This window comes from Kribbella sp. CA-247076 (assembly GCF_050942445.1).
GTDB lineage: Bacteria > Actinomycetota > Actinomycetes > Propionibacteriales > Kribbellaceae > Kribbella.
In genome coordinates, this window is sequence record NZ_CP192051.1 from 3431281 (window position 1) to 3651282 (window position 220002).

Sequence of the window (220002 nt, forward strand, 5' to 3'; positions counted from 1 at the left end):
GGAGGACGGCTCGGTCTGGGAGGGCGCCGACATGTGGGCGCTCCCGTCCGAGAGCACGGCGTACCTCACCGATCTCTACCGGGCGGCGTGCGCGCACAGCGACCGCAGCATCACCGAGCTCCCGCTGGACACACCGGCGGAGGTCCCGCACTGGGCCGAGGACAAGCGCAGGACGACGTTCGGGGCGCTGCTGGTCCGGGTCGTCGACGAGACCGCGCACCACGCGGGCCACGCCGACCTCGTCCGCGAGCTGATCGACGGCCAGGGCGGCGCGGACGCGGACATGCTGGACGAGGCCGGCTGGACCGAGTACTACACCAAGATCCAGCGGGCGGCCGAAACATTCCGTACGGAACACTAGGGACCGTGGATGACTTCGAGCGCCTGCGTGGACGGTTGTTCGGGATCGCCTACCGGATGATGGGCACGGCGGCCGACGCCGAGGAGATCGTCCAGGAGGCTTGGCTGCGCTGGCAGGACGTCGACCAGGACACGGTGAAGGACCCCGACGCCTACCTGGCGAAGATCGTCACCAACCTGTCGATCAAGCAGCTCACCTCGGCCCGGGTACGCCGGGAGACGTACGTGGGGGAGTGGTTGCCCGAGCCGGTGCTCACCGGTGGGCGCTTCGAGGAGCTCGGTCCGCTGGACGTGGTCGAGGAGCGCGACTCGGTGTCGATGGCGTTGCTGGTCGTGCTCGAACGGCTCGGCCCGGCCGAGCGGGCGGCGTACGTGCTGCGCGAAGCTTTCGCTTACAGCTACGGCGAGGTCGCCGAACTCATCGGCACCTCCGAGGCCAACGCCCGCCAACTCGTCTCCCGGGCGTCGAAGCGGGTGGCGGCCGAGCCGCGGCGCGAGCGCCGGGTCGACCGGGCGGAGTGGCGCCGGCTGGTCGAGCGGTTCATCGCGGCCGCCCAGCAGGGCGAGCTCGCCGAGTTGGAGGCGCTGCTCGCCGAGGACGTGGTGTCGCGGGCCGACGGCGGCGGCAAGGTGTTCGCGGCGCGGAACGCCCTCACCGGCCGGGAGCGGGTTGCCCGCTACCTGGTCGGTGCCCTGCAGAAGTACGGCGAGGGGCTCGAAGTGCGGTTCGGCGAGGCGAACGGGCAGCCGACGTTCCTTGCCGTCAGCCCCCGAGGCGTCGAGGCGGTCTGCTTCGTCGACTTCGGCGACGACGGCATCACCGACCTCCGGTTCGTGATGAACCCGGACAAACTGGCGTTCGCCGCCGCGCAACTGTCACGAATCGAAGGGCTGCCGGATCGTTCTTGGTGAAACCGAAAGGACACCAACCATGACAACCCTTCTCGTGACGGGCGGCACCGGGTCTCTCGGCCGGCCCACCGTCGACCACTTGCGCGCCGCCGGACACACCGTCCGGGTGCTCAGCCGCCGGACCGGACCAGGCCTGGTCACCGGAGACCTGACCACCGGTAGCGGCCTCCGCGCGGCCACCGACGGCGTCGACATGATCGTCCACCTGGCCACCGCGCAGGGGAAGAAGGACATCCAGCAGACCCGCAACCTGCTCGACGCCGCGCCAGCGACGACGCACGTGCTGTACATGTCGATCGCCGGCATCGACCGGATCCCGCTGGCCTACTACCGGCACAAGCTGGCCGCCGAGCGGCTGATCGAGTCCCGGTCGTCGTACACGATTCAGCGGGCGACGCAGTTCCACAACCTGCTGGACCGGGTCTTCAGCCTGAAGACGCCGGCCATCTTCGCGCCGGCCGCCGCGCTGCAGCCGATCGCCGTCTCCGACGTGGCCACCCGCCTGACCGAGCTGGTCGGGGACCCGGTCATCGGCCGGGCGGCGGACATCGGTGGGCCGGAGGTCCGGCCGGTGCCGGAGCTCGCCCGGGCCTGGAAGGCGGCGCGGGGATCGCGGCGGCCGGTCCTGCCGGTCAGCGTCCCGGGCAAGATGTTCCGGGCCTTCGTGGACGGCCACGCCAATGTCGCCGGTCGGCCGTACGGCACGGTCACCTTCGACGACTACCTCGGCGGCAAGGAGTGAACCTCTACGTCCGGTCGGTCCTGGTGCTGTTCACGGCGTTCGAGCTGGTGCTGGGCCTGTGGATGGCGTTCCTGCCGGCGTCGTTCTACGAGATGCCGACGGTGGACTGGACGCCGCCGTACAGCGAGCACCTGTTCCGCGACCTCGGCGGCATGAAGCTCGGGATGGCCATCGTGCTCGGCGCGGCCGCGATCAGCTTCGACCGGCTGCTGACCAAGGTGGCGCTGGCGGCCTACCTGGCCTTCGCCGTGACGCACTTCGCCTTCCACATCGGGCATCTCGAGAGCCACTCGCCCGGCTGGTCGGCCGTGCTGGTCGCCATCACCGCGCTCAGCGTGCTGCTGCCGCTGACCGCGTTGATCGGCGCGCGCAGAATGACTTGACGACTGTGACAGTGGCGCTGTCACAATAGCGGGCATGGGTCCACTGCAGGGCGTCAAGGTCGTCGAGCTGGCCGGGATCGGGCCGGGGCCGTTCGCGTGCATGCTGCTGGCCGAGCTCGGTGCCGAGGTGCTCCGGATCGACCGGCCCGGCGGTGGCCTGTCCTTCGGGCCGCCCGAGCTCGACCTGGTCAACCGCGGTCGCCGCAGCGTGGCCCTCGACCTGAAGAGTCCGGCCGCGGTCGACGTCGTACGCCGGGTGGTCGCGCAGGCCGACGTACTGGTCGAGGGGTTCCGGCCCGGGGTGGCCGAGCGGCTGGGGCTCGGGCCGGACGACCTGCACGCGGTCAACCCGAAGCTCGTGTACGGGCGGATGACCGGCTGGGGGCAGGACGGTCCGCTCGCGCAGACGGCCGGGCACGACATCGACTACCTCGCGCTGTCCGGTGCGCTGCACCTGATCGGCCGGGCCGGTGGTCCGCCCCAGGTGCCCGCCAACCTGCTGGGCGATTTCGCCGGTGGCTCGCTGTACCTCGTGGTCGGAGTGCTGGCCGCGCTGCACGAAGCCGGGCGGAGTGGTCGCGGTCAGATTGTCGACGCGGCGATTGTCGACGGTTCCGCGCACCTGACCACGATGTTGCTCGGCGCGCTCGCCGCCGGCTCGTGGACGCAGGAGCGCGGGACGAACCTGCTCGACACCGGCGCGCCGTTCTACGACGTGTACGAGACCTCCGACGGCAAGCACGTCGCGGTCGGTGCGATCGAGCAGCCGTTCTACGACGAGCTGATCGACCGGCTCGGTGTCACCGCGCCCGATCGGAGCGATCCGGCCAACTGGCCCGAACTCCGAAAGCTGCTCACGGAGACGTTCCTGCAGCGGACCCAGGCGGACTGGGCCGACGTGTTCGACGGCTCGGACGCCTGTGTGACCGCCGTCCTCCCGCTCGCCGCTGACCATCCCCACCTCGTTGCCCGGGGCACCTTCGTGGACCGGGACGGCGTCCGTCAGCCGGCTCCCGCCCCACGCTTCTCCCGGACACCGACCGGCCTCGACCGACCGCCTGCCCGGGCCGGCCAGCACACCCGCGAGGCCCTGGCCGACTGGGGCATCACCGACATCGACGACCTGCTGGACAGCGGCGCCGCCGTCCAGGACCGAGAGGAACCCGCCCGTGGACCGTGAGCTCTTCGACGCCGATCACGACGCCTTCCGGGAGACCGCGCGAGCCTTCTGCGACAAGGAGATCGTGCCGCACCACGATGCCTGGGAGGAGGCCGGCATCGTCCCGCGCGAGGTCTGGACCGCGGCCGGCCAGGCGGGCCTGCTCGGTTTCATGATGCCAGCGGAGTACGGCGGTGGCGGAGCCCGCGACTTCCGGTTCAACGCCGTGGTGATCGAGGAGCTGACCCGGGCCCGCGCGAGCGGGGTCGGATTCGCGATCCACACCGACATCAACTCGGCGTACCTGCTCGACTACGCGACCGACGAGCAGAAGGCGCGCTGGCTGCCCGGCTTCTGCTCCGGCGAGACGATCACCGCGATCGCGATGACCGAGCCCGGCGCGGGCAGCGACCTGCAGGGCATCCGGACCACGGCGCGGCGCGAGGGCGACCTCTACGTGCTGAACGGCCAGAAGACGTTCATCTCGAACGGCATCCTGGCCGACCTGGTCATCGTGGTCGCGAAGACCGAGCCGGAGGCCGGTGCGCAGGGCATCTCGCTGCTGGTGGTCGAGCGCGGGATGCCAGGGTTCGAGCGCGGGCGGAATCTGGACAAGATCGGGCTGAAGGCGCAGGACACCGCGGAGCTGTTCTTCGACAACGTCCGGGTGCCGGTGGCCAACCTGCTCGGCGAGGAGGGCAAAGGCTTCGTCTACCTGATGGAGAAGCTGCCGCAGGAACGCCTGGCGATCGCCGTGGTCGCCGCCGCGGCCTGCGAGAACCTGCTCTCCACGACCCTGGCGTACGTGAAGGAGCGCACGGCGTTCGGCCGCCCGATCGGCTCCTTCCAGAACAGCCGGTTCGTGCTCGCCGAGATCGCCACCGAGACCCAGATCGCCCGGGTCTTCGTCGACCGCTGCATCCGCGAGCTGAACGCCGGCCGGCTCACCGTCGCCGAGGCGGCGATGGCGAAGTGGTGGACCACCGAGCTGCAGAAGAAGGTGGTCGACCGCTGCCTGCAGTTGTACGGCGGCTACGGCTTCATGACCGAGTATCCGATCGCGAAGGCGTACCTCGACACCCGCGTCCAGACCATCTACGGCGGCACCACCGAAATCATGAAGGAAATCATCGGCCGGACGATGGGAATCTGAGCCGGTCGTGGTTGACTTCCCTCAGGTGCACAGGGAGGTCGCCATGGGGATCGTGTCGGAGGGTTTCGGTGGGCGTCGGCGGAGCCGGGCGGACCTGCCGCCGGGGCAGTACCTGACCCAGGACTTCCCGGTCCTGTCGGCCGGGCCGACGCCGCACATCCGGACCGAGCACTGGGAGTTCACGGTCACCACCGAGGCGGGGGAGAAGTACCGGTGGGACTGGGCCGGCCTGATGGCGATGCCGGCCGAGGAGATCACCAAGGACATCCACTGCGTGACCCGGTGGTCGAAGCTCGAGACGACCTGGAAGGGTGTCTCGCTCGACACCCTGCTGGCCGACGTCGAGACCGCCGCGGACTTCGCGATGGCGCACAGCTACGGCGGCTACACGACCAACCTGCCGATGGAGGACCTGCTCGACGGCCAGGCCTGGATCGCCTACGAGTACGACGGCGAGCCGGTGGACCCCGAGCACGGCGGCCCGGCCCGGCTGCTCGTGCCGCACCTGTACTTCTGGAAGAGCGCCAAGTGGGTCCGCGGCCTGGTGCTGTCCGACTCCGAGGACCTGGGCTTCTGGGAGACCGCCGGCTACCACGAGTACGGAGATCCATGGAAAGAACAGCGCTACGCCGGCGACTGAGCTGGCAGGTCGCCACGGTGACCGAGGTCCGGCGCGAGACCGAGTCCGCCCGGACGCTGGTTCTCGACGTACCGGACTGGGCCGGGCACCTGCCCGGTCAGCACCTCGACGTCCGGTTGACCGCGCCGGACGGCTACCAGGCCTCCCGGTCGTACTCGGTGTCCTCAGACTGGCGCGGTGACACGATCGACCTGACCGTCGAGCTCGTGGACGACGGCGAGGTCTCGCCGTACCTGGTCGACGTGGTGAAGGCGGGCGACCAGTTCGAGGTTCGTGGGCCGGTCGGCGGGTGGTTCGTGTGGAAGCCGGAGCAGGAAGGGCCGGTCCAGCTGATCGGCGGGGGATCGGGGATCGCTCCGCTGATGGCGATCCTGCGCGCGCACGGTGCGTCCGGCAGTGCCGCGCCTGTCCGCCTGCTCTACTCCGTCCGGCGTCCGGCCTCGGTGATCTTCGTGAGCGACCTGAAGGAGCTGGCCGCGTCCGACCACGTCGACGTACGCCTGGTGTACACGCGGGAGGCGCCGGAGGGCGAGCCGCGGGTCGGGCGGATCGACGCGGACGTGATCGAGCAGCACGCGTTCACGCCGGCGGACGCGCCGACGACGTACGTGTGCGGGCCGACGCCGTTCGTGGAGACCGTCGCCGACCTGCTCGTCGCTGCGGGGCACGACCCCGCGCGCGTGCGAACCGAACGTTTCGGACCGACCGGAGGCTAATGATGACCGAAGCGGAAGCCACCTATCTCGACGGCAACGCGGCCGCGGGCGCGCTGAGCGCGCTGTTCGCCGTGGACATCACGGCCGCGATCGCCCGGTGTGCCGGCTGCGGCCAGACCGGCGCCTTCGCCGACACCCGCCTGTACGTCGACGCGCCCGGCATGGTGGCCCGCTGCGCCGGCTGCGACCACGTCATGATGCGCGTAGTCACCACACCCAGAGACACGTACGTCGACATGCGCGGGCTGACCTACCTGAAGGTCCCGAACGAGTAGTCAGCGGCGCTTGCTCTGCGTGCGGCGGATGGTGTCGCGCTGGGTCTCGCCGACGGCGCGTTCGTAGGCGAGGACCAGGCCCTGGATGGTCACCGGCTTGAAGCGCTCGACGAGTTGCTGGATGTGCTCCGGCGGGCCGCCCGAGTCGCGGTAGTGCGGCCAGACCTTGGTGCGGAACACTTCGGTGAGCTCCTCCGCGATCGCGCGGCCGTGGTCGGTGAAGATCCGGCCGGCGTCGAGCACGGCCTCCACCGGCAGGTCCAGGTCGAGCAGTTCCACACCGAGGCTCAGGTGGGCGGTGGCCACTTGGAACACGTCCTCGTCCGGCGTCGGCTCGACCACGCCGAGCGCGACCAGCATCTCGATGTCGTCGTCGGTGAGGTCGCGGCCGGTACGGCGTACCAGGGCCGACCGGTCGAGGGTCTCCGGCAGGTCCCGCATCCACGGGGTCAGCAGGGTCCGGTGGAGGGCGATGTCCTGCGGGGTCGCGTCGGGCGGGATCCGGTCCAGGTACCCCTCGATCGCGGACAGGGTGAACCCGTGCGCCTGCAGTTCGCGCACCAGGTCGAGGCGGGCGATGTGCTCGGGACCGTAGTACCCGACCCGGCCGCGCCGGATCGGCGGCGGGATCAGCCCGCGCCCGGCGTAGAACCGCAACGTGCGCACCGTCATACCGACCCGCGTCGACAGTTCGTCGACTGTCAGGGTCGCTTCGTCCCCCGCGACTTCAGACATGGCGGAGATCATAACGAGCCGCCCTTGACCATCGTGACACCGTAACTGTCACAATCAAGACCATGACCAGTGAAGCGTTCCTGTACGACGCGATCCGCACGCCGAGAGGCAAGGGCAAACCGACCGGTGCGCTGCACGAGGTCAAGCCGATCCAGCTGATCACCGGCCTGCTGCACGAACTGCGCACCCGGCATCCGGACCTGGATCCGGCGACCATCGACGACGTCGTCCTCGGCGTCGTCACCCCGATCGGCGACCAGGGCATGGACATCGCCCGGACGGCGGTCCTGGCGGCCGGCTATCCCGAGACGACCGGCGGCGTCCAGCTCAACCGCTTCTGCGCCTCAGGCCTGGAGGCCGTCAATCAAGCGGCTCAACGAGTCCGTTCCGGGTGGGAGGACTTCATCCTGGCCGGCGGGGTCGAGTCGATGTCGCGAGTACCGATGGCCTCCGACGGCGGCGCCTGGGCGATGGACCCGGAGACCGCGATGGCGACGAACTTCGTCCCGCAGGGCATCAGCGCGGACCTGATCGCGACCCTCGACGGCTTCTCCCGCACCGACGTCGACGCGTACGCCGCCGAGTCGCACGCGCGCGCCGCCAAGGCCTGGGCCAACGGGTACTTCGCTCGCTCGGTCGTCCCGGTCGACGACCGCAACGGCCTGCGCATCCTCGACCACGACCAGCTGGTCCGTCCGGGCACGACGGTCGAGACCCTGGCCGGGCTGCCGCCGTCGTTCGCGGCGATCGGCGAGCACGGCGGCTTCGACGCGGTCGCGCTGGAAAAGTACCTGACGGTCGAGCGGATCGAGCACGTCCACCACGCCGGCAACTCCTCCGGCATCGTCGACGGCGCCGCGCTGGTTGCCATCGGCAATGAGAAGGCGGGGGAGGCGCTCGGCCAGGCACCGCGCGGCCGGGTGGTCGCGACCGGGGTCAGCGGCGCCGATCCGACCATCATGCTCACCGGTCCGGCGCCGGCCGCCCGCAAGGCGCTGGCCAAGGCCGGGCTCGGGGTGGACGACATCGACCTGTTCGAGATGAACGAGGCGTTCGCGGCCGCCGTCCTGCACTTCATGAAGGACCTCGGCGTACCGCACGAGAAGGTGAACGTGAACGGCGGCGCGATCGCGCTCGGCCACCCCCTCGGGGCCACCGGCGCCATGCTGATCGGAACCCTGCTGGACGAACTGGAGCGGCGCGAGCTCCGGTACGGACTGGCCACCCTGTGCGTCGGCGGCGGGATGGGCGTCGCGACGATCATCGAGAGGTTTGCGGCATGATCTCCTGGAACACCGTCGACGGCGTCGTCACGCTGACCATCGACGACCCGGACGCGTCGGCGAACACGATGAACGAGGCGTACGTCGCCGCGATGGGGTCGACGATCGAACGCCTGCAGGCGGAGAAGTCCGGCCTGAAGGGCGTCGTGATCACGAGCGCCAAGCCGACGTTCTTCGCGGGTGGCAACCTGCAGCTGCTGGCGAAGATCCAGCCGTCCGACGCGGCCGAGGTGTTCGCGACGATCGAGGAGGTCAAGCGGCAGCTCCGCGTCCTGGAGACCCTGGGCGTCCCGGTCGTCGCCGCGATCAACGGATCGGCGCTCGGCGGCGGACTGGAGATCGCGCTCGCCTGCCATCACCGAATCGTTGCCGACGACAACCGGATCGAGCTCGGTGTCCCCGAGGTCACCCTCGGCCTGCTGCCGGGCGGCGGTGGCGTCACCCGGACGGTCCGGATGCTCGGTCTGCAGGACGCCCTGATGAAGGTCCTGCTGCAAGGTCAGCGGATGAAGCCCGCCCAGGCGCTGGAGGTGGGCATCGTCGACGAGGTCGTCCCGGCCGGCGAGCTGATCGAGGCGGCGTACCGGTGGATCGCGGCGTACGACGGCGACGCGAAGCAGCCGTGGGACCGCGACGGCTACAAGATCCCCGGCGGTACGCCGTCCTCGTCGAAGCTGGCCGCGTTCCTGCCGGCCTTCCCGGCGAACCTGCGCAAGCAGCTCAAGGGCGCGCCGTACCCGGCGCCGCGGGCGATCATGAGTGCCGCGGTCGAGGGCAGCCAGGTCGACTTCGACACCGCGTCCCGGATCGAGTCGCGGTACTTCGTCTCGCTCGCGACCGGGCAGATCGCGAAGAACATGATCCAGGCGTTCTTCTTCGACCTGCAGGCGATCAACGCCGGCGCCTCGCGGCCGAGCGGCGTACCGACGTACCGGATGCGCAAAGTCGGGGTGCTCGGCGCGGGCATGATGGGCGCCGGGATCGCCTACGTGTGCGCGAAGGTGGGCATCAATGTCGTGCTGAAGGACGTCTCGCTCGAGGCGGCCGAGCGTGGGAAGGCGTACTCCGAGACGCTGCTGGCCAAGCAGGTACGGAAGGGCCGGAAGACGGCGGCCGAGGTCGAGGAGTTCCTCGGCCGGATCACGCCGACCGCGGACCCGAACGACCTGGCCGGCTGCGACCTGGTGATCGAGGCGGTGTTCGAGAGCGAGGAGCTCAAGCAGAAGGTCTTCGCCGAGATCGCCGGCGTGGTCGAGCCGGACGCGCTGCTCTGCTCGAACACGTCGACCCTGCCGATCACCTCACTCGCCGACGGCGTCGACCGGCCGGCCGACTTCATCGGCATGCACTTCTTCTCGCCGGTCGACCGGATGCCGCTGGTCGAGCTGATCGTGGGGGAGCAGACCGCGGACGGGACGATCGCGAAGGCCTACGACGTCGTCCGGCAACTCAAGAAGACTCCGATCGTGGTCAACGACAGCCGTGGCTTCTTCACCTCCCGGGTGTTCGGCACCCTGGTGATGGAGGGCGCGGCCATGGTTGCCGAGGGCGTGGACCCGGTGACGATCGAGCGGGCGGCCACCCAGATGGGGTTCCCGGCGCCGCCGTTGGCGATGCTCGACGAGGTCACGCTGACGCTGCCGCAGAAGATCCGCGACGCGGCGCTGGCCGCGGGGGACAACGCCGGCGCGTTCCACGACCACCCGGGGATGGCGGTCACGGATCGGCTGGTGAACGAGTTCGACCGCCGGGGCAAGGCGGCCGGCGCGGGGTTCTACGACTACCCGGCGGACGGGCCGAAGCGTCTGTGGCCGGGGCTGCGCGAGCACTTCTCGCAGGGTGCGGACATTCCGCTGGTCGACCTCCAGGAACGGATGACGTTCGCGATGTCGCTCGAGACGATCAAGTGCCTGGACGAGGGAGTCCTACGCTCCGTCGCCGACGCCAACATCGGCTCGATCTTCGGGATCGGGTTCCCGCCGCTGCACGGTGGCGCGCTGCAGTACGTCAACGCCTGCGGGCTGCCGGCCTTCGTCACCAAGGCCCGTGAGCTGGCGGCGTCGTACGGCGAGCGGTTCGAGCCGCCGGCGTTGCTGATCCGGAAGGCGGAAGCCGGCGAGATCTTCGACTGAATCACGGACCGGTCTCGACCCGAGCAACAATCCACATACTCGAACACGGAACGGCGCGTCCGGTCTTGCGCCGGACGCGCTTTTGAGCGAAGGTGCTAGGCACTTCTCCAACGATTCACCTGACCGCCGGAGGCTTTGGGGCTCGACGAGTACGGCATCCTCGTGCTCGAAACGTCATCTGCCGAAGGCTGTCGCGAGGTTCGGCCGAGTTGTAGCGTGTGCGAAATCGGAGATGCTTAACGTCGTTAAGTAACTCGGAACCATCGGCGTCGTACCCCTGCGGCGTCGTTCCCGGGAAGGTGGAAGTTATGCCTGCTCATGTTCCGAACGCCGGTCTGACCCGGCGGGATCTGCTCAAGCGGACCGGCGGCCTGGCCGCGCTGGCGGCGTTCACCGCCGCGTGCGGCGGCAACACCGGCCGGCCCTCCGGCGGCGGTGGCGACGGCGGCGGCGCCAAGGCCACCCTGTCGCAGTGGTACCACCAGTACGGCGAGGCCGGCACCAAGGAAGCGGCTCTGAAGTACGCCAAGGCGTACACCGACGCGAACGTCGCCGTGCAGTGGACCCCGGGTGACTACGGCAGCAAGCTGTCGTCCGGCCTGCTGTCCAACAAGGGACCGGACGTCTTCGAGAGCCAGCTGAACATCGGCATGGTCAAGGGCAACCAGGTGGTGGCCCTGGACGACATCATGGCCGACGTGAAAGACGACTTCCAGCCGGGCGACCTGGCCACGAACACCGTCGACGGCAAGATCTACGGCATCCGGATGATCGTCGACCCACAGGTGATCTACTACCGCAAGAGCCTGCTGGACAAGGCCGGCATCAAGCCGCCGGAGACGATCGACGACCTGATCGCCGCGGCCAAGGAACTCACCACGGACAAGGTCAAGGGCATGTTCGTCGGCAACGACGGCGGCCTCGCGATGGGCGGGCCGGCGCTCTGGTCGTCCGGCGGCCAGTACCTGACCGACGACAACAAGCCGGGCTTCACCAACGACCGCGCGGCCCAGGCGTTCGGCAAGCTGCACGAGCTGTACGCGAGCAAGAGCATCCTGCTCGGCGCGCCGACCGACTGGACCGACCCGGGAGCGATCAACCAGGGCCTGTGCGCGATGCAGTGGATCGGCATGTGGGCGGTGCCCGGGATGCAGAAGGTGCTCGGCGACGACCTCGGCGTGATCCCGTTCCCGAAGCTGGACGCGCAGGGCCAGCAGGCGGTGTACTCCGGCGGCTGGACGCAGTTCGTGTCCTCCAAGAGCGCGAACGTCGACGCGGCGAAGAAGTTCGTCAAGTGGCTGTGGATCGACCAGGCGGAGTTCCAGGAGGACTGGTCGCTGAACTACGGCTTCCACATCCCGCCGCGCAAGAGCCTCGCCGCCAAGGCGGGCAAGCTGCAGAGCGGCGTCGCGGCCGAGACGGTCAAGCTGACCGCGGACTTCGGCCACACCGACAACCCGGCCTGGACCCCGAAGATGGGCACGGCCTTCGGTGACATGCTCACCAACATCATCCGGAAGGGGGCCGACCCCGCCGCGGAGATCAGCAAGGCCGAGAAGACCGTCAACACCGAGCTCCAGCGGCTGTTCGGATGACCAGCACCGCTCCCACGAAGCCGGCTGCCCCCGCCGCGTCTGGTGAGCGGCGGGGTGCCCGGCGGAAGCAGGGGATCGCGGGCAACACCCGGTGGTTCTGGATCTTCGTCGGGCCGTTCGTCATCGGTCTGCTGGTCTTCTCGTACCTGCCGATCGTCTGGAGCCTGGTCCTCAGCTTCTTCGAGGCCTACAACACGGTCACGCCGTCGAAGTTCGTCGGGTTGCAGAACTACGTCGACATGCTGACCGACCAGGCCTTCCTGTCCAGCCTGGGCACGTTCACGATCTTCGCGGTGTTCATCGTGCCGCTGACGTTCGCGCTATCGCTCGCGCTCGCGCTGCTGGTCAACCAGGTGAAGATCGCCCGGGCGTTCTTCCGGTCGGTGTTCTTCCTGCCGACGGCCTGCTCGTACGTGGTCGCGTCGCTGATCTGGCGGCTGTCGATCTTCAACGGCGTCCGGTTCGGCCTGGCCAACACGGTGCTCGGCTGGTTCGGGATCGAGAACATCGCCTGGCTGTCCACGATCGACCCGCCGTGGTACTGGCTGCCGATCATCACCGTCCGGCTGTGGCTGCAGCTCGGGTTCTACATGATCCTGTTCATCGCCGGGCTCCAGCGGATCTCGCCGACGCTCTACGAGGCGGCGTACGTCGACGGGGCGAAACCCGGCTGGCAGGTGTTCCGCTACATCACGCTGCCACAGTTGCGCGCGACGTCGGTCGCCGTACTGATCCTGAACCTGATCGCGGCGTACCAGGCGTTCGACGAGTTCTACAACCTGATCGGCAACGCGAGCTTCGCGCGGCCGCCGCTGGTCTATCTGTACGGGATCTCGCTCGGTTCGATCCAGGACCTCGGGCACGGCTCGGCCGGCGCGCTCATCCTGGCGGTGATCATCATGATCGTCACGTTGCTGCAGAGCAGGATCTTCGGATTCGGGAAGGCGGGTGACTGATGGCCGTCTCCGAGCGTACGACGGGAACACCGCAACCGATCGGCTTCACCCGCAGCACGGCCGGCCGGATCGGCATGGTGCTGCGGTGGATCGCGCTGTTCGTCGCGGTGGTGCTGTTCCTGCTGCCGTTCTACCTGATCCTGCGCAACGCGCTGTCGACCGAGGCCGACATCACCGCGCCCGACTGGACGCTGTTCCCGAGCGACCTGCAGTGGGGGAACGTCAGCGAACTCTTCAACGACACCCAGGTGCCGATGGCGCGCTCGCTGTACAACTCGGCGGTGGTCGGGATCCTGGGTACGGCGGGACAGTTGCTGCTCGCATCGATGGCGGGCTACGGGCTGGCCCGGATCCCGTACCGTCACGCGGACAAGGTGTTCTACTCGATCGTCGCGACGCTGATGATCCCGGGAGCGGTGACCTTCATCCCGTCGTTCATCGTGGTCTCGTCGCTCGGATGGGTCAGCTCGTTGCGTGGTCTCATCATCCCCACCTTGTTCAGTGGGTTCGCGGCGTTCCTGTTCCGGCAGTACTTCCTCAACTTCCCGCGGGAGCTGGAGGAGGCGGCGCGGGTCGACGGTGCCGGGCACTTCGGGGTCTTCTGGCGGATCGTCGTACCGAACTCCCTGCCGTTCTTCGCGGCGCTGGCGGCGATCACGTTCATCGGCAACTGGAACTCGTTCCTGTGGCCGCTGGTGATCGGCCAGGACTCCAACTCGTGGACCGTCCAGGTGGCGATGTCGACGTTCGTCACCGCGCAGACCATCAACATCCACGAACTCTTCATGGCCGCGGCCGTCTCCATCCTCCCGCTGGTCCTGATCTTCCTCTTCCTCCAGCGCTACCTCATCCAAGGAGTAACCCAATCCGGCATCAAAGACTGACCACCCCACCTCCAACGGCAGCTGCCCCGTCGGCGCCGTTCAGGTAGTCGTGGTGGGGTGTGGATGACGCGGGACGACTGCGTGAGTGCTGGATCCAGGCTCGAGCGGCGGTGACAAAGCTCCGGCGGGGAGTCCACCAGGCTCCCCGCCGGCCCACCAACGGCGCGCACGGGAGGTCTGCGTCGGCGACTGTGGAAGCCGTTCGTGTGTCGGGGCCTTGAACAGTCTGTGGTGGGCTGGGACATGGAATTTCCTGTGCAAGGCCACTCCCAGGTGTTCACGGTCCCGGCGGGAGGCACGCTGGCAGGCAGGATCGGCGGTGGGTCAGGGTTGGGCGTTGACGAGGATGCTCCAGTCGGTGGGGTTGTGGGGGATGGAGATGTGTTCGTGGGTGATCTGCCAACGTCCGCCGATGTGGCGGAGGCAGACGGTTGAGTGGACCCAGACGGCCAGGTCGAGGCCGTTGCGGCGGGTGCCGCTGTCGAGGTGGAGCATGTGGACGAAGGCGACGTCGCCGTGGACGGCTACGGTCTGGTCCTTGGTCTCCAGGCCGATCGGGCCGTCGTACTCGTCGAACCAGCGGAGGAAGTTGCGGCGTACGGCGTCGTGCCCGATGAACTGCAGTGGATCGATGACGTCGAAGTACACGATGTCGTCGGAGTAGAGCGACATCAGCCGGTCGATGTCCTTGGCGCGGCACGCGTCGACCCGCTGGTCCAGGATCTCGCCGATCTCGGCCTCGAGCGCGGCCGAGGGCGTGGCTTTGCTTCTAGATGTCATGACAGTACGACGACGCAGCCCGCCCGCCTGTGAGGCCGCCTACACTGCTGGTGCTCCGAGACGGTCCGGCTGGCTGGAGGATGCGGTGACGTTTTCGATCGTGGCGTTCGATCGGGATTCCGGCTCGTGGGGGATCGCGGTCGCGTCGAAGTTCCTGGCGGTGGGGGCGGTCGTGCCGTGGGGGCGGGCCGGCGCCGGTGCGGTCGCCACGCAGGCGATGGCGAATCTCTCGTACGGGCCTGACGGCCTCGAACTGCTCGGTGACGGTGTGGGCGCTGACCAAGTGGTGGCGGAGCTGACCGGCGCGGATGAGGAACGCGAGCACCGGCAGGTCGGCGTGGTCGACGCGGATGGGCGCGGCGCCAGCTTCACGGGTTCGTTGTGCATGGACTGGGCAGGCGGTCAGGCCGGAGACGGCTTTGCGATCCAGGGCAACATCCTGGCCGGTCCACAGGTCGTGGCCGCGATGGCTGACGCGTGGCGCGAGCAGCCCGGTGAGCCGTTCGAGCGGCGGCTGGTGGCGGCGCTGTCGGCCGGCGACGAAGCAGGTGGTGACCGCCGCGGGCGGCAGAGCGCGGCGCTCCGCGTGTGGCGGGCGGGTGCGGCGTACGGCGGCGTACTCGACCTCGCGATCGATCTGCGGGTCGACGATCACCGGGCGCCGATCGAGGAGCTGAGCCGTCTGCTCGACCTGCACGAGTTGTACTTCGGTACGCCGGAGCCGGAGAGCCTGCTCCCGTTGGAAGGCGCGTTGGCCGCGGAGGTCGGCGCCAGTCTCGAAGCACTCGGTTACCAGGGCGGGGTGGCCGCTGCGCTCGACGCCTGGGCGAGTACGGAGAACTTCGAGGAGCGGCTCGTCCCCGGCAAGCTCGACCCGGTGGTCCTGGAACAGCTCCGCCGCCAGGCCGCCGACAAGGCGTCCTGAACCGGCAGCCGGTCGTCCTGAGCCTGCCCGAGACGGTCCGGGGAGCCGCCCGAGGGAGACTCCCCGAACAGGTCGTTTACTCCGCGAGCTGGTACGTCGGGGTCAGGATGGCCCGGGCGAGGGTGTGGAAGGCGAGGTTGAAGCCGACGACCGCCGGGGTGGCGTCCGCGTCGACGTCCAGGGCCTCCACGTCGATGGCGTGGACGACGAAGTAGTAGCGGTGACGCTGGTCGCCGGCGGGCGGGGCGGCGCCGGCGTAGTCCTTGGTGCCGAAGTCGTTGCGGACGTGGAAGGCGCCGTTGTCGAGGCGTGGGGTCGCGCCGGCGCCGGTGTCCAGCGAGGTGACGGTGGCGGGGAGGTTGACCAGGACCCAGTGCCAGAAGCCGGACACGATCGGGGCGTCCGGGTCGAAGCAGGTGACCACGAAGCCCTTGGTCTCCGCGGGGAACCCGGACCAGCTGAGCTGCGGCGAGGTGTTGCCGAGGGCGAAGGCGTGGTCGTCGGACAGCGCCTCACCGTCGGTGACGTCGGTGCTGGTGAGGGTGAAGGTGCCGGCCTTCGGGAGGAGTTCGTACGGGTCCGGTGCGACGGGCCGATCGAGGGACATCTGTGATCCTCCGGGATCTCGCGACGTGTGGTGATGCCGACATTACTGTCCACAGATCCAGCATCCGGCGTGGGGCGCGGGCCCGGGGATGCGAAGATCGGTCCAGACGACGAGTGGAGGACCTGCGGTGGAGGAGTTCCTGGCCCGGATCGGCCCGGCGGACGAGGCGGCCATGCGCGCCGCCGCCGAGCGGCAGCTCGGATTGACGAAACCGGCCGGTTCCCTCGGTGTGCTGGAGGACCTGTCGGTCCGCGTCGCCGGGATGACCGGCGCGTGCCCGCCGCCGGTTCCGGCGCCGGCCGTGGTCACCGTCTTCGCCGCCGACCACGGGGTGCACGCGCAGGGCGTGTCGCCGTGGCCGCAGGAGGTGACCGCCGCCATGCTGGCGAACTTCGCGGCCGGTGGCGCCGCGGTGAACGCGTTCGCCGCCAACAATCGCGTCGACGTCCGTGTGGTCGACGTCGGCGTCGCGAGCGACGTGGACGAGCTGGACGTCGTGCACGCCAAGGTCCGCGCGGGCACCCGCGACCTCTCGACCGAGCCTGCGCTCACCGCCGAGGAGACCAGGGCGGCGATCGCGGTCGGGTTCGATCTCGCCGACACGCTGGTGAAGGACGGCTACCGCTGCCTGCTGACCGGCGACATGGGCATCGCGAACACGACCGCCTCGGCCGCGCTGATCGCGACGTTCACCGGCGCGACCGCTGACGAGGTGACCGGCCGGGGGACGGGCATCGACGACGCCACGCTGGCCCACAAGATCAGCGTGATCACGGGTGCGCTCGCGCGGCACGACGTACCGGCGACGGAGCCGTTGAAGGCTCTGCAGGCGTACGGCGGCCTCGAGCACGCGGCCCTGGCCGGGTACATCCTGGGAGCCGCGGCCAACAAGGTGCCGGTCGTCCTCGACGGGGTGATCGCGGGCGCGGCCGCGCTGGTCGCGCAGGCGTTCGCGCCGGCCGCGATCGACTACTGCGTGGCCGGGCACCGTTCGGCCGAGCCGGGGCATGCGATCGCGCTGAAGACGCTCGGGCTGCAGCCACTGGTCGATCTGGACCTGCGGTTGGGGGAGGGGACGGGCGCCGTGCTCGCGTACCCGATCCTGACCTGCGCGGTCCGTGCGCTCGGCGAGATGGCGACTTTCGAGGCCGCCGGGATCAGCTCGTGACGAGTCAATATCTGTCCGGCCTGGTGCTCGAGGGCCGCCGGGTGGTCGTCGTCGGGGGCGGCGGCGTCGCCCAGCGGCGGTTGCCGCGGCTGCTCGAGTCCGGCGCGCGGATCGACCTGATCTCGCCGACGATCACCCCGACCATCGAGGGCTTGCTCAGCCACCCGACCCTCACCTGGGTCGAGCGGGGCTACCGGTACGGCGACCTCGACGGCGCCTGGTACGTCGTCGTGGCCACCGACGATCCCGTGGTGAACGACCAGGTGTCGCAGGAGGCCGAGGAGCGCCGGGTGTTCTGCGTCCGGTCCGACGATCGGTCCCGGGCGACGGCCTGGACACCGGCGTCGGGGCAGCACGACAACGTGACCATCGGCGTACTCGGTGGTGGGGACCACCGGCGGTCGGCGGCCGTCCGGGACGCGATCCTGGAGGAGTTGCGGACCGGCGCGCTGGCTGCGCGGGAGGTCGACAAGAGGCCAGGGGTGTATCTGGTCGGTGGAGGGCCGGGTGACCCGGATCTGATCACCGTGCGCGGGCGTCGGTTGCTCGCCGAGGCCGATGTGGTGGTGGCGGACCGGCTCGCGCCGCAGCCATTGCTGGACGAGTTGCACCCTGACGTGGAGCTGTTCGACGCGGCGAAGTTGCCGCGGGGGCGGGCCGCTCAGCAGGACGAGATCAACCGGATCCTGGTCGACCGCGGCCGTCAGGGGAAGGTCGTCGTCCGGCTGAAAGGCGGCGACCCGTACGTGTTCGGGCGGGGGTTCGAGGAGGCGTTGGCGTGCGCGGAGGCCGGCGTACCGTGGACGGTCGTGCCGGGGATCACCAGCTCGATCTCGGTGCCGGCGGTGTCCGGGATCCCGGTGACGCATCGCGGGGTGACGCATGAGTTCACGGTGGTGTCCGGGCACATTCCGCCGTCGCATCCGGATTCGTTGATCAACTGGGACGCGCTCGCGCAGCTGTCCGGGACGCTGGTGCTGCTGATGGCGGTCGAGAACCTGCCGGCCATCACCGAGCGGCTGATCGCCGGTGGTCGGCCCGCGTCCACGCCCGCCGCGGCCATTGCCGACGGCACCCTTCCGGGGCAGCGCATGGTGAGCTCGGACCTGGCCGGCATCGCTGCCGCGATGAAGCAGGCCGGCGTCGGTGCCCCGGCGATCGTTGTCATCGGCAACGTGGTGGAGGTGGCCGAGCAGGGCAAGGTCAGTGCTCGAGCAGCTGCTACCGCGGAGTCGAGGGCGGGCGCCGTGGAGCCGGGGGCGGGCGCGGCGGGGGCGGAGGCGCGGGCTGGGGGGCGGGGCGTGGGATGAGTCCGTTGGTGCGGGTGGAGGATCCGGCTGATGGGCGGTTGGCGGACTATGTGCGGTTGCGGGAGGTCAGTCTGCGGCGGTTGCTCGAGGAGGAGCACGGGCTGTTCATCGCCGAGGGCGACAAGGTGATCCGGCGGGCCGCGGATGCCGGGTACGAGCCGCGGTCGTTCCTGCTGGCGCCGCGCTGGCTGGAGTCGCTGGACGACGTGCTCGCGAAATGGCCCGACGCACCCGTGTACGTCGTCTCGGAGGAGCTGGCTGAGCAGGTCACCGGCTTCCACGTGCACCGCGGCGCGCTGGCGTCGTACAAGCGGCAGCCGAGCGTCCCGCTGACCGAGTTGCTCGAGCACGACGTACGGCGGATCGCGATCTTCGACGACATCGTCGACCACACCAACGTGGGCGCCGGCTTCCGCGCGGCCTCGGCGATGGGGGTCGACCTGGTCCTGGTGACGCCGACGTGTGCGGACCCGCTGTACCGGCGCTCGATCAAGGTGTCGATGGGGACCGTCTTCCAGGTGCCGTGGACGCGGCTGACGTCCTGGCCGGGCGAGCTCGACACGCTGCAGCAGCAAGGCTTCGTCGCGGCCGCGTTCGCGCTGACCGACGACTCGATCACGCTGGACGAGCTCACCGCCCGCCAGGACGAACGGCTCGCGCTGATCTTCGGCACCGAAGGGCACGGCCTGAAGCCGCACGTGCTCGACCGCGCCGACCTGACCGTCCGCATCCCGATGGCCGGCGGCGTCGACTCTCTCAACGTCGCGTCCTCGGCCGCGGTCGCCTTCTACGCAACGCGCCGGTAAACCGCTGGACGCGGGTGATGTAATGGGCGCATGCCGAAAGTAGTTCTCGTCACCGGGATGCAGGCCGCGGGGAAGTCGACGATCGCGCCGCTGCTGGCCAAGCGCCTGGGTCCGCCCGCAGCCACCCTCGACGGCGACGTCTTCTACCACGGCGTCGTCGCCGGTGGCGAAGACATGACACCCGATCCGTCGGCCGAGGCGGTGCGCCAGCTGCAGCTGCGGTACGACGCGTCCGCGCTGATCGCCCAGCACTACGCCGACGCCGGCTTCGATTTCGTCTGCAGTGACAACATCTTCGAGGACGACGTCGAGCGCTGGTTCGACCGCCTGCACGACGTCGAGCCGTATCTGGTGATGCTCACGCCGTCGGTCGAGTCGGTGGTCGAGCGCGAGCTGAAGCGCGGCGGCAACAACGCCTACCGCGACTGGCAAGGCTCGACCGACGGCTTGATCGACGCCGTCCGGGCCTTCCGGACGTACGTCGACAACACGCCACGTCGAGGCCTCTGGCTGGACACGACCGACCTGACCCCGGAGGAGTCGGTCGAGGCGATCCTGACCGACCTGGAGAAGGCTCGCTGGTAGTCAGATCCCGGCTCGCTCGGGATCGTCGTCGACGAAGCCGAGTCTGCGATTCATCGCGATCGCCGACGCGTTCGCCGGGTGGTGCATCGTCCGCAGGACCGGAAGTCCCGACCTGCGGGCGAAGTCGACCGCCAGCAGCTTGAGCGCCAGCGACAGGCCGCGGCCGCGGTAGTCGCGCAGCAGGCCGGTCATGTCGTTGAAAGCACAGCCGTCGCCGGGATGCAGCGAGACCATGCTCAGCCCCACCCAGTCAGGTCCGTCGAGGGCGAGCAGTACGCCGTCGGCCCGGAACGCGGGTACGTCGAGACGAGTGGCGACGTACTCGTCGTAGGTGAAGAACTCGCCGCGTTCCGGGATGTCGGCCGAGCAGGTCTTGTTCAGCTGGTAGAGCCGGTGCCGGTGCTCGGCCGTGTCGCCGAGAGCCGCGAGGCTGGTGAACGTGATGCCGTCGGTGCGGGCGCGCTCGGCGTACTCACGGTACGGCGCCGGGTCGAAGGTAGTCAGGTCGAGGCGGAGCCGAACCCACGCGGGCATCTCAGGTGGCCGGGGTTTCCTCGTGGTGGTCCTCGTGGTCGAGCATGGGGGAGACCGGCCAGTCGTCGGGATAGTCGGGAGCCAGCTCCTCGGCCTCGGCGAACAGGCGCTTGCGATACTTCCGCGACAGCCGGTCGCCGAACACCGTCCCCTGGGTGTGGTCGGTCTCGTGCTGCAGGCAACGCGCCAGCAGGCCGGTGCCCTCGAACGTGACCGGCTCGCCGTGCTGGTCGACCCCGGTGACCCGGGCGAAGTCGGGCCGGGCGCACTTGGTGAACGCACCCGGCAGCGACAGGCAGCCCTCGTCGCCCTCGTCGAGCCGGCGGTCCTTGCCCTCGGGGAGCTCGATCACCGGGTTGCAGACGACACCCTGGACCCGCTTGCCGTCTTTGTCCGGGCAGTCGAACACGAACACCTGCAGGTCCACGCCGACCTGGTTCGCCGCCAGGCCGACGCCTTCGGCGGCGTTCATGGTCGCGACCATGTCGGCGACCAGCGTCTGCAGGTCGTCGCCGAAGTCCGTCACGGGCTGGTTGAGCCGGTGCATGACGTCCTCGCCCCACCGGGTGATGGGCCGCACCGAACCGTTCGCAGGCAACGTAGACATGCCCGAAATCCTAACCGCCCCGCCGGACCGCCCAGCCGGGTGGCTGGCTCCACCGGGGCCGCCGGACCCGCCCACTACCTCGCGTTCACCTCGTCCCGCCAGGTGACCCACTCGCGCAGCAGGCCCAGGTCGTAGTCCGGCCCGGACGAGGAGATCGTGAACAGCCGGGTGCCGACGTCCAGCATCGACTTGCCCAGGTCCTCGGGCGACTTGTTGCCGACGCCCGCCGACCGCTCGATCTCACCGGGGTCGCGGCCGATCGTCCGGCAGTGCTCGTCCAGTACGGCGTGCTTGTGCGCGATCGTCTCCGCGTCGCCGAACCCGTGCCAGATGTTCGCGTGCTGCGCGACCAGGCGCAGCGTCTTCTTCTCGCCGCCGCCGCCGATCAGCACCGGGATGTCCCGGGTCGGCCGCGGGTTGAGCTTCGCCCAACGCCGCTCGATCCGCGGCAGCGCCTCGCCGAGCGCGTCAAGCCGGCCGCCCGCCGTACCGAACTCGTACCCGTACTCGTCGTAGTCCTTCTCGAACCAGCCGGACCCGATCCCGAAGATCAGCCGGCCGTCGCTGATGTGGTCGACCGTGCGCGCCATGTCGGCGAGCAGGTCCGGGTTGCGGTAGGAGTTGCAGGTGACCAGCGCGCCGAACTCGACCCGCTCGGTCGCCTCCGCCCAGGCGGCCAGCATGGTCCAGCACTCGAAGTGCAGGCCGTCCGGCTCACCCGACAGCGGGTAGAAGTGGTCCCAGTTGAACACCACGTCGACGCCGATCTCCTCGGCCGCGGCCACGGTCCGCCGGATGTCGGCGTACCGGGCGTGCTGAGGCTGGACCTGGAGGCCGATCCGCACCGGGAAGGCGGCGTACGGACGGTCGGTGGACTCGAAGTCTGTCATGGTGGAGATCCTATCCGGCGTTGCGGAGGGTCCTCCGGATCAGGCCGGTATGCGAACACCCTGGGGGTACGACGGAATGCCTGACAGCGCCGAGATCGACGAGTTCGCCCGGCTGTTCACCGGGTTCCTCGAGCGGATGCAGCAGCACCGGGCCGGTGGCGACCGGGAGAGTCTGCAGGACCGCTTGCGTGACCATCTCGGCGTGGACCCCGAGCAGGTCCCGGTGGTCGCGGCGAACTTCCCGTCGTACGACCTGCCGAACGTCCAGCTCGCGGTGGAGGCGTGGTTCGACTCCTACGAGCTGGTCGGGCTGGCCGGATCCAATCGCGGTCACCACTCGCTCGGTGAGCTGCTCGAGCTCGCGGCGTACGACCGGTTCGGCATCGGTGCGGTCGACTACCAGCGGCTGCCGATCGACGTCGACGAGGAGCTGGACTGCGTGGCGTTCGGGTTCTACTTCGGCGTCCGGGGCGAGGATCGGTACGTCGCCCTGCTGCGGGCGGCGAATCCGCAGTACGGACGGATGCGGGTCGACCTGGAGGTGCTGGCGACCGACCGGGCCGACGCCCTCCTGGACGCGTTACCGGCGCTGATCCGGGAGCACAACATCTTCCGCGGGAAGGTGGTGTCGTTCGAGGGGCACGAGTTCGGGCAGGGCGTGGGACCGTTCCGGCTGCATCCGCGGCCGGGCATCACGCGGGCGGACGTCGTGTTGCCGGACGGCGTGCTGGAGCGGGTCGAGCGTGAGGTGATCGGCGTCGCCGACCACCGGCAGACGCTGCTCGACGCCGGTCAGCATCTGCGGCGCGGCGTACTCCTCTACGGTCCGCCGGGCACCGGGAAGACGCACACGGTCCGGTACCTGCTGTCGCGGTTGCCCGCGTTCACCGTCGTACTGCTGGCGGGAACGAGCATCGGTTTCATCTCGCAGGCCTGTGCGCTCGCGCGGTTGCTGCAGCCGGCCCTGGTGGTGCTGGAGGACTGCGACCTCGTCGCCGAGGCGCGCGACTTCTCGCACGGCATGGAGAATCCGCTGCTGTTCCAGGTGCTCAACGAGATGGACGGGCTGGCGGAGGACGCCGACGTCGCGTTCCTGCTGACCACCAACCGGGCGGACCTCCTCGAGCCGGCGCTCATGCAGCGGCCGGGCCGCGTCGACCTCGCCGTCGAAGTACCTCTCCCGGACGCCGACGGCCGCGCCCGGCTCCTCGACCTCTACGGTCCGAACCTCGACCTGCGGCCGGCCGTGGTCGACGAGGTCGTCGCCCAGACGGAAGGTACGACGGCGTCGTTCATGAAGGAGCTGGTACGGCGTACCGTCCTGCTGGCCGCGGAGGCGGGCACCGCACCGGACGCCGGCCACCTGCGCACCGCCGTGGCCGAGCTGCTGTCCTCCCGCGACACGCTCACCCGCCGGCTTCTCGGCGCCACCAACGGAGACGTGCCCGACTACACACCCCCACCGCCCGCGCAGCCCGGCCTCTACCCGGGCTAGGCGTAGTACGCGGCCATCCGCTCGAGCATCGTCTCCACGCCGGCCTTGAGTGTGCTCTCGTGGTCGGCCGGCACGCCTCGGCTCTCGTACTCGAGGTGCGTGCGGCCGTCGACCTCTTCCAGCCGGACGGTGACAACCTCCGGATCGTCGACGTGCAGCACCACCGACCGGGGCAGGTCGATCTCGCCGAAGCGCACGCTGAAAGGAACTTCCGCGCCGTCGGGTCCGACGAAGACCGCCGAGATCAGACCGCCCGGACGGGCGTCGACCGTGACCCGGTCGGACGGCGTACGGAAGCCTTCCGCGACGAACCACGCCGCGAACGCCTCCGGCTCGGTGAACGCGCGGGCCACCTCCGACGGCGGCGCCTCGATGACCTGGGTGAGCGTGAACATGACCGGACCTCCTGCTGCGGAATCAAGCTGACTCCGGCACTGTGGCGCACACCGTTTACGGTTTCTTTCCGCTCGGTCACGCTAGGGTCTGCGCATGAGGTCGAGGATTGCTCCGGTCCGGTGGACCCCGCCGGCCGCACCGCCGCGCCGAGAGCCCACCAAGATCGAGGTCCGGACGGTGACGTTGCCCGGCGACGGGCCTGAGGACACGCTGATCGACGAGGACGGCAGCGTCCTCACCGGGCTGTACGACGGACGCATCCTGCGCGTCAGCGCGGACGGGACGACGATCACGACCCTGGCCGACACCGGCGGCCGGCCGCTCGGGCTGGAGTGGTTGCCCGACGGCAAGGTGCTCGTGTGCGATGCCAACCGCGGACTGCTGACGCTGGACCGGGACGGTCGGATCGCGACGTTGCTGTCCGAGGTGGACGGGCGGCCGATGCGGTTCTGCAACAACGCCGACGTCACGCCGGACGGGACGATCTACTTCACCGACTCGTCCACCCGCTTCGGCATCGACGAGTGGATGGCCGACCTGCTCGAGCACTCGGCCACCGGCAGCGTGTACCGGCTGACTCCGGACGGCGAGCTGACCAGGTTGACCACCGGCCGGGCTTTCCCGAACGGCGTCGCCCTCAGCGGCGACCGGCGTACCCTCTTCTGGGTCGAGACCGCGGCGTACGGGCTCTACAAGCTCGACCTGACCACGGACGGCGCCGAGCCCGAGCTGGTCGCCGGGATCCCGGGTCTGCCGGACAACATCGCGCGCGGCTCGGACGGCCTGATCTGGGTGGCGATCGGCTCACCGCGGAACACGTTGCTGGACTTCCTGCTCCCGAAGCAGCCGGTCCTGCGGACGGTCGTCTGGAACCTGCCCGACGCGCTCAAGCCGAAGGCGGCCGACGTGATCGAGCTGCAGGCGTACGACGACGACGGCACGCTCGTCCACGATCTCCGCGGCCACCATCCCGGATTCCACATGCCCACCGGCGTCCGCGAGCGCGACGGCCACGTCTGGCTGGGCAGCATCGGCACCAACTCGCTGGCGACGTTCCCCACGCCGGCTCGCTGATCCCGCCGGCCCGAGCCGTCCCGGGGTTCCCGGGGGCAGCCGAGCCGGCGGGAGCGAGCTACTGCTTCGAGGGTTTCGGCGGTGGTACTTCGTCCTGCAGTTGCGGCGACGCGGGCACCGCCGTGCCGTCCGTGTCGTGACCGTTGCCGGAGACAACCAGGGAGAAGTCGTCCCCGTGGTTGCTGACCCCCTCGATCACCGCAGCCTCGACCGCCTCCGAGCCGATCGCGTGCCGCAACATCAACGGGTCCGTGCGCAGGTCCTTGGCCAGCGCCACCGCGAGCCCGACCATCACCACCGCGAACGGCAGCGCCGCCACGATCGTGATGTTCCGCAGGCCGGTCAGCGCTTCGTCACCACCACCGCCGACCAGGAGCATGACCGCCGCGACCGCACCGGTGAGCACGCCCCAGAAGATCACCAGCGGCTTCTTCGGCTCGATCGCCCCGCGCTCCGACAGCGTGCCCATCACGATCGACGCCGCGTCCGCGCCGGACACGAAGAAGATCGCGACCAGAACGACGACCACGATCGTCGTCACCGCACTCAGTGGGATGTGGTCGAGCATGCCGAACAGCTGTCCCTCGGTGGTCGACTGGCCGGCAATGTCGGTGCCGTCGCGTTGCAGGTCGATCGCCGTACCGCCGAAGACGCAGAACCACACCAGGCTGACCAGCGACGGCACCAGCAGCACACCGGTGACGAACTGCCGGATCGTCCGGCCCCGGCTGATCCGGGCGATGAACATGCCGACGAACGGCGTCCAGGAGATCCACCAGGCCCAGTAGAAGACCGTCCAGCCGGACAGCCACTCGGCCATCGCGTCCCCGCCGCTGGCCTCGGTCCGCGCGGCCATGTCGGCCAGGTCGCGGAAGTAGTCGCCGATCGCGGTCGGCACCAGGTTGAGGATCAGGACGGTCGGCCCGGCGACGAACACGAAGAACGCCAGGGCGACGGCGAGCACCATGTTGATGTTCGACAGCCACTGGATGCCCTTCGCGACCCCGGACACCGCGGACGCGACGAAGGCCGCGGTCAGGACGGCGATGACGCCGACCAGCACCGCGTTCCCGGTCTTGTCCAGCCAGCCCAGGATCTGTACGCCGGAGCCGATCTGGAGCGCCCCAAGTCCGAGCGACGCGGCCGAGCCGAACAGCGTCGCGAAGATCGCCAGGCTGTCGATCACCTTGCCGATCGGGCCCTCGGTCCGGCGGCCGAGCAGCGGCGCGAACGCGGAGCTGATCAGCTGCGACCGCCCACGCCGGAAGGTGCCGTAGGCAATGGCAATGCCGACGACCGCGTAGATCGCCCACGGGTGCAGGGTCCAGTGGAACAGCGTGGTCGCCATCGCCGTCTCGAGCGCGGCCGGCGAGCCGGCCTCGACGGTGCCCGGCGGGGGACTGGTGAAGTGGGTCAGCGGTTCGCTGACGCCGTAGAACATCAGGCCGATGCCCATGCCGGCGCTGAACATCATCGCCACCCAGGACACCGTCTTGAACTCGGGCTCCTCGTCGTCGCGCCCGAGCGGGATCCGCCCGTACCGGCCGGCGGCCAGCCAGAGCACGTAGACGACGAAGGCGGAGGCCAGCAGGACGAACAGCCAGCCGGTGTTGGTCTCGACCCAGGTCAGGGCCGAGGTGGACGCCGTACCGAGGCCGGTGGCGTCGGCGAAGCCCCAGGCGACGAACGCCAGGGCTATGACCGCGGTGACGCCGAAGACGACGCGGTCCAGGCCCGAGCCGCGACTTCGGCTGCCGGGCGGTGGTGGTGCTGCGATCGCAGGGTGTTGTGCATGGTCGGGGTCCGTGTTCGCTGTCGGGCTGTCGAAATCGATGGCCACAGGTGAATCACGCCTCGCTTCGGCGCGCCTCCGTTTCGCTCGGGTAGGGGTACTGCCTTACGACCGTGTCGAAGATCGTGGCAAAACGCAACAATCGTGGTCTCGGCCACACCGGCGTGCCGCGGCGCAGGGCATAAGGTGCGGCTATGCGCTTCGGGATCACGATCCTGCCGGAGTACCGGTGGAAGGACGCCGCGCCGCGGTGGCGGCGGGCGGAGGAGCTCGGCTTCGACCACGCCTGGACCTACGACCACCTGACCTGGAGCGGTCTGCAGGACGCGCCCTGGTACGGGACGACGCCGACGCTGACCGCGGCCGCGCTCGCGACCTCGACCGTCCGGCTCGGCAGCTTCGTCATCTCGCCGAACTTCCGGCACCCGCTCGCGCTGACCCGGGACATCCTGGCGATCGACGACGTGTCCGGCGGCCGCTTCCTCTGCGGACTCGGGTCGGGCGGCGGGATCGACACCACGATCCAGGGCGGCGACGAGCTCACTCCGCGGCAGAAGGTCGACCGGTTCGCCGAGTTCGTCGCCCTGCTGGACACGCTGCTGACCACCGACGGTGTGGACTTCAAGGGTGAGTACTTCGAGACCCGCAACGGCCGGACGCTGCCGGGCTGCGTCCAGCAGCCGCGGGTGCCGTTCGTGATGGCGGCGAACGGTCCGCGGTCGCTCCGGCTGGCGGTCCGGTACGGCGCCGGCTGGGTGACGACCGGGAAGAAGTCACCGGACTTCGGGACCTGGTTCGCGACCGTGACCGACCTGAGTCGCCGGATGGACGACGTCCTCGGAGGCCGGCCGTTCGACCGCTATCTCGCCCTCGACTCGGCCCGCTACTCGCTGAGCAGCGTGGACGCCTTCGAGGACGTCGTCGGCCGGGCCGCCGATCTCGGTTTCACCGACGTCATCACCCACTGGCCCCGCGCCGACGGCGTGTACTCCGGCTCGGTGGACGTGCTCGAGACGGTGGCCGCCGAGGTCATTCCTCGGTGGCGGTAGCGCGGACCCAGGCCGGGATCACGTACCAGAACACGGTGAACCAGAGCAGGACGATCGCGACGATCACGATCGCGAGAGTCCGGGACAGGACGACGTCGAGCGCGAGCAGGACGCCGCCGGACATCGCGAGCACTAGGAAGACCAGCCCGGCCGAGGCCATGTGCCCGGCGATCGGCAGCATCCGGTCCCGCAGCTTCTGCCGGTAGATGAGCCGGTGGAACGAGACCGGAGCGAGGAACAGGGCGACCGCGAGGGCGGACGCGATCAGGGTGGCGGCGTACACGTCGTGGGTGAAGGCGTCCGCCTCCTGGAACCTGGCCTGGAAGGCGATGCTGAGCAGGAACGCGAACAGGATCTGGGTGCCGGTCTGGGCGAGCCGGAGCTCCTGCAGCAGTTCGTGCCAGTGCCGGTCGAGACGCTCTGCCTCGTCCTCGCTGTGACGGTTGTACCGAGCCTCACTATCGGTCATGCCCAGACGGTACCCCGATCCGGAGACGGCGAAAGGGCCGCACACCGGCGGGTGTGCGGCCCTTTCGTTCAGTTTCGAGAAGGGTGATCCCGAGATCAGATCGGGCGGATGTTCTCCGCCTGCAGGCCCTTCTGGCCCTGGGTGATCTCGAACTCGACGCGCTGGTTCTCGTCCAGCGAGCGGAAGCCCGAGGTCTGGATGGCCGAGTAGTGCGCGAACACGTCCGCGCCACCGTCATCCGGGGTGATGAAGCCGAAGCCCTTGTCAGCGTTGAACCACTTGACAGTACCGACAGCCATTTGTGTCTATCTCCTTGATGGCTTGTAACAAACCGCGACCCACACCTCATGAGCCACGTGTCGCCGAAAGGCCCCAGAAGACAGAACCGGCCATGCAGCACAGCGAAAGTCAGTGGGAGTCCAAAAGTGCAACGCGATAACTGTAGCCGATCTGGGGCCGCGTGGAAGGGGTGACCACGAACACGTGTCGCTAATAGTCGCCGCCTGCCACGCTCCGTGAACAGACCAATTCACCCTGCCGGACGGCCGCCGCGACCACGAAATCCGGCGCCGACCTGCTGGTTCGTCGGCACGAGCCCGGTTCCGGCGTGCCACCGTGGCAACCGACACCGGTACGCCGGGTGATGAACGCGCGAACCTGATCGAATTTTCCGGCGTGTCGCACCACTCTGGACAATCCGGGCACGGCAGGCCAGGGTGGGGCCCGAGGAGGCCCCGGTTGATCGTCACAGTGACCCGCAGCGGAGGTTTCGCCGGCCTGACGGCCCACGGCGAGCTCGACACCAGCTTCCAGCCCGACGCGGCCCGGCTGGAGGCCGCCGTCCGCGCGCTGGACCAGGGGCGCCTGGGTTCCGGACTGCCGCAGCCCGACCGGTTCGTGTACCGCGTCGAGGTGCGCGACGGAGGCGACGCCAGGCACCTGACCGTCGCCGAGCAGGACCTGGACCAGACCACCGCCTGGCTGCTCGAACGAGTGCTGGGCAGCTAGACGTACTTGCGGGCCATCGCGATCGCCTGCGGGACGTAGCTGCCGCCGAAGAGCACGACGTGCGTGAGGAGCGGGTGCAGCCGGTGCAGACCGACGCGGTCGCGCCAGCCGTCCGCGAGCGGGTGCACCTCGTCGTACGCGCGGAGGACGCGCTCGAGCTGGGGTAGCCCGAAGAGACCGAGCATGGCGAGGTCCGTCTCCCGGTGGCCGCCGTGCGCCGCCGGGTCGATCAGGTGTACGCCGTCCGCGGCCCAGACCACGTTCCCGGACCACAGGTCGCCGTGGATCCGGCACGGCGGCTCCGACGGGTCGTCGTACGTCCCGGCCTCGAGTCGGGCGCACACCTGCTCGAACACGTGCAGCTGGTGGCCGTCGATCGTGCCCTGGTTGTACGCCGCCCGCAGGTAGGGCCGGAGCCGCAGGTTCGCGTAGAACTCGCCCCAGGACTTGATCGGCTCCAGTGCGTGCGGCAGTCCGATCGTGCCGATGTACCCGTCGTCCTCCCAACCGTCCGGCGGTACGCCGAAGTACCGGGCGCCGGCCTCGTGCGTGCACGCGAGCCGCCGTCCGAACTCGTCCGCGGCCCCACCCGTCGGTGGAACGAGGTCGAGCTTGACCGTGCTCAGGTGGCTGGGGGAGACGTCGACCGGCTCGGCCACCGGGACCCCGCCCGGGACGGCGAGCCAGCGCAGCCCGGCGGCCTCGACCTCGAAGAACCCCGGTGGCGCGTCAGGCCGCCTCTTCACAAACCTGTTGTCCAGGGCGGTCATGTCCGCACTCTGCCACCCGCACCCGACGCCGAGCCAGCACCGGCTCGCCCAGCATTACCAGCGCCGCGGCCGCCGCCAGCAGCGCGCCGACCAGGGCCACGCTGCGCACTCCGGCGCCGTCGATCAGCGCACCACCGACGAAGGCGCCGGCGGCGATGCCGACGTTGAACGCCGAACTGGTCCCGGCGGACGCCATGTCCGTGCTGCCCGGCGCGACCTGGAGCGTCCGGCTCTGCGCCGCGACCGCCATCGCGCTGAAGGCCATGCCGAGCAACGCAATCAGCAGCACTGTGGGCACCTGCCACTCACCGACCGCGTACAGCCCGCCGAGCGCGCCTGCGAGAACCGCGAACGGTACGACGACGGAACCCCACGGATACCGGTCGAGAACCCGCCCGGCGATCAGTGTCCCGACCATGCCGCCCGCACCGCTGGCCAGCAGCATCGGGCCGAGGGCCTCGGACGAGAACCCGGTGATGTCGAGCAGGAACGGCGTGACGTAGGTGTTGAACGTGAGGAACCCGGTCACGCCAATGGCCGACGCCACGACCAGCACGGCGTACCGGCGTACGTCTGGCTCGCTGCCGCGGCCGGAGGCGCCGTTGCGGACCTCGACCGCCGGGAGCAGGCAGGCGATCCCCACGCAGGCCGCCAGCCCCAGAGCGGTCATCACCGCGAACGGAACCCGCCAGCCGGCCTGCTCACCCAGCCACGTGCCCAGGGGGATGCCGAGCACCGGGGCGAGCGCCGTACCGATCGCCAGCCGGGCGACCACCCGGCCGCGGACGTGCGGCGGGAACAGGCTGGTCGCGATCGGCGGCGCGATCGCCCAGAAGAGCGCTTGCGAGAGCCCGGTGAACAGCCGCGCCCCGAACAGCACCTCGTACGTCGGCGCGACGGTGGCGACCGCGGTCGCGGCGGCCATGACACCCAGCGTGCTGCCGAGCACGAGCCGGCGGGGCAGGTGGTGCGTGAGCCGGACCAGCGGGATCGACGCCAGCACGACGACCACGGCGTACCCGGTGACGAGGAGCCCGACCTCCGAGCGGGAGCGGCCGAGATCGTCGGCCATGACGGTCAGCAGGCCGATCGGCAGCACCTCGACCGTCACGTAGGAGAACGTGCTGACCGCGAGCATGAGCAGGGCTGCGTTCGCCCGTCGGGTCGAGCTGGGCATGTCGTCACCTGTGATTCCAGTATCAGGGGATATGGTGGTAGCATCTCACGTATGACAGACAGCCGCAACGGAATATTGCGGATTGTCGGCGGACATCCCGCCCTCGATCTGGTGAACACGGTAGCTCCCCGCGTGCCCGGCGAGACCGGTGGGCACGACTACCTGTCCGGCCCCGCCGAGCTGCTCGCCTGGAGTGGCCGGATCGGTCTGCTGGAGCCGGCCGAGGCGGAGGCCGTCGACGCGGTCTGGCAGGGTTCCTCCGACCTGGCCGAGAAGGCCCTGCGGGCGGCGGTCGAGATCCGCGAGGCGACGTACGTGGCGCTCGCGCCGCGGGCGGCCGGAGTGGGTCCGATGCCCGCAACTTTCGAAGCAGAGCTGGGATCCGCGCTCGAGCAACTGATGCTGCGGTGGTCGGCGGCGTCGGCGCGGTCGATGCTGGCGCCCACGACCGACGGGCCCGGCGTCGCCGAGTTGCGGGTCGGGACGTCGCCCGCGCTGATGATCCCCGATCGCCTGGTCGCCGCGGCCGTCGAGTTGCTGCGGACGGTCGAGCTCCGGCAGTTGCGGGCCTGCCCGGTCGACGACGGCGGCTGCGGCTTCCTGTTCCTCGACCGCAGTCGCAACGGATCGCGCCGGTGGTGCTCGATGGAGGACTGTGGCACCCGCGCGAAGATCCGCAAACTCAGCGCGCGCCGTCGATCTGCTTCCACCGTCTGACGACTTTGCCGGTACGACGGCTGCCTGCTCACTGTCCGAGGTCGCATGACGCCTCAACAAGGCGTGTCGAAAGATGCGAACTGTCGGTCCGACCTGTCATCGTAGGCGGCCGGGCCTTCCGACCACGACGGGCCTGGCCGGTCCTGCCCCGACAGGGGTGGGCAGTCGAAGACAGAAGCTGGAGGACAGATGACGCAGGTGGCAGAGCAGCCGGGCAGTACTGCCGGGCGGCTCGGCTCGGTGGTGCTGGACTGCCCGGACCCACTCGAGCTCGCCCAGTTCTACTCGGCGCTGCTGGGGCTGGACATCGACGAGAACGGTGACGACGACTGGCGGAGCCTGACCGGCCCCGGCTCGTCGCTCGGGTTCTCGACGCTGGCCTTCCGGCGCTCGGAGGAGTACGTGCCGGCCACGTGGCCCGGCACCGACGCGCAGGATCTCCATCTCGACCTCATCGTCGAGGACCTTTCCAGCGGGCACGCCAGCGTGACCGCGCTCGGGGCCGAGCCGCTCGACCCCCTGGACCCACCACCCGCCGAGAACGCCCGCGGCTGGCGCATCTACGCCGACCCCGCGGGACACCCGTTCCGTATCTGCCTCGAGTAGGGCATGCCCGTGCCCGCCCCGGCCCGTCCGGGGCAGGCACGGATCAACGCCGGCCGGTGCTTCCGCTGTACGGGAAGTGCCGGCTTTCGTCGTACCGGGGCCAGGGCTGGTAGCTGTTCACGCCGGGTTCGCCGCGCAGGTGGAACGCGCTCGGGTACGGCGTCTCCGGGTCGGTGATCCTGGTCGAGGTGGGGATGTAGCGGATCGTCAGCCCGCACCGGCGGTGCGGCGAGGTGTTCGCGTTGCTGCCGTGGACGATGTTCGGGTGGTGCACCTCGACGTCGCCGGGGGCCAGCACCATGTCGACAGCCTTCGACTCGTCGACCTCGACCGCGATCTCCTTGCCGAGCACGCTCTCCACCTCGGTGTTGTCACGCATCCCGGCGACCGCCGAGCGGTGGCTGCCCGGGATCACCCGGACGCATCCGTTCTCCGGGGTCGAGTGGTCGACCGCCAGCCACAGCGTCACCACCTTCATCGGTTCGAGCGGCCAGAACGCCGCGTCCTGGTGCCAGAGCACCGGCTGCCCGGAGTACGGCGGCTTGGAGATGTAGTGCGACGCGAACAGCGCGATGTCCGGACCGACGAACCGCTCGGCGATGTCGAGCAGCCGGTCGTCACTCACCAGCCGCAGCCAGAAGGGATCGTCGCGCAGGTACACGTGCCCGAGTTGCTCGGGCCGGACGTCGGGATGCCGCGCCTGCAGCCACTCGACATGGTCGTTCACTTCCTTGATCAGCTCGGGGTCGATGACGTCGCGGAAGATGACGTAGCCGTCGGTTTCGTACATGACTTCATGCTGCTGCCCACCCGGCGGCGCCGACTAGCAACGAGCTGACGAGAACTTGTAGCGTGTTGATGTGGACCAGGTGCTGCGGTTCGAGTCGCACGCGTTCGGCCGGCCGTACCACGCCGCCCGGGTGCGGATCCCGGCCCGGGCACGCGACACCGAGTTGCACACCCACGCCGACTTCCATGAGTTCATGGGCGTGGTGTCGGGCAGTGGCGAACACCTGCTGACGACCGGCGTCGAGCAGTTGCGGCCGGGCGACGTCGTCCTGGTCCGGCCGAGCGATCGGCACGCGGTGCGCGGTTCGGCCCCCGACGGGCTGGAGTTCGTGAACGTGGCGTTCCCGAGCTCGGCCTGGCAGAGCTTCCTCGACCTGACCCGGACCGATCCGGGCGCCGCCTGGGCGTCCGCACGCGGGCCGGTCACCTTCAATGCGACCGAGGCGATCGCCGTCTTCGAGCATGCGCTGGAACGCTTCCAGGACGAGCCCGGACCGTACGATTTGCTGCGCTTCTGGATCGACCTCATCCCGCTGGTGTCCACCGCCAAAGGCTCGGCCCGGCCGCGCACCCCCGACTGGCTGGCCAGAGCCTGTACGGCGATGCGCTCCGAGGACAACCTCCGTGGCGGCGTACCGCGGCTGCTGGAGCTCGCCGGGGTCAGCCCGGCCCACCTGTCGCGGTCGATGCGCGCGGCCTACGGCGTGACGCCGACCGACTTCGTCGCCGACCTCAGGCTCGAACACGCCTCCTCGTTGCTGGCAGCAACGAACGACCCGGTCGCGGCGATCGCCGCCCGCTGCGGCTTCAGCAGCCAGTCCTACTTCAGCCGCTGTTTCACCACAGCCCACCGGCTGTCGCCGCGCGATTTCCGCCGCCGCTCCCAACGCGCCTTCGTGCCCTGACCTGGCCGGTCGCTGGTCAAGCTGCCGCGAGGGCCTTGCGGATGCGTTTCTCCGAGACCGGGTACGGCGTGCCGAGGGTCTGGGCGAACAGGCTGATCCGGAGCTCCTCGATCATCCAGCGCACCTCGAGCAGCTCGGGGCTCGGGTCCTTGCCGACCGGTACGGCGTTCAGCCGCGCCCGGTACTCGCCGTCGAGGGTCTGGATGATCGCCATCCCGGCGCGATCCCGCATCGCGTTGGCGCCGATCTTCTCCAGCCGCTGCTCGGCGCCGCGCAGGTACCGGACCAGGTCCGGCAGGCGCCGGGCACCGGTCTCGGTGATGAACCCGGGATGAACCAGCCCTTCGAGCTGACCGCGGACGTCGGACAGCGCGGCGAGCAGCGCGGGACTGGACGCGCGCGAGATCTGTTTGTCCACCGCCCGTGCGTGCGACAACACCTGCTCGACCTGTTGGAGGATCGCGAGCACAGTGTCCGCGAGCTCCGACCGTACGGCGTCGCGCAGTACGGAGAACGCGGTCAGGTTCCACGCCGGGCCGTTCGCCGCAGCCATCAACTGGTCGACGGCGGCCGAGATCGCATCGTCGAGCAGCTCGCCTACGTTGCGGTGCGGGCCGGCCATCAGCGTCATCTTCTGCTGGTTGGTCAGCTGCCGCTGGACGACGTCGATCACCGACGGCATGGTGAGCAGCAGCAGTCGCCGGGTGCCCTTCCACATCGCCGCCGCCTGATCGCGCTCGGTCTCCTGCAGCCGGATCGCGACCGTCTTGCCCTCGTCGACCAGCGCCGGGTAGCCCGCGACCGTCAGGCCGTTGCGGTGCTCGGAGAAGCTCCGCGGAAGGTCACCGAACGTCCAGTCGGTCAGGCCGGACCGCTCCAGCCCGCTGACCGCCTTAGACGCGACCTGAGAGATCGCGGCCTTGGTCTTCGGCTTCAGCCGCTCCTTGAGCCGGGCCAAGTCCTTGCCCTCAGCCACGGTCTTGCCCTTGTCGTCGACCACCCGGAAGGTCATCCGCAGGTGCTCCGGCACGCGGCTCCAGTCCCAGTCGGACGGGTCGATGACCACGTCGCGCAGGTTCCGCAGCTCGCGGGCGAGCGCGTCGGTCAGCGGACCGGAGGCCGGATCGAGCCGCGGGAGCGCCTGACGGGCGTGGTCGGGGGCCGGGACGATGTTCTTCCTGATGGCCTTGGGCAACGACTTGATCAGGGTCGTGACCAGCTCCTCGCGGAATCCGGGCACGCTCCACTCGAAGCCGTCCGCGGTGACCTGGTTCAGCACGAGCAGCGGAAGGTGCACGGTCACGCCGTCGGCGTCCGTACCGGGCTCGAACGCGTAGGTGAGGTCGAAGGTCATCCCGTTCTGCGTCCAGGTCAGCGGGAACTCGTCCTCCTTGACCTCGGCGCCCTCGCGGACGACGAGTGACCGTTCGAAGTCGAGCAGGTCGGCGTCGCGCTGCCGCGCCTTCTTCCACCAGGTGTCGAAGTGCCGGCCGGTGACGACCTCACTGCCGATCCGCTCGTCGTAGAAGGCGAACAGCGTCTCGTCGTCGACCAGCAGGTCGCGGCGGCGGGTGCGCTCCTCGAGCTCCTCGACCTCCTCGATCAGCCGGCGGTTCTCGTGGAAGAACTTGTGGTGGGTGTCCCAGTCACCCTCGACCAGCGCGTGCCGGATGAACAGCTCGCGGGACACCTCCGGGTCCACCTTGCCGTAGTTGACCTTGCGCCGGGCCACGATCGGTACGCCGTACAGCGTCACCTTCTCGTACGCCATCACCGCGCCGGCCTTGCGTTCCCAGTGCGGCTCGGAGTACGTGCGCTTGATCAGGTGCTGGGCGAGGTCCTCGGCCCACTCGGGCTCGATCTTGGCGTTCACACGCGCCCACAGGCGGGACGTCTCGACCAGCTCGGCGGCCATCACGAACTGCGGCGGCTTCTTGAACAGGCCGGAGCCGGGGAAGATCGCGAACTTCGTGCCGCGGGCGCCGAGGTACTGGTGCTGGTTCGCCGGGTCCTTCATCCCGAGGTGGCTCAGCAGCCCGGACATCAGCGAGACGTGCACGCTTTGCGGATCGGCCGGCGCGCCGCTGTTCAGCGTGACGCCGATCTGGGCGGCGACCTGGCGGAGCTGGGCGAAGATGTCCTGCCACTCGCGGACCCGGAGGTAGTTCAGGTACTCGCTGCGGCACATCCGGCGGAACTGGTTGCCAGAGAGCTCTTTCTGCTGCTTCTTCAGGTAGTTCCAGAGATTCAGGAAGCCGAGGAAGTCGCTGTTCGGGTCCCGGAACCGGGCGTGCGCCTGCTGGGCCTGCGCCTCAGCATCCGTCGGCCGCTCGCGCGGGTCCTGGATCGACAGCGCGGCCGCGATCACCATCACCTCGCGGACACAGGCGTGCTTGTCCGCCTCGACGATCATCCGGGCGAGCCGCGGGTCGAGCGGGATCTGCGCGAGCTGCCGGCCGACCGGGGTCAGCCGTCCGCCCTTCGGCGTCTCGATCGCACCGAGCTCGGTGAGCAGTTGCAGGCCGTCGGTGATGCTGCGCCGGTCCGGCTCGTCGATGAACGGGAACGCGGCGATGTCGCCGAGACCGATCGCGGTCATCTGCAGGATGACGGAGGCCAGGTTGGTGCGCAGGATCTCCGGGTCGGTGAACTCGGGCCGGCTCTCGAAGTGCTCCTCGGAGTACAGCCGGATGCAGATCCCGTCGCTGGTCCGGCCGCAGCGGCCCTTGCGCTGATTGGCGCTCGCCTGGGAGACCGGCTCGATCGGCAGGTGCTGGACCTTGGTCCGATGGCTGTAGCGGGAGATCCGCGCCGTCCCGGGGTCGATCACGTACTTGATCCCGGGCACCGTCAGCGAGGTCTCGGCGACGTTGGTCGCGAGCACGATCCGACGGCCGCTATGGGGCTGGAACACGCGGTGCTGCTCGGCGTTCGACAACCGCGCGTACAGCGGCAGCACCTCGACCGCGCCGGGCCGGCCGCGGTCGGCGGCGAACTTGTCGTTCAGGGCGTCGGCGGTGTCGCGGATCTCGCGCTCGCCGCTGAGGAAGACCAGGACGTCGCCGGACGGCTCGTGGCCCAGCTCGTCGACCGCGTCGAGGATCGCCTGGGTCTGGTCGCGGTCGATCGTGCTCGGGTCGTCCGGGTCGTTGATCGGGCGGTAGCGCACCTCGACCGGGTACGTCCGGCCGGACACCTCGACGATCGGCGCCGGGTTGCCACGGCTGTCGCTGAAGTGCTCGGCGAACCGCTCGGGGTCGATGGTCGCCGAGGTGATGATCACCTTCAGGTCGGGGCGGCGGGGGAGGAGCTGCTTGAGATAGCCGAGGATGAAGTCGATGTTCAGGCTGCGCTCGTGCGCCTCGTCGATGATGAGCGTGTCGTAGCGGGTCAGGTCCCGGTCGCGCTGCAGCTCGTTCAGCAGGATGCCGTCGGTCATCAGCTTCACCAGCGACCGGTCGCTCACCTTGTCGGTGAACCGGACCGCGTACCCGATGGTCGCGCCGAGCTCGGTGCCGAGCTCCTCCGCGATCCGCTCGGCGACCGTCCGTGCCGCGAGCCGCCGGGGCTGGGTGTGGCCGATCATGCCGTGCACACCGCGTCCGAGCTCGAGACAGATCTTCGGGATCTGCGTGGTCTTGCCGGACCCGGTCTCACCGGCGATCACGACGACCTGGTGCTCCCGGATCGCGTCGGCGATGTCGTCCTTCAGCTGGCTGACCGGCAGCTCTTGCGGATACGAGATCTCCGGTACGGCGAGGCGGCGTACCTCCACCCGCCGCTCGGCCTGCTCGATCGCGCCGATCACGCCCTGCAGCGCCTGCTCGCGCTTGCGGGCGTCCTTGGTACTCCGGACGCGCTCCAGCCGCCGGCCGAGCTGCTCCCGGTCGTACGCCGTGAGTCCCTCCAACCGCGGCAGCACGTCAGCCAGACTCGCTGCCTGCTTGGGCTGAGAGCGCGCGGCGGAGTCCTGGGCGGGACCGGTGGCTGGGGTGGGACGCGACGACGCGGTCCGGGCATCAGGCATAACGCCCCCAGTTTAGGCGGCCACTCCCAGCCGCTCACCTGGGTTTAGCGGACCGCCAGGCCATCACAATCGCGCTCCGCCGCGCGCCCCACGCCGGGGACGACCCGGGCCGGCTCGTTGTGATGGCCTGGGCGTCCGGAGCTCACTTGACCGCGAGCACCGGGACCGGGGACTCGAGGAGGACGCGCTGGGCGGTGCTGCCGAGGATGAGTTTCCCGACCGGACTGCGGCGGCGCAGGCCCAGGACAATGAGGATGACGTCCTCGGCGGCGGCCGCCTTGAGGAGTTCGCCGGCGACGTCGCCGGTGGAGGCGGCCTGCTGGACGGTCACCTCGACCCCGCGCTCGCGCAGGGTGGCCTCAGCCGCGGCGAGCTCCTCGGCGTTGGCGTAGCGGGCGTCGATGTAGGCGTCGCCGCGGCTGGTGTTGAGCAGCAGTACGGACGCACCGCGCAACTCGGCCTCGGCAGCCGCGGCCGCCAGCGCAGCCTCGCCCTCGGGTGTTGGCACGTAGCCGACCAGGATCTTCACGGCCCCCACTCTTCCATCAGTCGTCACACCGGCTTGACCCTGACATCGATGTGAGGGAATACCGTCGGTCCCATGGTCGAACTGCAAGCCGTCCTGCCCGACGAGTCCGCCGCCATGCCGCCCGAGCGCCTGACCGAGCTCGCCGTCGCCGCGGAGGAGCTCGGCTACGGTACGGCGTGGTTGCCCGACCACCTGCTGCCGCCGGGCGAGTTCGGCCCGACGTACGGCGGGGTGTACGAACCGCTGGCCACGATCGGCTTCCTGGCCGCGCGGACCACCAGGATCCGGCTCGGCACGTCCGTCCTCGTGCTCCCGATGCGCAGCGCGTACGTCGTCGCGAAGCAGGCGGCGACCCTGCACCGGCTCTCCGGCGAGCGCGTGGTCCTCGGGATCGGCGCCGGCTGGGACGCGACCGAGTTCGCCGCCGTCGGCGCCACGTTCGAGGACCGCGGTCGTCGTACCGACGAAAGCCTCGAGATAATCCGCGGCCTCTTCGACGGCGAGGATCGCGGCGGCGTCTTCGAGCCGAAGCCGCGCGCCCCGCTTCCGATCATGGTCGGCGGCACCACGACCGCGGCCCTGCGCCGAGCCGCCCGCCACGGCGACGAATGGCAGGGTCTCAACCTGGACGGCCCGGCGTTCGCCGCAGCCGCCGCTCGAATCCGCGCCCAGGCGACCCGTCCGATCAGACTGGGCACCCGTCTCCACTGGCCGGACGGTGACCTGAAGCCGATCCTCGAGCTCGCTCACGACCTGATCGACGCAGGCGCCGACTCCTTGGCGTTCTCCTTCGGCGACGAGCGGACCGTCCTGCAGCGCATGACGGCCGTCGCCGAAGCGCTCAGTCCGGCGGGGGAGTGAGCTTGGTGCGGAGGACCTTGCCGGTGGCGTTGCGGGGGAGGTCGTCGAGGATGACGACCCGGCGAGGGGTCTTGTAGCGGGCGAGGTTCGCCTTCACGTGGTCGAGGAGTTCGTCCTCGGTGGCCGGCTCGCGGAGGACGACGTACGCGACCAGGCGCTGGCCGAACTCCTCGTCGGGGACGCCGGCGACGACGGCCTCGGCGACCGCGGGGTGGTTGGCGAGGCAGTCCTCGACCTCGGCCGGGTACACGTTCTCGCCGCCGGAGACGATCATGTCGTCCTCGCGACCGTCGACGAACAGCCGGCTGGACCGGTCCAGGTGGCCGAGGTCGCCGGTGCTCATCCGGCCGTCCACGACCGTCTTCGACGAACCGTCGGAGTACCCGCCGAACACCAGCCCGCCGCCGGCGAAGATCCGCCCGGGGTGGCCGACCGGCACCGGCTGGTCGTTGTCGTCGAGGATCCGAACCGTGCTGCCGAGACACGGCCGGCCGACGGTCCCGGGCGCGGCGATCAGGTCGGCGGACGTCGCGATCGTGGCGATCCCGATCTCGCTGGAGCCGTACGCGTCGCACAGGATCGGGCCGAACTGGGCGATGAACTGCTCGGCCAGCGGTGCGCCCAGCGCCGACGCGCCGGAGATCACCGCGCGCAGCGAGCGGAGGTCGTACTGGGCGAGCTCGTTCGGTCCCAGGTCGAGCATCCGGCGCAGCATCACGGGGACGGCGACGATCGAACCGGCCCGGGTCCGTTCGACCTGGGTCAGCACGGCGCGAGCGTCGTACCGGCGGAAGAGGACGAGCGGCGATCCCAGGAACAGCGCGAGCATGGAAGTCAGCAGGCCGAGGCCGTGGAACAACGGCGGGAGGATCGCCATCGGCTCGCCCGACCGCAGACCGAACCGGTTGAGCGCGCTCGCGGTCAGCCCGGCCAGGCCCAGCGCGGTCGGCACCCGCGGGGCGGCCTTCGGCGTGCCCGTCGTACCCGAGGTCAGGATCGTGATGTGCCCAGGCGTCTCGGGGCTGGGTGCGGCGGGAGCCTGCGACTCGGCGAGCCGGTCGAGGCCGTCACCGTCCCAGGCGAGAACAGTGGGTACGTCGGTCCGCGGGGTGAACTCCGCATCGTGGATCAGTAGGTCCGGGCGGTGGCGCTCGAGGACCGCCTGAAGTTGCGGGGGAGCGAACTCGGTGTTGACGAACAGCACGTCCGCGCCGACCCGGGATGCCGACAGCGTCGCCTCCAGGAAGCCGCGGTGGTTCCGGCAGAGCACCGCGACCTTGCTCCCGGCAACGATCCGGTGGTCGGCGTGCAGGCCGGCGGCGATCCGTTCGCACCGGCGGTCGAGCTCGGCGTACGTCGTACTCCCGGCCTCGTCGATCACCGCGAGCCGATCCGGGAACCTGATCGCGGCGATCGCCCCGAGCGCGGCCATCGACTGACCCCACTGGCGCAGCGCGCGCTCGATCCCGACCAGGTGCGACGGGCGGGCCGGACGCCAGACGCCCGACTTGATCAGCGCGACCGACACGCCGCCGACCTCCGCCGCGGTCTGTACGAGCCAGTCCGGCGGCCGCATCGGCCCGATCGGTCGCGGTGCTCTCACGATCCCTCGTCTCCCGACGGTCGTTTGCGCTTCGAACTGATCCGGAAGTACTGCTCCAGCAGCCGATCGGTCGGGATCCGGAACAGGTTGCCGAGGAGCTCGGCCGGCCGGACCATCGGCGGGGTGATGTTGTGCGTGCGCTCGGCGATCGCCGTACACACCTGATCCGCGGCCTGCTCCGGCGTCAGCCCCGGCAGCTCGTTCAGCAGCGGCGTCGGCTCACTCATCCGGGTGTGCACGAGACCCATGTAGACGGTCGACACGGTCACGCCGTCGCCGCGGATTTCCTGCGCGACGCACCGCAGCCATACGTCGAACGCGCTCTTCGACGCCAGGTACGCCGACCAGCGGGCCATCGGCGGGGTCCGTACGCCGGCCGTCGACACGTTCACGATGTGGCCTTCGCCCCGGCGCCGCATCGACGGGAGCAACTCGAGCACGAGCCGCGCCGGGCCGAGGTAGTTGATCGCGTTCGTCCGCTCGATGTCGTGGAACCGCTGGTACGAGTCCGCCACCGACCGCCGGATCGACCGGCCGGCGTTGCTCACCAGCACGTCCACGTGCCCGTGGTCCTGGAGGACGGTCCGCGCGAGCTCCTCGACCTTGGCGGGGTCGGCCAGGTTCATGGCGTACGCCTGCGCGTCACCACCGGCGGCGCGGATCTCGTCGGCGACCTCCTGGAGGCGCTCCGCCGTACGAGCCACCAGCAACACCCGAGCGCCCGCCCGCGCCAGCCGCCGAGCCGTAGCCTCCCCGATCCCGAACGACGCCCCGGTCACCAGGACCACCCGGCCACCGACCGCCGCGGACAGCCGGTCGTCCGTGATCCGGCGCCGCCCCTGCGCGGCCGCAACCAGCAGCCCCCAGGCCGCGCCGCGCTTCGCACTCACCATAGCCTGACATTACCCGCAGGTAGCCTGGTCGCGCAGCCGCACGACACGACGAAGGCGGCGCGACCTGCGCTCTCCGCAGGCACACGCCGCCTATCGCCTTCGTGGACGATACTGGGATCGAACCAGTGACCTCTTCCGTGTCAGGGAAGCGCGCTACCGCTGCGCCAATCGTCCAGAACTCACAGACTGCATGAGGTTCTCGAGGTGGAGACGGGATTCGAACCCGTGTACACGGCTTTGCAGGCCGTTGCCTCGCCTCTCGGCCACTCCACCACTGAGGCTGTTCGACATCTGAGGACGGTGGCCCGCCGAACCCTCTCCGAGCGGACGACCGGGTTCGAACCGGCGACCTCAACCTTGGCAAGGTTGCGCTCTACCAACTGAGCTACGTCCGCATCGCTCCGGCGGGTGTTTCCGCTCGGTGCGAGAGCAGAACAGTAGCGCACTTTTCGCGTCGGCAAAAACCGGATTCCGGGGTGTCGCCATCTGGACCTCGCCCGCGTGATCGACACCTCATCCGTACCACCAGCCCCACGCGTTCACGGTTCCAATGGGACCAGCTCGACGGTCTCATCGACACCCTCATCCGTTCCATCAGCCCCAGGCGTTCACGTCTCCAGTGGGACCAGCTCGACGGTCTCCAGGAAGTCGGCATTGCCGAGGAGCTCGATGGCGCTGATGCGGCCGTCGGTGACGGTGAAGCTGAAGACCACCTTGGGTTCGCCGCGGAGCGACCAGACCGCCCCGGCCAGTCCGTCGACGAGCGTGAGCCGGGCCGCCTGCGCGCGTCCGGAGAACTGCCCGGCGACCACCGCCGCGCCGCGGGCGAGCTCCGGCGCACCGCCCAGCGCCACGACCGCCTCGTCCGACCGCAGCATGACGTCCGGATCGAGGATCTCGAGCAACGCCTCGAAGTCCCCACCCCGGGACGCGGCCAGGAACGCGGTGACGATCTCCTTCTGCCGGTTCGCGTCGGCGTCGGGCGGCTCCGGCGTACCCTGCACCCGCCGCCGGGCCCGGGACGCGAGCTGCCGCGCGGCCGCCGGCGACTTGCCGATGATCGGCGCGATCTCCTCGAACGGTACGGCGAACATGTCGTGCAGCACGAACGCCAACCGCTCGGCCGGCGTCAACGTCTCGAGTACGACGAGCATCGCGAGACCCACCGAATCCGCCTGCACCGCTTCGAACTCCGGATCGGGTACGGCGACGTCCTCGAGCGCGGGGGAGTGGTCGCCGATCGCCTGCTCGGGCCGGCCGCGCCGCGTCCGCAGCATGTCGAGGCAGATTCGCCCGACGACCGTGGTCAGCCAGCCGCCGAGGTTGTCGATCGTGTCCGCGTCGGACCGGCTGAGCCGGATCCAGGCCTCTTGGACGGCATCCTCGGCCTCGGGCGCGGACCCGAGGATCCGGAACGCGACCATCCGCAGGTGTTCACGATTCTCCTCGAACCGCTCCGCCAGCCAGTCGTGCTCACCCATCGCCACCACGTTCCTCTCCGCAGTCCCATCCGTCATCCCTGTGACGCACAGACCAGGGCACATGTGACACCTGGCTCGGCTAGAAATCACCACAGAAGGCGAGCTCGGTCGCTGCGCACTTCATCCGAAATGAGGGTTGATGAGTCAGGAGTTCTACTCGCACGCGAGGCTGTACGACCTGATGTTCCCGGGCGGGGGCGCCGCGGTCGACTTCTACCGGGCCGACGCTGGTCGGCACGGCGGGCATGTATTGGAACTCGGGTGCGGCACCGGCCAGAAGCTGATCCCGATCGCGTCCGACGGGCATCCGTGCGTCGGGCTGGACTTCTCGCAAGACATGCTGGCTGAGGCTGAGCGCAAGGCGACCGAGCGAGGTGTCGTCGTGGAGTGGCTACAGGGCGACATGCGGGACTTCGACCTAGGCCGGACCTTCGACTACGTGTTCATCACAGCCAATTCCCTGCTGCATCTGCATGAAGCTGAGGATCTGGTGAGCTGCCTCCGGTCGGTTCGACGACACCTGGCACCTGGAGCACGCTTCGTCTTCGATGTCTTCAACCCGAGCGTGCGCCTCCTCGCCGCAGCCGATGGTGTACGCCGCACGCGGGAGTCGTCGTCGTTCATGGATCCCGAGCGTGGGAACGTCAGCGTCGATGTCGCCGAGGTCTACGACGCGCCCGCGCAAGTCACCCGCGGGACGTGGTACCTCTCCACAGACTCCGAGCCCGACTTCGTCGTCGTACCCCTCGAAATCAGGAGCATCTTCCCGCAGGAACTGCCGCTGCTCCTCAGACTCGGCGACCTCCGCCTCGTCGAGCGCCTCGGCAACTGGTCCGGTCAACCATTTGCCGTGGACAGTCCCCTACAACTCTGCATCTGCGAGGCCGCGTGAGCGTACCCGAAGCCTGCGAGCTGCCTGGGTGGGGGCTGGAATGAGTAGAGCGGGACCCGGCTGGTGCTGGGTTCCCGCTCTGACCTGCGTGTTCTCGTGTGGGCGATACTGGGTTCGAACCAGTGACCTCTTCGGTGTGAACGAAGCGCGCTACCACTGCGCCAATCGCCCGGGGGTGTTACAGGTGGGGCTTGCGGGGAAAACCATAGCGCATCATTCAGCGACGATCTAATCGGGCCGGGCTACTCTTGCTGCAAGACGGAGACCCCGTCGCGTTGGAGACGTGATTGTGACTTTCTCGCACGACACCGAGCAGGCGCTCGGCACGCTGGTCCGGCTGGTGAACACGCTGCCCGGGCCGAACAGCCAGGTCGACACGATGGAATCGCTCGAGGACCTGGAGAAGTTCGTCCAGGAGCGCGAGTTCAGTGCGGTCGGCACGTTGACGGAGAAGGACCTGGGCGACGTCCGCGATCTGCGGCCGCTGTTCGCGCCGGTCTTCACCACGGACTCCGACGCGTCCGCGGCGGCGATGATCAACGCGATCATCGCGCGCGGTACGACGACGCCGCGGCTGACGAACCACGACGGGCACCCGTGGCACATCCACTACTCGCGGGACGGTGCGTCGCTGGCGTGCCGGATCACCGTGGAGTGCGGGATCGCGCTGGCGCAGGTGATCTCGGCCGGCGAACGCGAACGCCTCCGCCGGTGCGAGGCCCCGGACTGCGACGACGCCCTGATCGACCTGTCCCGCAACCGCTCGAAGCGGTACTGCGACGCCCGCACCTGCGGCAACCGCCTGCACGTAGCCGCCTACCGCGAACGTCGCAAAGCCTCCGGCGAGTAGCGCTCGCTCCCTGCGGATGCGCCGAGTGCGCCTGTCCGCGGACGGAACGCAGCCGCCCACGCACCCGAGCCGCCGGCGTGGGCCGCCAAGGTGGCGGTGTGGGGTGGGTGTCGGTGGTCTTGCGACCGGGGTTACGGGTTGGGGTCTTCTGTTGAGCGGTCGGTGAAGACCTTGGCGACCTGGGTGGTGATCGGGCCGGGGGCGGGCAGGGTGTAGTCGTCGACGCGGTGGATGGCTTGGACGTCTCGGGTGGTCGAGGTGAGGAAGACTTCCTCGGCCTCGAAGAGGCGGTCCAGGGGTACGTCGCGTTCGGTCGCGCCGAACCACTCGAGGACGAGCGCACGGGTGACGCCGGCCAGGGCGCCTGACTCCAGCGTCGGGGTGACGAGCTCGCCGTCGTACACGCAGAAGATGTTCGAGCCGGTGCCTTCGCACAGGTTGCCGACGGTGTTGGCGAAGATCGCCTCGCTCCCGCCGCGCTCCTTCGCGTAGGCGAGGGCTCGGACGTTCTCGGCGTACGACGTCGTCTTGAGGCCGCTGACCGCGCCGCGCTCGTTGCGGACCCAGGGGACCGTCACGATCGCGGACGTCCGGCCGGGGCGCTGGATCGGGTCGGAGGCGACCACGATCGTCGGGCCCGACGTACCGCGATCGGACGACAGCGGCGAGACACCTCCCGTGTACGTGATCCGCAGCCGGCCGAACGGGATGTCGGGATCCGCCTTCACGACGGCCGCGACGCCCTCCTCGATGTGCGCGACGTCCGGCTCCGGCAGGCCGAGGCCGACCGCGGACCGGACCAGCCGCTGGAGGTGCCTGGTGACCGCGAACGGGCGCCCGTCGACGATCTTGATCGTCTCGAACACCCCGTCGCCCGTCGTCAGCCCGTGATCCAGGGGCGAGACGACCGCCTGGTCGTCCTGCAGGGTGCCGTTCAGCCAGATACGCATGGGTGCTCCTTCCGCGGAACACCTTAGTCCGAAGGCGATTCCGGCCGATCGACTTGTCCACAGGTGACCGGGCGATGACCGTACGTCGACCATCGGGTGACCCCCGTTTTTGAACTCCGGCGGAGATGGGCTAATGTTCTTCTCGCGCCGGGGGAAACGAAACCGGTCGCGCTGCGGACGTAGCTCAGTTGGTAGAGCGCAACCTTGCCAAGGTTGAGGTCGCCGGTTCGAACCCGGTCGTCCGCTCGGAGAGGGTTCGGCGGGCCAGCTTTCTCAGTGGTGGAGTGGCCGAGAGGCGAGGCAACGGCCTGCAAAGCCGTGTACACGGGTTCGAATCCCGTCTCCACCTCGAAACCCCGACCGGTGGGTTTCAGGAGCGTTGGACGATTGGCGCAGCGGTAGCGCGCTTCCCTGACACGGAAGAGGTCACTGGTTCGATCCCAGTATCGTCCACGAAGGCGATGGGCGGCGTGTGCCTGCGGAGAGCGCAGGGCGCGTCGCCTTCGTCGTTTTGTGCGGCTGCGCTTCGCTTGCCGCGAGCGGGGGCTCCGCCACCCGCACCCCCTGGGCCTTCGCTTCGCTCGGCCGCTGGGGTTGGGTTGGGCGGGTTGCTCACCGGCGGGCCTTAGGTTAGGCGGTTTGCTCATCGGCCGGTGCTGGGTTGGGCGGTGCGCTCACCTGCTGGGGCTGGGTTCGGGGCTTGCTCACCGGCGGGCGTTGGGTTGGGCGGTGCGCTCACCTGCTGGGGCTGGGTTGGGGGTTTGCTGACCGGCGGGTGTTGGTTGGGCGGTTCGGTCACCGGCGGGCGTTGGCCGGGCGGTCTGCTCACTTGTTGAGTCGGGGTTGGCGGGGAGCTTGCCGGCTGGGGTTGGGCTGGGCGGCTCGGTCACGACGGGTGTTGGGTTGGGCGGTGCGCTCACCCGGTCGGGCGGGGATTCGCAGTTCACGGGCGGGTGCTGGTGGGCGGTGTGCTCACCAGCTGGGCTGGGTTGGGCGGTGCGCTCGGTGGTGGGGCTGGGGGCGCGGTGCGTTCTGGTGGGTGGTTGTGCGGGTGACTGGGTGACGAGCACCTGCGTGTTCGTCTGCTGGTTTGGTGGGGTGGGGGTGGGGTGTGGCGTTGTACGATCGGGGTCGAAGTTTGATGTTGGTCGAAGTGGAGGGGCTGTGCGGGCTTTGGTGGTTGGGGCGTTGGGTGGGCCGGGCGAGGTGCGGGTGCAGGAGGTTGCGCCGCCGGTGTTGGGGGGCGGGGACGTGTTGGTGCGGGTGGGGGCCGCGGGGGTGAACTTCGCGGACGTGATGCAGACGCGGGGGACGTACGATCGCGGCCCGGAGCCGCCGTACGTCGCGGGGTTCGAGGCCGCCGGGGAAGTGGTTGCCGTGGGCGACGAGGTGACCGCGGTGGAGGTGGGGGCGCGGGTGATCGGGACCGGGTACGGCGCGTTCGCGGAGTACATGGTGATGGCGGCCGACTCGGTGGCGCCGGTGCCGGCGGGTTGGGGAGACGAGCAGGCGCTCGGGCTGGTGCTCAACTGGGCCACGGCGCTCGCGGTACTCAGGCCACTGGGGCAACTCCAGCCCGGCCAAACGGTCCTGGTGCACGCGGCCGCGGGCGGCGTGGGGCAGGCGGCGATCCGGCTGGCGAAGCACTACGGGGCGACGGTGATCGGTACGGCGTCCGCGGAGAAGCACGACGTCGTACGGCGACTCGGCGCGGATCACGTGGTCGACTACCGGTCCGAGGACGTCAAAAACGCGATCAGGCGGCTCACCCGCGGCAAGGGCGTCGACCTGGTGGTCGAGTCCGTCGGCGGGGAGACGTTCCGGCAGAGCGTCGAGGTGGCGAAGCGGGTCACGGGCAAGGTGGTCGTGATCGGCGCGGCCGGCGGCGAGGCGTCGATCACCAACTGGGAGTTGAATTTCCGGCACCAGGTCCACGTGATCGGTATGCACATCGGCGTACTCGCGCAGGAGGCGCCGGAGATCTTCGCCGACCTGATGGCGGAGCTGGACCGGCTGATCGAGCTCGGCGTGTACCCGCCCGGTGAGCCGACGGTCTACGACCTCGCCGAGGGCCCGAAGGTGCTGGCCGCGCTCGAGGCCCGCGAGACCACCGGCAAGCTGGCCCTCAAGCCATGACGACAAACCCAGGCCGAGCCCGCGGTCAGTAGTAGCGCCGAAGCTTCGGCCACAGGGTGGACCACGGCTCGGCGGGCGAGTCGCACCGGACCAGCGCGGCGCCGTCTTCCTCATTGTCGACGATGTTGTCGATCGTCCCGACCGGGACGCAGTTGCGGAAGTGACCCTCGAGGGCCGGCGACCGTTCGATCTCGACGAGGAGCACCGGCCCGGTCTGGCTGTCCGCCGGCCGTTCCCAGTCCGCGAAGCTCATGTGACCCGAATACGCCGGAGGCAGTCCGAGCTCCGGTCCGTAGCGCCGGAGGGCACCCGCCTCGCCGTAGTTGCCGGTGAAGATCGTGGCCGACGAACGCTGCTCCGCAGGGATGCGCTCCCACTGATCGGCGACGGCGGACGCCAGCGAAGGCCAGCCGATCTGCTCGCCCTGCTCCTGGTTGACCGGGAGAACGAAGTCGACCGCGGACGCCGGCAGCACCGGCAGGGTGAACACCGCGGACGAGACGGCGGCCAGCGTCAGAGCACCGGCGCCCAGCACGCGATGCCGATTGAGCCACTCGGCCGTAGGTGCGGCACCGGCCGCGACCAGGACGAGCAGCAGCGGCAGGGCGTAGTACGGCTTCCCGCCGACAGCGAGTACGACGACGCACAGCAACGGGTACGCCAACGCCACGGACCGCGCCCACGGCATCCGCCACAACCGCCGGAACCCGACCACCCACACCGGGATCAGGAACGGCGACAGCTGCAGCAACTGCAGTGGGACGAACATGATCCGGTTCTCGGTGCCGTCGTCGGAGCTGATGCCGCCGGCGACGGTGAGCTGCGGCCAGTCGTGCTGGAACTGCCAGAGCACGTTCGGCAGTGCGACGAGCCCCGCCACCGCGACACCGGCGGCCAGCCACCAGGACCGCAGCACGGTCCGAGGTCCGACAATCAGCAGCGCCACGAGCAGTGCACCGACCGGCAGGACGACCAGGTACTTGTTCTGCAGGGCGATTCCCGCGGTCAGGCCGAGCGCGAGCCACCACCGCCCGTCACCCGTCCGGAGCAGCTTCACCGCGAACAGGAAGATCAGCATCCACGCGAGCAGGTCGTACGTCGCCGTGGACACCAGGTGCCCGACGCCCAGCAGGAACCCGGACACGGCCGCGCACAGCGCCGCCACCACCTGACCGCCACGCCCGCTACCGAACTCCCGGGCGATCAACGCCACCACGACCACCGTGATCGCGGTGGCGACTGTCGACACCACGCGCAGACCCATCGGGGTCTCGCCGAACAGCGTGGTCGAGACCCGCGCCAGCAAGGGGGTGAGCGGCGGCTGGTCGACGTACCCCCAGTCCAGCTTCTGGCCGGCGACCAGGAAGTAGAGCTCGTCCCGGTGGTACCCGTACCGCCCGGACAGCGCGGTCAGTAAGACGGCGAGGGTCCCGGCCACCGCGAACACGGGAGCGGTGGCGAACGGGCGCGTGGCGATCATGGACGGCATGCTGGCAGCCGCACAGGGCCAGAACCAACGATTTCAGTTGAGGAAGAAAGGCGCCTCCTCCCTGGCCAGCAGCACCACGCGGCCCGCCAGCGCATCGTCCTCGACGAAGCGGACGACCGCGTCGGCGAGCACCGGCAATGGAACCAGCTCCGGTCCGCGCTCGTCCGCGGGCAACTCGGAGCGCTCGCGCAGCCCACGCTCGGTCGCGACCCAGTCGGGCACCACGCAGTTCACCCGGACTCCGTGGCTCTCGGCCAGCGGCGCGAGCGTGACGGTCAGCCGGATCAGCGCGGCCTTGGCAGCGCTGTACTCCGGCGAGACGTGCGGGCCGAAGCCCACGCCGGCGGTCGAGCTGATGTTCACGACCGCGCCACCACCGGCAGCTTGCATGGCCGGCAAGGCCAGTTGCGTCGCCAGCATCGGGGCCCGCAGGTTGAGGTCGAGCGAGGACGACCACCGCTCCACCGACGCGGACGGAAAGCAGGGCTGCAGCGACGGACCGCCGCCGGCGTTGTTGACCAGGATGTGTGGTTGACATGCCATCAGCTCGGTGACGGCCGCGTCGTCCCGCATGTCCACCTGTACGAAACGCGCGTCCCCGCCGATCAGCGCACACGTCTCCGCGCCGCCGTCCGCGTCGATGTCGGCGACCACCACCGAGGCGCCCTCGGCCGCCAGCCGTTGCGCGATCGCTCGCCCGATCCCGACCGCGGCCCCGGTGACGACCGCCCGTTTCCCGTCGATCCGCATGTGTGCGCTCACCTCCGCGACCCACGCTGCCACCTTCCACCGACAAAGCCCGGCGATGCGCCAGAATGTTGGTATGTCAACCGGCCAAGAGGGCCTGCTCTACGAGCAGCTCAGTACGCACGTGCTCGAGCAGATCCGCCGGGGTGCGCTCCGGCCCGGCGACCGGGTGCCCTCCGAGATGGAGCTCGCGACCCAGTTCGAGGTCAGCCGGATCACGTCCAAACGCGCGCTCGAGGTCCTCCGGGAAGCCGGTCTGGTCGAGCGGATCCGCGGCAAGGGCACGTTCGTCGTCCGCGACCTGCCCGACCTGACCGGGGTCACGATGCCGCTGAAGGGGCGGGTGCCGCGGCCCAAGAACGAGGCGCGGTCGGTGGCGTTCGTCGTACCGGACATGTCCGAGGCGTACGGGCTGGACCTGCTGAACGCGATCGAGGAGCGGTGCGCGGAGCACGGCGCCCATCTGGTGGTACGGCGGACGCACGGCCGGCAGTCCGACGAGGAGAAGGCCGTCGACTCGCTGGTGGCGACCGGTGAGGTCGACGGGCTGATCGTCTTCCCGGTGCACGGTGACTTCTACAACGCCAGCCTGCTGCGGCAGGTGCTGGACGGGTATCCGGTCGTCCTGGTCGACCGCCACCTCTCCGGGATCCCGGTCGCGGCTGTGCACACCGACAACGTGGCCGCCTCGCGGGCGCTGACGTCCCGGCTGCTCGACCGCGGGCACCGGCACATCGCGATCGTCTCGCCGCCGCCGGTCAACACGTCGTCGATCGAGGAGCGGCTGGAGGGTTTCCGGTCCGCGTTCGACGGGCGGGGAACGGCGTACGAGCTGACCGAGTTGCGCAGCACGTTGCCGGGCTCGACGACGACGGAGAGCATCCGCGCGGACATGGACGTGATCCGGGCCTTCCGCGACCGGACGCCGGCGGTGACGGCGTACGTCGCCTGCGAGTACAACCTGGCCCGGATGGTCGACCGGGCGCTCGGCGGCGGGCACGTGGTCGCGTGCTTCGACTCCCCGGGCGACTCGATCGGCGGCCCGCCGTACCTGCACGTCCGGCAGAACCAGCGGGAGATGGGCCGGCGCGCGGTGGACCTGCTGCTCGCGCGGTTGCGGGGCGAGTCGGTGCCGAACCTGTCGATGGTGCCGTTCGAGATCGTCGATGCCGAAGGCAACTGAAGACCTGACTTTCGGCAGTACGGCGACCCGGGCCGGACTGTGTAGCGTCTGGGGGATGAGCTGGCGACGCGCGGGAGACCTCGGCCTCTGGGCCGTCCTGTGCTTCCTTGTGCTAGCGGAGAGCGGCGCCCGCAGCGACCCGTACTGGCTGCAGGCCGCCTGCTTCGCCGTGTTGTTCGTCGGCGTGTTCTTCCGCCGGGTCCGGCCGCTGCTGGCGTTCACGGTCGTCGCGTGGGCGGAGATCGTCATCCTCGCGTTCGCGCTCGGCACCACGAACGGCGTCCAGATCGCATTGGTGCCGGCGATCACGCTGCTGGCGTATCTGGCCGGCCGGCGGGCGACGCAGGTGAAGCACTTCGTCCTGGTCTGCAGCTGGTCACTGGTCGGGATGCTGGTGCTCAGCCTGATCGTGCGCCGCGAGCTCCAGGCGACCGAGGCGGTGCTGACCTGGCTGGTGATGCTCCTGCTCGCCCTCCTGTTGGTCGTCCTGCCGTGGCTGATCGGCCGCTACCGGGCGCAGCAGGCGTTGCTTGTCTCCGCCGGGTGGGACCGGGCCGAGCGGATCGAGCGCGAGCACCGGATGGCGATCGACCAGGAGCGCCTGCGGGAGCGGTCCCGGATCGCCCAGGACATGCACGACTCGGTCGGCCACGAGCTGAGCCTGATCGCGCTGCGGGCGGCGGCGCTGGAGCTGGATCCGTCGCTGCCGGAGGAGCACCGCCGGGCCGCGTCCGAGCTGCGGGAGATGGCCGGTACGGCGACCGACCGGCTGGGCGACATCATCGGCGTACTGCGGGATGCCGAGGCGCCGCTGGTCCCGCGGGACGAGAGCGTGGCGTCGCTGGTCGACCGTGCGGCCGCATCGGGCCTGTCGGTCCGGCTGGTCCAGGAGGGCGATGCCGAGTTGTCGCCGATGGTGGACCGGGCGGTGCACCGCGTCGTCCAGGAGTCGCTGACGAACGCGAGCAAGCACGCGCCCGGTGCGTCCGTGACCGTGACGGTGACGTCGCGTCAGGACGACGTACGCGTGCGGATTGTCGACACGGGGGCAGTGCGGCCCGTGCCGTCGTCGGTGCCGTCCTCCGGGCGGGGGTTGGACGGGCTGCGTGAGCGGGTGCGGTTGGCGGGCGGCACGCTGACGGCCTGTCCGTACCGCGGCGGGTTCGAGGTGGTGGCGACGATGCCGCGAGCAGGCGGTCGGCCGGAGCCGGAGGAAGCCCCGGTGTCGAGCGCGGCGGCCGAGCGTGCGACGGTACGGCGTACTGTCCGGCGCGGCCTGATCACGGCCGTGGCCGCACCGGTGGTGCTCGGCGCGGTGGTCGGCGTGATTGCCATGGGCTACTACCTGATCGCCGGCTACAGCTCGATCCTGCGGCCCGGCGTGTACGAAGGCCTGACCATCGGGCAGCCCGAGCACGAGGTGGAGAAGGTGCTGCCCGCGATGCAGATGATCGACGCTCCGGAGGAGAGGTACACGCCACCGGCCGGCTGGAGTTGCCGCTACTACCGCCCGGACGGCCCGTTCTCGATCAACTACGCCTACCGGCTCTGCTTCGCCGGCGGAGCCCTGGTCGCCAAGGCCGTGGTCCAGACCGGCTCCGTTCCTCCGACAACCGAGACAGGATGAGCGCGTGATCAGGGTTCTGCTGGCCGATGATGAGGCGATGGTGCGCGCCGGGGTGAAGGCGATCCTGAGCACCGACGGCGAGATCGAGGTCGTCGCCGAGGCAGCCGACGGGCTCGAGGCGGTGGAGGCGGTCCGGCGGCACCGGCCGGACGTGGCCGTGCTCGACATCCGGATGCCGCGGATGGACGGGCTCGCCGCCGGCGCCGAGATCAAGCGGTCGACACCGGAGACGGCGGTGGTGATCCTGACGACGTTCTCGGAGGACGCGTACATCGCCCGCGCTCTCGGCGACGGCGCGAGCGGCTTCCTGCTCAAGTCGGGCGATCCGCGCGAGCTGATCGCGGGTCTGAAGGCTGTCGCGGAAGGCGCTGCCTTCCTGTCACCCCGGGTGGCCCAGCGGGTGATCGCGGAGCTGAGTTCCGGTTCTGGCGGCGGTGCGATGGCCCGGGCCGCGGCCGCCAAGGAGCAGGTCGCCGTCCTCAGCCCGCGCGAGCTCGAAGTGCTGGGGCTGCTTGGTGCGGGCCTGTCCAACGCCGAGATCGCGCAGCGGCTGTTCCTGGTCGAGGGCACGGTCAAGGCGTACGTCAGCGCCGTCCTGCTGCGGCTCGGCGTGAAGAACCGGGTCCAGGCCGCGATCGTCGCCTACGAAGCGGGTCTGGTCGCCGGTCGATGACCGGCGCTGAGGTGCTGGTACGACGCTCCGGGTGGTGACACCGTGTGGACACCCGCTCATGGGATAGTGGACCTTCGCCGGGGCCTCACCTCCCGGACTCGACACCAGCAGCCTCTGGGGCCAGGCGGCCCCCTCTCACAGAATCGGGGATCCAGGTCGTGACCGACTCGCACAACTCCGGACAGCACAAGGACCGGGAAGCGGCGGCGGCCGAGGTCCGGAGAATGTGGCAACCGACCCCCTCCTGGACCCAGCCGGACCCGAACCCGGTGCCCGGCCGCGACGCCGAGTCGACGGACGAGCACGAGGAGAAGCCGGACGCGCTGTCCGGGGAGTTCCCCGGCGACGCCTGGTCCCGGCCGGCCCAGCAGTCCGCCCCCTGGGCCCAGCCGCAGAACCCGCCGCCGCCTTCCCCGTCCTGGACGCAGCCGGCGGCCGACACCGGCACCACCTGGACCCAGCCTGAATCGGACGAGTACGACGACGCCGACCACACCGCCGGTGGTGGCGAGCGGGACGAGGACCAGAGCACGAGCGCCACAGGCACAGGCGGTGCAGGCGCGGGCGGTCTCGGCTCGGGCAGTGCGAACGCGAGCGGTGCGGGCGGGGGCGGTGCGGGCGCGGGCGGTCTCGGATCGGGCAGTGCAAGCACGGCCGGCTCGGGCGCAGGAAGCGCGGCCTCGGGCCATGCAGGCTCGGACTACGCGGGCTCCGGCCGTGCGGGCTCGGACTATGCGGGCTCGAGCCAGGCCGGCTCAGGCGGTGCCGGCGCGGGCAGTGCAGGATCGGCCGGTGCCGGCGGTGCCGCTGCAGGCAGTGCGGGTTCGGGTGGTGCGGGTGGCTACGGCAGTGCGGGCGCCGGGGATGCCGGTGCGGCCGGTGGTTCGGCCGAGGGTGGCGCTCCGGTGTTCGGTGGCTCGTCGTTCCACGGCTCCGGTCACGGCAGCCCGTCCGGCGGCGCGCCCGCTCAGGGAGGCCTGTCCCCGGCCGCGCAGCACTTCTTCCCGCAGGGCATTCCCGGCCAGCACCCGCCGCAGCAGCGCGAGGTGTCGTACCGGACCGACGAGCTGATCCAGGCGCTGCCGCTCCCGCGGGAGGCTCCGGCCGAGCGCGGCGTACGCAGTGTGCTGCGGTTGCGCCCTGGCAGTGCCGAGCGGATGGAGCGGATCGCGCGGGCGACCGCGGCGACCGCGTTCCGGCGGCCGGTCACCGTCGTGGTCGCGAACCCCAAGGGCGGCTCCGGCAAGACGCCGACCACGCTGCTGCTCGCCGGTGCGCTGGGTCAGGCCCGCGGCGGCGGGGTGGTCGCCTGGGACAACAACGAGCTGCGCGGCAACATGCACCTGCGCACGCACGACACCAACAGCCGCTCGACCGTGACGGACATGCTGCAGGCGATGCCGATGCTGACCCAGCCGGACGCCCGGCTCGGCGACGTCGCGGCGTACCTGCGGCACCAGGTGGCCGGGCAGTACGACGTGCTGACGTCCGCGACCACGACGTACGCGCAGATCGAGGCGAAGGACTTCGACCAGATCCACCGGCTGCTGAGCCGGTTCTACAAGGTGCTGGTGATCGACACCGGCAACAACGAGGGCTCCAGCAACTGGCGCGAGGCGATGAAGGCGGCCGACGCCCTCGTCATCCCGATCAAGTGGAAGAGCCTGTCCTGCGCGGCCGCCGTGCAGATGCTCGAGGAGCTGGACAACCAGGGCCCCGAGGCGCAGCGGCTGATCCGGCGCGCGGTGATCGCGGTCTCGAACGGTCCCGGCGACGTGAACAAGGAGGTCGAGAAGCAGCTCCGGCCGTACTTCGAGTCGCGCGCGGCCGCCGTGGTCGACATCCCGACCGACCAGCACATCGCCGCCGAGGGCCCGCTCGACCACTCCGCCCTCCAGCCGACCACCCGCCGCGCCGCCCTCGAACTCGCAGCCAAGGTCTCCGAACAAATCACCATCGCCCTCAACGTCCCCCGCTGAGTCCCGAACGAAGAAGTCGCCCGGTCCCTCGAGGGACCGGGCGACTTCGCGCTGTCAGGCGTCGCGGTGGGTGAGGGTTCGGGTGCCGGCGTAGAGGGCGGCGGCTACCCAGGCGAGGAGGACCAGGACGCTGAGGGTGGGGGAGATGGGGTCGGTGGTGCCGCTCAGGAAGTTCTGGCCGGCGCCGCCGGGGAGGAGGGCGGCGGTCCAGACGAGGGGGCGGAGGCCGCTCTGGCCGAGCATGAGCGGGAGCACCATCAGCAGGAGGAAGGCTGCGGTGAGCGTGCCTGCCGTACTGCGGATGATCCACGCGATCCCGAGTGAGAACAGGCCGGCGAGCGTCAGGTAGAAGGCGACCGACAGCAGGTCCGTCACGAGCAGGCCCGCGTCCCAGTCGGCCCACCTGCCCGCCATCACGCCACCCGAGACAGCGGCCACCGCCGCGAGCACGAGCCCGTAGACGAACAGCACCGGCGCCAGCACGACCGCCTTCGCGAGTACGACGTTCCGCCGTACCGGGGTCCACTGCAGCGTCGACCGGATGCTGCCGGTGGCGTACTCCGAGGTCACGGGAAGCAACGCGAACGCCGCCACGACCACCTGGAGGAAGAGGGCGGCCTGGATCCCGAACTCGCCGATCGGAGTCGGCCCGACGATCTGTCCGGGCTCCGGGTGGTCGTTGTCGTACGCCGTACCCAGGCCGAACTGAAGGCCCAGCAGGACCGTCAGCGCGAAGGGGACGCGAGGTTCGTCCAGGTCGACCGGACGGTCCACAGCTTGGTGGATTCGGAGCGCACTCCGTCGGCGAGCCGGGAGCTCGACCTGAGAGTGACGGTTGCCGTGGTCATCTTTCACCTGCTTCTACGAGCTCAGGCTCGACCTGAGCCTGAGACTGACGCTTGCGGAGTCGGTGCCGGACGAGCTCGACGATCAGCGTGACCACCAGGGCCAGGCCGATGCCGAGGGCGACGCCCTTGAGCGGGTTGTCCTCGAAGGCCTTGCCGCCGAGGTAGCCGACCAGAGCGCAGTACACGCCCCAGCTGATCGCCGCGAGCCCGGCGAAGAACGAGAACTTGCGAAGCGGGTAGCGCACCGAGCCCATGGTCAGCGTGACGGCGGTGCGGCCGCCCGGGATGTACCGGGCCACGACCAGGACCAGTCCGCCGCGCTCGGCGAGCGCTCGCTGGGCCCAGAGACTCATGGCGTACCGCTTGGTGCCTGGCTGGAGGCGGTCGAGCAGTCGACCGCCGGCTCCCCGGCCCAGTGCGTAGGACACGTGGTCGCCGACGAAGGCTCCGGCCGCGGCGACCACGATGACGCCCCACAGCGCCGGTTCACCGGTGGCCGCGAAGACTCCGGCGGTGACGACGAGCGTCTCGCTCGGAACCGCCGGGAAGAACCCGTCCAGCGCCGCGAACCCCCACAGCGCCAGGTAGATCCACCACGACGACATCAGCTCCTCGGTGAAGTGCAGGATCGCGTCGGTCATGACACCACGCCGTACTCGACGCTGTCGGCGGTGAGCTCCATGTACGCCTCTTCCAGCGACGCGTGCTCGGTGTGGAGCTGGTGCAGCCGCACACCGAGCTCGTGCGCCAGGTCACCCACCCGCTCCGCCGGTACGCCGGTCAGCATCAGCCGGTCGTCCGTCGACTCCACCCGCTCGGCCTCCGCGGTCAGCCGCTCCCGCAGTACGGCGAGCTGCGCGCTGTCCGGCACCCGGACGACGACCGTCGTCCGGGAGGCTCCCGCGATCACCTCGGCGACGGGCGCGTCGGCGATCAGCCGCCCACGGCCGATCACCACGAGCTGGTCGGCGGTCAGCTGCATCTCGCTCATCAGATGGCTCGACACGAACACGGTCCGCCCCTCGGCGGCTAGCGAGCGCATCAGGCGGCGTACCCAGCGGACGCCGTCCGGGTCGAGGCCGTTCACGGGCTCGTCGAACATCAGCACCTCGGGGTCGCCGAGCAGCGCGCCCGCGATGCCGAGCCGCTGGCCCATCCCGAGCGAGAACTCGCCGGCCCGCTTCCGGGTGACCGAGTCCAGGCCGACGATCGACAGCACCTCGTCGACGCGGCTGACCGGGATGCCGTTGCTCTGGGCCATCGCGACCAGGTGGTTGCGGGCGCTCCGGCGCGGGTGCAGCGCCTTGGCGTCGAGCAGCGCGCCGACCTTGGCGAGTGGCTTCGGCCAGGCGGCGTACGGGCGTCCGTCGACCAGCGCGGTGCCCTCCGTCGGGGTGTCGAGTCCCAGAATCATCCTCATAGTGGTCGACTTGCCCGCACCGTTCGGGCCCAGGAAGCCGGTGACCCGGCCGGGCGCGACGGTGAGGTCGAGCGAGTCCACCGCCACGGTGTCGCCGTACCTCTTGCTGAGTCCTTCGAGCGTGATCACGCCGGAGCCCCTCCTGGTTCGCAGTGTCGACTCGAACCTAGGAACTCCGGCCCCTGCTCCACATCCGGCGGTCGGCTGGTCCTACCCCCTACTTTCGTCAGGTGTTCCCGGACCTGTGGATACGCCGTCGGGCGAGCGCGGTGGAGTGGATACCATCTGTGCGTGACCGGCCGGCAGTTCCGCGGGCCGCCTGAAGCACCACCGTCTCTGAGGAGTGAACGTGTCGGAAGTCAAGGTCCATCTGATCGGCGTCGAGGGCGAGGCTGAGCGGAGTGTGACCGAGACGACCACGATCGGGGAGCTGTTCGCCGGGATCTTCGGCCAGGACCGCTCCGCCATCGCGGCCCGGGTCAACGGCGAGCTGCGCGACCTGTCCCGGGTGGTCGCGGACGGTGACGAGATCGAGCCGGTGAGGGCCGGCTCGGAGGACGGCCGCGCGATCATCCGGCACTCGACCGCCCACGTCCTCGCGCAGGCGGTGCAGGAGCTGTTCCCGGAGGCGAAGCTGGGCATCGGCCCGCCGGTGGAGAACGGGTTCTACTACGACTTCGACGTACCGACGCCGTTCACGCCGGACGACCTGGGCAAGCTCGAGAAGAAGATGCAGCAGATCATCAAGGAGCGGCAGCGGTTCAGCCGCCGGGTGGTCGCCGACGACGACGCCCGTTCCGAGCTCGCGGCCGAGCCGTACAAGCTCGAGCTGATCGGCATCAAGGGGTCCGCGGCGGACGCGGCCGAGGGCGCGTCGGTGGAGGTCGGCGGCGGTGAGCTGACGATCTACGACAACCTCCGGCGCGACGACTCCGTCGCCTGGAAGGACCTGTGCCGCGGTCCGCACGTGCCCGCGACCGGGTACCTCGGCAACTTCAAGCTGATGCGGACGGCCGCGGCGTACTGGCGGGGCAGCGAGAAGAACCCGCAGCTCCAGCGGATCTACGGCACCGCGTGGGAGTCCCGCGACGAGCTCAAGGCGTACCTGACCCGCCTGGAGGAGGCGGCCAAGCGCGACCACCGCAAGCTCGGCACCGAGCTCGACCTGTTCAGCTTCCCGGACGAGATCGGCTCCGGCCTCGCGGTGTTCCACCCGAAGGGCGGCGTGCTGCGCAAGGTGATGGAGGACTACTCCCGCCAGCGGCACGTCGAGGACGGCTACGAGTTCGTCTACTCGCCGCACATCACCAAGGGGCAGCTGTTCCAGACCTCCGGCCACCTCGACTGGTACGCCGACGGCATGTATCCGCCCATGCACCTGGACGAGGAGCGCGGCGCGGACGGGCAGCTGCGCAAGCAGGGGCAGGACTACTACCTCAAGCCGATGAACTGCCCGATGCACAACCTGATCTACGCCGCCCGCGGCCGGTCGTACCGGGAGCTCCCGCTGCGGCTGTTCGAGTTCGGCACGGTCTACCGGATGGAGAAGTCCGGCGTCGTGCACGGGATGACCCGGGCCCGCGGCTTCACCCAGGACGACGCGCACATCTACTGCACCCGCGAGCAGATGCGCGACGAGCTGCGCAACCTGCTGACGTTCGTGCTCGGGTTGCTCGCCGACTACGGCCTGGACGACTTCTATCTCGAGCTGTCCACGAAGAACCCGGACAAGTTCGTCGGCTCCGACGAGGTCTGGGACGAGGCCACCGAGACCCTACGGGAAGTTGCCGAGGGCTCCGGTCTCGAGCTGGTCCCGGATCCGGGCGGCGCCGCGTTCTACGGTCCGAAGATCTCCGTCCAGGCCAAGGACGCGATCGGCCGGACCTGGCAGATGTCGACGATCCAGCTGGACTTCAACCTGCCGGAGCGGTTCGAGCTGGAGTACACCGCGCCCGACGGGTCCCGGCAGCGGCCGGTGATGATCCACCGCGCGCTGTTCGGCTCGATCGAGCGGTTCGTCGCCGTGCTCACCGAGCACTACGCCGGCGTCTTCCCGCCCTGGCTGGCCCCGGTCCAGGTGGTCGGCATCCCGGTCACCGACGGACACGTCGACTACCTGTACGACGTCGCCGCGCAACTGAAGGCCCAGGGTGTCCGGATCGAGGTGGACGCCTCCGACGACCGGATGCAGAAGAAGATCCGGAACGCGCAGAAGGCCAAGGTGCCGTTCATGCTGATCGCCGGTGACGACGACATGGCGGCCGGCTCGGTGTCGTTCCGCTACCGGGACGGTTCGCAGAAGAACGGCGTACCGATCGCCGACGCGATCGCCGAGATCGTCGAGGCAGTCGCGAAGCGCGTCCAGGTATGACGGACACCCCCGACCAGCCGGCCGACGCGGGCGCGCCGGACTCGCCGTACGTGCCGGACGAAGTGGTGGCGCAGGACGGGGTCGGGGTGCCGGATCCGTTCATGCGGCTGTGGACGCCGCACCGGATGGCGTACATCGAGGGTGAGAACAAGCCGACCAGCGACGCGGCCGGGTCCGGGTGCCCGTTCTGCCGGCTGCCCGGACTGCCGGACAGCGACGCGCTGATCGTGCACCGCGGCGGCTCGGCGTACGCAGTGCTGAACCTGTACCCGTACAACCCCGGCCACCTGATGGTCGTGCCCTACCGGCACGTCGCGGACTACACCGAGCTGACCGCGGCCGAGGTCGCTGACGTCGCCACGCTCACCCGGCAGGCGATGCACGCGATCCGGACGGTCTCGGGCGCGCACGGTTTCAACATCGGTATGAACCAGGGCGAGATCGCGGGCGCCGGGATCGCGGCCCACCTGCACCAGCACGTCGTACCCCGCTGGTCCGGCGACACGAACTTCATGCCCGCGATCGCGCACACGAAGGTCCTCCCGCAACTCCTCCCGGACACCCGGGCCCTGCTGGCCAAGTCCTGGCCGAGCGAGCCGTGAACGACGGATCGGAAACCTGCCGGCGTCAGCGGAGGAACAGGGGGAGGAGTGGATCGACGATGCCGAGGAGGGTTTCGAGGGAGACCTCCCGGGGTGGGTTGGTCAGGCCGGTGACGCGGACGACCCGGCGACCCTGGCGGAACACCAGCTCGCCCTCGTCGGGCAGGTAGTAGCCGGGCCGGCCGAGCGGGGCGAGGCGTGGCGGCGGCACTCGGTCCGCCTCCGGGATCGTCACCTGGCCGAACGCCTCGACGATCGCCACGGTGGCGTCGTACGTCCCCCAGATGCAGGTCAGCGCACCGCCCACCCGGTAGTCCCTGCGCAGCTGGACGTGTGCCCCGACGAACCGCTCGGCCGCCGAGTTCGACACCTGGCACGCGGCGTCCGACTGCCGGGCGTTCCGGAGCGTCTTCGGTACGGCGTCCCGCGTGGCCACCGCGATCGCCACCGCCTTGGCCCGGTCGAGCCCGGTCGCCGTACTGCGGTCGATTCCGCCGGCCGGCGTGATCCGGACCGCTCGATCACCGACCGGGAAGACGATCCGGGACTCGGCGATCCGGGCTTCCGGGCCGAGCTCGGGCAACGGCTCGGGCGAGCCGGCACCGGCCAGGAGCCGGTCGAGCGAGTCGGACTGCCGGGCGAGTGCGCTGACGCCGATCGTCACCGGCCGGCGGTCGACCAGCAGCGTGCAGAGGTCCAGCGCGGGCAAGCCGCCGTCGTTCCACGCTGCCGGGTTGGCGGCGACGGTGACTCCGAGTGATGCCGTCAGCGTGCGGGTGATCGCCGTACAGACCTGCGGTCCGGGCGCGCCCGCCGTACCGTCGAGCCCTTCGGCCTGGGGAGGGGCGACCACGGTCGGGACGACGGCCGGCGCCGGGGAGGTGCTGGGGACCGGCCGGGTGCCGTCGGCGCGCCGGGCCACCGAGCAGGCCGACGCGACCAGCGCGAGGGCGAGCACACAGGCGACCGTGCGGAGCCGTCCGGATCGCCGTCGCATGCAGCACCTCCAACCTCACCGTGCTGGTTCCAGCATCGCGCGAAACCGGCTCGCGCGCAGGTTCTTCACGGCCCGGAGGCCGCCGGTTGGGTGGTGTGTGACCGGACGGTGATCCGGCTCGACTACGATCGCGTCGCCATGCTTAACAGATTCCGGCAGTTCTGGACCAAGGTGATCACCCCGATCGCCAACCTCCTGCTCAAGCTCGGCGTGAGTGCCGACGTGGTGACGCTGGTGGGCACCATCGGGGTGTCCGCCGGTGCGCTGATCTTCTTCCCGCGCGGCCAGTTGTGGCTGGGTGTACTGGTCATCACCTGCTTCGTGTTCTCCGACCTGATCGACGGCTACATGGCGCGGACGTCGGGGACGTCGTCGAAGTGGGGCTCGTACCTGGACTCGACCCTCGACCGGCTCGGCGACGGCGCGATCTTCGGCGGCCTGGTGATGTACTACGCCAACGCGAACGCCGGCGACTCGACGCTGATGGCCGCGGTGACGCTGTGGGCGCTGGTGATGGGCGCGACCACGTCGTACGCCCGGGCCAAGGCGGAGAGCCTCGGGCTGAAGGCGAGCGGGGGACTGGCCGAGCGGGCCGACCGGCTGGTCTCGGTGCTGGTGGTCGCGTTCTTCTCCGACGTACTCGACCTGCCGATCCTGCTCCAGATCGTCCTCTGGGCGCTCGCGATCGCCAGCACGATCACGGTGATCCAGCGTTCGCTGTCGGTGCGCAAGCAGGTCCTCGCCGACCCGGCGAACGCCGGCCTGGACACGCCGCCGGCCACCCCGCCGGCCACGCCGCCATCGACACCGCCGACGACCCCTCCGGCCGAGCCTGACGCCACGAGCTGATGGACGGTCTTCGCCAGCGAGCGGTCGACCTGGCCTTCGCCCTGGCCTGGGGCCTGGTACGGCGCCTGCCGGAACGGACCGTCACCTGGCTCTTCCGCCAAGCCGCGGACCAGGTCGTCCGCCGCAACGGCCGGGGCGTACGGCGGTTGCGCGGCAACCTGGCCGTGGTCCGTCCGGACGCGACGCCGGCCGAGCTGGACGCCCTGACCCGCGCGGGCATGCGGTCGTACCTGCGCTACTGGCAGGAGGCGTTCCGGCTGCCCGAGTGGACCGACGACGAGATCGTCGGCCGGGTACGGACGGTCAACGAGAAGCTGCTGCGGGACGCGTACGCCGCCGGCCGTGGGGTGATCTGCGCGCTGCCGCACCTGGCCAACTACGACCATGCGGGCGCCTGGGCCGGCCGGACCGGGATGCCGGTGTCGACGGTGGCGGAGCGGCTGCGGCCGGAGTCGCTGTTCGACCGTTTCATTGCCTACCGCAAGAAGCTGGGGATGGAGGTCCTCCCGCTGACCGGCGGTAACGGCGATGTGGCCGCCGTACTGGCGGAACGGCTGCGGGCCGGCGGGTTCGTCTGCCTGGTCGCCGACCGCGACCTGTCGGAGCGTGGCGTCCCGGTCACCTTCTTCGGCCGGCCGTCCCGGATGCCGGCCGGCCCGGCCGCGCTGAGCTTGCGGACCGGGGCCCCGCTGATCCCGGCGACCCTGCACTACGACGGACCGGACCTGGTGATCACCTTCCACGACACGGTCGACACAGAGGGCGGTGCCGCCGCGATGACCCAGCGGTGTGCCGACGCGTTCGCCAAGGGCATCGCCGCCCACCCGGAGGACTGGCACATGTTGCAGAGGATTTTCCTCGACGAGTGACGGACGGGTGAGAATCGTCCCGTGAGGATCGGCGTGGTGTGCCCGTACTCGCTGGGCACGCCCGGCGGGGTGCAGAACCACGTCCGCGACCTCGCCGAGGCGCTGCTCGCGGTAGGCCACGAGGTCTCCGTCCTCGCGCCGGTCGACGACACCGACGCGGTCCCGCCGTACGTCGTCTCGTCCGGCCGGGCGGTCGGCGTCCCGTACAACGGCTCGGTCGCCCGCGTCACGTTCGGTCCACGGACCGCCGCCCGGGTGAAGAGCTGGCTGGCCGAGGGGCGCTTCGACGTGGTCCACGTGCACGAGCCGACGACACCGAGCGCGTCGATCATCGCGCTGTGGTCGGCCGGTGGGCCGTTCGTCGCCACCTTCCACACCTGGCAGGTCCGGTCCCGCGCGATGAGCGCAGCGGCCGGGCTGCTGCGGCCGGCCCTGGAGAAGATCGACGCCCGGATCGCAGTCTCGGAGAACGCCCGCTCGATGATGGTCCAGCACATCGGCGGCGAGGCCGTCGTCATCCCGAACGGGCTGTACGTCGACCGCTTTCAGGGCGACCCGCGCCCGGAGTGGCAGGGCGGCGACGGCACGATCAGCTTCCTCGGCCGGATGGACGAACCACGCAAGGGTCTCGGCGTCCTGCTGGCCGCGGTCCCTGCGCTGGTCGCGGAACGGCCTCACCTGAAGATCCTGGTCGCCGGGACCGGTCAGGCGGACGAGGCCCGGCGGTCGTTGCCGGCAGACTGCCGCGGCAACGTGCTGTTCCTCGGCGCGATCGACGACGCCGAGCGCGCCGACATGCTGGCCAGCTCCGACCTGTACATCGCCCCGCATCTGGGCGGCGAGAGCTTCGGCATCGTCCTGCTCGAGGCGATGGCCGCGGGCACCCCGGTGCTCGCGAGCGACCTGGCCGCCTTCCGTCAGGTCCTCGACGGCGGCCGGCTGGGCGAGCTCTTCGAGCCCGGCGACGCCCGCGAGTTGGCCGCCCGTACCCTCCTTCTCCTGAGCAGCCCGGACGAGCGCTACAAGCTCCGCCTCGCCGGGCTGACCGCGGTCCAGCGCTACGACTGGTCGGTGCTGCTGCCCGAGCTGTTGTCCGTCTACGAGCTGGTCGCCGGACGGTGAGTCAGCTCAGTTCGGCGACCGCGCGCACGGTGGTCAGGGTGGCGTAGCCGTCGGTCAGCAGCGCAAGGTCGGTTCCGTCGTCGGCACGGTCGCGGTTCTCCTCGACCGACGTACGGACGAAGTCCTGACCGGACTCGGCGACAGCCATCGACACCTGGCCGAACTGAGCGAGCACGGCGGTCTCGAGCCCCTTGACACCCTCGGCGGGCCGGTCGGGCACGTTGAGGTTGAGCACGTAGCCGTCCCGCAGCTCCTGCAGCCTCGGCAGCAGGTCGCGCACGTACTGCGCGGCGGTCGCCCAGTGGTGTGCCTCGTCGCTGGCCGCGTCGAGGACCTGCAGCGCGTTGCCGCCGCGCTCGGCGCTGAGCGGGGACAACACGTCCAGCGAGGCGGCCATCGCGGGCATCCCGTACGCCGCCGCCGTGAAGGCCGCGCCACAGGTGCCGGAGTGGAGGATCGCCCGGCCCGCGTTCGCGCCGCGGTTGATGCCGGACAGGACCAGATCGGGAGCCGGCCCGAAGGTGTCGAGGGTCGCGAGCACGACGATGTACGCCGGCGAGGCGGCCACGCCGTACGCCGGGATGCCGTCGAAGTCGTTGTGGGTGATCGCGACCCGGCCGTCGTCGGTGTAGGCGCTCAGGGCCGCGCTCACCCCGCTGGCCTCCTCGGACGGCGCGGCGACGACGACGTCGAAGCCCTCGTCGACGGCCGCCTTGGCGAGCGCGCGCAGACCGGGGGAGTGAATGCCGTCGTCGTTGGTGATCAGGACCCGGCTCACTTCGACTCCATCGGCTCGAGCTCGATGAGCTTGACCAGCTCGGCGATCGCGTCCGCCCGCCCGGTCCCGAGCCCGTGCCGGGTGACGTTGAGCGCGCCCGCCGCCGCGCCGGTGCGCACTGCCTCCTGCAGGTCCCCGCCCTTCGACAGGACGGCGACGACGCCGGCGGTCATCGAGTCGCCGGCACCACGGGGCTCGCGCACGCTGAGCTCCGGCAGCAGGACGCGGTACGCCTTGTTCTCGAGCAGCGCGATCGCGGGCTTCTCCGCCCGGCTGATCACCACGCAGTCCGCGCCTCGCTCGACCAGCTGATGGGCCGCCTTCACGATCGTTGCCTCGTCCTCCTTGTCGGCCAGCCCGTCCTCGTGCAGCTCCTCGTCGCTGACCTTGATGAACGCCGGCTTGGCGTCCAGGACCGCGTCGAGATGGTCGCCGCACAGGTCGGCGGCGATCGGAGTGCCGTTGCGCTGCAGGTCGCTGCCCAGGCGGCGATAGGTGTCCGGATCCACCAGCGACGCGTCGGCGGCTCCGCTCAGCACGCACAGGTCGGACTTGAGACCCTCGGACAGCGCCAGCGCGTACAGCTCGTCGCCGTCGTGCCGGCCCAGCGGCGATCCCGGGTTCTCGGCCACGACCTCGCGCTCGTCCTCGCGCCGGTCGTGCACGTACCAGCCACTGTCCAGGTGGCGGCGGACGGCCTTGAGCCGCAGGCCCTCCTCCTCGATCAGGGACGTCAGCGTGCGGCCGATCTCGCCGCGGCCGAGGACCGCGCAGAACGTCACCGGGACGTCCAGGGAGGCGATCATCCGGGCCTGCCACAGGCCCTGACCGCCGGCGTGCAGATGCAGCTCGGGTTCGTCGCTCACCTGCTCGACCGTCACGGTCAGCTGCGGCAGCGGCGCGAACACCATCACACCCTCGCCCATCAGGACTCCTCTCACTCCGGGACTTCCCAGTACCCACAGTGAACCGAGTCAGCTTCGGCGGGAGCGAAAGGCCTCCAGGAGCGCGGACCGCGCGTCGGCCGGCATGGCGTCGGCGGGCAGGTCGGCGAGGGACGCGGTGGTCAGGCGCATCTGCTCCAGATAGCGCTCGCAGCCGTCGCACTGCGCGAGGTGATCGACAAAGTCCTCCTCAGTCGCCGAACTCAGGTCGCCGTCCAGGTACGACGAGACTTGCTCGACGAACGTCCGGCAGTCGATGTCACTCATGAGGCCTCGCCCTCTCGCAGGTAGTACTCCTCCAGTTTGCCGCGCAGGAACGCCCTGGCCCGGTGCAGCAGTACGCGCTGGTTCGCCGCCGTGATCCCGAGCAGTTCGCACACTTCGTCGTACGGTCGGCCTTCGACGTCCCGCAGTACGACGACCAGCCGCTGGCGCTCGGGGAGCTCGGTCAGCGCTTCGTTGAGGCGCTCGCGGACCTCTCCGGTCAGCAGCCCTTGCTCGGGTGACGGCCAGGCCGGTGGGAACTCCCACCAGTGACCGGGGAACGGGTCCCCGGCCGGGCGGAAGCGGCTCGGATCGACGGTCGGGCCGGAGTCGTCGACGCTGCTCATCGGGACGACCTTGTGCTCGCGGGTCCCGCGCCGCTTGGCCGTGTTGGTGAGGATCCGGTAGACCCAGGTCTTCAGCGACGACCGGCCCTCGAACCGCTCGATGCCCTCGAACACCGCCAGCCAGGTCTCCTGCACGACCTCCGCCGCCGACTCCTCGGTCGACACGAACGACCGCGCCACCCGGAGCATGCCGCCCGACCACCCGTCCAGCAGCAGCGTAAACGCCTCCTCGTCCCCGCACCGCAACCGCTCGGCGAGGACGTCGTCCGCCGGCAACACCGCCATCGGCTCAGCGTAGTGGAGCACGGTGCCGCGCCCAGCCGAGTGCCGCGCCGGCCAGCGCGACCGCGCCGGTCAGCATCCAGCCGGACACGTACACGCCGAACTGCTTGCTCACAGCCCCGAACACGAGCGCGAACGGCGTGAACACGAGCCACGAGACCGCGCCGATCCCGGACACCACCCCGGTCCGGATGGTCGACGGTACGGCGTCGTGCAGCAGGCGGCTGACGTAGATCCCGATCACCACGAGCAGGAAGGTGAGCGCGACCATCGCGACAGTCAACGCCACCAGGTCACGGCTGCTGGTCAGTGTCAGGGAGGCGGCCAGCATGACGAGGACGACGACCGCGACCGGGACCGGCCGGTCGAGCCGGAGACGCCCGGCGAGCAGCCCGCCGACGCCGAGCATCGCGACCAGGAGCGCCCAGAACGGCCCGTAGTACACCGGCGACGCCTCGAGCGTGATCAGCCAGAGCGGGCCGAACTCGAACATCGCCTGCAGGATCATCGCCGCCATCAGCGACGCCGCCGCGATCGGGACGAGCCGGCCGCGGTGGGTGATCGCACGGTAGGTGACCGCCAGGTGCTCCCGCAGCGACGTCCGCTCGCTCGCCTGATGCAGCCGGGGCTCGCAGAAGCGGGTCAGCGCGACCAGGTAGAACAGCACGAACGGCAGGGTGAGGAAGTACGTCGCCCGCGTCGACAGCACGGACGCGAGCCAGCCGCCGGCCAGCGCGCTCGCCACCAGGGCGACACTCTCGACGAACCGGACCCGGCCGATCTCACGCTCGTACGCCTGGCTGTCCCCGGTCTCCTCGAGCACCACGTCGTACACGACGGCCTCCATCGTGCCGGAGTACATCGCGAAGTACAGGCCGAAGAGCAGCGCGGCGACGATGTACGTCGGCACGTTCCAGCTGACCGCGCCGACCAGCACGCTCAGCACCAGCGCGACGCCCGCGAGCATGAGCACGCCGCGTCGCGACCACCGATCCGCCAGCACACCCGACGCCACCTCGGCCACCGGAATCAACGCCGCGTACGCCCCGACCATCAGCCCGATCGTCGCCGCGTCGAACCCGATCTCACTCATGAACAGCTTCTCGACCGGCACCCACAGGGCGAACCCTTGGAGGAAGGTGCCTACCCACAACGGCAGCACCCGCCGCCGCAGGTCGTTCGTGGATACGACGCACTGCCGAACGTCGACCGTGGCGGTGCTAGTGGCTGTTGCTGCGGCGTTCGGCATGACTACCTCTGCAGGGCTCGGGTATCCGTCAGCACTGCAGTGTCATGAGGGGCGAAAAGTGTTACACGAGCTTCGCGGCGTTCGCCTTGATCTCGTCCAGGTCGCCCGGCGTCGGGTGCCAGGGGAGTTGGAGCGGGTCGTCCTTGTACCGGGGGACCACGTGCAGGTGGGTGTGGAACACGCTCTGCCACGCCGTCGCGCCGATGCAGCTCAGCAGGTTCGCGCCGTCCGCGTCCAGCCGCTCGATCACCCGACTCACCAGCGACTGGGCGAGCAGCGTCGCCGCGGTCAGGTCCTCGGCGTCGGCCTCGCGCAGGTCGGTCGAGTGGGCCCGCGGCACGACCAGCAGGTGACCGGGCGTCGCCGGGTTGATGTCCATGAACGCGATCGCCCGCTCGGTCGACGCCACCTGCGTCGACGGGATGCTCCCGGCCACGATCCCGCAGAAAAGACAGTTCTCGGTCATCAGCCCAGGCTAGTGCCCGGGCGGGCGCTAAACTGCGCGGGCCGGACCCCGCCGCCCGAGCGGCCGGCCCGAGGAGCCCGCATGCCGGACGACCTGCTGCGCCCGACCATCGGCGCCGGCGTGGACCTGAAGGTGCGCCCGTGGCGGCTGATGTCCCAGGCGTACGTCGCCTTCTTCGGCGGAGCCATCGCCTCGACGGTGATCACCTTCCTGAACGCCCGCCGACTCGGCGTGAGCGCGGCCCGGCGTGGCCTGATCGTGCTCACCGGCGTCGTCGGTGTGGCCGCGGTGATCGCCGTCTTCGTCCTGTCCGGCGGTGACCGGGACTACTCCTACGGGCTCCGGATCCTGGTCCGCCTGGTCGCCGTCGGCTGCTGCCTGGTCCAGCTGCACCTGCAGCGCCCGATGGACCGGGCGTTCCAGCTCCGAGGCGGGGACTACGCCTCGCTGTGGGGTCCGGGCATCGCCGCGGTCGTCGGAGGTTTCGCCGTCGACGCTCTGATCGAGGAACTGGTAGCGAGGGCACTGTGAACGAACCGATCGAGGCCCGCCTGCAGATGGCCGGCCACTGGCTGCGCATCGGCCACCCCGAGCGCACTCTGGACGAGCTCCAGGGCCTCTGGGGTGACGCCGCGGTCGACTACCGCGCGTTCCTGTTCCGCGGCGCCGCCCTGCACGCGCTCGACCGGAACGTCGAGGCCATCGACGTACTCCGGGACGGCCTGGCCCAGCACGGGCCGTTCCTCCCGATGCTGCAGGTCCTCGGCTCGTCGCTGCGGGCCGAGGGACGCCTGCCGGAAGCCGAGGCGGCGTTCCTCCAAGGCCTCAGCCTCGACCCGAACGACCCGGACCTGCTGATCGGGTACGCCCACGTCTGCCTCGCCGCCGGCCAGGCCGAGAAGGCGAGCGCCCTGGTCGAGCGCGCCGCCTCGCACGCACCGGAGAGCGCCGCGGTCTCGGCCGCCCGCGCCCAGGTCGCGTTCGCGCTCGGCAAGGACCGCGACATGCACCGCCACAGCACCGAGGCGCTCGCGCACGACCCCGAGGACCCAGGCGCCCGGGCCCTGCACGGTACGTCGTCGATGCTCACCGGCGCCTCCCGCTCGGGCTACACGTCGTTCGCGTCCGCGGCCGCGTCCCAGCCGGGCGACCCGGACCTGCGCGCGGCGGCCCGGGAGGCGAAGCTGATGAACCACCCACTGATGCGTCCACTGCGCCCGTTCCAGCGGTTCAACCCGCTGGTCGTGTGGATCGCCGCGGTCGCGGTCATCTACGGCCTCCGCCTCGCCGGGCTCGCACCGCTCGCGGTGGTCGTCGCGATCGGCTGGTTCGGCTTCTGCATCTACTCCTGGGTCGCCCCGCCCCTGGTCCGGCGCTGGATCAACCGGAAGTGGGGAGCATGAGGGACGACCGGATCGCCGCGCTGCGCAAGGCGGTCGACGCCAACCCGGACGACGTACTGCTGCGGCTCGTCCTGGCCGAGTCGCTGGTGACTGCCGGCGACCTGGAGTCCGCTCTCGACCAGTACGTCGTACTGCTCGATCAGCAGGGGTTGCCGGACGACCAACTGGTGCCGGTAGGCGAGTTGGCGGCGGCGAACGGGCGGCTGGCGCTGCTCCGGAACCTGCTCGAGGCGGCCCGGCAGCAGGGGGTCGTCGAGGGGACCGGTCGGCTGCAGCAGTTGGTCGACGACATGATCGCCGAGCGTAGCGGTGTCCGGATCAAGGTGGGTCCCGAGGCCGAGACGCCGTACGAGGTGGACACGCCGAAGGAGACGACCACCTTCGACCAGGTCGGCGGGATGGACGACATCAAGCGGGTCATCCACCGGATGGTGATCCTGCCGCAGAGCCGGCCGGAGCTGTACGAGAAGTACGGCCGGAAGTCCGGCGGCGGCGTGATGCTCTACGGCCCGCCCGGCTGCGGGAAGACCCTGCTGGCGCGGGCGACCGCGGGGGAGTGCGGGCTGCCGTTCGTCAACGTCCGGATCGAGGACGTGATGGATCCGTACCTCGGCGTCTCCGAGCGCAACCTGCACGCGGCGTTCGAGCGGGCCCGGGCGAACGCGCCGTGCGTGCTGTTCCTCGACGAGCTCGACGCGCTCGCATTCGCGCGGCACAAGCACGGCGGATCCGAGGCGCGCCGGCTGGTCGACGTCCTGCTGCAGGAGCTGGACGCGATCGGCTCCGAGAACGACGGCCTGCTCGTGCTCGCGGCGACGAACGCGCCGTGGGACGTGGACGAGGCGATGCTCCGGCCGGGCCGGTTCGACCGGGTGATCTTCGTCCCGCCGCCGGACGAACCCGCCCGGGCGGACATCCTGAACGTGCTGGTGAAGGACGTGCCGGCCGACGGGCTGGACCTGAACGCCCTCGCCGGGCAGACGCCGATGTTCAGCGGCGCCGACCTGCGCGCGCTGGTCGAGCGCGGCATCGACCGGGTGATCGACGAGGCGTTGCGCGGCGGCGAGCCGCCGCTGGCCATGCGTCACCTGACCGAGGCGTTGCCCACGGTCAAACCGTCGACGCTCGACTGGCTGCACCGCGTCCGCTCGTACATCGAGTTCGCCAACCAGAGCGAGCGGTACGACGACGTCGCGGCGTACCTGCGCACCCGCGACGTCCGCCGCCGCCTCAGCTAACCAGACTTCACCTTCGACGCCGCCGACTCGGGCATCGGCTCGTAGCGGGAGAAGGACCGCGTGAACGACGCGGCGCCGTGGGAGAGGGAGCGCAGGTCGATGGCGTAGCGGGTGATCTCCACCTGCGGCACCTCGGCCTTCACCACCGTGCGGTCGTCGCCGACCTTGTCGGTGCCGAGCAGCCGCCCGCGCCGCCCGGACAGGTCGCTCATCACCGCGCCGACCAGCTCGTCCGGCACCATCACCGAGACCAGGTCCACCGGCTCCAGCAGGCTCACCTTCGTCGCGGCCGCCGCCTCGCGCAGCGCCAGCCCGCCGGCCATCTGGAACGCCATGTCGGACGAGTCGACGCTGTGCGCCTTCCCGTCGAGCAAGGTGACCCGGATGTCGACCATCGGGTACCCGGCCGCGACGCCCTTCTCCATCTGCGCCCGGACGCCCTTCTCCACGCTCGGGATGAACTGCCGCGGCACCGCCCCGCCGACCACCTTGTCGACGAACTCGAAGTCGGACCCACCCGGCAGCGGCTCCACCTCGATGTCGCAGACGGCGTACTGCCCGTGGCCGCCGGACTGCTTCACATGCCGGCCGTGGCCCTTCGCCTTCCCGCCGAACGTCTCCCGCAGCGGCACCCGCAACTCGACGGTGTCCACGGTCACGCCGTACCGGTTCGCCAGGGCGTCGAGTACGACGTCCGAGTGCGCCTCGCCCATGCACCAGAGCACGATCTGGTGGGTCTCCGGGTTCTGCTCGATCCGGAGCGTCGGGTCCTCGGCCGCCAGCCGCTGCAGCCCGATGCCGAGCTTGTCCTCGTCGGTCTTGGCGTGTGCTTGGACCGCGATCGGCAGCAGCGGCTCGGGCATCGTCCACGGCTTCAGCAGCAGCGGGTCCGCCTTGTCGGACAGCGTGTCGCCGGTCTCCGCCCGGGTCAGCCGCCCGATCGCGCACAGGTCGCCCGCGACCACCGCGGAGGCCGGCCGCTGCACCTTGCCCAGCGGGAAGGACAGCGTGCCGATCTTCTCGTCCTCGTCGTGGTCGGCGTGCGAGCTCTCACCGAAGAACGACGTGAAATGGCCCGACACGTGAACCGTCGTGTCGGGCCTGATGGTGCCGGAGAACACCCGCACCAGGCTGACCCTGCCGACGTACGGGTCCGACGTCGTCTTCACCACCTCGGCGAGCAGCGGCCCGCTCGGGTCGCACTCCAGGCCCTTGCGCGGTACGCCGTGTGACGTGAACACCTCGGGGAGCGTGTGCTCCGGGGGCGACGGGAACCCGCTGGTCATCACCTCGAGCAGCTCGACGGTGCCGACGCCGGTCCCGCTGCAGACCGGAACGACCGGGAAGAACGAGCCCCGGGCGACCGCGCGCTCGAGGTCCTCGATCAGCACCTTCTGGTCGATCTCCTCGCCGCCGAGGTAGCGGTCCATCAGCGACTCGTCCTCGGACTCCTCGATGATCCCCTCGATCAGCGAGCCGCGGAGCTCCTCGATCTCGTCGGCGTACGCGTCGTCCGGGGCCGCGGTCGAGCGGTTGCCGCCGGAGTACTCGTAGTACGTCTGGGAGAGCAGCCCGATCAGCCCGTCACCAGCGGGCAGGTAGAGCGGGAGCACCTTGTCGCCGAACACGGCCTGCGCGGCCGCCAGCGCGTTCTGGTAGTTCGCCCGGGCGTGGTCGAGCTTGGTGATCACGACGGCCCGCGGCATGCCGACCTGGTCGCACTCGTGCCACAGCGTCTTGGTCGGCTCGTCCACACCCTCGCTCGCCGAGATGACGAACAGGGCGCAGTCGGCGGCCCGGAGTCCGGCCCGGAGCTCGCCGACGAAATCGGCGTACCCGGGGGTGTCGATCAGGTTGACCTTGATTCCGTCGTGCGGCAACGAGGCCAGCGAGAGCCCGACCGACCGCTGCTGGCGGATCTCGGCGTCGTCGAAGTCGCAGACCGTGGAGCCGTCGAGGACGGTGCCGGGTCTGGACAGGACGCCGGAGGCCACCAGCAGGGCCTCGACGAGAGTGGTCTTGCCGGCCCCGGACGGGCCGACGAGCACCACGTTGCGGATGGCGGCCGGGCTGTCCACAGCGGGGGCGGCTCCGGTGCCCTGGGAAGTGTTCGTCTTGTCTGCCATGACGTTCCTCCTGGTCCACCCACGATTCCCCCAACGGCCACTCAGCACAAGAGTCTTCGGACGGCGTTTTCTCCTGACAGGTCAGCGTGATCCCGGCGGCCGGTACCGTCGCCGCATGCGAAGGGCCCTCGTCACCGCGATCACCCTGCTCCTCACCGCCCTGGCGCTGGCCGGGTTCGCGACCCCCGCCTCGGCCGCCGCCGGCGACGAGGTGAAGAGCTTCCGGATCGAGTACACGGTCACGCCCGACGGCGTTCTGAAGGTGCGGGAGACGATCGCCTACAGCTTCGGCAGCACCGGCCGGCACGGCATCTACCGCGACCTGGTCACCCGCGAGCCGTGGCGCGACGACGACTCGAAGGACCAGCGGTACGACGTCTCGAACATCACCGTCGACTCGCCGTCGGGGGCCGCCGACGAGTTCACCACCGACACCACCAGCTCGAACGGCGACCGCTACCAGACGCTGCGGATCAAGATCGGCTCCGAGGACGAGACGATCTCCGGGTATGACGCCACGTACGTGATCACGTACGACGTCCGCGGCGCGCTCCGGCACTTCGACGACCACAGCGAGCTCTACTGGGACGCGACCGGCTCGGCCTGGGACGCCGTCCTCAACCGGGTCTCGGTCGACGTGACCGTGCCCGAGGGCGTGACCCAGGTCGACTGCTTCACGGGTACGGCGGGATCGCAGCAGACCTGTCCGGAGAAGCGGGTCAGCGGTGACAAGGGCGTCTTCGGCGCGAGCGACCTGCCGCGGGGCGAGCAGCTGACGATCGTGGCCGGGATCAAGGCCGGGGCGGTCAGCAACGACACGCCGATCGTGGTCGACCCGCCGACCTGGATGGAGCGCGAGGGGGTCACCTGGCCCGCGCTGATCACCTCCGCCGCGGCGACCGTGATCGCGATCGTCGGAGCGGCGCTGTACTGGCGCAAGGGCAGCCCGGACCAGCGGTTCGCCGGGATGCCGCCGGGGACGTTCCCGCCGGACGGGACGGCCGCGCAGCCGGTCAAGGACGACCTGGCCGAGGACCAGCTCCCGGTCGCGTTCGCGCCGCCGCGGATCCCGGTCGCCGAGGGCGGCCTGCTGATCGACGCGAAGGCGAACACGACGGAGACGGCCGCGACGCTCATCGAGCTGGCGGTGCGCGGCGGCGTACGGATCGAGAACACCGGCAACTCGCAGAGCGCCGTGCTGGTGAATCCGGGGGTCGTGGCCGCACCGCACGAGCACATGCTGTTGTCGGGGCTGTTCCCGTCGCTGCAGCCGGGGGAGTCCGTCGTCCTGCGGCGTGGCGCGGTCGGCGATCACACCATGCGGCGGGCGCACGACGGCATGATCGCCGCGTTGCGCGACCAGGTGAAGCAGCGCGGGTGGTACCTGCGGATGCCGCGGCAGGGCGGCGGCTCGGTGTTCAAGAGCGGTTTCGGCTGCGCCTGCCTGGCGATGATCGGCATCTGGGTGTTCGGGGCCGGGCTGATGGGCACGGTCGTCGCCGCCGCGACCGGTGGCTTGGGCCGGGCGGTGATGATCGCTGTTCCGGTGGTCGCCGTGATCGTTGCCATCGGCATCTGGATCGCCAAGCGGGCGCGCGGTCAGCGGAACCCGGCCGGGCGGGCGGTGGCCGATCAGCTGATCGGCTTCCGGAAGTACCTGGCGACGGCCGAGGCGGACCAGCTGCGATTCGAGGAGGGCGAGGACATCTTCAGCAAGTACCTGCCCTGGGCGATCGTCTTCGGCCTGGCCGACCGCTGGCAGCAGCTCTGCGCCCAACTCGTCGCAGCCGGCCGGATCACCCCCGACCCGTACTGGTACTCCGGCCCGTCCTACTACACCTCCGGCTGGACGGCGGGCGCTCTCGGCCACACCGTCGCCAGCACGTTCGACCCCCCACCGGCTCCGGCGAGCTCCGGCTCCGGCGGCGGCTCCTCCTCCGGCTTCAGCGGCGGCTCCTCCGGGGGCGGCGGAGGCGGCGGGGGCGGCGGCAGCTGGTAACCGCCGGGCCCGCGCGACGAGTGGTTAGACCTTGCCGCCGGCGATCGCCGGAGCGGTCGGGTCGGTGGCGCCGCCGTCGCCGGCCCCCTCGCGGGCCAGGTAGTCCTCCAGGTGGAACAGGTTGTCACCGGCCCGCTTCGCGACGTTGACGAGCGTGTTCATCGCGGCGACCTCCTCGACCTGCTCCTTGAGGAACCACTGCATGAACTGCTCGCCTATGTAGTCGCTCTCGTCCCGCGCGGTCCGCGCCAGCGTCTCGATCTGCTTGGTGACGGTGATCTCCTGCTGCAGCGCCAGCTCCAGCGGCTCGAGCGCCGTCCTGAAGTCGGACTCGACCTCGCCGACGCCCGGGATGTGCGGCCGGATGTCCTTGTCCAGCAGGTACTGCACCATCATCATGGCGTGGTTGCGCTCTTCGAGCGACTGCTTGTAGAAGTGCGACGCGAGTCGCGGCAGGTCCTGGCCGTCGTACCAGACAGCGACCGCCACGTACTGCTGTGACGCCGTGAATTCGTTACGGATCTGTTCCTGCAGAAGCTTCTCGTACGTGCTCATGGAGCCCAATGTAGTGGCCGACGGCCGTTTTCTCACCGTTGGCGAGGCTCGCCTAACCCACTCGATCCGGTCCCAGTTCGACCACCTCGGCATCGCCGCCGGGCAGGCTGATCCGTACCGTGGTGCCGTCCACCGCAACATCGATGCCTTCGGCAAGCGCTTCCGGCCGGAGCGCGTCCCGGGTGATCAGTACGGCGCTCACCAGCACGAGCGGGTCGCCGTGGTGCCGAGCCGTCAGGTACGGCGTCGCCGAGTGCGCACCGAACGCATTCGCGCCCAGTCCACGGTGGATGCCGGCTTCGTCGTACCCGTGCAGCCCGACCACCGCGGACAGCAGGCCCTCATCGTTCCGTGCGGCCGCCGAACGGGTGCCGACGGTTGCCTCAGGCAAAGACTCTCCGGCGACCGCGAAGCCGCCGCTGCGCACCAGCGCCCCGGCCGGTCCTTCGACGAGTGCACACCGGATCTCCCAGCCGCCGTGAACGACCGACGCGGTCTCGATCCGCCACGGACCGTCCGGTCCCAGCCACGCCTTGTGCCACGAGGACGCCGTACGCCCGGTCACGGCGATCCGCCGGATCCGGCCGCGCGAGCTCGACCGCCCGTCCGCGTCGACCAGCGAGATCAGGTTGTCGATCCGCGGCGCGTGGTCGGCCAGCTCCGGACCGGCGTGGTTCGCGTACGCGAGCCGGTTGTAGTGCGCGTCGCCCTCCGGCTCCACCCCTTCCGGCTCGGCCAACGGCGCGTGGTCGGCCCCGTGGTTCACCAGTTGCACCACCTGGTCGTGCCGGCTCGCGTGCACGATCCACCCCGGCGCCGGCATGGCCCGGACCTGGTCGGCGTCGTCGAGCGGCACCGAGTCCTCCGGGTCCGTCCACACCGGGTGCTCCGGCGGCAGCACGAGCCCGATGAACCCCTTCGAAGCCCAGTACGGCGAGCCAGGACCGGAGTACTGCTGGGTGGTCGGCAGGAAGGTGTCGTACCACCCGAGCGTCAGCAGCCCACGCTCGTCCGGCACTCCGTGCTGCACGAAGTGCCGCGCGATCCCGGAGCAGAGCCGCCGGGTCTGACCGGGCGTCAACGGGTTGGCCTCCAGCAGCTCACCCATCCAGTACGGCGTGGCCGCGGCCATCCGGTAGGTCAGTGAGCGGCCCTGGTACACCGGCGCGCCGTCGTTGCCGACCAGGTGCACCGCGTCCTCCAGGAAGAGCCGCAGGCGCTCGCGGTACAGCTTCAGCCGGTCCTCGTACTGCGCACCGGGCGTGGCAGCCGCCATCCGGGTCCACAGGCCGGGGTAGAGGTGCATCGCCCAGCCGATGTAGTTGTCGAAGTTCTGCCCGTCGCCGTCGGAGTACCAGCCGTCGCCGACGTACCAGTCCTCGATCCGGTCCAGCCCGCCGTCGATGTCCTCCTGCGAGTACGGCGCTCCGACGGACGCGAGGAACTGCTCACTCACGACCTGGAACAGCCGCCAGTTGTTGTCGTGGGTCGTCGACCCGTTGAACCCGCCGAGCCACTCCGCCACGTGCTCCTGCGCCCGGGTGTCCAGCCGGTCCCAGATCCACGGACGCGTCTCGTGCAGCGCGACCGCGATCGCGGCCGCCTCGACCATCTGCTGTGAGCGCGGGGTGAGCCGCAGCCAGGCCTCGGGGTGGTCGGGGTCGGCGCCGTTCGCCACGCCGCGCGCGTACCGCTCGATCAGCTCGTCACACCCCTTGCCCTGCACCCCGGCGATCCGGAAGGCGGCCAGCATGAAGGAGCGGGCGAACCCCTCCAGCGCGTCCGAGGCCGTTCCCGACCGGCTCGGCCGTCCAGGCAGTGCGATCAGCGACGCGCCCGGTGAGAAGTACGGCACCAGCGAGTCGAGCAGGTGGTCGGCCAGCGCCTCCCAGTGCGCACGACTCCACCCGGTCTGACGAGACAGCACCCGGTCGGTATCCGGCAGGACGAGGCGGGTCATGCGATTCTCCCGAGGTCGCTGGGCGTGATGGCGTGGTGGAGCGGCTTGCCGGCGCTGAGGCGCTCGAGTTCGCTGACGGCCAGTTCGCCCAGTCGGGCGATCTCGTTGCCGACAGCACCCGCCACGTGCGGGGTGACGAAGACGTTCGGCAGGTCGAGCAGTGGTGAGTCCGGCGGCAGCGGCTCCGGATCGGTCACGTCGAGCACCGCGTCGATCCGGCCGGCGACGCACTCACGCTCCAGCGCGGCCGCGTCGACGATCTTGCCGCGGGCGGTGTTGATCAGCACCGAGCCGTCCCGCAACAGCCCGAGCAACCGTGCGTCCACCAGCCCGGCGGTCTCCGGAAGCAGGGGAGCGTGCACGCTGACGATGTCGCTGCGGCGGAACAGTTCGTCGTTCCCGACCAGTTCGGCGCCGAGCCCGGCGGCCTCGGCGGCCGTCAGGTACGGATCACTGATCAGCACGTGCAGGTCGAAGCTCCGCAGCCGCTCGGCCACCATCCGGCCGATCCGCGAGGCCCCGAGCAGGCCGACCGTCGTACCGTAGCTGCCCGGCATCCCGTGCGGGTCGGCCTTCGTCCGCGACGTCCGGTACTGCGCCGCGAGCCGGAACGCCCGCTTCCCGGCCAGCACGATCGCGGCCACGGTGAACTCTGCCACCGGCAGTGCGTTCGCGTGTGCCGCCGAGGACACCTGGATCCCCCGCTCGTACGCCTCCGGCGCGACGATCGCCTTCACCGTGCCGGCCGCGTGCAGGATCGCCTGCAGCTTCGGCGCGGCGTCCAGCACCTCCGGGCCGATCCGCGGGCACCCCCACCCGGTCAGCAGTACGTCGACCTCGGGCAGCGCGGCCGCGATCGCGGGGTCGTCGAGGAACGTCGTACCGGGGCCGACCGGCAGCACGGTCGCGACCGCCTCCAGCCGGGCGCGGACCCGGGGGACGAGGACGCGATCGCGGCTGGCGTCGTTCATGGCCAGCATCACGGTCAGGGCGGAATCTGGTTCGCTGCTCACGCGAGCAACTTAGCAAGCGCTTTCCAAACCTGTCTGCCCCAGGGCCGGATTGTGAAAAGACGCTGAAAGGTCTGTTCAGCCGGAATGCCGTCCCGGGGCCGGGCGTTGTCACCTCGAGAGGGCAGGATAGAGGGGCCTACCCGCCCTGTTGGCTGACGTGTGAAGGAGACGACGATGCTGCGACCGGACGACCTCTACGAGATCGTCGACGAGTCGGTGGCGACCGGCCCGGCGGCGACGCCGAAGGTGCTGGTGCATTCGCTGGACGGATTCATGGACGCGGGTCAGGCGGGCCGGGTCACGGCCGACCACCTGCTCGAGGTGCTGGACAGCCGGCTGCTCGCGCGGTTCGACGTCGACCTCCTGCACGACTACCGGGCCCGGCGGCCCGAGGTGACGTTCGCCGAGGACCGGTTCATCGACTACACCCCACCGCACCTGAACCTGCACCTGCTGAAGGACGACGCGGGGGTCGAGTTCCTGCTGCTCGAGGGCGTCGAGCCGGACAACCACTGGAACCGGTTCGCCGGCGCCGTCCGGCAGCTGATCGAGCGCTACAACGTGACGCTGACGATCGGCGTCCACGGGATCCCGATGGGCGTCCCGCACACCCGTCCGCTCGGCCTGACCGCGCACGCGACCCGGCCCGAGCTGGTGACGCGCTCGAACATCTGGGACGGCGAGATGCGGCTGCCCGCGAGCGCCGGCACGATGCTGCAGGTGCGCCTGGGCGAGGCCGGCAAGGACGCGATGGGCTTCGCGGTCCACGTCCCGCACTACCTGGCCGAGAACCGTTTCCCGGGTGCCGCCCTGGCCCTGGTGCACGCGATCTCCGCCGCGACCGGCCTGCTCCTCCCTAGCAAGGCCCTGCTCGACGAGGCCGCCGTCACCGGCCGCCTGGTCGACGAGCAGGTCGAGGCCTCGGAGGACGCGACCGCGGTGGTCAACGCGCTCGAGACGCAGTACGACGCGGCCGCCGGCTCAGTCAGCCGCGGCAGCCTGCTGGCCGGCTCGACGCCCTCGGCGGACGAGCTCGGCGCGGAGGTCGAGCAGTTCCTGGCCGAGCTCAACCGCGAGGACGACAAGTAGGGCTCAGACGGCGACGGCCTGCCGGCGCGAAGACGGCGTCAGCAGGTTGTCGACGCTGAACCGTCCCGCGCCGACGACGGCCAGGGTCAGCGACAACAGTCCGAGCGCGGCGACCAGCTCCCAGCCGCCTTCGGAGACGAAGACGCCGTTGGACAGGTGCACGAACGCGAGCGCCCCGACCATGTCCAGTGCCAGCAGTACGCCGACCACCGGGGTGAGCACGCCGAGGATCAGCGCGGCCCCGCCGAGCAACTCGATCCCGGTCGCGTAGTACGCGGACAGCGTCGGGGCGGGCACGCCCATCTGCTCGAAGCCCGCGGCGGTGCGGTCCAGCCCGTTGGTCTGGAACTTCTGCCAGCCGTGGGCGATGAAGACGACCCCGAGCCCGATCCTCGACAGCAGCAGGACCAGGTCGCGGGCGGCGGCCGAACGGAGCAGTTTCACTAGCCTTCTCCTTCAATCAAACGACTCATGGTTGAGGGCTCAACGATACGCGGTGCGACCGAAAGTTCACCGAAAGCGGCCGAGTGACCGTCTCCACACGACGTACGGCGTTCGCGACCGGCCGGACCTGTCAGGATGAGGCATGCCTGAGTCGCTGGATGATTTGGTCGGCCTGCTCGACCTGGAGAAGATCGACGTCGACCTGTTCCGCGGGCGCCAGCCGCAGACCGCGATGCAACGGGTGTTCGGCGGGCAGGTGCTCGGGCAGGCGCTGGCGGCGGCGAGCCGGACGGTCGAGCCGGAGCGGATCGTGCACTCACTGCACGGCTACTTCCTGCGCGGCGGCGACACGTCCGTGCCGATCATCTACCGCCCGGAGCCGACCCGGGACGGCGGTTCGTTCAGCAGCCGCCGCGTGGTCGCGTCGCAGAACGGCAAGCCGATCTTCTACATGTCGGCGTCGTTCCAGCGCCCGGAGCAGGGCCTCGACCACCAGGACCCGATGCCGGACGACCTGGTCGCGCCGGATGAGGCCCCGACGCTCGCTGCCGTCCTCGAGGCGCGCTCCGGCCGGAAGGCGGCCGACTGGGACAAGGAGTGGGCCGCCCTCGACGTCCGGCTGGCCGGGGTGACCGGACGCCAGTTCTGGATCAAGGCCGCCGGCAAGCTGCCCGACGACCCCGCCCTGCACGCCTGCGTGCTGGCGTACGCGAGCGACCTGACGTTGCTCGGGGCAAGCTTGCTGCCGCACGGCATCGTCATCGGCGACCGCCGCATCCAGCCGGCGTCGCTCGACCACGCCCTCTGGTTCCACCGCCCGTTCCGCGCCGACGAGTGGCTGCTCTACGACCAGGCCTCGCCGTCCGCGTCCGGCGCCCGCGGCTTCGCCACCGGCCGCCTCTTCACCGAACACGGCCACCTCGTCGCCTCGGTCGCCCAGGAGGGCCTCATCCGCCCGGTCGGCCTGGACCTCGACTGATCTCTGCTACCGTGGAGGCATGTTGCAGCGCGCTGTAGTCACGACGACGCCGGAGTCCGTCCCGGCGCGCTGACACCTACTGTCCGACAAAGCCCCGGGGCGAGTGCCCCGGGGCTTTCTCGTGCCCGCTGGCTCCTCGCCCCAACGTGTTGAGGAGCCACACCATGTACGACCACCGCAAGATCGGCCGCGAGCTCGGCCTGTTCGACTCCGACCCGCTCATCGGCGCGGGCCTGCCCTACTGGCTTCCCGCCGGCGCTGCGGTACGCCACGCCTTGGAGAGCTACATCGCCGAAGTGGAGCGAAGAGCCGGCTACCAGCAGGTCTACTCACCCGTGCTGGCCAAGCGCGAGCTCTACGAGATCTCCGGCCACTGGGCGAAGTACAGCGACGACATGTATCCGCCGATGGAGCTGGACGGCGAGCAGTTCGTCCTGCGACCGAGCATCTGCCCGCACCACGCGCTGATGTACCGATCCCGCTCACACAGCTACCGCGAACTGCCGCTGCGGTTCTCCGAGTTGGGCGGGCAGTACCGCGCCGAGCTGTCCGGTGCGATCGGCGGCCTCAGCCGGGTCCGCGCGATGCAGTTGAACGACGCGCACATCTTCTGCCGCCTCGACCAGGTCGCCTCCGAGGCCGGCCACGCACTCGGTCTGATCAACCAGGCCTATCAGGACATGGGCATCCGCGCGTCCCGCTACGTCCTGGCCCTGCCGTCCGATGACGCCGTGATCGGTTCCGCAGAGAGCAAGTACGTCGGTGACGCCGCCAGCTGGGCGCAGGCCGCCGACCTGCTCCGGAGCGTGCTCGACGACGCCGGCGTGGACTACGAGGAGTCGCCCGGCGACGCCGCCTTCTACGGGCCCAAGATCGACATCCAGCTCGCAGACTCGGCCGGACGTGAATTCAGCCTGTCGACCGTCCAGATCGACTTCCACCAGCCGGAGCGCTTCGGCCTCGAGTACGTCGGTGCCGACGGCAACAAGCACCGCCCGGTGATGGTGCACCGGGCGATCGTGGGCAGTATCGAGCGCGCGATGGCCCAGCTGATCGAGGTGCACGGCGGCGCGTTCCCGGCCTGGCTGGCGCCGGTACAGCTCGTCGTTCTCCCGATCTCGGACGACGAGGAGAAGCTCGCCGCCGAGGTGGCGCGACGGGCGTCGGACCGCGGCCTGCGGGTCGAGATCGCGCACGCCGACGAGGGCAGCCTCGGTGCGCGCATCCGGGAGAACCGGCAGGCGCCGTACCAGGCCGTCATCGGCGCGCGCGAGGCCGCGGACGGGCTGCTCGCCGTCCGCGAACGCGGCGGACGGCAGCAGGAGCCGGCCCCGATCGGCGAGGTCCTCGACCGGATCCGAGCGGAGGTGGACGTACTGGCGGACCGCCAGGCCATCGCAATCGATGGTCCCGCAGCAAGCTGAGCGCGTGGACGGGCCGGTGGGCCGGATTGTGATGGCCTGGCGGTTCAGAGGCCCTGGAGCTGTCCGATCAGGTGGATGAGCTCGCGGCGCTCGTCGTACAGGGCGAAGTCGGTGGTCTTGCCGCTCGTCTTGGACCCGAACTGGACCCGGGACGGGAGCAGCAGCGGCTTGCGGAAGTCGACGCGGACCGTGAAGGCGTCCGGGGGCCTGGTGGCGCGCTGGAGCGAGGCGAGTGCGGCGGCCTTGGCCCACATCCCGTGCGCGATCTGGCGGGGGAACCCGAACGCCTGCGCGGTCAGCTTGAACAGGTGGATCGGGTTCCGGTCGCCGGACGCGGCGGCGTACCGGCGGCCGAGGTTGCCGCGCAGGTCCCACCAGGCGGCCGGGTCGACCTCGGGATCCGGCAGCAGGTCGACGGGCGCGTTCTCGTTGCCGGCCGAGCGGCTGAGCAGCGTGGTCAGGTCGGTCCACACCACCTCGCCGTCGACCTTGACCTCGCTGATGATGTCGAAGACCGTGCCCTTCGGATGCGGGCGTTCCGCCGTACTGTGCACCCGGATGGCCGGCTCGGCGTGGATCGGGATCGGCTGCAACTGGGTGATCGTGTTCGACAGGTGCACGATCCCCATCGGCTTGTACGGGAACGACGGGTCGGACATCAGGTCCAGGTGCAGCGGGAAGGCCAGGACGTGCGGGTACGTCGCCGGTAGCGTCGGGCCGGCGGTGAAGCCGGTGACGTCCCGGTACGCGGTCAGGTGGTCCTGGTCGATCGCGGACCGGGGCAGCTCGAGTGTGAGGCCGTCGGCGTCCGGCTCGTAGTCCGCCCGGCGCAGCGTGGCCTTCACGGTCCGGGCGTAGAGCGTGCCGAAGCGCGGCGTGTCGTCGTACTTGCGGGTCGGCATGTCACGCCCCCAGCATGCTCTGGCCGCACACGCGGACCACGTTGCCGGTCACCCCGGCCGAGGCCGGGTCGGCGAGCCAGGCGATCGTCTCGGCCACGTCGATCGGCTGCCCGCCCTGCTGCAGCGAGTTGATCCGGCGTCCGACCTCACGGATCGTGAACGGCACCTTCGCGGTCATCTCGGTCTCGATGAACCCGGGCGCGACCGCATTGATCCGGATCTGCCGCTCGGCCAGCTGCGGCGCGAGCGCCTGGACCAGGCCGATCACGCCGGCCTTGGAGGTCGCGTAATTCGTCTGGCCGTTGTTGCCGGCGATCCCGGCGATGCTCGCGATGCCGATGACCGACCCGCCGTCCCTCAGGGTCCGGGACTCGACCAGGTGGTGCGTGATCCGCTCCGGCGCGCGCAGGTTCACGTCGAGTACGGCGTCCCACGCGTCGGTGCGCATGTTCGCCAGCCGCTTGTCCCGCGTGATCCCGGCGTTGTGGACGACGATGTCGAGACCGCCGTACTGCTCCTGGGCGTGCGCGGCGATCCGCTGGGCCGCGTCGACCGCGGTCACGTCGAGCAGCAGCTCGCTGCCGCCGATCCGGGAGATCACCTTGCGCAGGGCGTCCGCGTTCTGCGGTACGTCGACGCCGATCACGGTCGCGCCGTCCCGGGCGAGCGTGTCCGCGATCGCCGCCCCGATGCCGCGGGCCGCGCCGGTGACCAGGGCGACCTTGCCGGACAGCGGCCGACCGGGGTCGTTGCTGACCAGGGGACCGGTCCCGACCCGGGCGACCTGACCGTCGACGTACGCCGACTTGGGGGAGAGGAAGAAGCGGAGCGTCGAGTCCAGCTGCTCGTGGGCGTCGGGGGCGACGTACACGAGGTTGACCGTGGCGCCGCGCTTCACCTCCTTGCCGAGGCTGCGGGTGAAGCCTTCGAGGGCGCGCTGGGCGATCTGCTGCTCGGCCGACTGCGCGAGCTCCGGCGTCCGGCCGACCACGATCACCCGGCCGGCGGGCGCGAGCTGGCGGATGACGGGGGAGAAGAAGCGCTGCAGGCTGGTCAGCTCCGCGGTCGAGGTCGCGCCGGTCGCGTCGAACACGAGCGCCTTCGGCCGGATCTCGCTCGACGCGATGCCTTCGGTCGCCGTACTGAAGGAGGCGCCGACGTCCCGGAGCAGGGCCTGGATCGCCTTCCCGGCGTCGGTCTCGCCGATCGCGCCGAACACCACCGGCCCGTCGATCACCGGCGCACCCTCGGTCCAGCGGGGCAGGGGAGTCGGGTCGGGCAGACCCAGGTTCTTCACCAGGGTCTGGCCGAGCGGCGTCCGGGTGAAGGTCTGGTAGCGGTCCGTCATCTCAGCTCCTACTTCTCGAGGATGGCGACGACACCCTGGCCGCCCGCGGCGCAGATCGAGATCAGGCCCCGGCCGCCGCCGTTCTCGTCCAGTTGCTTGGCCAGCGCGGCGACGATCCGCCCGCCGGTCGCCGCGAACGGGTGACCCGCGGCGAGCGAGCTGCCGTTCACGTTCAGCTTGTCGCGGTCGATCTCGCCCAACGGCGCGTCCAGGCCGAGCCGTTCCTTGCAGAAGATCGGATCCTCCCATGCTTTCAGCGTGGACAGCACCTGGGACGCGAACGCCTCGTGGATCTCGTAGTAGTCGAAGTCCTGCAGCGTGAGACCGGCTCGCGCCAGCATGCGCGGGACGGCGTACGCGGGCGCCATCAGCAGACCTTCCGCACCCTTCACATAGTCGACCGCCGCCGTCTGCGAGTGCGTCAGGTAGGCGAGCGGCCGGAGCCCGTGCTGCTCGGCCCACTCGTCGGTGGCCAGCAGTACGGCGGAGGCGCCGTCGGTCAGCGGGGTCGAGTTGCCGGCCGTCATGGTCGCGGTCTCACCCTTGCCGTACACGGTCTTGAGCTTGGCCAGCTTCTCCGGCGTGGTGTCCGGGCGGAGGTTCTGGTCCTTCTCCAGGCCGAGGTACGGCGTGATCAGGTCCTGCTGGAAGCCGCGGTCGTAGCTGGCGGCCAGGTTCACGTGGGAGCGGTACGCGAGCTCGTCCTGCGCCTCGCGGGTGATGCCCCACTCCAGCGCGGTCAGCGCGGCGTGGTCGCCCATCGACTTGCGCGTCCGCGGCTCGGCGTTCCGCGGGATCTCGGGGACGACGTCCTTCGGCCGGACCCGGGCCAGCACCTTGAGCCGGTCCTGGAAGCTCTTGGCCCGGTTCAGGTCGAGCAGAATGCCGCGCAGCCGGTCGTTGACGGCGATCGGCGCGTCGCTCGCGGTGTCGACCCCGCCCGCGATCCCGGCGTCGATCTGGCCGAGCGCGATCTTGTTCGCGACCAGGATCGCCGCCTCCAGCCCGGTCCCACAGGCCTGCTGGATGTCGTACGCCGGGGTCGTCGGCGCGAGCTTGGAGCCGAGGACCACCTCGCGGACCATGTTCCAGTCGCGGGCGTGCTTGAGGACCGCGCCGGCGACCACCTCGCCGAGCTCCTGACCGCCCAGCCCGGTCCGGTCGACCAGACCGTTCAGGGCCGCGGTGAGCATGTCGGAGTTGGACGCGTGCCGGTACGTCTTGTCCTGCCTGGCGAAGGGGATCCGGTTGCCTGCGACAACGGCCACCCTGCGGGTCTCGGTCACGATTTCTCTCCTGCTCTGGTGGAGCGCCTGGGTAGTGCCTTACGACCTACTGCGGTTGCGAGCGTGGCGGTGATCGCGGTCGACCGGACGGTGGCGACATCGGCATGATGCACGACCGGGTGCCCCGGCTGCCCGCTCGACACGATCAGGCCGACTCTTGCCATGTGCAACGATCCGAGCGTCTGGGTGTAGAGGTGGTTGGCCAGATAGTCGGTGTCGACCTCGTCGAACACGCCCGCCCGCTGCCCGGCCTTCAGGATCGCCGCGATCCGCTCCAGCGCGGTCGCCATCGCCGTACCGAGCTTGGTCATCACCGGCTCGGTGATCTCGCCGAACAGCTCCTCGCCGGTCCGCCTGAGCAGGCTCATCGCGCAGTCGGCGAAGGCCGGATACTCCAGGCAGAAGTCGACGAAGACCTCGCTGAGCTGCCGCAGCCGGTTGAGCGGGGTCCGCCGGGCGTTGTCCGTCTGGGACAGCCGCTCGTCCAGCTCGCCCAGGTAGTCGACCAGGGTGAGCGCGAACAGCTCTTCCTTGCCGGCGAAGTGCCGGTAGATCAGTGCCTTGTTGATGCCGACCCGTTTGGCGATATCGTCGATCTGGGCGTCGATCGTGCCTCGCTCGTCGAACAGCTCACGGGTGGCCCGGATGATGTCCCGCTCCCGGTCGCGACGACGCTCCGCCGTGGTCCGGCGGCGTCCGATCGCGAGCAGCGCGGAGCTCATGGATCGATCTTAGCCACAGTGGTACCCCTGGCTGCAAACGACAGTTACACTCGTGGGTAACATCGCCGTTGCCTGCTCTGCACTTCTGCTCTGCTCTTCTGCTTTGTGAGGATCTTTGATGAGTGACCCCATGGTGTCCGCCGACGTGATGGCGCTGGCCGGCGAGCTCGGCGCCGAGCGCTCGAAGCCGGGCTGGAGCGCCTTCTCGCTCGCCCTGAACGACGAGCAGCGCGAGATCCGCGACTGGGCCCACACGTTCGCCGCCGAGGTGATCCGCCCGGCCGCCGCCGAGTGGGACGAGCGCGAGGAGACCCCGTGGCCGGTCATCCAGGAGGCCGCGAAGATCGGGCTGTACGGCCTCGACGCCAACGTCAACCTGTTCGTCGACCCGTCCGGGCTGCTGATGCCGCTCGTCCACGAGGAACTGTTCTGGGGTGACGCCGGGATCGCGATGTCGCTCAAGGGCACCGGCCTCGCGTCGTCCGCGATCTTCTCCAACGGCACGCCCGAGCAGTGGAGCCAGTGGATGGGCCGGTGCTACGGCACGCCGGACGACGTCCGCGTGGCCGCCTTCTGCTCGTCGGAGCCGGGAGCGGGGTCGGACGTGTCCGCGATCCGTACGCGGGCGACGTACGACGAGATCACCGACGAGTGGGTGATCAACGGGCAGAAGGCGTGGGCGACGAACGGCGGGATCGCCGACATCCACGTGGTGGTCGCGACGGTCGACCCGTCCCTCGGGACCAAGGGGCAGGCGGCGTTCGTCGTACCCAAGTCGGAGGTGCGCGGCCTGCAGCAGGGGACCAAGCTGCGCAAGCACGGGCTGCGCGCGTCGCACACCGCGGACGTCTTCTTCGACAACGTCCGCGTCCCGGCCGGCAACGTCCTCGGCGGCAAGGACAAGCTCGACGAGCGGCTGGCCCGCGCCCGCTCGGCGCAGTCGACCGGTCAGGCCTCCGGCCGCAACGCCTCGATGGCCACCTTCGAGATGACCCGTCACATCGTCGGCGCCCAGGCGATCGGGATCGCGCGGGCTGCCTACGAGGTCGCCCTGGAGTACGCCAAGGGCCGCGAGCAATTCGGCCGCCCGATCATCGACAACCAGGGCATCGCCTTCAAACTCGCCGACATGGCCCTGGAGATCGACGCCGCCCGGCTGCTGGTCTGGCGCGCCGCCAACATGTCCGCCGCCCTCATGCGCGGCGAAACCCCCGACTACCGCCACGGCGAAGGCTCCATGGCCAAACTCAAGGCCGGCGAGGTCGCGGTGAAGGTCACCGAAGAAGCCATCCAAATCCTCGGCGGCAACGGCTACACCCGCGAATACCCCGTAGAACGAATGCACCGAGACGCCAAGATCTACACCATCTTCGAAGGCACCTCCGAAATCCAACGGTTGGTCATCGCCCGAGCCATCTCCGGCATGCGCATCAGATAGGTGTTTGTGCAGGTCAGAGGCTGATTTCAGGGTGGTCGACAGACTGGCCGTCGTCTGGTTCCCAGTGGGTCGTGGGGGACCGGTCGGCGGCCAGCTCCGTCACAGCTCCGTGAGCCTCCATCGCGAACAACCGGGCCAGCCGCGAGTCAACAGCCTTCCGCGCCCGCTCATGCGACGAAGGAAGCATGTGGGTGTACAGCCGGAGCGTGAACCCGGGATCGCCGTGGCCCAGGTACTGCGCCAGCTCCTTGATGTTCACGCCGTCCGCCAGGGTGATGCTCGCGTAGTAGTGCCGAAGGGCGTGCATCCCGTTCTCTCGGCTCGAGAAGTAGTGCCGCCTTCCCCGTGCGTCCTTCGACGGCTCAGGTATGACGCCAGCGTGGAAGAGCGCCGGCTTCCACACGAGCTCGTCGTACGTCCGAGCCCGGATGTGCTTGTCGTCGGTCCAACGGAACAAGAGGTTGACCGTGAGCGGCTTCCCGTCGACCTTCTCCCACGGCAAGGTGTACGGCCGAGGCTTCGCGGTCTCGATGTACTCCGTCAGCATGAGGGCCACACCCTCTGACATCGGCACGGTCCGCTCAGTGTCATTCTTCGGCAGAGCGAACACGAACTCCCGACCCAGCTTCTTCGCCTGCCGCCGAACTCGGATGACCATCTCCTCGAAGTCGACATCCTCCTCGGCAAGACCGAACAGCTCACCTTGCCGCAGCCCGCACGCAGCACCGATCGAGGCGATCGGCCTGTACGGCAGCGGATGCCCCTCGACGATCCGCAGCACAACCTCGTCGCTCCAGGCGGTGGTCTTCCCGCCCTTCTCCGCCGGCACCTTGACCACTCGCGCCTTCGCCGGATTCCGCTTGATCGCCTCATCATCGACGGCAACCTCCAGCGTCCCGTGCAGCACGAGGTACGCCGTACGCGCCGTAGACGATTCGAACCGCGCATCCAGCCCAGCCACCCACGCCGCGATCTCCGAAGGCTTGATCGTCCGCAACTGCCGCCGCCCAAATACGGGTACGACGTGCAGCCGCAACGACGACTCGTACTTCAGGGCAGTAGCCGGATCCACCACCCGTGAAGCGAGCCACCTCTCGGCAACCTCCTCAAACCGAACCTTCCCAGCCTCCGGATCGATGTACTCCCCACGCTCCCGATCCGTCTCCGTCGCAGCCCCACGCCGCTCCGCAGCCGTCTTCGTCCCAATCGCCGACCGCTCCCGCCCCTCCGGATCCACCCACCCCGCCAACCACCGCTTCCCCCGCCCCCACTTCGCAGTCCGAACCCGCTCGATCGAGCCGTCGGCCTGCTTCACCGCCCGAGTCCACTGATCCTTCACGTAAGCCATTGCCGCGCCTCCACTCGTCGCCGATGTGCGGCAGCTCAACGTCTGGAGAACGGAGGAATTGAATAGTCGCCGCGTCGTACGGCGGCAGCGCGCCGCCGACTCAGCCGCGCGCGGACTTCAGCGCGAGCGCCCAGGGATAGCGCTCCAACGCAATGTCACCGGTCCGATGCGGATGCGGCTCGAACTCACCCGGCCCGAGCAGAACCCGAACACCTGCTTCACGCAGCGCCTCGACACTCCGGACAAAAGAGAGATTGCTCGCCAACGCCTGATTGACGAATGGGAGTACGACGATCCGCACCCCCAGCCCCATGAGCTCGGCCAGCTGCGTCAGCACATAGTTGTCCGCGATCCCCGCGGCCCACTTGTTGATTGTGTTGTACGTCGCCGGAGCAACGATCACCGCGTCAGGCTGCGGCGTCGGGGTGGTTCCGCTCCTGCGGTACGTCGTTCGAACTGGATGACCAGTCAACTGTTCGAGCGAATCCGTGTCCAGGAAGTGCTCGACAGCGCTCTCAGTAGCAACGCAGTAGACGTCCAACCCGCCGTCGTGGGATAGGGCAATCAGCTCGTGAACTCGCTTGGCAGGCCCTGCGCCGCAGATGAACAGTTGGAGCACGCCTCGGTCCGTCATCCTGCGAGACCTGACCGTGTCGGCACGCTCTGGAGCGTCAAAGACCACACCACCTCTCGCGCTGACGTCGTCGCCTGGGATCAAGCGAAAGATTAGCTGTGGGTACGCTCCCGCGTTAGAGGTGCGCCGCGCTGCGTCCGCTCAGGCGCAGGGTCGCCGAGCGGACGCAGCTTCGGGGCAGGAACGCCAATCCGACTTAAGTGAGGTCATCGGCCAGCGCTCCCGGTGGAGTGGCGGAACGGACGCGGAGTGCAGGGGACTTGAGGAGAACGAGGGATGTCCCCTCAGCACGTCCGCTCCGCCGGCCTGGTGGCGATCAGGACCTCGTGGGTGCAGTGGCGGAGGTGGTCTCTGATCTTCAGTGGGTGTCCGAGTGCGGCGAGGTGGTGCAGTCTTGGTACGACGAGGGGCTGACCTTCGGAGTCCAGGAGTGATTCGAGAAGGTCGAAGGCCGTGCTGGGTGGTCCGGGCTCTTCGACGTATACCTTGGTGAGCTGCAGCCCATGCTCGCTGGCGAACGCCATCAGCTGTCGACGGATCGCAAGGAGTTCGCCTGTGTTGCGCACAAAGGCCATCGAGATGAACCCGAGGGCTGGCGTAGCCGGCATCTGCGCCACTCGTCCCTTACGCCGGCTAGCAGCCGACCACGATCGTGATGCCGTTGGACTCAAGTCGCTGACGTACCGATGACGGGTCGCCGGCCACCTCAAGGTGCTGGATGTTGGGTGTGATGATCATTCGCTGGGCTTCCTGCATAACGACCGCGAGCAGATCGTGGAACGCCTCCGGTGATGTCTCGATCTCCTCGACGTGAATCGCCACGAGCTGTGCATCACGAGCCTGGGCTGCCTCGACGACGAGCTTGCGTGCCGTCGCCAGCTCGAGCTCATTCATGAGGAAGTGCTTCCGGATGTATCCGTACGCGCGCATGGCGTCGCCCCGCTCGCTGTGGTCGGTAGGTGGGAGAGCGCTGGTCATCTGTCCGACCGCCGTGTCATTCGTTCCGGCTAAACAGGTCTCGCGCCAAGTCCCTGACCATTGCGATGGTCAAGCCCGCGGTCAGGCAGATCACGATGAACAGCGGCAGCGTCATGGTGGGAAGTCCCTTGTAGTCGTTGTAACGCTCTGTATCCACACCATGGCCCTCTGACGGAAGCCACCACTACAGGCAGTGCTCATCGAGCCGACCTATCGGTAGTGCCGATAGACGCGCCGGATGCGCTCGGGCTAACTTCGCAGAGCCGCCTAGAGACAAGGAGTGACGATGACGGCACCGCAGCCGCTGCTCGACTCCTCCTGGTGGGATCAGCCGGAGCTGCGTCCTGTCCTGGCGTCGCGTGACGTGGCGGGGATCTTCCGCTGGTTGCAGCGCCATGGCTGGAGCCAGACGCAGATCGGTGCGCGCACGTACCAGTCCCAAGGCGAGGTCTCCGAGATCCTCAACGGTCGCCACGTCAAGGCGTACGACGTCCTTGAACGCGTCGCCGATGCGTTCGAGATTCCGCGCGGACGGATGGGGCTTGCGTACGCCTCATCGAGCCGAGCCGAGGCTGGTGAATCGCGCAAACTGACCAGCGATGATCGCAGGAACTTCGCTGGTGCCGTGGCGAGTGTGGCGTTCGGCTCGGTGAACGATCAGGCTCGAAAGTGGCTGCCCGACGTACCCAGCAGCGTGGCCTCTGTGCCGTCGGTGATATCCGAGACCGACGTGGAACAAGTCGTGTCGATGACCGCCGAGTTCCGCAAACTCGATCAGCGGTACGGCGGGGGAGCAGCGGTCGACGCTGCCCGTGGTTTCTACGGCTACGCAAGGCGGATGATCCACTCGACCGCCGATCAGCGCACGCACCGCGACCTCAAGGTGTCCTTGGCGGACTTCAGCAGCATGCTCGGATGGTCATTCCACGACATTGGCGACCAAGCCGCAGCACGACGCTTCCTCATGAACGCACTTGTGCTCGCGAAGGACGCGGAGGAGCCGTCGCTGGCAGCGTCGATTCTGTACCGCCTGGGCCGGGTGAGTATGCAAGAGGCCCAACCGGTGGAGGCTTTGAAGATGCTGCAACTTGGCCAACTCGCGGCGCAAGACGCCGGCGATCCGGCCGAGGTCGCGAGACTGCACGCCAACGAAGCCTTGGCGTATGCGATGCTCGGCAAGCATGACCATGTAGTCGATGCTCTCGCTCGTGCAGAGCACGAGATGGGCCGTGCCGACAAGAGCCGAGTATCCCCATGGACGACCCTGTATTTCACGCCAGGCGACTACACCGGACATCAGGCGCTGGTGTACAACTCGCTGTCGGGCTACGCCAAGGATGATGCCCAGGCCCGCGAGTACGCCGTACGCGCCGTCGCATTCGCGCAGCAGGCGATCAGCGAATCCGGCCCGGACAGATCACAGCGAAGCCGGACCTTCGATCGGATCATCTTGTCAACGAACCTCTTGCGTACGAACGAGCTGGACGCCGGCATCGACATCGCTCGAGACGTAATCAGCGAAACGCAGCATCTCCGCAGCGGCCGCGGTATGAGCCGCCTCGCCGAGATCGGCACCGCAGCCTCACAACACACCGACAACTCGGATGCTGTGGACCTCGTACATCAGCTCGATTCCGTCCGCAAAACCGCGCCGAAGGCTCTCACCGCATGACCAATCTGTCCCCAGAGCTCGACCAGCGGCTGAAACACGCCCTCAAGGGCATCTGCCAAGAAACCGGCCTGCTCCCGGACGAAGCCGACCTCATCAAGTACACGAACAACGCCGTCTACCGCCTTCCCAGCCAAGGCGTTGTCGTCAGATTCGGCGCCGGCGATCTAGCGAGCCAACGCGCCGACCACGTCGCCCACATTGCCAGCTGGCTCGAACACAACGAGGCGCCCGCTGTCAGACTTGTTCCAGGCATGACCCAGCCGATCTTGTTCGAGAACTACTCAGCAACAGTCTGGCAGCTGCTCGAAGGCAGCAATCCCGCATGGACCGGCGCCGAACTAGCGGCGCCGCTGCTCGGCTGGCACAAGCTTGAACCGATGCTCGGCCTCAGACGTTGGGACCCCTTCAGCAGTGCACGTAGCCGTCTGGCCATGGCGGACGGCCTGGCCGCTGACGATCACGCGTGGCTCACTCAGCAATGGGCCACCATCGAAGCCGAGTACCGAGCTCTGGTGCCGGATCTCCAGATGGGACTGCTCCACGGAGACGCCTACATCGGCAACCTCCTGCGCGAACCCAACGGCAGATTCGTCCTCTGCGATTTCGACGGCACCAGCATCGGCCCGCTCGCGTATGACCTAGTAGTAGCCGCAGTCAGCGCCCTCCGCTTCGGTGCCACTCAAGACCACGATGCGCTAGCGACCACCTACGGCCTGGACGTAACTACCCTTCCCGCGTGGCCGATCCTCCGCCGCATCCGAGAGCTAGTACTGGTCACCAGCGTCATCACAGACCTGCGCAACCGTCCCGACATCGCGAGGGTCCACGCGCACCGGCTAGCCACTCTCAGATCAGGCGCCAACGAACTGTGGCACCGCTACAAGTGACGGCTCAGAAGAGCGTCGCGGCCGGCTCATCCGCGACGCTGTTTGTTGCGGCCGTGCCGACTGTGGCATCCAGCAAGTCGGCGAGTCTGAGCGGCCCGCGGCCGAGAGACGTCGCCAAATGAGACAGGAGCCGCGCGCAGACGAGCGCGTCATAGGTCGCGCGGTGCGGCGCGAGGTCGGCCGGTAGTCCGCGGGCTAGCCCATACGCATCAACAAGCGCCCCGAGCTGGTATGAGTCGCGGCCCGGAAGCAGTCGTCGGGCGATCTTGAGAGTGTCCACGACACGAGCGGGTTGGAAGCCCGGCAGTGCGCGGCCGAGCACGCCCAGATCGACGCCGGCGTTGTGCGCAACGAACACCTTGTCGCTCAGCGCCTGGCGCAATTCGGCTTCGATGTCGGCAACCGTTGGAGCGTCTACGACCTGATCGTCCGTGATCTTGTGGAACCGTCGGACCATCGAAGTGATTGGCCGGGGCGGGCGAACCAGCCAGCTGCGCGGTTGCCCGATCAAGCCGCCCTTGATCGCGACAATCGAGACCTCGACCAGATCAGGTGGTCGCTGTCCATTGCCTTCGACGTCGACAACGGCCTACTCGAATGCCGTCCACGGGTCGGTAGGTTGCTCCATTGTCGTCAGCTACCTCCCACTATCGTGCCGCCCAGCGAGGTCGGTCGCGTGTGTGCCGTCCTGTGCTGTTGGTGTGTCGAGCCACTCCAAGTCTGCCGCCGCCCGTGCTCCGCCGCTGTATGCGCACCGGCGCGTCGCAGGCACCCGGTGAACCATCGCACGAGTCATCCGGCTGGACCGGAACCACTTCACAAGAGGCAAAGCCCGGACGGGCCAGTGCTCGCGGCTCGGTCGGCCTTGGTGAGTTCATCTCCAAGTTCCAAACGGCCGCCGGGGCCACGGCATCTCGGCAATCAACCGCTTCTGTGCCTGGGAAAACGCCTGTCGCAGCATTGCGTTGGCCTGTTGGAGTTCGGTGACCTGATGCTGCAACCGGTCGACTTCCGCAAGGAGCACGGTGACCTGTTCGGCCTCGACCACCTCTGCCGAGCGGACCCGCCGGCGGCTCCTCCAGTTGCGAAGCCGGCGATCCGAGCAGAAGCGCTGGTCGGATCTTCCCGCGGTGTAGGTGTCGGCACAGTGCTCACAGACGTGTTGTCGCGCGGTCAGATCGCGTCCGAACGGAGGTGGCAGGTCGTCCATACCTACTCAACGTGCGGCGCGCGCAGGGTTCGAATACGCGTTGCAGATTGGTGACACGCCTCGAATGCCAGATGTGTGCCGGTGGCGACCTTGCACGAAGGGGACTGGATGCGCGAACGGTCTACGTCGTACGCAGTCATCTAACCGTCGCCGGACGGCGTGAAGCTGACGTGGCGAGATGCTCCAGTTGTCGATATGGCAAAGCCTCCCGCTCGGGAACACGGTGGCTGTGGTCGTGCGACTATCGCTGGAAGATTCCGGCGAGGTCGGTCGCCGCGGAGGTCACACCGGCAACCGTCGCGATTATGGCAGCCCAGAAAACCAGGTTGTCCCTGACGGCGCGCTGTTCATTCGAGGTTTCTGTTTCCTCGCGGAGCGCCCGGCTGGGCCCTGCTGTGATGGTCGGACCACTCCGACCGGACGTCCTTGATCGCGCAGGTCGTTGCCGCCATCCGAAATGAGCAAAGAACTTTGCCCATGTATGGCCCTCGGCGCTGCCGCAACCGAACAAAACGCCGTAACTTCGGTTGGGGCAAGGGTGACCAGCTCTAGTTGTCACGCCACAGGTGTTCGGCGCTTTGATCGCGAACAGCCAGCACGGCACTCCGACAGCGACGCAACCTGTCCACAGGGCAGAGTTCCAGTCGCCGTGAGCGATCGAGTAGATCGAGTACGCGGCGGCTGTAATCATCGTGATGACGACTGCAAAAGCGGTCTCGTGTTTCCTCTGCCGTGACCTGGCCACCTGCCCACCCCGCTACGAGAAGGGATCATGCGGCACCACAGGAACAGCCAGAGGCGCCTTGCCCAGGTATCGTTCCGTGCCTTAGAGAATTCTCTCCCCGACGGCCCGTCCGGGCTCCAGGTCCGGCGTGCCGCGTGTCGCCTGCCATGAGCATGGGACCGCTCTGAGCGGTTTTCTGCCACTACTGCTACTGGCAGGTCCGACGGTCCGACCCGCCCTACCTAGGTGCTGTCGACCGCCCATTCCTGTCTGCTGGCAGCAGCATGATCGGCGGACTCCAATGAATTCTGCGGACGGGCGCTGGCGTCGAGTTGTGGTCCGATGGCTCTATCGGAGCTGTGGCGACGCCGAGTCAGCGCCTGAGGTCCACGCATCATGCCCGGCCCGGCCCGGCTTGTCGGTTCCGGCACGGAGGCGCGGCCTGTCCATCTTCTGTCAGGACCGAGGCTGGGTTTCGTGGAGCAAATTGCGTGCGGCGGATCCTGCTCGCTCCGTAACAGAGTGTGCGGTTATCTCGATGTTCTCGTCGAGACAAGGGGGACATGCGATGGGTCTGATGGATCGACTGCGTAGCCGAGCGGCAAGCCGTGAGGCGACGCGAGCGCAGATGGTCACTGCTCCACGAGTGCATTTGCTGGATGGTGACGACGATCTCGAGGTGGTCGGCGAGATCAACTATCAGGCAGCCCTCTGGGCGATATGTGGTGGACGCCTCGGCCAAAGGGTGCGCTATCCGATCGGGGCTGTGCTTGTTCCTGAGCCGCACAATATCTACGACTCGAATGCAATCGCGGTTGCGGTTGAAGGCAATGTTGTCGGGTACTTGGATCGCCAGACCGCTGCTCTCTACGTCGAGGGACTGCATGAGCTGATGGCATCGTCGGGTGCTTACATCGGGCTGCAGGGGGTCATCGTAGGAGGTGGCTACTACGACGATGGACCAGGACGTCTTGGTGTTTGGCTCGAGCATGACCCACGAGATTTCGGGGTGCGCCGCATGTCTCAGGGCCTAGGTGGCCGACCACTGCCTGGGACCGGAACCATGCGCACCGGTTTCAGCGAGGCATGGCTGACCGATGCGGAGGACGATTCATACGATCTGTCCTGGTTCAACGAGTTGCCAGAGGCCGACCGGCCCGCGATCGCAATGCTGCGGGGGCTGCTTGCGGCCGATCCGGACCCGATCGATCGGCACTTTCAGTTCGCCGAGTTGGAGGCACGGCTGTACCGGTGTCGCGATCTCTACGATTCGGCGCTTGACGAGTTCGATGATGCCTGCAGGCGACACGATGCCGAGATGGAGACAATCTGCCAGGCGTTCATGGCCAAGTGGAGCAGCGTTCCGTTGCTCGAGACCTACCGCCAGATGGCGATCCGGCAGCAGAAGAAGAAGGACTGGGATGCCTGCCTCTGGTGGGCGGAGCGCGGTCTCGCCTTGTACGGCAACGCCGCAGCGCGTGGGGACGCCGTCGAGGATCTCCTCAAGCGCCGAAATCGTGCTCGCCAGAAGCTCGAGGCGGCGCCGGCGCCAAAGCATAGGCCGCCCGTGCAGCCGCCTCCCGAAGCTGCTTCCACCCCGGCGGCTGGCGTGGCGTCCACGGCACATGCGCCAGCCAACGTAGAGATCCTGATCTGTGGGCGCTGCAGCGCCGACTTTGAGCGTCTTCGGGTCCGCGGACGCAAGCCGCAGCTCTGCCCGGCCTGTCGAGTGGTGTCGGAATGAGTTAGATCGATGGCCAGTGTCCAACCCAACAGTGGCGACAGCCGGCCTGGCACTCACCTTCTCCGTCGCAGTCCCGCGACAGTGATGCGCATCGAGCACGGATACGAGGAACTGCTGGCCATGGGACGTCTGACTGCAAGACTTGCAGACAGACACTTCCGCATCCGATCCTGCGATGAGGGCGTGAGATGGTGCTCCTGCAGCGCTGAAATTCGGCCAGCCTGCTCGTTGGCGAGAATACAGCTGACAACTGCCTGGCAGCAGCCGGGCGTGGTCGCTGATCGCGATGTCGCACGTGGCGGTGCCGCACGTGGCGGTGCCGCAGTTTGCTGTCTCAAGTCATCGCGTGCTGCGAGAATAAGCTGAGGCATGGATCGCGGCGGAGCTGCGCCTGACGAGTCACATGCCTACGTCCCTTGACGCCCCGAGTCAGAGCTGTCTGAATACGAATCTTGCTCACGGGCCATCGGAACTGATGTGAGCCGTTGTGCATCGTGCGCGCGGATTGGTGGGAAACGAACACTTGATTGGCTGTCTTGTCGACCACAACGCCTCATGGCGCGTGAAGTTCGAGACATGGGCGCTATCTCTCTCGACCGATGGTTGATTATCGTCGAGATATGAATCTCAACCTCGAATGGAGCCCGCCTCTGAGGTCCCGCCGGGGTGCGCCGAACCGCCTCCGCGGCATCCGAGTCTTCCATGACTTCAATTGGCTGGACGTCTTCCCCGACCGGCGCACGCTCTTCAAGAACGGCGAAATCCTGGCCCGCACAGTTCAGGCTCAGGCCCCAGAGGGCTTGATACCAGCACTGTTGCTGACTCGACGGACCGACGTTCGGCAGGGATTCCTCAAGACCGAAACGCACTTTCTGTTCATTCTGAACATCGATGAGTACCGTCAGACGCCTGGAAATCCGGCCCTGTCGTACATAGCCAATCATCTGGAGGTCGGCGCAGCAAAGCTACGCGAGTTCACCGAACTGGCGGAGTTCGGTGACCCAGACGCTCTTCGTGCGCTCGTGATGCGCCACATGGACGTCGAAGATGTCGTCGCCTGGCTCAACGACGACGCCAGTCGCTTGCAGTCGCTGACGGAGCTCGTCGAGATCGGTGCGCGCAGTCCGGCAACGATGGACGAACTCGTCGACTCCGTCGGAGCGCTCGGTGATCTCGACGAGCGCCAGCTTCAACAGCTCATAGACCTTACGGTCGGCTTGACCGGCGCCAATCATCGCGCAGACCTATTACGCGGTGCGACTTCGGACGAGATCGGACGACGCGCCGCAGGGCTCGTTCTTCATGAACGGATCGCAGACCGTATAGCCGACGCTCGCCGAGCAATCGAGACCTATGAGCACCTGCTGCATACGGACACCACGACCGAGACTCAGATGCAGAAATTCTTGTCAAAGAATCCGTTGCTCTTTGGCCTTGAGTACGCAGCTATCCGACCGCAAACCCGTGGTCCGAGCGGCTCGATGGACTTCATCCTCGAGCGTTTCGATGGCTACAACGACTTGGTCGAACTGAAAAGCCCCGCAGACGTGATCATCAAGGCACCACCGCGCGTGGAGGGTTCTGGTGTGCCGAGCCCGCATCATTACAGTCTCAGCTCGGGACTCGCTCAAGCATTGGCCCAGGCGTTGGCCTACAGAGATCGGTTGACACGTTACGCGAGCGCAGCGGAGGAACTCCACGGGATCTCGAACCCAAGGGACCCGAGACTTCTGATCGTCCTTGGTCGCATGGATCGGCTCGAGGATCATCATCGACTGGTGCTGGATGAGCTCAACAGATCCGTTCATCGAGCGCAGGTCCTGCCATACGACGTTCTCGCTCAGCGTGCCCGAGCAGCCCTCACGAACATTCTAAGGTACATGGGTTCGGACATACACGCGTCTCAGGACTAGGCCGGCTTAGTGGCCTGATGGGCGGATTAGATCTTGACTCAACATCTGTCGGGCGCCTCTCTCAAGTCTCTGCTCGACAGAGGACCAACCGACCGGCCGTGCGCTCCTCTGTGATCTGATTCTGACTTGAGCGACTCTCGTCGCCGCGCGGCCGGACGACGTCGCATCGAGCAGTCGACGGGACCGCCCGTTCGTCGTACGCGTCCAGGTAGGACTCCTCATCGCAAGCACGCTTCCTGACGGCTTTCGAGCCGATCGACACGATCCCGAAAGTTGCTTTTGGCAATCACCTGCTCCGTCACAGCTCCGTGGGACGCTGACAAGCCACGATCACGGTTGATCATCGATGAGATAGATAGCCGTGGTCAGCGGCTATATCCGACCTCCTTCGACTCAGCCAGCGTGAGGCTGGGATAGATCTACACCATCTTCGAAGGCACTTCAGAAATCCAACGCCTGGTGATCGCCCGAGCGATCTCGGGGATGCGGATCAGGTAAACCCACGCGCGTTTCCGCGGGAGCTACTTCGTCGCTTCGCTCCTCAACGCGCCCGCTCCGCGCGCTCCACCCATCCCTGGGCTGCCGCCCGGTGACCATTTGCCGGCTGCCGCCAGCGGCTGCGCTGCCGCGGAGTCGACCTCTCCGGGGCCTGCGTGTTGCGGAGAGGAAACGGCGACCCGAGTGATGCCCGCGACCTAAGGCCGGAGCGCCTTCACCCGTCTGACCGTCGGCGCTAGCGCTGACCTGGCCGTCCTCGACGCCTCCTCCTACCTCCACATGGCCTACCGCCCTGGCGTACCCCTCATCACCCAAAGCTGGCTGGCCGGCCGACCACTACGCTCTGTGCCCGCCGTGAGCCCTTCAGTGCCGGGGTCTTCCAGTTGCTCATCAATGAGTAATGCGGGTTCTCCGTAGCGTGATGAAGTGCGTAACGAATGGTTCGTGGTTGGATCTTTTCGCTTCTTTTTCCGTTGACAGAGAGCGACTTGGGTTACGGTTTGCCACAAGGGGAGAGTCACACATCCGGGGGGCCGGCATGTTCAAACGTTTCGCGACCGCATTTTTCGTTCTCACTACTGCGGTCGCGATGGTGCTGGGCCACGCCGCCGCGCCCGCGCTGGCGGCCGAGGGTGATCCTGCGTCGTCCGTTGTGGCGACGTGGTCCTGCACCAGCAGCCCGTGCCCGTGGGGCCCGTCGGACACCAGCAACACGGCGGTCTGGCCGGCCGCGGCCGAGCCGGTCCGGGCCCGCTACGGCTATACCGTCTCCCACGACGTGTACGCCCCGGCGCCCAAGGTGGCGGGCTGGACAATCACCGTCACCTCCGGCAGTGCCACCGTGTACGCGGGCCCGGCCGACGACTCGCACTCGTCGCTGGCCGCGCTGTCGGCCGGCGACAGCTACACCCTGCCCAGCACGCTGAGCAGCAGCAGCATCGTCAGCGTGCAGGACGGTGGGTCGTTCGCGTACACGATCACCCCCGGCGCCCCAACTGACCCGCCGCCGGCCGCCGGTGACAGCTCGGTGCTGGCCACCTGGAGCTGCACCAGCAGCCCCTGCCCGTCGGGCCAGAGCTACACCAGCAACGCGGGCGTCTGGCCGGCCGCGGCCCAGCCGGTCCGGGCCCGCTACGGCTACACCGTCTCCGCCGACGTCTACGCTCCGGTGTCGAAGGTGGCGGGCTGGAAGATCACCGTCATCTCCGGCAGCGCCACGGTGTACGCGGGTCCGGCCGACGACTCGCACTCGTCGCTGGCCGCGCTGTCGGCCGGCGAGAGCTACACCGTGTCCAGCACGCTCAGCAACAGCAGCATCGTGAGCGTGCAGGACGATGGCGCGTTCCGGGTCAGCTTCACTCCGGGTGATCCGACCACGCCGCCGGCGTCCGGCTATGGTTCGGTGCCGGCCACCTGGAACTGCACCGGCACGCCCTGCCCGTCGGGTGCGAGCTACACCAGCAACGCGGCGGTCTGGCCCGCGACGGTCGAGCCCACCCGGGCCCGCTACGGCTACACCGTCTCCCACGACGTGTACGCCCCGGCGGCGAAGGTGGCCGGCTGGAAGATCACCATCACCTCCGGCAGCGCCGCCGTGTACGCGGGCCCGGTCGGGGACTCGCACTCGTCGCTGGCCGCGCTGTCGGCCGGCGACAGCTACACCGTGTCGAGCAGCCTGAGCAGCAGCAGCATCGTCAGCGTGCAGGCCGGCTCCGCGTTCGAGTACACGTTGACCCCGGGTGGGCCGGTCACGCCCCCGCCGGCCGGCGACGGCGAGGCGGCCCGGGTGACCTGGACCTGCACCAGCAGCCCGTGCCCGTGGGGTCCGTCGGACAGCGGGTACGCCGCCGTCTGGCCGGCCGAGACCGACCCCAGCCGGGCCCGCTACGGCTACACCGCCTCGCACGACGTCTACGCGCCGGCCCCGCAGGTGGCGAACTGGAAGATCACCGTCACCTCGGGCAGCGCCACCGTGTTCTCCGGCCCGGTCGGGGACTCGCACGCGTCGCTGGCCAACCTGTCGGCCGGCCAGAGCTATACCGTGCCGACCACTCTGAGCGGCAGCAGCATCGTCAGCGTGCAGAGCGGTTCGCCGTTCGAGTACGCCTTCGTGCCCGGCCCGCCGGTCCCGCCGACGCCGCCCGACTGTATCGACCCCACCACCTGCGACCCGGTCTCCTGGGTCAACGCCCGCTGGCGCTACGTCGGCACCGGCGAGAACCCCGGTGACTGGTACGGCGGCGTGATCACCTGGCCGGTCGGCACGGCGTACCAGGGCAACGGCCGCTCCGGCGACAACGCGCGCGACGTCTACTCGGTGTCGGGCGTTCCGCTCTACCCGTACATGGGTGCCTGGGCCGACGGGTGCATCGTCCGCGCGGTCACCGGCCGGGTCCTGATCGTCGAGTGGGAGCGCGGTACGGACGAGTGGCGGGAGACCCGCCTGAACCCCGGCCAGGTGCACACCATCTCGCTCAGCGGCTCCGAGGACGGTGCCATGATCGAGACGGACAACAACGTCGAGCCCTTCACGGTCTCGGTGAGCAACTGCACCCCGCGGCCGCTCTCGGAGTCGAACAACCGCCTCCCGGTGGCGAACGCCGGTGCGCCGCAGTCGGTCGTGGCTGGTTCGACCGTGACCCTGGACGGGTCCGGCACCGACGCCGACGGCGACGACCTCACCTACGCGTGGACCCAGACCGGTGGACCGGCGGTGACGCTGTCCAGTACGACGGCGGCGAAGCCGACCTTCACCGCCCCGTCCTCCGCGTCCACGCTGACCTTCAGCCTGGTGGTGCGGGACGGCAAGGCCAACAGCGCGGCGGCGACCACCACGGTGACCACCACGCCGGTCAACCAGGCGCCGGTGGCGAACGCCGGTACGGCGCAGACGGTCAACACGGGTACCACGGTGACACTGGACGGCTCCGGCAGCCGCGACGCCGACAACGACCCGCTGACCTACACCTGGACGCAGACCGGTGGGCCGGCGGTGACGCTGTCCAGCCGGACGGTGCAGAAGCCGACGTTCGCAGCCCCGGCCACACCGGCCACGCTGACCTTCAGCCTGGTCGTGCGGGACGGCAAGGTGGACAGCGCGGTGTCGACCACCACGGTCACCGTCACCGCTCCGAACCTGGCCCGGGGCAAGACCGCCACCCAGTCGAGCACCAGCGGTACCGCGGTGGCGGCCCGGGCGGTGGACGGCAACACCAACGGCGTGTTCTCGGGCGGCTCGGTGACCCAGACCAACCTCTCCACCCAACCGTGGTGGCAGGTCGACCTCGGTTCCGCGGCGGCCGTCTCCACAGTCACGGTGTGGAGCCGGACCGACTCGAACCGGATGGGCAGTGGCTCGGTGTTCATCTCCTCCACCGACATGACCGGCCGGTCGATGACCTCGCTGCAGGCCGACAACTCGGTGAAGAAGATGTCGTTCTCGGCGTTCTCGTCCACCACCAACAGCCTGACCCTGAACGCGGGCAACGCCACCGGCCGGTACGTGCGGGTGCAGCTGTCGAGCATCTTCACCATCCTGAACCTGGCCGAGCTGCAGGTCGGCGGCACCACCGGCGCCGTGAACCTGTCCACCAACCGGCCGGCCGCGCAGTCGTCGACCGACGTCGGCACCGCCGCCCGGGCCGTCGACGGGAACACCAACGGCGTCTTCGCCGCCGGGTCGGTGAGCCGGACGGCGTCCAGTTCGCAGCCGTGGTGGCAGGTCGACCTGCTGACCAATTCCCGGGTCAGCAACGTCACGGTGCACAACCGGACCGACGCCTCGGCCGACAAGCTGAACAACGCGGTGGTGTTCCTCTCCACCGCCAGCATGTCGGGCCGGACCTACGCCCAGCTGATGGCCGACTCCGCGGTGACCAAGCTGAACCTCGGGGCGACGCCCGGGGCGGTCACCAGTCTGCCGACCAACACCGTGGCCCGCTACGTCAAGGTGCAGTCGCCGGCCACCAGCGCCGGCGTGATCAGCCTGGCCGAGGTCACGGTGACAGGCACCCAACCCAACTGACGCACAACCAGGGATCCGTCTCGGCTCGTTCCCGATCAGGTAAGCCGGCCCACGCGCGCTCAATGCTGGTGCTGCAAGGTGTACAAGGTGTCGACGTTCAGGTACGCGCGGGCTCGGCGTTGCCAGTCGAAGAGGGACACCAACTGGTACGTCCGGCTGTCCGCGACGACGATGACCTGGTCGCTGTCGGTGGACCGGACAAGAGACCGGGCTCCGGACCAGAGGTCGGTGTGTGTGACGGCGAAGTCGACGTCGGCGGCCTGCGCGGCGCGTAGACGGTCGACGCTGTTCGCGATGGTGTCGTTCGTGTCCGGGCGGGTATCGAAGTTGTCCTCCGCGCCGGCGCGGCGAGCTACGGCGGGGGAGCCGAAGGTGTCGGCCCGCTCGATGCCGAGAAGCGCGGACGCTCCGTTGCTGTGCGCGCCGTCGGCCAGCAGGAGGTGGTAGCTGACGGCTCGGTCCGCGCTGCCGTTCAGGGCCGTCACTCGTTCGGCGTCGGCCTTGGACAGCTCCTGCAGCAGCACCACGACGACGTGATGAGGCATGGTTCGTTCCTCCCGAGATGGTTCGAGGTCGCCGTACCCGACGTCGAGCCAGCCCGAAGGGGGACGTCGGCGCGGCTGGTGGGATGTTGCGGCGGGTGCGAGCCGGCAGCCGCCGCAACATCCACTCGGTCCGGTTTCAACGAGACGATCCGCCAGACCTGCAACCACGCTAGAGCTCGTTCCGCCCTGCGATCCACCGCCGGATCCGCTACCGCCCGGATCGTCAAGAAGTCTCAACGAAGGCGTCAAGGAATCGCACAGACCGCACCGTGCCGCCTCGCGAGGATCGATGTCCTCGGCACCGGTTCAGTTGCTCCGAACGGACGGAATAGGAGAGGGTGGGTGCTGGAGCGCCGGGAAGTCTGGTCGGCACGCCGGCACTCGTCCCGGGTGCCGGCGGTCTGGTGACGACCCGGGAGGTTCCGTGCCGATCAGTGGTGCATGCCGTGAGTCTGCGTCGAGGTCCCGGTGGGGCGTACCGTGGAGGCATGCACGGAGAGCAGATGGCCGAGGAGTACCCGGTGGTCGGGCTGGACGACGATGCCCTGACGGCGGTGGAGCTGCTGGCGTCGAGGCGGCTGCCCGGGCTGATCGTGACGGGCAAGGACGGTGCTCCCTACGCCGTCCTGCCGGCATCGCAGGTGGTCAAGTTCCTGGTGCCGACCTACGTGCAGGACGATCCGGCGCTGGCCCGGGTGATCGAGGAGTCGCTGGCCGACCAGGTCGCGGACAAGCTGTCCGGCGTCACGGTGCGGAAGTTGCTGCCGGACGAGCCGACCGAGGTGCCGGTGGTCAACCACGACGACACGATCCTGGAGATCGCGGCGATCATGGCCCGGATGCGGTGCCCGCTCGTCGCGGTGACGAAGGAGCGGCAGATCCTGGGAGCCGTCACCGCGTCCCGGCTGCTCGAGCTCGCGACGACGCCGCACTGACGCGTCACGGTTCGTCGTACGCCGTTGCGGCGGTCGACGGGAGCCGCGGATGACGATCATCGCGGTCGTCGTGTTCGTGATCGCGTACGTGCTGATCGCGACCGAGTGGACCCACAAGCTGCTCGCCGCGCTCGGTGGCGCCGCGGTGCTGCTGGCCCTGGGGGTGACGGACGCCGAGCACGCGTTCTACTCCCACGAGACCGGCATCGACTGGGACGTCATCTTCCTGCTGTTCGGCATGATGGTGATCGTCGGCATCATCCGACGTACGGGCGTCTTCGAGTACATCGCGATCTGGGCCGCCAAACGGGCCAAGGGCTCGCCGCTGCGGGTGATGATCCTGCTGACGCTCATCACCGCGGTCGCCTCGGCGCTTCTGGACAACGTGACCACCGTGCTGCTGATCGCACCGGTCACCTTGCTGGTGTGCGACCGGCTCGGCATCAACCCGATCCCGTTCCTGATAGCCGAGGTGCTGGCCTCGAACATCGGCGGTGCCGCGACGCTGATCGGTGATCCGCCGAACATCATCATCGCCAGTCGCTCCGGCCTGACCTTCAACGACTTCCTGATCCACATGGCGCCGCTGGTCGTGATCGAGCTGATCGTGTTCACGCTCGTCGTGCCGTGGTTGTTCAAGGGCTCCTTCGACGTCGATCCGGAGCGCGTCGACGGCGTGATGCAGCTCAACGAACGCGAGGCGATCGAGAACCCACGGCTGCTGATGAAGTGCGGCGCGGTGTTGCTGCTGGTGTTCGCGGGCTTCATCGGGCGCGCCGTCGTCGACATCGAGCCGTCGGTGGTCGCGCTCCTGGGCGCCGGGCTGCTCGTGCTCATCTCCAAGGTGGAGACCCGGCACTACATGGCGAGCGTCGAGTGGCAGACGCTGCTGTTCTTCGCGGGGCTGTTCATCATGGTCGGTGCGTTGGTGAAGACCGGCGTGATCGGGAACCTGGCCGAGCAGATCGCCAGGGTGACGGAGGGCCGGGCGCTGCTCGCGGTCATGCTGATTCTGGTGGTGTCGGCCGTGCTGTCCGGCATCGTGGACAACATCCCGTACGTCGCGACGATGAGCCCGGTCGTGCTCGAACTCACCAAGGGCATCCCGGACCCGGTCCAAGCCGAGGCGTTGTGGTGGGCCCTGGCGATCGGCTCGGACTTCGGCGGCAACGCGACCGCGGTCGGGGCGAGCGCCAACGTCGTCGTGATCGGCCTGGCGCTTCGGGCCGGTCATCCGATCTCGTTCTGGGAGTTCACCCGCAAGGGCGTGGTGATGACCGCGATCACGATCATCGTCGCGGCGCCGTACCTCTGGCTGAGGTACTTCGTCCTGTCCTGACCGCGCGGCAGTCCCCGAGCCCCGTTCCGGATCAGCGGGGCCGTTCTCGGTCACTTTGCTTCTGAAGTGTGGAGCAAGCCTTGAGAATCCGTGACGATCGCGCAGATCCCGGGCGAACGAGCGCTCGCTGTGGGCAACTGGGGGTACCAGGTGCCGCCAGGTGATGACCGGCAGACGGAGCATCACCTGAGCAGTTGAGCCACTCACGGAGGTAGGGATGCCTTCAGATCAAGGCGATGTGCCGACCGGTCTCTCCCGGCGGTCGTTGCTCCGTGGCGGTCTCGCGGCCGCTGCCGGACTGGCCGCGGCCTCGGCCTCGTCAGCATGCAACGCGATGTCCGCGGGCCTCGCCGGCAGTGAGGTCGCGCCCGGAACGGTCACGTACTGGAACCTGTTCGGGGGAGGGGACGGCGCCCGGATGCAGACGATGCAGGACCGCTACCGCTCCAGCCCCGGCTCGCCCGACCTGCAGGCGGCCACATTCACGTGGGGGAATCCTTACTACACGAAGGTTTCGCTCGCGACGATCGGCGGCGTCCCGCCGGATGTCGCCGTCTCCCACCTGACGCGGTCGACGAACCTGGCGCGGGCCGGACTGCTGAGTGAGATCACCGACGACATGCTCGGACTGGTCGGGCTCGAGGCCGGCGACTTCGTCGAGAAGGCGTGGCGTGAGCAGGAGGTCGACGGCAGGAGTTACGCCGTTCCGTTCGACACACACCCGTTCGTCCTCTACTACAACGCCGATGTCTGCGACCGCGCCGGCCTGCTCGAGTCCGACGGCAGTCTCCAGCCGATCGCGGGGACCGAGCAATGGGAGGCGGCGTTGACGGCCGCCAAGGAGGTCACCGGTGCGTACGGCGCCACCGTCCCGACCATCGCGGATCCGGCGACCAGTTGGCGCTGGTTCCAGACGCTCTACCAACAGCACGACGGCGCGACGCCATGGCTCGGCGACGGCGGCCGGGAGCTGACCTACGACCTCGACGTCACGCTCGACGCTCTCGCCTACATCCAGTCCCTCACCGAACGCGGGCTGATGCCGACGAACACCGACTACGCCGGGGCCCAGACGCTGATGTTCACGGGCCAGTCAGGCTTCTACCTGCAGGGCGAGTGGGAGATCGCCACGGCACAGAGCATCCCCGGTCTCGAGTTCGGCATGGTCCCGATCCCGACCCTGTTCGATCGGCCGGCGCAGCAGGGCGATTCCCACACGTTCGTGCTTCCGGCCCGGGAACGGACCGAGGTGCAGGTGGAGCGGGCGATGGGGTTCGTCAGGTCGATGCTCGACCAGAGCCTGACCTGGGCCAGAGGCGGTCACATCCCCGCCTACCGGCCGGCCTTGGACAGCCCGGAGTACAGGGCGCTGGAGCCGCAGTCCAACTACGCCGCCGCCGCGGACACCGTCGTCTACGACGCGCCGGCCTGGTACTCCGGCTCGGGGTCGAACTTCGAGAACATCGTCGGCGCCCAGGTCGGCCTGGTGCAGCAAGGCCTGGCCACCCCGCAGTCGGCGGTCGAGGCCGCCCGCTCGCAGCTGCTCACGTACGCCGCCACACCGAGCCCGCTATGAGGCCGGACCACGCGCCCACGCGCGCCGAATCCGAGGATCGACGATGACCACCACAACGGCTCCTCCCGCGACGACCGCCGTACGCGATCGGACCCGACGACGTTCCACCGCCGCCAGGGCGGGGTGGCTGTTCATCACTCCGTTCGCGGTCTTCTACCTGCTGTTCCTGGTCTGGCCGGTCATCTACATGTTCGTGACGAGCCTCTTCAACACGAGCCTGGTCAAGGAGGGGTTCGGCGCCTTCGCCGGCTGGGCGAACTACCGGGAGATGCTCAGCAAACCCGAGTTCTGGTCCTCGCTGTGGCACACCGTCCAGTTCACGCTGTACACCGTGCCGCCGCTGGTCGTCCTGGCCTTCGTCTTCGCCGTTCTGGTGAACCGGGTCGGCCGGGCGGAGTGGTTGTTCCGGTTGGCGTTCTTCGTGCCGTTCATCCTGCCGTCGGCGGCGATCGCCCTCATCTGGACGTTCATCTACACGCCGTCGACCGGGTTGTGGAACTCGTTCCAGCGGCTGCTGGGCGTCGAGAACCCGTCACCCGTCCTGGGTACGCCGGATCTCGCGATGATCGGCATCGCCGTCACCACGGTGTGGTGGACGATCGGCTTCAACTTCATCCTGTACCTGGCCGGGCTGCAGGACATCCCGCGCGAACTGTACGAGGCGGCCGCGGTCGACGGCGCCAGTGAGTGGCAGCAGATCCGCTCGATCACGATCCCGATGCTGAGCCGGACGACCACGCTCGTGGTGCTGCTCCAGATCATCGCGAGTCTCAAGATCTTCGACCAGGTGTACCTGATGACGGCCGGCGGTCCGGGGATCTCGACCCAGGTCCTGCTGGGCCTGGTCACGACGACCGCGTTCACCGACTACCGGGTCGGTGCCGCGTCCGCCGCGTCGGTCCTGCTCTTCCTGATCATCCTGGTCATCACCCTGATTCGCCCGCTGATCGATCGCTTCCAGCGGCGGGAGGAGGCCTGACATGGCAACGGACACGCGGACAGGCACCAGGCAGCGCGACGGAGTCTCGGCGGCCGCGCCACCCGCCGCGACCCGCGAGTCGGGTCCGCGGTCGTCGAGCACCACGTTCGCCGTTGCGGCCTGGGTCGTGCTGATCGTCTTCTCCGTCCTGTGGTTCATCCCCAGCCTCTGGGCGGTCAAGACGTCGTTCACCGCCAACTCGACCTCGGCGGTGGGGGCGGGTCCGATCCTGCGGGACTGGAACCTGACCACGGACTCCTACGCAACGCTGCTCAGCGGAGGCAACCTCTGGAACTGGTACCTCGCCAGCACAGTGACCTCGGTGGTGACGGTCGTCCTGACCGTGTGGCTGGCGTCCATGGCCGCCTACGCGCTGTCCCGGCTGAGGTTCCGCGGCCGCCGGCTGGTGTTCCTGCTGATGATCGTCGGCATCATGATCCCGCCCCAGGTCCTGATCGTGCCGATCTTCCGCGAGCTGAACGCGTTCGGCCTGCTGAACACCTACTGGGCGGTGATCCTGCCTCAGGTGCCGGCGGTGATCGCGGTGTTCGTCTTCAAGCAGTTCTTCGACGGCCTGCCCCGGGACTTCGAGGAGTCCGCGCAGATCGACGGGGCCGGATTCTGGACGATCTACCGCGCGATCATCATGCCGATGTCCAGGCCGGTGATCGCGGCGATGTCGATCATCACCTTCGTCGGCGTCTGGAACAACCTCATCCTGCCGCTGTTCGTGCTGTCCAATCCCAGCCTGATGACGATTCCCGTCGGGCTGGCGACCGTCCAGGGTTCGTACGGGCAGCAACTGTCGGACATCCAGGCGTCGTCGATCCTCGGCGCTCTTCCGCTGGTGATCCTGTTCCTGATCTTCCAGCGGCGCATCGTCGAGGGCGTCGCCGGCAGCGGCCTGAAGGGGTGAGGTCCGTGCAGGGTGACGCACGCGTTGACCGCATGAGCTCGCCGTACGGAGCTCATGCGGCCGGGGCGACCTTCGGTCAGCGGTGGGGGTAGTGGGGGTAGCGGTAGCCGGGAGCCCAGTGGGGCGGGTAGCCGTAGTAGCCGTAGATGCCTTCGTAGAAGTCTCGTTCGGGTAGTTCCTCGAGCTCGGGGTCGTACGCCGGGGCGGCGGCGATGCGCCCGCGTTCCTGGTCGACGACGATCTTGTCGTCGTCCACGCGAGCCACGGCGTCGACCGGGATCAGGACCTTCTTCTCACCGATCCCGAGGAATCCACCGGAGCCCAGTTGGAGGAAGCGGACCTTCTGCTCGTCGGAGTCGATGAAGAGGTCGTCGACCTCACCGAGCTCGTCTCCGTTGGAGTCGACAGCCACACGGCCACGGACGTCCGCGTCGCTGCCCGCCACCGTCAGGTCGGTGTCCTTCAGCCTGACCAGTCCTGCTCGGTCGCTGTCCGCCATGATTCTCCCTTCGGTCTGCTTCGTGTCCGTCTACGTCCTCCTGGGTAACCGGCCGGCGCGCGATCCACACGCGAAGTGCGTGATCGACAGGTGATCGTCACATTGGTCAAGGGATCGAACAGGACGCAACGAGTCGTTGCCCCGCGCCCCGCTGGGATGAGGCGAGCCTTGCGAACGTGTGATGTCCGGGGTCGCTGCACCGGCCGCCCTTGCCCGGACCCGCTCGGTCGGGCCTACGGTCCAAAGGCAGGGGATCCGCGACGGATCGCCCGTGACGACGACGGAGGCGAGCGCGATGATGCGACGATCCGGACTGGTGGTCGGACTGACGGCCCTGGCGATGACGGCGACCGCCTGTGGCGGCACGGACGACGTGGGCGGGCCGGTGGGTGACGGCCCCAGCGGCGGCAGCTTCTCGGTGTACGTCTGCGAGCCGGAGCACCTGATACCGCAGAACACCAACGAGACCTGTGGCGCCGAGGTGCTGGGCGCGCTGTTCACGCCGCTCGTCAATTTCACCGCCGACAAGAGTGAGCTGACGTACGACGGTGCGGTCGCGGAATCGATCGAGTCCGAGGACCAGAAGGTCTGGACCGTCAAGCTCAAGCCCGGCTACACGTTCCACAACGGGGAACCGGTCGACGCGCAGTCCTACACACGTGCCTGGAGCGCCGGCGCCTACGGACCGAATGCCTACGGCAACAACTACTTCTTCCAGAACATCGAGGGGTACGACGCGCTGAACCCGAAGGACCCCGACGGGGACGGGCCGCAGAAGCCGCCGGCGCCGGCCACCAAGGATCTGAGTGGACTCGAGGTGGTGGACGAGCTCACCCTCGAAGTCACCCTGAAGGCACCGTTCAGCCAGTTCCCGCTGACCGTGGGCTACACGGCGTTCTACCCCTTGCCCGAGTCCTACGAAGCCGATCCTGAGGCCTACGAGCAGGCACCGATAGGCAACGGACCCTTCAAGATGAAGGGCAGCTGGGTGCACGACCAGCGGATCGAGGTCGTCCGCTACGAGGAGTACCCGGGTGACAAGGCCAAGGCCGACGCGGTGACGTTCCGGATCTACTCGAACGTGAACACCGCGTACAACGACGTACTCGCGGGCAATCTCGACATCATGGACTCGCTGCCGCCGGAGCGCCTGGCCGAGGCGAAGGCACAGTTCGGTGACCGGTTCATCGAACGTCCGAGTTCGAGCTTCACCTACATCGGGTTCCCGTTGTACGACCCGAGGTTCGACGACCCGCGGCTGCGCCGGGCGTTGTCGATGGCGATCGACCGGCAGGCGATCATCGACGCGATCTTCAACGGCGCCTTCCAGCCGGCCAAGTCGCTGGTGTCCCCGGTGGTCACCGGATCGCGTCCCGATCCCTGCGGTGAGGCCTGCACGTACAACCCCGAGCGGGCCAAGGAGCTCTTCCAGGAGGCCGGTGGCTACCAGGGTGCGCTGACGTTGTGGTTCAACAGCGGGGCCGGGCACGAGAAGTGGATGGAGGCGGTGTCCAACCAGTTGCGCACGAACCTGGGGATCACCGACATCACGTTCAAGGCGCTGGAGTTCGCCGAGTACCTGAGCCTGCTGGACGCCGAGGAGATCACCGGTCCGTTCCGGCTCGGCTGGGTGATGGACTACCCGAGCCCGCAGAACTACCTGGAGCCGATCTACTCCACCACCGGTTCGTCGAACAACTTCGGCTACACGAACCCGGAGGTCGACGAGTTGATTGCCGAAGGCAACGCCGCGGACAGTGTCGAGGACGGCATCGACGCCTACCACCAGGCCGAGGACAGGATTCTCGAGGACCTGCCGAACATCCCGATGTGGTTCGGGAAGGTCCAGGCCGGTCACTCGGCGGACGTCGGCAACGTCGTGATCGACGCGTTCACCAGGGTCCGCCTCGAGGACGTCACGGTGACCGGCGGATAGTCAGGCCGCGGCTTGCCAACCAGACGATGACGGGACGGAGGACTCGTGGGCGGCTACGTGATCCGGCGGATCCTGCAGATCCTGCCGGTGGTGATCGGGGCGACGTTCCTGATCTTCGCGCTCGTCTTCGCCATTCCCGGCGACCCGATCAGGGCACTGGCGGGGGACCGGCCGATGTCGCCGTCGACGGTGGCGGCGCTCCGGGACGAGTACAACCTGGACGACCCGCTGGTCGTGCAGTACGTGAAGTACATGGGCGACCTGGTCCAGGGCGACTTCGGTCAGGACTACAACGGCCGCGACGTCACCTCGATCATGGCCCAGCGGTTCCCGGTCACGATCACACTGGCCCTCGTCGCCCTGACGTTCGAGATCGTCATCGGACTGCTGGCCGGGATCGTGGCCGCCCTGCGCCGGCGGTCCTTCCTGGACACGCTGGTGCTGATGACGACGACGGCGATCGTCTCCATCCCGACCTTCGTGCTCGGGTTCACGCTGCAGCTCGTCGTCGGGGTCCAGTTGGGCTGGTTCCCGGTCGCGGGGCTGTCGCAGGGGCTCCAGAGCTATCTGCTGCCGGGATTCGTCCTGGGCGCGCTGTCGCTGGCGTACGTCGCCCGGCTGACGCGGACCAGCCTGGTCGAGAATCTCCGCTCCGACTACATCCGGACGGCGACCGCGAAAGGACTGAGCCGCCCGCGGGTCGTCGGCCGGCACGCGTTGCGCAACTCGATGATTCCGGTGGTCACGTACCTGGGTGTCGACCTGGGCGCTCTGATGGGTGGGGCGATCGTGACCGAGGGCATCTTCAACCTGCCGGGCATCGGCCAGCAGGTGTTCCTGTCGGTCCGCGCCCAGGAGGGACCGGTCGTCGTCGGCATCGTCACGGCACTCGTGCTGGTGTTCATTCTGGCGAACCTGGTCGTGGATCTGCTGTACGGCGTACTCGACCCACGGATCCGCTATGACTGACAAAGTTTCGACGCAGGTGACAGCCGAGTCCGAAGAGCCGTCCGGCTGGCAGGCGAGCCTGTGGTCCGACGCCTGGCGCGAACTCCGGCACGACGCGATCTTCGTCGTCGCGGCGGCGGTGGTGCTGCTGTTCGTCACCATGGCGGCCTTCCCGCGGCTGTTCACCGGAGCCGATCCGCGTAGCTGTGACCTGTCCCGGTCACTGGCCGGCCCCAGCTCGGAGCACTGGTTCGGGTTCGACCTGCTCGGATGTGACTACTACGCCCGGGTCGTCTACGGCGCGCGGGCCTCGATCACCATCGGCATCACGGTGACGGTGGCCGCCCTGGCCATCGCGGTGCTCCTCGGCAGCCTGGCGGGGTACTACGGCGGGGTCCTGGACGCGGTCATCGCGCGCTTCACCGACATCGTCTTCGGGCTGCCGTTCATCCTCGGCGCGATCGTCGTCCTGACGGTCTTCGAGACCCGCGGTCTGCCCCAGGTGTCGTTCGTGCTCGCCATCCTGGGGTGGACCACGATGACCAGGCTGGTCAGGTCGTCGGTCCTGAGCGCTCGCGACAACGACTACGTCCTCGCGGCGAAGGCACTCGGCGCGGGTGACCTGCGGATTCTGTGGCGGCACATCCTGCCGAACGCGATGGCACCGGTGATCGTCTACGCCACGATCTACGTCGGCATCGTGATCGCGGCCGAGGCCACGCTGTCGTTCCTCGGCGTCGGCCTCCAACTGCCCGCGATCTCGTGGGGGCTGATGATCAGCGACGCCCAGTTCCGGATCGCGGCCGCTCCACACCTGCTGTTGTTCCCCGGACTGTTCCTCAGTCTGACGGTGCTCAGTTTCATCCTGATGGGCGACGCCCTGCGGGACGCCCTCGACCCGAAGCTCAGATGAGGAGGCACCCGTGACCGGCACCGTGGACAACCTGCGGTTGGTCGACACCGCGCAGGTGGGCGAGGCCGAGTTCGATCAGGCCCGTCCGCTCCTGCAGGTGCACGATCTGGCGGTGGAGTTCCGCTCCCACAACGGGGTCGTGCGCGCTGTCGACGGAATCAGCTACACCCTGAGCTCCGGCGAGACACTCGCGATCCTCGGTGAGTCAGGGTCGGGCAAGAGTGTCGGTGCGCAGGCGGTGATGGGACTGATCGACAGTCCACCGGGTTTCGTGACGCGCGGCAGCATCACGTTCCGCGGTGTGGAGTTGCTGCGGTTGTCCGGCAGCCAGTACCAGCAGGTGCGGGGCCGCCGGATCGCAATGGTCTTCCAGGACGCACTGAGCGCGCTGAACCCGGTCTTCACCGTCGGGGACCAGATCGCCGAGATGTACCGGATCCACCAGCAGCTCTCGCGTGCGCAGGCGCGGGTACGGGCGATCGACATGATGGACCGGGTGCACATACCGTCCGCCGCGCAGCGCTACGCCGACTATCCGCACCAGTTCTCCGGCGGCATGCGACAGCGGATCATGATCGCGATGGCGCTGGCGCTCGACCCCGACGTACTGATCGCCGACGAGCCGACGACCGCGCTCGACGTCACCGTGCAGGCGCAGATCATGGAGCTGCTCGCGGAGCTGCAACGAGCGAACGGGATGGGGCTGATCCTGATCACCCACGACCTGGGCGTCGTCGCGGAGGTCGCCGACCGGGTCGCGGTAATGTACGCCGGCCGGGTCGTCGAGACGGCGTCGGTCGGGGACCTCTACGCGCGTCCCGCCCATCCGTACACCGAGGGTCTGATCGCGTCCATCCCGGCGATCGGCCGCCGGCACCGCGAGCTGCGGCCGATCGAGGGTTCGCCACCCAACCTGGCCCGCATCCCGGCGGGGTGCTCGTTCCACCCGCGATGTCCGCGGGCGCGCGAGCGCTGCGCGATCGACGACCCGCCGCTGTACGACGTCGTGGCGGCGGGCGACCGCGGGTCGGCATGCCACTTCTGGCCGGAGGTGCTCGGCGATGCCTGAGACACCGATCCTGCAGGTGCGGAACGTCGTCAAGCACTTCCCCATCCGCCGGGGTGTGTTCCGGCGTGCGGTCGGGCGTGTCCGCGCCGTCGACGACGTGAGCTTCGACCTCCGCCCGGGCGAGACCCTCGGCGTGGTCGGCGAGTCGGGGTGCGGGAAGTCCACCCTGGCCCGGTTGCTCCTGCGACTCGAGGAAGCGACGTCCGGCGAGGTGCTGTTCGAGGGCGAGGACATCTACCGCATGCGTGGGAAGCGACTGCGGGGCCTGCGCCGCGAGATCCAGATCGTCATGCAGGACCCGTACACGTCGCTGAACCCGCGGATGACGGTGGGCGACATCGTGTCCGAGCCGTTCGCGATCCATCCGGAGGCGGCGCCGCGCGGTTCGGTGCGCCGCCGGGTCCAGGAGTTGCTGGAGCTGGTAGGACTCGATCCGGAGCACCTGAATCGGTACCCACACCAGTTCTCGGGCGGACAACGGCAGCGGATCGGGATCGCGCGGGGTCTGGCGCTGCGGCCCAAGGTCGTGGTGTGCGACGAACCGGTGTCGGCGCTCGACGTGTCGGTCCAGGCGCAGGTGGTGAACCTGCTGGCGCGGTTGCAGCAGGAGCTCGGCTTGTCGTACGTCTTCATCGCCCACGACCTCGCGGTCGTGCAGAGCATCAGCGACCGGGTGGCGGTGATGTACCTCGGCAAGATCGTCGAGCTCGGCGACGAGGCGGAGATCTACGGTGAACCGGCTCATCCGTACACCCAGGCCCTGCTGTCCGCGGTGCCACTGCCCGATCCCACGCAACGGGGCGTGTCACGCCGGATCCTGCTCGAGGGCGACGTACCGAGTCCGGCGAGTCCACCGAGTGGCTGCCGGTTCAGGACTCGCTGCTGGAAGGCCGAGGAGCGCTGCGCGCTCGAGGTGCCGGCGCTCGAGCCCCGGGCGGCGACTCATCCCGACGCGTGCCACTTCTCCGAGGTACGCGAGGTGCTGACCTGACGGAGGCCGCGGAACGCCTCAGCGAGGGGCGAACGACGCGTAGTCGGCCCGGCCGACGGGGCGATTGACCAGTTGACCGGTAGCCGTCGGCGCGGCGAGGTCCATCCCGTCGTGCCGGAGCCGGACCGCGGTGTGCCGGCCCGAGCCATCGGTCAGCGTGTAGACGAGCTGCGCCACGCCGAGGACCTGCTCGGTACCTTCGAGCGCTTTGAACTCGCCGGGAACGTCGACGACGGCAACGGTGCCTTCGGTACGGACGCTCCCGGCGCCGCCGGTGGAGGGCAGGGCGGAGCGCAGGCCGGCCTCCTGCTCCGGATCGGTCGGACCCGCGAGGAGCGCGGCAAGCTGGTCCTGGAGGGTGCGACCGTTCCGGCGGACGGCCGTCAACCGATCCGCGCGCAGCAGGTAGATCACGCCGTTCGACAGTGCGGCCTCGGTCTGCCCGCCGGACGACGGCGTGGCCGAGACCGGGGGAGACCCGATGCCGTCGACGGGCTGGGGATGCTCCTGGGGACGTACGCCGCAGGCCACCAGGCTCGCGGACAGGCCGACCGCCACACACAGCTGACCGAGCTTCATGGCGAGGTCCCGGTCAGCTCGACCACGAACCTGGCCCCGCCGCCCGGCCGGTCCTCGACCCACACCCGCCCGTGATGCAGGCGGACGTGGCGGGCGACGATGGCCAGCCCCAGTCCGGCACCGTCCGTGGGTTCGCCGGTGGCACGGGCGAACCGTTCGAAGATCCGTTCCCGGCGGTCGTCGGGGACACCCGGCCCGGCGTCGTCGACGAAGATCCGTACTCCCGCGGCGTACGGCTCGACCGCCACCCGGACCAGGCCGCCGCCATGGATCTCCGCGTTGTGCACCAGGTTGGCGATCACCTGCACGATGCGGCGCCGGTCGACCTCGAGCTCGACCTGCTCGGCCCCGGGCGAGACGAAGGTGACCGTGCGCCCGGCCGCGCGGTCGGCGGCCCGGGAAACCAGCTCGCCGATCCTGGTCGGCTCGGGGACGAGGTTGTCCGTCCGGTCCTCCGCCCGTGACATCTCCAGCAGGTCCTTGACCATGTGCTGGAACCGGTGCAGATCGACGGTGAGCAGATCCAGGGGCTCATGGGCACCGGCCGGCATCTGGTCGCGGTGGTCGGCGAGGAGTTCGAGGGAGTTGAGCATCGTCGTCACCGGTGTCCTCAACTCGTGGGCGACGTCCGCGGTGAAGCGCGCGTCGGCTTCGAGGCGACGTTGGAGGGCCGACGCCGTCTCGTTGAACGAGCGGGCCAGGTCGGCGAGGTCGGGATCCCCGCCGCTGTCCAGCCTGGCCGACCGGTCGCCGCGCGCGATCGCTCCCGCGACCCGGTTGAACGCGGTCAACGGTGCGAGTGCCTGGCGGGCCGCCGTACGGCCGAGACCGGCGCCGAGCAAGGTGGTCACCACCGCACCGGCCGGCAGGGCCACGCTCATCGCCCGCAGGGCCTGGTCCAGCTCGGTCAGGGGGAACAACTCGAAGTACGCACCGCCGTCCATGGGCTCGCCGACGGCGAGAACGGGCTCACCGTCGACGATCAGCCGTTGCGTGGCAGCCGTGCCGCCGCGCACCAGGTCGATCAGCTCGGCCGGAAGCCGGTCGGGCGATGACACCAGGGCCGTGCTGTACCAACGGCCGGACCGGAACAGCAGGATCGTCGTGGAGGCGTCGTGCGGCAGGTCGCCGAGGATCTCGGGGACCTGTTCGGGCCGGTTCTGCAGGCTGCGTTCCAAACCGACGACATTGACCTGCGCCTGCCGGACGGCGGTGGTCTCCCGCTGTGCGGTCAGGTAGTTGGAGACGACCAACCAGACCAGGATGCTGAGCAACGCGGACAGGCCGAGAGCGAGCAGGGCGAAGCTCGACGTGATCCTTCCGCGCAGCCCCAGCCGCGACCACCGGCGACGAGATCCGCGCTTCACAGTGGCCGGCTCAGTCGACCAGCCGATAGCCCATACCCCGGACCGTGACGAGGTGCCGGGACTGGTCGTCGTCGCCTTCGATCTTGGCTCTGAGCCTGCTGATGTGCACGTCCACGATGCGGCTGTCCCCGAAGTAGTCGTAGCCCCAGACCTTCTCCAGCAGCTGCTCCCGGCTGCACAGGCTGTGGCCGGCCTGCGCCAGCTCGGCGAGCAGCCGGAACTCGGTCCGGGTGAGGTTGACCGGCCGGCCGGCGCGGGTCACTTCCGCGGTGCCGAGGTCGATGACGAGCTCACCGACCTCGTAGCGGTCGTCGGTGCTGGGCTTCGGCTGACTCCGGCGGAGCAGGGCGCGGATGCGTGCGGCCAGCTCCTTGGCGATCAGCGGCTTGGTGATGTAGTCGTCCGCCCCGGCCTCGAGCCCGGCGACGACGTCGTGGCTGTCGTCGCGTGCGGTCACCATGATGATCGGGACGTCACTGTGCTTGCGAATCGCCCGGCACACGGCGAAGCCGTCGTCGTCCGGCAGCATGATGTCCAGGAGGACCACGTCGTACCCCCGCGTCGCGGACATGGCCTCGAGAGCGTCCTGGGCCGTGGAGGCCTCGGTGACCGCGTAGCCCTCGCGCTCGAGCGCGAGGGTCAGCACCCGCCGGACCCGCGCGTCGTCCTCGACCAGCAGTAGGTGACGGTTCACATCAGCCAGTATCCCGGATCGTCCCTCGGACGCCACGCTCGCGCGCTGGTTCATCGCAGCCTCCTCGAAGCGTCAGCACGAGTTGCGTCGAGCATCGCCGACGCCACCGACGGTAAAGGCTGTCCCGGCACCGCTCCAGGCGGCCGGGCGGGAAGTCGTTGCAACGTCACACGTTCGCAAGTCACCCGCGAGGGTTCCGTCGCACTCGTCGACGACCGGCGGCACAGACTGGTGAGAAGGAGGCTGAAACGTGAATTCACGCCTGATCGACGGCGCCCGGTACGCGTTCGTTTGGAAGCTCGCCTCGATGTGCCTCGGTGCCATCGGCGTCGGCGCTGCTGTGGTGTTCGTACCACCGGCGACGGTGCTGATGATCTTCCTGGTCGTGGCGGGCGTCGTCGGATCCGTTCACCTGAGCGTCGCGCTCGGCGTCGAGACGCTGAGCAGAACCCTGGCGGCCGAAGTGGTCAAATGGGCCGTCCGAGCCGGCCTGGCCACCCTCGCGGTCTGTGGGTACGTCGCGTCCGTCGGCCTCTCCGCGTTCGTGCTCGTTCTCCTGGTCGCGGCGGCTTCGCCCCCGGCGGTCCGCCGCCTGAGTCAGCAGGGATTCCTCGGCGGGGCAAGCCCCGCGACGGACGTGACAACGCTGTCGGACGAGGAACTGTGCCGCCTGTGGCAGCGCAGCTTCTCGGCCGTGCGCGACGGTCAGGAGGGAGCGCGGTTGCAGTCCGCGATCGAGGAACGACAGCGGTGTCTCGACGAGCTCGAACGCCGGAGGCCGGAGGCGTTCGCCCGCTGGCTGGACGCGATGCCCGTGGCCGCGGGAGATCCGAGCCGCTACTACCTCGCCGCTGCCGAGCCGGACCCACCCGAACGAGACTGAGCGTCGCGAGAGGAACAGTCATGGTCGATCCGTCGCCCTTCCGGCACCACCAGCCGGTGCAGGCAGCGCTGCTGTGGGTCTCCGGCGGGTTCATTGCCCTCGGCATCTTCGGGTTCGTTCCAGGGATCACCACCAGTGCCACCTCACCGGAGTTCGCGGGTGCTGACTCGGAGGCGTACCTGTTCGGCATCTTCCACGTTTCCGTCGTGCACAACGTCGTACACCTGGCGACCGGACTGGCCGGTCTGATCGCCCTTGGCAAGCCACGCAGCGCGCGGACGTTCCTGGCCGTCGCCGGCGTGGCGTACGGCGTCCTGGCCATCTACGGGTGGTTGCTCGAACGAAGTTCCGCGCCCAACGTGCTACCGGTGAACGACGCCGGGGACTGGCTGCACTTCGGGATGGCCTTCGTCATGATCGCCCTCGCCATCGGGGCGCCCGGCCTGTCCCACACCGAACGCCGGGGACAGCGCACCCTGACGTAGACGCCGCGCTGTCGCGACGGTACGGTGAATGTGGTGTGCCGGGAAGGCTGGTCGGCGATGTATCCGACCATCGCCGCCTGGAGGCAACGATGCGCACCGGCGACCCCTTCGGACCATCCGCGGTTTCACTTGCCGCCGTGCACTACGGAGCGCCGGTGCTCGACGCGCGCGGTGCACCGGTAGGACGGGTTGTCGACGTCGGATCCGGAAACATCCCTGCGCAATCCTTCGCGGGTGGCGAGCCGCCCGATCCGTGGCCTGCTGACGAAGCGCTGCAGGGACTCGGTTTCGTCAGGGTGACCCGCTACGGTCCCGCCGGGCACGACCTCGTCATCTCGGCGGACCGAATCGCGTACGTCGCGGATGACCACCTGCGGCTCTCCGAGATCTTCGACGACGCGGTGCGCGGCGCCGAGCCGGACTGAGGCCACCATGCGCAGCTACCGTGCTCTGTGGACGAGTCTGGCCGCTGCGGTGGTTTCGGTGGGAGTCATCCTCGCCATCGCGACAGCCTCGGTGCTGACCGTGGTCCTCGTGTTCGCGATCATGGCTCTGATGCTCGGCACGCTGTCGGCGAACCTGCAGCTGCTCGACCACGAGGGACAGGCACACGGCTCGATCTCGCTGATGGCAGTCATCCGCCACGGTTACCTGGCAGGTATCGCCGTCGTGGCCTTCTACGGCCTCGCCACGGCGATCGGTATTGTCGTGGTCCCGTTGACCGTTCTCGTGGCCGGCACGTCTCCGCTCGTGGTGTCCTGGTGGCGACGTCGTAGCTCTCCGCCGAGATCGAACGCAACGACCGAGCACGGCCAGGGCGCTGGTGCGGTGCGTGCTGCCCGTTGCTCCGGACGGCCGAGTTGTGACCTGGATGCGATGACTCCTGCGGAGCTGTGCCTGGCCTGGCGGCGGAGCTATGTCGAGCTCCAGCACACACGCACTGCGGAGGCGATGGCCGGCGTCGCCGAGGTTCGTCGCGAGCTCCTCGACGAGCTCGAGCGGCGCAACCCGTCGGGCTTCGACCAGTGGCTGGCCTCCGGAGCGCGAGCACCGAGCGATCCAGCCCGCTACCTGCTCAAGCCCACCGAACAACGACGACGGTGAGTCGGGTGACGGTGTCACCCGATCGTCAAGAAGGTGTTCGACCGATCTCAAAGCTGAACCCCCAGGGTGGAGTACTCGGAGTGGCCATCGACTGGAGGAGTGGTGTCCGGGTGCAGCGGCGAGTTCAGACCGGCACGGTGCCGTTGGCGGTGGTGGCGACGTACTACCGTCGAGATCTGCGGATCCCTCCCGGATCGGCCCGCTCGCGCCGTACTCCCGTCGCTGGTCGCCGGCACGAAGTTCGGATCGCGGTCGCTGAGTCGCCCGACGATGCCCTGCGATCGGGGGCGGTGGACGTCACGGTCGTCGAGCTCTCGCCCTACGCTGCGTACCTGGAGCCGGTGACCGGGATGGGCGTGCTGGTGTGCCCGACGGCTGAGGCGTACGCCGCTGGTCTCCGCGAGCGGAACCCCTGGACCACTGGGCCGGACGGCCGGTGGCCGGAGATCGGCTTCACCGTCCAGGAAGCTGATCAGCTGCGGGTCCTGGAACGCCTGGCTGACGCGGGCTGGACGCTTCTCGAGACCGACGGTGACTCGGCGCAGGTCGCCGGATACACCCTCGACGGCCGACGGGCAGCCTGCTTGTACGCGGAGCGAAGCACGTACGAGCAACTGGTCCTCGAGGACCTCCATCGCGCCTTCGCGGCCCTCCAAGCCGCCGCGGCCCTCCGACCCGGCAGCCGATGACCGACGTGTCCTCCCGGTCCATCATCTCGCCGACGCCGATGGCGTCCAGCATCGTTCCGGACGGTGCCGCGGATGCGTGGTTGCACTCGGTGCTCGCCGTCGGCATGCTCATCGGCGCGGTGCTCGCACCCAGCACCCGGCGACAGAGCCGTCGAGACCTGCCGGCCGACCCTCCCTGAGAGAAGTCCGGCCGTCAAGCACCAAGGTGCGCATGGTGCGGTACCCGGGCTGTCAGCGTGTGCGGAGCATGGAGTAGTCGTCCGCGGTCAGTGGTTCGGTGGTCAGGGCGCCGTCGGCGAGGAGGGTTTCGGCCGGAGCGCCGTTGCGCTGGAAGGTCACCTGATCGATCGACGGCAGGGCGGTGAGCGAGAGCACGATCTGGGCGACGGCGAGGACGTTCTCGGTGGCCGATCGTCCTTCGACCTCGCCTGAGAGCTCGAGCACGACCCGGGTTCCCTGGATCTCGACGACGGTCAACTGGAGTCCTTCCGGCAGAGCCGAGGTGAGGCCGTCGGCCTGCTCGCGGTCGTTGGGTCCGGCCTGCAGGGCTTGGACGACCGTGGCCAGCCGGTCGCTCGGCGCCGTACTCGGTGCTTCGCGCAACTGGCCGACCACACGATCGTCGCGGACGAAGTTGACCTGGACGGCAGGCTTTCCGGGAACGGCTGTGGCCGGTACTGCCGGCTGGCGGGGGCTGCTGAGCTCCGTCGGCACGACTCCGGGATCGATGGGTGCCGGTGTCGATTGCATGGGTACGCCGCATCCGGCCAAGAGGAGCGCGGTGGCGATGGACCAGAGCGTCCGTACCAAGAGTCGTGCCTCGCATTCGATGCCGCGTACGACGTACCGGTTCGCCGAGGCGAGCCGGTCGACCGGGTCAGCGCCGGGCGAGGGCGCCGACTTGGTGGGATGCCGGCGACGGTCGCCCCTCAACGGCCGTCGCCGCATCCACTCGGCCTGGGTTCCACAGGACGATCCGCCAGACCTGTCAACGACGCTAGAACACCGCACGACCGGCGTTCCAGCTCAGGGCAGGCCGGTGAACGGAACGTCAACAAGTCTCAACAGCCGCGTCAAAGAAGCTCCACACCCGGCTCATCTAGTCCGCCGTACGGCGACCGAGCCAACCGGCCCTGGTCGCGGCTTCGTGGCCTGCGGCAACGATCATCGTGAGTGCGAGCAGGAGGTGCAGCCAGGTGTCGGCCGTGCCCACCGGCACGAGGTCCGCAACGATCGGGGAGCGGTCGAGTTGCCCGTAGAGGACGAGCGCAAGAAGGACCGAACCGGTGACGGCGAGAAACACTTGGCAGTGATGGGCGTTCCCGGCGGTTGCCAGGGCCGCAGCACCTAGCAGGAGATGAACGACGTTGTGCAGCACCGAGACGTGGAACAGGCCGAAGAGCACGCTCTCCGTCCCCAGGCCGCTGAGGCCCTCGACGTTCTGGCCGAGTTGAAGCAGGAAGCCGAAGCCGGCGAGTGCGAGCAGGGCGCCGGCGATCCACAGGGTGATGGCCTGAGCGGCAGTCGGCGGCGACGGTCCACGCGCAGAGTCCATGAGCAACTCCTCACCGGCGGGCGGACCGGCGCCGAGGCAGGGGTGAACCCGGCCGGTAGGGGGTGCCTGCTCCCGGCCGGGTCAGACGTTCGCCGGGAACCCACTCCGACTGTGTCTGATTGTCGACGATAGGACGCAGCGGCAGTCGGCAGAACCGAGGTCGGCGGAACGTCACAGACTCTCAAACGCGGTTCAACATCCGTCACGCCGACCGTCACGCATTCTGCGGCACCGGCTTGACGCATGCCTATATGGGCATATGATTGGGGTATGGCACGAGCTGCGACCACGTCGGATGTTTTCAACGCGATCGCCGAGCCGCAGCGGCGGGAGATTCTCGTTCTGTTGCGGGCGGGGGAGCGGCCGGTGACCGAGGTGGCCCGGGAGTTGCGGATCACGCAGCCGGGGGCGTCCAAGCACCTGCGGGTGCTGCGGGAGGTGGGACTGGTGCGGGACCGCAAGGCCGGCAAGCAGCGCCTCTACGGCTTGGACGCCCGCGGGCTGCGGCCGGTCCACGAGTGGACCGGCGGGTTCGAGGAGTTCTGGAACGAGAGCTTCGACCGGTTGGACGCCTACGTGCAGGACCTGAAACAGACGCGACAGGAGGACTGAGTGATGGCAGGGGTCAGGCAGGAAACGGGGACGGCGAGGACCGATCGGGAGATCGTGGTCGCCCGGTCGATCGACGCCCCGCGTGAGCTGGTGTTCGAGGCGTTCACCGAGGTTCGGCACCTGTCGCGGTGGTGGGGACCGGACGGGTTCACCACGACCACGCGGTCGTTCGAGTTCCGCGTGGGCGGGGCTTGGGACTTCGTGATGCATGGACCGGACGGGACCGACTACTCCGAGTGGATCACCTGGACCGAGATCGCTCCGCCGGAGCGGATCACACTGCTGCACGGTGAGTCTCGCGATGACCCGAACACCTTCGAGTCGTTCCTCACGTTCGAGTACGACGGTACGGCGACCCGGATCGAGATGCGCACGGTGTTCCCGACCAAGGCGCAGCGCGACGAGGCGGTCGAGAAGTACCACGCGGTGGAGGCCGGCCTGCAGACCTTGGGCAACCTGGCCGCGTTCGTCACCGGACTGTCCGGAAGGGAGGTCGACGACTGATGGCCGGGAAGGTGTTCTTCGGCGTGGCGATGTCGCTCGACGGGTTCATCGCGCCGGATCCGGTGCCCATCGAGCATCTCTTCGGGCCCAAGAGGAAGCAGGACGACCCGGGGGTACGTCGCTGGATGGCGCAGTGGGCGGAACTGCAGCAAGCGGTCCTCCCGCAGCGGTTCTTCCGGGAGAACCTGAAGCTCGGCGAGGGCGGCGAGGAAGGACTCGACAACGACATCGCCCGGGCAACGCACGAGCGCATCGGCGCGAACGTCATGGGCAAGCGGATGTTCGAGGGCGGCAAGTTGGCGTGGCCGGAGGAGGCGCCGTTCCACACCCCGGTCTTCGTGGTGACGCACGAGAAGCGCGACCCGTGGGAGCGGCCGGGTGGAACCACTTTCCACTTCGTCAACGACGGGATCGAAGCCGCGCTCGAGCAGGCCAGACACGCCGCCGGCGATCGCGACGTGCGCATCTCTGGTGGCGCGGAGACGATCATCCAGTACGTGAACGCCGGCCTGGTCGACGAGTTCACGGTCACGCTGTCTCCCGTGCTCTTCGGCTCCGGAACCCGCCTGTTCGAGGGCGTGGACGCAGCCCGAGTGGCCCTGCAGCAAGTACGAGCGGAGCCTTCGCCGAGGGTGACCCACCTGACGTACACCCTCCGGCAGCGGTAGGCACCCGACACGCCCCGGGTAGTCCTTGATGACGGGTTCGTGACCTGATTGCGGACGATGATCTTCCCCATTCTGTGAACCACCAAAGGCCGAGGCAGGCAGGAGTTCTCCGCGGGTTGTCGGATTTGGGGTGGTGGGTTCGTGGATAGGGCAGATGGACCGGAGGCGGTCCCGGACTCAGGGAGATTGATGATGGACGAGCAGGGCAGGCGGGCGGATCGAGGGTTTCGGTTTGGGGTTGTGACGCCGATCGGTTCCGACCTGGCGACGTGGCGGGATCGGGTGCGCCGCATCGCCGACAGTGGTTACGCGACGTTGCTGATGCCCGATGTTCCTACGTGGCAGCCGGCGCTCGGCCCGACACTGGCGACCGCGGCCGCGCTGGCCGATCTGCGGGTCGGCTCGTGGGTCTATGCCGCGGCGCTGCGCGAGCCGTGGAGTACTGCGTGGGAGGCCCACTCGCTCTCAGTACTCACGGAAGGCCGCTTCGAAATGGGCATCGGCGCCGGCCGGCCCGGGATCGAGGTCGAGCTGGGGCTGCCTGCCGTCTCGCTGACCGAGCGTCGTACCAGGATGCGCGAGACCGTGACCGCCCTGCGCGAGTTCGATGGGCCCGATTTGCACACGCCGGTGATCATGGCGGTGAGCGGACCGAAGTCGCAGGCGCTGGCGCTCGAGGTGGCCGACGGAGTCACGTTCGTGCTCCCACCGGATGATGATCGGGTCGAGACCACGAAGCGGGTCCGCGACCTTCCTGGGAACCTCGAGCTCGGCCAGCACGTCGCCGTCGTCGGTGACCGTGTCGCGCCGTTCATGGCACCGCCCGACCTCGACACCGCGGCGCTTCATGCGGCCGACTCGCTCGTCGTACTGCCGAGCGACCCCGCGGCTGCCGCCGAGGAGATCCAGCGACGTCGCGAGGAGATCGGCTTCTCCTACTTCGTCATCGGCGCCGACTTCGCCGACACACTCGCGCCGGTGGTGGCCGAGCTGGCCGGTCAGTAGGTACAGCTCGGGACCGGCAGGCCTGATGTGCCGGCGCACGGGTACCAGAACAAGACTGGTTCCGCCAGGATTGGTGATCAATGCATGGTGTCGGTGAGAGGAGAGATCGGGTGCCCAGGACGAGTACGTCGACCGCCTTCGGGATCGATATCGGCGGTAGCGGGATCAAGGGCGCCGTCGTCGACCTGGAGAAGGGCGACCTGGCCACCGAGCGGGTGAAGTACCTGACGCCCAGCCCGTCCACGCCGGCGGCCGTCGCCGCGGTCGTGGCCCGGTTGGTCAAGGAGGCCGGGTGGACCGCTGAGCTGGGTGTGACGTTCCCGGCCGTCATCAAGAACGGGGTGGCGAGGAGCGCCGCGAACGTCGACAAGAGCTGGATCGGGACCGACGTCGACAAGGTGCTCACCGACAGCACGCACTGCGACGTGACCGTGCTCAACGATGCCGACGCGGCCGGTATCGCCGAGGCCCGGTTCGGCGCGGCCAGGGGCGTCGACGGCGTGGTCATCCTGCTCACCTTCGGCACCGGTATCGGCAGCGCGTTCCTGCTCGACGGCCAGCTCGTGCCCAACACCGAGCTCGGTCACCTCGAGCTGGACGGGCACGACGCGGAGACCAAGGCCTCGTCGGCGGCGAAGGACAACGAGGGCCTGTCGTACAAACACTGGGCCAAGCGGGTGCAGCGATACCTTCGGCACGTGGAGAACCTGTTCACCCCCGACCTCTTCGTGGTCGGCGGCGGAGTCAGCAAGCACGCCGACAAGTGGGTGCCGCTGCTCGAGATCTCCACCCCGGTGAAGCCGGCTCAGTTGCTCAACAACGCCGGCATCGTCGGCGCGGCGATGGCCGCGCACGAGAAGTTCACCCAGTAGGACGGCTACGACTCGGCGGACTGCTTGATGGCGGTGGCCTCTGACTCGGTGTACTGCTTGGTCAGGGAGCGGCTGAAGAGCCAGCCGATGGGGGCCAGCGGGCCGGAGACCGATACGGCGAGGATCAGGCGGCTCCCGTCGGCGTGCGGTTCGACGGTCTGGGTGGTGGTGACCGTCACGCCGGGAGAGGTGGACTTCCAGGTGTACGACGAACCCTCGGTCAGCTCGGTGACGGTCCACACCCCTGTGGGCAGCTTGGGCTGTGACAGCCGGGTCTGTGAGCCGACGGCCAGTGGGCCGGGGTCGAGGCGCTCCACGGCGTCGACCGTCGGGATCCGTTCGGGCCAGCGCTCCACGTCGACGAGCACCGCCCAGACTCGCTCAGGCGGTGCTGCGATGGTCACACTGTGCTGCAGGCCAGGCATGCGCTGAGTGTACGACGGCCAACCGGCAACCGAGTCCACGCGAGCAGCAGGCAGCGCGCCGGCGGGAAGGGTCAGGGGTGGCCTAGTTGGCTGGTGGTTCGTTCTACGAGGATGCTGGTGGCGTAGCGGGTGGTGCCTGGGGGTTCCACGTCGGTCCACGCGCCGGTGTACTTCTTGGCGATGGTTTGTTCGAGGGCGAAGTCCGGGTCGGGCGTCAGGTCGTCGATGCGGCCGCGGAGTTCGAGATAGTACGTCGGCTGGGCCGGGTCGACGACGGTGAGGGAGATCCGGGGGTCGCGGCGGAGGTTGCGGAGTTTCTGGCGGCCTTCGACCAGGCTGATGCGGACCCGGTCGCCGTCCCAGTAGAACCACAGTGGAGTGACCTGGGGTTCGCCGCGCTTGCCGATGGTGCCGACGAAGGCGATCGCCTTCGAGGACAGCAGGTCGTGAAACCTGTCCGGGATCTCCACACTCGCCTCCTGTACCTGCGCTCAGAGCACAGAGGTTATCCGGAGCGGAGGCCCACGAGCCCGGCGCCGGCGACAGCACGAGCAGGGGTGGGACCATGAGGCCGTGCGGCTGACTTGGCGGCGTGGGGCGGTGGTGGCGGGCTGTGCGGCAGTTCTCGTGCTGCCCCTGTCCGGGGCCAGGGTCATGCCGCCGGAGGTGATCTACCACAACGGCGTCGTGATCACCATGGACGACGGCCGGCCGCGAGCCGAGGCGGTGGCAGTCCGTGAGGGCCGGATCTTGGCCGTCGGCCGTGATGACGACGTGCTGGGTCTTCGCGGACGAAGCACCCGGATGGTCGACCTCGACGGGCGGGTGGTGCTGCCGGGGTTCGTCGATTCGCATGCTCACTGGATCGGCGACGGAGGCATGGTCGGGTACAACGCCCAGTTGGCCGTCGACGCGGCGTTGAGCCGGGGCTGGACGAGCATCACCGAGCAGTACGTCGACCGCGAGCGGCTGGCGGACCTGCGGGAGCTCGACGCGACCGGCGTACTGCGGCTGCGGGTCAACGCCTACCTGCCGATCAACTTCGAGGACGAGAAGTTCGGTCAGTGGTTCCGGGAATTCGAGCCGCATCAGGAGTTCAGCGCGCGTCTGCGGCTGGCCGGGATCAAGGTGTTCCTCGATCACGACTGGGGCACCTGGTTCCACTGGCGGCAGGGCGAGCTGGACGCGTACGTGCTCGCTGCCCACCGGGCCGGCTGGCAGGTGTCCGCGCACGCGATCAGCGCCGGGGCGCACGACCAGTACCTGTCCGCCGTGGCCCGCGCGCAGGCGGCGGATCCCAACCCGGACGCCCGTCACCGCGTCGAGCATGTCGTTCAGTTGCGGGACGATCAGCTCAGCCGGATGAGGGAGCTCGGGGTGATCGCGTCCATCCAGCCCGGGATGCCGGGTGATCTGGCGGCGGAGGCGGGCTTCCCGGAGCTGGTGGCGCGCGGCGAGACCCGGTGGATCACCCGGTGGCGGGACCTGGTGGACAGCGGCGTACGCACGATCGGCAGCACGGACACGCCGTGGCTGGTGCTTGCGGTGGGCAACCAGATGCCGCACGGATCACCGCTCGAGGCGATCCACCAGGCGATGACCCGGCAAAGTCCCCAGGCCAGGCCTCCGGAGGCCTGGCAGCTGGCGCAGCGCCTGACCGTCGAGCAGGCGTTGCGGTTGTTCACCGTCGACGCCGCGTACGGGACGTTCGAAGAGGACGTCAAAGGCAGCCTCGAGCGCGGCAAGTACGCCGACCTCGTGATCCTCTCGGACGACCCGACCACGGTGGCCGTGGACGCACTCCCGACCATCGAGGTGGGAGCCACGATCGTCGGCGGGCGGGCGGAGTACTGCGCCGACGCTGCCTTGTGCTGACGTCACAAACCAGGTCGCCTGCTCTGTCTTGGCTTTAGGGCTGATCGTCGACCGAGGAGATCGTGATGAGGGACAGGGGCGCGGGTGAGCGTGCAGGGGACGTGCTCCCGTGAGTTGGCAGCTGAGAGGTGCGTGCGTGGGCGAGGACCCCGAGTTGTTCTTCCCGATCGGGACGACCGGGCCGGCGCTGCTGCAGGCCGAGGAGGCCAAGAAGGTCTGCCGGCGGTGTGAGGTCATCGACGACTGTCTGGACTGGGCCCTGCGGACCGGTCAGGACGCCGGTGTCTGGGGTGGGATGTCCGAGCTCGAGCGGCGCGAGCTGAAGCGCCGCGACCGGCGGCCTCGCCCGGTCGGCATCGCGACCCTCCGCCTCGAGGAGGACGACCGCACGTAGTCGGACCCACCCTTGTGTCGAAACGGGGTATGCACCGATCGTCAGTACACGAGGAGGTGTGCTGATGGACGATGACGTCAAGCGCGCGGCGCAGCGGGCGTTGGCGGAGCGGGTGGTGGGTGGCGAGGGTACGGCGTCCGCGGAGTTGCGAGCGGGGGCGTTCCACGACGAGGGGCTCCCGCCGCCGTTGGACGAGTTGGTCGGTAAGGTCACCCGGACTCCGGTGCGGGTGACGGAGGCGGACTACGCCGCGGCGAAGGCGGCCGGGTACAGCGAGGATCAACTGTTCGAGTTGGTGGTGTGTGCCGCGGTCGGGCAGTCCACGCGGCTGTACGACGCCGGCCTGGCGGCGCTGGCCGAGGCGACCGCCGAGGGGAGGGTGGATCGTGCGACTTGAGGTGCTCGACCACGGTTACAGCCGGGGAACGAAGCTGCTGTTCAGGGTGATCCGGCTGTTCTCCGGCCACCCGGTTCCGGACGCCGCCCGGCTGGTCTTCTACCGGCCGGACTTCTACGGTTCGCGCGCCAAGACGTTCACCCACGAGGCGATGCGTGGGCCGTCGGCCTGGTCGGTGGGGGACCGGGAGCTGATGGCGGCGTACGTCGCCTCGGTGAACGAGTCCGCGTTCTGCATCGGCGCGCACTCGGCGACCGCGAGCTTGTCCTACCAGGACGCGCCGCGGGTCGACGCGGTGCTCGCCGACGTGGACACCGCGCCGATCGACGAGCGACTGCGGGCGACACTGCGGATGCTCGGCAAGCTGACCCGGGAGGGCACGGTCAGCGCCGAGGACATGCGTGCAGTGCTGGCAACCGGGGTGTCACCGCAGCAGATCGAGGACGCCCTAGCGGTCTGCGCCGTATTCAACACCACAGCCCGGCTCGCCGACGCGTTCGGCTTCGAACTGCTCGATCACGAGGGCTACGAGGCCGGAGCGAAGTACCTCCTGAAGCGGGGGTACCGCTGACTCTCACTCCAGGGCGCTGCCGCTGACGATGCCGAGCGCGAGCCCGCCGACGATGAGCAGGCTGGCCAGGATCAGGCGTTCGCGGAAGACGGTGACGATGCCGAGGACGGCCATCGCCAGGGCGACGAGGACCAGCACGGTTGGAAGCTGCACCGCCGCACTTTAAGCCGCCTGAGGCCGCAGATGCGGTCCTCTCACAACTCTCTAACGAACTGTCAGAGCAGCACGGCTGTAGCAGCAACCGCGATGGCCACCTGAGCGGTCACCGAGGCGATCCGCAGCGGTCGGCGGGCCGACGCGATCCACGGCAGCCTGTCCCAGATCATTCCGCCGAGGAGTACGGCGGCCGCCGTCAACGCCAGCCCGACCAGCCAGAGGGGCCACGGTACGACGTTCCAGTCCACGAGCGCCCGGGCCAGGACGAGGAGAGTGACGTCCGTGGTCAGCACGGTCAGGATTTCCCCGCGGTCGCGCACGCCGCCCCGTTGACCGGCCGCTCGTCGGGTTCTGGCCAGTTGCACTGTGGTCGCGCCGATCAGGAAGAGGACGACCGCGATCAGGATCCAGGCGACCATCACGCCTCCCGGAGCAGGTCGGCACCGAGGTCGTCGACGTCCGACGCGACGTCGGACAGCACGACGACGGCCCGGCCGCGGTCGCGGTCCAGCGCGAGGAACGACCGGTAGCCGCCGGTGCCGCCGTTGTGCCAGACCATCGACCGCTCGGTCTCCGGCAGCGGGCTCGTGATCCAGTGCAGCCCGATCCGGTCCTCGCCGTCGTACTCGTGCCGTGGCTCGAGCGCGGTCGCCAGCGGACCGGGTGTTTCAAGCAGCCGTTGCGCGAGCGCGGCGAGGTCGGCGGCCGTGGACACGGCGCCTCCGGCCGGTGCATAACCACCTGCCAGCCACGGATCCTCCTGGCGACCGCCGGTGCTGTACCCCTTCGGCGCTGCTTGCGCCTCAGTCGAGGGGAGCCGCGTGGCGGTCATCCCGGAGGGCCGCAGCAGCCGTTCGGTAAGCAGCGCGTCGTACTCCGTCTCCGCGGCTTTCGCCAACGCCTGTCCGAGCAGCGCTCCGCCGAGATTCGAGTACTGCGCCTCGCCGCGGCCGTCGACGTCCGCCGAGTGGGCATGGTCGAGCAGTTCCTCGACGGTGTACGGATACGGGTCCGCGCCGGTGAATCGGGCCAGCAGACCGCGGGCCTGGGGGAGGACCGAAGGTGCAAGCCGGGGGAGTCCGGAGCGATGTGAGGCCAGCTCCTCGAGGGTGACTTGTCCGACGGGTGCCTCCCCGAGGGGCAGCAACTGGCCGACCGGCTGATCGAGGCGGACCTCGCGCCGTTGGACCGAGTCGGCGAGCAGCAGACCGGTGAAGGCCTTCGAGATCGAGCCGATCTCGAACACGTCGTGCTCGTCGGTGCCGAAGCCGGCGAACCGCGTCCCGTCGCGGTCGACCAGCGCGACCGCGAGCCGGTGCCGCGGGCCGTCGTACAGTCGGTCGATCGTTTGACGCAGCTGCTCGTCGCCGGTCGACGGCCGGTCCGGCTCGGGCACCGTGGGGCGGACGAGGAACCCGGCCACGAGCACGGCCAGCGCGAGCACGACGGACACCACGCGGGCCGGAGTCGTCCAGGTCCGCGCCGGCGGCCGGCCGGAATCACTCATCGAGGTCCGCCCAGGACTGCAGCGGCATGGGACAGGTCGGGCTGGAGCGGGCGTCGTGCAGGTCGTAGGCGACCAGGGGACAGCGGGTGCAGTAGAGCAGACCGGTCTCGGGATCGGCGACGAGGTCGTGGCCGGCGGAGACGGTCGACGCCGGGCAGGTGGTGGACTCGATCTCGCGGCGGGTGGCGAAGTGGGCGCCGCAGGTCAGGCAGACCGGCACCTCGGTTGCGGGACCCTGGGGAGTCATCCGGGACAGGTTGGCCACCTGGTGGCCGTTGATCTCGGCGAAGAAGTCGGTCACGGCTCCCTTTCCCCACGAAGGCTGCACTACTCCTTCGGTGCCCCACGCAAGGATTTCTACGCGTCGCCGGGCTCCGGTACGTCGTCGCGCAGCCGCAGGACGCGGTGGAGCATGGTCAGCCGGAGCGTCGACTCGAGCTGGGCGCGGGGCCGGGCCAGCGTCAGCCGGCCGCCGGTCTGCTCGAGCAGTTTGTGCAGGCGGACGAACGCTCCCAGGCCGCTGGAGTCGCAGAAGGCGAGCTCCGCCAGATCCAGGACGACCGGCCGGCCGGACTCCGCCAGCGGCTGGGTGACCTCGAGGAAGCGGGCGCTGGTGCCGAAGTCCAGCTCGCCGGAGACGGCGACCACGACGTCCTTCCCGCGGTCCTGGACGTCGAGGGACAGCAGGTCGTCACTCACCGCCGCGACCCCGCAGTCTCCGGGTGTCGATCAGCTCCTGGGCGACGTCGCGCAGCTTGAGGTTGTGCTCCTGCGAGTACCGCTTGAGGATCTCGAAGGCCCGCGGCTCGTCGAGGTCGAAGCGTTCCATCAGGATCCCCATCGCCTGGCCGACGAGTTTGCGCGCGTCCACGGCCGCGGCCATCGTCTCGCCGTCGCGCGCCGACGCGACGGCCACCGAGGCGTGCCGGGCCAGGATGTGCGCGATCGCCTCGTCGTCGGCGGAGAACGCGTGCGGCTCGGTGTTGAACAGCGACAGGACGCCGACGAGTTGCGCACCGGCGTACATCGGCACGTGCAGGGCGGATCCGAATCGCTCCGACGGCAGTCGCTGCGCCCACAGAGGCCAGCGGGTCTCACTGGCGACCTCCGGGACCCGGACGACGACTCCCTCGGTCAGCGCGGTCAGCATCGGGCCTTCGCCGAGGTCGAACTGCAGCTCGTACAGCTTGGTCACCAGTGGGGCCGTCACCGCGGCGACCTCGTGGCTGCCGCGCACCGCGAGCACCGCGCCGGCGTAGGAACACGCCTCCGCCTGCAGGGCGAACTGCACGACGGTGTCTACCGTCTCCTCCACACCGCCGGCGTGGTGGAGCTCCACGGCCAGCCGCGCGAACGCGTCCGCTCCCAGCGCGGGTGGCCGATTCACGACGGGACTCCCGGCAGCGGAGGTCCGACCTGGCTGATCCATGGCCCATATCCTGCCTTGCCGGGCCGGTCGCTCAGCCAATCGGTCACTCCGTCCTCGGGATGTTCGGGCGGTCGGTGGGAGGTGATTGCGGGCCCGCTCCCCCTGTCCACTCCGAAGAGCGGCGGGCCCGCAATCGACTGTGGGGGGATCAGGCGATCCGGCGGGCGGCGCGCAACTCGTCCTCGACGGAGTGCGGCTCGACGATCAGCCGGCGCAGGGCGCTGTCGTGATGGCGCATGGAAGCCTCGCAGATCGGAAGATCCGGCGCCCGGCTGTCTGAGGCTGGACCACTATGGCCGGTCGGCCGCGAGAAGTTCAAGCCCTTCGCCGGAATGTGGTCTGGTCTGGACTGCGGTGCCGGGTGGTGGTACCCAGGAATCGGTGAGGGAAGTTCATGACCGATCAGCGCAGGTTGTGGAGTGTCGGGGAGGCGCCGCCGCGACGTGAGTCCGGGCCGGTGCGGCTCGCGGACGAGCTGTCGGAGCTGGCCTGCGGTCTCCACCACGCCGAGACGCCGGAGGACGTGCTGCGCGAGGCCGTGCAGGCCGCGATGGACCTCGTTCCCGGCGCCCAGGCGGGCTCGGTGACGGCGTTGATCGGCGACCGGCGGGTCGAGCACAAGGCGGAGTCGGGCGCCCTGCCCGCGCGCGTCGACCAGGTGATGTCGCAGTACGGCGAAGGGCCGTGCCTGGACGCCTTGCGCGAACGCCGGATCGTCCGGGTGGACGACATGCGCCACGAGACGCGCTGGCCGGAGTTCGCGCCGCGAGCGGCCGGACTGGGCGCGTTGAGCATGCTGGCGATCCCGATGTTCATGAAGGACGACGTCTTCTGCGCGCTCAACCTGTACGCCGGCGAGTCGCGCGCGTTCACCGACGAGGCCGAGAACGTCGCCCGGCTGCTGGCCGCGCACGCGTCGGTCGCTTACTCGGGCGCCCAGCGGGAGGAGAACCTGCTCGCCGCGATCGAGACCCGGGACCTGATCGGCCAGGCAGTCGGCCTGCTGATGGAGCGGTACTCGATCAGCTCGGGCCGGTCCTTCGACACGCTGGTCCGGTTCAGCCGGCAGTCCAACCGGAAACTGCGCGACGTCGCCGCCGAGCTCATCCGCGACGCGGAAGCGGGCTGCAGGAAGTAGGTCCGGAGGCCGCGTCGGAGGGAGGCGCGCACCGGGGCGGGCGGTCGGAGGCCGGCCACACGTACGGCAGGTCCGGCGGCTCGTCGAAGTACTGTGCGTAGTACGCCGGGTCCTTGCGCAACAGGGCCGATCGGTGACTGCGGTGGAACGACGGTTCCCCGAGCCACGGCGGCAGCTCGCCGTCGCGGGCGAGCTCGTCCTGGGTCCGGGGCCGGCTGATGCCGCAGGCCGTGGCCAGCTCGGTGACCAGGCTGGCCTCGCAGGTGTCGGGCCGCCCGCTCGCGGTCCAGGCCGCGCAGACGTCGACGCCGTACCGGACGAGGGCCTCCTCGTAGCCGGCCCACATCTTCACCGCCGGATGGTGCCGCCAGCCGTAGCCGGGAACGACGAGCCCGCGGAGGATCTGCAGCGCCTCGACCCGCTGCTTCCCGAGCCGTCGCGGGTCCAGGATCCGCGCGGTCTCGCCGAAACCGGGCACCGGCAGGAAGGATTGCACGCCGTCGCGGTACCCAGCGATCGCGCGACGAACTCAGCCCGGCGGCTGGTGGCCGACCCGCCGGGTGGCGATGAGTTGTTCGACGACGTTCTGGAGCTTCAGCCCCTGCTCCTCGGCGTAGCGGCGGAGTACGGCGAACGCCTGGTCGGAGTCGAGGTCGTGGCGCTCCATCAGGATCCCCATCGCCTGGCCGACCAGCTTGCGGGCGTCGACCCGGTCCGACATGTCCTCGCGCCGCTGGGCGGTGGCGACCGCGACCGCGGCGTGCCGGGCGAGGACGTGGGCGATCGCGAGATCGTCGTCGCTGAAGGCGTTGCCGGCCTGCTTGTACAGGCTGAGCGCACCGAGTGGGCTAGTGCCCGCCCGGAGCGGTATGTGGACGACGCTGCCGAGGCCGAGCGCCACTGCGCGCCGGCTCCACGCCGGCCAGCGGGTCTCCGCGGCCGCGCTCGGGATGTGGAGGACGACGTTCTGCTGGATGGCGGCGATCACCGGCCCGTCACCGTGCTCGATCTGCGCGGCGTACAGCGCACCTGGGACCTCGCTGCTCACCGTCCCGATCGTGATGACGCCGTCGGCGTCCTGCAGGGCGACACCGGCATGACTGCAGCCGATCGCCGGGACCGCGAACTGCACGACCGCTTCGACGGTTTCCGTGGCGGAGGACGAGTCGTGCAGGCGGACCGCGAAGTCGGCGAATGCCTGGGCATGTGCGTCCGCGCGCGGGCGCACCATGGATTGGGTCATGAGAAGGGCCTCGGATCAGGCGCGATTATCGGCCAACCGATGCCCGCGTCGGGGTCATGATGCATGCACCCGCCACGTCTTGACAGGATCTCCACCATACCTCGCCCGCCCGGGAACGGCTGCTGTTCGGCTCCCCGGACCTGAATCGTTACCGCGGCGACCGCAGCCCGAGGACAGAGGTGACCACGGTGTGGATTGGGGTACTGCGGTGGCATGCGACTTCGCCGTAGCCATCCCGACAAGCCGGGATACTCCCGCCGGCGCCGCGGCCGCGGCTTCAGCTACCACGACACCGACGGCACGGTGATCCGGGACACCGACGTGCTCGAGCGGATCCGGACCCTGGCGATCCCGCCGGCCTGGACCGACGTGTGGATCTGCCCGTACCCGAACGGCCACATCCAGGCGATCGGCACCGACCAGGCGGGCCGGCGGCAGTACCTGTACCACGACGACTGGCGGACGGCGCAGGACGCGGACAAGCACGACCGCGTCCGCCAGCTCGCCCGCAAGCTGCCGGCCTTCCGGGAGGCGGTCGACGCCGACCTGTGTTCGAAGGGCCTGGACCGGCAGCGGGTGCTGGCCGTCGCGTTGCGGATGCTCGACTACGGCGTCTTCCGGACCGGGAACACGCAGTACGCCGAGGAGTACGGCAGCCGCGGCGCGGCCACGTTGCTGCGCGACGACGTCCGGGTCAGCAAGGACAAGGTCGTCTTCGACTTCGTCGCCAAGGGCGGGCAGCAGCGCACGCTCGAGCTCGACGACGACCGGCTCGCGATCGCGGTCCGGTCACTGAAACGCGGAAAGCACAAGAACCCGCGGCTGCTGGTCTACCGGGACGACTCCGGCTACCACGAGATCGACGCCACCATGGTGAACGAGCGCTTCCACGAGCTGGTCGGCGACGACTACACGGTCAAGGACCTGCGGACCTGGACGGCCACCGTGTACGCCGCCGTGGAGCTGGCGGAGGCGGATCCGCCGACCACGAAGAAGGCCCTGAACGCGGCGGTCAAGGACATGCTCGAGGAGGTGTCCGACCACCTCGGCAACACGCCGACCGTCGCGCGGGCGTCGTACGTCGATCCGCGGGTCGTCGACCAGTACGAGCGCGGGCGCACGATCTCCGACGCCGTCGACAAGGTCGGCACCGACCTGGACGACGACGAGACCCGCGCCGTCCTGGAACGATCCGTCAACCGGCTCCTGGACCAGGACAAGAGAGAGTAGGGATCGATGCGGACCGTGGTGATCACCGGCGCCGGCAGCGGGGTCGGCGCGGCGACGACAGTACGGCTGGACCGGGAGGGCTGGCGGGTGTTCGCGGGCGTGCACTCGCAGCACGAGGCACAAGTGCTCGACCGGCAGACGTCCGCCGACGTGACGGTCCACCAGCTCGACGTGACGAGTCCGGACTCGGTCAAGGCGTTCGCCGGCGAGGTCGACCTCGCGCTCGGTGGCGACGGCCTGCATGCGCTGGTGGACAACGCGGGGAAGGGGTACCTCGGCCCGCTGGAGACGCTGCCGCTGGAGAACCTGCGGGACCAGTTCGAGGTCAATGTGATCGGGCAGGTCGCGGTCACCCAGCAGTTCCTGCCGATGATGCGGCGCGGCGACGGATCGCGGGTAGTCCTGGTCGGGTCGGTCGCCGGCCGGGTGGCAGCCGGATTCGCCGGCGCCTATTTCGCCTCGAAGTACGCGCTCGAGGCGATCGCGGACGCCTGGCGGCAGGAGCTGACACCGGACGGGATCGACGTGGTGATCGTCGAGCCGGGTCCGCTGGCGACGCCGATCTGGGCGAAGGCCGCCAAGACCCTGGACTCCCTGCCGCCCAACGACCTCTACCGCGAGCGCCTCGACGCGGTCCGGAGCCGGGTCGCGCGGCGGGGCAAGGAGAGCGCCGGCCCCGAGGAGGCCGTCGAGCTGATCGTGCGCGCGGTATCGGCGCCGCGGCCGCACACCCGGTACGCCAACGGGATCGCGGCCAAGGCCCTTCCGTTGGTCCGCCAACTCATCCCGGACCGCATCTTCGACCGCATGGCCCTCCGGATCCTCACGCAGCCACCCAAGCAGTCCTGAGCACGCCGCGGGGTGGGGCGCGGGACCGGTGGGTACCGGGGGGCAGAGGCAACGATCAGTGATTGGAGCAGCTGATGCCGGAGACGACGCGCCGTAACAGTGGGCACGAGTGGACCGAGAACGAGATCGCCGAACTGCGGGAGTTGGCCGGAGGCAACACCCCCGTCGGCGTGATGAGCGTCAAGCTCGGCCGGACCGAGGACGCGATCAGGTCGAAGGCACAGTCCGAAGGGATCTCGCTCTCGCCGCCGAACCGGTCGCCGTACGGCGACATGAGCTGACCACCGCCGATCGTGCAAACGGGTGATTAACCGCGTTTGCGGAGGGTACCGAGTGCGATACAAGGCGTAACGATGTTGCGCAGGGCAAGAAGTTGAGAGTGAAAGGGCGGTTCACCTCATGAGACCCATCGCACGAGTGGTCGCGGCCCTCGGTCTGGTCGCGGCGGCAGCGGTCGGCAGCGGCGCGACGGCCGCGCACGCGCAGTCCACAGCCGGCTCCGTGGGCACGGCCGGCACAGTCAGCACAGCCGGCACGGGGATCCAGGCGGAAGGCGAGGTCGCGTGCGGCTACGACTACGGGGCCTGCTGGCGGCAGTGGTACGAGTACGGGTTCGTCAAGAACTACATCGTCAGCGAGATCTACTACCGCGGCGGCGGATATCACTTCTTCTGGTGGAACTGACGCCCGCGTCCGGACCGGCCGCTGCCTGACCCGCAGGCAGCGGCCAGTTCTTTCCTGCTGAGGTTTACAGCGCTGTAGACATCCGATTTACAGCGCTATAAGGTCGCGGGCATGCCGAGCAGCCGCCCGAACATCCTGTTGTTGATGACCGACCAGCACCGGGCCGGTTTCACCGCCGGGTCCGGGTTCGGGCTGGACACGATGCCGTGTCTCGACCGGATCGCGGCCGCCGGAGCGACGTTCGACCGGGCCTACACCAGCTATCCCGCCTGCGTGCCGGCCAGGACCAGTCTGCTGACCGGACGGTTCCCGACCGCGCACCGGGTCCGGCAGAACAGCAACGCCCAGCACGCGTACTACGCCGACGACCTGCTCGACGTACTCCGGGGCAGCGGCTACTCCCTGCACTTCGCCGGCAAACCGCACATGCACCGGACGGCCGACGACTTCGACACCTTCCACGGCCCGTTCATGCACGACCGCGGTCCGACAGCCTCGAGCACGGAAGCCGCGTTCGACCAGTGGCTGCACGGTCTCGACCACGGTGTCGCTGCCGAGCCCACGCCGTACCCGCTCGAAGCGCAGTTGCCCTACCGGATCGTGTCCGGCGCACTCGACGCGCTCGCGACGACCACCGAGGCGGATCCGTTCTTCCTGTGGGTGTCGTTCCCCGAGCCGCACAACCCGTACCAGGTGCCGGAGCCGTACTTCAGCCTGTTCGCGGAAGCAGACGTCCCCGACCGCGTGGCCGGCCCGGAGGCGATCCCGGAGCTCGGCTGGCGCTATCGCTGGCTGCACGACGTGGTGAGCCAGAAGCGTCCCGGGTACGACGACGCCTGGCGCCGGTACCGCGCCAACTACCTCGGCATGCTGCGCCTGATCGACGACCAGCTCGAGCGCCTGCTGGCCGGGCTCGGTGACCGGCTCGACGACACTCTCGTGCTGTTCGTCAGCGATCACGGCGACTACGTGGGGGAGTACGGCCTGCAGCGCAAGGGCGCGGGCATGTCCGACGCGCTGATGCGGATCCCGTTCGTGATCAGCGGGCCGGGCGTGCAGGCCGGGCATCGCGACGAGTTCGTCTCGCTCGTCGACGTACTGCCGACCGTGTGCGAGGTGGTCGGCGCCGACCTCCCCGACGGCGTCCAGGGCCGGAGTCTCGCGCCCCTGCTCGCCGGTGAGACCGGACCGGCGGCCGAGTTCGGCAGCATGTACGCCGAGCTCGGGTACGGCGGTGTCTCCTACGACGAGACCGACCGGCCGGAGCTGCATTTCCCGTACGACGGCTCGACGTACGACGAGCTGAACAGCGTCACCCAGAGCGGTGGCGAACGCATGGTGGTCAGCGGCCACCACAAGCTGGTCGTGGACGATCGCGGCCGGCGAAGGCTGTTCGACCTGCGCGCCGATCCGGCCGAGCTGGTCGACCTGTCCGACGACCCCGCCCACCACGACGTGCTCGACGCGCTCCAGGCCACCTTGCTGCGCTGGCTGATCCGCGTCGCCGACGACCTGCCGGCCGGGGCCTACGTACCGAAGACGACCAAGCACAACTGGCGCTGGGCCTGACCCGCGCGGCGCCACGTACCCCTGGAGGCGCACGATGGCAGCAATCTCTCGACGGACCCTGCTCGGGTTCGGGGCGGCCGCCGCGGCCGCCGCGGCGGCCGCGGCCCTGCCCGGCTGTGGCGGCGGTGGCGGTGAAGGCTCGTCCGGCGGCCTGCGGGTCGCCTGGTACGGCGGCGACCCGGTGCACAAGGCGATGGACGCGGCGCTGGCCGCCTTCGGCGCCGATCACGGCGACACGAAGCTGACCACCGAGCGGGCCGCGTTCGCCGACTACTGGGACAAGCTCGCGACCCAGACAGCGGGCAAGAAGAGCCCGGACGTGTTCCGGATGTCGATGAGCTACTTCTCCGACTACGCGCAGCGCAAGGCGCTGCTGGACCTGTCCGGCAAGCCGATCCCGCTGGACGCCCTCGACAAGGACGTCGCCGAGAGCGGCAAGGTCGACGGCAAGCTGATGGGGATCGGGCAGTCCTCGATCACGCACGCCACCTTCCGCAACCCGCAACTGGTCGCGAAGGTCGGCGGACAGCTCCCGGAGCAGTGGAGCTGGCAGACGTTCGCGACGTTCGCCAAGGACTTCGCCGCCGAGGCCGGACCGGGCTCCTACGGCACGACGGATGCCGGTGGCAACTTCCAGATCTTCGAGGTCTGGGCGCGTGAGCACGGGCCCGGCGTGTTCGCCGACGGCAAGCTCGCGGTCGGCAAGGACGTGATCGAGGACTGGTTCGCCTACTGGCAGGACCTGCGGGCCGCGAAGGCGGCACCGCCGGCCGACGTGTCCGCGGAGGGCGGCTCGTTCGAGACCTCGCAGCTGTCCAAGGGCAAGTCACCGGTCGAGTTCGGCTGGGTCCAGCAGCTCACGTTCTACCAGCCGCTGGTCAAGGACGCCGAGCTGGTGGTCGGCGCCGTACCGGGCAAGACCCCGGGATCGCTGCGCGGGCAGTTCCTCAAGGCGCTCGACTTCTGGGTGGTGTCGTCGGGCACGAAGGACGCCGACACCGCCGCGCAGCTGATCGACTTCCTGGTCAACGACGACCGCGCGGTCAAGGCGATCGGCCTGACCCTCGGCGTCCCGCCGTCGAAGAAGTCCCGGGACCTGATCGCGGCGCAGCCGGACACCCCGGCCGGCCGGGCGATCGCGTACGTCGAGCAGATCGAGCAGCAGGTCGGGCCGTCGCCACAGCCGTGGCCGAAGGGGTACGGCGAGCTGATCAGCGTGTTCGACCGGCTGAACGAGGACATCGGGTTCGGCCGCACCGATCCGGCCGCGGCGGCGGAGAAGTTCAGCTCCGAGGCGAGCCGGGTCCTCGGCGCATGATCAGCCGGACCCTGCCGGAACGGTTGCGGGAGAGTCTGCCGGCGTACGCGTTCCTGGCGCCGTGGCTGATCGGGCTGTTCGGGTTGACGCTGGTGCCGATGGTGCTGTCGTTGTACTACTCGTTCACCGACTACAGCCTGCTCGCCCCGCCGGTCTGGGAGGGCCTGGCCAACTACGAACGCATGCTGTCCGACGACCGCTACCAGCAGTCCCTGGTGGTCACCTTCACCTACGTGCTGCTGTCGGTGCCGCTGGAGCTGGTGTTCGCGCTGGCGGTCGCGGTCGTGCTGAACCAGGGACTGAAGGCGGTCGCGTTCTACCGGGCCGTGTACTACGTGCCGAGTCTGCTCGGCGGCAGTGTGGCCATCGCGATCCTGTGGCGGCAGATCTTCGGCGCGGACGGGCTGGTGAACCAGCTGCTCGGGTCGGTCGGGATCGACGGGCCCAGCTGGATCGCCTCTCCGGACACGTCGCTGCTGACGCTGGTGCTGCTGCGCGTGTGGCAGTTCGGCGCGCCGATGGTGATCTTCCTGGCCGGGCTGCGGCAGATCCCGGCCGAGGTGCTCGAGGCCGCCGAGGTCGACGGCGCCGGCCGGGTCCGCCGGTTCCTGCACATCACCTTGCCGCTGCTGTCGCCGATCGTGTTCTTCAACCTGGTGCTGCAGATCATCGGCGCGTTCCAGGCGTTCACGCCGGCGTTCATCGTCTCCGGCGGCAGCGGCGGCCCGTCGGACTCGACCCTGTTCTACACGCTGTACCTGTACCAGAAGGCGTTCGGCAGCTTCGAGATGGGCTACGCCGCCGCGATGGCCTGGGTGCTGCTGCTGATCATCGCCGGCTTCACCGCGGCGAACTTCGTGATGAGCCGGCGCTGGGTGTTCTACGCCGACGAGCGGGAGGCTCGATGAGTACGACGTACCGCGCCCGGCCGGCCGGGTTGCTGTCCCGGCGGACCGTCGCGCACGCCGCGGTGATCCTGATCGGGCTGGTGATGCTCTACCCGCTGCTGTGGATGGTCAGCAGTTCGCTGGAGCCGAACGACGAGATCTTCGGCTCGGGCTCGCTGCTGCCGCACTCGCCGAGCCTGGCGAACTACCGCGACGGCTGGTCCGGGCCGGGGTCGCCGTTCAGCGTCTACCTGGTGAACTCGTTGCTGATCTGCGTGCTGACGATCGTCGGCAACCTGCTGTCGTGCTCGCTGGCGGCGTACGCGTTCGCGCGGATGTCGTTCGTCGGCCGGCGGGTGCTGTTCGGGCTGATGCTGGCCACGATCATGCTGCCGCAGCACGTCACGCTGATCGCGCAGTACTCGATCTTCCGCGACCTCGGCTGGGTGGACACCTACCTGCCGCTGGTGGTGCCGAAGTTCCTCGGCACCGAGGCGTTCTTCATCTTCCTGATGGTGCAGTTCATCCGCGGGCTGCCGCGCGAGCTGGACGAGGCGGCCCGGATCGACGGCTGCGGGGTGTTCCAGATCTACCTGCGGATCGTGCTGCCGCTGCTGCGGCCGGCGTTGGTGACGACCGCGATCTTCTCGTTCATCTGGAGCTACAACGACTTCTTCACCGCGCTCATCTACGTGTCCGACCCGGCGAAACTGACGGTGCCGCTGGCGTTGCGGACGTTCCTGGACGCGTCCGGGCAGTCGGAGTGGGGGCAGATGTTCGCGATGAGCATCGTCACCATGGTGCCCGTGCTGGCCGCGTTCGTGTTCTTCCAGCGCCGGATCGTCGAGGGCCTGGCCACGTCCGGGCTGAAGTAGTCTGGCGCCTGTGACCACCAGACCGCGGCTGGCCGACGTGGCCGCTCGGGCCGGCGTCTCGATGAAGACCGTCTCGAACGTCATCAACGACTTCCAGCACGTCTCGCCGCAGATGCGCGCCCGGGTTCAGGCCGCGATCGACGAGATCGGCTACCGGCCGAACCTGTCGGCCCGCAACCTCGCCCTCGGCCGGGCCGGGATGATCGCGCTGGTGGTCCCGCAGCTGGACATGCCGTACTTCGCCGCGCTCGCCGGCCAGGTCTTGGAGGCCGCGGCCCGCAGCAACTGGGTGGTGCTGATCCAGCAGAGCGGCGGTGATCCGACCGTCGAGCGCCAGGCGCTGGCCGGTCACTTTCCGCAGCGCATGGACGGGCTCATCCTGAGCTCGCAACGGATCGGTCCGGCCGAGCTTCGCGACCGCACGGACCGGACACCGCTGGTCATGCTCGGCGAGCGGCACTACCAGGGCACCGCGCAGCATGTGGCGATCGACAACGTCGCCGCGGCCGAGACCGCCGTACGCCATCTGATCGAGCTCGGCCGGCGGCGGATCGCGATGATCGGCTCGAAGCCCACCGACCGCCGGCACCCCCGGCTGCGTGGGTACCGCCAGGCGCTGCGGGCGGCCGGTCTGCCGGAGCGTGCGGACTGGATCAAGCCGATCCGGAACAACCTCGGTGAGGAAGGGGAGCGGCAGATGGCCGAGCTCCTCGCCGAGAACCCGGAGAACCCGCCCGATGCCGTCTTCTGTGTGACCGACTGGGTCGCGCTCGGCGTCATCCGCGCGCTGCAGACCCGCGGTCTGCGCGTGCCCGAGGACGTCGCGGTGGTCGGCTTCGACGACATCCCGTACGGTCGCGCCGCCACCCCGACGCTGACCACGATCTCCCCGGACCGCTCGGCCATCGCCCGGATGGCGGTCGCCTCCCTCGAGGAGCAGATGTCCGCGCTGGCGCGGGGGACGACGTACGAGGTGTCCGAAGAGCTGGCGTCGTTCGAGCTGATCGTCCGGGAAAGCACCGTCGGCGTCAGCGTTTGAGGGCGAAGGACAGCAGCGTCACGCTGTGCGGTGGGAAGTCGTAGGTCCCATCGGGCAGCTTCTGCTCGCCGCGGTCGCGGAGGGCGACCTGATCCGGGCTGCTGAGACTGTTGGACGCCAGTACGTCGTCGACGTCGGCGCCGAGGTCCTTGACCGTCGCCAGCGGCGGCAGGGCGTCCACGCGACCGTCGAGGGTGAGGGTCGCCCGGACCGCGACCGTGCGGTGGCGGTTGATGACGGCCAGCCGCAGGGATCCGCCGTCGGCCGTCTCCGTCGCTGACACGTCGAGGTCGGCGACCGTCGCCGTACGCCCCTGGAACTGGCCGTTGTGGTCGCGTTCGTCGCCTTGCCGCACGGACGCGAGCCGGCCGGGGGAGCGGACGTCGGCAGAGAGCGCGACCGGGCCGAGGTGGTTCTGGTACAGGTCCCAGACGTGGTACGTCGCCGCGCGGACAGCGCCACCTGGACGGGCGACGACGACGCCGTTCGCGTTGAGCAGGTTGACCGTGTTGGCCATCGTGACCGGCACCTCCAGCCCGCTGGCCCGATGCAGTGCGTGGAAGACACCGGCGTAGAACAGCGCGTCGGCGAGGGTGCGCGGGCTCCATCGGTTGACGCGATGCGGCGGCCCGGCGGTCGGCAGTCCGTCCAGGTCGCGCTCGGCCGTGCCGCCGTCGTCGGAGGGCTGCGGGGCAGGCCACGCCGAGGGCTCGACGTGGCGGATGTTCCACTCGTCGAGCGCGAGGCCGAGCGGTTGCCGCAGTCCGTGGCGGGCGGCCAGCTCGGTGACCAGGGCCGAGTAGTTCTGGATCTCCTGCTCGAAGTACAGCGACTGGGCAACGATCGCGTCGTACTCGTCGGCGCCGTCGGTCAGCTGCGTGGTCGCGCCGTACAGGTGGAAGGACAGGTAGTCGATCCGGTCGCCGACGGTCTTGAGTACCTCGTCGGTCCAGCCTTGCCGGTCGTCGGTGAGACCCACGGCGATGAACTGGAGGGACGGGTCCACGGCACGCATGAACTGCGCGTGCTCGCGGGCGGCCGCGGCGTACTCGGTCGCCGTCCGGTGGCCCATCTGCCAGCGGCCGTAGACCTCGTTGCCCAGGCCCCAGTACTTGACGCCGTACGGCGTCGGTCGGCCGTTCGCCGCGCGCTGCCGGGTGTAGGACGTGTCGCCGGCGTAGTTGGTGTACTCGACCCAGCGGACGGCCTCGTCGACGTCCCGGCAGCTGTGCGCCAGGTACGGCTCGGTGCCGACCTCGGCACACCACGCGAGGAACTCGTCGGTGCCGAAGCGGTTGGACTCCTCCTCGCCCCACGCGAGCTCGAGCCGGCGCGGCCGCTCGTCGCGCGGACCGATGCCGTCCTCCCAGTGGTACGCCGAGGTGAAGTTGCCGCCCGGCCACCGGACGACCGGCAGGCCGAGCTGCCGGCAGAGCTCGGCCACGTCGCGGCGCAGGCCGTTGCGGGCGCCCGGTCCGTCGTACGACAGCGGCGAGCCCTCGTCGAACACACCGCCTTCGATGTTGCCGAAGAACGCCGACTCCAGGAAATGGCCGTAGATCAGCGGGTCGATGGTGCCGCGCCGGTCGCGGCGGATGTCGATGGTGGCGGGCTCGGTCACTGGTCACCTCGGTTGGTGTACGTCGCTTCGTCCAGGCCACTGAGCGTGGGGTCGTAGCCGACCTCGCCGACGTCGTACATCGACGTCATCCAGTGGTAGAAGTTGTCGCCCCGGTCGCGCAGCACGGTGTACAGCCGCCGCATCATCCGGCCACGCACCTCCCTCAGCTCGGGGTGTTCGTAGACGTTCTGCAGCTCGTCCGGATCCGTTGCCAGGTCGTAGAGCTCGTTGACCGAGTCCGGGTTGACGACGAGCTTGTAGCGGTCGGTGCGCAGCATGCGCTGCGGGTACGGGAAGTGATGCCCGTGGAACTCGCAGACGATGTCCTGCTCCCACTCGACCTCCGCGTCACCGGCCAGCGGCAGCAGGCTGCGGGAGTCGACCGCGAGCTTGGGGTCGAGGCCGGCGAGGTCGAGGATCGTCGCGGTGCAGTCCAGCAGGCTGACGAACTCGTCCCGGACCACGCCGGGTTGCTGTCCTGGGACCCGGAGCAGGCCGGGCGTGCGGTAGATGTCCTCGTACATGGCCGGACCCTTGTCGTGCAGCCGGTGCGACCCGGTGAACTCGCCGTGGTCGCAGGTGAAGAGGACCGCGGTGTCGTCGACCAGGCCGAGCCGCTCGAGGGCGGCCATCACCCGGCCGAGTTGCTCGTCGATCAGGGCGACGTACCCCTGGTAGACCGCGATCAGCTTGCGGGTCGTCTCGATCGGCATGGTGTCGAACGTCCAGTGGGCGCTGTAGTTGCGCTGCACCGGCGGTTTGCCCTCGAAGGTCTCGGCGATCGACCGGGGCAGCTCGACGTCCGCCGGGTCGACGAGGTCGAAGTACTCGTCGGGGAGGATGTACGGCAGGTGGGGGCCGAAGAAGTGCAGCGCGAGGAAGAACGGCTGCTGCCGGTCGTGGGCGTTGGCGGCGTACCGCTCCAGCAGCTCGATCGTCCGCGTGGCGAGGTAGTACTCGAACGTCGCCTCGACCGGTTGATGCAGCCGTGCGGCGAGCAGGTTGCCCGGCCCGCCGTTCGGCAGTGTGCCCCGGATCCGGTCGGAGATCTCGTACGGCGGCAGGTCGTGCTCGGCCAGGTAGTCGAGGTAGTCGGGGTGGTCGACGGGGTTGTGCCAGCCCGGCAGCGCCGGCCCGTCGAAGCCGAAGTCGTTCGCGGTCTTGTCGGTGCCGACATGCCACTTGCCGACCAGGCCACAGTTGTAGCCCTTCTCCCGCAGGGCTTGTGAGAACGTGAACTGCCCGTCCGCCAGGTCCTCGATGTAGCCGACGTTGCGCTCGTAGTTGGCCAGCAGCCGGTGCCGGAACGGCGCCTGCCCGGTGAGCAGACTCGCCCGCGCCGGCGTACAGATCGCCGTCGGCGTGTACCACCGATCGAACCGCGTCCCGGTCCGCGCCAGCTCGTCCAGCACCGGCGTCCGGCCCAATCGGTTGCCATAGGCACCAAGAGTGTCCACCCGATGCTGGTCGGTCATCAGAAACAGGATGTTCCTCGCGTCGCTCACGGGGCGGCCGCCTCCCTGGGTCGAGGGTCGGGCCTGGTCAAGTTAGCGCTACCATTGGTGTCGGTCAAGGGTTCGGGCGGTGGTCGGGGCCTACGATCAGGCGGTGGGCCGCGCGGGGTGCGTGCGCCCGGACGAGGAGGGAGGGCCGGGGATGCCGCGTCGTGCCGGTGAGCGCCGTCGGCTCGGGCAGCCGTCGATGGCCGACGTGGCCGCCGTCGCCGGCGTGTCCGCGGTCACCGTCTCCCGGGTGGCGAACGGCCACGCCTCGGTCACCCCCGAGACGCGCGAACGCGTCGAGCAGGCGATGAAACAGCTGGGCTACCGGGAGAACACCGCGGCCCGCGCGCTGGCGACCGGACGCTTCGGCACCATCGGCGTGGTCTCCTTCGACCTGACCGCGACCGGCAACCTCTACATCGTCGACGCGGTCATCCGCGAAGCCCAGAACGCCGGGTACGGCGTCAATCTCGCCACCCTGGACGCTGCCATCGACGCGCGGCTGCAGGCCGCCGTTCGCCGGCTCACCAGCCTGGCGATCGACGGCCTGGTGGTGGTCGAGGCGCGGATCCTGGACGCGCCGAGCCTGCGTCTGCCGGCCAATGTCCCGGTCGTGGTCGCCGAAGGTGCTTCGGACGTCGGATATCCCGCGGTGGGAGCGGATCATGGCGCCGGCGCGACCGCGGCCGTCGAGCACCTGCTGAACCTCGGCCACCGCACCGTGCACCACGTCAGCGGCCTGGCCGACTCCTATCCGGCGGTCCGCCGCCGGGACGCGTGGCAGCGGGCTCTCCGACGACGCGAGCGCGAGGTGCCGGAGGCGGTGGTCGGCGACTGGACGGCCGCGTCGGGGTACGCCGCGGGGCTCGAACTGCTGAAGGATCCTGGGGTGACCGCGATCTTCGCGGCCAACGACCAGATGGCGGCCGGCGTACTGCGCGCGGCCGCGGAATCCGGCCGGCGGGTGCCGGACGACCTGAGCGTGGTCGGGTACGACGACGCCGAGGTTGCGGGCTTCCTCTCACCACCACTGACCACGGTCCGCCAGGACTTGGACGGCGTCGGTCGACACTGCGTGAGCGTCCTGCTGTCCTCGATGCGCGGGGACAAACTGGACTGGTCCACGCGGTTGCTCGCGCCCGAGCTGGTCGTCCGCGCCAGCACCGCGCCGCCGGCCTGATCTCCCCGGCCGCGAACTCTTGACGCTGTTCGGGGCGCTGCCTATGTTAGCGCTACCACGAGCCGCAAGGAGTTGGCCATGACCGACCAGAGGTTCTCCCGGCGCCGGATGCTCGGCCTGTCGGGTGCGCTCGGGATCTCCGCCCTGGTGCCCGCGTGCACGGGCGGCGGGCAGTCCAGCGAGCAGGCGACCGCGGATGCGGCCTCCGCATCCGGTGCGGTCACCTGGTGGGACCAGTACCGCCCGCTGACGAAACTGTTCACCAACGACGTCTTCGCCGGCTACATGAAGGAGAACGCCGGCGTGAAGGTCACGCGCCGGGAGATGCCCGCGCCGGATCTCGCCCAGGCCCTGCAGATCGGGCGACGGAGCAACCAACTGCCGGACGTGCACTCGATCGCCGGGCTGGAGGCCGCGCCGGCCGCCCTGGTGAGCGAGGGCTGGTTCCGGCCGATCGGCGACCTGGTCGACGTCGAGGGCAGCCCGGTCGGCAAGTACCTGTACGACGGGATCCACCGGTTCGACGGCAAGATCTACACCTTCCCGGTGTTCACCGGCCGCTGGCACGACGCGATCCCGTGGACCAACACCGCCCTGCTGAAGGCGGCCGGGGTCGACCCGGCGACGTCACCGGCCACCTGGGACGACTTCCGCGCGACCGCCCGCACGCTGACCGAGAAGACCCCGGACGATGTCTTCGGACTCGTTGTCCCGGGCAAGGAAGCGGCGTACCTGGACGCGCTGGTCAACCGGCTGGCGATGACGGCCGGCGGATCGGGCGGGGTGGACTGGAAGACGGGGGAGTATGCCTACGGGTCACAGCCCTACCTGGACGCGTTCGAGTACCTGCTGTCCCTCAAGGCGGACAAGGTGATCCATCCGGCGTCGCCGTCGATGGGGCCCCGGGACGCCCGGGCCCGCTGGGCGGCCGGTCAGGCGGCCGTCTATCCGTGGGGACCGTGGTTCATCGGTGGCCTGAACGTGGAGGAGCCGGAAGCGGTCCAGCGCGGCATCGGCGTGTGGCACGTGCCGACGTCGGAGACCACGCGCAACCTCGTCTACAGTTCGCCGGCCTCGGGGCCGTTCTGGGTGTCCAGCGCGTCGAAGAACGCCGAGACCGCGGCCGACCTGATGCTCCGGTTGGCCTCCGAGGAGGTGCAGTCGAAGCTCGCGTCCACGATGGACGTCCCGCCGGTGCTGCTCGACCGGGTCCGCGGGTCGAAGGCGCATCCGACGTACCAGCAGAACGTCGCGTTCATGGAGGAGGACGTCCGGATCGCGCCGGTGCCCGAGGTGGGTACGCCGGGGGTCGCCAAGGTGCTCGCCGCGATGCGGGACGTGCACCCGAACGTCGGTGAGATCGCCCAGTCGGTGCTCAGCGGATCCGACGTCGACCACAAGAGTGCCCTGAGCAACTATGCGGCCAAGGTGACCGCCGAGCGGGAGCGGGCGCTGGCGGCGGCGAAGAAGGACGGCGCCGAGGTCGGCGTGGACGCGTGGGTGTTCGGCAACTGGGACCCGAAGCAGGACTACACGCAGACGTCGTACGCCGGTCGCTGACCGGGCCGGCGGCCGCGAAGGAGCGCGATGACAACCCTGCTCGACAAGGAGGCGGCGCCGCCGCGCGATGTCCCGGCGCGCGGCGGCCGCCGGGCCCGCGGCCGCCGGACCTGGTGGATCTACCTGTTCCTGCTGCCGACGGTCCTCGGGTACGGCGCTTACACGGTGTACCCGCTGGTGGCGTCGTGGTGGTACGCGCTGCTGGACTGGCCCGGGTTCGCCCGGACCGGGACGTTCATCGGGCTGGAGAACTTCCGCCGGTTGTTCGAGGACGACCTGTTCTGGAACGCCTTCCGCAACTCGCTGGTGTTCCTGGTCGTCGCGGTCCCGCTCCGGGTCGGGCTGGCGCTCGCGCTCGCCCTGGTGCTGAACTCCCGGCGGACGCCGTTCCGCGGCTTCTTCCGCACGTTGTTCTTCCTCCCGGTGGTCACGACCGGCGCGATCGTCGGCATCGTCTTCACCCTGCTGCTCGACGCGAGCGGCCCGATCAGCCTCGGCCTGGTGAAGTCCGGCCTGCTCGACAGCCCGGCCAACTTCGCCGCCAACGCCGGCACCTCCCTGTACGCCGGGATCGCGGTCTGGGTGTGGAAGTGGCTCGGTATCACGTTGATCTACTGGCTGGCCGCGCTGCAGACCATCCCGCAGGACATCCACGAGGCGGCGCTGGTCGACGGCGCGGGCGCGTGGCGCGAGTTCCGGCACGTCACGCTGCCGCTGATGGTGCCGTTCCTGGTCATCATCACGCTGATCGACACCGTGGCCGCGCTCAACGTCTTCGACCTGATGCAGACGTTGACGGCGGGCGGCCCGTCCTTCTCCTCCGAGGTGATCGAGATCTACATCTTCCGGACCGCCTTCCAGGCCACGGTGCCCGAGCTGGGGTACGCGTCTGCGGCGGCCGTCCTGTTCGGCGTACTGACGATCGCGCTGGCCATCGGGCAGGCCGTCGGGGTGCGCTGGGCGCGCGGCCGGATGGGCGCCTCATGAAGCGCAAGTGGGTGACCGGCATCGTCCTCGCGGTGGTGGCCGCGGTGTGGATCTACCCGTTCGTGTGGCTGGTCTCGGCCTCGCTGAAGTCGTCGAGCGAGGTGTTCGGCAAGGGGCTCGACCTGGTCCCGGGCGAGCTGCGCTGGGAGAACTACGCGCGTGCGTGGACCGATGTCGGCTTCGCGTCGTACATGATCAACACCGTCGTGATCACCCTCGGCACCGTGTTCCTGGTGATCGTCCGCAGTGCGCTCGCGGGCTACGTGCTGGGACGCCACGACTTCGCCGGCAAGAAGGTGCTGATCGGCATCTTCCTGCTGACGTTCTTCATCCCCGAGGGCTACACGATCATCCCGATCACGCAGCTGACCGATCAGCTCCACCTGCTGAACACCCATATCGGTGTGATCCTCGGTCTCGGCGCCGGCGGGCACGTGGCCGCGACCCTGCTGTACGCCGGGTACTTCCGCAAGCTGCCCAAGGAGCTCGAGGAGTGTGCCGAGCTGGACGGTGCCGGACCGATCACGATCTTCTTCCGGGTCATGCTGCCGCTCGCCTGGCCGATCACCGCGACCGTGTTCATCCTGACCTTCCTGTTCGCCTGGAACGTTTACCTGTTGCCGCTGGTGTTCACGTTGAGCGACCCGGATCTGCGGACGCTGGCCGTCGGCATGACAGTGTTCGTCGGTGAACAGAGCACCGACTGGTCCGGGCTGGCCGCGGCCGCGGTGATCTCACTGGTCCCCGCGGTGGCCGTGTTCGCCGTACTGCAGCGGCGATTCGTCGACAGCATCGCCGGAGCCGTCAAGCAGTGATTGCTGAAAGGAGCCGAATGAGCCGGCCGAACGTCCTGTTGCTGTGCACGGACCAGCAGAGGTTCGACGCCTTGGGTGCCGCGGGCAACCCGCACATCCAGACCCCACACCTGGACCGGTTGGCCGCGCAGGGAGCGCGGTTCACCAACTGCTACGTGCAGGCGCCGGTGTGCGGACCGTCGAGGGCGAGCCTGATGACGAGCCGCTACCTGCACAACCACGGGCTGTGGGCCAACGGGGTCGACATCTCGCCGGACGAGCGGCTGTTCACCCGCGACCTCGCCGACGCGGGCTACGACTGCGGCCTGGTGGGGAAGTTCCACCTCGGCGCGGCCGCCGGCGGGCGGGTGGAGCCCCGGATCGACGACGGCTTCCGCGTCTTCCGCTGGGCCCACGACCCGTACCTCGCGTGCGAGCAGAACCACTACCACCGCTGGCTCGAGGCCAACTTCCCCGGCGTGCTGGAGCAGTCGCTGGGCAAGGGCCACGACGTCTTCGACCGGATGCCGACCGAACAGCACTACAGCCGCTGGATCGGCGACGAGACCATCGCCTACCTGCGCGAGGCCGCGGGCGACGACAAGCCGTTCTTCTTCGTCGCCAACTTCTTCGACCCGCACCACGGGTTCGGCGCGCCGGCGGAGTACCGCGACCGGTACGACCCCGACAGCCTGCCGCCGCCGGTCGGCAGCCCTGAGGAACTGGCCGGCAAGCCGCCGATCTACACCGAGGCCTCGATCAAGTCGTACGCCGGCAACAGTCCGGGCTTCCGGGACTACACGGCCGCCGAGATCCAGGAGATCAAGGCGCAGTACTACGCGATGGTGACGCTCGTCGACGACGAGGTCGGCCGGATCCTCGCGGTCCTGGACGAGGAGGGGTTGGCCGACGACACCGTGGTGATCTTCACCAGCGACCACGGCGAACTCCTCGGCGACCACCAGATGCTGCTCAAGGGCCCGATGATGTTCGATTGCTCGGTCCGGGTCCCGCTGCTCGTGCGGTGGCCGGGGCAGGTGGCCGAGGGTACCGTGCGCGACGAACTGGTCGAGTGGATCGACCTCGCGCCGACGATCCTGGCCGCCGCCGGAGTCGACGGTCTGGAACGCTCCCAGGGCCGCTCGCTCCTCCCGCTGCTGACCGGCCCGTCGGACGACTGGGTACGGCGTGACTGGGTGCTGAGCGAGTACCGGAACAGCGGATCGCCGTACGACCCGCCCGTACACACCACGATGCTGCGCCACGGCCGGCACAAGGTCGTCGTTCACCACGGTGATACGGCGTCGTCGCGGGCGAGGGACGGGGAGTTGTACGACCTCGACGCGGACCCGGACGAGCTGGTGAACCTCTGGCACGATCCAGCCTGCGCGGAGCTGCGGATCCGCCTCCAGGAGCGGCTGCTCGACGTACTCGTGGCCACGGAGGACCGGTCGTCGCCACGGGTCGCGCAGTACTGAGGCTCCGTAACGGTGGTGTTACCGTAACCGATGGGTTACGGTTGAGGCGTGTCGACCGAGGCTGGGCGGGATCCGTTCGCGGCGTTGGGGGATCCGATGCGGCGCCGGATCCTCGAGCTGCTGGCGGACGGGTCGCGGTCGGTGGGCGAGCTGGCCGGTGAGCTGCCGGTCAGCCGGCCCGCGGTGTCGCGGCATCTGCGGCTGCTGAAGGAAGCGGGGCTGGTCGACGAGGTGGCCGACGGCACCCGGCGGATCTACCACCTGCAGGAGTCCGGCGCCGAGGCTGTGCAGGCGTACCTGCTCCAGGTCTGGGGCGAGGCGGTCGGCCGTTTCAAGCTGCTGGCCGAGAACACCCGGCCACCCGGGGAGGGACCGTGATCGAGCCGCTGCGGATCGAGGTAGACCTGGACTGCTCGGTCGAGCACGCGTTCACCACTTGGACGGAGAAGTTCGCCTCCTGGTGGCCCCGCGGGCACTCGGTCAGCGGCGATCCGGCCGCGGTGACCCTGGAGCCCCGCGTCGGCGGGCGGATCTACGAACGCACCCGGGACGGCGAGGAGATCGACTGGGGCGAGGTCACCGGCTGGGATCCGCCGTACCGGCTGAGCTACCGGTGGCACCTGCGCCGGACGGCGGCCGAGGCCACCGACGTCGAGATCCGCTTCGTCGCCGTCGCCGGCGGCGGCAGCAAGCTGAACATCACCCACACAGGCTGGGAGCGCCTCGGCGCGGACGCTCAACGCTGGCGCGACGCGAACGCCGGCGGGTGGAGCGGTCTGCTCCCGCACTTCGTCGGCGCCTGTGCGTCAACCGAAGGAGGAGAACGATGAGCGGTAGCGGTACCCCCGAGGATCCCTGGGTCCTGAAGACTCCGCCGGGTACGTCGGAGTACACCATCCACCGCGACGACACGGCCGACCCGGCCGAGCTGGTCTGTCAGGTCGGGTCGACCAAACTGCGGTACCTGGCTCGGTGCCTGGACGACGTCCCCGCGATGCTGAAGGCGCACGGCGACTGGATGGAGCTGGGCAGCGCGGACGAGAACAAGCCGGCGAAGGACGGCACGCTCGAGGCCTGGGCGCGCTCGGAGGACAACCCGGTCGGCGGCTGGTACGGCCTCCGCAAGGGGTACCGCGGACGGTTCGGGATGTACGTCCCGCCGCTGCTCGAGGCCCTCGGTCTGGTCGAGCTCGAACACAACCCGAGGAACAACCGGCTCCGGGCACTGTGAATAGCCTCTAGCCGGTGGGGTACCGGTTGCTCGACTCGATCGTGTGTTCGAATGGAGGCGACGATGGACGTGCAACCGGTGCCGGAGAAGGATCCGGAGCAGTGGACCACCGGCGACGAGCCGATGACCGGTCCGCAGCAGTCGTACCTGAGCACGCTGGCGCAGGAGGCGGGCGTCGACGTCCCGGACAACCTCAGCAAGGCGGAGGCGTCGCAGCTGATCGACGAGCTGCAGTCACGGACCGGACGCGGTAGCTGAGCGGAGTCCGTAATCCGGTTGATGCGCTGACGGGTCTAGTGCGGTACGCCGTTCCGATGGCAGACTGCGACGTGGCCGGTCTGTTGAGCAGTCAGCAGCCGAATGTGGCATTCGGGCTGACTGGGAGGACCGATGACCGTCGGTGGAGTCGACACGTACTACGACTACGACGAGAAGCAGTGGAAGAGCCGAAGACTGGGCGGCGGCCCGATCCGCCGCGGCCCGGTCTGCCCGACCCCCAAGAGCCAACCCGCGCCGGACTCGCCGACCCGAGCGCGCACCAACCGCCCGAAGAAGAGCGTGAACGCGTAGCACCCGGGCACCGGGCGGCCCATGAGGCCGGCCGAGTGGCGTCCCGCGTTGTTCCTGCTGTGCGCGGCCGACGTCCTGGTCACCCTCGACGGCACGGTCGTCACGGTCGCCCTGCCCGCGATCGAGCGTGACCTGGGGACGGCTCAGTCCGACCTGCAGTGGGTGGTCACGGCGTACACCCTGACGCTCGGCGCCTTCCTGCTCGTCGGCGGGCGGGCCGGGGATCTGTTCGGTCGTCGTCGCGTCCTGATCGTCGGGCTGGTCATCTTCGCGGTGGCGTCGGCCGTGGCCGGTCTGGCCCATTCGACCGAGTTGCTGCTCTCGGCGCGAGCCGTTCAGGGTTTGGGTGCGGCGTTGGCTATCCCGGCCGCGCTGGCTCTGCTCACGACGACGTACCGGCAGGAGCGACAGCGCCAGCGTGCGCTCGGCTACCTGTCGGCGGCGATGGACGTCGGGATGGTGGCCGGGCTGATCCTCGGCGGGGTGCTGACCGCGACGGTCGGTTGGCCGTGGTGCTTCTTCATCGTCGTACCGCTCGGCCTGCTGGCGGCCGGGCTGGCTCCAGCGACGCTGCTTGAGAGCCGGGACGAGGACGCGCCGCGGCTGGATGTGCTGGGTGCGGTCTTGGTGGCGGCGGGCTTCGGGACGTTGGCGTTCGGGATCTCCCGGGTCGAGCAGTTGGGTGCGGCCGTGATCCCGGTGTCCGCCGTGGCGGTCGCCTTGCTGATCGGCTTCGTCGTCCTCGAGCGCCGTACGGCGGCCCCGATGCTCCGGCCGGCGATCTTCCGGCACCGCGCGCTGACCGGGTCGAACCTGGCGCTGATCGCGAACGCCGGCGGTTTCGGTGGCATGTTGTTCCTCGCGACGCTGTACCTGCAGCAGGTCCTCGGATTCTCGGCGCTCGAGACCGGGCTGGCGTTCGTACCGCTGGCGGTGTCAGCGTGTGCCGGCGGGCTCGCGGCACCGCGCATCGTCTCGGCCGCAGGCCCCCGACGGGCGGCGGCGCTGAGCATGATCGCGTCGGCGGCGGCGTTCGTGCTGCTGTCCCGTACGCCGGAAACGAATGGCTACCTCACCCACCTGCTCCCGGCGTTCACCGTCGCCGGCTTCAGCTTCGCGGCCGCCTTCGTGCCGCTGACCTCGCACGGGTTGTCCGGCGTCCGCGAGGGCGAGAAGGGTCTCGCCTCCGGCCTCCTCCAGACCTCGACCCACCTCGGCGGCGCGATCGTCCTCTCGATCCTGGCCACGACCGCCACCGGCGCCGCCGCCTTCACCACAGGCTCCTCGACAGCCTTCCTGATCGGCGCCGCCCTCCTCACCCTCGGCGCCCTCACCGCCGTACGCACCCTCCCACCCACCGACGCCTAGCACTCCTCCCGCCGCTCCGAACTGGGCGTTCCAGTGGTGGGGTGATTCGGCGGCTCGGGGTCAGGCTTGGGGTGTGTCGCCTGGGGTGGGGGGTGCTTGTTCGATGGTGGTTTTGATGGTTTCGAGGGCGTGGTGGAGGTGGTGGTCGATGTCTTCGTCGGGGGCGTGGGTGGTGTGCAGGCGGACGGTGAGGCGGGAGGTGCCGTCGGCAACGAAGTCGACGTCGAGCTCGCCGTGGTAGTCGTGGTCGCCGGGCGCGCCCCAGCGGACCTTGCGGTTCTCCTCGACGACGTCGATCCACGCCTCGCTGTGCACCGGCTGGTCACCCTGGCCGGCGTAAGGATCGATCGCGGTCACCTCGACCTCTTCGTGCACCGCCTGCTGTGGTCGCCGCGCTTCCATGCCTTGCGCCTCCGTCGGCCGCGATCCCGTCCGGTGTACGCCGGTCAGCCAGGGGAGGTACTCCGGTAGCCGCTCGATGTCGGCCAGGTAGTCGAAGAGGATGTTCGGAGCGACGTCCACCATCGTCGATGCTTCATGATCTGCCATCGGACCCACCTTCCTCGGTCTTGGCGGCCGAGCGTGCCTCGGCTCCCGACTCCCCGAGCTCAGGTTCGTCGCCCGCGACCCGGCCGACGAACTCGTCGCTCTCACCGGTCCCGGTCGTGGCCGGCGTACCACCGTTCGGGTCGCCACCTTCGGTCCGCGTCATCGCGGTGCTGGTATCCGCCGGCGCGTCGTCCTCGTTGACCCGGTGGGCCAGGCGCCAGCGCTTGACGCGCTCCCAGATCGACATGCTGTCTCCAACTCCGTCGCCGGCCTCGAACCCGACCCCGGTGCCCCCGGCCACAGCCACGAAACCGCTCAATCCGGCTGGCACCGCGGGCACCAGGCGGTCCCTCGCCCGCCGACCCGGCCGTGGTTGAGGGTGGTCCCGCACCGCGGACACGATCCGGACTTCTCGTCGCGGCGACCAGTCAGCCAGGTCTTCCGCGGCGGCACCCGCCCTTGCGGGATGGCCTGCCGCAGGACGGTCCGCATCCGCGCGTGGATCCGCGCGAAGTCGTCGGCGTCGAGGTCGGTGCAGGGCCGACGGGGATGTACGTACGCGCGCCACAGGATCTCGTCGGCCAGCAGATTGCCCAGGCCGGCGATCACCGCCTGATCCACGAGCGCCGGCTTGACCTGTCGGCGCAACCCGGCCAGCTGTTCGCGAAGCTCGGCTCGCGTCAGATCCAGTGCGTCCGGGCCGAGCCCCGCGACCACGCGCCGTACGTCGGCCTCGTCGCGAGCCAGTCGGAGACCGTGGAGCTTGCGCATGTCGCGGTACGCCAGTTCGCCCGACCCGAACACGAAGACCACGCGGTCGTGGCGGTGCCGGTCGCTCGACCAGTGGAGGGCGCCGGTCATGCCGAGGTGCAGGAGTACGACGCTGTCCGAGCCGGCGATCGGAACGACGAGGTGCTTGCCGTGTCGCCAGGGACGTCCGAACCTCCGGCCGGTCAGGGTCTGCCGGAGACGGTCGGCGCTGACTCCACGGAGTACGCCGGTGTCGAGGACGTCCACGCGGCGGATCTTCCGCCCGACCGCGTGGACGGACAGGACCCGGCGGAATCCCTCGACATCCGGCAGTTCCGGCACGGTTGCGGCGTACCCAAGTCCATCGGTGACGACACGCGCGCCGTGGGTTTGCCGGGGTGTTGTGAGGGCTACCGGCGGGCCGTCGTTGGGAGCGCCGAAGTACATGAGAGGGGTTGCCGGATGCAGTTGGGACTCAAGCTGATCGCCGAGGCGTACGGCCCGGTGGAGATCGTCGAGCAGGCGGTCCGGGCGGAGGAGGCCGGGTTCGACTTCGTCGAGGTGAGTGATCACTTCCACCCGTGGGTGAGTGAGCACGAGCACTCGGGTTTCGCGTTCTCGATGCTGGCCGCGATCGCGGCCAAGACGTCGTCCATCGGCCTGGCGACCGGGGTGACCTGTCCCTTCATCCGTTACCACCCGGCGATCGTCGCCCAGGCCGCCGCCACGACGGCGCTGCTGTCCGGCGGGCGTTTCACGCTGGGCGTCGGCGCAGGCGAGCGGCTCAACGAGCACGTGGTCGGCGCGGGCTGGCCCGCGGTCGCCACGCGGCACGAGATGCTGCGTGAGGCGCTGGAGATCATCCGGTTGCTGTGGAGCGGCGGCTACCACTCGTACGACGGCAAGCACCTGCGACTCGAGGACGCCCGGGTCTTCGATCTCCCGGACGAGGCACCGGCGATCGCCGTGGCCGCGGGCGGCGAGTCCGCCGCCGAGCTCGCGGCCGAACTCGGGGACGCGTTGTTCGCCACCGACCCGAGCGCCGAGCTGATCTCGGCGTACGAGCAGGCCGGCGGCACCGGCCCCAGGTACGCCGAGGTGCCATTGGCCTGGGCGCCTTCGGAGGAGGAGGGCGCCGAGTCCGCGCGGCGGCTGTTCCGCTTCGGCGTGACCGGTTGGAAGGTCCAGGCCGAGCTGCCCAACCCGGTGAACTTCGACGCCGCGACCGAGCTCGTCACCGCCGACCACATGCGCGAGCAGTTCGGCTGCGGACCGGACGTCGGCCGGCACGTCGAGGTCGCCCGCGAGTACGCCGATGCCGGCTACGACCGGCTGGCACTGATCAACGCCGGACCGGACATGGCCGGCTTCTTCGATTTCTTCACCAAGGAGCTCGCACCCGAGCTACGGAAGCTGTGAAAGGAAAGGTGTTCGACATGACGACCGCGCGTGACCTGATGACCGCCGGCGCCGAGTGCGTCGGCGAGAACGAGACCCTGGTCGAGGCCGCCCGCAAGATGCGGGACCTGGACGTCGGCGCGCTGCCGATCTGCGGCGAGGACAACCGGCTGAAGGGCATGCTGACCGACCGCGACATCGTGGTGAAGTGCATCGCCGACGGCGGCGACCCGGCGTCGGCGACCGCCGGCCAGTTCGGCCAGGGCAAGCCGGTCACCATCGGCGCCGACGACAGCGCCGAGGAAGCGATGAAGACGATGAGCGACCACCAGGTCCGCCGGTTGCCGGTGATCGACGGCCACGACCTCGTCGGCATGCTGGCGATGGCCGACGTCGCCCGGAACCTGAGCGAGTCCGCGTCCGGTGATGTCATCCAGGACATCTCCCAGCACTGACGGAGGAGACACATGAGCGCGCAGGAGTTCCGCAAGGGCGACGTGGTCGAGTGGGACAGCCACGGCGGTACGGCGCACGGCACGGTCGAACGCAAGATCACCGAGCGCACCGAGGCCGGCGGCCGGACGGTCGACGCGTCCCCGGAGGAGCCGCAGTACCTGGTCCGCAGCGACAAGTCCGGCGGTACGGCGGTGCACAAGCCGTCGGCGCTCCGGCGCGCGTCGGGGTAGTCGTCATGACCGATCAGCAGGAGACGTACGACGAGTTCCGGGACGTCGTGAACATGACGCCGAAGCAGCTCGAGAGCTGGCTGGACACCAACGAGTCGCGTGAGGTCGGCCAGAAGGACTCGGGTGGGGAATCCGTCGGCCACCGGAGCGGCCGGCGGATCATCGACCTGCTGAACACCAAGAAGGCGGACCTGACCGACGACGACTACGCGCACATGCGCAAGGTCGTCGGGTACGTCCACCGCCACACCGCGCAGCGGCCATCAGGCGATGTCACCGACACCGCCTGGAGGTACTCGCTGATGAACTGGGGCCACGACCCCACCAAGTAACCGACCGGGCCGGCCGCTCCGTCCCGCGGAGTGGCCGACCCGGTCGGGTGCTCAGGGAAGTGGCCGGCCGCCGGTCGCGCCGATGCGCTCGCCGGTGATGTACGTCGAGTCGTCGGAGGCGAGGAACACGTACGCCGGGGCCAGCTCGGCGGGCTGGCCGGCGCGGCCCAGCGGAGTGTCCGCACCGAACTCGCCGACCTTCCCGGCCGGCATCGTTGCCGGGATCAACGGCGTCCAGATCGGGCCGGGCGCGACCGCGTTCACCCGGATGCCCTTGGGCGCCAGCTCCTGCGCCAGTCCCTTGGTGAAGTTCAGGATGGCCGCCTTGGTGGTGGCGTAGTCGAGCAGGTTCGGCGACGGTTCGTAGGCCTGGATCGAGGTCGTGTTGATGATCGCCGAGCCCTCGGACAGGTGCGGCAGCGCGGCCTTGCAGAGCCAGAACATCGCGTAGACGTTGGTCTTCATCACCTGGTCGAACTGCTCGGTGGAGATGTCCGCGATGCCCTTGCGGGACATCTGGTACGCGGCGTTGTTGACCAGGATGTCGAGCCCGCCGAGGTCCTCGACGCACTGCTCGACCAGGCGCTTGCAGTGCTGCTCGTCCTGGATGTCGCCGGCGACCGGCACGGCCTTGCGGCCGGCGTCGGTGACCAGGCGGCAGGTCTCCTGGGCGTCGTCCTCCTCGGCCTCGAGGTAGGAGATCATCACGTCCGCGCCCTCGCGGGCGAAAGCGAGCGCCACCGCGCGTCCGATGCCGGAGTCGCCACCGGTGATCAGGGCGCGCCGTCCGGTGAGCTTGCCGCTGCCGCGGTAGGTGTCCTCGCCGTAGTCCGGCGTCGGATCCATCGCCTCGCTGTGCCCCGGGTGCTCCTGCTGCTCGGGCTCCTGCTGCTCCGGTCCGGCGTACCGCGTGCGTGGGTCTGTGGTCATGAAGTGCCTTCCGTTGTTCGGCACAGGCGGTGGAGACCCGGCCCGCCGTACTGGCCGCACTCCACCGACCCGTGCCGTCCGCAGCTGGTGGGAGGCTCCGGCCAGGAGTCCGCCGTGGACCCGGAGCCACCCAGCACGAACCCTGTTCGTGCCCGCCTCGGGTACCCGCGCCGGACCGGTCGAAACGGGCTGTTCAAACAGGTATGTAACAACCGCGTTCGCGATGCGATGTACAGCATGTGAGGGAGGGTCAGTAGGCCGTTTCTGCCGGCGGCGCGACCTGAGTCGTGGGGGCTCGGGCAGGGTCGCGCCGCCGTGCGCCCCGAGATGGGCCCGCCTGGCGGTTCCAGACAGGATCATGGACCGGTGGGGGCAAAGCACGCCTCGTGGGGTGAGGGTCGCGCAGGCCCAGCGCTTCCGGTCTCGCTGTCCGGTTTGTGGGGTAACCGCCAGGCGAACACTTCCACAGTAGCGCCACCGAGACGGTTCCGTGCAGAAAATAGGCCCGTCTTCCTCCCGTTGGCGCCGTGCAGGCGGGACAGTAGGCAGATGTGGCCGACTCTCGGAGCCGTTCTCCCCCAGGCGATGGCGATCGCGCTGAGCCCGGTGCCGATGGTGTGCATCGTTCTGGTGCTCCTGTCGCCCCGGCCGGTTCGTGCCGGGATCGCGTTCGCCGTGGGCTGGATCGCGGCGTTGACGATCGCCGTCGGGCTGGTCGCGTGGCTGACCGACACGGTCGCGGACAGCAACGAGGAGGCGGCGCGTGACGGGGTCGACGTCGTCCAGCTGGCGATCGGCGTGCTGTTCGCCGGCCTGGCTGTGCGGTACTGGCGGAAGCGCCCGGCCCCTGGTACGCCGCCGCCCCGCCCGGCGATCGTGGACCGGATCGCGACGCTCACGCCACCGGCCCTGGTGGTGACCGGCGCGATCGCGGCGCTCGCGAACCTGAAGAACCTTCCGCTCGTCCTCAGCGCCGGTGGCACCATCGGCGGGGCCGGCCTCGGCGCCGGGGCCGCGATCACCACCACGGCAGTGTTCGTCGTCTTGGCCTCGCTGACCGTTCTGACGCCACTGCTCGCGGTCGTGATCGTCGGACCCGAGAGGTCGGCTCAGGCCCTGAAGAACGTCGAGACCTGGCTGCTGGCCAATCTGAACACGATCACGCTCGTCCTCCTCGTCGTACTCGCGACGGTTCTGATCGGCAACGGCCTCGACCTCTTCCGCTGATGACCGTCAGCCGAACCAGCGTTGGAGGTGGGGGAGGAGGTCCTGTTGGTCCTCTCCGGTCCAGGCGACGTGGCCGTCCGGGCGGAGGAGTACGGCGGGAACGTCCAGCTCCTCGCTGGTGTCGACCACGTGGTCGACCCGGTCCTCCCAGCCCGCCACCGACAGCCGGCCGGTCTGGTCGAGCAGGAGGCCGCGGCCGGTGTGCATCCGCTCGTAGAGCCGCCCGTTCTTGAGGGTTGTGTCCCGCATCCGCCGGCCGAGCAGCGGATGCCCCTCGCCGAAGTCGTAGCGGATCCCGAGCCCGGTGATCTTCTCGATCAGATAGGTCTGCACGTCGGGGAAGTCCATCAGGTCCGACACCAGCCGCCGGGCCGCCTGGGCCCCCGGCTCGATGGACATCAGCTCGCTCTGGGCGCGGGTGTTGTCCAGTACGTCGGCGGCCACCGGGCGCCGTTCGACCTCATAGCTGTCGAGCAGTCCCTCGGGCGCCCAGCCGGTGATCTCGGCGGCCAGCTTCCAGCCGAGATTGAACGCGTCCTGGATCCCCAGGCTGAGGCCCTGTCCGCCGAGTGGCGGGTGGATGTGCGCCGCGTCACCCGCCAGCAGCACGCGACCCTCACGGTAGCGCTCGGCTAGTCGGGTGGCGTCGCTGAACCGCGACAGCCAGAGCGGCGAGTGTACGCCGAAGTCGGTGCCCGCGAACGTCTGCAGCTCCTGCCGCACTTCCTCCAGCGTCGGCGGGACCGTCCGGTCCTCGGCCACGGTCGACGTCGGTACGACGACGCGGTACAGCCCTCCGCTCGACGGCCCCACGCCGAACCGCAGATCGGTCTTGCGGATCTCGGTGACCAGCGCCATCACCTCCTCCAGCGGCGCGGTCACCTCCATCTCGCCCGTCAGCCACTGCGTCTTCGGCGGCTCGCCGGGGAAGCCGATGCCGAGCAGCTTGCGCACCGTACTGCGGCCGCCGTCACAACCGACGACGTACCGCGCCCGCTCCTGCGTACCGTCGGCCAGCTCGACGGTCACGCCGTCGTCGTCCTGGCTCAGCCCGGTGAGCTCGGCGCCGCGCCGGATCTCGACGCCGACCTCGACCGCGTGCACGGTCAGCAGCCGCTCGACGACGGGCTGCTGGATCGCCAGCGTGAACGGATACGGCGTGTCGAGCCGGACCGCTTGTGGCTTGGTGATGCCGGCGAAGTGGTTGCCGACCGGGAACTGCTGACCCAGCTCGAAGAACCGCTCCAGCAGTCCGCGCTGGTCCATCACTTCGAGACTGCGCGTGTGCAGGCCCAGTGCGCGGACCTCCTTGGTCGGCGCGCTCAGCCGTTCGAGCACGAGTACGGCGACGCCGTACAGCCGCAGCTCGCTCGCCAGCATCATGCCGGTCGGACCGCCGCCGGCAATGATCACGTCAAACATGAAACCCCCGGGTCGAAAGAATGAGTCCGGCCGGCCGCGGAAGGCCTTGTGTTTCCGCGGTTTTCCGGCCACGGTCGAGGATTCTCCAGCAGCACCCGGGGCTTGCGGCAAGTCCCCCCGTGCGCTATACGTTGGGTATGGCAAGGAGTTCGGCTCCTTGCCCTTTTTCATGCCCGCTCGCTGTCCTGAGCCCGCCCGGAATGAACCACCGCCCCTCTGTGTTGACATGTCAACCGGAACTTTTTGACGTGTTGACGAGATGGGGAGTGACAGGATGAGCGACCTGCTGTTCGGGCTCGACACCTTCGGGGACGTTCCCGAGGACGACGAGGGGCGGCTGGTCTCGGACGCCGCGGCGATCCGCCAGGTGGTCGAGGAGGCCGTGCTGGCCGACGAACTGGGCGTCGACGCGATCGCGTTGGGTGAGCACCACCGGCCGGAGTACTCGATCTCCACCCCGGAGACCGTGCTGGCCGGGATCGCCGCCCGGACCTCCCGGATCAAGCTCGGCTCCGGCGTGACCGTACTGAGCTCGGACGACCCGGTCCGGGTGTTCCAGCGGTTCTCGACCGTCGACGCGATCTCGAACGGGCGGGCCGAGGTCATCCTCGGCCGGGGCTCGTTCACCGAGTCCTTCCCGTTGTTCGGCTACGACCTGCAGGACTACGAGGTCCTGTTCGAGGAGAAGCTGCAGCTGTTCGCCCAGCTGCTCGAGGAGAAGCCGGTCACCTGGAGCGGGACCACCCGGGCGCCGCTGGAGAACGCGGACGTCTACCCCAAGACCGAGTCCGGCCGGCTGAAGACGTGGGTCGGCGTCGGCGGCACCCCGCAGTCGGTGGTGCGGACGGCGTACTACGGCTTCCCGCTGATGCTCGCGATCATCGGCGGCTCGCCCGAGCGGTTCGCGTCGTACGTCGACCTCTACCGCCGGGCGGCCGAGCAGTTCGGCAAGGAGGCCCACCCGGTGGGCATGCACTCACCGGGCTTCGTGGCCGACACCGACGAGGAGGCGGTCGAGGTCTTCTACCCGCGGTTCAAGGTGATGCGCGACCGCATCGGCGCGTTGCGCGGCTGGCCGCCGGTGCGCCGGGAGGAGTTCGACGCCGAGGTGAAGCACGGCTCGCTGTACGTCGGCTCGCCGGAGACCGTGGCCCGCCGGATCGCCGACGCGGTGCGCAAGCTGGACGTCGGCCGGTTCGACCTGATCTACTCGGCCGGCTCGGTGCCGGCCAGTGCCCGGATGCGCGCGGTCGAGCTGTACGGCAGCAAGGTCGTGCCGATGGTCCGTGACCTGGTCGAGGGCTGACGCCGTGGACCGGACGACCATCGCCATCCTCGGGGCCGGCAAGGTCGGCACCGTGCTGGCCCGGCTGGCCGTCGCGGCCGGGTACCGGGTGCTGATCGCAGGCTCGGGCGACGTGGCGAAGATCGCGCTGATCGTCGAGATCGTGACGCCCGGAGCGGTCGCGACCACCGCGGCCGAGGCGGCCGAGCAGGCCGACGTCGTGATCCTGGCGTTGCCGCTCGGCAAGTACCGGACGATTCCGGCCGAGGCGCTGCGCGGCAAGCTCGTGATCGACGCGATGAACTACTGGTGGGAGGTCGACGGCCACCGCGACGACCTGACCGATCCGCGCACCTCGTCCAGCGAGCTCGTGCAGGAGTTCCTGCGCGAGTCGCGGGTGGTCAAGGCCTTCAACCACATGGGCTACCACGACCTCGAGGACGGCGCCCGCCCGGCCGGAGCACCGGACCGCAAGGCGATCGCGATCGCGGGCGAGGCCGGCGACGCCGCGACGGTGGCGGCGATCGTCAACGCGCTCGGGTTCGACCCGGTCGTGGCCGGCCCGCTGGCCGAAGGCGTCCGGTTCGGACCGGACACCGAGCTGTTCGGGGCGAACGTCGCCGCCGACAAGGTCCGCGCGATGCTCGCCCGCTTCCCGGACACACCCCGCGGCCGACTGATCGCCGAGGCCCGATCCACCACCGGCGAGACACGCGACGACGCTCCCGGCTGGGTCAGGGCTTCCTAGACTTGACCTGAGATCGGTCGGACGTCTGGGGGAGCCGAGCATGTCAGTCGAGTCCGACCCATTACCCGGCCGCTACGACCGCGCGGCCGCCGCGCGGGTGCTCGCGGAGACAGCCTCCGCACAGGTCTTCGGTACGCCGGGACGCCCGGTCGACGCGCGTTTCCTCGGACCGGTACGCCGGATCGAGGCCGACGTCGTACCGGTCGTTCCCGCGGCCGGCAGTCATCTGACCGCGGTGCAGGCGGACTTCGTGCGCACCAGGATGCGACCGTGTCCGGCCGAGCTGGTCACGAGTGCGGCGTCGGCGGTGAGTTGGCGGGACAACGACGGCATCGCGAACGTGGCGCACTGCGGTCCGCTCGGACCGGTCGTGCCTATAGTTGCGCGAGAAGCAACGTTGGCGATGTCGCGTGCGCTGGCCGCCAACGCGGACGTCACCGCGAGAGCGCGCTTGCTGTCCGGTGAAGCCCGAGCGGTGATGGCAGCGACGACGACCGACCGGGATCCGGTGGAGATCCTTCGCGTCGGCGTGGACACGACCGCGCGGGCCTTGGTCCAGCACGCGTACCTCGCCGACCGGACGCCGTACCGAGATCCGGCGGAGTTCGCCCGTGGGTTGCGCGCGTCCGGGATCTTCGCGGTGGTGGCGAACACCTGGTTCTGGGGTTTGCAGTCGTCGACGTTCCGGCGCGGCATGATCCCGGTGCGCTTCACCGTCGAGGACGAGGCGGTGCGCTACTCGGCCCGGACCGTGTCGATGCTGAGGGCAATGAAGTTGACCGCGATCGCAGCGGCGGAGACGACGCAGTACGCCTCGCTGCCGGCGGGGGAGCAGCCGCGGTGCCTGGCGAACATGGCGGTCGACGGCGTCCGGCTGCTGCCTGGTGTGGTGGACAGTTTCGTCGAGACGTTCGTGCGGCTGCTCGACCTAGTGCGGGTCGGCACGGGGACGGAGGAGGAGACCGGGATGGACAGTGCGGACGAGGTTTTCGAGGTACCGGACATGACCTGCTCACACTGCTCGAACACCATCACCGGCGTGCTCGAAGGGCTCGGCGTCCGGGTCGCGGAGATCGACGTGGACACCAAGAAGGTGGTCGCGGCGTTCCCGAGTCCGGAGGTCCGGGAGCAGAGCTTCGAGGCGATCCGCGGTCGCGGGTACACCGTCGTACCCCGGTCGGCCTGAGGCGAACGTTCGCGGGCGGTAAGCGGTCGGAGGGGTCCGCGGAGGTGGTCGGCGCGGTGTGATGGGGGCATGAAGCTGAAAGCCCCGTCCGAGCAGGCGTTCTCGTCTCCGTTGCACCACCCGCGGGTAGCGACCGTGATCGGGCGTTGGCTCGGGATCGCCGTGCTGGTCTGCTTCCTGACCGGTCTGTTCAGCCACTTCCAGCAGTCGGGACCCGCCTGGCTCTACATCCCCAGCCGGCCGGCGTCGCTGTACCGGGTGACGCAGGGGCTGCACGTCCTGAGCGGGATCGTGGCGGTCCCGCTGTTGCTGGCCAAGCTGTGGACGGTGTACCCGAAGCTGTTCGCGAAGCTCCCGTGGCCGCCGAGCCGGCAGGCTCTGACGACGATCCTCGAACGACTGTCGATCCTGGTGCTCGTCTCGGCGCTGGCGCTGGAGCTCTTCATCGGTTTCCTGAACACGCTGCAGTGGTATCCCTGGCCGTTCCCGTTCCGGCAGACCCACTACGCGCTGGCGTGGATCATCGTCGGCGCGCTGCTGGTCCACATCGCGGTCAAGCTGCCGCTGATCGTGGCTCACTGGCGCGAACAGCCCGAGCCCGAGCCTGAGCCTGAGCCTGAGACCGAGCTCGTGGAGGAGTCGGGCCACGGTAGCGGGTTGAGTCGGCGCGGGCTGTTCCGGACGGTCGCCGGCGCCGGGGCGCTGGTCGGCATCGCGGCCGTCGGGCAATCCGCGCCGACGCTCGGGCCGGTCGCCGTACTGGCTCCACGCAAGCCAGGCATCGGGCCGCAGGGCCTGCCGGTGAACCGAACCGCGCGGGACGCGGGCGTCACCATAGTCGGAGCCGACTGGCGGTTCACCATCAGGGGCCCTGAGCAACTGATCTACACCCTGGACGAGCTGCGTGCGTTGCCGCAGAGCCGGTCCGACCTGCCGATCGCCTGCGTCGAGGGCTGGAGCCAGGGCGCTCACTGGGAAGGCGTCCGCATCCGCGACCTGCTGACTCTGTCCGGTGCCCCACCGTCCTCGCGAGTCCGCGTGGTCTCGCTGGAGAAGGAGGGCGCCTACGCGACCAGCGAGCTGCCGCCGCAGTTCGCCGCCGATCCGCTCACCCTGCTCGCCCTCCGGCTGAACGGCGGCGACCTGGACCTCGACCACGGCTTCCCCGCCCGCATCATCGCCCCCAACCGCCCCGGTGTCCTGCAGACCAAATGGGTCCACCGCCTGGAGGTCCTCGGATGATCAGGACGCGCACGGCGTTGGCCGCCGGCGGAGTGCTGCTCGGCCTGTGGGGCTTGTGGCTGCTGCTGGGCAGCCTGAGCACGGATGCGTTGATCCGCCTGCCGCTCTGGCTCGGCGGCGCCGTTCTGGTGGACGACTTCTTCCTGGTCCCGCTCACGATCGGCATCGGCTGGCTCGTGACCCGGAGGCTGACGGGCCACACGGTGGCGACCGTCCGGACGGTGCTGCTGTACGTCGGCATCACCACGCTGATCGCGATCCCGCTGCTTCTACGCCAAGGCAAGGGAGCCAATCCGACCGTCCTGTCGCGGGACTACCTCCGCGACTGGTTGGTGCTGGAGGCTGCGATCGTGCTGGCCGGTGTGCTCGTGCTGGTCGTCGCCCGGTTACGGCGTGCTGACGGATCTGCCGGATCGAAGCTGCGCGGGCCCCGGCGTACCTAGGGTCGGAGCCATGGCAGAGATCGGTGTGATCGGTGGCTCAGGCTTCTACTCCTTCCTCCAGGACGCGCGTCCGGTGACGGTGGAGACGCCGTTCGGCCCACCGAGCGAACCACCCGTGGTGGGCGAGGTGAGCGGCCGCGAGGTCGCGTTCATTCCCAGGCACGGTGCCGATCACCGCCTCCCGCCGCACCGGGTGAGCTACCGCGCGAACCTGTGGGCGCTGCACTCGCTCGGCGTCCGCCAGGTCCTCGGCCCGTGTGCCGTCGGCTCGCTGCGTCCGGAGCTCGTTCCCGGCACGTTCGTCGTACCGGACCAGTTCGTCGACCGGACCTGGGGCCGGGAACACACCGTGTACGACGGCCCGCCGCGGCCCGTCGTCCACACCTCACCCGCGGACCCGTACTGTCCGGCGGGTCGCGCGACGGTGATTGCTGCCGGCAATGACGAGCTCGTGCCGGAGGGCACGATGGTGGTGATCAACGGTCCGCGGTTCTCGACCAGGGCCGAGTCCCGGTGGCATGCGGCCCAGGGCTGGTCCGTCGTCGGGATGACCGGCGTCCCGGAGGCCTCGATCGCCCGCGAGCTCGGGCTCTGCTACACCTCGATCGCCGTCGTGACCGATCACGACGCCGGCGTGGCCGCGGGGGAGGGCGTCACCCAGGCCGAGGTGTTCGAGGTGTTCGGCCGCAGCATCGAGCGCCTCAAGCTCCTGCTCGCGGACGTCATCGGGCAACTGCCGAAGCCGGACGCCGACTGCAGTTGCCGGCACGCGCTGGACGGCACCGCGGGCGAGCTGCTCTGGCAGTCCCGATGAAGGTCCTGCTGACCGGCGGCGCCGGATTCATCGGCCGGCACGTCCACCGTCAACTCGTTGCCGCCGGCCACGAGGTGACGGTGCTCGACTCCCTCCGCCCCGACGTCCACGATCGGCCGCCGGAGCTGGAGAACCTGATCGTCGCCGACGTCCGGGACGCCGATGCGGTGGCCTCCGCGGTCGAGGGGATGGACGTGGTCGTCCACCTGGCCGCCAAGGTCGGGCTCGGCGTCGACCTCGACGACATCGACGACTACGTCGGCAGCAACAGCCTCGGCACCGCTGTCCTGCTCCGCCAACTGGGCCGCGCGAAGGTCGACCACCTGGTCTACGCCAGCTCGATGGTCGTGTACGGCGAGGCCCGCTACGAGTGCACCGAGCACGGCGTCGTCGCTCCCGGCCCCCGCCGGATCCCGGACCTCGAATCCGGCGACTTCGAGCCACCGTGCCCGTACTGCGGAAAGTTCCTCGAGCCTGGCCTGGTCGAGGAGGACGCCCGACTCGATCCACGCAACGCGTACGCGGCCTCCAAGCTGACCGGCGAACACCTGGCCGCCGCCTGGGCCCGCGAGACCGGTGGACGGGTGGCGGCGCTGCGGTTCCACAACGTGTACGGACCGGGGATGCCGCGCAATACGCCGTACGCCGGGGTGGCCGCGTTGTTCCGCTCGTGGCTGGAGCGGGGTGAGGCGCCGCAGGTGTTCGAGGACGGCCGGCAGCGCCGCGACTTCGTGCACGTCCGTGACGTCGCCGCGGCGGTGGCTCTCGCTGCCGAGGCCGACCATCCGCAGTTCGCGGCGTACAACGTCGGCAGCGGCACGGTCCACACGATCGGCGAGCTGGCCTCGGAACTGTCGCGTGCCTACGACGGGCCGGACCCGGTGATCACCGGCCGCTTCCGGCTCGGCGACGTCCGGCACATCACCGCGAGCTCCGACCGGATCAAGGCCGAGCTCGGCTGGAAACCGGCGTACGACCTGACCACGGGAGTCGCGGACCTGGTTGACTCAGCCAGCCGGTAGGTCGATCTCGAAGGTGCAGCCGCCGGGTACGCCGGCGACCGCGATCTTCCCGTGGTGGGATTCGACCACTCCGCGGGCGATCGCGAGTCCCAGCCCGCCGCCGCCGTTCGACGGCGTGCGCTGGGCGTCTCCGCGCCAGCCGACGTCGAAGACCCGGGCCAGGTCCTGGTCGGGGATTCCGCCGCAGCCGTCGGTGACCGCGAGCCGCACGCGGCCGTCGGCCTCGCGATCGACGCTCAGCCGAACCGCGCCGCCCGGCTCGGTGTGCCGGATCGCGTTGTCGACCAGGTTCGTCACCGCGCGGGTCAACTCGTCGGCGTCACCATGCACCGCGAGCCGGTCGTCGTCCGGAGGCGTCGACACGGTCAGCGACACGCCCTCGGCACGGGCGTGCTCGCAGGTCTCGCCGGCGACGTCCTCAGCCAGCTCCCGCAGACTGACCGCCGTACGACGGCGTGGTGGTGGCGCGGCAGCGAGCCGGGACAACTCGAAGAGGTCGTCGACCAGCCCGGTCATCCGGTCGACCGTCGTACGCATCTGCCGGAGAGCGCCGAGTACGTCGTCGACCACGCCGTCCTCGAGTCCCTCGGACACGGCCCGCAGCCCGGCGAGCGGCGTCCGCAGGTCGTGGGACAGGAACGCGACCAGCTCCCGCCGGCTCTCCTCGAGCGCCTTCTCCCGGGCGTGCGACGCGGCCAGCTTGACCCGGGTCGACTCCAGCTCGTCGGTCAACGCCGCCAGCTCGGCCGGGACCGTCGCGGTCGAGGCGGCCGCCGGCGCGTACGACGTACCGAGGTGACGCAGCCGTCGGCCGACGTCCCGCGAGCCGGTGCTGATCCAGTGCGCGAGCACGACCGACATCGCGAGGCCGAGCAGCGCCGAGAACGCGAGCGTCCACAGCACGACCAGTGAGTCGTGTGCCGAGATGAACATCGCCCGCACGCTCTGCAGGACGGCGGCCAGCGCGGCGACCATCGGCGCCACCGCGACCACGATCATCGTGATCCGCAGCGACCGGCGCCGGAACGTCCACAGCACCAGCGCGCCGGCCGCGGCGACGACCAGCGTCCAGAGCGCGGTCAGCCCGAGGATGGTGACGGTGTCGCGGTTCATCCGGCCTCACCCACGAAGCGGTAGCCGGTCCGCGGGACCGTCAGCACCAGCTGGGGATCGGACGGATCGTCCTCGATCTTCTCCCGCAGTCGCCGGACGTGCACGGTCACCGTGGAGGCGTCGCCGAAGTCCCAGCCCCAGACCCGGCGCAGGAGCTCGGCCTTGGTGTAGGCCTTGCCCGGATGGGCGACGAGGTAGCTGAGCAGGTCGAACTCGCGATGCGTCAACGACAGCTCCGTTCCGTCCAGCCAGGCGATCCGGGCCGCCGTGTCGACGGTCACCGGGCCGGCGGTCAGCTTGGTCGGCGTGAGGTCCTGGCCGGCCAACCGCTCCTCACGGCGGAGCATGGCCTGGACGCGGAGCACGAGCTCGCGCGGGCTGAACGGTTTGACCACGTAGTCGTCCGCCCCGACCTCGAGGCCGACCAGCCGGTCCTCCTCCTCGCCGCGGGCCGACAGCATGATCACCGCCGCGCCGTCGTCGGCCGCGCGCATCCGCCGGAGGACGTCGAGCCCGGAAAGGCCGGGAAGCATCACATCGAGGACGACGACCGACGGTTTCCACTGCTGCCAGGCCTCGACCGCCGCGACGCCGTCGGCGACCACGCGGGCGTCGTACCCGGATTTGGTCAGGTACGCCGAGACGACGCTGGACACGGTCGGGTCGTCGTCCACCACAAGCACACGAGTCGCCACGGCTAGAGCGTAGGACCGTCCGCGCCGTCGGCGGCCCGCTCGGGCGGGCCGGGCCCGCGACCGTAAGGAAGCCGTAGCCGGTCCGGGGACGTAAGCGAGCCGTAGTCGCCGGCGGCCCCAGCGCGAGCCCGGATTTCCCTACGGTCGAGGGGTGGCTGATGCTGAGGTCGACCTGATCCTGCCGTGCCTGAACGAGGCGGCCGCCCTGCCGTGGGTGCTCGGCCGGTTGCCGGACCGGGTTCGGGCCGTTGTCGTGGACAACGGTTCGACCGACGGATCGGCCGAGCTCGCCGCCGGTCTCGGCGCGACCGTGATCTCGTGCGAGCAGCGCGGGTACGGCGCCGCGTGTCACGCCGGCCTGGAAGCGGCGACCGCCGGCGTGGTGGCGTTCCTGGACGCGGACGCGTCGCTCGATCCTCGCCAGCTGGTCCGCGTGACCGCACCGGTTCTGGCCGGACAGGTCGACCTGATGCTCGGCCGTCGCCGCCCGGTCTCCCGCGGCGCCTGGCCGTGGCACCTCCGGCTGGCCAACGCGGAGCTCGGTCGCCGCATCCGCCGCCGGACCGGGGTACGCCTGCACGATCTCGGGCCGATGCGAGCCGCCCGACGACAGGACCTGCTCGACCTCGCGTTGACCGACCGGCGGTCCGGTTACCCGCTGGAGACCGTGGTGAAAGCCGCCGACGCCGGCTGGCGGATCGCGGAGACCGACGTCGACTACCTGCCGCGGTCGGGCCGCTCGAAGGTGACCGGTACGCCGCTCGGCGCCGTCCGGGCGGTGAAGGACATGACCAAGGTGCTGACCGCATGAGTGCCGGGACGATCATCGTGATCGCGAAGGAACCGTTGGCGGGCCGGGTGAAGACCCGCCTGCAGACCGAGTTCACCCCGCACGAGGCCGCGGCGCTGGCCCGGGCGTCGTTGATCGACACCCTCACCGCAGTTCGGGCGACGCCGGCGGAGCGACACGTCCTCGCGCTCGACGGGACGTCGGGGTCGTGGCTGCCCGACGGCTACTCGGTGATCGCCCAGCGCGGTGGTGGACTCGACGAACGGCTGGCCGCCGCCTTCGAGGACGCGTACGCCGGGACGCCGATGCTGCTCGTCGGCATGGACACTCCGCAAGTGACTCCGGCCCTTCTGGGCTCCGACTGGTCCGGGTACGACGCCGTCCTCGGACTGACCGAGGACGGCGGCTACTGGTGCCTCGGCCTGCGTGAACCGGATCGGCGTGCGCTGATCGGCGTACCGATGTCGACCGAGCACACCGGTGCCGACCAGCTGGCCCGGCTCGAGTCGCTCGGCTATCGGGTGAAGCTGCTGCCGCCGCTGCGCGACATGGACACTCCACCGGATGCGGCGGCGATCGCGGCGGCGTACCCGGATCTGCGGCTGTCCCGGCTGCACCGGCGGTTGCAGCACGCGGCCCACCCGGCGGTGCTGTTCGAGAAGGCGCTCGAGGGTGGCCGGATAGTTGCCACCGGCCCGGATGGACGGATGGTCCCGGGATTGTCCGAGGTGGATCGCTGGCGGGCACCCGCTGATGCGGTCGACCGGATCGCGCTGAGTCGCTGTGAAGGACCCGTGCTCGACATCGGGTGTGGGCCTGGCCGGATCGTGACGGCGCTGGCCGAGCAGGGCATTCCGGCGCTGGGCGTGGACATCTCCGCGCACGCCGTGCGGCTGACGACCGACCGCGGTGCGGCCGCACTGCGGCGTGCGGTGCAGGAGCCGCTTCCCGGTGAGGGGCGCTGGGGGAGCGTGCTGCTGATGGACGGTAACATCGGCATCGGGGGAGCGCCCGGCGTCCTGCTGCAACGCTGCGCCGAGCTCGTCCGGCCGAACGGCGTGGTGCTGGTCGAGGTCGATCCGGACGACGGGCTCGACGACGCCGGTGCGATCGTCCTGCGCAGCGCGAGCGGGCGCCGGTCCCGTCCGTTGCCGTGGGCAAGGGTCGGCAGCCGCGCGATCATCGGGCACGCGCGCGCCGCCGGGCTCCTCGCCACCGAGGACTGGCGCACGGGTGATCGGGCCTTCCTGACCTTCCGCCGGGCCGACGTCGAGCCTCGCTCCCTCGCCCACCTCGTCCGATGAGCGCACCTTCGGAGGCTTTGGCCACGCGTCGGCGGGGTGTGCCGCTCGTGGTCGGTGGCCTGCTCGGCGCCGCCGCGAGCGCCGCGGGCATCGCCACGGCGGCGGCCGACTGGTGGCCGAACCTCACGCTGGTGGTCGGGACGCTGCTCGTCCTCGGGGTCGCGTGGGCGATGACCCGGCGCCCGGTGGGACGTCGAGCGGTGCTCGGGGTCGTCGGATTCGCGGCGGTATGTCAGCTGCCGGGTCTCATGGCTGCGCCGATCACGAGCACGGATGCCTATCGGTACGTCTGGGACGGACGCGTGCAGGTGGCCGGTACGTCGCCGTACGCGCACGTGCCGCTCGACGACGCGCTGGCGAGACTGCGCGATCCGGTGCTCTTCCCGGGCCTCTCGCCGCAGGACAGGTCCGGCGTCACCGGACCTCCACGGATACCCCGCGACCCGGAGGCGGTCGCGGCCCTGTCGGCGGACGACCCGCGGACGCGGATCAACCGGCCGAGCGTGCCGACCATCTACCCGCCGGTGGCGCAGGCGTACTTCACCGCGGTCGCTTTCCTCACGCCCTGGTCGGCCGGGACATTCGGTCTCCAACTGGCCGCGGCTGCGCTCGCCGTCGCCATCACCGCGCTGCTCGCGGTCGAGCTCCGTCGCCGCGATCGGGATCCGCGGTGGGCGGCGGTGTGGGGCTGGTCCCCGATCGTCGCGCTCGAAGCGGGCAACGCCGCGCACGTCGACGTACTCGCGGCCGGCCTAATCGCGGCCGCGGTCATCGCCGCCGCCCGGCGCTCCCCGGTGATCACCGGCCTCCTTCTCGGTGCGGCCGCGAGCGTGAAGCTCCTGCCACTCCTGCTCCTGCCCGCCTTCACCTCACTCCGGCGCCGCGGAACGATCACGCCACTCGTTGCTGTCGGCACCTTCACAGCGACCTACCTCCCACACGTGCTCGCCGTCGGCGCCTTGGTGGTCGGCTTCCTGCCGGGCTACCTCGGCCAGGAAGGGTTCTCCGACGGCAGCTCACGCTCGGCGATCCTCGCGCTCGTACTGCCGCCGACCGCCCGCCAGTTCGTGACCGTGCTCGCGGCCGTCGCCCTAGCGCTCCTCGCGATCCGGCGACACGGACGGGAGCCGGTCGCGATCACCTGCTGCTGGCTGTACGGCGCCGCGCTGCTGCTCACCACGCCGACGTACCCCTGGTACGGCGTCCCGCTGGTCGCGCTCGCCGTCCTCGCGGGCCGCCTCGAGTGGATCGCCGTACCGCTGGCGTCGTACCTGGCGTACGCGAGCTTCGGGCACGACCTGCGTCAGGGACTGATCCACCTGGCTGCGGCGGTCGTCGTCGTCACGGTGACGGCACGAAGGTCACGCGGTTCCCGTCCGGGTCGTGCGCGTCCGGCTCGGCTGCCGTCGTCAGTAGGCCGAGGTGGTTGATCGGGGTGCTCCCCGGCGGCGCGGGCTGGAAGAGCTTGACGGCGTCGTCGCCGATCCGGAAGGTGCCAGGGTCCGACGGGTCGCGCCGCATGCCGAGGTGCGTGCCGTAGAACTCGACCGCCGCGTCGAGGTCGGGAGCGGGCAGGGCGACGTACGCGAGTCGCCGGACGCGACCGGACGTGATCGGCGGGACGCGGAACTCCTCCGAGCGTTGCAGAAGCTCGACCCGCACGCCGTTCGGGTCGGAGAGGAAGGCGAGCCGGCCCTGCCCGCTGCCAGCGATCCGCGGCGGCGTCAGCTCGGCGTACCCCAGGCCGGTCAGCCGCGCGTAGTCGGCGTCCAGGTCGTCGGTCATGAAGCCGATGTGGTTGAGCCCGAAGGTCGCGTCCGGCGCCGGGTCCTCGCTGTGCAGGAGCTCGATCAGCCCGGTCGCGAGCTGGAGGTGCACCCGGTGGACCCGGCTGCCCTCCATGAACAACCGGTCGACCACCTCGGCGCCGAGCCCGGTCCAGAACGCCAGCGCGGCGTCGAGGTCCCTGGTCGGGCCGCCGACGTGGTTCAGCTCGTGGATCACCTGCTGAGGATAGCGCTTACCGGCCGGTTTCCAGCGCGTTCGTGAGCAGGGCGACCAGGGCTTCGAGCTGAAGGTCCGCGGAGGCTGCGATCTCCTCGTCGGAGCCGTTGAGGGCCTTGGCCGCGAGCCCGGCCTTGGCGTCGATCAGGTCGGCGATCCGGGTGTCGACGGTCTGCGCGGCGATGATCCGCCACGCCGTCACCGGCTCCTCCTGACCGATCCGGTGGACCCGGTCGATCGCCTGCGTCTGCTCCGCGTTCGTCCAGGACAGCTCGGCGAGGACGACGTTCGACGCGACCTGGAGGTTCAGGCCGACACCGGCGGTCAGCAGTGAGCAGACCGCGATCGAGACCTCCGGGTCGTTCACGAACGCGTCGATGTTCTTCTGCCGGTTCTTCGGGGTCTGGTCGCCACGGATCGAGGAGTAGGCGATCCCGCGCTCGGTGAACAGGCTCTCGGCGGCGTCCATCACCTCGATGTGCCGGGCGAAGAAGACCACCTTGCCGACGTTGTGCGCGAGCTGCGCGGCGTAGTCCGCGGCCAGGCCGGCCTTCGCCCGGCCGATCCGGCGGACCAGGCTGAACACGTTCTCGCCGGACTTCGCGGTGTCCGGGTCGGCGCGCTCCCAGCCGGCCACCCGCCGGACCAGCTCGTGGTCGATGCCGTCGACCACCTCGCCGGAGGTCCGGGTCTCGAGGGCGCTGCGGTAGCGCGCGACCAGGCGGTTGGTGAGCTCCTGCTCGGCGGCCCGGATCGACCGGCCGGCGGCGTCGTCCAGCTCGACCGGCAGGTCCGCGATCCGGCGGGCCGGGATGTCCGCGGCCACGTCCACCTTGCGGCGGCGGACGATGCCGAGGTCGATCACCCGGGCCCGGGCGGCGGCGTAGAAGCCGGGATCGGCCGGGGTCAGCCCGGTCTCCTCCAGCGACTGCATCAGCTCGGCGCGCGGACCGGTCTCGTCGATCCAGCCGAGGAACTCCCAGATCGCGGTGAAGTCCTCGATGTCGTTGATCAGCGGCGTCCCGGTGAGGGCCATCAGCAGCGGCCGCGCGGTCCGGCCGCGGATGCGCTCGGACAGCCGCAGCACGTTCCGCGAGCGCTGCGACTTCTTGTTCTTGATGAAGTGCGCCTCGTCCACGACCATGCCGCGGAACCCGAGGTCGCCGAGCCAGCCGACGTGCCGGTCGAGGACCTCGTAGTTCACCACGACGATGTCGGCGAACCCGTCGATGGTGTCGCCGTCGCCGTGGATCACGGTGGCCTTCTTCCGCGGCGTCCACAGCCCGGCCTCGCGGGCCCAGTTCGTCTTCACCACGTTCGGGACGACGGCGAGCAGCGGGTACGCGTCCGCGGCCTGGGCGGCGAGCAGCGCCTGGGCCGTCTTGCCCAGGCCGGGCTCGTCGGCCAGCAGGAAGGTCCGGTGACCGGCCGCCGCGGCGGCGATCAGCTGCGCCTGGTGCGGCATCAGGTCCAGGCCGGCAGCCGTGCGCAGGGAGGTGGGCCTGGGCAGGGTCTTGCTCGCGGAGGCGGTCGCATACTCGAACGACTTCAGCAGCGGGCTGATCAGCTCCCACCCGGCCAGCCGGCGCGGCTGGACCCTGGCGGGCGCGGCCGCGCTGAAGTCGGGCGCGAGGAAGGGGTTGGCGAGCTGCCGCTGGACGACCGACTGCGGGACGACCTGGCGCGCGGTCGCCGGAGCGGGCTCCGTCGGCTCCTTCGGTGGCGGCTCCTCCTCAGCGATCTCCAGCCCGGCGGCCGTCAGCATCTGCCGCTTGAGCGCGGCGGCGGCCTCCGAGACGACGGCGTCCTCGGCGAGCAGCGCCAGCAGCGACGGCTCGAGGGCGGCGGTCTTGGCCAGGATCGTCGCGATCCCGTCCAGGCGCCGGAGCTGCTCGGCCCGCTGGGTGTCGGTGTAGCTCTGGTCGGCGTTCACCCGGGCGCGCTCCTCGCGCACGAGCAGGGCGATGACCTGGAACTTGGTCCGGACCGACGGGCGTACGGCCGATCGCTCGACGGCGCCCTCGACCTCGCGCACGGCGCGCGCGAGCACCGGCATGAGACCTTCGACCTCGACGTCGCGGGAACGCCGACGCCGGGGAGCGGCACTACGGGTAGCGTCGGACCGACGCCGGCCTCGCTGGGCCAAAGAGTCCTCCTCTGGACTGCCCCGGCAGGCCTGCCGGGGCGGAACGCGGCACCGTACGACCTCGCGCCGTCGAAGCGGCGTCCTGCCGAGTCCTCCAGGGCGGTCACCTGCGGGCGATCGACAGGTGGATTGCGGCGGGACCCGCCACCGGGTGGGCCCGACGCCCACTGGTGGATGGCCGTGAGTTCTTGCTCGAGGCGTTGCCGTCGCGGCGCGATCGGCGTCGCTGGAGGCGCTGCCGACGTACGGTGCTGTCGTCAATACTAGCCACAGCCGGGCGGTGTGGGCACCTCGGTACTCCGAAGCTCGTCAGAGAGCGGGTGCGCAGACCGTCCGGCTGCGGCGGTGGTACGAGCGCGCGCCGATCGCCAGCGCGGCTCCGAGCCCGGTGAAGGCCAGCCCGCCGAAGGTGATCATCCAGGCCAGGCCGGTCGCGGTGAACGGCGCCGGATCGCCACCCGGCTGCACCAAACCCGCCAGCACCACCGTCCCCCAGATCGTCAGCGGTACGCCGTACAGCGTGAGGCTGGTGGCTCCGGTGACAGCGGGCGTGAGCAGGAGCCAGCGGGGGAGTCGTGGCCGGCTCAGCAGGACGACGGCGAGGATCACGCCGACGAGCGACGCGAGCACGGTGATGTCCAGGCCCGCGCGCTCGAGCACCCGGCTGAGGCCGGACGTCGAGCTCTCCTCGAACGTGGTGTGCCACTCGGCCGCGGTCACGCCGAGCGCCGATCCGCCCAGACCCCACACGACCTTCACCGTTGCCCACGGCACCAGTGCGAGCAGGACGAGGGACGCCGTCAGCCGGCACCGCCGCGAGGCCGGCCGGGACGTACGCCGTACCAGCGGCCGGTCGGGATGTGGCGACAACGGATGTGGACCGCCGCAGCGTGGACACCGCGACCGGCTCCGCCGCGCCTGCGCCAGGGCGGCCGCGAACAGCGCGCCGGCTCCCACCAGGGCCAGCAGTTGGCCGGCGAGAGCGAGCGGTCGCTCCACGGTTCCGGAGGCGACGATACCGACGGCGGAGAGGGCGACGCCGAACGTGCCGAGCAGGGCGGTCGCGGTCGCGAACCGCAGTCCGGCCCGCGCCGGTCTCGACGTCGAGTTGACCGTGACCGCCGCGACGACCGCGCCGCTGAGGAGCAGCACAGCGATCGCCGTCGCGACGGGTGCGCCACCCGGCGGCCGGCCCTCGAGGTCCGCGATCGGGAAGCCGGCCCGGCCGCCGGTCAGCCAGTAGGCCGCGAGGACGCCGTACAGCACCGACCACACCCGGACGGCCGGCGCGATCCATTCCGGCCACCTTCGGAAGAAGCCCATGACGACGAGTCTGCGCCGCGGGGTGCCGGTTGCGGATCCCTCGCTGGGGTGAACCCGACCCGGATCAGTCGGCGGTCGGCAGGCGGCGGTGCTGGACGACGTACTCGGCGATCTGGCGCAGCTTGGTGTTGCTGTGCTGCGAGTGCCGGCTCAGCACGTGGAAGGCGAGTTCGGCGCTGATGTCGAAGCGCTGCATCAGGATGCCGACAGCCTGACCGACCAGTTTGCGCGCCTCGACGGCGTTCATCATCGATTCGCGGTGACGTGCCTGGGCGATCGCCACCGACGCGTGCCGGGCCAGCAGGGTGGCGACCGTGAGCGAGAGCTCCCCGAGGCGGCCGGCGTCGGTGTCGTACAGGCTGAGGGCTCCGACCGGGCCGGAGGCGACCTTCAACGGCAGGTGCGTGGCCGCGGTGATGCCGGCGCGGTGGGCCGCGGTGGCCTCGTCCGCCGATCGGGTCTGGCCCTCCTTCGAGTAGTCCACGACGACCGGATCGTTGCCGCGGGCGACCATCAGCAGCGGACTGGTCTCGGTCAGCAGGTGCTCCCAGAGCGGACCGATCGCCGGATCGGACTGGGCCGCGGGCTCGACCCGGCCGGCGCGTCGCGTCAGCGCGAGACCGGCGTAGGGCCACGCGAGCCTGGCGACCGCGAAGTCGACGACGGCCGCCGCCACCTGGTCGACGCCGCCGTCGGCGTCGTGCAGGTCCACCGTCAGTTGGGCAAGCGCGGCCGCAAACCAGAGATCCGGCTGGTTCGGCACGGAGGGGCACACTCCTGGAGGCAGGGGAGACTGCCACCCACATCTCCGGAGTGCAGGGCCAAGCATGCTCGATTCGGCCCCGAAAGTCCTAATCGGACGCGCTGTCGCGGCCGGACGGAATCGAATGGTGTGCGTTCGGGTACCGGAACGCTGTCGTCCAGCAGCGGGCGGAGGAACAACAGCCTGTTGGAGGTCCCCGTGGTGACTGTCGGTGGTATCGACACGTATTACGACTACGACGAGCAGCGGTGGAAGTACAGACGGTTGGGTGGCGGCCCGGTGTACGCGGATGCGCCCGGCCCGAAGCCCCAGGACGTGAAGGCCGAGGAGCTCCCGCCGGCTTCCCGCCGTACCCGTCCGGTCAAGCGGAAGAAGGCCGAAGCGGTCTGACGTCGGTCACGGTGTGTCACCGAGTCGCCCGTTCTCTGTACGTCGAGCCTTCCGTGATCGACCCTGGCTGCAGTAGCTGCTCATGGGAGGTAGGAGATGACGACCGACCAGAAAGCCGGACCGGCGGGCGTGCGGACGACGAGCGGTGTCGTCCACAAGCGCAGCCCGGTCACCGTCGCCGAGACCGTACTGCGGCTCACCTCGGCCATCCGCGAATCGGGCGGAATGGTGTACTTCGTGGTCGACCACAGCGGTGAGGCACAACGGGCCGGGGCGGAGTTGCGGGACACGAAAGTGCTCGGCTTCGGCCACCCCGCCATCGACGTCTCGACCATGACCGCGTCCCCGCTGACCGCCCTGGACCTGCCGAACAGGATCCTGGTGTGGTCCGACGACGACGGCACCGTCTGGATGACCTACCTCAAGCCGGCCTGGCTCTCCAAGCGCCACAACCTCGAGCCGGAGCAGGCCGAACCGCTGTCGGCGGTGGACGCGCTGATCGCCCAGGTCACCTAGACCGTCGGGGGTCGCCCGGCCCGGGGTCGTCCAGCTTGACCGGCCCGGGTCGCTCAGGTTGATCAGGCGTGGTCGCCGTCGAGTAGTTCGTGGATCTCCGCGACCGCCTTGGCAATGTCGTCGTAGTCGTTCTGGGCGGCCCGGGACTCGGCGCTGATCACGCCACACCGGTGCACCCGGCGGAAGTCGCCGTACGGGAACTTGTAGTGGCCCTTGGTCTCCTCGTCCATGTCGGTGTCGATGCCGAGGAACCACTTGCCGTACTCACGCCAGCCGTGCTTGTCCAGGTACGTGTTCTCCTGGTCGGCGGTCGGGGCGTGCTCACTCCAGTCGTCCCGCTCGTCCATGGCGGTCTGCCCCTTGCGGACCAGGCTCTTCGCGTGGTCGAACGCGGTCTTGTTGAGCTTCACAGTCATCGGGTCGCACCTCCGTCCGGGCCGGTACCCGGAAGGCCGCCGCTAATTCGGTGGCAGCCGGAGGAGAGCGCTGGTAGCGTCGCGGGCCTGTCTTTTCCGGGTGGCTTCTCTGCACTGCGTGAAGGATCGCAACGAACCGGGTGCTCCGGGGCGGGATCTCTCGATTGCCGCCGTTTCGTACGTCCGACACCCACGAGTCGAGGCTTTTCGATGGTCGAATCCACACTCACCTCCGACGAACTGTCCACCGAACGAGACTTCCTCACCGAGGCCCGGACCGCGCTGGCCCGGATGCACCACGCCGTCGAGGGCCGCGAGATCCCGGTGATCGGCGGTGAGGACAACGACGAGCGCTTCACCAACGAGGCGAACCAGCGCGCGTACGAGCAGCGCACGCTGGCGCTGGTCGACCTGCCCGACGTACCGCTGTTCTTCGGCCGGCTGGACTACGAGGCCGGCACGATCGAGGAGCTCGACCGGATCTACATCGGCCGCCGGCACGTGCACGACGGCAGCGGCGCCCCGCTGGTGATCGACTGGCGCGCGCCGGTGTCGGTGCCGTTCTACCGCGCGACCCGCAGCGACCGGCAGCGGGTGCTGATGCGCCGGCGGTACGGCTTCTCCGACCACGCCGAGCTGACCGGGTTCGAGGACGAGCCGCTGACCGACGCCGGCGCGGACAGCCAGGCCGACGCCTTCCTGCGCGCCGAGATCGAGCGTCCGCGCACCGGTCCGATGCGAGACATCGTGGCCACCATCCAGCCCGAGCAGGACGACCTGGTCCGGGCGCCGCTGCACCCGACCGTGTGCGTCCAGGGCGCTCCCGGCACCGGCAAGACCGCCGTCGGCCTGCACCGCGTGGCCTACCTGCTCTACACCGAACGGGAGCGGCTGAGCCGCGGCGGTGTCGTGATCGTCGGCCCGAACCACTCGTTCCTGTCCTACATCCGCAAGGTCCTGCCCGCGCTCGGCGAGGTCGACGTACGGCAGATCACCATCGACGAGCTGATCAGCCTGCCGGCCGCGGCGTCGGACGAGCCGGAGTCCGCGCGGGTCAAGGGCGACGCGCGGATGGCCGGCGTCCTGCACCGTGCGCTCTGGTCGTACGTCGGTACGCCGGCCAACGGGATCCTGTACAGCAAGGGATCTCATCGGTACCGCGTACACGAGTACGAGATCGTGGAGATCGTCGCGGCCCTGCGCGAGTCGACCCGGTACGCGCCGGGACGCAACGCACTCGCACAGCGGATCGCCCACGCCGTCCTCGTGCTGATGGAGCGGCGGGGGGAGTCGCCGGACGACCGGGTGCAGAACGCCGTGGCCCGCTCGAAGCCCGTGAAAGAGCTGGTCGACGCGGTGTGGCCGCGCGTCGTCCCTGAGCAGGTCCTGCACCGGTTGTTCTCCGACGCGGACTTTCTCGAGCAGGTCGCGCACGACCTCAGCGCGGACGAACGCGCCGCGCTGCTGTGGCGCAAGCCGCCGCGGTCGTGGAAGTCGGCGAAGTGGACCGAGGCCGACACCATCCTGCTCGACGAGCTCGAGGACCTGATCGAACGCCGTACCGGCTCGCTCGGACACCTGGTCCTGGACGAGGCGCAGGACCTGTCGGCCATGCAGCTGCGGGCCCTCGGCCGCCGCTGCCGCACCGGGTCGGTGACGGTGCTCGGTGACCTGGCCCAGGCGACGACACCCTGGGCAGCCGGACCGTGGGCGCGAGTGCTCGATCACCTGGACAAGACCGACGGCGTCGTGGCCGAGCTGGATCGGGGCTTCCGGGTGCCGGACCAGATCATCGACTTCGCGGCGAAGCTCCTGCCGCAGATCGCTCCCACGCTCGGCGTGCCGCGCGGAATCCGGTCGGTCGCAGAGGCGCTGAGCGTCGTCCGGGCCGACGAGGACAGTCTGGTGGACTCGGTCGTCGACTCCTGCCGGGCCGCGCTCGCCGGTGAAGGGTCGGTCGCGCTGATCGCGGCCGACGACCAGGTCGCACACCTGCGCGACGCCCTCGTCGCCGCCGGCCTGGAGCCGGCCCTGCTCGGCGAGACCGAGGAAGAGATGGACACGAGCCGCTTGGTCTGCGTCCCGGCGACCCTCGCCAAGGGGCTGGAGTTCGACGCGGTCGTCGTCGCCGAGCCCGCCCGCATCGTCGCCGCCGAGCCCCGCGGCCTCCAGCGCCTGTACGTCGTCCTCACCCGAGCCGTCAGCCGCCTCCGCATCATCCACGCCGCCCCACTGCCAAGCGCCCTCGCCTAGCGCGCCAGCAGGCCGTCGACCAAGGCTCGGAGACCGTCGGTGTACGTGTCGCGGGCGGCGAGGGCCGGCCACTGGTTGCCTACGGCAGCGAGGTGCGGAGTACGGGCGGGATCGAGGCCGGTGAAGAAGGTGGCGCGGTCCACCGGACGACGGGGACGGGCCCGCACCAGGATCTCGCCGACCGTGTAGTACCAGATGGTGCGGAAGACGTCGACGGCCTCCTCCTGCGTCCGGCCGGCGTCGACGGCACCGGCGAGGATGGTCTCGACCAGGCTGAGCGCCGAGTCGCCGAGGACGGCGATGAAGCCGTCGGCAGTGAGCACCTCTGCCGCCCACGGCCACTCGGCGAGCGAGTCGTGGATCAGTACGGCGGCCGCGACGATCCGGTCGCGCGGATCGTCGGGGAGGTCGGGCCGCGGGACCTGGTCGAAGTACTCGTTGAGCAGGAGCAGCAGCAGGTCCTCCTTGTCCCGCACGTGGTGGTACAAGGTCGTCGGGCCGATACCGAGTTCCGCGGCCAGCCGGCGGATCGTCAGCCTGTCCCACCCGTCGCGGTCGATCAGCCGGCGGGCGGCGGCCAGGATCTCCGCGCGGGAGGTCACCGGCGGCCGGCCGGTCCGGCCGGACGCTGCATTGCGTTGAGCCACCGGACCATCATGCCCTGCGCGGCGGGAAATGCCTTGGCAGGCCGGAGACCGCGGTGCTACTTTCGGAACATGTTCGAAAAGTCTCGTCCACGAACCTCGTTCACGCTGGCCGCGGTCGCGGTCGTGCAGTTCATGGTGTCGCTGGACCTGTCGGTGGTGAACGTCGGCCTGCCGGAGATCGCCGCCGGCCTGGGGTTCGGCGCGGTGGGCCTGACTTGGGTGATCCACGCCTACGCGCTGAGCTTCGGCGGCCTGCTCCTCCTGGGTGGTAAGGCTGCTGACCGCTACGGCCGGCAGCGGGTGCTGCTGGCCGGGCTCGCGGTGTTCGGCCTGGCGTCGCTCGTCGGCGGCTTCGCCCAGAATCCGGGCCAGTTGGTGGCCGCCCGGGCTGTGCAGGGAATCGGTGCCGCGGCGTTGGCCCCGGCCGCGCTGGCAGTGCTCACGGCGACCTTTCCGAGCGGCAAGGAGCGCATCCGGGCGTTCGGCGTCTGGAGTGCGATGAACGCGGCCGGCGGTGCGCTCGGCGTGCTGGCCGGTGGTCTGCTCACGCAGTACTTCGGCTGGCGCTGGGTGATGTTCATCAGCGTGCCGATGGTCGTGGTCGCCCTGGTGCTGGCGTGGCGTGGGATCGCGCGGGATCTGGTCGCGGCCCGGGGTGACCGTCCGGACGTGGCGGGCGCCGTACTCGCGACCGGAGGCATGATGCTGCTCGTCTTCGGCGTCGTCCGAACGGACCGCTACGCGTGGACCTCGGTGACCACGCTGGGCACGCTTGCGGCGGCCGTAGCGCTGCTGATCGCCTTCGTGGTGGTGGAGAAGACGACCCGGCGTGAGCCGCTGGTCCGGCTCGGCCTGTTCTCGAACCGCTCGGTCGCCGGGGCCAACGCCTACAACCTGCTGGTCGGGGCGGCGATGGCCTCCGCGTTCTATTTCATGTCGCTCTACCTGCAGCGCGTGCTGTCGGTCGGGCCGGCGACGACGGGGGTGATGTTCCTACCGTTCGCGCTGGGGGTCATCGCCGGATCGGTGCTCGCGGTGAGGCTCGGGTACCGGGCGGCGCCACGGACGCTGATGATCGGCGGCGCCCTGATGACCGCGGGCGGCTTCGCCTGGTTCGGGCAGATCAGTCCGTCGGGCACCTTTCTCGCTGACGTCCTCGGGCCGTCGATCCTCGCGAGCGTGGGCTTCGGCCTGTGCCTCGGTCCGCTGGTCGCGACCGCTACCGCCGGAGTCGCACCCGACGAGCTCGGCACCGCCTCGGGACTCCTCAACAGCTCACGTCAGGTCGGCGCGTCCCTGGGCCTCGCGGCTCTCGGCACCGCCGCCGACAACCGCTCCGGTCCGACGCTCACCCCCACCACGTTGAACGACGGCTACGCCCTCGGCCTGACCGCGTGCGCGATGCTGCTTCTCCTCGCAGTCGTCATCGCCGTCACCGTCGTACGACGTCCTGCTCCTGACCGACCATGACGGTCAGCGGCGTGGCTTTGCGCAGGCATCGTCTCGGATTGTTCGCGCTGCTTTGGTCCTTCGGTCGTGACGTGCGGCGGCAGGTCCGGGATTAACTCGGGTGCTTTTGTCGGTGGGGGTCGTTACGGTCGGTTGGGTGCTGACTCTGCTCCGGTATGCGATGCGGGTGTCGCCTGGTAGCTCTGCGCTGACGATGGGGCTGGCCGTGCTCGGCTCGGTCCTCGGGATCGCGGTCACGTTGCTGACCGGTCAGGTCGTCGGAGCCGTGCCAGGTGTCATCGACGCTGCCCCCGGAGCGATGTCGCTCGGCGCCTTCGGCTGGCTGCTCGCGGCGTTGCTGGTGGTGTTCATCGCGCAGAGCCTGACGCCGGCGATCCACCAGGTCGCCTCGCAGATCATGGACGCGGCGCTCGCCCGCGACATCGGCACCGGCATCACCGAGCCGTTGCTCCGCCCGCGCCGGATCGCGCACCTGGAGGACACCGAGGTGCTCGACATGCAGGAACGCGCCAAGGGCAAAGGCGGCTTCCACCTCGCCCAAGGCCTGGGGAACCTGCCGTGGCTGCTGGCCAGCCGGGTCACGCTGATCGGCTCCGCGGTGATCGTCGGGGTGATGTTCTCCTGGCCGGTGGCGGCGATGCTGGTCGCGGTGACGCTGCTGCTGGAGTGGTACGGCGGCCGCCTGATCGCCCGCGAGATCGATGTGTGGTGGGGCAACACCGAGGAGCAACGCCGGGCCAACTACCTGTTCGACCTCGGCATGCGGGACGCGCCCAAGGAGCTGCGCGTCTTCGGCCTGCACGGCTGGCTGGTCGACCGGTACGTCCGGGAGTGGACCGCGGGCTTCCGGCCGGTCTGGCAACGCCGTCGCCGGAACGTGAAGTGGACCGCCCTCACTGGCGGCCTTCACCTGGCAGCGAACGGGGTCGCGGTCCTGCTGGTCGGCCGGGCCGCGCTGGACGGCGACCTGCCGCTGACGGAGGTGGCGACGACCGTGCCCGCGATCCTGTCCATAGGCGCGTCGATGAACTCGTTCGGCGTCGTCCAGGTGCAGCGCGGGCTGTCGGCGTACCGGGCGATGAGAGAACTCCCGGGCACGATCGCCGAGCGGCATCCCGAGTCGGCCGCGACCACGCGGCACCGGGTGGAGACGATGCCGGCCCGCGAGGTCCGCTTCGAGAACGTCAGCTTCCGGTATCCGGGGTCCGACGTCGACGTCCTGCGCGATCTGGACCTCACCATCCACGCGCACGAGGCGCTCGCGCTGGTCGGGGTGAACGGGGCCGGCAAGTCCACGCTGGTGAAGCTGCTCGGTGGCGCGTACCGGCCGACGGAGGGGCGCATCCTGGTCGACGGCGTGGACCTGTCGGAGCTCGATCTCGCCGCCTGGCAACGGCGGATCGCCGCGATCGTCCAGGACTTCCTGCGCTTCCCGCTGTCGGTCACGGACAACGTGGTGTTCGGCGCGGTCGAACGCGCCGACGACGAGGTCAGCCTGGCCAAGGTCGCACGCGAGTCCGGCATCGACCAGCTCGTCCGCAGGCTGCCCGGCGGCTGGGACACCGTGCTCGACAAGACCTTCGACGACGGCGTCGACCTCTCCGGTGGTGAGTGGCAGCGGATCGCGCTGGCCCGGGCGCTGTTCGCCGTCCACGCCGGAGCCGGGGTGCTGGTGCTGGACGAGCCGGCCGCCGCGCTGGACGTGCGGGCCGAGGCCGAGCTGGTCGAGCGCTACCTTGAGCTGACGTCCGGGGTGGCGTCGCTGATCATCTCCCACCGGTTCTCCGTGGTCCGCAACGCCGACCGCATCTGCGTCCTCGCCGACGGGCGCATCGTCGAGGACGGCACCCATGCGGAGCTGCTGGCCGCGGACGGGGCGTACGCCGGCATGTTCCGGCTCCAAGCCGAGCGGTACGTGACGTCGGCCGGGAGCGAGGTGCTCGATGCGTAGCCTGCGGATCGCCTGGCTGTGGCTGGCGACGTCGTTCCGGGCCGCCCCGCTGCTGATGGCGATCTCGACGCTGCTGGTCGCAGCCCGGGCGATCACCGCGCCGGCCCAGACGTACGGCGTGAGCCGGCTGGTCGACGGGCTCGCGGCCGACCGGTCGAGCACGATCGCGCTCGGCATCGGCATCATCGTCGGCGGGCTGGCCGTCTCGTTCGTCGCCGACATCCTCGGCTGGCCGCTGCAGGACACCGCGCAGGAGCGGATGGCCGGCCGCGTGCACGCCGACCTGCTGGACGTGACGACGGGCATCCCCGGGCTCACCCACCACGAGCGGCCCGACATCGCGGACCGGCTCGAGTTGGTCCGCGAGCGTGCCTGGCGGATGGGCGTCGGCGCCGAGGTCCTGCTGTGGGCGTTCGCGACGATCGCGAACACGGTGACCGTCCTCGGGTTGCTCGGGTCCGTGCATCCGCTGCTCCTGCTCCTGCCGCTCCTCGGCGCCGCCCGGATCTGGTCGGCGTACCTGAGCAGCGTGCGGTCGCACCAGGCATGGGAGGACTCCCTGCCGCAGGAGCGGCTGGTCGACAAGCTGATCGAGGTGTCGAAGGACGCGCGGACCGGCCTGGAGGTGCGGGTCTTCGGGCTCGGGCGGGTGCTGCTGGACAGGATCTTCACGTTGCAGACCGAGCGGTTCCGGCGCCGGGTCGCGGCCGCACGCTGGGGCGGGAAGGTCGACGGGTCGGTGCGGCTGGCGTTCGGGCTCGCGTACGCCGGCGCCATCATCTGGGTGATCGCCCGCGCGCGGAACGGGCAGCAGTCGGCCGGTGACGTCGTACTCGTGCTGCTGCTTGCGCCGCAGGTCGACCAGATGACCGGCGGGATCGCGCGCAACGTGTACTGGGTCGGCGAGGTCGTGCGCAGCTTCAGCCGGTACGACTGGTTGCGCGAGTACGCGAAGGAGAACTCGTGGCGGGCCAGCGTCGACCCGGCGCCGGCCCGGCTTCGGTCGGGGATCGAGCTGCGCGGGGTCGGGTTCGCCTACCCGGGCACGGATTCCGCCGTACTGACCGATGTCGACCTCACGCTGCCGGCGGGCTCTGCGGTCGCGCTGGTGGGGGAGAACGGCGCCGGCAAGACGACGCTGGTCAAGCTGCTCGCGCGCATGTACGACCCGACCAGTGGACGCATCCTGGTCGACGGCGTGGACCTCGCGACGATCGATCCGGAGCAGTGGCGGTCGCAGCTGTCGGCCGGTTTCCAGGACTTCGTCAAGTTCGAGTGGACGGCCCGCGAGGTCGTCGGCGTCGGCGACGTACGCCGGGAGTCCGACGAGGCCGCCGTGCTCGCCGCGGTGTCGCGGGGTGATGCCGAGTCGGTGGTGGCCGGGCTGCCGCGGGGGCTGGACACGCAGCTGGGGAAGAAGTTCACCGACGGGGTCGAGCTGTCCGGCGGGCAGTGGCAACGGCTCGCCCTCGCGCGGGCGTTCATGCGCGAACGGCCGCTGTTGCTGCTCCTCGACGAGCCGACCGCCGCGCTCGATCCGGAGGCGGAGCACCGGTTGTACGAGCAGTACGCCGCGGCCGCGCGGGTCGCGGCGACCGAGACCGGTGGCATCACGGTGCTGGTGTCGCACCGCTTCTCGACCGTGCGGATGGCCGACCTGATCGTGGTGATGCACCACGGACGGATCGAAGAGGTCGGCACCCACGAGGAGCTGCTGGCCGCGGGCGGCCGGTACGCGGAGCTGTTCGAGTTGCAGGCCCGGGCTTACCGGTGATGCTTTAGGTTTGAGGCGTGGCGAAGCAGTGGGTGTGGATCGCGGTCGGTGGGGTCGCCGTCGGCGCGCTGGCCGCGCAATGTGGTGACGACGAGCCCAGCACTGCGTCCGGTCCCAGCACCTCGTCCCCGGCCCCGTCCGCCACCGCGTCTGCGACCACGTCCGAACCGAAGCCCTCCGCCAGCGCGAAGAACTGGTGGGAGGACTACGATCCGGCGCAGTTCGCCGTCCCTGTGCGCAAGTACGCTGCCCAGGCTGGGATCCGGCCACAGTTGCTGATGGCAATCTTGTACAACGAGTCGTACAAACCGCATGACCCGGAGCTGGAGCGGTCGTGGGCGCGGATCGACTCCGATCCGGCCTTCGGGATCGCGAACATGCACCGGCCCGCGTTCGACGAGACCAAGCGCGGCCGCCCGTTCGCGAAGCGCACGTGGGAGGAGCTGCCGGACGATCCGGCGCTCGCCATCCAGGCCGCCGCCTGGCACCTGCACGACCTGGCCGAGCGCCTGCCGTCGAAGCGGTCGACCACGCTGACCAAGGACGAGTTGCTTGCCCTCGGCTACAACGCGGGCGGCGGCAACATGCGCGCCTTCGCCCGGGGAGCCAAGCCCGGCACGCAGGCCCAGTCCTACCTCGACCGGCTGCGCGAGAACTGGGACAAGTCCGCGAAGGCGGTGCAGTCGTGAACGAGCTGCACGTCCACAATCCCCGGTGGTACGAGGTCAGCTCGGCGATCGGGTTCGGCGGGCAGCGCCGGCGCGTGTACGACGGCCTCGTACGACGGAGCGGCGTACGTCCAGGGGACCGGGTGCTCGATGTGGGGTCCGGCACGGGGTATCTGAGTGGTCGTGCGGCGCTGGCCGTCGGGCCGTCCGGTCACGTGGACGGTGTCGATCCGTCGGCGCCGGTTGTCGGCTATGCCAACGAGCGGGCACCGGCGAACGCGAGCTTCCGGGTGGCCGGGGCCGAGCGGCTCCCGTTCGACGACGCGTCGTTCGACCTGGCGCTGTCGTGTCTCGCCGTACATCACATCCCGAAGGCGGAGCGGGCGCGCGCCTTCGGCGAGCTGTTCCGGGTGCTGAAGCCCGGCGGGCGGCTGCTGGTGGCGGACTTCCGCCCGCCGACCGGCCGGCTGTCGCGACTCGCGGTCACGGCGTTCAGCGGGCACGGCGCGGAGGACGTGCGGCTCACCGACCTCGCGGTCGGCGCGGGCTTCTTCGTCGTCGAGACCGGGCGGCGGGCGCCGTTGCTGTCCTTCGTGCGGGCCAGCCGGCCGGGCGGATAGGGTCGTTGCCTGACGTCTGACACGAGAAGGGCAGCTCGGTGACCTCATCCTCCGGAAACACCCCGTCGGAACCGCTGCGGATCGGCATTGCCGGGATCGCGATCGAGTCGAGCACGTTCTCGCCGCACCGGACTACGGTCGACGACTTCGTGGTGACGCGGGGTGCCGAGCTGCTCGCGCGGTACCCGTTCCTCGCACCGGGGTCGGAGCTGACCGAGGGGATCGAGTGGGTCCCGTTGCTGCAGGCCGAGGCGGTGCCCGGTGGGCCGGTGACCGAGGAGACGTACGAGGAGCTGTCGACGGAGATCTACGACAGGCTCCGGGCGGCGGGGCCGCTGGACGGCGTGTTCGTCGCCATCCACGGCGCGATGAGCGTGGTCGGGCGAACCGACATCGAGGCGTCGTTCGTCGACGGCATCCGGTCGATCGTCGGACCGTCGACCCTGCTGTCGGCGTCCATGGATCTGCACGGGAACGTGTCGCGCCCGCTGGCCGAGACGCTCGATCTCATCACCTGCTACCGCAAGGCGCCGCACACCGACGCCTGGGACACCCGGGAACGCGCGGTGCGCAACCTGATCGCCCGGCTGCGGTCCGGCGGGCGGCCGCAGAAGGCGTGGGTGCAGGTCCCGGTGCTGCTGCCGGGGGAGAAGACGAGCACCCGGATCGAGCCCGCCAAGGGGATCTACGCGCAGGTCGACGACGTCGAGGCGATGGACGGCGTACTCGACGCGGCGATCTGGGTCGGGTACGCCTGGGCGGACGAGCCGCGCTGCCAGGCGGCGGTCGTGGTCAGCGGCGACGACGCCGAGGTGATCACCGCGCAGGCCAAGCGGCTGGCGGACGCGTACTGGGACGCGCACGACAAGTTCGAGTTCGTCGCGCCGACCGGGACGCTCGAGGAGTGCATCGACCAGGCGCTCGCGAGTACGGTGCGGCCGTTCTTCATCAGCGACTCCGGTGACAACCCGACCGCCGGCGGGGCCGGCGACACCTCGTGGACCCTGGACACCCTGCTGCGTACGCCGGCCGTCGTCGAGTCGGACCTGACCACGATCTACGCCGCGATCGTGGACCCGGAGGTGACCGCGACGGCGACGGCGGCCGGTGTCGGCGCGACGGTCAGCGTGGAGGTCGGCGGGAAGATCGACTCCGGTCCGTGCGGTCCGGTCCCGCTGACGGCCGAGGTGGTCGCGGTCGAGCCGTCCGAGGGCGTCGTCGTACTGCGTGTCGGTGGACTGCGCGTGATCGTGACGTCGCGCCGCAAGCCGTACCACCTGGAGGCCGACTTCAAGGCGCTCGGCCTGTCTCCGCGCGACGCCGACCTGGTGATCGTCAAGATCGGCTACCTCGAGCCCGAGCTCTACGCCATGGCCGCCGACTGGCTCCTCGCCCTCACCCCCGGCGGCGTCAACCAGGACCTCCTCAGCCTCGGCCACCACAACCTGACCCGCCCCATGTACCCCTTCGACGCCGACATGCCCACCCCGACCCTGACCCCCGAACTCCTGTAACGCCCGCGCGCCGGGCTACGGGTCCTGCTTCTTCGGGAGGAGGAAGGTGGGGGCTTGGCCGGTGAGGGCTTCGGGGGAGGTCAGCCAGGTGGCGGTCTGGCGGGGGTGGCGGCGTTCGAGTTCGGTGAGGAGGAGGTCCCGGGCGCGGGCGGCGGTGGCGGCGTCGCCGGACCGGGCGGCCAGGCGGAGCTCGTCGGCGGTGGCGCGCCAGACGGCGTACAGCTGGGCGTCGGTCCAGGAGCTCAGGTCGATGCCGATGACGTGAGCGAGCGGTAAGTCCGGCGCCGGCGTGGACAACCGCGAGGAGCCGGTCGACGGCGAGGGGCCGGAGGTGGTGCGTCTTCGGCGGTGGAGGGTCCAGAGGGTGACGGCGAGGGCGACGAGGACGAGCAGGGGGAGCCAGTAGCCCGTCATGGCTGCTGGGCTGATCTGTGCGTGGGCGGCCGCTCAGCCACGATTCTCCTTCGAATAGCGGTACCGACCTGTTTAACGTTCACAACGGGTCGGTCGCAGCCGGTAGCGGACGACGACACGAGATCTCAAAGATCCCTCAGTGTGGTCGTCAAACTCAGGGCGAGCGGAGCGCCTCGTAGTCGGCGGCGGTGAGCGGCTCGGTGGTCAGCGCGCCGTCGGCGAGAAGCGCCTCGACCGGGGCGCCGTTCCGCCAGAACGTCACCTCCTGCACGCTCGGCAGCGCGGTGACGGACAGGACGATCTGGCCAACCGCCAACACGTTCTCGGTGGCCGAGCGGTCGGTGTCGCCGCCGGACAGTTCGAGGCCGACCCTGGCGTCCTGGACCGTGACCACGGTCAGGGAGAGGTCGGGCGGCAGGGCGGACGTGATGCCATCCGCCTGTTCGGCGCTGGTCGGTCCGGCGGTCAGCCTCTCGATCACGCCGTCGAGCAGGTCGGCGCCGGGCACCTGCCGGGTGAGGCTGACGAGGCGGTCGTTCCGGACGAAGTTCACCTGCACGGTCGTCTCGGCCGTGGACGGGTAGGTCGTCGGTACGCCGGGGGACTGCAGCCGCGACGGGATCGCCTGGGGCTCGATCGGCGTCGGCGCGTCCTGCAACGGCACGCCGCACCCCACCAGCACGAGGACCGCGGCGACCACCCACGCGACCGGCCTCAGGACGCGGCTTCTCACGACGCGGCCCCCGGGAGGCGTACGACGAACTGGGCGCCGCCGGTCGGGGACGACGTACACCAGACGGCTCCGCCGTGGACGGCTGCCGTCTCCGCGACCAGGGCCAACCCGAGCCCGGTCCCGGACGACGAGCCGCGCTTGGTCGCCCCGGTGGCGAACCGCTCGAACACGCGCTCGCGGTCGTGTGGCGGGATCCCCGGCCCGGCGTCGTCGACCAGCACGAGTACGTCGGGCCCGGCTCGGCTGATCTCGACGCCGGTCAGCCCGCCGCCGTGCGTCTCGGCGTTCTCGAAGAGGTTCCGGAACAGCCGGCCGAGCCGTGGCTTGTCGGCCAGGACGACGGCGTCCTCGGCGCCGGTGAGGATCGACGGATCGCGGCCGACCTCCCCGAGCACCTGCCGGAGCAGCGGACCGAGCTCGATGGTCGTGCTCGGACGGATCGCGAGCCCGCCGTCGGACCGGGCCAGCTCGAGCAGGTCGTCGAGCAACCGGCGGAAACGCTGCAGGTCGGCGGTGACGAGGTCGAGCGCCCGCTGCGAACGTTCCGGCAGCTCCTCGCGCCGGGCGTTCAACAGGTCGACGCTGCCGACCAGGGTCGTCAACGGCGAGCGGAGCTCGTGGCTCACGTCGGCGGCCAGGCGGGCGTCCCGGTTGATCCGCTGCTGCAGCGTGTCGACCATGCTGTTGAACGAACCGACGATCGTCGCGAGCTCCGGGTCGAGGGTGGCCGGCAGCCGGTTGTCGAGCTCGCCGCCGGCGATCGACGCGGCCGTGACCGCGACCCGGTTGAGCGGGTTGACGACCGACCGGCTGGCCCAGACACCGAGCGCCGCCCCGGCGGCGGTCGCGAGCAACGCGCCGCCGATCAGGATCCCGCTGAGCAGTCGCAGGTTCCCGTCGAGCTCGGTCAGCGGCGCGATCTCGTAGAACTCGGCCTGCACCCCCGGCACCGGTACGCCGACCACGACCGACGGCCCGTCCACCGACCGGAACCGCTGGCCGGCGGCCCGCCCGTTCGCCACCTCCTCCCGGACCCCCATCGGTACGGCGTCGCGCCCTTCGTCCAGCGCGGACGCGTACCACTGCCCCCGCCACTTCAGGATGATCGTGTGCCCGGCCGGCGTCCCGGCCGCGGTCAGGACCGCGGACACGTCGGCCCCGGAGCTGCGCAGCCGGCGTTGGACGAACGCGGCGTCCTCGAACGTCTGGTGCTGGACCACCCGCTCGCGCTGGGCCAGCAGGTACCCGCGGGCCAGCAGATAGGTGCTGACGGCAAACACCGCCGACACCAGCAGCGCCACCACACTGAACGCCAGCACCAACCGGTGCCGGAGGCCGAGGGTGCGGGCGCCGACCTTCATCGCGGGTCCAGCCGGTAGCCCATCCCTCGGACGGTCATCACGAGTTGCGGCCGGCCGGGGTCGCGTTCGATCTTGGTGCGCAGCCGCCGGATGTGGACGTCGACGATGCGTTCGTCGCCGTAGTACCCGTGTTCCCAGACCGAGGCCAGCAGTGCCGACCGGCTGAGCACGCGACCCGGCGGCTTGGCCAGCTCGGCGAGCAGCCGGTACTCCGTCACCGTCAGATTGACGTCGTGGCCGTCGAGCCGGACGGTGCCGCGGGAGGTGGACAGGACGAGGTGGCGGTGCGGGTCGGAGTCGAGGACGATGTCGGGTTCGGCGGCTTCGGCGCTGGTGCGCAGGCGGCGGCGCAGGGCGCGGAGGCGGGCGGTGATCTCTTTGATCTGAAAGGGTTTGGTGACGTAGTCGTCGGCACCGGCTTCGAGGCCGGCGACGATGTCGTGGGTGTCGGAGCGGGCGCTGACGACGACGATGGGGATGTCGCTGAGGCGGCGGACCTCGCGGATGCAGGTGTAGCCGTCGATCTCGCCCAGCATGAGGTCGACCATCATCAGGTCCGGCATGGTGATCCGGACCTGTTCGAGCGCGGACGGGGTGTCGGCGGCCTCGGCGACCCGGTATCCCTCGTCCTCGAGGGCGAGTCGCAGTACCTCCCTGATTCGGTCGTCGTCCTCGACGACCAGGACCTGCATCGGCATCGTCACATCCTGGCAATCCAGCCCCGGCCGGTGACGGCCGGGGGCGGCGTGTCATCCGATCGTAAAGAAGGAACCCGCGTCCGGGCGGCGCCCGGCGGTGTCGTCATCGGATCGTCAACCAGGGGTACGGCAGATCTCAAAGTCGAGGACGGAGAGTGGAGGCACCACCAGACCGTCCAGGGGAGAGGGGCCGTTCGATGAGCGACACCAGGCACAGTCCGCTTCCGCAGAAGGCGATCGTGACGCTGACCGAGGACGACCTGGACGGCGGGCTGTCGTCACTGCGCTGGCGGCTGCACGGGCTGGTCATGGACGGCGCGTGTCTGGTGGTCATCGACGTGTCCGAGATCGACCAGATCTCGTCGACCCTGCTCGCGGCGCTGCTCGACACGCACCGGGTCTGCCGGCGGCGTGGAGGCGGTATCGTCATCCGGCACGCCGGCCGGAAGATGACCGACGTACTGCGCCGGACCGGGCTCGACCGGGTCTTCGAGGTCGAGGCGGCGTGACCACTCCGGGGGGACGGCAGCAGTGAACCAGTCCGAGCACGAGCCGGGCACGTCGGACTACGTCGACGTGACGATCGTGGAGTTCGCCACGCACACGGCGTTCCTCGACCCACGGACCGGCACCGGCTACCTGGTCACCCCGCACCCCGAGCGCGACCTCCCGGCTCCCGGCGACCCGTTCGCCCGCGGTCTGTCGCTGCACACCGCCGACTGGCGGCGCGCGATGAGCCATCTCGAGGAGGAGGGCTGGGACCTGCTGTACGACGACGACGGCAAGGTCGAGCGCGCCGGCCTGACCCTCGACGGCCGGACCGTGGTCTGCCTCTACGGCCCGCCGACCGCCGAGCAGCCCAGTCTCGAAGCGCTCCGCCGGGCCCTGATCGCCCTCGACCTCGCGGCCGGCGTCGACCCGACCACCCGGCACCCAGAGGACGACTGACCGCGCCGTCGACCGCGCCGTCACAGGGCGAGCGGCTCCAGGGCGTCCACCTGGTGCGTGGTCTGCGGGAAGAGCGGCGACCTGGCCCCGAACCAGGCATCGAGGACGGCGTCGTCCCCCAGCTCTCCGAAGGGTGCCGGAGCACACTCCAGCAACTGGAGCAGCGCCAGTAGCCGCTGCGTCGTCTCGCACATCATCGGGGCCCTTCCGGCAGGCAGAAACTCCCTCGGCGCTGCTGCTCGGAACACCGACGTCTACTCGTCACATCGGGCGGGACCCGGTCGCCGTTACAAACTCCCCGCCGGCCGCGTCAGTCGGTGAGCCAGGGACGCAGCTTCTCCGGGTTGCGGACGGCCCAGATGTGCCGGATCCGGTCGTCGGCGATGTCGAACGCGATCACGGTCACGGTGACGCCGTCCTCCTGGGCGATCAGACCGGGCTGGCCGTTGACGGTGCGCTCGAGGAGGCTCATTCCCGAGCGCCGGTCCGCGAGGGCGGCGAAGTACCGCGCGATCTGCTCGCCGCCGGAGACCGGGTGGAGCTCCGCGCTGACCAGGCCGCCGCCGTCGCCGATCGCGACCGCGTCGGGGTCGAGCAGCCTGACCAGGGCCCCGATGTCCTTCGCCTCCCAGGCCGCCTTGAAGTCCCGGACCAGGCCGGCGCTCTTGGCCGCCGGGGTCTGTGGGGTCCGGGACGCGGCGATCCGGCGCCGGGCCGAGGTGGCGAGCTGGCGGCAGGCCGCGGGGGAGCGGCCGACGATCTCGGCGACCTCGGGGAACGGGTACCGGAAGACGTCGTGCAGGACGAAGGCGACCCGCTCGGCCGGGGTCATCGCCTCGAGCACGATCAGGAACGCCATGTTCACCGACTCGTCCAGGGTGACCCGGTCGGCCGGGTCGGGGGCGGTACCGGCCGACCGCCACTCGGAGCCGTCGGGCAGCGGCTCCGGGATCCACTCGCCGACGTACCGCTCGCGCCGGGCCCGGGCGGAGCCGAGCAGGTCGAGACAGATCCGGCCGGCGACCCGGGTGAGCCAGCCGCCGGGGGACTCGATCGCCGCCTGCTCGGCCGGGCTCATCGCGTACCAGCGCGTGTAGGTCTCCTGGACGACGTCCTCGGCGTCGGCCAGCGAGCCGAGCAACCGGTAGGCCAGGTTGATCAGCTGGCGCCGCTCGCTCATGATCGCGCCCAGGCCCGGATCGTCCCGTGGTCCGGTCATGGTGTCCACGAATCCCTTCCTCGGTCTCCCGTTCACCAGGTACGACGAAACGCGCGGCCGGACTGTGAGGGCGCCGCACCCGGCCGCCTCACACGGCCACCTCACCCTGCCGCCTCACAGTTCGGCAGGCCACGTCGTCGTACCCGATATGACCACATCACACCCACCCGACGAGCAGGACATCAGGCAGCGCGTCGACGTCCTGGTCGAGGCCGTGCGGAACCGGGACCTGGACACGATCAAGACGGTCTTCGCGCCGGAGCTGGTGTCGTACGACATCCAGCCGCCGTTGCAGCACCTGGGCGCGGAGGCGAAGTGGCGGAACTGGACCGACGTGTTCGCCACCTACCAGACGATCGGCTACCAGGTCCACGACCTGTCGGTCCTGGTCGACGGTGACCTGGCCGTCGTCCACAGCCTCAACCAGATCGACGGCACGCTCGGCAACGGTGCCCGCAACCAGTACTGGCTGCGCTGGACGGCGTGCTTCCGGCGGCAGGACGGCGACTGGCTGATCGCCCACGACCACGTCTCGGTGCCGACCGAATTCCCGTCCGGCCGTTCGGTGCTGGACCTGGAGCCCTGAAGGTGAAGATCTCCGTGGAAGCAGTGAAAGTCGCCGTCATCTACTACAGCGCGACCGGCACCGTGCACTCGCTGGCGCTCGCCGCCGCCGAGGGCGCCGAGAAGGCCGGTGCGACCGTGCGCCTGCGCAAGGTGCGCGAAACAGCACCGGACACCGCGATCGCCGCGAACCCGGCCTGGGAAGAACATCGCCGCAGTACGGCGGACGTCGTCGAGGCGACCCTGGACGACGTGGCCTGGGCCGACGTCGTCCTGTTCGGTACGCCGACCCGCTTCGGTACGCCGGCCGCCCAACTGAAGGCGTTCATCGACACCACGGGACCGTTGTGGCAGCAGGGTCACCTGGCCGACAAGGTGTACACGGCGTTCACCGCGAGCAGCACGGCGCACGGCGGGCAGGAGTCGACGATCCTTGCGCTGGGCAACGTGTTCTACCACTGGGGCGGCATCATCGTGCCACCCGGCTACACCGACCCGGTCCAGTACCGGTCCGGCAACCCTTACGGCACCTCGCACGTGTCCGGCGAGGGACCTCCCGGCGACGTCGCCCTGGAGGCCGCCCGTCACCAGGCACGCCGAGCCGTCGAGACAGCCACAGCTCTGAAACTAGGCCGCGCCGCCGCCTGAGCTGCGGTCAGGTGACCGTCAGCGGTTCTCCAGCCGGCTGTGGAGCAGGTCCAGCTGGGCGGGGTTGGTGGTGTGCTCGAGGGCCAGCCGGTCAGCCTGCTCGGCCTCGGCGGTCCGGCCCTCGGCGCGGAGCAGCTCGCCCTGGATCGCGTGGAACAGCGGATAGTTGCGCAGGGCGGGTTCGAGTTCCTTCAGTTCGGCGAGTGCGGCCTGGGCGTCCTCGACGTACCGGACCGCGACCGCCCGGTGGAGCCGGGTGACCGCACTCGGCTGGAGCCGCAGCAGCAGGTTGTACAGGACCAGGATCTGCGGCCAGTCGGTGTCCGCCCAGGTCGGCGCTTCGCAGTGGCAGGCGGCGATCGCGGCCTGAAGCTGGTACGGACCAGGGGAGTGGTGGCGACGCGCCGTACGGGTGAGCAAGGCGGTCGCCTCGGCGATGGCCCGCCGGTCCCACCGGTCGCGGTCCTGGTCCTGCAGGAGGACGAGTTGTCCGTCCGCGGTGAATCTGGCCGCCACCCGCGCGCGATGCAGGCGGATCAGTGCCAGCAGGCCGGCGACTTCGGGTTCGTCGGGGAGCAGGCCGGCCAGCAACGCGGTGAGCCACTCGGCGTCGTCGACAAGGTCGCGGGAGTGCGCGCGATCGCCCGTGCTGGACAGGTAGCCCTCGTTGAACAGCAGGTAGATGACGGTCAGTACTTCGGCCAGTCGCTCAGGCAACTCGTCGTCGCGGGGAATCCGGTACGGGATGCCGGCGGTGGAGATCTTGCGCTTGGCGCGGGTGATGCGCTGGGCGACCGTGGGCTCGGCGACCAGGAACGCGGCGGCGATCTGCGCGGTCGTGAGCCCACAGACCACGCGGAGGGTCAACGCGACCTGCGCCTCGCGCGGCAACGCGGGATGGCAGCAGGTGAAGATGAGCCGGAGCCGGTCGTCGGGAGCCGACCGGACCGGCCACTGCAGCTGGGCGAGCTTGCGGCGGTAGTTCTCCTGCCGGCGGAGTACGTCGAGGCCGCGGCGCTTGGCCACCGTGAACAACCACGCGTCCGGACGGTCCGGGATGCCTTCCTCGGGCCAGCGCCGGAGCGCGGTCTCGACGGCGTCCTGCACCAGGTCCTCGGCGGCGGAGAAGTCACCGAGCAGCGACACCAGGGCTCCCGCGAGCCGGCCCGTGTGATCGCGCACCACCCGGGCCAGTTCATCGGCGGCCTGGTCTTTCGTCATCGTCCGCTGGATCGCGGGCCGGCGGACGTCCGGCCGGTCACGACTCCACCGGACGGATCTCGATCACCGGGCAACCCGGCCAGGTCTTGACCATCCGCAGGGCCTCGTCGAGGTCCGCGACGTCGATCTCCAGAAACCCGGAGACGACTTCCTTGCCTTCGATGTACGGCCCGTCGGTGGTCAGCGGCTGCTCGCCACGGTCGAGCCGGACCGTCGTAGCCGTCTCCGCGGCCTGCAGCTTGGCGCCGCGGTTGGTGATCTTCGGCCCGTGCTCGTCCAGCCACTGGTAGATCCGCTGGTACGACTCCTCGCGCTCGGCCGGGCCCATCGCCTCGAACTCCTTGGCGAACTGCTCGGTCTCCACGAACATCAGCACGTACTTCACGCCATACCTCCTGCTCTCAGTCTGACCGCATGCCCGGGTCAGCTCGGCTGTCGAAGATCCGACGATCGGCGGCACGCCGAATTCGACAGCCCGAAACAGGAGAGGAGGATCTCACTCCTCGTAGTGGCGGTGTTCGCGGACTTCGCGGTGGGTGGTGTTGGAGCGCTGGCTGATGAGGAACATGGTGATCACGAGACCGAGGGCGCCGGCGCCCATCAGGATGTAGCCGACCATGGTCAGGTCGACGCCGCTCAAGCGGTCCGACACCGCGAAGGCCAGGATTCCGCCCACGGCCAGCAGGAACACGGACACACCGATACCCACGAGGAACTCCTTACGTCGATCCCCCGTCCGACTGTGCCCCAATGCGGTACCCGGCCGGTGCGTCCACAAAACGGACGGCGGCGGGAAGTCGGGACCTTTGGCCCTGACGGAGGGCCGCGGCGCGGCGGTGCAATGGAGGGGTGAGGGAGGCCGGTGGTGGGGTGCCGGGTTCCCATGAGCAGCCACTCCCCGACGCCGCCACCGAAAGGCGCTCCGGCCTCCCTCCGCCCGCTGTTCAGTTGAGCCGGAACGGCTGGATGACCTCGGTGCGCCGGCGCTGGGCCCGGTGCGGCGGGTCGTGGTAGACCTCCCAGGCGTCGCCCGCGGGCGCACCGCGCTCGGCCTGCAGCCAGTCGTCCAGTGCACGGTACGCGTCGCCGAGCTGCTCGTAGGTGCCCACGTGCCAGGCGACGACCACGTGACCGCCGGGCAGGCTGGACGGCACGATCTGCCGGTCGCCGTCGATCCGTACGGCGACCGGGAACCCGGCCTCGACCTCGAAGCTCCCGTCGCTGCGGATGTGGTACCGGGCGAACGGGAACCCGCACGGCGCGATGCCGTGCCGGCGCAGGTACTCCGCGACGACGTCGAACGCGGTCCGGAACCAGCGGCGCACCTCGTCCCGGTGCAGGGTCGCACGCAGTACGGCGGTCGGTTGCTCGTGCACGACACGCGATTCGGGGTGATCGGTACGCACGTCTCCTCCGTGGGGCCAAGGCCCAGCGTACGGCGGTGGCGAGTCCGGGCGAAACGCCCGGACGGTTAAGGACCTTCGGCCCTGCCGGAGCCGGTGGCGCGGGCGGCACTCTGGAGTCAGAGGGGGGCCTCGCCGGCCCGCCGGGGAGCGGACGTCCGGTGGCACCAACAGGGGGTTGCCACCGACCGGACCGCACTCGGCGGGTCGCGAGCGACGGGTCAGGCCAGTGGCGCCCGCAGCTCGAGCAGGGTCCCGCGAGGCTGGTTCGGCTCCACCCGGACGGTCCCGCCCAGCGTCTCGGCGCGTTCCCGCAGGTTGCGCAGGCCGCTCTGGCGGTCGCCCGGCGCGAGCCCGATGCCGTCGTCGGTGACCCGGGTGACGACCTCGCGGTTGGCGACCGTGACCTCGACCGTCACCTCGGACGCCTGCGCGTGGCGGACGACGTTCGACAGCGACTCCCGGATTGCGGCCAGGATCTGCGGCCGCACGGTCACCGGTACGGCGCTGTCCAGCGGACCCTCGCAGGTGAGCCGTGGCCGGAAGCCGAGCGAGCCGGCGTACTCGGCGACCAGCGACTGGATGTCCGCCCGCAGCGAGCGGTGACCGGGCTGGTGGTGCAGCTCGAAGATCGCGGCCCGCAGGTCCCGGATCGTGGCGTCGATGTCCTCGACGGCCCGGCCGATGCGCTCCTGCACCTCCGGTTCGACCATCCGGCGCATGCCCTGTAGTTGCAAGCCGGTGGCGAACAAACGCTGGATGACGAGGTCGTGCAGATCGCGGGCGATCCGGTCCCGGTCCTCGAGCACCGCGATCATCGACTGGTCCCGCTGGGCCTGGGCGCGGTCGAGCGCGAGCGTCGCCTGGCCGGCGAACATCCGGACCAGATCCGTGCCGACCGTGACGCTCAGAACGGCCCCACGCTCGGCCGCGACCAGCAACAGCCCACCGGTGGCGTGCGTGCCGGCCGGCAACGGCGCGAGGATGGTCCGCCCGAGCGACTCGATCTCCGGTACGTCGACCAGCCGGCCACTGTCCTTCACCAGCTGCGCCAGGTCCTCGACCACCACCTGCTGGTCGCCGTGCAGTACGCCGTCCAGACCCGGGAGGTCGGCCGGCACCCGCTCACCGACGTACCGCTGGAACTCCGCGGGGCCGTCGATCGCCTCGATCACCAGCTCCTGATCGTTGAACAGCATGACGATGCCGACGCGGGAGGCGGACACCTCGCGGGCGCGGCGGGCGATCAGCCGGAGCGCGTCCTCCGGGTCGAAGTCGCCGAGCATCACCTGGGTGATCTCGGCGGTCACCTCGTGCCAGCGCCGGCGGCGTTCGGTGTCGGCGTACAGCCGGGCGTTGTCGATCACCACCCCGGCCGCGGCGGCGAGTGCGGTGACGGCACGCTCGTCCTCCTCGGTGAACTCGGCACCACCTGACTTCTCCGTCAGATAGAGGTTGCCGAACACGTGGCCGTGGCTGCGGATCGGTACGCCGAGGAAGCCCTTCATCGGCGGGTGGTCCGGCGGGAAGCCGAACGACCGCGGGTGGACGGTCAGGTCCCGTAGCCGGAGCGGCACCGGATGCTCGATCAGCAGGCCGAGCAGCCCGTGGCCTTCGGGGTACGGACCGATCGCGGCGATCTCGGCGGCGGTCACGCCGTGGGTGATGAACCGGACCAGCCGCTTGCCGTCCGGACCGACCACGCCCAGCGCGCCGTACCGGGCCCCGACGAGCTCGCAGGCGGCGGTCACGATCCGGTCGAGCGCGCTGCTGAGGTCCAGGTCGGCACCGATCCCGATCACCGCGTCCAGCAGCGCCTTGTCCACCCGGTCCTTCGCGGTCCCGCCCACGCTGCCCACGGTACGGATGCCGCGTCCGTTCGGGAAGACCGGTTGCCGGAGGCACCGATGGTCACGACCTCGGCCGCTGTGCCCAGAGCAGCAGGCCGCGCCCGGTGAGCGGCTCGGTGCCGAAACCCCGGTTAGGCTGGATCATGGCGATCACCGTGTTCCTGCTCGACGACCACGAGGTCGTCCGGCTCGGCCTGCGGCAACTGCTGGAAGCCGAACCCGACGTCGAGGTGGTCGGCGAGGCCTCGACCGCGGAGCAGGCCGTGACCCGGATCCCGGCGCTGCGCCCGGACGTCGCCGTCCTCGACGTCCGCCTGCCCGACGGCGACGGGATCACCGTCTGCCGGGAGGTCCGGTCGGTGATGGACGAGCCGCCGGCCTGCCTGATGCTGACCTCGTTCTCCGACGACGAGGCGCTGTTTACCGCGATCATGGCCGGCGCGGCCGGGTACCTGCTGAAGCAGGTGAGCGGGACCGATCTGGTCGGCGCGGTCCGCCGGCTCGCGGCGGGGGAGTCGTTGCTGGATCCGGCGATGACCACCGCCGTACTCGAACGTTTGCGCAACCCGGTCGACGAGGACGACGACCCGCGGTACCGGTCGCTGACCGAGCAGGAACGCCGCATCCTCGACGAGATCGCCGCCGGCAAGACGAACCGGCAGATCGCGCAGAGCATGTTCCTGGCCGAGAAGACCGTGAAGAACTACGTCTCCGGGCTGCTCCGCAAGCTGGACATGGAGCGCCGGACCGAGGCGGCCGTGTACGCCGTCGAGCGCGCCAAGCGCCGGCGCGACTAGATCGCCGAGCTGTCATCCTGGCGGTATGGCTGATGGGGTGGGGCAGCGGCTCTCGTATCTGGACTGGTTGCGGGTGCTGGCGGTGGTCGGGGTGTTCGTGTTCCACACGTTGCGGCCGTTCGACGACGCGGACTGGCACGTGAAGAACGCGGAGCGCAGCGAGGGGATCTCGATCGGGATCGCGTTCCTCGGGCTGTGGGGGCTCGCGTTCTTCTTCCTGCTGTCCGGCGCGGGTGCCTGGCTGGCGTTGCGCTGGCGGACGGCGGGCGGGTTCGTGAAGGAGCGACTGCTTCGGTTGCTGCTGCCGTTCGTGATCGCCTACGTGCTGCTGTCGCCGCCGCAGTACCTGTTGGAGGAGAGCCACCACGGTCGGCCGGGCGCGTCGTACGCGGCGTTCTTCGGGGATCTGGCCGGCGACGCACCGCTGTGGCTGCGGGACACGTACCACCTGTGGTTCCTCGTCTACCTGCTGCAGTTCGCGCTGCTCGGGCTGCCGATCTTCCTCTGGCTGCGTGGCCCGCACGGTCGCCGCCTGGTCGACCGGATCGCCCGCTGGTGCACTCGTCGCGGCACGATCCTGCTCCTCGCCGTACCGCTCGTGCCCGTGCATCTGCTCCTGCTGGCCGCGCCGGGCCCGGAGCACGGCTGGGGTGAGTTCTTGTTCTTCTTCGACTTCTTCGTGGTCGGGTTCCTGGTGCTGTCGGACGACCGCTTGATCGCAGCGGTACGACGGGACGCCGGACCCGGCCTGGTCCTCGGGATCGTTGCCTTCGTCACCGGTGTGGTCACCGGGATCATCGACTTCCTCGAGGGCTGGTGGGAGGACCCGGGGTACTCCTGGGCGTACCTGTGGTACTCACCGCTGATCACGCTCGCGGTCTGGGGCTGGCTGGTCGCCGTACTCGGCGGCGGGATGCGCCTGCGCGCCTTCCAGCGTCCGCTGCCGGCACCCCTGGCCCGCGCCGCGATGCCGTTCTTCCTGGTGCACCAGCCGCTCATCCTGCTGATCGCGTACTACGTCGTCGACTGGGACGCCGGCCTCTGGACGAAGTACGCCGTTCTGATGCCCGCCGCCTTCCTCACCTCCGCCCTCCTCGCCTGGCTGCTGTCCACCCTCCCCGGCATCTCCACGCTCTTCGGCGTCAAGCGGGGGCCCGCTGCGGTGGCCCGCGGCCGGGAGCGGGTGGACTGAGGTTCAGACGCTCCGGAGGACGGAGACGACGATGCCGAGGATGGTGGCGTGGTCGCCGTCGATCACCTCGTACGCCGGGTTGCGCGGCTCCAGGTACACGTGCCCGTTGCGGCGGCGGTAGACCTTGACGGTCGCCTCCTCGTCGATCATCGCGGCGACGATCTGACCGGAGTGCGCCTCGGCCTGCTGCCGGACCACGACGATGTCGCCGTCGCAGATGGCCGCGTCGATCATCGACTCGCCGCGGACCCGCAGACCGAAGACGTTGCCCCGGCCGGTCAGCTCGCGCGGCAGTTGCATCACGTCGTCCACGTGCTCGATCGCGGCGATCGGCGTCCCGGCGGCGATGTCGCCGACCACGGGCACCGGCACCGACTCCTCCCCGGACTCCCGGGTCGCGGTCTCCGCCAGGAACATCCGTACGTCGATCGGCCGGGAGACCGACGGGCTCCGGCGCAGGAAGCCCTTGTCCTCGAGGCTGGCCAGGTGCTTGGACACCGACGACGAGGACTTGAGCCCGACCGCGTCACCGAGTTGGCGGCTGCTGGGCGGATAGCCGTACCGGACGACCCAGTCGCGGATCACCACCAGCATCCGCTGCTGCCGCTCCGGCAGCGCCGCCGTGTCCAGGTCCCCGAAAAGCTCCACATCAGTCACTCGCGGAATGCTAGGACCCCGCACCGACAAGCTCCGGTCCCGCCGCGCCGAACTGGCAACATCCGCACCTCGCCTCCGACGTCGCTGACATGAACACGCCATGTCAGGAGGTCCCGATGAACGTCGGACGCGCACGCTGGGCCGTGACCGCGGTCTTCTTCGTCAACGGATGTCTGGTCTCGAGCTATCTCGCCCGGATCCCGTCCATCAAAGTCGAGCACCACCTGAGTGAGAGCCAGCTGGGCATCGTCCTCACCCTCTTCGGGGCCTCGGCTCTCCTGTCGATGCAGTTCGTCGGTGGGCTGGTCGCCCGCGTCGGCAGCCGCCGGCTCATCCGCCTGGCGCTGGTCCTGTTGCCGCTCCTGCTCGCTGCTGTCGGCCAGGCCGGCGGCGTGGTCCAACTCGGCGTCGCTGTCGCGCTCATGGGTCTGGTCCACGGCGCAGTCGACGTCGCGATGAACGCGCACGCGGTGGCCGTCGAACGGCTGCGAGGCCGGCCGATCATGAGCGGCTGCCACGCTGCCTGGAGTGTGAGCGCCGTGCTCGCCTCCCTCGTGGGTGCCGCGGTCACCCGTGCGGGGATCGGCATCGGTACGCAGTTCCTGGTCGTGGGAGCCGTCCTGTTGATCGCCGGAATGCTCGCCACGCGCGGGCTGCTGCCACCGTCGGCCGACCAGGCCCCGGGCAGGCGACGGGCCTCGGGTGGATGGTCGCGCGTGGTGGTGATCTTCGGGGCCATGGGGTTCGTGGTGATGATCGGCGAGGCGGCCGTCATCAGCTGGAGCGGCGTACTCCTGCACGAATCGAGAGGTGCCGGCCTCGCCACGGCCGGTCTGGCGTTCACCGCGTTCACCGCCGCCCAGACCGCCGGCCGGCTGATCGGCGACCGGCTGACCGAGCGGTACGGCGCCGACGTCCTGTTCCAAGGATCCGCGCTGGTGGCGATGGTCGGGCTGGCCGTGGTGGTCGCCGTACCGCTGTGGCCGGCCGCGATCGCCGGATTCGCCCTGACCGGTCTCGGTGGATCGGTGCTGCTCCCGTTGATCTTCAGCGCGGTCGGCCGGGTCGGCGGCGTCGAGGCGGCCACGGCAGTGTCGCGGCTGACCACCTTCACGTACGCCGGCATCCTGATCGGCCCCGCGGTCGTCGGCTGGTTCGCCGGCGCGGTCGGCCTGATCTGGACGTTCACCGGTCTGCTCCCGCTGCTCCTCGGGGTCGCGGTGAATGCCCGGCTGCTGGCGCCGAGGACAACGAACCCGCAGGTTTCGGTGAAACGGCCTTGACTTCAGCCAGTGGGTAGGAAAAATTCTTCCAATCAGGGCGGCATGGACAATGATTTCCGCCCACGATCACGGATCGTTTCTCGAAAGGGCGGGATCGATGACCACTCCTGACAACCTGTCGCGGCGGCTGTTCCTGCAGCGCGCGGCGGTCGGCACGCTGCTCGCCACCGGCGGCGGCACGCTGCTCTCGGCGTGCGCCAGCGGCGGCAGCGACTCCGGCTCCGGCGACTCCGGGGGCGGTGGCGCGGAGAAGACGTCCGACAACCCGTTCGGGGTCAAGGGGTCCGACCCGCTGGACGTGGTCATCTTCAAGGGCGGGTACGGCGACGACTACGCGAAAGCGCACGAGGAGCTGTACAAGAAGAAGTTCTCCGAGACCACGATCAAGCACGCCGGCATCACCGACATCACGCCGCAGCTGCAGCCGCGGTTCAACGGCGGCAACCCGCCGGACGTGATCGACAACTCCGGCGCGTCCCTGCTGCCGATGTCGACGCTCGCGAGCAGTGGTCAGCTGGCCGACCTGACCGAGCTGTTCGACGCGCCGTCCGTGGACGACCCGGACAAGAAGGTGCGGGACACGGTCGAGCCGATCGCGATCGAGGCGGCCATGCTGGACGGCAAGCCGCTCGTCCTCGAGTACGTCCTGACCGTGTACGCGCTGTGGTACAACAAGCCGTTGTTCGCCAAGAACGGCTGGGAGCCGGCCAAGACCTGGACCGAGTTCCTCGCGCTGTGCGAGGAGATCAAGAAGACCGGCATCGCGCCGCTCGCGCACCAGGGGAAGCACGGCAACTACATCGGCGGCGTCGTGATGGACATGGCCGTGAAGCACGGCGGCCACGAGGTGATCAAGGCGATCGACTCGCTGGAGCCGAACGCCTGGAAGCACGAGTCGATCAAGCTGGCCGCCGAGGCCCTGCTGGAGCTCAAGGGCAAGGGCTACATCATGCAGGGGACCGAGGGCCTGGATCACATCCAGTCCCAGACCGCGTGGAACCAGGGCAAGGCGGCGTTCATCCCGTCCGGTTCGTGGCTGGAGAACGAGCAGAAGACCGTGGCGCCGAAGGACTTCGAGACGACCGCGACGTTCTCGCCGCTACTCGACGGCTCGAAGCTCCCGGCCGACTGCGCACGCATCGCCGCCGGCGAGAACTTCATCGTGCCGGCGAAGGCGAAGAACAAGGCGGGCGGGCTGGAGTACCTGCGGATCATGCTGTCGAAGGAGGCGGCTGGCAAGTTCACCGAGCTCACCGGATCGCCGACGATCGTGAAGGGCGCGACCGAGGGCATCACGCTGAGCCCGGGTGCGGCCTCGTCCGACGCGTTGATTAAGTCCGGCGGGGAGAACAACTGGACGCAGTACTTCGCCGGCTGGTACTCGACGATGGACAAGCCCTCGCGCAGCATCTACGCCGAGCTGGCCGCGGCCCGGATCACCGCCGACGAGTTCTGCGCCCGCATGCAGAAGCTGGCCGACGACACCGCGAAGGACCCGGCGACGAAGAAGCAGACCCGGACCTAGTCCGACGGTGTGCCGGCGAGGAGGGTGCGGAGTTCCTCGCGGTCGAGGTCGTCGGAGCGGGGTGCCTGGATGCGGTCGCAGATGGCGAGCGCGCGGCGCCAGGCGTCGGCGGCCTCGGCCGGCCGGCCGGCGGCCTGGTACGTGTGCCCGAGGTTCTTCAGGACGACGGCCTCGCCCCACGGGTAGCCAAGATCGCGGTGCAGGCGGAGCGACTCCAGTTGGCAGCTGAGCGCCTCGTCGTACCGGCCGCGGGCGCGTTCGATGCAGCCGAGGGTGTCGAGCACCGGGCCTTCGCCGCGGCGGCTGTGGTTGCGGCGGTAGTAGCGGATCGCCTCACCCGCCGCTGCGGCGGCCTCGTCGAGCCGGCCGCAGGCGTAGTAGCAGTGCGCGAGGTTGGCGAACGTCCGTGCCTCGCCCGCCTCGTCGCCGATCCGCCGCTTGATCGCGATCGACCGGTGCATCAGGTCGATCGCCTGGTCGGCATGGCCGAGCTTGTCGTGCGCGATCGCCAAATTGCCCAGGGCCCGGGACGCACCGAGCTCGTGGCCTTCGGCGGTGAACAACTCGTGCGCCGCCTCGAAGTGCACGACGGCGCGTTCGCAGTCGTCGCCCTGGTCCTCGTACCGGAGCCCGAGGCTGTTGTGGATGAAGGCCTCGGGCAGTCGCTGGTCGAGGCGAGTGCAGCTGTCCTGCGCGAGGAGGAGCAGTTCGGTGAGGAGGTCGAGGTCACGGCCGCTCAGGTCGCCTTCGCACAGCTCGACCAGGTGGTAGGTCTCCCAGTCGTGCCCGGTCGCGTGCGCGAGCCGGATGACGGCGGCGAGCACCTGCCGCTCGTCGTCGTACCACTGGATCGCCTCGGTGGCGGAGGCGAAGGTCAGCGGCGTGACGCCGTCCAGCGGGGGATCGAGGGTGATCAGGCTGCCGCGGTCGTCCCGCAGTACGCGTGCGTTGTAGGCGGTGTGCAGGTACCAGCTGAACAGGCGATCCAGGGCCTCGACCGGGACGTGCTGCGCAAGCTCGGCAGCGTGCGCCCGGACCAGGTCGTGCAGCTCGTACCGCCCGCCGGCATCCGCGACCAGGTGCAGGTCGGACAGGCGGTTGAGCAGCCGGCGGGTTTCCGGAACCGTTGCCCCGAGCAACGCCGAGGCGGCCTCGGCGGAGAAGGTGTTCGCCGGGAACAGGCCCAGGTGCTCGTACAGGCGCTGGGTCGGCGGCTGGAGCGCCTGGTGCGACCACGAGAAGATCGCCCGCAGATCACCCGCCACGTCGTCGTCCTCGAAGGCGTCGAGCACCGACTGCCGCGCGCGGAGCTGCCCGATCAGACCGGTGACCTGTTCCGGCGTACGGCGGGCCGCGTGCTCGGCCGCGATCGCGAGCGCGAGCGGGAGATGGCCGCAGATGCGGGCCAGCTCGCTGACGTCCTCGTTCGCGGCCTCCGGAGCGATCGAGCGGATCAGGCGCTCGGAGTCGGCCGGGGCGAGCTCGGTCAGCGTGATCCGGTGGGCACCGTCCCGGACGACCAGGCTGCGGAGGCGGTCGCGGCTGGTCACGATCACCAGACAGCCGCGCCCGGGCAGCAGCGGCCGGACCTGGTCGGCGTCCCGGGCGTTGTCGAGCAGGAACAGCATCCGGCGGCCGTCGAGGGTCGTCCGCAGCAGGGCGGACTGGGCGGCCTCGTCGTCGGGGATGCGATCCGCCTGGACGCCGAGACCGCTGAGCAGCAGGCGGAGCGCCGACCCGGCCGGCATCACGTCCGCGGGGTCGAAACCGCGCAGATTGACGTGCAGCTGACCGTCGGGAAAGAGGTGCCGGACGCGGTGGGCCCAGTGCACGGCGAGCGTGGTCTTGCCCGCACCGCCGACCCCGCAGATCGCGGCGATGATCGTCGGTGGGTCGTCCTGGTCGGTGATCAGCTCGTCGAGCGCCTTGAGCTCGTCCTCGCGACCGGTCAGCCGGGTGTTCTCGGCGGGTAGTTGCTGGGGAACCGGCTCGTCGCGTGAGGGCGGTTCGTCGGTGTCCGCCGCCAGGAGCTCGGCGTGCAGGGCGCGGAGCTCGGCGCCCGGGTCGACACCGAGCTGGTCGGCGATGAGCCGGCGTACGTCCTCGTAGCAGGCCAGGGCTTCGGCGTGGCGACCGGTCGCGCTCAGGAGCCGGATGAGTCTGGCCCAGAGCGGCTCACGCAGCGGGTACTCGGCGGTCAGGTCGCGGACCTCGGCGAGGAGCGGCTCCAGGACGCCGCCGGCGAGGTCGAGGTCGATCCGCCGCTCGCGTGCGGTGAGGTACCGCTCGGTCAGACCGGGCGTGATCACTTCGGCGAACCAGGCCGAGCTCAGGTCGGCGAACGGCGTACCCATCCAGAGGCTCAGGGCCGCGTCGAGCGCCTGGCGTTCGTCGGCCGGAACCGGCAAGTGGGCCGCCCGGTCGAGCTCGTCGGTGAACCGGAGTACGTCGACGTCGGCGCGGGCGACCTCGAGCGAGTACCCGTCGGAGTGGGCGCCCACCGCGTCCGGGCCGAGGACCGCCCGCAACCGGGAGATCCAGGTCTGGACGGTCGGCCGCAACCGGTCCGGCGGCTGGTCGCTCCAGACCCGGTCGCCGATCGCCTCCACCGGCACGACTTCGCCGGCCGCCAGCGCGAGGACGGCGAGCAGGTTCCGCAGGCGGGGCGCGGACACCACGGTCGCGACGCCGTCGACGCGCACGGACAGCCCGCCGAAGAACCCGATCTCGACCCTCGGTCGCGCGCTGTCCGCCATCCACCCTCCTGCCGACGGGCTCACCGTATCCACTGGCGGGCGCAAAATCCCGCGCGGAGTTCCGGCGGGTCCGCCTACGCTCGCCCGATGGACTTTCCACCCGAGCGAGTGCTGGCCGCCTTCGGCCTGTCTGGCGATGCGGATCTGCTGCCCGGTGGGCAGGGCGAGACCTGGCGGGCAGGCGATGTGGTGCTGAAGCCGGTCGGACTCGCGGCTGAGGCGGAGTGGCGTGCCGAAGTGCTCGCAGGACTGCCCGAGGGTCCGGGATTCCGCGTGGCTCGCCCGGTGCGGACGATCGACGGGTGGTGGATCGCCGACGGTTGGGAAGCGTCCGCGTTGCTCGAGGGTGCGACCGACACCGGGCGGCCGGACGACGTGCTGACGGCGGGCGCCGCGTTCCATGAGGCGGTCGCCGGCTTGCCCCGGCCTGCCTTCCTGGACGAGCGGGACGATCCGTGGACGTACGCCGACCAGGTGGCCTGGGACGAGCGGCCGGTCGAGGGAAGTACGGCGTACCGCGAGGTCGTCGAGCGTCTCGTCCGGGCCCGCGGACCGGTGGACCCGACCGCCGCTCAGGCCGTGCACGGGGACCTGCTGGGCAACGTGATGTTCGCGCCCGGCCTGCCGCCCGCGATCATCGACTGGGCGGTGTACTGGCGTCCGCCGGCCTGGGCCGCCGCGGTCGCGGTGGTCGACGCCCTCTGCTGGTACGACGCCAAGCCGGAGCTGGTCACGCGCTGGTCGCACCTCCCGGACTGGGACCAGATGCTCGTTCGCGCGCTGATCTACCGGATCACCACCGACGAGGCCGCGGCAGGTGAGTCCGTCTGGACACCTCGGCACCGGGCCGCCTACGAGCCGGTGGTCGACCTCGTGACGAGCGGTGGCGGGCTGCGCCGATAGCATCCGCGCATCGAGGCGAGTGCCGGAGGCTCTTCGACAGAGCGGCCGGCACTCGCCTTGACTTGGAGCATCAGGGGTTGGGACTGGGGGGCTCACTGCGCTTTCGGGACCGGCCGTCCGCCGAAAGTGAGGAGCATTCGTGAGGCTGTTCAGACCCGGGGCGGTAGCACTCGGGCTTGCCGTCGCCCTGGTCGCGGGGCTGGTCGCGGTCGTGACGACCGGTCGCCCGGCCGTCGCCGGAGAGACCAAGACCGTGTCGTACCGCGGGTACGAGGTGAAGGTGCCGGCGAGCTGGCCGATCGTGGACCTGGCCGCGAGCCCGACCACCTGCGTCCGGCTCGACCGCCCGTCCGTCTACCTCGGCCGCAGTACCGCCCAGGCCGACTGCCCGGCACACCTGGTCGGCCGCAGTGAAGGCCTGGTGCTCGAGCCGCTGACCGCGGCCGAGCCGTCCACGCCCGGACTGCAGCGCCGCGTCGTCCAGGAGGCCGGCGTGCTCGCGACGGCGTACTACGCACCCGGTGGCGAGCAGGCCGCGAACGACGTACTCGCCACCGGCCGGGTCGTCACCAGGTCCAAGTCCGCGCGGGCCGTGCAACCGGCCGCGGTCACGCCGTCCGTGGTTGCCTCGGGCACCTTCAAGGGCAACGCGTTCGACACCTGCGCGGCGCCGGCGCAGGCCACGATGGATGCCTGGCTGCCGGCGTACAAGGCCGTCGGTATCTACATCAGCGGCGGCCTGCGCGCCTGTCAGCAGCCGAACCTGACGCCCGACTGGGTGACCACGAACGCGAGCAAGGGCTGGCAGTTCCTGCTGATCGACGTCGGCATGCAGGCTCCGTGCACGACGTACGCGAGCAAGATGTCGACGGTCCCGGCCACGGCGCTCGCTCAGGGCAAGGCCGCCGCGGCCAACGCGGTCGTCGCCGCGCAGGCCCTCGGCTTCGCCCAGCGGAGCGCGATCTACAGCGACATCGAGGCGTACACGTCCACCGCGGCTTGCAAGGCATCGGTGCTTTCGTACCTGAGCGGCTGGACCCAGGAGCTCAACGCCCGCGGGTACGTCGGTGGTGCGTACGTCGCCGCCGGGTCCGGCGGAGTCGACCTCGCGAGCGCCTACACGAGTACGGCGTACACGCGGCCGGACAACCTCTGGTTCGCGCACTGGGGTGCGTCGCCGGTGGGTACGAGCGGCTTCGTTCCGGCGACGTACTGGACCAACCACCAGCGGGTGCATCAGTACGCCGGCAACACCAGTGAGACCAACGGCGGCGTGACGGTCACCATCGACAAGAACTGGGTCGACCTGACCGCGCCGCCGCCACCGGTCAGCGCCTTCAGCGTCACCGGCTCGGCAGGCTCGGCGGTCCTGCGGTGGACCAAGCCGGCCGGCGTCACGCTGGGGCAGATCCTGATCCGCGGCGCCTCCGGCAACACCGCGCCCGCCCTGCCGACGGCCGGGGTGGCGGTCTACAACGGGGCCTCGAGTTCGTACACCGTCACCGGGCTGCCGAACTCCGCGAGCTACGCCTACCGGGCCTTCGTCAAGGACAGCTCCGGGAAGATCGGGCCCGGGATCGGCGCCCGGCTGATCGGCACGCGAGCGTCGATCACGGCCACCGCGACGACGATCATGTACTCCCGGACGAGCACCCTGAGCACGATCGTCTCCCGGATCAACGACGGCGGCCGGGTGGCCGGCGTACCGGTGGTGCTGTACTCGAAGGCGAAGACCGCGACCAAGTGGTCCGTGGCCGGGCAGTTCACCACGGACGCGAACGGTCTGGTCAGTACGGCGCAGACGCCGGGCGTCTCGACGTACTACATGTGGGGCTACAACGGGTCCCTCGGGCTGCTCGGCACCCGGAGCGCCGCCGTACTCGTCCAGGTGCAGCCGGCGATGTCGGCGTACCTGGTCCCGGGCGCGATGGCGCTGGGCAAGTCGGCGGCGCTGTACGGGTACCTGAATCCGCCGCACGCGGGGATGACCGTGTACCTGCAGCGGCGGTCGGGGACGACGTGGGTGGCCGTGACGACGGGGAAGCTGGCGACGAACGGAAAGTTCGCCTTCAGCCTCAAGCCGACGGCGCGCGGTACCTACACCTACCGGGTCGTGTGGCTGGCGGACGCCGATCACCAGGGCACGCAGACCGCGTCGAAGGTGCTCACCGTGAGTTGACCATTCCGTTCGACGATCGTGATGATCGCAAACAATCGCTTTTCGCGATGCTCGGATCCCACCTAACGTCTCCGGTATGGAAAGGATCTACTCGGTCAACGGGATCGAGCTGTGCGCCGAGACCTTCGGCGATCCGGCCGACGCCGCGGTGCTGCTGATCCACGGCGGTTCGGCGTCCATGCTCTGGTGGCCGGAGAGCCTGTGCGCCCGGTTGGCGTCCCGCGGGCGGTACGTGATCCGGTACGACCAACGCGACACCGGCCGGTCGACGACGTACCCGGTCGGGCAGCCCGGGTACTCGATGCGCGACCTGGCCGCGGACGCGGTCGGTCTTCTCGATGCCCTGGGCATCGACCGGGCGCACGTCGTCGGCCAGTCGATGTCCGGCGGGATCGCGCTGACACTCGGCGTCGATCATCCGGCGAGGGTGGCGTCGGTGACGTTCGTGTCGACCACGACGGACGACGACGACCTGCCACCGCCGTCGGCGGACATGCCTCGGTTCGACCGGCCCGACATCACGGACCGGGAGGCGCTGGCGGAGTACGTCGTCCGGATGACCGCGGCCGAGATGGGCCCGCTGTTCGACGAGGACGCCACCCGGGACCTCGTACGGCGGGACATCGCGCGGGCCCGTGACTTCGAGGCGTCGTTGACGAATCACTACGCCATGGATTTCGACGGACCGGTGCACGGCGGGTTCGGTGACCTGTCGATGCCGGTGCTCGTGATTCACGGGGAGCTGGATCCGCTGTTGCCGCCGGCGCACGGGGAGGCGGTCCACCGGGCGGTATCTGGTTCGTCGTACGTCGTCCTGCCGGGTGCTGGGCACGGCCTTCCGGAAGCGTGCTGGGACGCGTTCGTGGACGCCGTCGTACAGCACAGCGCTGAGGAGGTGTGACTGGTCGGGGAGCCGGGTACCCGGCGGTGGACCTCGAGAGGAGTGAGACCGACATGGCGAACAGCAAGAAGATCGCGTTCCTGGTCGCGAGCGAAGGGATCGAGCGGGTCGAGCTGACCGACCCCTGGCAGGCGGTGTCCGACGCTGGGTACCAGCCGGTGCTGCTCAGCCCGGAGACCGGCGAGGTGCAGACCTTCGACCACCTGACCGCGGCGGACAAGAAGCCCGTCGACCAGGCCGTCGCGGACGCGGCGGTGGACGACTTCGCGGCGCTCGTGCTGCCCGGCGGGGTGGCGAACCCGGACGCGCTCCGGCAGGACGAGAAGGCGGTCGCCTTCGTGAAGTCCTTCATCGAGTCCGGCAAGCCGGTGGCGGCGATCTGCCACGCGCCGTGGACGCTGGTCGAGGCCGACGTCGTCCGCGGCAAGCGGCTGACCTCCTGGCCGAGCCTGCAGACGGATCTGCGCAACGCCGGCGCCGAGTGGGTCGACGAGACGGTCGTCACCGACGGCAACCTGATCACCAGCCGCAAACCGGACGACCTGCCCGCCTTCACCAAGACCCTGCTCGAAGCCGTCGGCTGACCCCCCAGCCTGGACCCGTCCGCGTGAACCGGCCCGTCTGACCCGTCCCCGGTTGTCCGTGTGATGGCGCCGTACCGGCTGTCACACAGTGTCACCGGGGACCCACGTCTGTTGCCCGGCGGGCGACGGGTGTCTAATCGGAGAAAGTGTGGAACTCCGGACGCGGAGTGGGGGCAACAGGTATGGCGAGTGTCAGCGAACGCACCGAGATCACCGAACGCGCCGTCCCACCGATCGCCGCCGGGACGGCGAGGCGGCCGCTGGGGCAGGTGATCGGCCGGCTGCTGTCGACCACCGACCACAAGATCATCGGCCAGCTCTACCTCGTCACGTCGTTCGCGTTCTTCCTCGTCGGCGGTGTGATGGCGCTCGTCATCCGCGCCGAGCTGGCCGAGCCGGGCCTGCAGGTCGTCAACGAAGAGGTGTACAACCAGCTCTTCACCATGCACGGCACGATCATGCTGCTGCTGTTCGCGACCCCGTTGTTCGTCGGGTTCGCGAATGTGGTGATGCCGGTTCAGATCGGTGCGCCCGACGTCGCGTTCCCGCGACTCAACATGTTCAGCTACTGGCTGTTCCTGTTCGGCGGACTGATCACGATTAGCGCGTTCCTGACCCCCGGCGGCGCGGCCGACTTCGGCTGGACGGCGTACACGCCGCTCTCGTCGGCCGAGCGGTCGCCGGGTGTCGGCGGCGACCTGTGGATCATGGGTCTGTGGATGGCCGGTCTCGGCACGATCCTCGGTGGCGTCAACTTCATCACCACGATCATCACCATGCGCGCGCCCGGGATGACGATGTTCCGGATGCCGATCTTCACCTGGAACACGCTGGTGACGTCGATCCTGGTGCTGATCGCGTTCCCGATCCTCGCCGCGGCGCTGCTGATGCTGGAGGCCGACCGGATCCTCGGGTCCCAGGTGTACACGGCCGCGAACGGCGGTGCGCTGCTCTGGCAGCACCTG

At 69.8% G+C, this 220002-nt stretch carries 227 protein-coding genes and 7 tRNA genes (2 of these 234 cut by a window edge); 138 read left to right on the forward strand and 96 right to left on the reverse strand.

Translation table 11 applies throughout. From position 1 onward, the window contains the following. The 9 genes in view from ACQPYZ_RS16195 to ACQPYZ_RS16235 are tightly spaced (at most 43 nt apart) and all read left to right on the forward strand, a layout consistent with a single transcriptional unit that may run on beyond the window. Positions 1-361 carry the 3' portion of a DinB family protein gene (locus ACQPYZ_RS16195; protein WP_433168976.1) on the forward strand. 218 nt of this gene lie to the left of the window's left edge, so only the last 361 of its 579 coding nucleotides appear in the window; its start codon lies beyond the left edge, outside the window; the stop codon is at positions 359-361. Positions 362-366: 5 nt separating this feature from the next. Beyond that, complete coding sequence (locus tag ACQPYZ_RS16200) at positions 367-1272, forward strand: RNA polymerase sigma-70 factor (RefSeq protein WP_433168978.1); 906 nt, start codon at positions 367-369, stop codon at positions 1270-1272. Between the two features lie 19 nt (positions 1273-1291). Further along, on the forward strand, positions 1292-2014 hold the full coding sequence (locus ACQPYZ_RS16205; RefSeq protein WP_433168979.1) for an SDR family oxidoreductase: 723 nt from the start codon (positions 1292-1294) through the stop codon (positions 2012-2014). Then, complete coding sequence (locus tag ACQPYZ_RS16210; protein ID WP_433168981.1) at positions 2011-2397, forward strand: hypothetical protein; 387 nt, start codon at positions 2011-2013, stop codon at positions 2395-2397. The genes ACQPYZ_RS16205 and ACQPYZ_RS16210 overlap by 4 nt, the downstream gene beginning before the upstream one ends. 34 nt (positions 2398-2431) lie before the next feature. Continuing rightward, positions 2432-3577: a CaiB/BaiF CoA transferase family protein gene (locus tag ACQPYZ_RS16215; RefSeq protein ID WP_433168983.1), complete on the forward strand. Its 1146-nt coding sequence runs from the start codon at positions 2432-2434 to the stop codon at positions 3575-3577. After that, positions 3567-4709, forward strand: a complete 1143-nt coding sequence (locus ACQPYZ_RS16220) for an acyl-CoA dehydrogenase family protein (protein WP_433168985.1) — start codon at positions 3567-3569, stop codon at positions 4707-4709. Before ACQPYZ_RS16215 ends, ACQPYZ_RS16220 begins: the two co-directional genes overlap by 11 nt. 43 nt (positions 4710-4752) lie before the next feature. Next, positions 4753-5349, forward strand: a complete 597-nt coding sequence (locus tag ACQPYZ_RS16225) for a sulfite oxidase-like oxidoreductase (RefSeq protein WP_433168987.1) — start codon at positions 4753-4755, stop codon at positions 5347-5349. Next, positions 5319-6065 carry a ferredoxin reductase gene (locus tag ACQPYZ_RS16230; RefSeq protein ID WP_433168988.1) on the forward strand — a complete coding sequence of 249 codons (747 nt, stop codon included), beginning with the start codon at positions 5319-5321 and terminating at the stop codon, positions 6063-6065. Before ACQPYZ_RS16225 ends, ACQPYZ_RS16230 begins: the two co-directional genes overlap by 31 nt. A 2-nt stretch (positions 6066-6067) precedes the next feature. Continuing rightward, positions 6068-6340, forward strand: a complete 273-nt coding sequence (locus tag ACQPYZ_RS16235) for a DUF6510 family protein (protein ID WP_433168989.1) — start codon at positions 6068-6070, stop codon at positions 6338-6340. On the opposite strand, the gene ACQPYZ_RS16240 is transcribed toward ACQPYZ_RS16235, so the two are convergent. Further along, positions 6341-7075: a MerR family transcriptional regulator gene (locus ACQPYZ_RS16240; protein ID WP_433168991.1), complete on the reverse strand. Its 735-nt coding sequence runs from the start codon at positions 7073-7075 to the stop codon at positions 6341-6343. It lies immediately after the preceding gene. Between the two features lie 62 nt (positions 7076-7137). Here ACQPYZ_RS16240 and ACQPYZ_RS16245 point away from each other — a divergent pair, with 62 nt between their 5' ends. The 5 genes from ACQPYZ_RS16245 (at position 7138) to ACQPYZ_RS16265 (ending at position 13925) form a co-directional block, all read left to right on the forward strand. Further along, positions 7138-8358 (forward strand): acetyl-CoA C-acetyltransferase, encoded by a 1221-nt coding sequence (locus ACQPYZ_RS16245; protein ID WP_433168993.1) that lies wholly within the window; start codon positions 7138-7140, stop codon positions 8356-8358. Continuing rightward, complete coding sequence (locus ACQPYZ_RS16250) at positions 8355-10490, forward strand: 3-hydroxyacyl-CoA dehydrogenase NAD-binding domain-containing protein (protein ID WP_433168995.1); 2136 nt, start codon at positions 8355-8357, stop codon at positions 10488-10490. Before ACQPYZ_RS16245 ends, ACQPYZ_RS16250 begins: the two co-directional genes overlap by 4 nt. Before the next feature lie 308 nt (positions 10491-10798). Then, positions 10799-12085 carry an ABC transporter substrate-binding protein gene (locus ACQPYZ_RS16255; RefSeq protein ID WP_433168997.1) on the forward strand — a complete coding sequence of 429 codons (1287 nt, stop codon included), beginning with the start codon at positions 10799-10801 and terminating at the stop codon, positions 12083-12085. Next, positions 12082-13041: a carbohydrate ABC transporter permease gene (locus ACQPYZ_RS16260; protein ID WP_433168999.1), complete on the forward strand. Its 960-nt coding sequence runs from the start codon at positions 12082-12084 to the stop codon at positions 13039-13041. Before ACQPYZ_RS16255 ends, ACQPYZ_RS16260 begins: the two co-directional genes overlap by 4 nt. Continuing rightward, entirely contained in the window at positions 13041-13925 is an 885-nt protein-coding gene (locus ACQPYZ_RS16265) for a carbohydrate ABC transporter permease (RefSeq protein ID WP_433169000.1), read from the forward strand. The genes ACQPYZ_RS16260 and ACQPYZ_RS16265 overlap by 1 nt, the downstream gene beginning before the upstream one ends. 324 nt (positions 13926-14249) lie before the next feature. Here ACQPYZ_RS16265 and ACQPYZ_RS16270 read toward each other — a convergent pair whose 3' ends face one another. Continuing rightward, positions 14250-14705 carry a YybH family protein gene (locus tag ACQPYZ_RS16270; protein ID WP_433169002.1) on the reverse strand — a complete coding sequence of 152 codons (456 nt, stop codon included), beginning with the start codon at positions 14703-14705 and terminating at the stop codon, positions 14250-14252. A gap of 85 nt (positions 14706-14790) precedes the next feature. Between ACQPYZ_RS16270 and ACQPYZ_RS16275 the strand changes: the two genes are divergently transcribed. Further along, positions 14791-15630, forward strand: coding sequence for a DUF1028 domain-containing protein (locus ACQPYZ_RS16275; RefSeq protein WP_433169004.1), 840 nt, complete (start codon positions 14791-14793; stop codon positions 15628-15630). Between the two features lie 76 nt (positions 15631-15706). On the opposite strand, the gene ACQPYZ_RS16280 is transcribed toward ACQPYZ_RS16275, so the two are convergent. Further along, a complete protein-coding gene (locus tag ACQPYZ_RS16280; protein WP_433169006.1) occupies positions 15707-16237 on the reverse strand; it encodes a YbhB/YbcL family Raf kinase inhibitor-like protein in 531 nt (176 codons plus the stop codon). A gap of 127 nt (positions 16238-16364) precedes the next feature. Here ACQPYZ_RS16280 and cobT point away from each other — a divergent pair, with 127 nt between their 5' ends. From cobT to ACQPYZ_RS16300, 4 genes are read left to right on the forward strand one after another with little or no spacing between them, the layout of a single operon-like run. Continuing rightward, positions 16365-17405: a nicotinate-nucleotide--dimethylbenzimidazole phosphoribosyltransferase gene (cobT, locus tag ACQPYZ_RS16285; RefSeq protein WP_433169008.1), complete on the forward strand. Its 1041-nt coding sequence runs from the start codon at positions 16365-16367 to the stop codon at positions 17403-17405. Then, on the forward strand, positions 17402-18715 hold the full coding sequence (gene cobA, locus ACQPYZ_RS16290) for a uroporphyrinogen-III C-methyltransferase (protein WP_433169010.1): 1314 nt from the start codon (positions 17402-17404) through the stop codon (positions 18713-18715). Before cobT ends, cobA begins: the two co-directional genes overlap by 4 nt. Further along, positions 18712-19521, forward strand: coding sequence for a TrmH family RNA methyltransferase (locus ACQPYZ_RS16295; protein WP_433169011.1), 810 nt, complete (start codon positions 18712-18714; stop codon positions 19519-19521). Before cobA ends, ACQPYZ_RS16295 begins: the two co-directional genes overlap by 4 nt. Positions 19522-19551: 30 nt before the next feature. Further along, a complete protein-coding gene (locus ACQPYZ_RS16300) occupies positions 19552-20106 on the forward strand; it encodes a phosphotransferase-like protein (protein WP_433169013.1) in 555 nt (184 codons plus the stop codon). On the opposite strand, the gene ACQPYZ_RS16305 is transcribed toward ACQPYZ_RS16300, so the two are convergent. The 3 genes from ACQPYZ_RS16305 to ACQPYZ_RS16315 form a co-directional block, all read right to left on the reverse strand. After that, entirely contained in the window at positions 20107-20640 is a 534-nt protein-coding gene (locus ACQPYZ_RS16305) for a GNAT family N-acetyltransferase (protein WP_433169015.1), read from the reverse strand. 1 nt (position 20641) lies between these two features. After that, entirely contained in the window at positions 20642-21247 is a 606-nt protein-coding gene (gene def / locus ACQPYZ_RS16310; RefSeq protein WP_433169017.1) for a peptide deformylase, read from the reverse strand. 74 nt (positions 21248-21321) lie between these two features. After that, positions 21322-22137, reverse strand: coding sequence for an LLM class F420-dependent oxidoreductase (locus ACQPYZ_RS16315; protein WP_433169019.1), 816 nt, complete (start codon positions 22135-22137; stop codon positions 21322-21324). A 49-nt stretch (positions 22138-22186) separates the two neighbouring features. Here ACQPYZ_RS16315 and ACQPYZ_RS16320 point away from each other — a divergent pair, with 49 nt between their 5' ends. Then, entirely contained in the window at positions 22187-23632 is a 1446-nt protein-coding gene (locus tag ACQPYZ_RS16320) for an AAA family ATPase (RefSeq protein WP_433169021.1), read from the forward strand. Here the strand turns inward: ACQPYZ_RS16320 and ACQPYZ_RS16325 are convergent. Beyond that, positions 23629-24027 (reverse strand): SRPBCC family protein, encoded by a 399-nt coding sequence (locus ACQPYZ_RS16325; protein WP_433169023.1) that lies wholly within the window; start codon positions 24025-24027, stop codon positions 23629-23631. The two genes, ACQPYZ_RS16320 and ACQPYZ_RS16325, sit on opposite strands and share 4 nt — an antisense overlap. A 94-nt stretch (positions 24028-24121) precedes the next feature. Between ACQPYZ_RS16325 and ACQPYZ_RS16330 the strand changes: the two genes are divergently transcribed. Further along, entirely contained in the window at positions 24122-25102 is a 981-nt protein-coding gene (locus tag ACQPYZ_RS16330) for an SMP-30/gluconolactonase/LRE family protein (protein ID WP_433169024.1), read from the forward strand. 58 nt (positions 25103-25160) lie between these two features. On the opposite strand, the gene ACQPYZ_RS16335 is transcribed toward ACQPYZ_RS16330, so the two are convergent. Further along, entirely contained in the window at positions 25161-26942 is a 1782-nt protein-coding gene (locus tag ACQPYZ_RS16335) for a BCCT family transporter (RefSeq protein WP_433169026.1), read from the reverse strand. Between the two features lie 146 nt (positions 26943-27088). Between ACQPYZ_RS16335 and ACQPYZ_RS16340 the strand changes: the two genes are divergently transcribed. After that, positions 27089-27943, forward strand: a complete 855-nt coding sequence (locus ACQPYZ_RS16340; RefSeq protein ID WP_433169028.1) for an LLM class flavin-dependent oxidoreductase — start codon at positions 27089-27091, stop codon at positions 27941-27943. On the opposite strand, the gene ACQPYZ_RS16345 is transcribed toward ACQPYZ_RS16340, so the two are convergent. Both ACQPYZ_RS16345 and ACQPYZ_RS16350 read right to left on the reverse strand, forming a co-directional pair. Further along, the gene (locus ACQPYZ_RS16345) at positions 27924-28412 is read right to left on the reverse strand and encodes a DUF6328 family protein (protein ID WP_433169030.1); all 489 of its coding nucleotides are present in this window, start codon (positions 28410-28412) and stop codon (positions 27924-27926) included. The genes ACQPYZ_RS16340 and ACQPYZ_RS16345 overlap by 20 nt on opposite strands. Positions 28413-28507: 95 nt before the next feature. Continuing rightward, positions 28508-28711, reverse strand: coding sequence for a cold-shock protein (locus tag ACQPYZ_RS16350; RefSeq protein ID WP_012921273.1), 204 nt, complete (start codon positions 28709-28711; stop codon positions 28508-28510). Positions 28712-29150: 439 nt separating this feature from the next. Here ACQPYZ_RS16350 and ACQPYZ_RS16355 point away from each other — a divergent pair, with 439 nt between their 5' ends. Then, positions 29151-29420 (forward strand): protealysin inhibitor emfourin, encoded by a 270-nt coding sequence (locus tag ACQPYZ_RS16355; RefSeq protein ID WP_433169032.1) that lies wholly within the window; start codon positions 29151-29153, stop codon positions 29418-29420. On the opposite strand, the gene ACQPYZ_RS16360 is transcribed toward ACQPYZ_RS16355, so the two are convergent. Next, a complete protein-coding gene (locus ACQPYZ_RS16360) occupies positions 29417-30190 on the reverse strand; it encodes a fructosamine kinase family protein (RefSeq protein WP_433169034.1) in 774 nt (257 codons plus the stop codon). The two genes, ACQPYZ_RS16355 and ACQPYZ_RS16360, sit on opposite strands and share 4 nt — an antisense overlap. Continuing rightward, complete coding sequence (locus tag ACQPYZ_RS16365) at positions 30150-31367, reverse strand: MFS transporter (RefSeq protein WP_433169036.1); 1218 nt, start codon at positions 31365-31367, stop codon at positions 30150-30152. The genes ACQPYZ_RS16360 and ACQPYZ_RS16365 overlap by 41 nt, the downstream gene beginning before the upstream one ends. Before the next feature lie 51 nt (positions 31368-31418). On the opposite strand from ACQPYZ_RS16365, the gene ACQPYZ_RS16370 reads away from it, so the two are divergent. Next, a complete protein-coding gene (locus ACQPYZ_RS16370) occupies positions 31419-32084 on the forward strand; it encodes a CGNR zinc finger domain-containing protein (protein ID WP_433169038.1) in 666 nt (221 codons plus the stop codon). Positions 32085-32273: 189 nt separating this feature from the next. Then, on the forward strand, positions 32274-32690 hold the full coding sequence (locus ACQPYZ_RS16375) for a VOC family protein (protein ID WP_132326927.1): 417 nt from the start codon (positions 32274-32276) through the stop codon (positions 32688-32690). 43 nt (positions 32691-32733) lie between these two features. Here ACQPYZ_RS16375 and ACQPYZ_RS16380 read toward each other — a convergent pair whose 3' ends face one another. Next, positions 32734-33480 (reverse strand): phytanoyl-CoA dioxygenase family protein, encoded by a 747-nt coding sequence (locus tag ACQPYZ_RS16380; RefSeq protein ID WP_433169041.1) that lies wholly within the window; start codon positions 33478-33480, stop codon positions 32734-32736. Between the two features lie 70 nt (positions 33481-33550). Between ACQPYZ_RS16380 and ACQPYZ_RS16385 the strand changes: the two genes are divergently transcribed. Next, complete coding sequence (locus tag ACQPYZ_RS16385) at positions 33551-34384, forward strand: AraC family transcriptional regulator (protein WP_433169043.1); 834 nt, start codon at positions 33551-33553, stop codon at positions 34382-34384. Positions 34385-34400: 16 nt separating this feature from the next. On the opposite strand, the gene hrpA is transcribed toward ACQPYZ_RS16385, so the two are convergent. Both hrpA and ACQPYZ_RS16395 read right to left on the reverse strand, forming a co-directional pair. Continuing rightward, the gene (hrpA, locus tag ACQPYZ_RS16390) at positions 34401-38306 is read right to left on the reverse strand and encodes an ATP-dependent RNA helicase HrpA (protein WP_433169045.1); all 3906 of its coding nucleotides are present in this window, start codon (positions 38304-38306) and stop codon (positions 34401-34403) included. A 247-nt stretch (positions 38307-38553) separates the two neighbouring features. Then, entirely contained in the window at positions 38554-38940 is a 387-nt protein-coding gene (locus ACQPYZ_RS16395; RefSeq protein WP_433169047.1) for a universal stress protein, read from the reverse strand. 72 nt (positions 38941-39012) lie between these two features. Here ACQPYZ_RS16395 and ACQPYZ_RS16400 point away from each other — a divergent pair, with 72 nt between their 5' ends. Further along, positions 39013-39801 carry a TIGR03619 family F420-dependent LLM class oxidoreductase gene (locus ACQPYZ_RS16400; protein WP_433169049.1) on the forward strand — a complete coding sequence of 263 codons (789 nt, stop codon included), beginning with the start codon at positions 39013-39015 and terminating at the stop codon, positions 39799-39801. On the opposite strand, the gene ACQPYZ_RS16405 is transcribed toward ACQPYZ_RS16400, so the two are convergent. The 6 genes from ACQPYZ_RS16405 to ACQPYZ_RS16430 all read right to left on the reverse strand — a co-directional run bounded on the left by ACQPYZ_RS16405 (position 39782) and on the right by ACQPYZ_RS16430 (position 43778). Next, complete coding sequence (locus ACQPYZ_RS16405; protein ID WP_433169051.1) at positions 39782-41404, reverse strand: AMP-binding protein; 1623 nt, start codon at positions 41402-41404, stop codon at positions 39782-39784. The genes ACQPYZ_RS16400 and ACQPYZ_RS16405 overlap by 20 nt on opposite strands. Continuing rightward, positions 41401-42297: an SDR family NAD(P)-dependent oxidoreductase gene (locus tag ACQPYZ_RS16410; protein WP_433169053.1), complete on the reverse strand. Its 897-nt coding sequence runs from the start codon at positions 42295-42297 to the stop codon at positions 41401-41403. The genes ACQPYZ_RS16405 and ACQPYZ_RS16410 overlap by 4 nt, the downstream gene beginning before the upstream one ends. Positions 42298-42399: 102 nt before the next feature. Further along, positions 42400-42471, reverse strand: a tRNA-Val gene (locus ACQPYZ_RS16415). A 28-nt stretch (positions 42472-42499) separates the two neighbouring features. After that, positions 42500-42570: transfer RNA gene (locus tag ACQPYZ_RS16420), tRNA-Cys, on the reverse strand. A 49-nt stretch (positions 42571-42619) separates the two neighbouring features. Then, a tRNA-Gly gene (locus ACQPYZ_RS16425) sits at positions 42620-42692 on the reverse strand. Between the two features lie 213 nt (positions 42693-42905). Beyond that, positions 42906-43778, reverse strand: a complete 873-nt coding sequence (locus ACQPYZ_RS16430; RefSeq protein WP_433169055.1) for a sigma-70 family RNA polymerase sigma factor — start codon at positions 43776-43778, stop codon at positions 42906-42908. Between the two features lie 139 nt (positions 43779-43917). Here ACQPYZ_RS16430 and ACQPYZ_RS16435 point away from each other — a divergent pair, with 139 nt between their 5' ends. Then, a complete protein-coding gene (locus ACQPYZ_RS16435) occupies positions 43918-44670 on the forward strand; it encodes a class I SAM-dependent methyltransferase (RefSeq protein ID WP_433169057.1) in 753 nt (250 codons plus the stop codon). A gap of 99 nt (positions 44671-44769) precedes the next feature. On the opposite strand, the gene ACQPYZ_RS16440 is transcribed toward ACQPYZ_RS16435, so the two are convergent. After that, a tRNA-Val gene (locus ACQPYZ_RS16440) sits at positions 44770-44841 on the reverse strand. Positions 44842-44953: 112 nt separating this feature from the next. On the opposite strand from ACQPYZ_RS16440, the gene ACQPYZ_RS16445 reads away from it, so the two are divergent. Further along, entirely contained in the window at positions 44954-45520 is a 567-nt protein-coding gene (locus ACQPYZ_RS16445; RefSeq protein WP_433169059.1) for a CGNR zinc finger domain-containing protein, read from the forward strand. A gap of 131 nt (positions 45521-45651) precedes the next feature. Here ACQPYZ_RS16445 and ACQPYZ_RS16450 read toward each other — a convergent pair whose 3' ends face one another. Then, complete coding sequence (locus tag ACQPYZ_RS16450) at positions 45652-46470, reverse strand: aminotransferase class IV (protein ID WP_433169060.1); 819 nt, start codon at positions 46468-46470, stop codon at positions 45652-45654. Between the two features lie 173 nt (positions 46471-46643). Between ACQPYZ_RS16450 and ACQPYZ_RS16455 the strand changes: the two genes are divergently transcribed. From ACQPYZ_RS16455 to ACQPYZ_RS16470, 4 genes are all read left to right on the forward strand, one after another. Continuing rightward, positions 46644-46716 (forward strand) — tRNA-Gly (locus ACQPYZ_RS16455). Between the two features lie 32 nt (positions 46717-46748). After that, positions 46749-46819 (forward strand) — tRNA-Cys (locus ACQPYZ_RS16460). Positions 46820-46851: 32 nt separating this feature from the next. Continuing rightward, positions 46852-46923 (forward strand) — tRNA-Val (locus tag ACQPYZ_RS16465). A 798-nt stretch (positions 46924-47721) separates the two neighbouring features. Further along, positions 47722-48606 carry an NADPH:quinone oxidoreductase family protein gene (locus ACQPYZ_RS16470; protein ID WP_433169062.1) on the forward strand — a complete coding sequence of 295 codons (885 nt, stop codon included), beginning with the start codon at positions 47722-47724 and terminating at the stop codon, positions 48604-48606. 25 nt (positions 48607-48631) lie between these two features. Here the strand turns inward: ACQPYZ_RS16470 and ACQPYZ_RS16475 are convergent, their stop codons facing one another. Next, positions 48632-50086: an ArnT family glycosyltransferase gene (locus ACQPYZ_RS16475; protein WP_433169064.1), complete on the reverse strand. Its 1455-nt coding sequence runs from the start codon at positions 50084-50086 to the stop codon at positions 48632-48634. A 42-nt stretch (positions 50087-50128) separates the two neighbouring features. Continuing rightward, positions 50129-50845: an SDR family NAD(P)-dependent oxidoreductase gene (locus ACQPYZ_RS16480; RefSeq protein WP_433169066.1), complete on the reverse strand. Its 717-nt coding sequence runs from the start codon at positions 50843-50845 to the stop codon at positions 50129-50131. A gap of 73 nt (positions 50846-50918) precedes the next feature. On the opposite strand from ACQPYZ_RS16480, the gene ACQPYZ_RS16485 reads away from it, so the two are divergent. The 4 genes from ACQPYZ_RS16485 to ACQPYZ_RS16500 all read left to right on the forward strand — a co-directional run bounded on the left by ACQPYZ_RS16485 (position 50919) and on the right by ACQPYZ_RS16500 (position 56304). Beyond that, on the forward strand, positions 50919-52025 hold the full coding sequence (locus tag ACQPYZ_RS16485) for a GntR family transcriptional regulator (RefSeq protein ID WP_433169068.1): 1107 nt from the start codon (positions 50919-50921) through the stop codon (positions 52023-52025). 55 nt (positions 52026-52080) lie between these two features. Further along, the gene (locus ACQPYZ_RS16490) at positions 52081-53652 is read left to right on the forward strand and encodes a sensor histidine kinase (RefSeq protein WP_433169070.1); all 1572 of its coding nucleotides are present in this window, start codon (positions 52081-52083) and stop codon (positions 53650-53652) included. Between the two features lie 4 nt (positions 53653-53656). After that, a complete protein-coding gene (locus tag ACQPYZ_RS16495) occupies positions 53657-54325 on the forward strand; it encodes a response regulator (RefSeq protein WP_433169072.1) in 669 nt (222 codons plus the stop codon). Positions 54326-54483: 158 nt separating this feature from the next. Continuing rightward, positions 54484-56304 (forward strand): MinD/ParA family ATP-binding protein, encoded by a 1821-nt coding sequence (locus ACQPYZ_RS16500; RefSeq protein WP_433169074.1) that lies wholly within the window; start codon positions 54484-54486, stop codon positions 56302-56304. Positions 56305-56358: 54 nt separating this feature from the next. On the opposite strand, the gene ACQPYZ_RS16505 is transcribed toward ACQPYZ_RS16500, so the two are convergent. The 3 genes from ACQPYZ_RS16505 to ACQPYZ_RS16515 form a co-directional block, all read right to left on the reverse strand. After that, entirely contained in the window at positions 56359-57078 is a 720-nt protein-coding gene (locus ACQPYZ_RS16505; RefSeq protein ID WP_433169075.1) for an ABC transporter permease, read from the reverse strand. 70 nt (positions 57079-57148) lie between these two features. Then, complete coding sequence (locus tag ACQPYZ_RS16510; RefSeq protein ID WP_433169077.1) at positions 57149-57793, reverse strand: DedA family protein; 645 nt, start codon at positions 57791-57793, stop codon at positions 57149-57151. Then, positions 57790-58701, reverse strand: coding sequence for an ABC transporter ATP-binding protein (locus ACQPYZ_RS16515; RefSeq protein ID WP_433169079.1), 912 nt, complete (start codon positions 58699-58701; stop codon positions 57790-57792). Before ACQPYZ_RS16515 ends, ACQPYZ_RS16510 begins: the two co-directional genes overlap by 4 nt. 220 nt (positions 58702-58921) lie before the next feature. Between ACQPYZ_RS16515 and thrS (ACQPYZ_RS16520) the strand changes: the two genes are divergently transcribed. Both thrS (ACQPYZ_RS16520) and ACQPYZ_RS16525 read left to right on the forward strand, forming a co-directional pair. Continuing rightward, entirely contained in the window at positions 58922-60943 is a 2022-nt protein-coding gene (gene thrS, locus ACQPYZ_RS16520) for a threonine--tRNA ligase (RefSeq protein WP_433169081.1), read from the forward strand. Continuing rightward, on the forward strand, positions 60940-61545 hold the full coding sequence (locus ACQPYZ_RS16525) for an HIT family protein (RefSeq protein WP_433169083.1): 606 nt from the start codon (positions 60940-60942) through the stop codon (positions 61543-61545). The genes thrS (ACQPYZ_RS16520) and ACQPYZ_RS16525 overlap by 4 nt, the downstream gene beginning before the upstream one ends. A gap of 25 nt (positions 61546-61570) precedes the next feature. On the opposite strand, the gene ACQPYZ_RS16530 is transcribed toward ACQPYZ_RS16525, so the two are convergent. Next, on the reverse strand, positions 61571-62542 hold the full coding sequence (locus tag ACQPYZ_RS16530; RefSeq protein ID WP_433169085.1) for a hypothetical protein: 972 nt from the start codon (positions 62540-62542) through the stop codon (positions 61571-61573). A 138-nt stretch (positions 62543-62680) separates the two neighbouring features. Here ACQPYZ_RS16530 and pgsA point away from each other — a divergent pair, with 138 nt between their 5' ends. Genes pgsA through ACQPYZ_RS16545 form a run of 3 tightly spaced genes read left to right on the forward strand, consistent with a single transcriptional unit; the run spans position 62681 to position 65382 of the window. Further along, positions 62681-63391: a phosphatidylinositol phosphate synthase gene (gene pgsA / locus ACQPYZ_RS16535; RefSeq protein WP_433169087.1), complete on the forward strand. Its 711-nt coding sequence runs from the start codon at positions 62681-62683 to the stop codon at positions 63389-63391. Continuing rightward, a complete protein-coding gene (locus ACQPYZ_RS16540) occupies positions 63391-64260 on the forward strand; it encodes a phosphatidylinositol mannoside acyltransferase (protein ID WP_433169089.1) in 870 nt (289 codons plus the stop codon). The genes pgsA and ACQPYZ_RS16540 overlap by 1 nt, the downstream gene beginning before the upstream one ends. Positions 64261-64281: 21 nt before the next feature. Further along, positions 64282-65382: a glycosyltransferase family 4 protein gene (locus ACQPYZ_RS16545; RefSeq protein ID WP_433169091.1), complete on the forward strand. Its 1101-nt coding sequence runs from the start codon at positions 64282-64284 to the stop codon at positions 65380-65382. A gap of 1 nt (position 65383) precedes the next feature. Here the strand turns inward: ACQPYZ_RS16545 and surE are convergent, their stop codons facing one another. From surE to ACQPYZ_RS16575, 6 genes are all read right to left on the reverse strand, one after another. Then, positions 65384-66160: a 5'/3'-nucleotidase SurE gene (gene surE, locus ACQPYZ_RS16550; protein ID WP_433169093.1), complete on the reverse strand. Its 777-nt coding sequence runs from the start codon at positions 66158-66160 to the stop codon at positions 65384-65386. Further along, the gene (locus ACQPYZ_RS16555; protein ID WP_433169095.1) at positions 66157-67086 is read right to left on the reverse strand and encodes a 1-phosphofructokinase family hexose kinase; all 930 of its coding nucleotides are present in this window, start codon (positions 67084-67086) and stop codon (positions 66157-66159) included. The genes surE and ACQPYZ_RS16555 overlap by 4 nt, the downstream gene beginning before the upstream one ends. A gap of 48 nt (positions 67087-67134) precedes the next feature. Continuing rightward, entirely contained in the window at positions 67135-67371 is a 237-nt protein-coding gene (locus ACQPYZ_RS16560) for an anti-sigma factor family protein (RefSeq protein WP_433169097.1), read from the reverse strand. Continuing rightward, positions 67368-68000 carry an RNA polymerase sigma factor gene (locus ACQPYZ_RS16565; RefSeq protein WP_433169099.1) on the reverse strand — a complete coding sequence of 211 codons (633 nt, stop codon included), beginning with the start codon at positions 67998-68000 and terminating at the stop codon, positions 67368-67370. The genes ACQPYZ_RS16560 and ACQPYZ_RS16565 overlap by 4 nt, the downstream gene beginning before the upstream one ends. A gap of 4 nt (positions 68001-68004) precedes the next feature. After that, entirely contained in the window at positions 68005-69246 is a 1242-nt protein-coding gene (locus ACQPYZ_RS16570; protein WP_433169101.1) for an MFS transporter, read from the reverse strand. A gap of 61 nt (positions 69247-69307) precedes the next feature. Then, on the reverse strand, positions 69308-69712 hold the full coding sequence (locus ACQPYZ_RS16575; RefSeq protein WP_433169103.1) for an HIT family protein: 405 nt from the start codon (positions 69710-69712) through the stop codon (positions 69308-69310). 81 nt (positions 69713-69793) lie between these two features. Here ACQPYZ_RS16575 and ACQPYZ_RS16580 point away from each other — a divergent pair, with 81 nt between their 5' ends. The 3 genes from ACQPYZ_RS16580 to ACQPYZ_RS16590 are packed head-to-tail and all read left to right on the forward strand — an operon-like array spanning position 69794 to position 72353. Continuing rightward, entirely contained in the window at positions 69794-70243 is a 450-nt protein-coding gene (locus ACQPYZ_RS16580; RefSeq protein WP_433169105.1) for a hypothetical protein, read from the forward strand. Beyond that, entirely contained in the window at positions 70240-71115 is an 876-nt protein-coding gene (locus tag ACQPYZ_RS16585; RefSeq protein WP_433169107.1) for a tetratricopeptide repeat protein, read from the forward strand. Before ACQPYZ_RS16580 ends, ACQPYZ_RS16585 begins: the two co-directional genes overlap by 4 nt. Beyond that, positions 71112-72353 (forward strand): AAA family ATPase, encoded by a 1242-nt coding sequence (locus ACQPYZ_RS16590; protein ID WP_433169109.1) that lies wholly within the window; start codon positions 71112-71114, stop codon positions 72351-72353. The genes ACQPYZ_RS16585 and ACQPYZ_RS16590 overlap by 4 nt, the downstream gene beginning before the upstream one ends. On the opposite strand, the gene ACQPYZ_RS16595 is transcribed toward ACQPYZ_RS16590, so the two are convergent. After that, positions 72350-74479, reverse strand: coding sequence for an elongation factor G-like protein EF-G2 (locus ACQPYZ_RS16595; protein WP_433169111.1), 2130 nt, complete (start codon positions 74477-74479; stop codon positions 72350-72352). The two genes, ACQPYZ_RS16590 and ACQPYZ_RS16595, sit on opposite strands and share 4 nt — an antisense overlap. 115 nt (positions 74480-74594) lie before the next feature. On the opposite strand from ACQPYZ_RS16595, the gene ACQPYZ_RS16600 reads away from it, so the two are divergent. Then, positions 74595-76478: a DUF2207 domain-containing protein gene (locus tag ACQPYZ_RS16600; protein WP_433169113.1), complete on the forward strand. Its 1884-nt coding sequence runs from the start codon at positions 74595-74597 to the stop codon at positions 76476-76478. A 24-nt stretch (positions 76479-76502) separates the two neighbouring features. On the opposite strand, the gene ACQPYZ_RS16605 is transcribed toward ACQPYZ_RS16600, so the two are convergent. From ACQPYZ_RS16605 to ACQPYZ_RS16615, 3 genes are read right to left on the reverse strand one after another with little or no spacing between them, the layout of a single operon-like run. After that, positions 76503-77033: a ferritin gene (locus tag ACQPYZ_RS16605; RefSeq protein ID WP_433169115.1), complete on the reverse strand. Its 531-nt coding sequence runs from the start codon at positions 77031-77033 to the stop codon at positions 76503-76505. Positions 77034-77085: 52 nt separating this feature from the next. Further along, positions 77086-78993, reverse strand: coding sequence for a DUF2264 domain-containing protein (locus tag ACQPYZ_RS16610; protein WP_433169117.1), 1908 nt, complete (start codon positions 78991-78993; stop codon positions 77086-77088). Then, positions 78990-80006, reverse strand: coding sequence for a hydroxyacid dehydrogenase (locus ACQPYZ_RS16615; RefSeq protein WP_433169119.1), 1017 nt, complete (start codon positions 80004-80006; stop codon positions 78990-78992). The genes ACQPYZ_RS16610 and ACQPYZ_RS16615 overlap by 4 nt, the downstream gene beginning before the upstream one ends. Positions 80007-80180: 174 nt before the next feature. On the opposite strand from ACQPYZ_RS16615, the gene ACQPYZ_RS16620 reads away from it, so the two are divergent. Continuing rightward, positions 80181-81095, forward strand: a complete 915-nt coding sequence (locus tag ACQPYZ_RS16620) for a proteasome assembly chaperone family protein (RefSeq protein WP_433169121.1) — start codon at positions 80181-80183, stop codon at positions 81093-81095. Positions 81096-81098: 3 nt separating this feature from the next. Here the strand turns inward: ACQPYZ_RS16620 and ACQPYZ_RS16625 are convergent, their stop codons facing one another. After that, a complete protein-coding gene (locus ACQPYZ_RS16625; protein ID WP_433169123.1) occupies positions 81099-81539 on the reverse strand; it encodes a DoxX family protein in 441 nt (146 codons plus the stop codon). Positions 81540-81681: 142 nt separating this feature from the next. Here ACQPYZ_RS16625 and ACQPYZ_RS16630 point away from each other — a divergent pair, with 142 nt between their 5' ends. Next, entirely contained in the window at positions 81682-82518 is an 837-nt protein-coding gene (locus ACQPYZ_RS16630; protein WP_433169125.1) for an acyl-CoA thioesterase, read from the forward strand. Between the two features lie 164 nt (positions 82519-82682). Continuing rightward, a complete protein-coding gene (gene thrS, locus ACQPYZ_RS16635) occupies positions 82683-83942 on the forward strand; it encodes a threonine--tRNA ligase (RefSeq protein ID WP_433169127.1) in 1260 nt (419 codons plus the stop codon). Between the two features lie 44 nt (positions 83943-83986). On the opposite strand, the gene ACQPYZ_RS16640 is transcribed toward thrS (ACQPYZ_RS16635), so the two are convergent. Genes ACQPYZ_RS16640 through ACQPYZ_RS16655 form a run of 4 tightly spaced genes read right to left on the reverse strand, consistent with a single transcriptional unit; the run spans position 83987 to position 88200 of the window. After that, positions 83987-84844, reverse strand: a complete 858-nt coding sequence (locus tag ACQPYZ_RS16640) for a MaoC/PaaZ C-terminal domain-containing protein (RefSeq protein WP_433169129.1) — start codon at positions 84842-84844, stop codon at positions 83987-83989. Position 84845: 1 nt separating this feature from the next. Further along, positions 84846-86192, reverse strand: a complete 1347-nt coding sequence (locus tag ACQPYZ_RS16645; RefSeq protein ID WP_433169131.1) for a 3-oxoacyl-ACP reductase — start codon at positions 86190-86192, stop codon at positions 84846-84848. Between the two features lie 8 nt (positions 86193-86200). After that, positions 86201-87478, reverse strand: coding sequence for an acetyl-CoA C-acetyltransferase (locus ACQPYZ_RS16650; RefSeq protein WP_433169133.1), 1278 nt, complete (start codon positions 87476-87478; stop codon positions 86201-86203). Further along, positions 87475-88200: a TetR/AcrR family transcriptional regulator gene (locus ACQPYZ_RS16655; RefSeq protein WP_433169135.1), complete on the reverse strand. Its 726-nt coding sequence runs from the start codon at positions 88198-88200 to the stop codon at positions 87475-87477. The genes ACQPYZ_RS16650 and ACQPYZ_RS16655 overlap by 4 nt, the downstream gene beginning before the upstream one ends. Before the next feature lie 118 nt (positions 88201-88318). On the opposite strand from ACQPYZ_RS16655, the gene ACQPYZ_RS16660 reads away from it, so the two are divergent. Next, a complete protein-coding gene (locus ACQPYZ_RS16660; protein WP_433169137.1) occupies positions 88319-89638 on the forward strand; it encodes an acyl-CoA dehydrogenase family protein in 1320 nt (439 codons plus the stop codon). 13 nt (positions 89639-89651) lie between these two features. Here ACQPYZ_RS16660 and ACQPYZ_RS16665 read toward each other — a convergent pair whose 3' ends face one another. The 5 genes from ACQPYZ_RS16665 to ACQPYZ_RS16685 all read right to left on the reverse strand — a co-directional run bounded on the left by ACQPYZ_RS16665 (position 89652) and on the right by ACQPYZ_RS16685 (position 92755). Continuing rightward, positions 89652-90953, reverse strand: coding sequence for a tyrosine-type recombinase/integrase (locus tag ACQPYZ_RS16665; protein ID WP_433169139.1), 1302 nt, complete (start codon positions 90951-90953; stop codon positions 89652-89654). A gap of 133 nt (positions 90954-91086) precedes the next feature. After that, the gene (locus ACQPYZ_RS16670) at positions 91087-91620 is read right to left on the reverse strand and encodes a flavoprotein (RefSeq protein ID WP_433169141.1); all 534 of its coding nucleotides are present in this window, start codon (positions 91618-91620) and stop codon (positions 91087-91089) included. A 284-nt stretch (positions 91621-91904) separates the two neighbouring features. Next, positions 91905-92195 carry a hypothetical protein gene (locus ACQPYZ_RS16675; RefSeq protein ID WP_433169143.1) on the reverse strand — a complete coding sequence of 97 codons (291 nt, stop codon included), beginning with the start codon at positions 92193-92195 and terminating at the stop codon, positions 91905-91907. Between the two features lie 58 nt (positions 92196-92253). After that, the gene (locus ACQPYZ_RS16680; protein WP_433169145.1) at positions 92254-92514 is read right to left on the reverse strand and encodes a hypothetical protein; all 261 of its coding nucleotides are present in this window, start codon (positions 92512-92514) and stop codon (positions 92254-92256) included. A gap of 100 nt (positions 92515-92614) precedes the next feature. Continuing rightward, a complete protein-coding gene (locus ACQPYZ_RS16685; RefSeq protein ID WP_433169147.1) occupies positions 92615-92755 on the reverse strand; it encodes a hypothetical protein in 141 nt (46 codons plus the stop codon). A gap of 129 nt (positions 92756-92884) precedes the next feature. On the opposite strand from ACQPYZ_RS16685, the gene ACQPYZ_RS16690 reads away from it, so the two are divergent. Next, positions 92885-94270, forward strand: coding sequence for a helix-turn-helix domain-containing protein (locus ACQPYZ_RS16690; RefSeq protein ID WP_433169149.1), 1386 nt, complete (start codon positions 92885-92887; stop codon positions 94268-94270). Next, a complete protein-coding gene (locus tag ACQPYZ_RS16695; protein WP_433169151.1) occupies positions 94267-95157 on the forward strand; it encodes a phosphotransferase in 891 nt (296 codons plus the stop codon). Before ACQPYZ_RS16690 ends, ACQPYZ_RS16695 begins: the two co-directional genes overlap by 4 nt. 4 nt (positions 95158-95161) lie before the next feature. Here ACQPYZ_RS16695 and ACQPYZ_RS16700 read toward each other — a convergent pair whose 3' ends face one another. Together ACQPYZ_RS16700 and ACQPYZ_RS16705 are read right to left on the reverse strand one after the other, a co-directional pair. Continuing rightward, positions 95162-95704, reverse strand: a complete 543-nt coding sequence (locus tag ACQPYZ_RS16700) for a 3'-5' exonuclease (RefSeq protein ID WP_433169703.1) — start codon at positions 95702-95704, stop codon at positions 95162-95164. Between the two features lie 327 nt (positions 95705-96031). Then, positions 96032-96367: a hypothetical protein gene (locus ACQPYZ_RS16705; RefSeq protein ID WP_433169153.1), complete on the reverse strand. Its 336-nt coding sequence runs from the start codon at positions 96365-96367 to the stop codon at positions 96032-96034. Between the two features lie 1292 nt (positions 96368-97659). Between ACQPYZ_RS16705 and ACQPYZ_RS16710 the strand changes: the two genes are divergently transcribed. The 3 genes from ACQPYZ_RS16710 to ACQPYZ_RS16720 all read left to right on the forward strand — a co-directional run bounded on the left by ACQPYZ_RS16710 (position 97660) and on the right by ACQPYZ_RS16720 (position 105270). After that, entirely contained in the window at positions 97660-98835 is a 1176-nt protein-coding gene (locus ACQPYZ_RS16710) for an HIRAN domain-containing protein (protein WP_433169155.1), read from the forward strand. Positions 98836-99455: 620 nt separating this feature from the next. Beyond that, positions 99456-100748 carry a Shedu anti-phage system protein SduA domain-containing protein gene (locus ACQPYZ_RS16715; RefSeq protein ID WP_433169157.1) on the forward strand — a complete coding sequence of 431 codons (1293 nt, stop codon included), beginning with the start codon at positions 99456-99458 and terminating at the stop codon, positions 100746-100748. A 1036-nt stretch (positions 100749-101784) separates the two neighbouring features. After that, entirely contained in the window at positions 101785-105270 is a 3486-nt protein-coding gene (locus ACQPYZ_RS16720) for a PKD domain-containing protein (RefSeq protein ID WP_433169159.1), read from the forward strand. A gap of 59 nt (positions 105271-105329) precedes the next feature. On the opposite strand, the gene ACQPYZ_RS16725 is transcribed toward ACQPYZ_RS16720, so the two are convergent. Next, positions 105330-105815 (reverse strand): hypothetical protein, encoded by a 486-nt coding sequence (locus ACQPYZ_RS16725; protein ID WP_433169161.1) that lies wholly within the window; start codon positions 105813-105815, stop codon positions 105330-105332. A 488-nt stretch (positions 105816-106303) separates the two neighbouring features. Between ACQPYZ_RS16725 and ACQPYZ_RS16730 the strand changes: the two genes are divergently transcribed. From ACQPYZ_RS16730 to ACQPYZ_RS16750, 5 genes are all read left to right on the forward strand, one after another. Continuing rightward, on the forward strand, positions 106304-106750 hold the full coding sequence (locus tag ACQPYZ_RS16730) for a CBS domain-containing protein (RefSeq protein WP_433169163.1): 447 nt from the start codon (positions 106304-106306) through the stop codon (positions 106748-106750). 49 nt (positions 106751-106799) lie between these two features. Next, positions 106800-108089: an SLC13 family permease gene (locus tag ACQPYZ_RS16735; protein ID WP_433169165.1), complete on the forward strand. Its 1290-nt coding sequence runs from the start codon at positions 106800-106802 to the stop codon at positions 108087-108089. Positions 108090-108306: 217 nt separating this feature from the next. Continuing rightward, entirely contained in the window at positions 108307-109665 is a 1359-nt protein-coding gene (locus tag ACQPYZ_RS16740; protein ID WP_433169167.1) for an extracellular solute-binding protein, read from the forward strand. A 43-nt stretch (positions 109666-109708) separates the two neighbouring features. After that, entirely contained in the window at positions 109709-110644 is a 936-nt protein-coding gene (locus ACQPYZ_RS16745) for a carbohydrate ABC transporter permease (protein ID WP_433169169.1), read from the forward strand. A gap of 1 nt (position 110645) precedes the next feature. Further along, entirely contained in the window at positions 110646-111560 is a 915-nt protein-coding gene (locus tag ACQPYZ_RS16750) for a carbohydrate ABC transporter permease (protein WP_433169171.1), read from the forward strand. 76 nt (positions 111561-111636) lie between these two features. Here the strand turns inward: ACQPYZ_RS16750 and ACQPYZ_RS16755 are convergent, their stop codons facing one another. Next, positions 111637-112059, reverse strand: coding sequence for a PRC-barrel domain-containing protein (locus ACQPYZ_RS16755; RefSeq protein WP_433169173.1), 423 nt, complete (start codon positions 112057-112059; stop codon positions 111637-111639). 271 nt (positions 112060-112330) lie between these two features. Between ACQPYZ_RS16755 and ACQPYZ_RS16760 the strand changes: the two genes are divergently transcribed. The 5 genes from ACQPYZ_RS16760 to ACQPYZ_RS16780 are packed head-to-tail and all read left to right on the forward strand — an operon-like array spanning position 112331 to position 117916. After that, a complete protein-coding gene (locus ACQPYZ_RS16760; protein WP_433169175.1) occupies positions 112331-113995 on the forward strand; it encodes a peptide ABC transporter substrate-binding protein in 1665 nt (554 codons plus the stop codon). Between the two features lie 45 nt (positions 113996-114040). After that, positions 114041-114964: an ABC transporter permease gene (locus ACQPYZ_RS16765; RefSeq protein ID WP_433169177.1), complete on the forward strand. Its 924-nt coding sequence runs from the start codon at positions 114041-114043 to the stop codon at positions 114962-114964. Further along, the gene (locus tag ACQPYZ_RS16770; protein ID WP_433169179.1) at positions 114957-115856 is read left to right on the forward strand and encodes an ABC transporter permease; all 900 of its coding nucleotides are present in this window, start codon (positions 114957-114959) and stop codon (positions 115854-115856) included. The genes ACQPYZ_RS16765 and ACQPYZ_RS16770 overlap by 8 nt, the downstream gene beginning before the upstream one ends. 55 nt (positions 115857-115911) lie before the next feature. Continuing rightward, positions 115912-116925 carry an ABC transporter ATP-binding protein gene (locus ACQPYZ_RS16775; RefSeq protein ID WP_433169705.1) on the forward strand — a complete coding sequence of 338 codons (1014 nt, stop codon included), beginning with the start codon at positions 115912-115914 and terminating at the stop codon, positions 116923-116925. Beyond that, positions 116918-117916, forward strand: coding sequence for an ABC transporter ATP-binding protein (locus ACQPYZ_RS16780; RefSeq protein ID WP_433169180.1), 999 nt, complete (start codon positions 116918-116920; stop codon positions 117914-117916). Before ACQPYZ_RS16775 ends, ACQPYZ_RS16780 begins: the two co-directional genes overlap by 8 nt. A gap of 18 nt (positions 117917-117934) precedes the next feature. Here the strand turns inward: ACQPYZ_RS16780 and ACQPYZ_RS16785 are convergent, their stop codons facing one another. The 3 genes from ACQPYZ_RS16785 to ACQPYZ_RS16795 are packed head-to-tail and all read right to left on the reverse strand — an operon-like array spanning position 117935 to position 120610. Next, positions 117935-118495 (reverse strand): GerMN domain-containing protein, encoded by a 561-nt coding sequence (locus ACQPYZ_RS16785; RefSeq protein ID WP_433169182.1) that lies wholly within the window; start codon positions 118493-118495, stop codon positions 117935-117937. After that, a complete protein-coding gene (locus ACQPYZ_RS16790; protein ID WP_433169183.1) occupies positions 118492-119862 on the reverse strand; it encodes a HAMP domain-containing sensor histidine kinase in 1371 nt (456 codons plus the stop codon). The genes ACQPYZ_RS16785 and ACQPYZ_RS16790 overlap by 4 nt, the downstream gene beginning before the upstream one ends. Before the next feature lie 10 nt (positions 119863-119872). Further along, the gene (locus ACQPYZ_RS16795) at positions 119873-120610 is read right to left on the reverse strand and encodes a response regulator (protein WP_433169184.1); all 738 of its coding nucleotides are present in this window, start codon (positions 120608-120610) and stop codon (positions 119873-119875) included. 196 nt (positions 120611-120806) lie between these two features. Between ACQPYZ_RS16795 and ACQPYZ_RS16800 the strand changes: the two genes are divergently transcribed. The 6 genes from ACQPYZ_RS16800 (at position 120807) to ACQPYZ_RS16825 (ending at position 123896) form a co-directional block, all read left to right on the forward strand. Continuing rightward, positions 120807-121439 carry a hypothetical protein gene (locus ACQPYZ_RS16800; RefSeq protein ID WP_433169186.1) on the forward strand — a complete coding sequence of 211 codons (633 nt, stop codon included), beginning with the start codon at positions 120807-120809 and terminating at the stop codon, positions 121437-121439. A gap of 20 nt (positions 121440-121459) precedes the next feature. Beyond that, complete coding sequence (locus tag ACQPYZ_RS16805; protein WP_433169188.1) at positions 121460-121924, forward strand: DUF4383 domain-containing protein; 465 nt, start codon at positions 121460-121462, stop codon at positions 121922-121924. A gap of 89 nt (positions 121925-122013) precedes the next feature. After that, a complete protein-coding gene (locus tag ACQPYZ_RS16810) occupies positions 122014-122349 on the forward strand; it encodes a hypothetical protein (protein ID WP_433169189.1) in 336 nt (111 codons plus the stop codon). 7 nt (positions 122350-122356) lie between these two features. Then, entirely contained in the window at positions 122357-123028 is a 672-nt protein-coding gene (locus tag ACQPYZ_RS16815) for a hypothetical protein (protein WP_433169191.1), read from the forward strand. A gap of 110 nt (positions 123029-123138) precedes the next feature. Continuing rightward, entirely contained in the window at positions 123139-123717 is a 579-nt protein-coding gene (locus ACQPYZ_RS16820; protein ID WP_433169193.1) for a hypothetical protein, read from the forward strand. Further along, the gene (locus tag ACQPYZ_RS16825; RefSeq protein WP_433169195.1) at positions 123714-123896 is read left to right on the forward strand and encodes a hypothetical protein; all 183 of its coding nucleotides are present in this window, start codon (positions 123714-123716) and stop codon (positions 123894-123896) included. The genes ACQPYZ_RS16820 and ACQPYZ_RS16825 overlap by 4 nt, the downstream gene beginning before the upstream one ends. A 52-nt stretch (positions 123897-123948) precedes the next feature. On the opposite strand, the gene ACQPYZ_RS16830 is transcribed toward ACQPYZ_RS16825, so the two are convergent. Both ACQPYZ_RS16830 and ACQPYZ_RS16835 read right to left on the reverse strand, forming a co-directional pair. Continuing rightward, a complete protein-coding gene (locus ACQPYZ_RS16830; RefSeq protein WP_433169197.1) occupies positions 123949-124467 on the reverse strand; it encodes a GerMN domain-containing protein in 519 nt (172 codons plus the stop codon). A gap of 349 nt (positions 124468-124816) precedes the next feature. Next, complete coding sequence (locus tag ACQPYZ_RS16835; protein ID WP_433169199.1) at positions 124817-125272, reverse strand: DUF4383 domain-containing protein; 456 nt, start codon at positions 125270-125272, stop codon at positions 124817-124819. A gap of 270 nt (positions 125273-125542) precedes the next feature. Between ACQPYZ_RS16835 and ACQPYZ_RS16840 the strand changes: the two genes are divergently transcribed. From ACQPYZ_RS16840 to ppgK, 5 genes are all read left to right on the forward strand, one after another. Further along, positions 125543-125884, forward strand: coding sequence for an ArsR/SmtB family transcription factor (locus tag ACQPYZ_RS16840; protein ID WP_433169201.1), 342 nt, complete (start codon positions 125543-125545; stop codon positions 125882-125884). Positions 125885-125887: 3 nt separating this feature from the next. Further along, positions 125888-126388: an SRPBCC family protein gene (locus ACQPYZ_RS16845; protein ID WP_433169203.1), complete on the forward strand. Its 501-nt coding sequence runs from the start codon at positions 125888-125890 to the stop codon at positions 126386-126388. Beyond that, positions 126388-127056 (forward strand): dihydrofolate reductase family protein, encoded by a 669-nt coding sequence (locus ACQPYZ_RS16850; protein ID WP_433169205.1) that lies wholly within the window; start codon positions 126388-126390, stop codon positions 127054-127056. The genes ACQPYZ_RS16845 and ACQPYZ_RS16850 overlap by 1 nt, the downstream gene beginning before the upstream one ends. 240 nt (positions 127057-127296) lie before the next feature. After that, positions 127297-128061, forward strand: a complete 765-nt coding sequence (locus ACQPYZ_RS16855; protein WP_433169207.1) for an LLM class flavin-dependent oxidoreductase — start codon at positions 127297-127299, stop codon at positions 128059-128061. 110 nt (positions 128062-128171) lie between these two features. Continuing rightward, positions 128172-128933, forward strand: coding sequence for a polyphosphate--glucose phosphotransferase (ppgK, locus tag ACQPYZ_RS16860; RefSeq protein WP_433169209.1), 762 nt, complete (start codon positions 128172-128174; stop codon positions 128931-128933). A gap of 5 nt (positions 128934-128938) precedes the next feature. On the opposite strand, the gene ACQPYZ_RS16865 is transcribed toward ppgK, so the two are convergent. Together ACQPYZ_RS16865 and ACQPYZ_RS16870 are read right to left on the reverse strand one after the other, a co-directional pair. Then, the gene (locus ACQPYZ_RS16865) at positions 128939-129358 is read right to left on the reverse strand and encodes an SRPBCC family protein (RefSeq protein WP_433169211.1); all 420 of its coding nucleotides are present in this window, start codon (positions 129356-129358) and stop codon (positions 128939-128941) included. A 71-nt stretch (positions 129359-129429) separates the two neighbouring features. Beyond that, on the reverse strand, positions 129430-129828 hold the full coding sequence (locus ACQPYZ_RS16870) for a PPOX class F420-dependent oxidoreductase (protein ID WP_433169213.1): 399 nt from the start codon (positions 129826-129828) through the stop codon (positions 129430-129432). 103 nt (positions 129829-129931) lie between these two features. On the opposite strand from ACQPYZ_RS16870, the gene ACQPYZ_RS16875 reads away from it, so the two are divergent. The 4 genes from ACQPYZ_RS16875 (at position 129932) to ACQPYZ_RS16890 (ending at position 132595) form a co-directional block, all read left to right on the forward strand. Then, positions 129932-131233, forward strand: coding sequence for an amidohydrolase (locus ACQPYZ_RS16875; protein WP_433169215.1), 1302 nt, complete (start codon positions 129932-129934; stop codon positions 131231-131233). A gap of 109 nt (positions 131234-131342) precedes the next feature. After that, entirely contained in the window at positions 131343-131627 is a 285-nt protein-coding gene (locus ACQPYZ_RS16880) for a WhiB family transcriptional regulator (RefSeq protein ID WP_433169217.1), read from the forward strand. Positions 131628-131691: 64 nt separating this feature from the next. Next, the gene (locus tag ACQPYZ_RS16885) at positions 131692-132024 is read left to right on the forward strand and encodes a hypothetical protein (protein WP_433169218.1); all 333 of its coding nucleotides are present in this window, start codon (positions 131692-131694) and stop codon (positions 132022-132024) included. Then, positions 132014-132595, forward strand: a complete 582-nt coding sequence (locus ACQPYZ_RS16890; protein ID WP_433169220.1) for a carboxymuconolactone decarboxylase family protein — start codon at positions 132014-132016, stop codon at positions 132593-132595. The genes ACQPYZ_RS16885 and ACQPYZ_RS16890 overlap by 11 nt, the downstream gene beginning before the upstream one ends. A 3-nt stretch (positions 132596-132598) precedes the next feature. Here the strand turns inward: ACQPYZ_RS16890 and ACQPYZ_RS16895 are convergent, their stop codons facing one another. The 6 genes from ACQPYZ_RS16895 to ACQPYZ_RS16920 all read right to left on the reverse strand — a co-directional run bounded on the left by ACQPYZ_RS16895 (position 132599) and on the right by ACQPYZ_RS16920 (position 135687). After that, entirely contained in the window at positions 132599-132748 is a 150-nt protein-coding gene (locus ACQPYZ_RS16895) for a hypothetical protein (protein WP_433169222.1), read from the reverse strand. A 62-nt stretch (positions 132749-132810) separates the two neighbouring features. Then, positions 132811-133170 (reverse strand): hypothetical protein, encoded by a 360-nt coding sequence (locus tag ACQPYZ_RS16900; RefSeq protein WP_433169224.1) that lies wholly within the window; start codon positions 133168-133170, stop codon positions 132811-132813. Further along, the gene (locus ACQPYZ_RS16905) at positions 133170-134258 is read right to left on the reverse strand and encodes a serine hydrolase domain-containing protein (RefSeq protein WP_433169226.1); all 1089 of its coding nucleotides are present in this window, start codon (positions 134256-134258) and stop codon (positions 133170-133172) included. The genes ACQPYZ_RS16900 and ACQPYZ_RS16905 overlap by 1 nt, the downstream gene beginning before the upstream one ends. Further along, on the reverse strand, positions 134251-134559 hold the full coding sequence (locus ACQPYZ_RS16910; protein WP_433169228.1) for a hypothetical protein: 309 nt from the start codon (positions 134557-134559) through the stop codon (positions 134251-134253). Before ACQPYZ_RS16910 ends, ACQPYZ_RS16905 begins: the two co-directional genes overlap by 8 nt. Before the next feature lie 56 nt (positions 134560-134615). Continuing rightward, positions 134616-134957 carry an STAS domain-containing protein gene (locus ACQPYZ_RS16915; RefSeq protein ID WP_433169230.1) on the reverse strand — a complete coding sequence of 114 codons (342 nt, stop codon included), beginning with the start codon at positions 134955-134957 and terminating at the stop codon, positions 134616-134618. Next, positions 134950-135687 (reverse strand): GAF and ANTAR domain-containing protein, encoded by a 738-nt coding sequence (locus ACQPYZ_RS16920; RefSeq protein WP_433169232.1) that lies wholly within the window; start codon positions 135685-135687, stop codon positions 134950-134952. Before ACQPYZ_RS16920 ends, ACQPYZ_RS16915 begins: the two co-directional genes overlap by 8 nt. Positions 135688-136081: 394 nt before the next feature. Between ACQPYZ_RS16920 and ACQPYZ_RS16925 the strand changes: the two genes are divergently transcribed. Next, entirely contained in the window at positions 136082-136825 is a 744-nt protein-coding gene (locus ACQPYZ_RS16925; protein ID WP_433169234.1) for a GAF and ANTAR domain-containing protein, read from the forward strand. On the opposite strand, the gene ACQPYZ_RS16930 is transcribed toward ACQPYZ_RS16925, so the two are convergent. Further along, positions 136791-137321 (reverse strand): MSMEG_6728 family protein, encoded by a 531-nt coding sequence (locus ACQPYZ_RS16930; protein WP_433169236.1) that lies wholly within the window; start codon positions 137319-137321, stop codon positions 136791-136793. The two genes, ACQPYZ_RS16925 and ACQPYZ_RS16930, sit on opposite strands and share 35 nt — an antisense overlap. A gap of 33 nt (positions 137322-137354) precedes the next feature. Then, entirely contained in the window at positions 137355-138068 is a 714-nt protein-coding gene (locus ACQPYZ_RS16935) for a GAF and ANTAR domain-containing protein (protein WP_433169238.1), read from the reverse strand. A gap of 213 nt (positions 138069-138281) precedes the next feature. On the opposite strand from ACQPYZ_RS16935, the gene ACQPYZ_RS16940 reads away from it, so the two are divergent. The 9 genes from ACQPYZ_RS16940 to ACQPYZ_RS16980 all read left to right on the forward strand — a co-directional run bounded on the left by ACQPYZ_RS16940 (position 138282) and on the right by ACQPYZ_RS16980 (position 146519). After that, on the forward strand, positions 138282-139298 hold the full coding sequence (locus ACQPYZ_RS16940; protein ID WP_433169240.1) for a DNA topoisomerase IB: 1017 nt from the start codon (positions 138282-138284) through the stop codon (positions 139296-139298). 6 nt (positions 139299-139304) lie between these two features. After that, the gene (locus ACQPYZ_RS16945) at positions 139305-140147 is read left to right on the forward strand and encodes an SDR family NAD(P)-dependent oxidoreductase (protein ID WP_433169242.1); all 843 of its coding nucleotides are present in this window, start codon (positions 139305-139307) and stop codon (positions 140145-140147) included. A gap of 74 nt (positions 140148-140221) precedes the next feature. Next, positions 140222-140428, forward strand: a complete 207-nt coding sequence (locus tag ACQPYZ_RS16950) for a hypothetical protein (RefSeq protein ID WP_433169244.1) — start codon at positions 140222-140224, stop codon at positions 140426-140428. A 118-nt stretch (positions 140429-140546) separates the two neighbouring features. Further along, positions 140547-140831: a hypothetical protein gene (locus tag ACQPYZ_RS16955; RefSeq protein ID WP_433169246.1), complete on the forward strand. Its 285-nt coding sequence runs from the start codon at positions 140547-140549 to the stop codon at positions 140829-140831. Positions 140832-140942: 111 nt separating this feature from the next. After that, positions 140943-142400 carry a sulfatase family protein gene (locus ACQPYZ_RS16960; RefSeq protein ID WP_433169248.1) on the forward strand — a complete coding sequence of 486 codons (1458 nt, stop codon included), beginning with the start codon at positions 140943-140945 and terminating at the stop codon, positions 142398-142400. 34 nt (positions 142401-142434) lie between these two features. Next, positions 142435-143718 (forward strand): ABC transporter substrate-binding protein, encoded by a 1284-nt coding sequence (locus ACQPYZ_RS16965; protein ID WP_433169250.1) that lies wholly within the window; start codon positions 142435-142437, stop codon positions 143716-143718. Then, a complete protein-coding gene (locus ACQPYZ_RS16970) occupies positions 143715-144626 on the forward strand; it encodes a carbohydrate ABC transporter permease (protein ID WP_433169252.1) in 912 nt (303 codons plus the stop codon). Before ACQPYZ_RS16965 ends, ACQPYZ_RS16970 begins: the two co-directional genes overlap by 4 nt. After that, on the forward strand, positions 144623-145480 hold the full coding sequence (locus ACQPYZ_RS16975; protein ID WP_433169254.1) for a carbohydrate ABC transporter permease: 858 nt from the start codon (positions 144623-144625) through the stop codon (positions 145478-145480). The genes ACQPYZ_RS16970 and ACQPYZ_RS16975 overlap by 4 nt, the downstream gene beginning before the upstream one ends. Positions 145481-145490: 10 nt before the next feature. Beyond that, on the forward strand, positions 145491-146519 hold the full coding sequence (locus tag ACQPYZ_RS16980) for a LacI family DNA-binding transcriptional regulator (protein ID WP_433169256.1): 1029 nt from the start codon (positions 145491-145493) through the stop codon (positions 146517-146519). Here the strand turns inward: ACQPYZ_RS16980 and ACQPYZ_RS16985 are convergent. Then, positions 146509-148140, reverse strand: coding sequence for an alpha-L-arabinofuranosidase C-terminal domain-containing protein (locus tag ACQPYZ_RS16985; protein WP_433169258.1), 1632 nt, complete (start codon positions 148138-148140; stop codon positions 146509-146511). The two genes, ACQPYZ_RS16980 and ACQPYZ_RS16985, sit on opposite strands and share 11 nt — an antisense overlap. Beyond that, positions 148137-149615 carry a sulfatase-like hydrolase/transferase gene (locus ACQPYZ_RS16990; protein WP_433169260.1) on the reverse strand — a complete coding sequence of 493 codons (1479 nt, stop codon included), beginning with the start codon at positions 149613-149615 and terminating at the stop codon, positions 148137-148139. The genes ACQPYZ_RS16985 and ACQPYZ_RS16990 overlap by 4 nt, the downstream gene beginning before the upstream one ends. Before the next feature lie 181 nt (positions 149616-149796). Here ACQPYZ_RS16990 and ACQPYZ_RS16995 point away from each other — a divergent pair, with 181 nt between their 5' ends. The 11 genes from ACQPYZ_RS16995 to ACQPYZ_RS17045 all read left to right on the forward strand — a co-directional run bounded on the left by ACQPYZ_RS16995 (position 149797) and on the right by ACQPYZ_RS17045 (position 158810). After that, entirely contained in the window at positions 149797-150822 is a 1026-nt protein-coding gene (locus ACQPYZ_RS16995) for a LacI family DNA-binding transcriptional regulator (protein ID WP_433169262.1), read from the forward strand. A gap of 78 nt (positions 150823-150900) precedes the next feature. Continuing rightward, the gene (locus ACQPYZ_RS17000) at positions 150901-152382 is read left to right on the forward strand and encodes an ABC transporter substrate-binding protein (RefSeq protein WP_433169264.1); all 1482 of its coding nucleotides are present in this window, start codon (positions 150901-150903) and stop codon (positions 152380-152382) included. Positions 152383-152409: 27 nt separating this feature from the next. Next, positions 152410-153369: a carbohydrate ABC transporter permease gene (locus ACQPYZ_RS17005; RefSeq protein ID WP_433169266.1), complete on the forward strand. Its 960-nt coding sequence runs from the start codon at positions 152410-152412 to the stop codon at positions 153367-153369. Beyond that, entirely contained in the window at positions 153366-154184 is an 819-nt protein-coding gene (locus ACQPYZ_RS17010; RefSeq protein WP_433169268.1) for a carbohydrate ABC transporter permease, read from the forward strand. The genes ACQPYZ_RS17005 and ACQPYZ_RS17010 overlap by 4 nt, the downstream gene beginning before the upstream one ends. 17 nt (positions 154185-154201) lie before the next feature. Further along, positions 154202-155641: a sulfatase-like hydrolase/transferase gene (locus tag ACQPYZ_RS17015; RefSeq protein WP_433169270.1), complete on the forward strand. Its 1440-nt coding sequence runs from the start codon at positions 154202-154204 to the stop codon at positions 155639-155641. A gap of 48 nt (positions 155642-155689) precedes the next feature. Further along, positions 155690-156019, forward strand: coding sequence for an ArsR/SmtB family transcription factor (locus ACQPYZ_RS17020; RefSeq protein ID WP_433169272.1), 330 nt, complete (start codon positions 155690-155692; stop codon positions 156017-156019). After that, the gene (locus ACQPYZ_RS17025; protein WP_433169274.1) at positions 156016-156471 is read left to right on the forward strand and encodes an SRPBCC domain-containing protein; all 456 of its coding nucleotides are present in this window, start codon (positions 156016-156018) and stop codon (positions 156469-156471) included. The genes ACQPYZ_RS17020 and ACQPYZ_RS17025 overlap by 4 nt, the downstream gene beginning before the upstream one ends. After that, positions 156468-156872 carry a DUF6855 family protein gene (locus tag ACQPYZ_RS17030; RefSeq protein ID WP_433169276.1) on the forward strand — a complete coding sequence of 135 codons (405 nt, stop codon included), beginning with the start codon at positions 156468-156470 and terminating at the stop codon, positions 156870-156872. Before ACQPYZ_RS17025 ends, ACQPYZ_RS17030 begins: the two co-directional genes overlap by 4 nt. 63 nt (positions 156873-156935) lie before the next feature. Next, the gene (locus ACQPYZ_RS17035; protein WP_433169278.1) at positions 156936-157130 is read left to right on the forward strand and encodes a DUF3072 domain-containing protein; all 195 of its coding nucleotides are present in this window, start codon (positions 156936-156938) and stop codon (positions 157128-157130) included. A gap of 132 nt (positions 157131-157262) precedes the next feature. Beyond that, positions 157263-157442 (forward strand): hypothetical protein, encoded by a 180-nt coding sequence (locus ACQPYZ_RS17040; protein ID WP_433169280.1) that lies wholly within the window; start codon positions 157263-157265, stop codon positions 157440-157442. 21 nt (positions 157443-157463) lie between these two features. Then, positions 157464-158810 carry an MFS transporter gene (locus ACQPYZ_RS17045; RefSeq protein ID WP_433169282.1) on the forward strand — a complete coding sequence of 449 codons (1347 nt, stop codon included), beginning with the start codon at positions 157464-157466 and terminating at the stop codon, positions 158808-158810. A gap of 60 nt (positions 158811-158870) precedes the next feature. On the opposite strand, the gene ACQPYZ_RS17050 is transcribed toward ACQPYZ_RS17045, so the two are convergent. Genes ACQPYZ_RS17050 through ACQPYZ_RS17060 form a run of 3 tightly spaced genes read right to left on the reverse strand, consistent with a single transcriptional unit; the run spans position 158871 to position 160451 of the window. Beyond that, positions 158871-159359: an SRPBCC family protein gene (locus ACQPYZ_RS17050; protein ID WP_433169284.1), complete on the reverse strand. Its 489-nt coding sequence runs from the start codon at positions 159357-159359 to the stop codon at positions 158871-158873. Further along, positions 159346-159666, reverse strand: a complete 321-nt coding sequence (locus ACQPYZ_RS17055; protein WP_433169286.1) for a hypothetical protein — start codon at positions 159664-159666, stop codon at positions 159346-159348. The genes ACQPYZ_RS17050 and ACQPYZ_RS17055 overlap by 14 nt, the downstream gene beginning before the upstream one ends. 8 nt (positions 159667-159674) lie before the next feature. Further along, positions 159675-160451: an Fpg/Nei family DNA glycosylase gene (locus tag ACQPYZ_RS17060; RefSeq protein WP_433169288.1), complete on the reverse strand. Its 777-nt coding sequence runs from the start codon at positions 160449-160451 to the stop codon at positions 159675-159677. Positions 160452-160571: 120 nt separating this feature from the next. Here ACQPYZ_RS17060 and ACQPYZ_RS17065 point away from each other — a divergent pair, with 120 nt between their 5' ends. The 4 genes from ACQPYZ_RS17065 to ACQPYZ_RS17080 are packed head-to-tail and all read left to right on the forward strand — an operon-like array spanning position 160572 to position 162525. Continuing rightward, a complete protein-coding gene (locus ACQPYZ_RS17065) occupies positions 160572-161528 on the forward strand; it encodes a TIGR03557 family F420-dependent LLM class oxidoreductase (RefSeq protein WP_433169290.1) in 957 nt (318 codons plus the stop codon). A gap of 17 nt (positions 161529-161545) precedes the next feature. After that, positions 161546-161962 (forward strand): CBS domain-containing protein, encoded by a 417-nt coding sequence (locus ACQPYZ_RS17070; protein WP_433169291.1) that lies wholly within the window; start codon positions 161546-161548, stop codon positions 161960-161962. 12 nt (positions 161963-161974) lie between these two features. Beyond that, positions 161975-162193: a DUF2945 domain-containing protein gene (locus ACQPYZ_RS17075; protein WP_433169293.1), complete on the forward strand. Its 219-nt coding sequence runs from the start codon at positions 161975-161977 to the stop codon at positions 162191-162193. A gap of 5 nt (positions 162194-162198) precedes the next feature. Further along, positions 162199-162525, forward strand: a complete 327-nt coding sequence (locus tag ACQPYZ_RS17080) for a DUF3140 domain-containing protein (RefSeq protein WP_433169295.1) — start codon at positions 162199-162201, stop codon at positions 162523-162525. Positions 162526-162576: 51 nt separating this feature from the next. Here the strand turns inward: ACQPYZ_RS17080 and ACQPYZ_RS17085 are convergent, their stop codons facing one another. Then, complete coding sequence (locus ACQPYZ_RS17085; RefSeq protein WP_433169297.1) at positions 162577-163455, reverse strand: SDR family oxidoreductase; 879 nt, start codon at positions 163453-163455, stop codon at positions 162577-162579. A gap of 549 nt (positions 163456-164004) precedes the next feature. Between ACQPYZ_RS17085 and ACQPYZ_RS17090 the strand changes: the two genes are divergently transcribed. Continuing rightward, the gene (locus tag ACQPYZ_RS17090) at positions 164005-164682 is read left to right on the forward strand and encodes a GAP family protein (RefSeq protein ID WP_433169299.1); all 678 of its coding nucleotides are present in this window, start codon (positions 164005-164007) and stop codon (positions 164680-164682) included. Between the two features lie 6 nt (positions 164683-164688). On the opposite strand, the gene rox is transcribed toward ACQPYZ_RS17090, so the two are convergent. Continuing rightward, the gene (gene rox / locus ACQPYZ_RS17095) at positions 164689-166104 is read right to left on the reverse strand and encodes a rifampin monooxygenase (RefSeq protein WP_433169300.1); all 1416 of its coding nucleotides are present in this window, start codon (positions 166102-166104) and stop codon (positions 164689-164691) included. Between the two features lie 274 nt (positions 166105-166378). Here rox and ACQPYZ_RS17100 point away from each other — a divergent pair, with 274 nt between their 5' ends. The 7 genes from ACQPYZ_RS17100 (at position 166379) to ACQPYZ_RS17130 (ending at position 172844) form a co-directional block, all read left to right on the forward strand. Beyond that, entirely contained in the window at positions 166379-167410 is a 1032-nt protein-coding gene (locus ACQPYZ_RS17100) for an LLM class flavin-dependent oxidoreductase (RefSeq protein WP_433169302.1), read from the forward strand. 4 nt (positions 167411-167414) lie between these two features. Next, positions 167415-168137: an NADPH-dependent F420 reductase gene (locus ACQPYZ_RS17105; RefSeq protein ID WP_433169304.1), complete on the forward strand. Its 723-nt coding sequence runs from the start codon at positions 167415-167417 to the stop codon at positions 168135-168137. Positions 168138-168177: 40 nt separating this feature from the next. Beyond that, on the forward strand, positions 168178-169323 hold the full coding sequence (locus tag ACQPYZ_RS17110; protein ID WP_433169306.1) for a heavy-metal-associated domain-containing protein: 1146 nt from the start codon (positions 168178-168180) through the stop codon (positions 169321-169323). 69 nt (positions 169324-169392) lie between these two features. Next, on the forward strand, positions 169393-170565 hold the full coding sequence (locus ACQPYZ_RS17115) for a molybdopterin-dependent oxidoreductase (RefSeq protein WP_433169308.1): 1173 nt from the start codon (positions 169393-169395) through the stop codon (positions 170563-170565). Continuing rightward, on the forward strand, positions 170562-171008 hold the full coding sequence (locus tag ACQPYZ_RS17120; RefSeq protein WP_433169310.1) for a hypothetical protein: 447 nt from the start codon (positions 170562-170564) through the stop codon (positions 171006-171008). The genes ACQPYZ_RS17115 and ACQPYZ_RS17120 overlap by 4 nt, the downstream gene beginning before the upstream one ends. A 10-nt stretch (positions 171009-171018) precedes the next feature. Beyond that, positions 171019-171822 carry an S-methyl-5'-thioadenosine phosphorylase gene (locus ACQPYZ_RS17125; protein WP_433169312.1) on the forward strand — a complete coding sequence of 268 codons (804 nt, stop codon included), beginning with the start codon at positions 171019-171021 and terminating at the stop codon, positions 171820-171822. Beyond that, the gene (locus tag ACQPYZ_RS17130; RefSeq protein WP_433169314.1) at positions 171819-172844 is read left to right on the forward strand and encodes an NAD-dependent epimerase/dehydratase family protein; all 1026 of its coding nucleotides are present in this window, start codon (positions 171819-171821) and stop codon (positions 172842-172844) included. Before ACQPYZ_RS17125 ends, ACQPYZ_RS17130 begins: the two co-directional genes overlap by 4 nt. Here the strand turns inward: ACQPYZ_RS17130 and ACQPYZ_RS17135 are convergent. Both ACQPYZ_RS17135 and ACQPYZ_RS17140 read right to left on the reverse strand, forming a co-directional pair. Beyond that, positions 172830-173957 (reverse strand): sensor histidine kinase, encoded by a 1128-nt coding sequence (locus ACQPYZ_RS17135; protein ID WP_433169316.1) that lies wholly within the window; start codon positions 173955-173957, stop codon positions 172830-172832. The two genes, ACQPYZ_RS17130 and ACQPYZ_RS17135, sit on opposite strands and share 15 nt — an antisense overlap. Beyond that, complete coding sequence (locus tag ACQPYZ_RS17140) at positions 173954-174652, reverse strand: response regulator transcription factor (RefSeq protein ID WP_433169318.1); 699 nt, start codon at positions 174650-174652, stop codon at positions 173954-173956. Before ACQPYZ_RS17140 ends, ACQPYZ_RS17135 begins: the two co-directional genes overlap by 4 nt. Positions 174653-174803: 151 nt before the next feature. On the opposite strand from ACQPYZ_RS17140, the gene ACQPYZ_RS17145 reads away from it, so the two are divergent. Genes ACQPYZ_RS17145 through ACQPYZ_RS17155 form a run of 3 tightly spaced genes read left to right on the forward strand, consistent with a single transcriptional unit; the run spans position 174804 to position 178176 of the window. Further along, positions 174804-175463 carry a glycosyltransferase family 2 protein gene (locus ACQPYZ_RS17145; protein ID WP_433169320.1) on the forward strand — a complete coding sequence of 220 codons (660 nt, stop codon included), beginning with the start codon at positions 174804-174806 and terminating at the stop codon, positions 175461-175463. After that, positions 175460-176746, forward strand: a complete 1287-nt coding sequence (locus ACQPYZ_RS17150) for a DUF2064 domain-containing protein (RefSeq protein WP_433169322.1) — start codon at positions 175460-175462, stop codon at positions 176744-176746. Before ACQPYZ_RS17145 ends, ACQPYZ_RS17150 begins: the two co-directional genes overlap by 4 nt. Continuing rightward, positions 176743-178176 (forward strand): glycosyltransferase 87 family protein, encoded by a 1434-nt coding sequence (locus ACQPYZ_RS17155; RefSeq protein ID WP_433169323.1) that lies wholly within the window; start codon positions 176743-176745, stop codon positions 178174-178176. The genes ACQPYZ_RS17150 and ACQPYZ_RS17155 overlap by 4 nt, the downstream gene beginning before the upstream one ends. Here the strand turns inward: ACQPYZ_RS17155 and ACQPYZ_RS17160 are convergent. The 4 genes from ACQPYZ_RS17160 to ACQPYZ_RS17175 form a co-directional block, all read right to left on the reverse strand. After that, complete coding sequence (locus tag ACQPYZ_RS17160; protein ID WP_433169325.1) at positions 178088-178750, reverse strand: VOC family protein; 663 nt, start codon at positions 178748-178750, stop codon at positions 178088-178090. The two genes, ACQPYZ_RS17155 and ACQPYZ_RS17160, sit on opposite strands and share 89 nt — an antisense overlap. A gap of 16 nt (positions 178751-178766) precedes the next feature. Further along, positions 178767-180896, reverse strand: a complete 2130-nt coding sequence (locus ACQPYZ_RS17165) for a DEAD/DEAH box helicase (protein WP_433169327.1) — start codon at positions 180894-180896, stop codon at positions 178767-178769. Positions 180897-181205: 309 nt separating this feature from the next. Continuing rightward, the gene (locus tag ACQPYZ_RS17170; RefSeq protein WP_433169329.1) at positions 181206-182219 is read right to left on the reverse strand and encodes a hypothetical protein; all 1014 of its coding nucleotides are present in this window, start codon (positions 182217-182219) and stop codon (positions 181206-181208) included. Positions 182220-182283: 64 nt separating this feature from the next. Further along, positions 182284-182982: a GAF and ANTAR domain-containing protein gene (locus ACQPYZ_RS17175; protein ID WP_433169330.1), complete on the reverse strand. Its 699-nt coding sequence runs from the start codon at positions 182980-182982 to the stop codon at positions 182284-182286. 201 nt (positions 182983-183183) lie between these two features. Here ACQPYZ_RS17175 and ACQPYZ_RS17180 point away from each other — a divergent pair, with 201 nt between their 5' ends. Both ACQPYZ_RS17180 and ACQPYZ_RS17185 read left to right on the forward strand, forming a co-directional pair. Further along, the gene (locus tag ACQPYZ_RS17180) at positions 183184-183372 is read left to right on the forward strand and encodes a hypothetical protein (protein WP_433169332.1); all 189 of its coding nucleotides are present in this window, start codon (positions 183184-183186) and stop codon (positions 183370-183372) included. A gap of 96 nt (positions 183373-183468) precedes the next feature. Next, positions 183469-183888 carry a DUF302 domain-containing protein gene (locus tag ACQPYZ_RS17185; protein WP_433169334.1) on the forward strand — a complete coding sequence of 140 codons (420 nt, stop codon included), beginning with the start codon at positions 183469-183471 and terminating at the stop codon, positions 183886-183888. A 62-nt stretch (positions 183889-183950) separates the two neighbouring features. On the opposite strand, the gene ACQPYZ_RS17190 is transcribed toward ACQPYZ_RS17185, so the two are convergent. Continuing rightward, positions 183951-184304: a hypothetical protein gene (locus ACQPYZ_RS17190; protein ID WP_433169336.1), complete on the reverse strand. Its 354-nt coding sequence runs from the start codon at positions 184302-184304 to the stop codon at positions 183951-183953. Positions 184305-184514: 210 nt separating this feature from the next. Here ACQPYZ_RS17190 and ACQPYZ_RS17195 point away from each other — a divergent pair, with 210 nt between their 5' ends. Beyond that, positions 184515-186557 carry a HelD family protein gene (locus tag ACQPYZ_RS17195; RefSeq protein WP_433169338.1) on the forward strand — a complete coding sequence of 681 codons (2043 nt, stop codon included), beginning with the start codon at positions 184515-184517 and terminating at the stop codon, positions 186555-186557. On the opposite strand, the gene ACQPYZ_RS17200 is transcribed toward ACQPYZ_RS17195, so the two are convergent. Next, positions 186554-187204 carry a TetR/AcrR family transcriptional regulator gene (locus ACQPYZ_RS17200; RefSeq protein ID WP_433169340.1) on the reverse strand — a complete coding sequence of 217 codons (651 nt, stop codon included), beginning with the start codon at positions 187202-187204 and terminating at the stop codon, positions 186554-186556. The two genes, ACQPYZ_RS17195 and ACQPYZ_RS17200, sit on opposite strands and share 4 nt — an antisense overlap. Before the next feature lie 69 nt (positions 187205-187273). Between ACQPYZ_RS17200 and ACQPYZ_RS17205 the strand changes: the two genes are divergently transcribed. The 6 genes from ACQPYZ_RS17205 to ACQPYZ_RS17230 all read left to right on the forward strand — a co-directional run bounded on the left by ACQPYZ_RS17205 (position 187274) and on the right by ACQPYZ_RS17230 (position 195201). Further along, the gene (locus ACQPYZ_RS17205; RefSeq protein ID WP_433169342.1) at positions 187274-188674 is read left to right on the forward strand and encodes an MFS transporter; all 1401 of its coding nucleotides are present in this window, start codon (positions 187274-187276) and stop codon (positions 188672-188674) included. A 136-nt stretch (positions 188675-188810) separates the two neighbouring features. Further along, positions 188811-190625 carry an ABC transporter ATP-binding protein gene (locus ACQPYZ_RS17210; protein ID WP_433169344.1) on the forward strand — a complete coding sequence of 605 codons (1815 nt, stop codon included), beginning with the start codon at positions 188811-188813 and terminating at the stop codon, positions 190623-190625. Further along, positions 190618-192399: an ABC transporter ATP-binding protein gene (locus ACQPYZ_RS17215; protein ID WP_433169346.1), complete on the forward strand. Its 1782-nt coding sequence runs from the start codon at positions 190618-190620 to the stop codon at positions 192397-192399. Before ACQPYZ_RS17210 ends, ACQPYZ_RS17215 begins: the two co-directional genes overlap by 8 nt. A gap of 17 nt (positions 192400-192416) precedes the next feature. Next, positions 192417-193088: a transglycosylase SLT domain-containing protein gene (locus tag ACQPYZ_RS17220; RefSeq protein WP_433169348.1), complete on the forward strand. Its 672-nt coding sequence runs from the start codon at positions 192417-192419 to the stop codon at positions 193086-193088. After that, positions 193085-193687 (forward strand): class I SAM-dependent methyltransferase, encoded by a 603-nt coding sequence (locus ACQPYZ_RS17225; protein ID WP_433169350.1) that lies wholly within the window; start codon positions 193085-193087, stop codon positions 193685-193687. The genes ACQPYZ_RS17220 and ACQPYZ_RS17225 overlap by 4 nt, the downstream gene beginning before the upstream one ends. A 38-nt stretch (positions 193688-193725) precedes the next feature. Then, positions 193726-195201: a M81 family metallopeptidase gene (locus tag ACQPYZ_RS17230; RefSeq protein ID WP_433169352.1), complete on the forward strand. Its 1476-nt coding sequence runs from the start codon at positions 193726-193728 to the stop codon at positions 195199-195201. A gap of 15 nt (positions 195202-195216) precedes the next feature. On the opposite strand, the gene ACQPYZ_RS17235 is transcribed toward ACQPYZ_RS17230, so the two are convergent. The 4 genes from ACQPYZ_RS17235 to ACQPYZ_RS17250 all read right to left on the reverse strand — a co-directional run bounded on the left by ACQPYZ_RS17235 (position 195217) and on the right by ACQPYZ_RS17250 (position 198407). Beyond that, the gene (locus tag ACQPYZ_RS17235) at positions 195217-195615 is read right to left on the reverse strand and encodes a hypothetical protein (RefSeq protein ID WP_433169354.1); all 399 of its coding nucleotides are present in this window, start codon (positions 195613-195615) and stop codon (positions 195217-195219) included. Between the two features lie 154 nt (positions 195616-195769). After that, positions 195770-196348, reverse strand: coding sequence for a GerMN domain-containing protein (locus ACQPYZ_RS17240; RefSeq protein ID WP_433169356.1), 579 nt, complete (start codon positions 196346-196348; stop codon positions 195770-195772). After that, on the reverse strand, positions 196345-197709 hold the full coding sequence (locus ACQPYZ_RS17245; protein WP_433169357.1) for an ATP-binding protein: 1365 nt from the start codon (positions 197707-197709) through the stop codon (positions 196345-196347). Before ACQPYZ_RS17245 ends, ACQPYZ_RS17240 begins: the two co-directional genes overlap by 4 nt. Continuing rightward, the gene (locus ACQPYZ_RS17250; RefSeq protein WP_433169358.1) at positions 197706-198407 is read right to left on the reverse strand and encodes a response regulator; all 702 of its coding nucleotides are present in this window, start codon (positions 198405-198407) and stop codon (positions 197706-197708) included. The genes ACQPYZ_RS17245 and ACQPYZ_RS17250 overlap by 4 nt, the downstream gene beginning before the upstream one ends. Positions 198408-198604: 197 nt before the next feature. Here ACQPYZ_RS17250 and ACQPYZ_RS17255 point away from each other — a divergent pair, with 197 nt between their 5' ends. Together ACQPYZ_RS17255 and ACQPYZ_RS17260 are read left to right on the forward strand one after the other, a co-directional pair. Next, entirely contained in the window at positions 198605-198916 is a 312-nt protein-coding gene (locus ACQPYZ_RS17255) for an STAS domain-containing protein (protein ID WP_433169360.1), read from the forward strand. Positions 198917-198938: 22 nt separating this feature from the next. Then, positions 198939-199355 carry a hypothetical protein gene (locus ACQPYZ_RS17260; RefSeq protein ID WP_433169362.1) on the forward strand — a complete coding sequence of 139 codons (417 nt, stop codon included), beginning with the start codon at positions 198939-198941 and terminating at the stop codon, positions 199353-199355. 20 nt (positions 199356-199375) lie between these two features. Here the strand turns inward: ACQPYZ_RS17260 and ACQPYZ_RS17265 are convergent, their stop codons facing one another. Next, positions 199376-199549 (reverse strand): hypothetical protein, encoded by a 174-nt coding sequence (locus ACQPYZ_RS17265; RefSeq protein WP_433169363.1) that lies wholly within the window; start codon positions 199547-199549, stop codon positions 199376-199378. A gap of 116 nt (positions 199550-199665) precedes the next feature. Next, entirely contained in the window at positions 199666-200574 is a 909-nt protein-coding gene (gene sigJ / locus ACQPYZ_RS17270) for an RNA polymerase sigma factor SigJ (RefSeq protein ID WP_433169365.1), read from the reverse strand. 148 nt (positions 200575-200722) lie between these two features. Between sigJ and ACQPYZ_RS17275 the strand changes: the two genes are divergently transcribed. Beyond that, entirely contained in the window at positions 200723-201160 is a 438-nt protein-coding gene (locus ACQPYZ_RS17275) for a YybH family protein (protein WP_433169367.1), read from the forward strand. Between the two features lie 14 nt (positions 201161-201174). Beyond that, positions 201175-201786: an NAD(P)H:quinone oxidoreductase gene (gene wrbA, locus ACQPYZ_RS17280; protein WP_433169369.1), complete on the forward strand. Its 612-nt coding sequence runs from the start codon at positions 201175-201177 to the stop codon at positions 201784-201786. An 18-nt stretch (positions 201787-201804) separates the two neighbouring features. On the opposite strand, the gene ACQPYZ_RS17285 is transcribed toward wrbA, so the two are convergent. The 5 genes from ACQPYZ_RS17285 to ACQPYZ_RS17305 form a co-directional block, all read right to left on the reverse strand. After that, entirely contained in the window at positions 201805-203007 is a 1203-nt protein-coding gene (locus ACQPYZ_RS17285) for an RNA polymerase sigma factor (protein WP_433169370.1), read from the reverse strand. Between the two features lie 37 nt (positions 203008-203044). Beyond that, positions 203045-203392 carry a YciI family protein gene (locus ACQPYZ_RS17290; protein ID WP_433169372.1) on the reverse strand — a complete coding sequence of 116 codons (348 nt, stop codon included), beginning with the start codon at positions 203390-203392 and terminating at the stop codon, positions 203045-203047. Positions 203393-203503: 111 nt separating this feature from the next. Beyond that, positions 203504-203716: a DUF6458 family protein gene (locus ACQPYZ_RS17295; RefSeq protein WP_433169373.1), complete on the reverse strand. Its 213-nt coding sequence runs from the start codon at positions 203714-203716 to the stop codon at positions 203504-203506. Positions 203717-203951: 235 nt separating this feature from the next. Further along, positions 203952-204413 carry a GyrI-like domain-containing protein gene (locus ACQPYZ_RS17300; protein WP_433169375.1) on the reverse strand — a complete coding sequence of 154 codons (462 nt, stop codon included), beginning with the start codon at positions 204411-204413 and terminating at the stop codon, positions 203952-203954. Between the two features lie 218 nt (positions 204414-204631). After that, on the reverse strand, positions 204632-206260 hold the full coding sequence (locus tag ACQPYZ_RS17305; protein ID WP_433169376.1) for a GAF domain-containing protein: 1629 nt from the start codon (positions 206258-206260) through the stop codon (positions 204632-204634). Positions 206261-206403: 143 nt separating this feature from the next. Between ACQPYZ_RS17305 and ACQPYZ_RS17310 the strand changes: the two genes are divergently transcribed. Both ACQPYZ_RS17310 and ACQPYZ_RS17315 read left to right on the forward strand, forming a co-directional pair. Next, a complete protein-coding gene (locus tag ACQPYZ_RS17310) occupies positions 206404-207057 on the forward strand; it encodes a response regulator (RefSeq protein ID WP_433169378.1) in 654 nt (217 codons plus the stop codon). A gap of 25 nt (positions 207058-207082) precedes the next feature. Further along, positions 207083-208249 (forward strand): acyltransferase family protein, encoded by a 1167-nt coding sequence (locus tag ACQPYZ_RS17315; RefSeq protein WP_433169380.1) that lies wholly within the window; start codon positions 207083-207085, stop codon positions 208247-208249. A 3-nt stretch (positions 208250-208252) separates the two neighbouring features. Here ACQPYZ_RS17315 and lexA read toward each other — a convergent pair whose 3' ends face one another. Next, positions 208253-208906: a transcriptional repressor LexA gene (gene lexA / locus ACQPYZ_RS17320; protein ID WP_433169382.1), complete on the reverse strand. Its 654-nt coding sequence runs from the start codon at positions 208904-208906 to the stop codon at positions 208253-208255. Between the two features lie 116 nt (positions 208907-209022). On the opposite strand from lexA, the gene ACQPYZ_RS17325 reads away from it, so the two are divergent. Then, entirely contained in the window at positions 209023-210189 is a 1167-nt protein-coding gene (locus ACQPYZ_RS17325) for an MFS transporter (RefSeq protein ID WP_433169384.1), read from the forward strand. Positions 210190-210286: 97 nt separating this feature from the next. Beyond that, complete coding sequence (ngcE, locus tag ACQPYZ_RS17330) at positions 210287-211714, forward strand: N-acetylglucosamine/diacetylchitobiose ABC transporter substrate-binding protein (RefSeq protein ID WP_433169386.1); 1428 nt, start codon at positions 210287-210289, stop codon at positions 211712-211714. Here ngcE and ACQPYZ_RS17335 read toward each other — a convergent pair. Continuing rightward, complete coding sequence (locus ACQPYZ_RS17335) at positions 211711-214470, reverse strand: BTAD domain-containing putative transcriptional regulator (protein ID WP_433169388.1); 2760 nt, start codon at positions 214468-214470, stop codon at positions 211711-211713. The genes ngcE and ACQPYZ_RS17335 overlap by 4 nt on opposite strands. 87 nt (positions 214471-214557) lie before the next feature. On the opposite strand from ACQPYZ_RS17335, the gene ACQPYZ_RS17340 reads away from it, so the two are divergent. From ACQPYZ_RS17340 to ctaD, 5 genes are all read left to right on the forward strand, one after another. Next, positions 214558-215373: a TIGR02569 family protein gene (locus ACQPYZ_RS17340; RefSeq protein ID WP_433169390.1), complete on the forward strand. Its 816-nt coding sequence runs from the start codon at positions 214558-214560 to the stop codon at positions 215371-215373. Between the two features lie 139 nt (positions 215374-215512). Next, positions 215513-217552 (forward strand): glycoside hydrolase domain-containing protein, encoded by a 2040-nt coding sequence (locus ACQPYZ_RS17345; RefSeq protein ID WP_433169392.1) that lies wholly within the window; start codon positions 215513-215515, stop codon positions 217550-217552. A 76-nt stretch (positions 217553-217628) separates the two neighbouring features. Further along, on the forward strand, positions 217629-218453 hold the full coding sequence (locus tag ACQPYZ_RS17350; protein ID WP_433169394.1) for an alpha/beta fold hydrolase: 825 nt from the start codon (positions 217629-217631) through the stop codon (positions 218451-218453). A 53-nt stretch (positions 218454-218506) separates the two neighbouring features. Continuing rightward, the gene (locus tag ACQPYZ_RS17355) at positions 218507-219037 is read left to right on the forward strand and encodes a type 1 glutamine amidotransferase domain-containing protein (protein ID WP_433169396.1); all 531 of its coding nucleotides are present in this window, start codon (positions 218507-218509) and stop codon (positions 219035-219037) included. Positions 219038-219219: 182 nt separating this feature from the next. Continuing rightward, positions 219220-220002, forward strand: the 5' end (the start) of a protein-coding gene (gene ctaD / locus ACQPYZ_RS17360) for an aa3-type cytochrome oxidase subunit I (RefSeq protein ID WP_433169398.1). 1014 nt of this gene lie beyond the right edge of the window; only the first 783 of its 1797 coding nucleotides appear in the window; it begins with the start codon at positions 219220-219222; its stop codon lies off the right edge, out of view.

What these genes read in the sequence shown, in the direction of transcription:
- ACQPYZ_RS16205 (WP_433168979.1), top strand. Translation starts at nt 1,292, where the DNA reads ATGACAACCCTTCTCGTGACGGGCGGCACCGGGTCTCTCGGCCGGCCC.
- ACQPYZ_RS16215 (WP_433168983.1), top strand. Translation starts at nt 2,432, where the DNA reads ATGGGTCCACTGCAGGGCGTCAAGGTCGTCGAGCTGGCCGGGATCGGG.
- ACQPYZ_RS16225 (WP_433168987.1), top strand. Translation starts at nt 4,753, where the DNA reads ATGGGGATCGTGTCGGAGGGTTTCGGTGGGCGTCGGCGGAGCCGGGCG.
- ACQPYZ_RS16230 (WP_433168988.1), top strand. Translation starts at nt 5,319, where the DNA reads ATGGAAAGAACAGCGCTACGCCGGCGACTGAGCTGGCAGGTCGCCACG.
- ACQPYZ_RS16235 (WP_433168989.1), top strand. Translation starts at nt 6,068, where the DNA reads ATGACCGAAGCGGAAGCCACCTATCTCGACGGCAACGCGGCCGCGGGC.
- ACQPYZ_RS16240 (WP_433168991.1), bottom strand. Translation starts at nt 7,075, where the DNA reads ATGTCTGAAGTCGCGGGGGACGAAGCGACCCTGACAGTCGACGAACTG.
- ACQPYZ_RS16245 (WP_433168993.1), top strand. Translation starts at nt 7,138, where the DNA reads ATGACCAGTGAAGCGTTCCTGTACGACGCGATCCGCACGCCGAGAGGC.
- ACQPYZ_RS16250 (WP_433168995.1), top strand. Translation starts at nt 8,355, where the DNA reads ATGATCTCCTGGAACACCGTCGACGGCGTCGTCACGCTGACCATCGAC.
- ACQPYZ_RS16255 (WP_433168997.1), top strand. Translation starts at nt 10,799, where the DNA reads ATGCCTGCTCATGTTCCGAACGCCGGTCTGACCCGGCGGGATCTGCTC.
- ACQPYZ_RS16260 (WP_433168999.1), top strand. Translation starts at nt 12,082, where the DNA reads ATGACCAGCACCGCTCCCACGAAGCCGGCTGCCCCCGCCGCGTCTGGT.
- ACQPYZ_RS16265 (WP_433169000.1), top strand. Translation starts at nt 13,041, where the DNA reads ATGGCCGTCTCCGAGCGTACGACGGGAACACCGCAACCGATCGGCTTC.
- ACQPYZ_RS16270 (WP_433169002.1), bottom strand. Translation starts at nt 14,705, where the DNA reads ATGACATCTAGAAGCAAAGCCACGCCCTCGGCCGCGCTCGAGGCCGAG.
- ACQPYZ_RS16280 (WP_433169006.1), bottom strand. Translation starts at nt 16,237, where the DNA reads ATGTCCCTCGATCGGCCCGTCGCACCGGACCCGTACGAACTCCTCCCG.
- ACQPYZ_RS16295 (WP_433169011.1), top strand. Translation starts at nt 18,712, where the DNA reads ATGAGTCCGTTGGTGCGGGTGGAGGATCCGGCTGATGGGCGGTTGGCG.
- ACQPYZ_RS16300 (WP_433169013.1), top strand. Translation starts at nt 19,552, where the DNA reads ATGCCGAAAGTAGTTCTCGTCACCGGGATGCAGGCCGCGGGGAAGTCG.
- ACQPYZ_RS16305 (WP_433169015.1), bottom strand. Translation starts at nt 20,640, where the DNA reads ATGCCCGCGTGGGTTCGGCTCCGCCTCGACCTGACTACCTTCGACCCG.
- def (WP_433169017.1), bottom strand. Translation starts at nt 21,247, where the DNA reads ATGTCTACGTTGCCTGCGAACGGTTCGGTGCGGCCCATCACCCGGTGG.
- ACQPYZ_RS16315 (WP_433169019.1), bottom strand. Translation starts at nt 22,137, where the DNA reads ATGACAGACTTCGAGTCCACCGACCGTCCGTACGCCGCCTTCCCGGTG.
- ACQPYZ_RS16320 (WP_433169021.1), top strand. Translation starts at nt 22,187, where the DNA reads ATGCGAACACCCTGGGGGTACGACGGAATGCCTGACAGCGCCGAGATC.
- ACQPYZ_RS16325 (WP_433169023.1), bottom strand. Translation starts at nt 24,027, where the DNA reads ATGTTCACGCTCACCCAGGTCATCGAGGCGCCGCCGTCGGAGGTGGCC.
- ACQPYZ_RS16330 (WP_433169024.1), top strand. Translation starts at nt 24,122, where the DNA reads ATGAGGTCGAGGATTGCTCCGGTCCGGTGGACCCCGCCGGCCGCACCG.
- ACQPYZ_RS16340 (WP_433169028.1), top strand. Translation starts at nt 27,089, where the DNA reads ATGCGCTTCGGGATCACGATCCTGCCGGAGTACCGGTGGAAGGACGCC.
- ACQPYZ_RS16345 (WP_433169030.1), bottom strand. Translation starts at nt 28,412, where the DNA reads ATGACCGATAGTGAGGCTCGGTACAACCGTCACAGCGAGGACGAGGCA.
- ACQPYZ_RS16350 (WP_012921273.1), bottom strand. Translation starts at nt 28,711, where the DNA reads ATGGCTGTCGGTACTGTCAAGTGGTTCAACGCTGACAAGGGCTTCGGC.
- ACQPYZ_RS16360 (WP_433169034.1), bottom strand. Translation starts at nt 30,190, where the DNA reads ATGACCGCCCTGGACAACAGGTTTGTGAAGAGGCGGCCTGACGCGCCA.
- ACQPYZ_RS16365 (WP_433169036.1), bottom strand. Translation starts at nt 31,367, where the DNA reads ATGCCCAGCTCGACCCGACGGGCGAACGCAGCCCTGCTCATGCTCGCG.
- ACQPYZ_RS16370 (WP_433169038.1), top strand. Translation starts at nt 31,419, where the DNA reads ATGACAGACAGCCGCAACGGAATATTGCGGATTGTCGGCGGACATCCC.
- ACQPYZ_RS16375 (WP_132326927.1), top strand. Translation starts at nt 32,274, where the DNA reads ATGACGCAGGTGGCAGAGCAGCCGGGCAGTACTGCCGGGCGGCTCGGC.
- ACQPYZ_RS16380 (WP_433169041.1), bottom strand. Translation starts at nt 33,480, where the DNA reads ATGTACGAAACCGACGGCTACGTCATCTTCCGCGACGTCATCGACCCC.
- ACQPYZ_RS16400 (WP_433169049.1), top strand. Translation starts at nt 39,013, where the DNA reads ATGGTCGAACTGCAAGCCGTCCTGCCCGACGAGTCCGCCGCCATGCCG.
- ACQPYZ_RS16410 (WP_433169053.1), bottom strand. Translation starts at nt 42,297, where the DNA reads ATGGTGAGTGCGAAGCGCGGCGCGGCCTGGGGGCTGCTGGTTGCGGCC.
- ACQPYZ_RS16430 (WP_433169055.1), bottom strand. Translation starts at nt 43,778, where the DNA reads ATGGGTGAGCACGACTGGCTGGCGGAGCGGTTCGAGGAGAATCGTGAA.
- ACQPYZ_RS16435 (WP_433169057.1), top strand. Translation starts at nt 43,918, where the DNA reads ATGAGTCAGGAGTTCTACTCGCACGCGAGGCTGTACGACCTGATGTTC.
- ACQPYZ_RS16450 (WP_433169060.1), bottom strand. Translation starts at nt 46,470, where the DNA reads ATGCGTATCTGGCTGAACGGCACCCTGCAGGACGACCAGGCGGTCGTC.
- ACQPYZ_RS16475 (WP_433169064.1), bottom strand. Translation starts at nt 50,086, where the DNA reads ATGATCGCCACGCGCCCGTTCGCCACCGCTCCCGTGTTCGCGGTGGCC.
- ACQPYZ_RS16480 (WP_433169066.1), bottom strand. Translation starts at nt 50,845, where the DNA reads ATGCGGATCGACGGGAAACGGGCGGTCGTCACCGGGGCCGCGGTCGGG.
- ACQPYZ_RS16485 (WP_433169068.1), top strand. Translation starts at nt 50,919, where the DNA reads ATGTCAACCGGCCAAGAGGGCCTGCTCTACGAGCAGCTCAGTACGCAC.
- ACQPYZ_RS16490 (WP_433169070.1), top strand. Translation starts at nt 52,081, where the DNA reads ATGAGCTGGCGACGCGCGGGAGACCTCGGCCTCTGGGCCGTCCTGTGC.
- ACQPYZ_RS16510 (WP_433169077.1), bottom strand. Translation starts at nt 57,793, where the DNA reads ATGACCGACGCGATCCTGCACTTCACCGAGGAGCTGATGTCGTCGTGG.
- ACQPYZ_RS16525 (WP_433169083.1), top strand. Translation starts at nt 60,940, where the DNA reads ATGACGGACACCCCCGACCAGCCGGCCGACGCGGGCGCGCCGGACTCG.
- ACQPYZ_RS16530 (WP_433169085.1), bottom strand. Translation starts at nt 62,542, where the DNA reads ATGCGACGGCGATCCGGACGGCTCCGCACGGTCGCCTGTGTGCTCGCC.
- pgsA (WP_433169087.1), top strand. Translation starts at nt 62,681, where the DNA reads ATGCTTAACAGATTCCGGCAGTTCTGGACCAAGGTGATCACCCCGATC.
- ACQPYZ_RS16540 (WP_433169089.1), top strand. Translation starts at nt 63,391, where the DNA reads ATGGACGGTCTTCGCCAGCGAGCGGTCGACCTGGCCTTCGCCCTGGCC.
- ACQPYZ_RS16555 (WP_433169095.1), bottom strand. Translation starts at nt 67,086, where the DNA reads ATGGGCGAGGGTGTGATGGTGTTCGCGCCGCTGCCGCAGCTGACCGTG.
- ACQPYZ_RS16560 (WP_433169097.1), bottom strand. Translation starts at nt 67,371, where the DNA reads ATGAGTGACATCGACTGCCGGACGTTCGTCGAGCAAGTCTCGTCGTAC.
- ACQPYZ_RS16565 (WP_433169099.1), bottom strand. Translation starts at nt 68,000, where the DNA reads ATGGCGGTGTTGCCGGCGGACGACGTCCTCGCCGAGCGGTTGCGGTGC.
- ACQPYZ_RS16570 (WP_433169101.1), bottom strand. Translation starts at nt 69,246, where the DNA reads ATGCCGAACGCCGCAGCAACAGCCACTAGCACCGCCACGGTCGACGTT.
- ACQPYZ_RS16575 (WP_433169103.1), bottom strand. Translation starts at nt 69,712, where the DNA reads ATGACCGAGAACTGTCTTTTCTGCGGGATCGTGGCCGGGAGCATCCCG.
- ACQPYZ_RS16580 (WP_433169105.1), top strand. Translation starts at nt 69,794, where the DNA reads ATGCCGGACGACCTGCTGCGCCCGACCATCGGCGCCGGCGTGGACCTG.
- ACQPYZ_RS16590 (WP_433169109.1), top strand. Translation starts at nt 71,112, where the DNA reads ATGAGGGACGACCGGATCGCCGCGCTGCGCAAGGCGGTCGACGCCAAC.
- ACQPYZ_RS16595 (WP_433169111.1), bottom strand. Translation starts at nt 74,479, where the DNA reads ATGGCAGACAAGACGAACACTTCCCAGGGCACCGGAGCCGCCCCCGCT.
- ACQPYZ_RS16600 (WP_433169113.1), top strand. Translation starts at nt 74,595, where the DNA reads ATGCGAAGGGCCCTCGTCACCGCGATCACCCTGCTCCTCACCGCCCTG.
- ACQPYZ_RS16605 (WP_433169115.1), bottom strand. Translation starts at nt 77,033, where the DNA reads ATGAGCACGTACGAGAAGCTTCTGCAGGAACAGATCCGTAACGAATTC.
- ACQPYZ_RS16610 (WP_433169117.1), bottom strand. Translation starts at nt 78,993, where the DNA reads ATGACCCGCCTCGTCCTGCCGGATACCGACCGGGTGCTGTCTCGTCAG.
- ACQPYZ_RS16620 (WP_433169121.1), top strand. Translation starts at nt 80,181, where the DNA reads ATGCTGCGACCGGACGACCTCTACGAGATCGTCGACGAGTCGGTGGCG.
- ACQPYZ_RS16630 (WP_433169125.1), top strand. Translation starts at nt 81,682, where the DNA reads ATGCCTGAGTCGCTGGATGATTTGGTCGGCCTGCTCGACCTGGAGAAG.
- thrS (WP_433169127.1), top strand. Translation starts at nt 82,683, where the DNA reads ATGTACGACCACCGCAAGATCGGCCGCGAGCTCGGCCTGTTCGACTCC.
- ACQPYZ_RS16640 (WP_433169129.1), bottom strand. Translation starts at nt 84,844, where the DNA reads ATGCCGACCCGCAAGTACGACGACACGCCGCGCTTCGGCACGCTCTAC.
- ACQPYZ_RS16645 (WP_433169131.1), bottom strand. Translation starts at nt 86,192, where the DNA reads ATGACGGACCGCTACCAGACCTTCACCCGGACGCCGCTCGGCCAGACC.
- ACQPYZ_RS16655 (WP_433169135.1), bottom strand. Translation starts at nt 88,200, where the DNA reads ATGAGCTCCGCGCTGCTCGCGATCGGACGCCGCCGGACCACGGCGGAG.
- ACQPYZ_RS16660 (WP_433169137.1), top strand. Translation starts at nt 88,319, where the DNA reads ATGAGTGACCCCATGGTGTCCGCCGACGTGATGGCGCTGGCCGGCGAG.
- ACQPYZ_RS16670 (WP_433169141.1), bottom strand. Translation starts at nt 91,620, where the DNA reads ATGACGGACCGAGGCGTGCTCCAACTGTTCATCTGCGGCGCAGGGCCT.
- ACQPYZ_RS16675 (WP_433169143.1), bottom strand. Translation starts at nt 92,195, where the DNA reads ATGGCCTTTGTGCGCAACACAGGCGAACTCCTTGCGATCCGTCGACAG.
- ACQPYZ_RS16680 (WP_433169145.1), bottom strand. Translation starts at nt 92,514, where the DNA reads ATGAATGAGCTCGAGCTGGCGACGGCACGCAAGCTCGTCGTCGAGGCA.
- ACQPYZ_RS16690 (WP_433169149.1), top strand. Translation starts at nt 92,885, where the DNA reads ATGACGGCACCGCAGCCGCTGCTCGACTCCTCCTGGTGGGATCAGCCG.
- ACQPYZ_RS16695 (WP_433169151.1), top strand. Translation starts at nt 94,267, where the DNA reads ATGACCAATCTGTCCCCAGAGCTCGACCAGCGGCTGAAACACGCCCTC.
- ACQPYZ_RS16705 (WP_433169153.1), bottom strand. Translation starts at nt 96,367, where the DNA reads ATGGACGACCTGCCACCTCCGTTCGGACGCGATCTGACCGCGCGACAA.
- ACQPYZ_RS16710 (WP_433169155.1), top strand. Translation starts at nt 97,660, where the DNA reads ATGGGTCTGATGGATCGACTGCGTAGCCGAGCGGCAAGCCGTGAGGCG.
- ACQPYZ_RS16715 (WP_433169157.1), top strand. Translation starts at nt 99,456, where the DNA reads ATGAATCTCAACCTCGAATGGAGCCCGCCTCTGAGGTCCCGCCGGGGT.
- ACQPYZ_RS16720 (WP_433169159.1), top strand. Translation starts at nt 101,785, where the DNA reads ATGTTCAAACGTTTCGCGACCGCATTTTTCGTTCTCACTACTGCGGTC.
- ACQPYZ_RS16725 (WP_433169161.1), bottom strand. Translation starts at nt 105,815, where the DNA reads ATGCCTCATCACGTCGTCGTGGTGCTGCTGCAGGAGCTGTCCAAGGCC.
- ACQPYZ_RS16730 (WP_433169163.1), top strand. Translation starts at nt 106,304, where the DNA reads ATGCACGGAGAGCAGATGGCCGAGGAGTACCCGGTGGTCGGGCTGGAC.
- ACQPYZ_RS16735 (WP_433169165.1), top strand. Translation starts at nt 106,800, where the DNA reads ATGACGATCATCGCGGTCGTCGTGTTCGTGATCGCGTACGTGCTGATC.
- ACQPYZ_RS16740 (WP_433169167.1), top strand. Translation starts at nt 108,307, where the DNA reads ATGCCTTCAGATCAAGGCGATGTGCCGACCGGTCTCTCCCGGCGGTCG.
- ACQPYZ_RS16745 (WP_433169169.1), top strand. Translation starts at nt 109,709, where the DNA reads ATGACCACCACAACGGCTCCTCCCGCGACGACCGCCGTACGCGATCGG.
- ACQPYZ_RS16750 (WP_433169171.1), top strand. Translation starts at nt 110,646, where the DNA reads ATGGCAACGGACACGCGGACAGGCACCAGGCAGCGCGACGGAGTCTCG.
- ACQPYZ_RS16755 (WP_433169173.1), bottom strand. Translation starts at nt 112,059, where the DNA reads ATGGCGGACAGCGACCGAGCAGGACTGGTCAGGCTGAAGGACACCGAC.
- ACQPYZ_RS16770 (WP_433169179.1), top strand. Translation starts at nt 114,957, where the DNA reads ATGACTGACAAAGTTTCGACGCAGGTGACAGCCGAGTCCGAAGAGCCG.
- ACQPYZ_RS16780 (WP_433169180.1), top strand. Translation starts at nt 116,918, where the DNA reads ATGCCTGAGACACCGATCCTGCAGGTGCGGAACGTCGTCAAGCACTTC.
- ACQPYZ_RS16785 (WP_433169182.1), bottom strand. Translation starts at nt 118,495, where the DNA reads ATGAAGCTCGGTCAGCTGTGTGTGGCGGTCGGCCTGTCCGCGAGCCTG.
- ACQPYZ_RS16795 (WP_433169184.1), bottom strand. Translation starts at nt 120,610, where the DNA reads ATGAACCAGCGCGCGAGCGTGGCGTCCGAGGGACGATCCGGGATACTG.
- ACQPYZ_RS16805 (WP_433169188.1), top strand. Translation starts at nt 121,460, where the DNA reads ATGGTCGATCCGTCGCCCTTCCGGCACCACCAGCCGGTGCAGGCAGCG.
- ACQPYZ_RS16810 (WP_433169189.1), top strand. Translation starts at nt 122,014, where the DNA reads ATGCGCACCGGCGACCCCTTCGGACCATCCGCGGTTTCACTTGCCGCC.
- ACQPYZ_RS16815 (WP_433169191.1), top strand. Translation starts at nt 122,357, where the DNA reads ATGCGCAGCTACCGTGCTCTGTGGACGAGTCTGGCCGCTGCGGTGGTT.
- ACQPYZ_RS16825 (WP_433169195.1), top strand. Translation starts at nt 123,714, where the DNA reads ATGACCGACGTGTCCTCCCGGTCCATCATCTCGCCGACGCCGATGGCG.
- ACQPYZ_RS16830 (WP_433169197.1), bottom strand. Translation starts at nt 124,467, where the DNA reads ATGCAATCGACACCGGCACCCATCGATCCCGGAGTCGTGCCGACGGAG.
- ACQPYZ_RS16835 (WP_433169199.1), bottom strand. Translation starts at nt 125,272, where the DNA reads ATGGACTCTGCGCGTGGACCGTCGCCGCCGACTGCCGCTCAGGCCATC.
- ACQPYZ_RS16840 (WP_433169201.1), top strand. Translation starts at nt 125,543, where the DNA reads ATGGCACGAGCTGCGACCACGTCGGATGTTTTCAACGCGATCGCCGAG.
- ACQPYZ_RS16845 (WP_433169203.1), top strand. Translation starts at nt 125,888, where the DNA reads ATGGCAGGGGTCAGGCAGGAAACGGGGACGGCGAGGACCGATCGGGAG.
- ACQPYZ_RS16850 (WP_433169205.1), top strand. Translation starts at nt 126,388, where the DNA reads ATGGCCGGGAAGGTGTTCTTCGGCGTGGCGATGTCGCTCGACGGGTTC.
- ACQPYZ_RS16865 (WP_433169211.1), bottom strand. Translation starts at nt 129,358, where the DNA reads ATGCCTGGCCTGCAGCACAGTGTGACCATCGCAGCACCGCCTGAGCGA.
- ACQPYZ_RS16885 (WP_433169218.1), top strand. Translation starts at nt 131,692, where the DNA reads ATGGACGATGACGTCAAGCGCGCGGCGCAGCGGGCGTTGGCGGAGCGG.
- ACQPYZ_RS16900 (WP_433169224.1), bottom strand. Translation starts at nt 133,170, where the DNA reads ATGGTCGCCTGGATCCTGATCGCGGTCGTCCTCTTCCTGATCGGCGCG.
- ACQPYZ_RS16905 (WP_433169226.1), bottom strand. Translation starts at nt 134,258, where the DNA reads ATGAGTGATTCCGGCCGGCCGCCGGCGCGGACCTGGACGACTCCGGCC.
- ACQPYZ_RS16920 (WP_433169232.1), bottom strand. Translation starts at nt 135,687, where the DNA reads ATGGATCAGCCAGGTCGGACCTCCGCTGCCGGGAGTCCCGTCGTGAAT.
- ACQPYZ_RS16925 (WP_433169234.1), top strand. Translation starts at nt 136,082, where the DNA reads ATGACCGATCAGCGCAGGTTGTGGAGTGTCGGGGAGGCGCCGCCGCGA.
- ACQPYZ_RS16935 (WP_433169238.1), bottom strand. Translation starts at nt 138,068, where the DNA reads ATGACCCAATCCATGGTGCGCCCGCGCGCGGACGCACATGCCCAGGCA.
- ACQPYZ_RS16940 (WP_433169240.1), top strand. Translation starts at nt 138,282, where the DNA reads ATGCGACTTCGCCGTAGCCATCCCGACAAGCCGGGATACTCCCGCCGG.
- ACQPYZ_RS16945 (WP_433169242.1), top strand. Translation starts at nt 139,305, where the DNA reads ATGCGGACCGTGGTGATCACCGGCGCCGGCAGCGGGGTCGGCGCGGCG.
- ACQPYZ_RS16950 (WP_433169244.1), top strand. Translation starts at nt 140,222, where the DNA reads ATGCCGGAGACGACGCGCCGTAACAGTGGGCACGAGTGGACCGAGAAC.
- ACQPYZ_RS16955 (WP_433169246.1), top strand. Translation starts at nt 140,547, where the DNA reads ATGAGACCCATCGCACGAGTGGTCGCGGCCCTCGGTCTGGTCGCGGCG.
- ACQPYZ_RS16960 (WP_433169248.1), top strand. Translation starts at nt 140,943, where the DNA reads ATGCCGAGCAGCCGCCCGAACATCCTGTTGTTGATGACCGACCAGCAC.
- ACQPYZ_RS16965 (WP_433169250.1), top strand. Translation starts at nt 142,435, where the DNA reads ATGGCAGCAATCTCTCGACGGACCCTGCTCGGGTTCGGGGCGGCCGCC.
- ACQPYZ_RS16970 (WP_433169252.1), top strand. Translation starts at nt 143,715, where the DNA reads ATGATCAGCCGGACCCTGCCGGAACGGTTGCGGGAGAGTCTGCCGGCG.
- ACQPYZ_RS16975 (WP_433169254.1), top strand. Translation starts at nt 144,623, where the DNA reads ATGAGTACGACGTACCGCGCCCGGCCGGCCGGGTTGCTGTCCCGGCGG.
- ACQPYZ_RS16990 (WP_433169260.1), bottom strand. Translation starts at nt 149,615, where the DNA reads ATGACCGACCAGCATCGGGTGGACACTCTTGGTGCCTATGGCAACCGA.
- ACQPYZ_RS16995 (WP_433169262.1), top strand. Translation starts at nt 149,797, where the DNA reads ATGCCGCGTCGTGCCGGTGAGCGCCGTCGGCTCGGGCAGCCGTCGATG.
- ACQPYZ_RS17000 (WP_433169264.1), top strand. Translation starts at nt 150,901, where the DNA reads ATGACCGACCAGAGGTTCTCCCGGCGCCGGATGCTCGGCCTGTCGGGT.
- ACQPYZ_RS17005 (WP_433169266.1), top strand. Translation starts at nt 152,410, where the DNA reads ATGACAACCCTGCTCGACAAGGAGGCGGCGCCGCCGCGCGATGTCCCG.
- ACQPYZ_RS17010 (WP_433169268.1), top strand. Translation starts at nt 153,366, where the DNA reads ATGAAGCGCAAGTGGGTGACCGGCATCGTCCTCGCGGTGGTGGCCGCG.
- ACQPYZ_RS17015 (WP_433169270.1), top strand. Translation starts at nt 154,202, where the DNA reads ATGAGCCGGCCGAACGTCCTGTTGCTGTGCACGGACCAGCAGAGGTTC.
- ACQPYZ_RS17030 (WP_433169276.1), top strand. Translation starts at nt 156,468, where the DNA reads ATGAGCGGTAGCGGTACCCCCGAGGATCCCTGGGTCCTGAAGACTCCG.
- ACQPYZ_RS17035 (WP_433169278.1), top strand. Translation starts at nt 156,936, where the DNA reads ATGGACGTGCAACCGGTGCCGGAGAAGGATCCGGAGCAGTGGACCACC.
- ACQPYZ_RS17040 (WP_433169280.1), top strand. Translation starts at nt 157,263, where the DNA reads ATGACCGTCGGTGGAGTCGACACGTACTACGACTACGACGAGAAGCAG.
- ACQPYZ_RS17045 (WP_433169282.1), top strand. Translation starts at nt 157,464, where the DNA reads ATGAGGCCGGCCGAGTGGCGTCCCGCGTTGTTCCTGCTGTGCGCGGCC.
- ACQPYZ_RS17050 (WP_433169284.1), bottom strand. Translation starts at nt 159,359, where the DNA reads ATGGCAGATCATGAAGCATCGACGATGGTGGACGTCGCTCCGAACATC.
- ACQPYZ_RS17065 (WP_433169290.1), top strand. Translation starts at nt 160,572, where the DNA reads ATGCAGTTGGGACTCAAGCTGATCGCCGAGGCGTACGGCCCGGTGGAG.
- ACQPYZ_RS17070 (WP_433169291.1), top strand. Translation starts at nt 161,546, where the DNA reads ATGACGACCGCGCGTGACCTGATGACCGCCGGCGCCGAGTGCGTCGGC.
- ACQPYZ_RS17075 (WP_433169293.1), top strand. Translation starts at nt 161,975, where the DNA reads ATGAGCGCGCAGGAGTTCCGCAAGGGCGACGTGGTCGAGTGGGACAGC.
- ACQPYZ_RS17080 (WP_433169295.1), top strand. Translation starts at nt 162,199, where the DNA reads ATGACCGATCAGCAGGAGACGTACGACGAGTTCCGGGACGTCGTGAAC.
- ACQPYZ_RS17085 (WP_433169297.1), bottom strand. Translation starts at nt 163,455, where the DNA reads ATGACCACAGACCCACGCACGCGGTACGCCGGACCGGAGCAGCAGGAG.
- ACQPYZ_RS17090 (WP_433169299.1), top strand. Translation starts at nt 164,005, where the DNA reads ATGTGGCCGACTCTCGGAGCCGTTCTCCCCCAGGCGATGGCGATCGCG.
- rox (WP_433169300.1), bottom strand. Translation starts at nt 166,104, where the DNA reads ATGTTTGACGTGATCATTGCCGGCGGCGGTCCGACCGGCATGATGCTG.
- ACQPYZ_RS17100 (WP_433169302.1), top strand. Translation starts at nt 166,379, where the DNA reads ATGAGCGACCTGCTGTTCGGGCTCGACACCTTCGGGGACGTTCCCGAG.
- ACQPYZ_RS17110 (WP_433169306.1), top strand. Translation starts at nt 168,178, where the DNA reads ATGTCAGTCGAGTCCGACCCATTACCCGGCCGCTACGACCGCGCGGCC.
- ACQPYZ_RS17115 (WP_433169308.1), top strand. Translation starts at nt 169,393, where the DNA reads ATGAAGCTGAAAGCCCCGTCCGAGCAGGCGTTCTCGTCTCCGTTGCAC.
- ACQPYZ_RS17120 (WP_433169310.1), top strand. Translation starts at nt 170,562, where the DNA reads ATGATCAGGACGCGCACGGCGTTGGCCGCCGGCGGAGTGCTGCTCGGC.
- ACQPYZ_RS17125 (WP_433169312.1), top strand. Translation starts at nt 171,019, where the DNA reads ATGGCAGAGATCGGTGTGATCGGTGGCTCAGGCTTCTACTCCTTCCTC.
- ACQPYZ_RS17130 (WP_433169314.1), top strand. Translation starts at nt 171,819, where the DNA reads ATGAAGGTCCTGCTGACCGGCGGCGCCGGATTCATCGGCCGGCACGTC.
- ACQPYZ_RS17135 (WP_433169316.1), bottom strand. Translation starts at nt 173,957, where the DNA reads ATGAACCGCGACACCGTCACCATCCTCGGGCTGACCGCGCTCTGGACG.
- ACQPYZ_RS17150 (WP_433169322.1), top strand. Translation starts at nt 175,460, where the DNA reads ATGAGTGCCGGGACGATCATCGTGATCGCGAAGGAACCGTTGGCGGGC.
- ACQPYZ_RS17155 (WP_433169323.1), top strand. Translation starts at nt 176,743, where the DNA reads ATGAGCGCACCTTCGGAGGCTTTGGCCACGCGTCGGCGGGGTGTGCCG.
- ACQPYZ_RS17170 (WP_433169329.1), bottom strand. Translation starts at nt 182,219, where the DNA reads ATGGGCTTCTTCCGAAGGTGGCCGGAATGGATCGCGCCGGCCGTCCGG.
- ACQPYZ_RS17185 (WP_433169334.1), top strand. Translation starts at nt 183,469, where the DNA reads ATGACGACCGACCAGAAAGCCGGACCGGCGGGCGTGCGGACGACGAGC.
- ACQPYZ_RS17190 (WP_433169336.1), bottom strand. Translation starts at nt 184,304, where the DNA reads ATGACTGTGAAGCTCAACAAGACCGCGTTCGACCACGCGAAGAGCCTG.
- ACQPYZ_RS17195 (WP_433169338.1), top strand. Translation starts at nt 184,515, where the DNA reads ATGGTCGAATCCACACTCACCTCCGACGAACTGTCCACCGAACGAGAC.
- ACQPYZ_RS17205 (WP_433169342.1), top strand. Translation starts at nt 187,274, where the DNA reads ATGTTCGAAAAGTCTCGTCCACGAACCTCGTTCACGCTGGCCGCGGTC.
- ACQPYZ_RS17215 (WP_433169346.1), top strand. Translation starts at nt 190,618, where the DNA reads ATGCGTAGCCTGCGGATCGCCTGGCTGTGGCTGGCGACGTCGTTCCGG.
- ACQPYZ_RS17235 (WP_433169354.1), bottom strand. Translation starts at nt 195,615, where the DNA reads ATGACGGGCTACTGGCTCCCCCTGCTCGTCCTCGTCGCCCTCGCCGTC.
- ACQPYZ_RS17245 (WP_433169357.1), bottom strand. Translation starts at nt 197,709, where the DNA reads ATGAAGGTCGGCGCCCGCACCCTCGGCCTCCGGCACCGGTTGGTGCTG.
- ACQPYZ_RS17250 (WP_433169358.1), bottom strand. Translation starts at nt 198,407, where the DNA reads ATGCCGATGCAGGTCCTGGTCGTCGAGGACGACGACCGAATCAGGGAG.
- ACQPYZ_RS17255 (WP_433169360.1), top strand. Translation starts at nt 198,605, where the DNA reads ATGAGCGACACCAGGCACAGTCCGCTTCCGCAGAAGGCGATCGTGACG.
- ACQPYZ_RS17265 (WP_433169363.1), bottom strand. Translation starts at nt 199,549, where the DNA reads ATGTGCGAGACGACGCAGCGGCTACTGGCGCTGCTCCAGTTGCTGGAG.
- sigJ (WP_433169365.1), bottom strand. Translation starts at nt 200,574, where the DNA reads ATGACCGGACCACGGGACGATCCGGGCCTGGGCGCGATCATGAGCGAG.
- ACQPYZ_RS17275 (WP_433169367.1), top strand. Translation starts at nt 200,723, where the DNA reads ATGACCACATCACACCCACCCGACGAGCAGGACATCAGGCAGCGCGTC.
- ACQPYZ_RS17285 (WP_433169370.1), bottom strand. Translation starts at nt 203,007, where the DNA reads ATGACGAAAGACCAGGCCGCCGATGAACTGGCCCGGGTGGTGCGCGAT.
- ACQPYZ_RS17310 (WP_433169378.1), top strand. Translation starts at nt 206,404, where the DNA reads ATGGCGATCACCGTGTTCCTGCTCGACGACCACGAGGTCGTCCGGCTC.
- ACQPYZ_RS17315 (WP_433169380.1), top strand. Translation starts at nt 207,083, where the DNA reads ATGGCTGATGGGGTGGGGCAGCGGCTCTCGTATCTGGACTGGTTGCGG.
- ACQPYZ_RS17325 (WP_433169384.1), top strand. Translation starts at nt 209,023, where the DNA reads ATGAACGTCGGACGCGCACGCTGGGCCGTGACCGCGGTCTTCTTCGTC.
- ngcE (WP_433169386.1), top strand. Translation starts at nt 210,287, where the DNA reads ATGACCACTCCTGACAACCTGTCGCGGCGGCTGTTCCTGCAGCGCGCG.
- ACQPYZ_RS17335 (WP_433169388.1), bottom strand. Translation starts at nt 214,470, where the DNA reads ATGGCGGACAGCGCGCGACCGAGGGTCGAGATCGGGTTCTTCGGCGGG.
- ACQPYZ_RS17340 (WP_433169390.1), top strand. Translation starts at nt 214,558, where the DNA reads ATGGACTTTCCACCCGAGCGAGTGCTGGCCGCCTTCGGCCTGTCTGGC.
- ACQPYZ_RS17350 (WP_433169394.1), top strand. Translation starts at nt 217,629, where the DNA reads ATGGAAAGGATCTACTCGGTCAACGGGATCGAGCTGTGCGCCGAGACC.
- ACQPYZ_RS17355 (WP_433169396.1), top strand. Translation starts at nt 218,507, where the DNA reads ATGGCGAACAGCAAGAAGATCGCGTTCCTGGTCGCGAGCGAAGGGATC.